This is a genomic window from Aeromonas sp. 25-AL00135, assembly GCF_054052385.1.
The window spans coordinates 56,955-238,008 of record NZ_JBSTYQ010000007.1 but is presented as its reverse complement, the minus strand read 5'-3'; the positions used below and the strand labels follow the sequence as shown (position 1 = coordinate 238,008).

Here is a 181,054-nt window from a genome sequence, read left to right as displayed (position 1 = left end):
AATCGCGCTGTGTCCGTTTCACACCTTGTCCCATCGGGTTCTCCATTTATTGGGGGGGAAAGGTGTAAACCATATTCAGGACGGCACACAAGCATGCAAAAGGGGAACCGCGAGGTCCCCCTTTTTATATTCAGCACCCGGCAAACCAGTCAGGCCACCGCCCGCACCTCTCCACGGGCCCGCAACAGACTCTGGCGCCCCTGCCAGTAACCCTGCAGATAGCCGGACTCCAGCTTGACCGGGTCCTGGGTAAAACGGGAGACCATGAAATCGGCCGGTGGCGCGATCACCTCGATCTCGCAATCGGCAGGGGGATTGGCAATGAAATCGAGTGCCCGGTTGTAGGCGCGATCCCGCTCCAGCATGGCTTGCGCCAGTGCAGGCTGGGTTTTCAGCAAGGCTTTGACCATCCAGCAAAAACGGGCCGGCTTCTTGCGATATCCCCAGGGTTCCGACAGCACCACTGTCATCCGCCGCGCCCCGCGCCGATAGGCCTCGATCACCGGAATGGAGTCGCTGATCCCGCCATCGGCCATCGGGCGACCATCGACGCAGGGGGTATCGTGCTGCACCACCGGCAGGGCGCAGGTGGCGGTCAGCACCTCATCCATGTTGTCGGGCCGCACCGGCAGATAGATGGCCTTGCCGCTCGCCACATCGGTCGCCACCGCGTAGAAGGGAATGTCGCGGGCGCAGAAAGTGTCGAGATCGAGCGGGAAGCGATGGCGACTGGCTTGCCACAGCCAGCAGATGTCCACCAGATCGCCCCCTTTGACGAAACGCAGGGGATCGAGAAACCGGGAGCTGCAAGCCAGCTCGGTGATGATGTGGTGACTGCGGCGCGGCTGCTCGCTCAGGTAGGAGACCAGATTGGTGGCACCGGCCGAGACGCCCATGACGAAATCGAACGGATAGTGATGGCTTTCCACGAAGGCATCGAGCACGCCGCTGGCAAAGATGCCGCGCATCGCGCCCCCTTCGACAATCAGGGCACAAGAGTGGGGATTAAACATAACAAGGCTCCGTCAGCTGTAATACCTGCCGAGATCGATCCCGGCCCAGTGATGGACGCCTTCATGCAGAACATCAAGACGCCGCAGCAGGACGATTCAGGCTCACTCGCGCAAGCCAGAGGCGGACAGGAGCAAACCTGAACCGTGAAGCGACCCCCAGTATATGCAGCGCACCAACCTTCAAAAAATGAATTTAAATAATAAAAAACATGCCCTTTTGGCATGATTTAGCACATCAGCAGATCCGGCCCTTTATCCTGTAACAGCCCCATCAGGATCAAGGCAGCCCGGGCCCGAACGTCCCGTCGACGGGGTTGTAGTGGTAGGCCCGATAATCAAAGTCCACCTTATCAAGGCGTGGATTGGCCAACTCGAACAACAGGCGTCTGGGGAGCTGCGCCTGCTCGAGGGAAGGTTTGAAGTGGCGCAGCCAGAGCTGTTGCAGCGAACCATCCCGCCACGCCAGCTTGAGGCCGACCGAGAGGCGGCGGATGGCGGCCTGATTATCCTTGTGGGTGTAGAAGAGGTGGAGGAAGGGATAGTGCAGTGCCACTCGCCGATCCACGGTGAGGCCGGGCAGATCACTGTGCTGCTCCTGCTCGATAAAGAGCTCGTTGGCACCGCGGCAGAAGAGGTCGATGCGACCGCGAGCCACCAGCTTGAACAGCCGCTCGTAACCGTCGATCTCCTGCACCTTGAAACCCCCATGACGCAGGATCTCCGCATCCTGCCAGCCACGCCCCTGCCCGTGCAGAAATTGCTGCAGCTCGGTCAGGGTATTGACCCTTGCCACCGCATCGGCCTGCTGCGGGCTGACAAAGCAGATGCGATAACCGAGGATGCCCAGCTCCACCGGAAAACGGACGTAATCCAGCGCTCCGCTCTCTGCGGCCGGGCGCAGACTGTCGGCCACAAACAGATTGGGGTATTGCTGAGTCTGCACAATCTGTCGCATCCGGATACGGTTCATCGGCGGCGCGGTTCGCAGCTCGTAGTCACCGAAGCTGTCGCGGGTCTTCTCCAGCGCCAGCTGCAACAGATCGCGAAAATAGAGGGTACGCAAGTCCCGATCGCTCTCGGGGCTGATATGAGTGATGACATCGCTCGCCCGAAGGGGAGTGGCAAGGAGGGAAAGACTGCACAGCAGCAAGCAGGAAGCGAGGCGATGAAAGGTCATACTGCTCATCCCGGAAATACACGCTCACTAGAGTGTAGCGCCGGGGCGAGCCGCCTTCTAAAGGGAAGCCTGGCCTACCAGAACATCCGGCCCAGCAGGGGCGCCAGCAGCACGGTCACCATACCGGCGATCATCATCACCATGCTGGAGACCACCCCTTCTTCGTTGCCCATCTGATAGGCCCTGGCGGTGCCGGCGCCGTGTGCCGAGGCGCCAAACCCCGCCCCCTTGCCGAGACGGCTGCGAATGGCCAGCACGGTGAGCACGCTCTCCCCCACCGCCATACCAATCACCCCGGTCAGCACCACAAACAGCGCAGTGAGATCGCTCTGACCACCGATGGCGCGGGTCGCCTCCACCGCAAACGGTGTGGTGATGGAACGCATCGCCAGACTGCGCTGCAACATGTCGGAGAGATCCAGCCAGCGGGCCAGCAGCACGGTACTCCCCACCGCCATGATGACCGAGGCGACCACCCCCACCGACAGCGACAACCAGTGGCGACGAATGAGCTGGCGGTTCTCGTAGACCGGCACCGCGAAGGCGACGGTGGCTGGGCCCAGCAGCCAGAGCAGCCAGTGGGATTCCGCCATGTAATCCTGATAGGGGATGTGGAACAGCAGCACTACCGCCACCAGCAGGGTCGGCGCCAGCAGCAGCGGCATCAGCGGCAGAATGCGCTTTTTGCCGTAGAGCCATTTGCTGGCGTAGTAGAAGAGCAGGGTGAGAGCGAAACAGATCAGCCCGAGCAGGGTATCAGACATGACGACGACTCCGGCGGGCCAGTTTCAGTTCGAGGCGGTAGACCCTGTCCACCACCAGCGCCGTGGTGCCGAGCACCAGAGTGGTGCTCACCAACAGCACCACCATGATGCGCCACCCCTCTTGCAGCAGCAGATCCTGATAGTTGACCACCGCCACCACGGCGGGGACGAAGAAGAGCAGCATCTCGGCCAGCAACCAGCGCGCACCGGCACTGAACCACTCTGCTTTGACCACCCCGAGCAGGATGCAGGCCAGCAGCAACAGCATGCCGGTAAGGTTGGCGGGCAGCGGCAGATGGAGGGTACGCACCGCGGTATCGGCCAGCAGCCAAATGGCTGCCAGCAACACAATCTGGAAGGGAGTCTGTAACCAGCGCAAGCAGAGGGCTTTCATGATCATCGTCTTTCTGTGAACCGGCTCACAGTATAGAGTTGAGCAAAACCTGCCAGAAATGAATTAAAATTATCAAATTCATGCCGCATAGGCATACTTCATCCCGTACCCGCCAACACGAGTCGAGAGAGTCCATGGATATTCGCGCCCTGCGCTATTTTGTCGAACTGGTGCGGGAAAAAAGCTTCACCCGCGCCTCTGAAAAGCTGTTCGTCACCCAGCCCACCATCAGCAAGATGATCCGCAATATCGAAGAGGAGCTGGGCCAACCCCTGCTCAACCGGGAAGGGCGCCGCTTCACCCTGACCGACAGCGGCCAGGTGCTGTTCAACCGGGCCCAGACCATCTTGGCGGAGATGCAACAGCTGGAGGCCGAACTGGCGGATCTGCAGAGCCTGCAACATGGTCGCCTCACCCTCGGCATTCCCCCCATGGTGGGTCACGTCTATGCGGATCTGATCCGCGCCTACCGCACCCGCTATCCCAAGGTGGAGCTGACCCTGGTGGAGTACGGCGGCCGCCGTATCGAACAGGCAGTGCTGGAGGGGGAGCTGGATCTCGCCATCACCATGCTGCCGACCAAAGAGGGGGGCGCCCTCAGCGCGCTGGAGCTGGATCAATACCCGATCCGGGTGGTGCTGCCTGATCAACCCCGCTGGCATGGCGATGCACCGCTCCGGCTGGAGTCTCTGCAGGAAGAGCCCTTCCTGCTCTATACCCAGGCGTTTACCCTGAGCGAGCGGCTGGAGCAGGCGTGTCAGGAGGCGGGCTTTGTGCCGCAGGTGGCGGCGCGCAGCAGCCAGTGGGATTTTCTCACCGCCATGGTACGCAGCGGCATGGGGGTCGCCTTCTTGCCGGAGCCGGTCTGCCACCGGCTGACCCCGGATGGTCTGGTGCTGCGGCCGCTGGAGCCCGAATTGAGCTGGCGACTCGGGGTGATCTGGCCGAGCGAGCGCTATCTGTCGCGCACCGCCGAGGCCTGGCTGGCCCTCTGCCGCCAGCGGCAGGCGCCTCAGTAATCGCCGAAGCGATCGGTTTGCGGATTGTAGAAGTAGGGGCGGTAATCGAAGCTGATCCCGTCGAGGAAGGGGTTATCCAGACGCAACATTCGGCGCTGGGAGAGCTTGGCAAAGGCGATGGCCGGGCCAAAGCTCTTGCGCCACAGCGCCTGTAGCGAGCCATCCTGCCACGCCAGCTGCAACCCCCGCTCGACCCGCTGCAGCGCCTCGCGATTGTTGGGATTGGTGTAGAAAACCCGGGGCAGCGGGTAGTAGATCAACAGCGCGTCATCCACCAGCAGATCCGTCATCTCCTTGTGGGTCAGCTGCTCGCTGCGCAGCTCGCTCACCCCGCGGCAGAAGAGATCGAAGCGGCCCCGCGCCACCATTTTGAACAGTTTCTCGTACCCCTCCACTTCCACCACCTCCATCCCGGCGTAGCGCAGGATATCCACATCTAGCCACCCCTTGCCCTGACCGAAGGTGAACTGCCGCAGCCCCTTGAGGTCGGTCACTTTGCTCACCGCCGCCTTTTGCTGCGGGCTGACAAAACAGATGCGGTAGCTGACGATGCCCAGATGGATGGGAAAACGGACATAGGCGAGCCCCAGATCCTCGCGGGTGCTGCTGTAGCTGTCCATCACAAAGAGGTTGGGATAGCTGTCGAGCTGCATGCTGACCCGCTCGCGCGCCTTGGTCATGGGCGGCGCAGGCTCCAGCAGATAGTCGCCAAACTGGTCGCGGGTCTTGTCGAGGGCGAGCCGCAGCAGCTCCCGATCATAAGTGGTGCGCGGATCCCGCTCGCTCTCCGGGCTGATATAGGTAAACCGGGTGGCCGCCTGTCCGGTCAGCGACAACATGCAGAGCAGAGCGGCAGCAAGCAGATGCAGGGGTGACATAAACCGCGCCTTGGCTGAAGGGGGTACTTTCAGTGTAGCCCCTGAGCGTGGGTGCTCGGCCCTGCCCCCCCACCCCCAACGCTTTCCTCCTTTTTTCGGCCAGTCGCATCCATCAGCCTACTCCCCCACCGGAGGTGTGCTTCTGAGCGCTGTGGCATAACGCTGATAGGCAGCAGAGTCGCGCACCTGCTCGATGGCATCCCACACCTGCTGGCTTTGTCGGGGATGGGTCTGATAGAAGCGGTGAGAGAAGACCAAATAGTAGGGCTTCTCCACCAGCACTGGCGACAGCCGCTCGATGCGAGTCTGCAACGCGGGATGGGCCGCCAGAATACTGTCAGCCACCTCGGTCTGGATGGCGGTCGCCTGCGCCCGATCCATCACCAGCTTTTTCAAAATGATCCGCGGGTCACGGCTGGAGTCATCCACCTCGGCTCCCGCAGCCTGCAACAAGTCGACGATGGAAAATCCTGACTGGGCCGCAACCACGCCATTGACCCTGAGGGTGGTGCCATCCCACTGGCTCTTACCCCCCTTGAGCTGGTAGAGACTGTAACTCTCTGTCAGCAGCCGCTTGGCAGGGTCGGGTTTGCCCTCACGCATTGGATAGACCCCCACTGTGGTCGCCCGCTCGACGCTATAGCTCATCTTGATGGCCGCATCCATCTGGCCACTGCTCACCTGAGAGAGGCAGCGCTTCCACGGTAGCGGCGTCAGCACGATCTCGGCATCAAGAGCGGTAGCAACCGCCTTGAGGTGATATTGCACAACCCCCTCCCCCGATTGCAGCAGCCAAGGGTAGGAATCACTGTTTTCAAAGCAGGTACGCAGCGTAAAGGCTGGGGTCGCACTGCCGGTGGCGGGCAGCAGCAACGCAATAAAGAGCAGATAGCGGGCAGATGCGCGCATGGGCCATATCCTTGGCGGCAATGATCTCTCCCTTACTCTATCAGAGCCTGCGCACCTGATAACTCGCCTCAGGGCAGTGAACCGAAATCATCCGCCAGCGGGTTGTAAAGGTAGGGACGATAGTCAAAACCGCCCTTGGGTAACTGCGGATTGCCGAGCCGGAAAATCTGGCGAGCCCCCAGATTGGCAAACACCAGCGAAGGTTGGAAGTGATGGCGCCAGAGCAGCTTGAGCGAACCATCCTGCCAGGCCAGTTGCAGACCGCGCGCAAGGCGCTCGCGCTCCTGAACGTAGCGGGCATTGCTGTAGAACACGTGGATCAGCGGATAGAAAAGGGCCAGATGGCGATCGACCGTCAAACCGGCCACCTTGCCCTGATGAGATTGCCACTCCGGCAGGATCTCGTTGGCCCCACGACAGAAGAGATCGACGCGCCCTCGTGCCACCATACGAAACAGCGACTCGTAATTATCCACCTCATGTACCGTCAGCCCGCCGTTGCGCAGGATCACCGCATCCTGCCAGCCGGTGCCCACCCCTTGAGTGAAGTGGCGCAACTGATCCAGGGTGTTCACCCGCGCCAGCTCGGCAGCACGATCCGAGCCGACGAAACAGACCCGATAGCCGAGGATCCCCATATCGATCGGGAACGGGATCGATGCCACCAGATCCGCCACCGCCTCCCCCTGATAAGGCCAGCTGTCGACAATAAAGAGGGCGTTTTTGCCCTGCTCCTGCACCTCGATCCGCATCCGCGCCTTGTTCATCGGCAGGGAGTCCAGCAACTCGTAGTCGCCATATTCGGGGCGAGTTTTCTCCAACGCCAGCTGCATCACCTCACGGTAATAACGCATCCGCATATCCTGACTGTTTTCAGGACTGAGCAGGGTAAAACGGGTGGCAGCCAGCAAGGCTGAGGGGAAGGATAAACAGAGGCAAAGCAACAGAAGTTGGTACATCATGGCTGAACTCATACAACGGGGTTCACCCAGTATAGACTGGCACACTCCCCGTTGAGCACGGGGCAATCACGGCTTGCGCGTCCGATCACAGGTAGGACAATCCGGGCCACCACAGGCCCGGAGGGCAGGTTCACAACGTGCCCGGCACTACTCTTCGCCGATGGGAGCGGCGATCCACTTCATCAGCGTCAGCATATCCTGCGGCGCCACGCCGACCGAGAGGCCGCGCTTGCCGCCGCTCACCAGGATCTCGTCAAACTGCAGCGCCGACTCGTCGAGCACAGTGGGCAGCAGTTTCTTCTGGGCCAGCGGGCTGATGCCGCCCACCTTGTAACCGGTCAGCTTCTCCGCCTCAGCCGGCTTCATCATCTCCACCTTCTTGAGGCCGGTCGCCTTGGCCAGCTGCTTCAAACTGCACATGCCGGATGAGGGAACGATGGCCACCACCGCCTGCTTGTCGTGATGGGCGACCAGGGTCTTGAACACCTGCGCCTCCGGCAGCCCGAGCTGGGTCGCGGCATGCTTGCCGAAATCGTCGTGGGCTTCGCACTCGTAGGGGTAGAGCTTGTGGGGAATCTTGAGCTTCTTCAGCAGGTTGATGGCAGGAGTCATGATGGTTGCCTTGAATCGAATCGCATAAAAACAAGGCCAAACAGTCTGCGCCTGCATGGCGAGGGATGCAAGCCGGAGGGGAAATCTGTACCCATCACCGGTAATGAGTAGAGAGCAATGAACAAGGTGAATTGTGCTGCTTGCCGAATTAAACACAGGACGAGTCAGGGCTAAAATCATTTCCGAGCCGTGCAATGCGCTGCGCTTGCTGCACCCTATAAAATACAGTCCAAAACATGGGTGGGGTTCCCATCGAGCCGAATTCTGCTGGGCAACAAAAAACAAAGGGCGCCTTGTCGGCGCCCTTTGGCTTGATGGATATCGCTGAAGCCTGCTGGATTGAGCTGGCTATCAACCGGTGTTGCGCATACCTGCGGCAATACCGGCGATGGTGACCATCAGCGCCTTGTCCAGCTCGGGGTGCAGGGTCTCCGGGTGGTTGCGGGAGCGGTTGAGCAGCTCGGCCTGCAGCACGTTGAGCGGGTCTGTGTAGGGATTGCGCAGCTTGATGGACTCCTTGATCCAGGGCTGATCCTCCAGCAGATCCCCGCGCGGGCTCAGTTTCAGCACCACCTCGATGGATTCGGCGAGCTCCTGACGCAGCTGTTTGCCAAGGCCCCACAGCTCCTGCGGCACCAGACGGGTGTCGTAGTACTCGGCGAGCCAGACGTCCGCCTTGAGGAACACCATCTCCAGCATCTCGAGGCGAGTGCGGAAGAAGGGCCACTGGGCGCTCATCTCTTCCAGCACCGCCAGCTTGCCGCCGTCGATGGCCTGTTGCAGCGCCTTGTGGGCACCGAGCCAGGCCGGCAGCATCAGGCGGTTCTGGGTCCAGGCGAAGATCCACGGAATGGCGCGCAGGCTCTCGACACCGCCGTTGGGCTTGCGCTTGGAGGGACGGGAGCCGAGCGGCAGCTTGCCGAGCTCCATCTCCGGGGTGGCGGCACGGAAGTAAGGGACGAAGTCCGGATGACCGCGCACGATACTGCGGTAGTGCTCGCAGGAGTCGGCGGCCAGCTGTTCCATCACCTCGCGCCAGCACTCTTTCGGCTTGGGCGGCGGCAGCAGGTTCCCTTCCAGCACGGCGCTGGTGTAGAGCTCCAGACTCTTGATCGCCACTTTCGGCAGGCCGAACTTGAAGCGAATCATCTCCCCCTGTTCGGTGGTACGCAGACCGCCGCGCAGGGATCCCGGCGGCTGGGAGAGGATGGCCTGATGGGCTGGCGCACCACCACGACCGACGGTACCGCCACGGCCATGGAACAGGGTGAGGCGGATGTTGTTGGCTTCGGCAAGTCCCACCAGGGATTCCATGGCGGCGTACTGGGCCCAGCCAGCGGCCATCATGCCCGCATCCTTGGCAGAGTCGGAGTAACCGATCATCACGTACTGACGGCCCTGAATGTAGCCGCGATACCAGTCCACCGAGAGCAGACGCTCCATCACGGCGGTGCCTGCCATCAGGTCATCCTGGGTTTCAAACAGCGGGGCAACCGGCATACGGAACTTGCAGCCCGCCTCTTTGAGCAGCAGTTGCACCGACAGCACGTCGGACGGCGCTCCGGCCATGGAGATGATGTAGATACCGAACGCATCGGGGTCGTGCTGGGCGATGACCTGACAGGTATCCAGCGTCTCGCGCACCTCGGCGCTCGGCTCCCAGTCGTGAGGAATGAGCGGGCGGCGGGAATTCAGTTCGTTGAGCAGGAAAGCCTGCTTGTCATCTTCGCTCCACTCGGCGTAGTCACCCAGACCCAGATAGCGGGTCAGCTCGGAGAAGACCAGACCGTGACGCTCGCCATCCTGACGGATATCCAGCTTGACCAGATGGATGCCGAAACAGGCGACCTTGCGCAGCACGTCCAGCAGCATGCCATCGGCGATGTTGCCCATGCCGCAAGCGTGCAATGAGTGGTAGCAGAGCTCCAGCGGCTCGCGCAGCTGGGCGGTGGTTTTGACCAGATCCTGGCTCTCGCTCACCTGACCCTGCACCTTGGCAGTCAGGTGCTCCTTGGTTTCGCGCAGCGCTTCACGCAGCTCGCGCACCAGCGCACGGTAGGGCTCGGGGTGATCGCCAACGCGAGCGCGCACGGCGTCGGTACAGTCGGACATGGAGAGCTCGGAGGTGAGCTCCTTGATGTCTTTGTAGAACAGGCTCACCGCCATCCAGCGGCCCAGCTCCAGCACTTCGGCAGTCACCTTGGCGGTGACGAAGGGGTTGCCGTCGCGGTCACCGCCCATCCAGGAGGTGAACTTGACCGGCGCGGCATCCAGCGGCAGCCGCACACCCAGATGGTGTTGCAGACGCTCGTCCAGATTGCGCATGAATTCGGGAATGGCGGGCCACAGGCTGTTCTCCACCACGGCGAAGCCCCACTTGGCCTCGTCGACCGGAGTCGGGCGCTGTTCGCGGATCTCGTTGGTGTGCCATGCCTGATTGATCAGCTGTTCGATGCGGTTGAGGATCTTGTCCCGCTCGCGAGGCAGCAGGTCGGAGAGCTCCAGCGCCTCGAGGCAGTCGTTGAGCTGTACGTGCTTGTGGATCAGGGTACGACGGGTCACCTCGGTGGGGTGAGCGGTCAGCACCAGATCGATATCCAGCTCGCGCACGGCCTGAATGATGGCCTCTTGTGACAGGTTGGATGCCTTGAGTTTGTCGAACATCTGCTCCAGCGGATCCGGGGTGCAGACCTGCTCTTCACAGCGACGGGAGATGGTGTGGAACTGTTCCGCCACGTTGGCCAGATTGAGGAACTGGCTGAAGGCGCGAGCCACCGGCAGCAGCTCGTCGTCGCTCAGGGTGCGCAGGGTATCGAGCAGACGTTCCCGGTCTGATTCATTGCCCTTGCGGGAGGACTTGGCCAATTGGCGAATGGTTTCGATCTTGTCGAGAAAGGCCTGACCCTGATGATCCTTGATGGATTTACCCAGCAGCTGACCCAGCATGCCTACGTTGGCGCGTAGTGCGGCGTACTTTTCGTTCATTCCACATCCTTATCTTGTTGGTGCCTGACACCCATCCGGGGTGCGAGACGACCTCACTTATTGTTGTGCGATTACAACATATGCTCCGTCATCTTAGGGTGACAATCTACCCAGATTGTCTGCGCAAGGTCAAATAACAGGCCGATTCAGAACATGTATTTCCATCACCACTCCACAACCGGCTTGTTATGTAACTTACTTACAGTTTTTACGCCCCTTTCACCGTCGCCGCTACAGGCAAAAACGTCTGATCAGGTGTTGCAACACCGCGGTGGTCGGCTTGACGAAGGAGAGGTCCAGATACTCATCCGGCTGGTGGGCCTGGGTGATATGACCTGGGCCCATCACTATGGTCTCGCAGCCAAGCTGCTGGATAAACGGCGCCTCGGTGCAGTAGTTGACCGACTCGGCGGCGCGGCCGCTCGCCTTCTCAGCTTCGCGCACCAGCACAGAGTCGTCGGCGCAGGCGTAGGCGGGAATAGGCTCGTGCAGATGTTGCAGATGCAGGCAGCCCGGCTGGTGGATCTCGATGGGAGAGAGCGCCTCTTTGAGCATCCCCATCAGCTCATCCGGCCCCACCTGCGGAGTGGGTCGCAGGTCGATATGCAGCTCGCAGCAGCCGCAGATACGGTTCGGGCTGTCACCGCCCTGGATGTAACCCAGGTTAAGGGTCGGCTGCGGCACGGCAAAGCGGTGGTCGGCGTAGCGATCTTTCAGATCCTGCTGCAAGCGCAGCACCTGCCCCATCGCCTTGTGCATGATCTCCATGGCGTTGACGCCGTTGGCGGGATCCGAGCTGTGACCGCTCTTGCCGGTAATGCGGATCGCCTCCGACATATGCCCCTTGTGGGCCACCACCGGCACCAGTCCGGTCGGCTCGCCAATCACGGCATAGTCGGGTTTCAGCTCCGCCGCCGCGGCGATGGCGCGGGCCCCCGCCATGGTGGTCTCTTCGTCGGCAGTGGCGAGAATGCGCAGCGGCTTGTTGAGCGTCTTGAGGTCAATCTCTTTGAGCGCCTCGACGATAAAGGCGAAGAAGCCCTTCATGTCGATGGTGCCGAGGCCATAGAGGCGGTTGCCCTCTTCGGTCACCTTGAAGGGATCCTTGCTCCAGCCCCCCTCATCGAACGGCACAGTATCTGTGTGACCTGCCAGCAACAAGCCGCCCTCCCCCTGACCGATCGTCGCCACCAGATTGAACTTGCCCGGCAGATCGGGGAGTGCCGTTACCTCGCACTGAAAACCGAGCTGACCGAACCAGTCGGCCAGCAGCCGGATCACCGCCTCGTTGCTCTGATCCCACTTGGGATCCGTGCTGCTGATAGAGGGAATCGCAATAATATTCTTATAAAGTGAAAAAAAATCCAGATTGGCCATCAGCTCCTCCTTGCGTCCCCGGAATGTTTCTGTTAGAAAATACAAATGCAAAGTGAGTGCATGAATATTCTGTAATTTTACCTGAATATCTGGCTCATCAACAAAGGCTTCTAGTTGTAAGGGAAAGTTAATGTTCTGTCACCTGATCTATAACCGACGACACACACCCGCCTGAATTGCCCCTCCGCACTTGTGCAAAGGGGCGATCGAACCCCCTTGTGCACTGCAGCGTCATGCTGTGAATCTCGAACTCTGACTTGGAATATTCAACATGCTTAACACCGTTATCGTCGGTGCCAGTGGCTACGCGGGAGCCGAACTGGCCGCACTGGTACAGAACCACCCACAACTCAAACTGTTCGGCCTCTATGTCTCCGCCGGCAGTCAGGATGCCCACAAGCGCTTCTCTTCCCTGCATCCCCAGTGGGTCGGAGCCCTCGATCAGCCGCTGCTGCCGCTGGACGACGACGGCATGACCCGGATCCTGACCCAGGCCGATCTGGTGCTGCTAGCCACCGCCCACGAGGTGAGCGCCGAGCTCGCACCCAAGTTTCTCGCCAAGGGGTTGCCGGTGTTCGATCTCTCCGGCGCCTTCCGGGTCAAGGATCAGGGCTTTTACGACAGCTTCTACGGCTTCACCCACGACAGCAAACAGTGGCTGGATCAGGCCGTCTATGGCCTGGCCGAGTGGAACGCTGATGCCATCACCACCGCCCAGCTGATTGCCGTGCCCGGCTGCTACCCGACAGCCTCCCTCTGCGCCCTCAAGCCACTGCAGCAGGATGGGCTGATTGCCAAGGGGTGGCAGCCGATCATCAACGCCGTCTCCGGGGTCTCCGGCGCCGGTCGCAAGGCGGCCATCAACACCAGCTTCTGCGAAGTGAGCCTCAACCCTTACGGCACCTTCAACCACAGACACCAGCCGGAGATCAGCCACCACCTCGGCAAGGAGGTGCTGTTCCAGCCCCACCTCGGCAACTATGTGCGCGGCATCCTGGCCACCATCTATGTGCAGCTGGCGGACGGCGTGACGCCGACCCAGGTGGATCAGGCCTTCCTCAAGGCTTACGAAAGCAAGCCGCTGGTGCGCCTCACCGGCCAGATGCCCTCCATCCGTGGCGTAGCGGGCACCCCTTACTGCGACATCGCCTGGCAACAGCAGGGCAACATGCTGGTGGTGGTCTCGGCCATCGACAACCTGCTCAAGGGCGCCGCCTCGCAAGCCATGCAGTGCATAAATATCAAATTTGGTTTTGAACCGGCCACCGGCCTGATTTAAGGACTTAGGAAGGATCTCGAACATGGACAAACAGACGTTGGTAATCAAGCTGGGCGGTGCCCTTATCGAGAACGACGAGGCGCTGACCGCCCTGTTCGCCACCCTCAAAACTTTTCTCGACGATCAGCACCGTCCGCTGGTGTTGGTGCACGGCGGTGGCTGTCTGGTGGATGACCTGCTCAAGGGGCTGGGTCTCACCTCTACCAAGAAGAACGGCCTGCGGGTAACCCCGTTCGAGCAGATCCCCTTTATTGCCGGGGCACTGGCGGGCACTGCCAACAAGCAGATGATGGCCAAGGCGATCGCCACCGGCATTCCGGCGGTGGGGCTCTGTCTAGCAGATGGCGGCCTGTGTCAGGTGACCCAGCTTGACCCGGATCTCGGCGCGGTCGGCGAGTGCAAGCCGGGCAACCCGGCGCTGGTAGCAGGCATCCTCGGTCAGGGCTTCTTGCCGGTAGTGAGCTCCATCGGTATCACTGCCGAGGGGCAGCTGATGAACGTCAACGCGGATCAGGCGGCCACCGCCATTGCCGAGGCGCTCAGTGCCGATCTGGTGATGCTCTCCGATGTGAGCGGCATCCTCGATGGCAAGGGCAAGCTGGTGCCCCAGCTCGACAAGCTGACCGCGCTGGATCTGATGGAGAAAGGGGTGATCCGCGATGGTATGACGGTCAAGGTAGAAGCGGCCCTGCACGCCGCCGAGACCCTCGGCAAGCCGGTCTGTGTCGCCAGCTGGCGCTACCCGGATCAGCTGCTCAAGCTGCTGGCTGGCGGCGCGGTCGGCACCCAAGTGGCCATTTGATCTCCACCGGAACAAGGAACATCCGATGCAACATCTTCTGAAAGACAGTGATCTGAACAAAGCCCAGATTGAAGCGCTGATTGCGCTGGGCCAAGCGGTCAAGGCCGACCCAAAGAAGTACAGCCAGGCGCTGGCCGGCAAGAGCGTGGTCACCCTGTTCGAGAAACCCTCCCTGCGCACCCGGGTCACCTTCGACATCGGCATCGCCAAACTGGGCGGCCACAGCGTCTATCTGGATCAGCAGAACGGCGCGCTGGGCAAGCGGGAGTCGGTGAAGGATTTCGCCGCCAACCTGTCCCGCTGGTGTGATGCCATCGTCGCCCGGGTGTTCGATCACCAGACCCTGGTCGAGCTGGCGGAGCACGGCACAGTGCCGGTGGTGAACAGCCTGTGCAACCTCTACCACCCCTGTCAGGGGCTGGCCGACTTTATGACCATTGCCGAGCACTACGACGACCTGTCGAAGGTGAAGCTTGCCTACCTCGGTGATGGCAACAACGTCAGCCACTCTCTGCTGCTGCTGGGGGCGACCCTGGGCACCGACGTCACCCTCATCTGCCCGAAAGGTCACGGCCCGGATACCCAGATCTTCCTGCAGGCGCAGGCACTGGCGGCCAAGTCGGGGGCGACCATCCACATCAGCGATGACGTGGCAGATATTGAAGGGTTCGACGTGGCCTACACAGATACCTGGGTCTCCATGGGCGACAACACCCCGATGGAGCAGGTCAAAGACCTCTTTATGCCTTACCAGATCAATCAGGCCCTGCTCGACCGCACCGGCATCCAGCATGTGCTGCACTGCCAACCGGCGCACCGGGAGCTGGAGATCACCTCGCAGGTGATGGATGGCCCCGCCTCCCTCATCATGGACGAGGCCGAAAACCGGATGCATATCCAGAACGCCGTGTTGCTGACCCTTCTGGGTGGCAAGTAACGCGGCACTCAACCTGAATCACGACCCTTTTATTGAATCATCATCGAATCATCACGGAGAGAAGTAACATGAGCGGAATCAACAAGATCGTACTGGCTTACTCGGGTGGACTGGATACCTCGGCCATCATCCCCTGGCTCAAAGAGCACTATGACGCCGAAATCATCGCCTTCGTGGCCGACGTGGGCCAGGAGCGCGACGATCTGGAAGGGATCGAGCAGAAGGCCATCACCTCCGGTGCCACCAAGTGCATCATCAAGGATCTGCGGGAAGAGTTCGTCAAAGAGTACGTCTATCCGACCCTGAAGACCGGCGCCGTCTATGAGGGCACCTATCTGCTGGGCACCTCCATGGCCCGTCCGGTGATCGCCAAGGCGATGGTCGAGGCGGCGCTGGCGGAAGGGGCCGATGCCATCTCCCACGGCTGCACCGGCAAGGGTAACGATCAGGTGCGTTTCGAAGGTGCGGTTGCCGCGCTGGCGCCCCAGCTGAAAGTGATCGCCCCGTGGCGGATCTGGGACATGCGCTCCCGGGAAGATCTGCTCTCCTATCTGGAGACCCGCAACATCCCCTGCAAGGCGACCCTGAAGAAGATCTACAGCCGCGATGCCAACGCCTGGCACATCTCCACCGAGGGTGGCGAGCTGGAGAGCACCTGGAACGAGCCCTCCGAAGCGGTCTGGCAGTGGACCGTACCGGCCGAGCAGGCACCGGACCAGCCGGAGTACGTCAAGCTGACCGTGGCGCAGGGTGAAGTGGTGGCCGTTGACGACCAGCCGCTCAGCCCGCACCAGATCCTGATGACCCTGAACGAGCGTGCCGGCAAGCACGGCGTGGGCCGCATCGACATCACCGAAAACCGGATGGTGGGGATGAAGTCCCGCGGCTGCTACGAAACCCCGGGCGGTACCGTGATGGTCGCCGCGCTGCGCGCGGTGGAAGAGCTGGTACTGGATCGCCCGACCCGCGCCTGGCGGGAGAAGCTGGGTGCCGAGTTCTCCCATCTGGTCTATGACGGTCGCTGGTTCACCCCGCTGTGCAAGGCGATCCTCGCCTCTGCCAACGCCATCGCCGAAGATCTGGACGGTGAAGTGGTGCTGAAGATGTACAAGGGTCAGGTCACCGCGGTGCAGAAGAAGTCGCCGAACAGCCTCTACTCCGAAGACTTCGCCACCTTCGGCGCCGACGAAGTGTATGACCAGAGCCATGCCGAAGGCTTTATCCGTCTCTACACCCTGGCCAGCCGGATCCGCGCCATGAAGGAGCAGCATCAAGCCATCGGTGGTGATCACACCCACGGTTAAGCAAGCGCGATAACCCGTTGATTCCGTTGAGGGGGCATGGCCCCCTCTTCTACAGGCAGAGGACATAGCCCCTGACCCATCATCAGCGGGTGTGACAAGAGCGGCAGCGTCCCGGCCGCTTCTGTGAGATAACAGGGGCTGTGTGAATATGATGCTGACGTATTTTCTCCCTTCTCCCCTTGCGGGAGAAGGGGCGGGGATGAGGGGGGAATTACCCTCACCCTAGCCCTCTCCCAGAGGGAGAGGGAACCGATTCGCAGTTGCTGGATTTGACGTGTTCAACGGCAACAGCACTCATCACCACCGCACTGTTATTCAGGAAAATACAGGGCAAGATTTCTGCGCGCAGGCCAAGAGGCCGCGCGAGTACGGCAGGCGTAAACGCCTACCGACAACACATTCAAGGAGAGCAGTATGGCACTTTGGGGTGGACGCTTCAGTCAGGGAGCCGATAGCCGGTTCAAGCAGTTCAACGATTCTCTGCGGTTCGATTACCGGCTGGCGGAGCAGGATATTCAAGGCTCCATGGCCTGGGCCAAAGCGCTGGTCAAGGTCGGCGTATTGACCGCCGATGAGCAGGCTCAGTTGCAACAGGCGATGGAGGTGCTGCTCGCCTCGGTGCAGCAGGATCCCCAGCAGATCCTCAATTCGGATGCCGAAGATATCCACTCCTGGGTCGAGAGCCAGCTGATTGCCGCCGTCGGCGATCTTGGCAAGAAGCTGCACACCGGCCGCTCGCGCAACGATCAGGTCGCCACCGACCTGAAACTCTGGTGCAAGGCACAGGGCGAGCTGCTGCTCGGCTCCATCACCGCCCTGCAACAGGGGCTGGTCGCCTCCGCTCGCGCCAATCAGGCCGCCGTGCTGCCCGGTTACACCCACCTGCAGCGGGCCCAGCCGGTCACCTACGCCCACTGGGCGCTGGCCTATGTGGAGATGCTGGAGCGAGATTACTCCCGCCTGCAGGATGCCCTCAAGCGCCTCGACACCAGTCCGCTCGGCTGTGGTGCGCTGGCGGGTACCGCCTATGCCATCGACCGCGAAGCCTTGGCGCTCGATATGGGCTTTGCCGGCGCCACCCGCAACAGTCTGGATTCGGTCTCAGATCGGGATCATGTGGTAGAGCTGATGCATGTGGCGTCCCTCTCCATGACCCACCTGTCGCGCTTTGCCGAAGACCTTATCTTCTACAACACCGGCGAGGCGGGCTTTGTCGAGCTCTCCGATGCGGTCACTTCCGGCTCCTCCCTGATGCCGCAGAAGAAGAACCCGGATGCGCTGGAGCTGATCCGTGGCAAGACCGGCCGGGTGGTGGGCGCCCAGATGGGCATGCTGATGAGCCTCAAGGCGCTGCCGCTGGCCTACAACAAGGACATGCAGGAAGACAAAGAGGGACTGTTCGATGCCCTCGACACCTGGCACGACTGCCTCGATATGGCCGCGCTGGTGCTGATCGATCTGAAAGTGAATGGCGAGCGCACCATGGCGGCGGCGCAAGGCGGCTACGCCAACGCCACCGAGCTGGCGGACTATCTGGTGGCCAAGGGGATTCCGTTCCGTGAAGCGCACCATATCGTCGGCGAAACCGTGGTCTTTGCCATCAGCGTGGGCCGCCCGCTGGAGGAGCTCTCCATCGGCGAGTTCCAGCGTTTCAGCCCGGTGATCGAGTTCGACGTTTACCCCAATCTGGAGCTGGAAGCGACCCTGGCCAAGCGGGTCGCCAAAGGCGGCGTCGCCCGCGAGCAGGTAGAAGCGGCCCTGACTGCAGCCGAAACCTGGCTGGCAAAACGGACGGGTTAAACCAACCTGATTGTCATTCGAACTAGAAAGCAAAACGGCAACCTCGGTTGCCGTTTTTTATTGCTTACCGCTGTTCAGGCGCTGGCATTGAGCAGTTTGCCCACTCCCTCCCCCTTGCCATTGGGCAGGGTCTGTTTAAAGGCACCAAGCAGCTGATCGAGATTGAGATCGCTGGCACCAAGGGTGCCCTTAAGGGTATCGAGTTCACTTTGCAGCGCATCGAGGCGGGTACTCTGGGTGCCGCTCGCCAGCTGGTTGCGGGCGCTATCGATGGCGGCTGGGAGTGACTGACCGCTATTTTCCTGCCCCAGAGTCTGCATCAGCTCCCCCATAAAGTGGTTGATGGCCGAGCGGTTCTGTTCGCTATCGGCATCCTTGACCCCCAGCCGCTGGAACAAGCTCTGGACGGTCGGGGCAAGGCGATCTTCCTGCACTGTTTGCTGCACAGGCTCAGGTTTGGCACTGCTGCCGAGCAGCTGACTGCCCAGCTTGAGGGCGATAGAGGCAAGGGGAAGCAGGTTGCTGATCATGATATCTCTCCGCGACAACGACCCATGATGGTGTTGCCAAGAGATGTGCATAAGCGGGGCCAGCACGGCGATAAAACGCACTACACCGGTTAATCCCTTGAATGGCTGATCTATTTATTCAACCAGCACGCAGGAGATAGCCGAGCGCAAAGGGGAGTCAGGCGGCCAGTAGCTGCCGCCGCGGGCGGTAGTGGCAATATGGTGGCAAAGCGTTTTGCCGCCCACCCGAGCCGCGATCCCTTCCTTTCACACCCTGCTCGCCAACTCTTTGAGCCACTTGCGCAGCCGCCCGTTGGCGTTGAGATAGGGGGAGGCGCTATTGAACTGGATCATCCGCCCGAGCGTCCACTTCTCATACCAGAGGCTGCCATACAGCTGCTGGTCGCTGCGCGCCTCCACCAGTTCGATGATGTGCCCTCTGGCGGCAGCCAACCGCTGCAACAACGCCGGATAGCTGAGCCCCTCGTAATCCCGATAGAACTTTTGGGCCAGCCTGCCCAACTCGTTCCACTTAAAACCGGTTTCGGGAAAATCCACTGGCAGACCTGCCGCATCCCGCTCGATCCACTTGATCAGCAGTTCGTTCCAGCCGATAAGGTAGGCCAGCAGATTAGCGACGCTCATGGTGGTTCCCTTGCTGTGCCCTGTCAGGGTCGGCTCCCGCACCCGGCTCTCGGGGACGGCCTGCAACGCCTTGAACAACTTGCTGAAATTGGTATCGATCGCGAGTAGCAGCTCGGCCTTTTTTTGCGGGATCCCCATTGCTCTCCCCTTTTCAGATTTGCTTGCAGTGCAGCCGAGGCGATTGCCGCAACCCCGGCAGCACGTTACGCTAGCCCTCTTCCATCCTGTGCAGCTCATCCAGTGCAGGCCAACCATCACGGCAAGATCGGCAATGAATCAACTAATCAGCTATATCAGGGCCATTCATCGACAGGCGAGCCCCGTCACTCTCACCCGCCAAGAGAGTGAACACTATAGCGAGCATGATGAGAGCGGCACTGTGATCCAACACCAGATAACCACCAGCTGGTTTGCCAATGGGGTCGTCATCCGCCAGCAAACCGAACAGGACGAAGCGCCATCTCAGCAGCTTTGTGCCGAGTGCTGGATCAGCTATCGGGTCATCGCCAGTCCCATCCCCATCACTCCAGCCCGCAAGCTGTTTCACAACCACTGTCAGGAGCGATTCTGGTTGAAGGTGCAGGGCATCACGCCACAAGGGTGATTGGTATGCCCATGAACAGAACCGGCAGGGAGAAATGCAAAGAGGCTCCGAAGAGCCTCTTTTTGTTTCCGTGTCTGAACCCGACTCAGCCCAGTAGCAGATAGAGCTGGTGCGCCGCCACACCGGCGCACAGGCCGCCGATGGTGTGGGCGACGATGGCGCGGGAGGTGAGGTGGCGATAACCGAGAGCATCCAGCATGGCGGTGTGGGTGCTCAAAAAGCCGCTCCAGCACATCCCCATGGCGGTAAACACCGCGACCTCGTTACCGGTGATCCACCCCTTGGCGATAAAGGGGGGCACCAGCGACATGGCGGCACCGACAGCACCGAGCGAGGTGGCCGGGAAAGCGACCAGCTCCGGCTGCTGGAAACCGAACAGCAGGTCAAACAGCCAGCTCACCTTGGCGGCCAGCACCGGCAGCAGGGCAACCCCCTGAAACGCTTCGCCGGTATAGCCCTTGTCGCCGGGGCCGAAGGTGAGCAGCATCACGAAGGTACTGATTATCAGCACCCCGGGGATCACCGCCATCCCCAGCTCCACGCCAGATTTACCGCCATCGAGCAGAGAGTTGAGGATCCGCAGCCAACCGGGAGCCACCTCTTTGGTCACCCCTACCTTGCGGCCGTCGGACGATACAGCGTCATCGTTCAGCACTTCCCCCACCAAGGGGCGGATCATCCGCTGCATCAGTCGGGTAGAGACCACCGAGCCCACCAGAGCACCGAGCAGCCCGATCAGCGCCGCGCTGGCGGTGGATTCACCGCTCGGCAGTTGCAGGGTGGCCATAAAGGTGACCACGATCAGCCCCATGCCGAAGGCGGTGCCGAAGTTGGTGAGCGACACCAGTTGCCACGGAGTGAAGCCTTTGCGAAAGCGGCTGTCCTTGGCGAGGCTGATCACCGCCGGGTTGTCGGAGAAGAAGGTCATCAGCGCCGCCAGGGCGGTGCGACCGGGCAGGCGAAACACCGGCTTCATCAGAGGGGCCAGCAGCACCTCCAGCAGGCGGATCACCCCGAACTCGCTCAAGAGCTGGCTCAGGGCACCGGAGAGTACCGTGATCCCCATGATAAAGAGCACGGTATTGAGCAGCAGCTGGTGGGCGGTATTGAACAGGGTGTTGACCATGGCAGAGAGGCCCATCTGGCTGCCAAGGTAACCGAACAGGCTGCCGAGAATAAGCAGCACCAGCACGGGTTCCATCCAGTTTCGAATGGCGGCAAGTCGCCCCTTTGACTCTATAACTACATGATTTTCCATATCTATCCTGCGGTTCATCTGTGCGTGTGTGGTTGTTTTTATGGTTAAAAAATGGCTGCGCCAAATAGAAAAAAGCCCTTGTCTTGCGACAAGGGCTTTTTGAATTGGCTCCTCCTACTGGACTTGAACCAGTGACATACGGATTAACAGTCCGCCGTTCTACCGACTGAACTAAGGAGGAATTGTAATTGGTGCCCAGAGACGGAATCGAACCGCCGACACGGGGATTTTCAATCCCCTGCTCTACCGACTGAGCTATCTGGGCAAATGGTGCCGGCTACCGGAATCGAACTGGTGACCTACTGATTACAAGTCAGTTGCTCTACCTACTGAGCTAAGCCGGCACACTTTAAACCATTGTGCATGAACAAATTTTTTCTTTCATGGCACCAAAATTGGTGCCCAGAGACGGAATCGAACCGCCGACACGGGGATTTTCAATCCCCTGCTCTACCGACTGAGCTATCTGGGCGTGGGCGCTATTAAACGGATTTTAAGGCGGATGGTCAACGGGAAATTTCACTTTTTGTCTCGTTCGTCTCTTTTTTGCGCAACATCGTCCATTTCTGCCACTTCTTCGGCACAGGCCGCGCCTTTTCGCCCCCAGACTCTGGGTTCCTCCCCCTTGAGCAGGCGGGAGATGTTCTCGTGATGGCGGATCAGGATAAGGCAGGAGAGCAGCGAGACAGGGAGGGTGTATTCGGGTTTGAGCAGGTAGGTAAAGAGCGGTGTCAGCAGCACGGTAATGATGGAGGCCAACGAGGAGTAGCCGCTCACCAGCAGCACCAGCAGCCAGGTGCCAATCACGGCGCCCCCCATGGTGAAACCGATGGGCATCATGGTGCCCAGCGCCGTCGCCACCCCTTTGCCACCACGAAAATGAAAGAAGATGGGGTACATATGGCCGAGACAGGCGGCGACCCCGATAAAGCCGAGGTAGACGGGTTTGATCTGCAGATACCAGGCGAGATAGACGGGCACAGTGCCCTTGAGCACATCGAGCAGCAGCACCACCAACGCCGCCATCCGGCCACCGAGGCGCAGCACATTGGTTGCCCCCGGATTGTGGGAGCCATGATCCCGCGGGTCGGGCAGACCGGTGCAGCGGGAGACCAGCACAGCACTGGATAGTGAACCACCCAGGTAGGCCAGAATAATCATCAAAATCGTCAGGGCCGTCATCTTGGTCGTTTTTACCACGATATGAATGGGGTATGATGCGGGCCACATACGCTGGCATGGGCCCATGCCCACCCAGAGCGCCTCGGCAAGCCTGTTGCCCGGCCAGCATCCCTGCGCTGTCATCACAGCCCATCAAGAGTAAAGAAGAAGTACAGTCATGGACAAGGTGTTTATTCGCGGACTCGAAGTTTTGACCACCATAGGTGTATATGAGTGGGAGAAGGGCATTCGCCAAAAGCTCCGTTTTGACCTCGAGATGGGGTTCGACAACCGCCCCGCGGCAGCAACCGACGACATCAATCTGGCACTGGATTATGCCGACCTCTCCAACAAGATTTGCGAGCATGTCACCGGCAAAGTCGTTGAGCTGGTCGAGACCATGGCCGAGCAGGTTGCCATGCTGGTGCTCGCCGACGAGCGGGTACAGTGGGTCAAGGTGACCCTCACCAAGCCGGGCGCCGTGCCCAATGCCGCCGGGGTCGGCGTCGAGATCCTGCGCCATCGCACACCAACTGCGAGCAGCAACTGATGACCACCATCTATATCAGCCTCGGCTCCAACATCGAGCGAGAGCGCCATATTCGCGCCGGGCTCGATGCCCTGCACGCCGAGTTTGGCGAGCTGCGGGTCTCCCGAGTATTCGAGAGCGAGGCGGTCGGCTTCAACGGCCGCCCCTTCTACAACCTGGTGGCGGCTGCCGAGACCGATCTGCCGCTGACCACCGTCTGCCAGCGACTGCGGGCCATGGAGTTCGCCCACGGCCGCGAGCCGGATGCCAAGAAGTTCGCCCCGCGCACCCTGGATCTCGATCTGCTGCTCTATGGCGATCTGGTCTGCGACACCCCGCTGGTGCTGCCGCGTGGTGAAGTGCTCACCAACGCCTTCGTGCTGTGGCCGCTGGCCGAGCTGGCCCCCAAACTGTGCCACCCGGTCGATGGCCGCACCATGGGCGAGCTGTGGCAGGCCTATGACAAGACCTCCCAGCAGCTGTGTCCCATTCCCTTTCACTGGGAAGCGTGCGAATTGCAGCATCACTGATCAACAAGGGCGCCTCACGGCGCCCTTGTTGTTTCCACAGACAGGGTTGCTTATCACGGATAAGAAAGTGTCATTGGGCCTGACCCTGCGAGGCTGGCAGGATAGCGCCCACTACAGGAGAACCCCATGCCACTCGATACCATTCACCACTTCAACTGCCAGCTGCTGGCCGAACTGCCCCACCAGCGCTATGAGCATGAACCCATCCTCGACTACGCCACCGACGAAAAGGTCAAGGCCCGCCTCGGCTGGCAGGCGGAGTTCAGCAAGACCCTGTTTCTCAAGTTCAAGGATGGCCGCTTCGCCCTGCTGCTGACCCACAGAGACGGACGGCTCGACAACAAGGCGGTCAAGGCCACGCTCGGTGCCAAGCCCTCCATCTGCACCGCCGAACAGATGCAGGCGGAGATTGGCTGCCTGCCGGGAGCGGTCTGCCCCTTCCTGCCCCGTGCCGATATTCCGCTACTGGTGGACCCGCAACTGCTCAACCATACCGCCTTCACCTGGACTCCGGGCCACCCGGAGCAGACCTTTCTGCTGGCGACCGAGCATCTGGCCGAGGTACTGGCGCAGCTCCCCTGCGAGGTCAGCTATCTGCCCTCGCCGACGGCGTAGCCCCATCGCGCGCCAGCTGGGCGAAGATCAGCGCCGCCAGCATGGAGAGCAGCCCGACACAGAGGTAGGTAAGATGGAACCCGGTCAGCCACTGACCCTCGGCCACTAAGGTGCCCGCTGAGGTGCCCGCTGAGGTGCCCGCCGAGAAGAGCCCGAGCAGGCTGGCGGCAATCGCCACCCCCAAACTCATGGAGAGTTGCATCACTACCGAGAGCAGACCGTTGCCACTGCTGGCCAGGGTCGGGCTGAGATCTTGCAGCGTGAGAGTGTTCATGGCGGAGAACTGCAGCGAGTTGATGGCGCCGAAGATCGCCAGCCAGCCCAGCAAGACCCCGTAGGGGAGCTGGTTGTCGATAAAGTAGAAGCTGGCGATCATCGCCCCCAGTAGCAGGGTGTTGCCGATCAAGATGCGGCGATAGCCCACCTTCGGAATAAGCTTGTTCACCAGCGTCTTGGTCAGCATGGCGCCAATCACGGTGGGGATCATGGTCATCCCCGCCTTGCTCGGGGAGAAGCCGAGCCCCAGCTGCAGAAACAGCGGGGTGAGGAAAGGCATGGCGCCGCTGCCAAGGCGGGCAAACAGGTTGCCCCAGATGCCGATGGCAAAGGTGGCGGTCTTGAACAGGCTCAGGCTAAAGAGCGGCTGCGGTGCATTGGCGGCATAGAGCCAGTAGCTCGCCATCGCCGCCAAGCCGAAGATCAGTGCAAACAGCGCCCAACCGGTGGAGATGCTGTGCTCCCCCAGTCCCTGCAAGCCGACCGACACCAGCACCATGCCGACGCTGAACATCACAAAGCCCTGCCAGTCGAACCGGGCGGTCTGCTGCCGCAGCTCCGGCATAAAGTGCCAGCTGGCGATAAAGCCGAGCAACCCCACCGGCAGATTGATGAGAAATACCCAGTGCCAGCTCGCCACTTCCACCAGCCAGCCACCGAGCGCCGGCCCCATCAACGGGCCGAGCAGCCCCGGGATGGTGACAAACGACATCACCCGCAGCAGCTCGTGCTTGTCATAGACCCGCAGCACCGCCAACCGTCCCACTGGCATCAGCAGCGCACCGCCAATCCCCTGAAGCACACGGGCGGCCACCAGCATGGAGAGCGAATTGGAGGCGGCGCAGGCGAGCGAGCCGAGGGTAAAGAGCGAGATGGCAGCCAGATAGATGCGGCGGGTACCGAATCTGTCTGCCAGCCAGCCAGAGGCCGGGATCAGCAGCGCCACCGTCAGCATGTAGGCGATGATCACCGACTGCATCTGCAGCGGGCTCTCTCCCAAGGTCTCGGCCATGCTGGGCAGGGCGGTGTTGAGAATGGTGCCATCCAGCGCCTGCATAAAGAAACCGACCGCCGCCAGCAGGGGCAGCCACTTGCGCTGGGCATCTGTCACTGTGTGGCTCATTGCCACCTCCATTATTTTTGCGGGGGAGCAGCGGCGGTCAGGAAGAGATCGACACAACTCAGGGTCCAGGCATCCTGCTCGGCAGCGCTCTGGGTCAACGGCAGACCCAGCTCACGGAGCATGCGCTCCTTGCCCTGCCACATCAGCAACAGCTGCAAGGCGGCCTGTTCGCTGTCTTGATGGCACAGCAGGCCTTGCTGCTTCTGCTGCTCCAGCCAGTTGGACAGCATATTGGTCACATAGAGCGGGCCCGCCTCGAAAAAAAGGGTGGCCAGCTGGGCATCGTTGCAGCTGATGCAGGTGCGAAAGATATTGATGGCATCATCGCTCAGGATCAACTTGCGAAAGCTGCGACCAAAGGCAATCAGACTCTCCCGCACATTGTTGCCACGCAACAATACCTCCGGCATCAGCTCACTGCTGACGCACTTGCTGCCCACCGCTTCGGCAAACAGCGACTCCTTGTTGGCAAAATGGCTGTAGACCGTCTGCTTGGAGACGCCCGCTTCACTGGCCACCATGTCCATGCTGACCAGATGCAGACCGTGCTGACAGAAGAGCCGCCCGGCAGCATCGAGGATCGCAGCCCGCTTCTGCTGACTACGGGGTGAAATGTTCATTTTTCCTCCACAATCAAACTGGACAGTCTAGTTTCGAAAAACTAGACTCACCGGTGTGATTTGATGTTATGTCAACCAGAGGATGATGTCATGACACTTTGCTTAATCCTGCTGGCGCTGTTACTGAGTGGCTGCAGCCCGGTCACAGAGTCAGAAGAAACACACGCCCTGACCCGGGTGATCGCCCGGCCGCTGCAAGCCAGCGATCACTACCCGGTGCTGCACCGCTTCAATGGCCGGGTGATCGCCCCCGAGCACAGCCAGATAGGTTTCGAGCTGGCAGGGCGGATCGCCACCCTGCACAAGGGACGCGGAGAGCCGGTCGCGGCTGGCGAACTGCTGGCCACACTGGACACCCGGCTGCTGGCAGTGGAAGCCAAAGAGCTGGCCGCCCGGGCTGCCCAGAACGAGGCCGAGCTGACCCTTGCCCGGCAGACGCTCGATAGACTCACCGCCCTGCGCCAGCAGCAGTTCAGCTCCCGTCAGGCGCTGGATGAACAGCAAGGCAAAGTCCGCATGCTGGAGGCAAGCGCCAACCAGCTGGCCGCAGCCCTCGAAGCCAACCGGGTCAAACAGGAGAAATCACAGCTGCGCGCCCCCTTCAACGGGATCGTGGTCAGCCGTGAGCAGGCATTGGGGGCCGTGGTGGCCGCAGGCCAGCCTCTCTTCTCCCTGACCCGCAGCGGCCAGTGGGAGGCCGATATCGGCGTGCCGGTGAAACAGGCCGAGACCCTGATCGTCGGCCAACACTACCCCCTGCAAAGCGGGGCGCAATCACTGGAGGGGCGCCTGCTTAATCTGGGGGTACAAGTGGACGGGCAGACCCACACCCGCACCGCCCGCTTCCAGCTGACCCGGGGTGGCGAACAACTGGCAGAGGGGCAACTGATCACCCTGTTGCATCAGACCCGCGAGCCCACCCGCGCCTACGAGGTGCCGCTCACCGCGCTGACCCAGGGATTGCGCGGCAGCTGGACCCTCTATCTGCTCAACGACGAAACGCCACCCCGGGTGGTCAGTCGGGACGTCACCCTGCTGCAGCAAGATGGCGAGCGGGCCTGGATCAGTGGAGCCCTGAATGGACAGGAACAGCTGGTAACCGATGGCCTGCATAAACTGGTGCCGGGCCAGCAAGTCACCCTGACAACCAGCGTGGATCATCAGGCAGGCCATCCGGAGCCACAGTCATGATCCGCCCGTTTATCGAGAATGGCCGCCTGCTGCTGCTGACGGTCGCGCTGCTGCTGACGGCCGCCCTTGCGGCATTGCAGACCCTGCCCAGAACCGAAGATCCCCAGCTCACCAGCCGCTTTGCCAGCGTGGTTACCCACTTCCCCGGGGCCAGCGCCGAGCGGTTGGAGGCGCTGGTGAGCGAGCCCATCGAGAACCGGCTGCGGGCCCAGAGCGAGATCAAGCTGATCGAGTCGAGCTCTCGCCCCGGTCTCTCCATCATCAATCTGGAGCTCAAGGATGAGGTCAGCGATGTCGAGCCCGTCTGGTCCAGAGTCCGAGATCGGCTGGCAGATCTGGCCGCCGTGCTACCAGCCGGCGCCAGTGCCCCCAAGCTGGATGATGAGAAAGGCTACCCCTTCACCCGGCTGGTCAATGTGGTCTGGCGCGGGCCGGGCCAGCCGCAGCTGGATCGCCTCGCCCGCTACAGCGCCGAGCTGGAACGCCGGGCGCGTCAGCTGCCGGGTACCGAATACGTCGAGCGGGTCGGGGCACCACAGGAGGAGATCGAGGTGCGGTTCGATCCCCTCGCCCTCAGTGCCAGCGGCATGAGTGGCGAACAGCTTGCCCAGGCGCTGAGTGGTGCCGATGCCAAAGTGGCCGCCGGAGAGTTGCAGGGCAGCCACAATCGCTTTCAGGTAGAGATCCGTGGCGCCCTCGATACCCTGGAGCGGATCCGCCAGATCCCGCTGCGTACCGGCGAGCAGGGCCAGACCCTGCGCCTTAGCGATCTGGCCGAGGTGCGGCGTACCCTGCACCAGCCGGAGAGCCAGCTGGCCTTTGCCAATGGTGAACGGGCCGTGGTGGTCGGCCTGCGCATGGCACAGGATCACCGCATCGACCTCTGGTCGGCACGGGTCGATACCATGCTGGCCAAGCTGCAACAGGACTTGCCGGATAATATCGGCCTCGTCACCAGCTTCGATCAGCAGCGTTATACCGATCAGCGGCTCGACACCCTGCTCATCAACATTGTGCAGGGCTTCCTCATCATTGTGGCCGTGCTGCTGGTGACCTTGGGAGTCAAGGCCGCCATTATCGTGGCCCTGTCGCTGCCGCTTACCGTGGCGTTCTCTTTCGCCTGCATGAACCTGATCAATCTGCCCATTCACCAGATGTCGGTCACCGGTCTGGTGGTGGCGCTCGGGATCATGGTGGACAACGCCATCGTCATGGCGGATCGGGTGCAGTATCAGCGCCGCCACGGCATGGCCATGAGTGCCGCCGCACTGGAAGCCATCGGCCACCTCTGGCTGCCACTGCTGGGCTCCACCCTCACCACCATGCTCGCCTTTATGCCGATAATTCTGATGCCGGGCCCGGCGGGCGAGTTTGTTGGCGGTATCGCCTGGGCGGTGAGCTGCTCGCTGCTGGGATCCTACCTCATCGCCCACACCCTGGTGGCAGGCCTTGCAGCTCGCTGGATTGGCAGTGACCAAGGAGGACGCTGGTATCAGGATGGCTTGCACCTGCCCCGGGTGAGCGCCCGTTTCCAGCAGAGCATCGCCATGGCGCTGGCTCACCCCTGGCGTACCCTGCTGCTGGTCAGTCTGCTGCCCCTGCTCGGTTTCTGGGTGGCGGGCCGCCTCACCGAACAGTTCTTTCCCCCTGCCGACCGGGACATGATCCACATCGAGGCCAGCCTCTCCCCACAGGCGAGCCTGGCGCGCACCCGCGAGCTGGCACTGGGGATCTCCGCCGAGCTGGCCAGTCTCCCCGAGCTGGTTCGACAGGATTGGGTGGTGGGCGACAACGCCCCCAGCTTCTACTACAACCTGGTGCCCAGAAAACAGGGGCGGGCCGATTACGCTCAGGGGATGATCACCCTGCAGGATGCCGATGCCGCCGAGCGGCTCATTCCACAACTGCAGCAGCGGCTCGATGCAAGATTTCCCGAAGCGCAGATCCTGGTGCGCAAGCTGGAACAGGGGCCGCCTTTCAATGCCCCGGTCGAGCTGCGGCTGTTTGGCCCCGACCTTGAACAGCTGCACCGTCTGGGAGAGGAGCTGCGCAGTCTGCTCGCCAATACCCCTGCCGTGGTGCAGACCCGCGCTACCCTGCAAGCTGGGGCCCCCAAACTCTGGTTGCAGGTCGATGAGGAGGCCGCCCGACTGGCAGGCATGAGCCTGACCGATGTTGCCTCCCGGCTGGCGGGCGCACTGGATGGCAGGTTGGGCGGCACTGTGCTGGAAGGCACCGAGTCAATCCCGGTGCGGGTGCGACTGGCCGAACCCTTGCGTCAGGATCCGGATGCGCTGCTCAATGTGCCGCTATCGCTCACCGGCACCGGCCAGCAAGGGGTAGCCAATCTCACCTTGCGGGCACTGGCCACTCCCGAGCTGCTGCCAAGTTGGGGGGAGATCAGCCGTCGGGATGGTGAGCGGGTCAATGTGCTGGAGGCCTATCTGGCGGTCGGCGTACTGCCGCAAACCGTGCTGGAGCAGGTCAAAGAGAGACTGGCCGCCAAGGCGCTGGCGTTGCCGCCGGGCTATCGACTGGAGTTTGGCGGAGAAGCCGCCAAGCGGGATGAATCGGTGGGCAATCTGATGGCCCATGTCAGCCTGGTCGCCGTGCTGCTGGTGGCCGTGCTGGTGCTCAGCTTCAACTCGTTCCGGCTGGCAGGCATCGTCACCCTGGTGGCGATCCAGTCGGCTGGGCTCGGGCTGCTGTGGGTCTGGCTGCTGGGCTACCCCTTCGGGTTTACGGTGATCATCGCCCTGCTGGGACTGATGGGGCTGGCCATCAACGCAGCCATCGTCATTCTGGCCGAGCTGAAGGCAGACCCGCTGGCACAACAGGGCAATCTGCCGCAGATCCGTGACCTGGTGGCCGGTTGCAGCCGCCACATCGTCTCGACCACCATCACCACGGTGGGCGGCTTCATCCCGCTATTGCTGGGGGGCGGCGGCTTCTGGCCCCCCTTTGCCATCGCCATCGCCGGTGGCACAGCGCTGGCGACCCTGCTCTCGTTCTACTTTGTGCCGGTGGCGTTCGTGCTGTTCAACCGTCGCCGTCCTGACCCGGTGCAGGAGAGCTGCAACGCGCAAGATCAGTTGTCGGGCTGACCCAGCATGGCTTTGAGCCGCTCTTCCAGAGTGGGCTCGGGGGCCTTGAGGGTCGCCATAAAGAGCTGCTCGATACCGGCCTTGTCCTGACTTTTCACGATAAACACCAGTCGGGACTGGGCCTTGCCCTCCGGCCAGTCGCCCAGCGCCTGCAGCGGATAGAGCTGGCCGTGGACGCCGTGGATCACCACCGGCTGGCTCTCCCCTTCCAGCTGCAAGATCCCCTTGAGGCGCAGCAGGGCATCGCCGTATTGGGCCTGCACCGCATCGATGGCGGCCAGCAGGCGAGAGGGCTTGAGCGGCTCACCGATACGCAGGGAGAAACTCTCGATGTTGCCGTGCTCGAAGTGGGTGGGCGCAGCTGTGCCCACCTTGGCGGCGAACGGTTGCATCTTCGGCTGCATCGGTGACGCCAGCCCCTGCTTTGGGGATTCGGTGCGCAGCCAGGCCAGCAGCTGGCGCACATCGCGCCCCGCCGCTTCGTTGTAGGCGCCGAGCTTCTCCAGCACTGCTGGCGACAGCTCGCCATTGGTCACCTGCTGGATGGGGGCCGCCGGATTGAGTGCCGCCAGCTGGGCTTCGACCCGCGCCAGCTGTTCGTCCTCCACCAGATCCCCCTTGCTCACCACCAGCAGATCCGCCAGCGCCACCTGTTTCACCGCTTCATATTGAGCCGCCAACTGCTGCTCGATATGGCCGGCATCCACCACGGTGACGGTGCCATCGAAGCGGTAGCGCTGGGCGATAAAGCCCTCTTCGCGCAGGGTAAATAGCACGGGGGCCGGATCTGCCAGACCAGTGGTCTCGATAATCAGCCGCTTGAACGGTTTGATCTTACGCTGGATGGCCTTCATAAACAGCCCCTGCAACGCCTCCACCAAAGAGCCCTGCACCGAGCAGCAGATGCAGCCGGAGTCGAGCAGCATCACCTGCTCATCCACCTGTTGCACCAGATGGTGATCCAGCCCCACCGAGCCGAACTCGTTGATCAGCACGGCGCACTCACCGAGCTCCGGCTGCTTGACCCAGTGGTTGAGTAAGGTGGTCTTGCCGCTGCCGAGAAAGCCGGTCAGCAGGGTCACAGGGATACGGGTATCTTGCATATCGGTCATGTCAGATCCTTACCGGTTGGCAAACAGGTCGCTGAGCCAGCGGTTTTCAAAGCGGCCGTGGGGGTCGAGCTCGGCTTTCAACGCAACAAAGTCGTTCCAGCGCGGCAGCAAGGCCGGGAAGTCGTAGAGATCCATCGCCAGATGCTTGCCGAAGTGGGGAATGCCACCGAGCGGCACCAGCAGTTGCTGCAGCTCGCGCATCTGCTCCATGGAGCCGTTGACGAAGGTGCCGTCCGCAGCCAGATAGACCAGAAAACCGATCCAGCAGACCGGCTGGCCATAAGCGGCGCTGAGCCAGGCCTCGGAAGGGCCAGTGCAGCGCAGGATAAAGGGGTAGTGCAACACGCCGGGGTTGGCCTGCTGCCACGCTTGCAGAGTCTCCAGCGCCTCGTTCATGCGATGCAGCGGCACCGCCACCTCACAGTTGATCTGAGGTGCCGGGATCCCCTTGCAGAGAATTTGGTAGACGTTGCCCACCAGATCGGAGGCATCCTTGAAGCGGCGTACTGTCTCGAAGTGCTCACCGGCCAGCGCCTCATCCTTGGTGTCTTTCGCCATCTTCTGCAAAGTGGCATCAATGGTGGCATTCATGCGGGCGTCGATATCGCCATCCAGCAGCAGCGGCTCGCTGCCACCGGCACGATAACGGGCAACCTCCTCCTCGGAGGCGGGATCCACCAGCCAGATGTGGCTTTCGCCGGTCCAGGCAAACCACCAGCTCTTCACAAAGCCGTGCTCGCGGTTGAGCCGCTCGTTGTGTTCCAGCAGGAAGGGGTAGTCGGTGGTGAACTTGGTGCAGCGCATAATGCGGTTGGACACGGTGCGCAGGGTGACGTCGAGCAGGATACCGAGCATCCCCATCCCCATCACGAAGGCCCCGAAGCGCGGGTCGGTGCGATCCACCCGGATGATGTCGCCATTGGCCAGCATCACCGTCATCGCCTCCACCGCATCGCAGAGGGCAGACTGGTGCAGCCCCTGACCGTGGGTGCCGGTGCTGAGGGCGCCGCCCAGGGTCTGGATGCCGATAACGCCCGGGGATGCGGGCAGCATCCGCTCCATGGCGATCAGCTCGGCATAAACGGTATCGAGGGGCGTCCCCGCCTGATATGTCACGGTATCGGCCGTTTTCGCCAGCTGGCCGCGCAGGTGGTGCAAGTCCACCAGCAGCGCCTGACTGCCCTCGGCATAGACGCTGTGAATGGGCTCGAAAGAGAGCCCGGAGCCGATAAGGCGCAGCTTGCGCTCGGGGTGTTCCCGCAGCAGCATTTGCAACTCGTCGCGGGTTTTCGGGCGCCACACTTGATCCAGCGCCCCGAGGGGATTGGTTCTCGACCAGTTGAACAGCACCTCCCGATTACCGATCGCCTTGATGCTGTGAAATGCCTGGAACTGAACCGTCATACCGCGCCTCATCTTTTACTGACGTCAAAATGAGCGCTGATTCTACCGAAAAGCGAGCCGCAAGGCATGAAAAACAAGCCCCTGCACTCGAGGGGGGATAGGGAGAGAGCACTCCCCTACCCTGCCAGACGGGAGCGTGGCCGCCCGTCTGTCACCGATAAATCAGGTCGCATTCGGGATGCCTCGCACCCCATCTGGCTGGCGGGTTTGTGCCTCTTCCGGCAGCAGCGCCTCGCAGAACTGGCGCAGCGGCATGGGGCGGGCAAACAGGTATCCCTGCAGATAGTCGACCCCTTTGGCCCTGAGGTAGTCAGCCTGACGCTCGCTCTCCACCCCTTCCGCCACCAGCGCCAGACCGAGCCGGGTCGCCAGATCGATCACGTTGTCCACGATATGTTCCGAGAGCGACTCGGTACCGATGCGGGCGATAAAGGATTTGTCGATCTTGAGGTAATCCACATGAAACTGCTGCAGGTAAGCCAGGCTGGAGTGACCGGTGCCAAAGTCGTCGATGGCGAGTTTTACCCCCATCTCGTCCAGCTGCCGGAACAGGGAGAGGGTCTGGGGATCTGACATCAGCAGCTCCCGCTCGGTCAGCTCCAGCACCAGTACCACCTTGCCGGGAACAAAGTGACCGAGGAAGGCGCGACACTCGGCCAGCAGGGCAAAATCGTGGCAATGGGCGGCGCTGATGTTGAAGCTGATATGAAACCCATCGGGCAACTGCTCCTGAGAGCGGTTCAACCTTGTCGCCACCTGCTTCATGATATGGGTGGTCATGGGGACGATCAGTCCCGACTCCTCCGCTTGCGGAATAAAGAGATCGGGCCGGATCACTCCTTCATTGACATGTTCCCAGCGCATCAGCACCTCGGCGCCCATCATCTTGCCGTCGTGGCTGGCAATCAGCGGCTGCAGATAGGGAACAAACTCCCTGGCCCGCAGGGCTCGTCGCAACTCATCTGTTGGCGAGCCGGGCCGCCCCAGCACCCACCACACCAGCCAGGCCAGCAAAAGCGAGGAAACCGCCAGCCACGACAGCGCCACATGCCGCGCGGCCCACAGCGACTTCCAGTAGACCGGCATGGCATAACCGGCATGGATGGTGAAAGGATAATGGGATGAGGTGAGGGCCTGGCTGATCCCGCGATGGAGGGTGGGCGCCTCGCTCAGATAGCGGCCCGACTCATTGAGCCAGGCAGACCCCACCTGCAGATAGAGCGCACTGGATTTTCCGCTCATGGAGAGCATGAAGCTGAGCTGGGTACTGTCGATGGCACTCAAGGCGGCATCCTTACCCTGTTCGGTGCGCACCACCAGCAGCGGGTGATTTTGCCGCACCCGGTTGCCACTCATCAGCAGCAGCTTGCGGCCGGTGTAGATGGAGCCGTCATCGGCATCATTAGCCTCACCAAACAGCGAAGTGCAATTGATGATGCCGTTTCGCACCAGATTGACCGAACGCAGGAAGGGCTCGATGGCGACCTTCTTGCGCAGCACCAGCAGATTGTCGCGACAGGGAGCATTCACCAGAGGCAGCACGGAGCGGTTGGCCTGATCCGCATGATCCAGCATCGACTCCATCAGGGTTCTGGCCTTGTGTGCCGAGGCGCTGGATTCCGCTTTCAGCTCCTGCACATAATTGCTGTGGATGAGCCAAGCTCCCACCAGCAGCGGCAGGGTAAAGACCAGCAAGGCACCGCCGAAGCGTAACCCGGTTCGGGAGAGATCGATCCTGAACAGAAACATAAAGAACCACGCCGCAATTCGTCAGGCCTGCCAACGCAAGCACCCAGTGAACAGATATCCACTTTCCCTCGATAACGATGCCTCATCATTACCGCACATAACCGAACAACATAACCCAAAGCGTTTATAAAACGAACCACCAAACAGGTGATTGACCTTCTCGAGCAGGAACGTTTAAGCCCCCCCAAGAAAGACGACAAATAACGCTCAAATAAATAATGCCGCGTAAATACGCGGCATTATTGGCTTCTTATCGCGCAAATCGCGCAAGAACTCAGTTAAACGGCTTGCTGCAGGATCACCGCATCGGCCTTCTTGGTGTAGGAGGCGATCTCGTTGAAGTTGAGGTAGCGGTAAGTATCTGCCGCAGTGGCATCGAGCGCCTTGGCGTACTGCAGGTACTCTGCCACGGTCGGGATCTTGCCGAGGATGGCGGCAACAGCTGCCAGCTCAGCAGAGGCCAGATAGACGTTGGCACCTTTACCCAGACGGTTCGGGAAGTTACGGGTGGAGGTGGAGACCACGGAGGCCCCTTCCGCTACCCGAGCCTGGTTACCCATGCACAGCGAACAGCCCGGGATCTCGATGCGGGCACCGACCCGGCCGAAGATGCCGTAGTAGCCCTCTTCGGTCAGCTGATCCTTGTCCATCTTGGTGGGCGGTGCGATCCACATGCGGGTCGGCAGCTCGCCCTGATACTTCTCGAGCAGTTTGCCGGCGGCACGGAAGTGACCGATGTTGGTCATGCAGGAACCGATGAACACTTCGTCGATCTTGTCGCCAGCCACGTCGCTCAGCAGACGGGCATCGTCCGGATCGTTCGGCGCACACAGGATCGGCTCCTTGATGGTGGCCAGATCGATCTCGATGATTTCGGCGTACTCGGCATCCTTGTCCGCTTCCATCAGGGTCGGGTTGGCCAGCCACTCTTCCATCCCCTTGATGCGACGGGTGATGGTGCGCGGGTCACCGTAACCTTCGGAGAGCATCCATTTCAGCATCACGATGTTGGACTTCAGGTACTCGATGATCGGCTCTTTATCCAGCTTGATGGTGCAACCGGCAGCGGAACGCTCGGCACTGGCATCGGCCAGCTCGAAGGCTTGTTCCACTTTCAGGGTCGGCAGACCTTCGATCTCGAGGATACGGCCGGAGAAGATGTTCTTCTTACCCGCCTTCTCGACGGTCAGCAGCCCTTTCTGGATGGCGGCATAGGGAATGGCATGAACCAGATCACGCAGAGTGATGCCCGGTTGCAGCTCGCCCTTGAAGCGCACCAGCACAGATTCCGGCATATCCAGCGGCATCACGCCGGTAGCGGCGGCGAAAGCCACCAGACCGGAGCCCGCCGGGAAGGAGATACCGATGGGGAAACGGGTGTGGGAGTCACCACCGGTACCCACTGTATCCGGCAGCAGCATGCGGTTCAGCCAGGAGTGGATGACGCCGTCACCCGGACGCAAGCTCACACCGCCGCGGTTCATGATGAAGTCCGGCAGGGTGTGGTGGGTCTGTACGTCGATGGGCTTGGGGTAGGCCGCGGTGTGGCAGAAGGACTGCATGGTCAGATCGGCGGAGAAACCGAGGCAGGCCAGATCCTTGAGCTCGTCGCGGGTCATCGGGCCCGTGGTGTCCTGGGAGCCGACCGTGGTCATCTTGGGCTCGCAGTAAGTGCCGGGGCGAATGCCCTTCACGCCGCACGCCTTGCCCACCATCTTCTGGGCCAGGGTGAAGCCTTTACCGGTATCGGCCACCGGCTGCGGGCGACGGAATACGGTGGAGAACGGCAGCCCCAGCGCTTCGCGGGCCTTGTCGGTCAGGCCGCGGCCGATGATCAGCGGGATACGGCCACCGGCGCGCACTTCGTCGATCAGTACATCGGTTTTCAATTCAAACTGTGCCAGCACCTGTTCGGTGCCGTGTTTGCAGATCTTGCCGGCATAGGGGTAGATGTCGATTACATCGCCCATTTCCAGCTTGGAGACGTCCACTTCGATAGGCAGAGCGCCGGCATCTTCCATGGTATTGAAGAAGATCGGGGCAATCTTGCCACCCAGACAGACACCGCCAGCGCGCTTGTTCGGCACGAACGGAATGTCGTCGCCCATAAACCAGAGCACCGAGTTGGTGGCGGATTTACGGGAAGAACCGGTACCGACCACGTCACCCACATAGGCAAGCGGGAAGCCTTTCTCTTTCAGGGCATCGATGGTCTTGATGGGGCCGACGGCGCCATCCTTGTCCGGGGTAATGCCGGGACGGGCGTTTTTCAGCATCGCCAGCGCGTGCAGCGGAATGTCCGGGCGGGACCAGGCGTCCGGTGCCGGAGAGAGGTCGTCGGTGTTGGTTTCGCCGGTCACCTTGAACACGGTGACAGTGATCTTCTCGGCCAACTCCGGGCGGGAGAGGAACCACTCGGCATCAGCCCAGGACTGCATCACCTGTTTGGCGTGGACATTGCCCGCCTTGGCCTTCTCTTCCACGTCATGGAAGGAGTCAAACATCAGCAGGGTGTGGGAGAGCCCCTTGGCGGCAAGCGGCGCCAGAGTGGCGTGATCCAGCAGGTCGATCAGCGGTTGAATGTTGTAACCACCCTGCATAGTGCCCAGCAGCTCAACAGCTTCGGCGGCAGTCAGGATGGGAGATTGGGCTTCGCCCTTGGCGACGGCGGTGAGGAAACCGGCTTTGACATAGGCCGCTTCATCAACACCGGGGGGAATACGGGAGGACAACAGCTCTTTCAGAAAGTCTTCTTCGCCAGCGGGCGGGTTCTTGAGAAGCGTTACCAGGGCGGCGACCTGCTCTGCATCCAGAGGTTTGGCAACCACGCCCTCGGCGGCACGTTCTGCGACGTGTTTACGGTATGTTTCAAGCACGACTAATTCCTCTTTGGTCTTTTTTTGGGGTTCGCCCACGCTCGCGGCGATCGTCCTTGCGGGACACCCCGTAGGGTGCTCCCCACTATATAAGTTTTAACGACTAATTAAAATCCAAACCCTGTTTACTTATTCACCACAAAATCGTAACCAATTAAACAGATTGGTGTTTTTTGAAAATTAATTGAACGCCCTCAACCAGAGTTAACAAATTGGCATCATTTCGGCATTATTCGAACGTACTGCCCAATTGCAGATAGAAGACGTCATTGCCCCCCTCCGCCATGCCATAGCCGAGGAACACCGGGCCGAGGAAGCTCTCCACCCCGACATAAAGCGAACCGGCGGTGAAGGAGCTCTCCAGACTGATATCTTCCCCCTTGTTCCAGACCCCGCCCTGCTCCAGAGATCCACCCAGATAGAGCGGCATCTTGAGGGCACCGAAGTCATTGTCTGCCACCCGATAGATGTAGCGCAGGCCACCAAATAGGCTGTAGCGACCGCTCAGCTGGTAGCGCTGGAAGCCGGAGAGGCGGAACAGCCCGCCCAGATCCTGAATATGCAGCGGCACCACTTCTTCACTGCCCGAGCCTCCCCCTTCGAGGATCAGGTTGAGGCTGTGCCTGTCCCATGACCAGGGCTTGATCATGGAGAGTTGATAATTCCAGCCTTCACTGCGGCCATCTGCTGACTCGAGTCCATCCACACTGACATGGGAGTGGCCCAGTTTCATGTCCCATTTCATCCCCTGATAGGGGAAATAGAGGCTATCCAGATTGTCGTGTTCAAAGCGGACATAGGGGCCCCACGCCGTGGCATCCATCTCCAGCCCCTTGAAGTTCTTCACATCAATCGTGCCAAGTTGTCCCTCCAGCCCCATCGACAACCGGCTCCAGGGCTGGCGGTTCCAGCCCACCGCCAGATCGCCGCTGAAGAAGGAGTATTCGGAGTCGAGATAGCTTATCGAAACCGCCTCGGGATCCGGATTGGGGAAAAACAGGCGGCGCAGGGTCTGGTCATAGGCCAGACTCGCCTCACCATAGAAGGTCTGGGAGGGTTCGAGCGGGGTATAGAAGTCGGTCTTGATATGTTTGGCCGTGCCCAGCGACGCCTCGGTCAGCCACTCGGCACCCCACTCGTTGACGTTGGTGAGGGTATAGGACATGCCGACGTTGTAGTTGGAGGTGTTCTCGAAGTCATCGGTGAAACCGAACTGGAAGTTGAGGTAGCCCGGCCCCCAGTTCTTCTCGCTGGCGTCCACCAGCAGCACATTCTCCCCGTCACGCTCCTCCACCTCGTAGGTGATGCGATCAAAGGACTCCAGCGCGTAGAGGCGGCGAATGCCCGCTTCCAGACTCTCATTGGTCTGTACCTTGTCCGGCCGCACTTTAAGCATGGCGCGCACCGTCTCGTCGGAGAGGCGCGACTTGTTGATGATCTCCACCTTGTCGATGAAGTAGGCGGGCTGACCGCTACGCTCGGCACGGCGGCTCAGCTTCTGGTTGCGATAGGCGTTGTACTGCGCCTTGGTGAGCGACAGCTTATCGAGTTGCAGCGACACCTTGTCAGCCGCCGTCTCACCGATCTTGATCCCCTCCGGCATCCGGGCAAAGTCGGCGATCCCCATATCGCCAAACTCGGGGGCGATCAGAATATCCTTCGGTCCCATCAGCGCCTTCTGTTTGTCAGTGCCCACCTGGGTCATGTAGGTGGTGAGCTGGTCAATCATGGCCAACCCTGACTTGAGGGACTCCCGGGTACGCAGCTTGGCACTGATATCCACCGCGATCACCACGTCGGCCCCCATCGCCTTGGCGACATCCACCGGCATGTTGTTGACGCTGCCGCCGTCCGCCAGGATGTGCCCCTCCCACTCCACCGGCTTGAGGGCACCGGGAATGGACATGGAGGCCTGCATCGCCTTGGCCAGGCTGCCGTGATCCAGCACAAAGGGGGTGACCGTCTCCATGTCGGTCGCCATGGCGCGGTAGGGAATGGGGAGATCGTCGAAGCTCTCCTGCACCGGCAGGTTGGAGGTGGCCCCCCGCAGCAGGCTGGCCATGGATTGGCCCTGGAAGAAACCGTCCGGCAGCTGAGTGGTGTCGCCATTCACCCCGATATCGGTGCGCAGCTGATACTGCTCGTTCTGTTGCTTCTTGCGCAGCGACAGCTCGTCGCGGCCAACCTTGTCCTGATAGCCCTTGTTCCAGTCGATGGCCAAAGTGGTGCGCTCCACCTCCTCGGCACTGAGCCCCATGGCATACATCCCCGCCACATAAGAGCCCATGCTGGTACCGACTATGATGTCGACCGGAATCCGTTTCTGCTCCAGCACCTTGAGGATGCCGATATGGGCAGAACCCTTGGCACCGCCGCCACTGAGCACCACCGCAATTTTCGGGCGCTCCCCCTGTGCCGCCACAGCCAGCAGCGGGCAGGCCGCCAGCATCACCAAAAGCAGACGGGTCCATCCCGCACCTAAGCTGCGCATCATATTTTCCATATTATTCAGAGGGTCAGTCACCAAGGATGGCCTCTACTATAAGGGGCCCGGCAGTTAGCGCAACCGTCAATCCGCATCCCGCCTGTGCTGCATGGCGAAGGGGCACGCCGCCGCCCCTGTGAGCGCAAACGTAATCCGCAAATAAAGGGCTGCAAGCCTCATGGGTAGCGCCGCGCTGCCGCTAATATGAGCGTCGTCAATCTCAACCTTTTGAGCACCTTTATGCTGGCAACCCTCACTCTTAAACAGAAAATACTGGCCACGGTCACCCTGGCCGTGGTCGTCTCCTGCCTGCTGGTAGGCTACTTCAGTCAACGCTCGGCCCAGCAACTGATCGAAAAACGGATGTTCGAGCAGGAGCTCCCCAACCTGACCCAGCGGATCAGCAAGGAGATTGAGCAGGATCTCCACGGCATCGCCCAGGCCGCACGCCAACTGGCCACCGACCGCTTCATCCTCGACTGGGTGGATCGGGGCATGCCCAAAGAGCAGGAGCCAATCCTCATCAACCAGCTCAAGGATGTGGCCAACCAGTATGGTCTGGTGACCGCCTCCTTCGCCGATCGCCAGAGTGCCGCCTACTACAACCAGGATGGCTTTCTGCGCAACCTGACCCCGACACAGGACGCCTGGTTCTATGACTACACCAAGAGCCAGAAGGAGATGACCCTCAGCATCTTCCGCGAGAGCAACGGCGAGGTGAAGCTGTTCGTCAACTTCCAGCAGCTCAACGGGCGCGGGCTGGCCGGCTTTGCCAAATCCCTCGACACCATGGTGACCATGGTCTCCAACTTCCGGCTGGAAGAGAGCGGCATCGTCTTTATGGTCGATGGCAGCGGCAAGGTGAAGCTGCACCCCGAGGCCAACCGTATTGAACGCGATACCTTGGGCGGCATCGCCAGCGGTGATACCGGCAGCCTGCTGGCCAAACGCCCCTTTGCCGTTATCAACGCCGAGGTAAATGGCGAGCCCATGGTACTGGCCAGCAGCTATATCCCGCTGCTCGACTGGTATCTGGTAGCACAGGTGCCAGAAGCCGAGATCTATGCCGAGCTGGATCAGACCCGCAACGAGATCCTGATGATCTCGCTGGTGATTGCGCTGGCCATGGGGCTGATGGGGATGCTGCTGGCAGGCTCGGTCAGCCGCCCGCTCAACGAACTGGCCCGCCTGTTCAAGGAGCTGGGCAGCGGCGATGGGGATCTTACCCAGCGCCTGAAAGTGGAAGGACGTGACGAACTGAGTCAGGTCGCCACCGGTTTCAACAACTTCGTCGCCAAGATCCACGGCTCCATCGAGCAGGTGGCGGAGAACTCCCGCCAGCTCGCGGCCACCGCCAACGAAGTGGCCAACAAGGCGCAGCTGACCCAGCACAACTGTACTGCCCAGCGCGATCGCACCGTACAGGTGGCCACCGCCATCCACGAGATGGGGGCCACGGTGAGCGAGATCGCCGGTAACGCCTCTCTGGCAGCCGAAGTAGCCAGACAGGCCAACGATCAGGCCGATGCGGGTGCGGTAGTGGTGGCGCAGGCGCGACACGGCATCGTCGACCTCTCCGGCGAGATTGAGCAGGTGGCAGGGGTTATCGAGTCGCTGGCGAGCCAGACCGACTCCATCGGCAGCATCCTCGAAACCATCCGCAGCATCTCGGAGCAGACCAACCTGCTGGCACTGAACGCCGCCATCGAGGCCGCTCGCGCCGGTGAACAGGGTCGTGGTTTCGCCGTGGTGGCAGATGAGGTGCGTAACCTCGCCAACCGCTCCGCCGCCTCGACCGCCGAGATCCAGGGGATGATCAACCGCTTGCAGGAGCAGAGTGCCCGCGCCGTCAGCGCCATGGCACAGGGGCGCGACCAGAGTCTGGAGGTGGTGAGCCAGGCCGATGAGGCCAACGCCGCCCTCGGCCAGATCACCGCCCACATCACCCAGATCAACGACATGAATATCCAGGTCGCCACCGCCACCGAGGAGCAGTCCAGTGTGGTCGGCGAGATCAACCGCAACGTGGAAGACATCAACCAGCTCACTATGGAGACCGCAGATATCGCCCACCAGCTGACCGAATCGAGCCGCAGCCTGCAGCAGCTCTCCGGTCAGCTGGACAAGCTGGTCGGCAACTTCCGGCTCTGACCCCGACCTTGATCTGAGTCATCAACAACAGAGAGCGCCGTGGCGCTCTCTGTTGTTTTGGTGGCGGCTAATCCGGCATAGCAGTCAGCCCTTGTCATCCCGTTTGCGCTGATACATCAGCTCATCCGCGCGGGTGAGCAGCTCGGTCAGGGAGACACAGCCGCGCCCGTCATAGCAGACAATCCCGGTGCTGCAGGTCAGCGCATAGCCGCAACCACTGTGCTGATTGTGCTCGGCCAACATGGCATTGAAACGCTCATAGGCCAGTTGCGCCTGCGCCCCCACCACATTGGGCAACAGGACGGCGAACTCATCGCCGCCCATGCGGGCAAACACGTCTGCGCCCCGAAAAGCCTGCTTGAGCAGAGTGGCAAAGGCGATCAGAGCCCGATCCCCTTCTGCATGCCCCCACCGATCGTTGATCCCCTTGAAGCCATTGAGATCCAGATAGAGCAGCGCCAGCGGCATCTGCAAGCGACTGGCCAGCGAGAGGCTCTTCTCCGCCAGCATCACGAACCCGCGCCGATTGGAGATCAGGGTCAACTCATCAATGGTGGCCAGCTGCACCGCTTCGAGCTCCCGCACTACCATCGCAGCCAGATCCTTGAGCAACCCCACATCCTCCTCGCTCAATTCCCGCGGCACCGTATCGATGATGCAGAGCGTCCCCAGTTTGCAGCCGTTGGCGATCCGCAGTGGCTGTCCGGCATAGAAGCGGATGCCGGGCCCGCCTACCACCAGCGGATTGTCGGCAAAGCGGGGATCCTGCGAAGCATCCGGCACGATAAAGGTCTCATTGCCCATGATGGCGTGGCCACAGAACGAAATGTCCCGCGCGGTCTCGCGGACCTCCAGACCGATACAGGATTTGAACCACTGGCGATCTTCATCCACCAGACTCACCAGCGCGATGGGGACATTGAACACCCGTCGGGCCATGCGGGTCAGCCGATCAAACCGCTCCTCGGCCTCGGAATCCAGCAAAGAGAGCCGCCGCAGGGTCTCCAACCGCAATGCCTCATCGGGTGGAATGGGTGCTTCTAGCATCGTGCCTCTCTCATCAGTGCCAAAACCTATCTTTAGCATATTGGGCTTTGTCGAAGTCGGGGCAGCAAGGAGAAAACAAAAAGCCGCTCATTCGAGCGGCTTTTTAGACAAGCGGGGAAGAAAATCACTTTTTCTTCTTGGCCTTGGCGTTCGGCAGATCGGTGATGGAGCCTTCGAACACTTCGGCAGCCAGACCCACGGACTCGTGCAGAGTCGGGTGAGCGTGGATGGTCAGCGCGATATCTTCGGCGTCCGCACCCATTTCGATGGCCAGACCGATTTCACCCAGCAGTTCACCGCCGTTGGTACCCACGATGGCACCACCGATGACACGGCCGCTCTCCTTGTCGAAGATCAGCTTGGTCATACCGTCGGAACAGTCGGACGCAATAGCGCGGCCGGATGCAGCCCACGGGAAGGTGGCGACTTCGAAGTTCAGGCCCTGTTGCTTGGCTTCCTTCTCGGTCAGACCAACCCATGCCATCTCTGGCTCGGTGTAGGCGATGGACGGGATCACTTTCGGGTCGAAGTAGTGCTTCTTGCCGGCGATCACTTCAGCGGCAACGTGACCTTCGTGAACACCTTTGTGCGCCAGCATCGGCTGACCCACGATGTCACCGATGGCGTGGATGTGCGCCACGTTGGTACGCAGCTGCTTGTCCACCTCGATGAAACCACGCTCGGTCACGGCAACGCCTGCCTTCTCGGCATCGAGCATCTTGCCGTTCGGCACACGACCTACGGCAACCAGCACGTTGTCGTAACGAACCGGCTCGGCCGGAGCGTGCTTGCCTTCATAGGAGACGTACAAGCCGTCTTCGCGAGCTTCAACTGCGGTGACCTTGGTCTCCAGCATGATGTTGAATTTCTTGGCGACGCGCTTGGTATAGATCTTGACGATGTCTTTGTCGGCAGCCGGAACCAGCTGGTCGGCAAATTCCACCACGTCGATCTCGGAACCCAGAGAGGAGTAAACGGTACCCATCTCCAGACCGATGATGCCGCCACCGATAACCAGCAGTTTGCCGGGAACGGTTTTCAGCTCCAGCGCATCGGTAGAGTCCCATACGCGGGGATCATCGTGGGGGATGAACGGCAGCTTCACCGGACGGGAACCGGCCGCGATGATGGCGTTGTCGAAGGTCACGGTAGTCTTGCCGTCTTCCCCGGTCACTTCGAGCGTGTTCGGGCCGGTAAATTTACCCAAGCCGTTAACAACCTGAACTTTACGCATCTTGGCCATGCCAGCCAGACCGCCGGTCAGCTGGTTGATAACCTTCTCTTTCCACAGACGGATCTTGTCGATGTCGGTCTGCGGTGCACCGAAGACGATGCCGTGCTCGGCCAGCGCCTTGGCTTCTTCAATCACTTTGGCAACGTGCAGCAGCGCCTTGGAGGGGATGCAGCCCACGTTCAGGCAGACGCCACCCAGGGTGGAGTAACGCTCGACGATAATAGTATCCAGACCCAGATCGGCTGCACGGAAAGCAGCGGAATAACCGGCAGGGCCAGCACCCAGTACTACGACCTGGGTTTTGATTTCTTTACTCATCATGACCTCTTTGTCGTTCTTATATCCCCGGACAGCGCAGTCTTATACCGAAACGGGTGGCTGCAGCCGTGAAAAAAACGGGGCAAGTTTACGATCATGTTAATGAAATGAGAAGTAAAAAGGGCAGGCTCTGGGCCCGCCCTCTCACTTACAGGACCAGTCGACGAATGTCGGACAGCACGCCGTTCATGGTGGTGATGAAGCGAGCCCCATCAGCACCATCGATGACGCGGTGGTCGTAGCTCAGAGCCAGCGGCAGCATCAGGCGCGGCGCGAACTCTTTACCGTTCCACTTCGGCTTCATCTCGGACTTGGAAACACCGAGGATGGCCACTTCCGGCGCGTTGACGATCGGGGTAAAGCTGGTACCGCCGATGCCACCCAGGCTGGAGATGGTGAAGCAACCGCCCTGCATGTCGGCAGCGGTCAGCTTGCCGGCACGGGCCTTCTTGGAGATCTCGGCCAGATCGCGAGACAGCTCCATGATGCCCTTCTTGTTAACATCGCGCACCACGGGCACAACCAGACCGTTGGGGGTATCTACCGCCACACCGATGTGGATGTACTTCTTCATGATCAGCTTGCTGCCATCTTCGGACAGGGAGCTGCAGAAGCGCGGGTGAGCTTCCAGCGCCTTGGCGGCGGCTTTCAGGATGAACACCAGCGGGGTGATCTTCACGTCAGCCTTCTGCTTCTCGAGCATCGCATTCTGCTCTTTGCGGAACGCTTCCAGCTCGGTGGTATCGGCTTCGTCGAACTGGGTGACATGAGGGATCATGACCCAGTTGCGGTGCAGGTTCGGACCGGAGATCTTCTGGATGCGGGTCAGCTCGACCTCTTCCACATCACCGAACTTGCTGAAGTCTACCTTCGGCCACGGCAGTACGCCCAAACCGTTGCCACCGGCTACGCCGGCAGAGGCAGGTGCGGACTCGGCACGCTTGATGGCATCCTTCACGTAGGCTTGCACGTCTTCTTTGACGATGCGGCCCTTGCGACCGGAGGCTTTCACCTTGGCCAGGTTGACGCCAAACTCGCGCGCCAGACGGCGTACCGCCGGAGAGGCGTGCACGTAGGCGTCGTTGGCAACAAAATCGGTCGCAGCGGCAGCAGCCTGGGCAACCGGTGCCGGAGCTGCGGCAACAGGGGCTGCAGCGACCGGAACGGCAGCTTGAGCAACCGGCGAGGCGGCAGGAGCTGCGCCAGCCACTTCGAATACCATGATCAGAGAACCGGTGGAGACCTTGTCACCCGCCTTCACCTTGATCTCTTTGACCACACCGGCGAACGGTGCAGGCACTTCCATGGAGGCCTTGTCACCTTCCACGGCGATCAGGGACTGGTCGGCTTCAACCTTGTCACCCACCGCAACCATGATCTCGGTGACTTCCACTTCGTCGCCACCGATATCCGGTACGTTGACCTCTTTGGCAGCGGCGGCAACCGGGGCAGCAGCCACCGGCGCGGCAGCTTGGGCCGGAGCAGCAACGGCAGGAGCGGCGCCAGCCACTTCAAAGACCATCACCAGGGAACCGGTAGAGACCTTGGCGCCAGCGGCAACCTTGATCTCGACTACGCGGCCTGCGAACGGTGCCGGTACTTCCATGGAGGCCTTGTCACCTTCCACGGCGATGATGGACTGGTCAGCTTCTACCATGTCGCCCACGGCAACCATGATTTCAGTCACGTCCACTTCGTCGTCACCGATGTCCGGTACGTGCACATCTTTGCGCACGGCAGCGGCAGGTGCGGCGGCCGGAGCAGCAGCAACCGGTGCAGCCACTTCAGCAGGGGCGGCAGCGCCTTCGGCTTCGAAGATCATGATCTGGGAACCGGTGGCAACCTTGTCGCCCACCTTGATCAGGATCTCTTTGACGATACCGGCGGACGGGGCCGGAACTTCCATGGAGGCCTTGTCGCCTTCTACCGCGATGATGGACTGGTCCAGCTCGACCTTGTCACCCACGGCCACCATGATCTCGGTGACTTCAACTTCATCGGCGCCGATATCCGGCACCATAATCTGTTTGGACATTGTGCTTTATCCTCTTGCGTCGATCCGCGTGACTGGCTGATGCCGCCACGCACATCTCGCGTTAACCGTTTTAAATCCTGGCAGGGTCGCGCCGTCATAGGGCACGACCCTTGATCCACTTACGCGTACAGCGGGTTGACCTTGTCGGCATCGATGCCGTACTTGGCGATGGCGTCGGCCACAACCTGCTTGTCTACCTCGCCGCGCTTGGCCAGTTCGGTCAGAGCAGCAACCACCACGTAGAACTCGTTCACTTCGAAGTGACGACGCAGGTTGGCACGGCTGTCGGAACGGCCGTAACCGTCGGTACCCAGCACGCGGTAGTTCTCGGTCGGAACGAAGGCGCGAACCTGATCGGCGAAGGACTTCATGTAGTCGGTCGCAGCGATGGTGGCTTCGGAACCCAGGACCTGAGCGATGTAGGGAACACGCGCTTCAGAGGTCGGGTGCAGCATGTTCCAGCGATCCGCGTCCTGACCATCACGAGCCAGCTCGTTGAAGGAGGTGACGCTGAACACATCGGAACCGATACCGTACTCGCTGGCCAGGATCTGGGCAGCCTTGCGCACGTGACCCAGGATGGAACCACAACCCAGCAGCTGAACTTTCGCCTTGGCACCGGCGACGGATTCCAGCTTGTAGATACCCTTGCGGATGCCTTCCTCGGCGCCTTCCGGCATGGCCGGCATGGCGTAGTTCTCGTTCAGGGTGGTGATGTAGTAGAACACGTTCTCCGGGTTCTCACCGTACATGCGGCGCAGGCCGTCCTGTACGATCACCGCCACTTCATAGGCGTAGGACGGGTCGTAGGAGATGCAGTTCGGGATGGTGTTCGCCAGGATGTGGCTGTGACCATCTTCGTGCTGCAGACCTTCGCCGTTCAGGGTAGTACGACCGGAGGTCGCACCCAGCAGGAAGCCACGGGCTTGCTGGTCACCGGCTGCCCACGCCATGTCGCCGATCCGCTGGAAGCCGAACATGGAGTAGTAGATGTAGAACGGGATCATCGGGCAATCGTTGGTGCTGTAAGAGGTCGCAGCAGCCAGCCAGGAGGACATGGCGCCCAGCTCGTTGATACCGTCTTGCAGAACCTGACCCTGCTTGTCTTCCTTGTAGTAGGAGACGATGTCGCGGTCTTGCGGGGTGTACTGCTGACCGTGCGGGCTGTAGATACCGATCTGGCGGAACAGACCTTCCATACCGAAGGTACGGGCTTCGTCAGCGAGGATCGGCACGATGCGCTTGCCGATGGACTTGTCTTTCAGCATCACGTTCAGGGAACGCACGAACGCCATGGTGGTGGAGATTTCGCGCGCCTGTTCACCCAGCAGCGGAGCGAAGGCATCCAGCGCCGGGATTTCCAGCTTGGTGGTGCTTTCGCGCAGACGGGTCGGCACATAGCCTTTCAGGGCAGTGCGACGGTCGTGCAGGTATTTGTGCTCGGCAGAACCGGCTTCGATCTTCAGATAAGGCAGATCGGCCAGCTGCTCGTCGGCCACCGGCAGGTTGAAGCGGTCACGCAGGTGACGCACGGAGTCCAGCTCCATCTTCTTGACCTGGTGAGCGATGTTCTTGCCTTCGGCCGCTTCACCCATACCGTAACCCTTGATGGTCTTGGCCAGAATAACGGTGGGCTTGCCCTTGGTCTGGGTCGCCTTGTTGAACGCGGCGAACAGTTTGCGAGGATCGTGACCACCGCGGTTCAGGGCGAAGATCTCCTCGTCGGTCATGTCTTTGACCAGCGCGGCAGTTTCCGGATAACGGTTGAAGAAGTGCTCGCGGATGTAGCCACCGTCGCGGGACTTCATGGTCTGGTAGTCACCGTCCACGGTCTCGTTCATCAGCTGGATCAGCTTGCCGGAAGTGTCTTTCTTCAGCAGCTCATCCCACTTGCGACCCCAGATAACCTTGGTGACATCCCAACCGGCGCCAGCGAACAGGCCTTCCAGCTCGTTGATGACCTTGCCGTTACCGACAACCGGACCATCCAGACGCTGCAGGTTGCAGTTGACCACAAATACCAGGTTGTCGAGCTTTTCACGCACGGCAACGGTCAGGGCACCCTTGGCTTCCGGCTCGTCCATCTCGCCGTCACCCAGGAAGGCGTAAACGGTCTGCTCGGAGCAATCCTTGATGCCACGGTCGGTCAGGTACTTCAGGAAGCGAGCCTGATAGATGGCGGCGATGGGGCCCAGACCCATGGAGACGGTCGGGAACTGCCAGAAGTCCGGCATCAGTTTCGGGTGCGGATAGGAAGGGATACCCTTACCGTCCACTTCCTGACGGAAGTTGTCCAGCTGCTCTTCGGTCAGACGACCTTCAGCAAAGGCACGAGCATAGATGCCTGGGGAGATGTGACCCTGGAAGTAAACCAGATCGCCACCATCCTTCTCGTTGCGAGCACGGAAGAAGTGGTTGAAGCAGACATCATAGATGGTCGCAGAAGAAGCGAAGGAAGACATGTGACCACCCAGGTCCAGGTCTTTCTTGGACGCGCGCAGCACGATCATCATGGCGTTCCAGCGGATGATGGCGCGAATGCGGCGTTCCATCTCCAGGTCACCCGGGTAGTCCGGCTCGTCGCTGGACGGGATGGTGTTGATGTAATCGCGATTTGCCTTGGCAGCCACGTCCACACCGCTTACGCGGGCTTTCTCGGCCAACTGTTCAAGGATGAACTGAGCGCGTTGCGGACCCTCTTCACGCAGCAGGGATTCCAGAGAGGCAAGCCACTCCAGCGTTTCTATCGGGTCCACATCGTTCTTCAGGATATCAGACATGGCTGGTTCCTATGTTGTTGTGATTGCACGGCATTGCACGGCGAAGGGCGCAAGCATTCGACAATAGAGCCTTGTGGGATTAGTTTTCCTGCTGACGGATCCGACGCATGGATCGCTGGATCCGGCTGTCTTCCCTCTGCATATCCAACAAGGTGTCCTCGATAAAGGCCAGATGCTCATGACAAGCTGTTCTGGCCCGCTCCGGAGCCCCCGAAAGAATAGCCTCGATCAGATTCGCGCGATGGCGACGTATCTTGGCTACCACTCCCGGGCGGCGATTCAAAATCTCGTTATTCTGCAGAATGTTCTGCTCGAGCATCGGGCTCATTGCCCGCAGCAGGTGCAGCAGCACCACGTTGTGGGACGCCTCGGCCACCGCCAGATAGAACTGGGTGACGGCTGCCGACTCGGCCACCAGCGAGCCCAGCTGGCCCGCCTCTTCGATGGTGGTTTGCACCTGACGAATGCGCTCGAAATCAGACCCGGTTCCCCGCAAGGCCGCGTAGTAGGCACAGATGCCTTCCAACGCGTGGCGAAACTCCAGCAGGTCATACTGGGCTTCCGGGTGGGTACTGAGCAGTTCGAACAGAGGATCGGCGATCCCCTTGCTCAGGGCATTCTGCACATAAGTGCCGCCGCCCTGACGGCGATAAAGCAATCCGCGCGCTTCCAGTCGCTGGATGGCTTCGCGCAAGGAGGGGCGCGATACCTGAAACTGGATGGCGAGTTCCCGCTCGGGAGGCAATTTCTGCCCCGGTTGCAGGCTGCCTTCCAGAATCATCTGTTCCAGCTCGGCGACAATGGAGTCGGCCAACTTGGGTTGCGTAATCTTGCGATAGGGCATGAGGCTACTTTGTTAAATTGGTATTACCAATTTTATGGATGGGGCGAAAATTAGCAGAGGCCTTTTGAAAAGTCCACTCAAAAGATGATCTGAGTCAAGAATCGGCCCCACCACTTAAGAGGTAAAGCAGGTGAAACATGATTTAGCTCATAGAAAATGGTCTGACCAATATTCTTGACCGCGCTCACAAATAACATTTGCGCAACCAGAGACAAAAATGGCCTGCCAGATAGGCAAGCCATTGATTTTAAAATCCAAACTAAATTTGAATATTTACTTTAGCTGTTTAGTAACTGACGGTAGTAATCCCACTGAAAACTGGCTCCAGGATCCGTCTTGCGCCCTGGAGCTATGTCGCAATGACCGACAATTTTTTCGCGGGTAATCGCCGGATAGCGTTCTGAAATGGCTCGAGTGAGCCCTGCCAATGCCCGATATTGAGCCTCGGTGTAGGGGGTCTCGTCGGTCCCTTCCAGCTCGATGCCGATGGAGAAGTCATTGCATGCCTCTCTCCCCTGCCAGCTCGAGATACCAGCATGCCAGGCGCGTGCGCCGAACGGCACATACTGCACCAACTCGCCATCACGGCGGATCAAGCAATGGGCCGAAACCCGCAACTGATGGATACCGGCAAAATAGGGATGGGCATCGGGGTCGAGCCGCCCCATAAAAAGATCGTCAATAAAGGGGCCACCAAACTCCCCCGGTGGCAGGCTGATGCCATGCACCACCAGCAGGGAGATATCATCCGGCGCGGCCCGTTCGTTGTGATGGGGAGAAGGCACCCGGCGCGCCTGCTGGCACCAGCCAGCGGCATCGATAGAGAAACAAGGTTGCGAAGCGAGTTGAGTCATCGGCTACTCGAGTTGGCTGATAAATGGCGAGAAAACGAAGATACCTGATAGGCAAGCCGGCACCAACTCACTGAATCAACGGGAAATGGTATGTTAGGCTGAGTCATCTTCCGCTCGATATGGATGGGGTATGCAGCACACGGCACGCTGGATGTGGTTACTGGCCTGGCTCTCTTTGATGGGCCTGCTGACCCTCTATTTTCACTCCCGCAACCAACCAAGCGTCACCGCCAGCGGCGAGCTGTTGCTGCGAGCCGACCAGAGCGGCCACTATCGTCTGGAGGGTGCCATCAACGGCCAGCCGGTGCAACTGCTGCTCGATACCGGCGCCACTCGCATCACCATCCCGCAGCAGGTTGCCGAGCGGCTCGGCCTGACCGCTCATGGCAGCAGCCAGGTCAATACCGCTGCGGGGCAGATACGGGTCGGCAACGGCACCATCGAAACGCTGGCGATGGGGCCATTGACCTTGTACGATCTGGCCATCTTTATCAATCCGGCGGCAGACGGTGACGAAGTGCTGGTTGGCATGAACGCCCTCGGTCGGCTGGAGCTGGTTCAAAAGGAGCGGCAACTGCTGCTCAGACCCTTGCAGGAATAAGGCATGTTTCAACAGGATGTCAGCCGCGCCGTGCGCGCCGCACTACTCGAAGATCTGGGCGATGCCCTCACCGCGCTGGACCAACCGGACGCCAGCGCCGATATCACCGCACAACTGATCCCGGCCGACCGGATGGCCAGCGCCCGGGTTATCACCCGTGAAGCCGGCGTATTCTGCGGCCAGCCTTGGGTGGATGAAGTCTTCCTGCAACTGAAGGCCCAGCTCGGTGGCGAAGTGAAGGTGGAGTGGAAGGTGCAGGATGGGGAAGTGCTCTCCCCCAATCAGGAGCTGTTTCGCCTCCACGGCCCTGCCCGCCTGCTGCTGACCGGCGAACGCAATGCCCTGAACTTTGTCCAGACCCTCTCAGGCGTCGCCACCCTCACCGCCCGCTATGTGGCTGAACTGGAGGGCACCGACTGCCGCCTGCTCGACACCCGCAAAACCATCCCCGGGCTGCGCACCGCCCAGAAGTACGCGGTCACCTGCGGCGGTGGCAAGAATCACCGCATCGGCCTCTATGACGCCTACCTCATCAAAGAGAACCATATCCTCGCCTGTGGCGGCATCGCCGAGGCGATTAATGAGGCTCGTCATCTCAATCCGGGCAAACCGGTGGAGGTGGAAGTGGAATCACTGGCAGAGCTGGAACAGGCGCTGGCGGCAAAGGCCGATATCGTGATGCTGGACAACTTCGACGTGACCATGATGCGGGAAGCGGTCGCCATCAATCAGGGCCGCGCCAAGCTCGAAGTCTCCGGTAATGTGACGCTGGATACTCTGGCCGAGTTTGCCGCCACCGGTGTCGATTTTATCTCTGTCGGGGCGCTGACCAAGCATGTACGGGCGCTCGATCTCTCCATGCGCTTTATCCAGCAGTGAGATTCACCCCGCAGGCCTGAGCAAATACTCGACCTAACCGGATAAACAACTTGCAAAAGGCGCCATAGGCGCCTTTTCTTTATGCAGGATCCCTCAGCAAAGGAGTGTAATGACGGACCCGCTTTCACCCGTAACAAAGAGTCATAAGAAGCCACTTATTTTATGACTCGCATCAAGTTTTTGGTAAATGACATGAAAGTAGTTAACAAAGGCAGCAATCTCTGTTGCCACCCCTGACAGCTCGGATAAGATACTGACGTGCGGATGATTTTCCACCGACACTTCCCAGGAACCAAGGATAAAAGGACATTTTCCATGAAGAGCGAAATGAAGAAACAATCGGGTTTTACCCTTATTGAACTGATGATCGTGGTCGCGATCGTGGCCATTTTGGCGGCGGTGGCACTGCCGGCCTATCAAAGCTATACAAATAAAGCGAAATTTTCAGAGGTCATTTCTGCAACAGGCCCTGCTAAGACAGCAATGGAGGTGTGTTTCCAAACAACTGACGGAAGTACATGCGCAGCAGCAGGTGCTGCAGCCGTATCTGGCGCATTTAATACCGCAAAAGTGGCAAGCGTAACAGCTTCTGTGTCAGGTGGAACGCCTACTATCACCGCTGTTGGTACCTCTGCAGCAGCAGGAACTTACACTATGACAGGTACAGTTAATGCAACCACCAAGCAAGTCACTTGGGTAGGGACCTGCACTCCCGCAGACCTTTGCTAAGGCATGACCTCTAGCCCTAATAGCGGCCTGGCGTTAAGCCTGGCCGCCTCTTCACTGATCAGTGAAGAGGACTCCCAGCGCTATCTGAGCCAGGCCAAGGCCCAGCGCAAACCCTTTGTGACATTTCTGATAGAGAACGAGATCCTCGACAGCAAGGCGCTCGCCGACTTTTGCGAGCTGGAGTATGGGGTACCTCTGCTGGATCTTGCCGCCTTCGACTTGGCCGAGATCCCGCAGAAGTACCTCAATCAGAAGCTGATTGAGAAACACCATGTGCTGCCCATCTACACCCAGGGCCACACCCTCTATATCGCCATGTCGGATCCGACCAATGTCTCGGCGTTGGAGGACTTTGGCTTCAGCTTCGGTCTTCATACCGAAGCGCTGCTGGTGGAGGAGAACAAGCTCACCGCCGCCATCGGCAAGCTGCTGGAGAGCGAAAATGACGCCCTCGGCATGGAGGATATCGACGAATCCGAGATTTCGGATCTCGAGGTCTCCGACGAAAACAGCCGGCTGGACGAGAGTGTCAATACCGCCGATGACGATGCTCCCATTGTCAAGTACATCAACAAGATCCTGATGGATGCCATCAAGCGCGGCGCCTCAGACCTGCACTTTGAGCCCTATGAGTTCAAGTATCGGGTACGCTTTCGCATCGACGGCATTCTGCATGAAATTGCCACCCCGCCGGTCAATCTCTCCAACCGCTTCTCCGCTCGCCTCAAGGTCATGGCACGACTCGATATCGCCGAGCGGCGGCTGCCACAGGATGGCCGCATCAAGTTGAAGCTGTCGCGCAACAAGTCGATGGATATGCGGGTCAACACCCTGCCCACCATGTGGGGGGAGAAGATCGTTATCCGTCTGCTCGACTCCTCGGCGGCACGCCTCAATATCGAGCAACTCGGCTTTGATGACCGGCAGAAGGCGCAGTACCTGCGCGCCCTCTCCAAACCGCAGGGGATGATCCTGGTGACCGGCCCCACCGGCTCGGGCAAAACGGTCTCGCTCTATACCGGCCTCAATATTCTCAACACCACCGAGGTCAATATCTCTACCGCCGAAGATCCGGTGGAGATCAACTTGCCCGGCGTCAACCAGGTGCAGGTCAACCCCAAGGCGGGGCTCACCTTCGCCAGCGCCTTGCGCTCCTTCTTGCGGCAAGACCCGGATGTGGTGATGGTGGGTGAAATTCGCGATCTCGAAACCGCCGAGATCGCTATCAAGGCGGCGCAGACCGGTCACCTGGTGCTCTCCACCCTGCATACCAACTCCGCCGCCGAGACCCTGACCCGGATGATGAACATGGGGGTTCCGGCCTTCAACATCGCCTCCTCGGTCACCCTGATCATGGCCCAGCGGTTGGCCCGTAAACTGTGCGACCACTGCAAAGCGCCGGAAGTGGTGCCGGAAGCAGAACTGCTGGAGCTGGGCTTTACGCCGCAGCAGTTGGCGGCAGGGCTTCGACTGTTCAAACCGGTCGGCTGCAAGGAGTGTTCCGGCGGCTACAAGGGGCGGGTCGGCATCTACGAAATCATGCTGATGTCGGAGAACATCGCCAAATTGATCATGCAAGGGGCCAACTCCCTGCAAATCGCCGCTATCGCGCAGAAGGAGGGGATGCGCACCCTGCGCACCTCGGGACTGGAGAAGGCCCGGCTCGGGGTCACCAGTCTGGCCGAGGTCAATCGGGTCACCACCAACTGATCCGTGTGGCGAAACGACCCGCCGGTTTGGTTGGCAGAGCGAATTCGTCGTTCACGAACACGGAATAGATGACAGCCCGAATGACAGAATAATCAGGCATTAAAGTGACCGGGCTGGCGCCAAGAAGGTACCACCCACCCTATCAGTACCCCGCAGGCATCAAGCCAGTCGGGCACCTTGACCAGGTTGGTGACGTGCAGAGCCAGGCTCTGACAACCAACCCCATTGCAGGATGCAAAGATGGCAACCCTAACGAAAAAGAACAATGCCCCCAAGAAAGTCTTCGCCTTCCGCTGGCACGGGGTTAATCGCAAGGGGCAGAAGGTCTCCGGCGAGCTGCAGGCCGACAGCATCAACACCGTCAAGACCGAACTGCGCAAGCAGGGGGTCAACGTCACCAAGGTAGCCAAGAAATCCCAGGGGCTCTTCTCCAAGGGCGGCGCCAAGATCAAGCCGATGGATATCGCCATCGTCTCCCGTCAGATCACCACCATGCTCTCCGCCGGTGTACCGCTGGTGCAGAGCCTGCAGATTATCGCCCGCAGCCACGAGAAAGCCTCGATGCGCGAGCTGATGGGGCAGATTGCCGCCGATGTGGAGACCGGTACCCCCATGTCGGAGGCGCTGCGCCGCCATCCCCTCTACTTTGATGATCTCTACTGCGATCTGGTGGAAGCCGGTGAGCAATCCGGTGCGCTGGAGACCATCTACGACCGTATCGCCACCTATCGGGAAAAGTCGGAAGCGCTCAAGTCGAAGATCAAGAAGGCGATGTTCTACCCCACCATGGTCATTCTGGTCGCCATCGTGGTCACCTCTATCCTGCTGCTGTTCGTCATTCCGCAGTTCGAGGATATCTTCAAGAGCTTTGGTGCCGAGCTGCCGGTGTTCACCCAGTTTGTTATCGGCATCTCCCGCTTTATGCAGAACTGGTGGTATGTCTTCTTTGGTGGCACGGCCCTTGGCATCTTCCTTTACGTGCGGGCCTGGCGGGCCTCCCAGAAGGTGAAAGACAATACCGACAAGTTCGTCCTCACCATTCCGGTGGTCGGGATGATCCTGCACAAGGCGGCGATGGCTCGCTTTGCCCGTACTCTGTCAACCACCTTCTCCGCCGGTATTCCGCTGGTGGATGCGCTGATTTCGGCGGCTGGCGCCTCCGGCAACTATGTCTATCGCACCGCGGTCATGGCGATCCGCAACGAGGTGGTGGCCGGTATGCAGATCAACGTTGCAATGCGCACCGTCGATCTCTTCCCCGACATGGTGATCCAGATGGTGATGATCGGTGAGGAGTCCGGTGCCATCGATGATATGCTCTCCAAGGTCGCCACCATCTTCGAACAGGAGGTGGATGATCTGGTCGATGGCCTCACTAGCCTGCTGGAACCCCTCATCATGGTGGTGCTCGGGGTGCTGGTCGGCGGCATGGTTATCGCCATGTACCTGCCCATCTTCAAGCTTGGCGACGTGGTAGGCTGATTCATCAGGGCATGGCACCACAACCATGCCCTCCCCCTCATTCAATAACTGACGGTTGGTTATGACACTTCTTCTCGAGCTGGCTCACAGCTTGCCCTGGCTCTACTTCTCGCTGGTTTTTCTCTTCTCCCTGATGATCGGCAGCTTCCTTAACGTAGTGATCCACCGCCTGCCCATCATGCTGGAGCGGGAGTGGCAGGCCGAGTATCACAGCTACTTCACCCCCGATGAGGAGGCTACTGCACCAGAGCGCTACAACCTGATGGTGCCGCGCTCCGCATGCCCTCACTGTGGCCACGCCATCACTGCGCTGGAGAACATCCCGCTGCTGAGCTGGCTCTGGCTCAAAGGGCGTTGCCGTGACTGTCAGGCCCCCATCTCGGCCCGCTATCCGCTGGTAGAGCTGCTGACAGCCCTGCTCTCGGTGGCCGTTGCCATGGTCATAACCCCGGGCTGGGGCACGCTGGCGGCCCTGCTGCTGACCTGGGTGCTGGTTGCCCTCACCTTTATCGATCTCGACAAGATGTTGCTGCCCGACCAGCTCACCCTGCCCTTGCTGTGGGGCGGACTGTTGTTCAATCTGGCAGGTGGCTTCGTCCCCTTGGCTGATGCAGTGATCGGCGCCATGGCGGGCTATCTGGTGCTCTGGAGCCTCTACTGGGCTTTCAAGCTGCTCACTGGCAAGGAGGGGATGGGCTATGGCGACTTCAAGCTGCTGGCGGCGCTGGGTGCCTGGCTCGGCTGGCAGGCGCTGCCCATAATTCTGCTGCTCTCATCTCTGGTCGGCGCCGTGATCGGCATCAGCCTGATCGCCTTGCACACACACCATCAGGGCAAGCCTATCCCCTTCGGCCCCTACCTCGCCATCGCGGGCTGGATCGCCCTGTTGTGGGGCGATACCATCACCCGCTGGTATCTCTCTACCCTGCTTTGAGCAAGAGGCCCCCATGTATGTAGTTGCTATCACAGGTGGTATCGGCAGCGGCAAGACCACTATCGCCAATCAGTTTGCCGCGCTGGGTATCGAGGTAGTGGATGCCGATATGATCGCCCGCGAAGTGGTCGAGCCGGGCACCCCGGCCCTTGCCGCCATCGCCGACCATTTTGGCCCGGATGTGATTGATCCGAGCGGTCAACTCGACCGTCGCGCCCTGCGCGAGCGGGTCTTCAGCGACCCACAGGCCAAGGAGTGGCTCAATGCCCTGCTTCACCCGCTTATTCGCAGCGAAATGCAGCGCCAATGTGCCGCGGCCAGTTCTCCTTACTGCCTGCTGGTGGTGCCGCTGCTGGTGGAGAACAGACTCACCGGCCTCGCCAACCGGGTGCTGGTGATCGATGTGGATGAAGCCACCCAGATTGAGCGCACCTGTCGCCGTGATGGGGTATCGGCCGAGCAGGCCCGGGCCATCATCGCCGCCCAAGCGAGTCGGGTGGAACGCCTCGCGGCGGCGGATGATGTCATCGAAAACCACAATGGCAGCGAAATGGCGATTAAAACGCGGATTTTGGCGCTGCACGAGACATATCTGGCAATTGCCTCTCAACAAGCCCGCCAAGTGTGAGTACACTAGGCCGGTTTATGGCTGGCCAGGATTAGGCATGATTTACGATTTCCCCCTCAATGAAAAAAGCCGGACCTATCTTCGTCTGGAGTCCCTGTTTTCCCAGATCCGCGACAATCTGGAGAGTGAACAATCCTGGGCACATATCGCCTTCTTCAAGGGGCTGTTCGATCTGCAGGAGTTGCTGGAGCGTGGTGACCTGCGCGCCGATCTCATCAAGGATCTGGAGCGTCTCGGCCAGCGTCTGAGCCACTGGGCCAGCCTGCCCGATGTCGATCTGGAGCAGATCAAACTGATGCAGCAAGAGAGCAGCCAGCTCTCCCGCAACCTGCTCAATTCACCACGCCCGGGTGCCCGCCTGAAAGAGGATCGTCTGCTCGGCTCCATCCGCCAGCGCTTCTCCATCCCGGGTGGTCTGTGTGCCTTCGATGTGCCACAGCTGCACCACTGGCTCGGCACCCCGGCCATCACCCGTCACCAGCAGATGCAGGGCTGGCTGAGCGATATCAATCTACTGATGAATGCCATCACCCTGCTGCTGCGCCTGTGGCGTGAATCAGGTAGCTTCAGTGAGCAGGTTGCCAGCAACGGTTTCTTCCAGGACACCGCCGAGAGCGCCGAGCTGATCCGCATCAAGCTGCCGGGCAATCTGTTCTGCTACCCGACTCTGAGCGGCCACAAGAACCGCTTCGCCCTGCGCTTTCTGCCTACCGCAGAACAGCCGATTGGCGACGTGCCGTTCCAGCTCGCCTGCTGCTAAGGAGCGCTTATGGTCACCAAGGTAAAGTGCCCGACCTGCCAGAGCGAAGTGGAATGGGGCCCGCAGAGTCCGTTCCGCCCCTTCTGCAGCAAGCGCTGCCAGCTGATCGATCTCGGCGAATGGGCGGATGAAGAGAAGCGGATCCCGGGGGAGATCAACCCGGATCTGCTGCCGGATCCGGAAGAGGGTGACCAGTGGCTATAAGCCTTCGGTCACTCACCTCTGCAATATGAAAAAAGGGCCGATTGGCCTTTTTTCATGCTTGTTGATTGCTACCGGCTCACGCCAGCAGACCCTGTAGCCGCGCGACAATCGGGCCATTGGCATCGGGGAAGTGGTAGTTGTTCAGCTCGGCCACCGGCACCCACAGACACTCCTGCCCCTCCTTGCCGAACGGCTCGCCGCTGAAACGGGTCACCTTCCAGATATCCAGCAACACCTGCTTCTCGGGGTAGTCGTGCTGCAGCTCCATAAAGGGGGCACAATCCAATACCCGGATGCCGATCTCTTCCCACAGCTCCCGATCCAGCGCGGTAAGCAGATCCTCGCCCGACTCTACCTTGCCACCGGGAAACTCCCAGCGATCCCCCTGATGGCGATCAGAGGAGCGTCTGGCGATGAAGATATCGCCCCGTTCATTCTCGATGACGCCAACCGCCACCCAGATCCGTTTTTTCTGTTCCATCAATTACCTCTGTTCGCTTGTTGCCACCAATAACAAGGCGGGCACTTGGCCCGCCTGTTATGGCATAGCGTCGATCAGGTCAACTGACCGTGGCAGTGCTTGTACTTCTTGCCGGAACCACACGGGCAGGGATCGTTGCGACCGACCTTCTGCTCGTCACGTACGAAGGTGGTGTGGCCCTCTTCGCCTGCGGCCTGTTCATCGGCCAGCTGGCTCTCTGCAGCGGCGTGGGTATAGGTACGGGGAGCGGCTTCCGCCTGCTGGCGCTGCTGCTCTTCCATCGCTTCCACATCGCGCTCCTGAACCTGAACACGACTCAGGATGCTGACCACGTCGCGCTTGAGGGTTTCCAGCATCTGGGTGAACAGATCGAAGGACTCGCGCTTGTACTCCTGCTTGGGGTTCTTCTGGGCGTAACCGCGCAGATGGATGCCCTGACGCAGGTGATCCATGGCCGCCAGATGCTCTTTCCAGAGACCATCCAGAGTTTGCAGCATCACTGCCTTCTCGAAGTTGCGCAGCACCTCTTTGCCAACCAGCTCCTCCTTGTGGGCATAGAGCTTGGTGGCTTCGTCCAGAATGCGCTCGCGCAGCTTCTCTTCATACAGCTTGTCATCTTCCGCCAGCCACTGCTGCAGCGGCAGATCCAGCGCGAAGTCTGCCTTCAGGCGTGCTTCCAGGCCCGGCACGTCCCACATCTCTTCCAGAGACTGGGGCGGGATGTACTCGTCGATGACCGCACCGTAGACGTCGTCACGGATAACGTGGATGGTCTCGGAGATGTCGTTGGTATCCAGCAGCTCGTTGCGCTGCTCGTAGACCACCTTGCGCTGGTCGTTGGCAACGTCATCAAACTCCAGCAAGCTCTTGCGGATGTCGAAGTTGCGACCTTCCACCTTGCGCTGGGCGTTTTCGATCGCCTTGGTGACCCACGGGTGCTCGATGGCTTCGCCCTCTTCCATGCCCAGCTTCTTCATCATGCCGGTCACGCGATCGGAGGCGAAGATCCGCATCAGGGTATCTTCCATGGAGAGGTAGAAACGGGAGGAACCCGGGTCACCCTGACGACCGGAACGGCCGCGCAGCTGGTTGTCGATACGACGGGATTCGTGACGCTCGGTGCCGATAATGTGCAGGCCACCGGCGGCTAGCACCGCATCGTGACGCACCTGCCAGGCGGCTTTCAGCTCGGCAATCTGCTCGCTGGTCGGGTTCTCCAGCTTGGCAATCTCTGCCTGCCAGTTGCCGCCCAACACAATGTCGGTACCACGACCGGCCATGTTGGTGGCGATAGTGACCGCGCCAGTCTGACCGGCCTGGGCGACGATCTCCGCTTCCATGGCGTGGAACTTGGCGTTCAGCACCTTGTGCGGGATCTTCTCCTTGGTCAGGATGCCGGAGAGCAGCTCGGAGTTCTCGATAGAGACTGTACCAACCAGTACAGGCTGGCCCTTGGCCACGCACTGACGGATATCTTCGATGATGGCGGCATACTTCTCATTGGCGGTCAGGTAGACCAGATCGCCCATGTCTTTGCGCACCATCGGCTTGTTGGTCGGGATAACCACGGTATCCAGGCCATAAATCTGCTGGAATTCAAAGGCTTCGGTATCTGCAGTACCTGTCATGCCCGCCAACTTGTTGTAGAGACGGAAGTAGTTCTGGAAGGTGATGGATGCCAGCGTCTGGTTCTCGTTCTGGATCTTCACCCCTTCCTTCGCTTCAACGGCCTGATGCAGACCATCGGACCAGCGACGACCCGGCATGGTACGGCCAGTATGTTCGTCAACGATGACGATTTCGTCTTTCTGGACGATGTAGTCGACGTTGCGCTCGAACAGGGTGTGAGCACGCAGACCCGCATTGACGTGGTGCAGCAGGCTGATGTTGGAGGCGGAGAACAGGGAGTCGTTCTCGTCCAGCAGCCCCTCTTTCTTGAGCAGCTCTTCCACGAAGATCTGACCGTTTTCGGTCAGCAGGGCCTGACGGTTCTTCTCGTCCACCGTGTAGTGACCGTCGCCGGTGTACTCTTCGGTGTCTTCCTTGTCCTGCTTGACCAGCAGCGGGATCAGTTTGTTGACGCGGATATAGAGCTCTGAGCTGTCTTCGGCCGGGCCGGAGATGATGAGCGGAGTACGGGCTTCATCGATAAGCACCGAGTCCACCTCATCCACCAGCGCGTAGTTGAGCGGACGCTGTACCCGCTGCTCCGGCGAGAACGCCATGTTGTCGCGCAGGTAGTCAAAACCGAATTCGTTGTTGGTACCGTAGGTGATGTCGGCGGCGTAGGCGTCACGCTTCTGGGACGCATCCATACCAGGCACGTTGCAATCGACGGTCATGCCGAGGAAGGCGAACAGCGGGCGGTTCGCCTCCGCATCACGCTTGGCCAGATAGTCGTTCACCGTTACCACGTGCACACCACGGCCACTTAGTGCGTTCAGGTAAGCTGGCAGAGTCGCAGTAAGAGTCTTACCTTCACCAGTCTTCATTTCCGCGATACGGTTGGAGTTCAGCACCATGCCGCCGATCAGCTGCACGTCGAAGTGGCGCATGCCAAACACCCGCTTGGAGGCTTCACGCACGGTCGCGAACGCTTCCGGCAGCAACTGCTCCAGGGTCTCACCCTGCTCGATACGCTGACGATATTCAGCCGTTTTGGCCTGCAACTCGGCATCGGAGAGAGCCTCGAACTGCGGCTCCATGGCATTGATCTGTTTTACAATTTTGCGCAAAGCCTTGAGCGTTCTGTCGTTCCGGCTGCCGATAATCTTGGTAAGCAGTGTGCTAATCATGGGTACCAACTATTTCTGGTTATAAAAGCGTTCCGTCACTGGAACCTGAAGAAAAAAACCTAACCCCGGCTGGCACTGAGAAAGCGTGCGGGGTTGACCTGACGACCATCTTTCAACACTTCGTAATGCAGATGGACCCCGGTCGCGCGACCGGTGCGTCCCATCAAGGCAATCTTCTGACCCTGATCAACCAGGGTGCCCACCTCGACCAGCAACTTGGAGTTGTGGGCATAGCGGGTGACCAGGCCATTGCCGTGATTAATCTCCACCATATTGCCAAATTCCGGATGACGGCCCGCCCAGCTGACAATGCCGGGCCCGGTGGCCAGAATCGGGGTTCCGGGTTTGCCACGGAAATCGACCCCTTTGTGCATCTTGGCACGCCCGTTGAACGGATCGACCCGTCCACCAAACCCGGACGAGACCCAAACTCGCTCCTGCTTGACTGGCGTGCCGGAAATAAAACCGGCATCGGTGATATGGTGATTCATGATGAAAGATTCAAGTACCGACAGCTGCTCTTCGCGGCTGCTGAGCTGCTGGCTGAGGTGTTTCATCGAGGCTTGCAGCTCGTTGAGGCTCACTTCCAGCTCTTCATCATAAGAAGGGCCGCCCATTGGGGGCAGCTCTTTGAAATTGAACTCGTCGGGATCGAGATCGGCCTGCTCGGTCAATCGTTCGCCGAGGGCATTGAGACGGCCAAGCTGCCCCTGCATGGTACCCACCTGAGCAGCCAGCATTGCCAACTGTTCACGGGCTTCGTCACCACTCTGGTCAACGGACTGTTGCTCGGCAACGGCAAGCGCCACTTCCAGCGCCTCCATTTTCTGGTGCCAGCTCTGCCAGAGCCAACCACCACCAAGGGCCAACAGGGAGAAGAGAATACCGCCGACCCAGGCCAGACGTTGTTTGGGCAGGTGCAACTTGCGTCGCTGCTTGCCGTGGAGGATCAGGGTAATGCTCATAGAAATCAGTCTGCTCGGTCAGGTGCGGCCAGGAGCCTGCACGGGAAATAAAACCGGGAGATAATCGGTATTAAAGGATGGAGTAAACAAATGACGGAACGTCGGTGCGGAGAGAGGACCGACGTTCCGTTGCACAGCTATCAGGCCAGAACCAGACCGTTATCGTAGTAAGCGATAGGCGCTTTGTCGCCCTCACCCTCGAAGGTCACCAGTTCCCAAGCCTCCTGCTCGGCCAGCAAGGCACGCAGCAGCTTGTTGTTCAGGGCATGTCCGGTCTTGTAGGCACGGAACTCACCGATGATGCTGCGGTTACACATATAGAGGTCACCGATCGCGTCCAGCATCTTGTGCTTGACGAACTCGTCCTCATAACGCAAACCGTCTTCGTTCAGCACCCTATAGTCGTCCAGTACCACGGCGTTTTCCAGGCTTCCGCCCAGCGCCAGGTTCTGGGAACGCAGGTACTCGATATCGCGCATGAACCCGAAGGTACGGGCACGGCTGATCTCTTTCACGAAGGAGGCACCGGAGAAATCCAGTACGCAACGCTGATTGCGCCCTTCAAAGACCGGATGCTGGAAATCGATCTCAAGATCCATCTTGAAGCCGTTTCGATAGGGGTGGAATTCCGCCCACTTGTCGCCGTCTTCAACCCGGATGCTCTTCTTGATCCGCACAAACTGCTTGGCCGCATTTTGCTCACGGATCCCGACTTCCTGCAGCAGGTAGATAAAGGGATGCGCACTGCCATCCATCACCGGGATCTCGGGCGCGTCAACCTCAACGTAGAGGTTGTCGATCCCCATCCCGGCCAGCGCGGCGGAGAGGTGCTCAATGGTAGAGACACGGACACCGGCTTCGTTGACCAGAGCGGTACAGAGCACGGTATCGCGCACCTGATCGGCATTGGCTGGCAGCTCCACCACAGGATTCAGGTCGGTACGCAAGTAAACGATCCCTGTGTTCACAGGCGCCGGACGGAACGTCATGGTGACTTTCCGGCCCGAATGCAGGCCGACACCAGTCGCCTGTACACTCGTTTTCAAGGTTCTTTGTCTAATCATGGGTGTACCCTAAACAGCTTAAAATCCGGACCAGATGGTCGTTGGCAGGCCATCTTAGCACATTCCTTGAACAACAAACAAACAAGAGCCATAAGAGGCTTAATCAGCTTGCTTGCGCAGGAACGCCGGAATATCCAGGTAATCCGGTTCACGACGAGCTTGCGGCTCGGCGTTGACCACCTTGGCCGGGGCTTCGTCCATCACGCGGCCTTGCATCATGTCGCTAACCAGCGGCTGACGCACCGGGCGCTCTTGCACCTGGCTGCTCTTGACCAGCGTGATGTCCGGCTTGCGCTCGGCACCGATACCGGTAGCAACCACGGTCACACGCAGTTCGTCGTGCATTTCCGGATCGATTACGGTACCCACAACTACAGTGGCGTTCTCGGAAGCGAAGGCCTTGACCGCGTTACCCACGGTTTCGAACTCTTCGATGGTCATGTCCATACCGGCGGTGATGTTGACCAGGATGCCACGGGCACCGGCCAGATCCACATCTTCCAGCAGCGGGCTGGAGATGGCTTTCTCGGCCGCTTCTTCGGCACGGTCATCACCAGAGGCGGAACCGGTACCCATCATGGCGGTACCCATTTCACGCATCACGGTACGCACGTCCGCGAAGTCGACGTTGATCAAGCCCGGACGGGTGATCAGCTCGGCAATGCCCTGTACCGCGCCAAGCAGTACATCGTTGGCCGCCTTGAAGGCATCCAGCAGGGAGATACCGCGACCCAGCACCTTCAGCAACTTGTCGTTGGGGATGGTGATCAGGGAGTCGACGTTTTTGGAGAGCTCTTCGATACCGTGGGCGGCGAACCCCATCCGCTTCTTCCCTTCAAAGGAGAACGGCTTGGTCACCACAGCAACGGTCAGGATGCCCATCTCGCGTGCCACTTCGGCCACGATCGGCGCAGCACCGGTACCGGTACCACCGCCCATACCGGCGGCGATGAACACCATGTCGGAACCGGTCAGCAGCTCACGCAGTGCTTCGCGATCTTCCATGGCCGCATCACGACCCACTTCCGGATTGGCTCCGGCACCCAGACCCTTGGTGATGCCACCGCCGATCTGCAGGGTAGTGTTGGCGCTAGAGTTACGCAGTGCCTGGGCATCGGTGTTGACGGTAATAAACTCAACACCCTCAATATTTTGACGAACCATGTGCTCGACAGCGTTACCGCCGCCGCCACCTACACCGATCACTTTAATGACGGCTTCGTCAGTGTGGCTATCCATAAATTCAAACATGTTGTCTCTCCGCTTTATTTGCCTGACTCAGCAAAATTCTTAGAACTCGCCACGCAGCCAGTTGCTAACCCGTTTGACCAGGCCACCGACGCTTGCCTTGGCGGCATATTCTTTGTTGCTACCTGTGGCTTGATGGGTGCGGCCATATTGCAGCAACCCGACCGCAGTCGAGTACACCGGTGCCTGCACGTAATCACTCAAACCACGTATGTTCATGGGCTCTCCCACCCGGACCTGGCTCTGGAAGATCTGCTCTGCACACTCCACAATGCCTTCAATCTGGGCAGCGCCGCCGGTCAAGACCACACCGGCTGCCAGCTGATGCTTGACCCCCTGCGCTTTCAACTCGCTTTGTACCCGCACCAGCTCATCATTCACCATGGAGAGCAACTCGGTGTAACGGGGCTCAATCACTTCAGCCAGTGTCTGCCGTTGCAGGCTGCGCGCCGGGCGACCGCCGACACTGGGTACTTCAATATTGTCTTCCTTGCTGACCAGACGGCCGAGGGCGCAACCGTAGCGCACCTTGATCGCTTCCGCGTCGAGCGGCGGCGTACCGAAGGCGTAGGCGATGTCGCTGGTCACAGTGCTGCCAGCATACGGGATCACCTTGGTGTGGCGCAGGGCACCGCCGGTAAACAGCGACATGTCCATGGTGCCGCCACCGATGTCCACCACGCAGACACCCAGCTCTTTCTCGTCTTCGGTCAACACCGCATAGCTGGAGGCCAGCGCGGAGAAGATCAGTTGATCCACGCGCAAGCCGACCTTCTCCACACATTTCTCAATGTTGCGGGCCATGTCGTTGTGGCAGGTGATCAGGTGAACCTTGGCTGCCATCCGCACACCGGAGAGGCCGACCGGATTCTTAATCCCTTCCTGATAATCGATGGCAAACTCCTGAGGCAGCACATGCAGCACACGCAGCTCATCGGAGAGGCGAACCGACTTGGCAGTGTGGATCACGTTGTCCACATCCTCCTGGGTCACCTCTTCATCGGAGATGGGCACCATGCCGGTCTCGTTGCGACAATCAATATGCTTGCCGGACAACCCCAGATAGACAGAGCTGATCTGGCAATCTGCCATCATCTCGGCCTCTTCCACCGCGCGGCGCAGTGACTTGACCACGGAGTCGAGGTCATTGACCCCGCCCTTCTCCATTCCGCGAGAAGCGTGACTGCCCATACCGATGACGTTCAGTTCACCGTCCGGCAATACTTCCCCGACCAGAACCGCCACCTTGGTTGTGCCGATATCCAGTCCGACAATCAAATTCCTATCTGCGGTGTTGGTCATGCACTTTCTCTTCGCTCTTCTTCCAGCCAACTGCCATTCCGGTGTCGTATCGAAGATCCACGTAGGCGACTTGCGCACGGGGTTCGATAACCGGGAAGGCATCGATAAACCGCTGCAGCCGGAGCGCAATGTCATTGCGTCCCAGGAACAGCTTGATATTGCCATCCAGGGTCAGTTCCCAGGCATGGCGGGGGGTCAGATTCACCCCCAGCAACTTGTATCCCTTGGCAGCCAGTTGCGACTCGTACTGCCGACTCTCTTTCAACACCCGGGCGGCCTGGTCATCCGGCCCTGACAGCTGCAACAGCGGCGTCTTGACCCGATCCGGGGCACTGAATACCTTGCCCTTGGTGTTGACGAAGCGGTTGCCATTCCAGCGCGCCGCCACATCTTGTTCCGTAAGGTAGATCTTGATCTTGTTCGGCCACTTCTTTCGTACCGAGACCGAGGCCACCCATGGCAAGGCATTGAGCCTTGCCTGCAATTCGTTGACATCCAATTCGAAGAAGTTGCGCAACTCGGCGCCATCCAGCACGGCCATCCGCAGCTCTTCGGTTTGCAAATACTGGTGTTGCCCCTGCAGCAACAGCTCGCTCATGGGCAACCGGTTGGCATCTGTCAGCCAACCTTTAACATCCAGCGCCGTCCGGTAGCAGCCCCATATCACCAGCAGGAAAAATGCTACTCCTGCGATGAAGCCACCCTTGGTGCGCCCCTGTGCCCTTGCCTCCACCCGATCGATCCCCGTGTAACGCGCTAAACCGGCCTTTGACAGACCGGTTCGCCATTATATAGGCCCCGGCTTGGCGGTCAAAATACTCATTGGGCCCTCAGGCGCCAGATTTCATGCTATCTATGCTCAATTTCATCTCTCCGAGACGACGGGCCAGTGCCCCGACGTTCCCGGCGCCTTGAGTCAACACCAAATCCCCCTCGCCGATCAGGTCGGCCAGCACGGCTGGCACGTCATCCGGTGTAGCGACGAAGATGGGTTCCAGGTTGCCGCGCGAGCGAATGGAGCGGCACAGTGCCCGTCCATCAGCGCCCGGGATCGGCTCCTCACCGGCAGCATAAACCTCCAGCATCACCAGCACGTCTACCTTGGAGAGCACATCGGCGAAGTCCTCGTAGAGGTCGCGGGTGCGGGTATAACGGTGCGGCTGGAACACCATCACCAGACGCTTCTCGGGCCAACCGGCACGGGCGGCGTTGATGGTGACCTTCACTTCGCTCGGGTGGTGACCGTAATCGTCCACCAGCATCGCCTTGCCGCGACCGGTTTCAAACTCGCCATACTGCTGGAAGCGACGACCAACCCCTTCAAATTTGGCCAGAGCAGAGATGATGGCCTCATCGCTGACACCGTCCTCTGTCGCGACAGCTATCGCCGCTGCGGCGTTCAATGCGTTGTGAATACCCGGCAAATTGAGGGTCACCTGCAGCTCACCGGCCTCTTTGCGGCGAACACGGAAGCAGCTGTGGTTGGTGGTCTGGACAAAATCCAGCACCTGCACGTCGGCATCATCAGAGAGGCCGTAGGTCAGGGTCGGACGGGCAATCTCGGGCAACATGCCACGGATCACCGGATCATCGATGCAGACCACCGCCAGTCCGTAGAAGGGCAGATTGTGCAGAAACTCGATGAAGGTGGCCTTCAGCTTGGAGAAGTCACCGCCGTAGGTGTCCATGTGATCCGCTTCGATGTTGGTCACGATAGAGACCATCGGCTGCAGATGCAGGAAAGAGGCATCGCTCTCGTCCGCTTCGGCAATCAGGTAGCGGCTGCTGCCCAGCCGGGCATTGGTACCGGCACTGTTGAGCAGGCCACCGATGACAAAGGTCGGGTCGCGGTCGGCTTCGGCATAGATGCTCGCCACCAGACTGGTGGTGGTGGTCTTGCCGTGGGTACCGGCAATGGCGATACCGTGACGGAAACGCATCAGCTCGGCCAGCATCTCGGCGCGGCGCACCACCGGTATCCGCAGTTCGCGGGCGGCCAGCAGCTCCGGGTTGTCCTGCTTGATGGCGGTTGAGACTACCACCACGCTGGCACCCTCAACGTGTTCGGCACTGTGGCCGACGAAGATGTGAGCACCCAGTCCGGCCAACCGCTCGGTCACGGCGTTGCGAGCCAGATCAGAACCCGTTACCTGATACCCTTCGTTGGCAAGCACTTCGGCGATCCCGCCCATACCGGCACCACCGATGCCGATAAAGTGGATGCGACGCACGCGGCGCATTTCGGGGATCACAGTACGCAGTTTTGCCAGTTCAACCTTGGTCATAATCGTCTCTTTAGTCTGCCGCAGGCCATGTGCCGTCAAAGCGCGGCTGCACGGCGGCATCAATACATACAGGTACAAGGCTGCACGGTGTCACCACTGCAACCTTGCTCATCAATCTTTACCACGCTGCCCGGTTGCGAGCTGTTTGCACTCATCTGCAACCCGCTCGGCCGCATCGGTGATGGCGACGCGGCGAGCCGCTTTCGCCATGTTAAACAGGGTCTCCCGGCGACCAGCAAGCCAGGTCAGGCGCGCCGCAAGTGACGCGGTATTCAGCTCGGACTGGGGCAGAAACTCGGCCGCACCGCCGTCGACCAGGGTCAGGGCGTTACGGGTCTGGTGATCATCCACCGCATGGGGCAGCGGCACGAAAATGGCAGCCACACCGGCGGCAGCCACTTCGGAAACGGTCAGGGCACCGGCACGGCAGACCACCAGGTCGGCCCAGGCGTAGGCGCTGGCCATATCCTTGATAAATTCGCTCACCTCGGCATTGATGCCGTGCTGGGCATAGGCAGCAGAGACCGCCTCGGCATTGCCCTTGCCACACTGGTGACGCACTTCAATGGGCACGCCGGATGCCGCCACCGCAGCAGGTACCTGCTCGTTGAGCACCCGCGCCCCCAGACTGCCACCCACGATCAGCAGATGCAGTGGCTCATCCCCGCTGCGCAGTTGCGGATCCGGCAGGGCGACCACTTCGGGACGTACCGGATTGCCCACCACGGCGGTGCGACGGCTCGGCGCGAAGGCACCCGGAAATGCCATCAACACCCGCCTGGCGATACGGGCCAGCAGCTTGTTGGTCATGCCGGCAGCAGCATTCTGCTCATGGAGCAGCAGCGGGATGCCGGAGAACCAGGCCGCCACGCCACCCGGGCCGGAAGCAAAACCGCCCATGCCGAGCACCACATCAGGGCGAACGGTCTTGAGTACCTGACGCGCCTGCAGGATCGATTTGACGATGCGATAGGGTGCCACCAGCAGTCGCTTGATGCCGTTGCCACGCACCCCCTGAATATCGATGAAGGAGATGGGATAACCGTGGGCGGGCACCAGTTCCGCCTCCATCCGGTCGGCAGTGCCGAGCCAATGGACAGTCCAGCCCTGGGCCTTCAGGCGATCGGCCACGGCCAGACCGGGGAACACATGCCCACCGGTACCACCTGCCATCACCAACAGAGTCTTGCTCACTAAACCTCCCGCACGCGCGCCTGGGCTGTCGCCTGACGCAACTCAAAATCGATTCGAATCAACATGCTCACCGCCACCGACATGATGATGAGACTGGAACCACCGTAACTGACCAGCGGCAGGGTCAAGCCCTTGGTTGGCATCATGCCGCTGGCCGCGCCGACGTTAACGAAGGTCTGGAAGCTGAACCAGATGCCGATGCCGATGGCCAGATAACCGTCATAGAGCCGCTCGGCCACCAGCGCGCGATGCCCCAGCTTGAGCGCCTTGACCGCCAGCGCAAAAATCAGGAACAGGGCGCCCAGCACCCCGACGTAACCCAGCTCTTCACCGAGGATCGCAAACACGAAGTCAGTGTGTGCTTCCGGCAGGTACTCCATCTTCTGGATAGAGTTGCCAAGCCCTTCGCCAAACCAGCTGCCACGACCAAACGCCATCAGCGACTGGGTCAACTGGTAGCCGCTGCCGAACGGGTCGGCCCAGGGATCCATAAAGGAGGTCACCCGCCGCATCCGGTAGGGCTCGACGATGATCAGCATCACCACCGAGCCGAGGCCCGCGCCGATCAGGGTCAAAAACTGCCCCAGTCGGGCACCGGCCAGAAACAGCATGCCGAACGAGGTCACGAACATCACCACGGTGGAACCCAGGTCAGGCTGCAACAGCAGCAAGACCGCCAGCACCCCGAACACCGCCAGCGGTTTCAGGAAGCCGATCCAGGCTTCACGCACTTCGCTCTGGCGTCGCACCAGATAGCCGGCCAGATAGACAAAGAGCGCCAGCTTGCCAAACTCGGCAGGCTGCAGGTTGAAGGGGCCGAGCGGCAACCAGCGTACCGCACCGTTGACGTTGCGGCCCACCAGCAGCACCAGCACCAGCATCAAGATCGCCAGCAGCAGCATGGGGCCGTTGTGCTGTTGCCAGCGCGCCATCGGCACCTGCAACACAAACCAGGAGATCCCGAGCGCCATCACCAGAAACAGGGCGTGACGTTTCACAAACATGAAGGGGTCATCCCCCAGCGCAATCCCTTCGGGGATCGACGCCGAGGCCACGATGACCACACCGACCGCCATCAGGGAGAGCGCCAGCAGTACCAGCTGCCGATCGTAGAGACCGGCAGGACGCGCCGGTAACAACCAGCGCTGGAACAAACCTGCTGCTGCGCGAAGGGCGTTCATAGTGCCAGCACCATCTCGGTGAAGCGATCGCCGCGCACCTCGAACGACTTGAACTGATCGAGGCTGGCACAGGCCGGCGCCAGCAGCACCCAGTCACCAGGCTTGGCATCGGCCGCCGCTTTGGCAACCGCAGCGGCCAGGTCGGCCACCCGTTCGGTCTGCTCGCCCAGTGCCAGCAGCACCTCGGCATCCTGACCGAAGCAGTACATGTGATCGATCTGGTTGCCCAGCAGCGCCTGGATCGGGCCAAAATCCTGCCCCTTGCCCTGACCACCGGCCAGCAGCAACAGGCGCCCCTTGACCGACTCGCGCACACCGGCAACGGCAGCCAGCGTCGCCCCCACGTTGGTGGCCTTGGAGTCGTTGATCCAGCGCACCCCGTTCACCTCCCGCACGAAGCGGGCACGATGGGGCAAGCCCTCGAAACGACGCAGCACGGTAAGCTGAGCCGCACGGGGAATACCGACCGCATCGCACAGCGCCATGGCCGCAAGGGCGTTGGCCTGATTGTGGGCGCCGACGATCTTCATCTCGTCCACTGCCAACAGCGGCTCGCCGTGCAGGGTCAACCAGTAGCGGCCATCCAGCAGGCAACGACCATAACCATTGCAGTCGAGACCAAAGCTCTGCCACACCTGACCCACATCGGGCAGGGTCTGGGCATCATCACGATTGACCAGAATGTGTTTGGAGTGCTGATGGATCTCCATCTTGGCGGCGCGATAGTCGGCCATGCCCTGATAGCGATCCATGTGATCTTCTGAGAGGTTCAGCACCACGGAGGCGGCAGCACGCAAACTGTGAGTTGTTTCCAGCTGGAAGCTGGAGAGCTCCAGCACACAGAGATCCATCGGCTGCTTGAGCAGCTCCAGCGCAGGCGTGCCGATATTGCCGCCCACACCGACATTGAGACCGGCTTCGGCAATCATCTCGCCCACCAGGGTGGTAACGGTGCTCTTGCCGTTGGAGCCGGTAATGGCGATGACAGGAGTCTGGGTCTCGCGAACAAACAGTTCGATGTCACCGACGATCTGCACACCACACTCGGCCGCCGCTTTCAGTTCGGGGGTCGCCAGCGCGATACCCGGGCTCGCGACGATCATGTGCGCCTGCTTGAGCAGTGCCTCGTCGAGCCCGTGAATGAGCTCAACCTCCGGCGGCAGTTGATCCTTGCCGGGCGGGTTGGCGCGGGTATCCATCACCAGTGGCGTCACGCCACGGCCGAGGAAGTAATCGACACAGGAGAGTCCGGTTTTGCCCAATCCGATGATGATGACCATGGCCTTACCTCACCTTCAGGGTGGCAAGACCCAGCAGCACCAGCACGAGGGTGATGATCCAGAAGCGCACGATGACGCGCGGCTCCGGCCAGCCCTTCTTCTCGTAGTGGTGATGGATCGGCGCCATGCGGAAGATCCGCACGCCGCGCAGCTTGTATGACCCCACCTGCAGGATCACCGAGACAGTCTCCATCACGAAGACGCCGCCCATGATCACCAGCAGGAACTCCTGACGTACCAACACGGCGATGGTGCCGAGCGCGCCGCCCAGCGCCAGGGAACCAACGTCCCCCATGAAGACCTGCGCCGGATAGGTGTTGAACCAGAGGAAACCCAGACCCGCCCCGACGATGGCGGTACAGACGATCACCAGCTCGGAGGTATAGGGCACGTAGGGAATGTGCAGGTAGTTGGCAAAGTTGACGTTACCGGTAGCCCAGGCGATCAGGGCAAAGCCCCCCGCCACCATCACGGTCGGCATGATGGCCAGGCCATCGAGACCGTCGGTCAGGTTGACCGCGTTGGAGGTGCCAACGATGACAAAGTAGGTCAGCACGATAAACATCAGGCCAAGCTGCGGCATCACATCCTTGAGGAAAGGCACCACCAGCTGGGTCTGCCCCTCATGGGTTGCGGTCGCATAGAGGAACACCGCCACCGCCAGCGCTACCGCGGATTGCCAGAAATACTTCCAGCGCGCGATCAGGCCGTCGGTATTCTTGCGCACCACCTTGAGGTAGTCGTCGGCAAAGCCGATGGCGCCATAGGCACCCAGCACAAACAGCACCAGCCAGACATAGGGGTTGTCGAGGCGGCACCAGAGCAGCACAGACGTGAAAATCGCAGCAATGATCATCAGGCCACCCATGGTCGGGGTACCCCGCTTGCTGAGGTGGGACTCGGGACCGTCGTTGCGGATCACCTGACCGAATTTCAGGATCTGCAGGCGACGGATCAGGCGTGGCCCCATCCAGAGGGCAACCCCCAGTCCGGTGATGATCGACAGGATGGCGCGAAACGTCAGGTAGGAGAAGACGTTGAAGAAGGTGAAGTGCGGGGTGAGCAGTTCGGCCAGCCAGACTAGCATGTGGCTGACTCCTGACGGTCTTTGACCATCTCGACTATATCTTCCATGCGGGAGCCACGGGCGCCCTTGACCAGAATCGAAATTTCCTGATGTGTATTTATCATTTGCGCAAGCACTTCAAACAACGACGCCTTGTTATCGAAATGTCGGCCAGCCGCGGCATCTGCGGTGTGGCGACTCTCTTCCCCCACTGTCAGCACGGCATCCAGACCGCGCTCGCGGGCATGACGGCCAACCCGGGCGTGTTGCTCGGCAGACTCCTCACCCAGTTCCCGCATATCACCGAACACCAGTACCTTGAAGCCGCCCATGGCGGTCAGGGCATCGATGCCCGCCAGCACGGATTCCACGCTGGCATTGTAGGTATCATCCACCAGGGTCAGACCACCCCAGCGCTGCACGCAGAAGCGCCCCTTGACCGGCGCCATCTGTTCCAGCCCCGCCTTGACACAGGCGAGGGATGCGCCGAGGGCCAGACAGCCCGCGGCGGCAGCCAACGCATTGGCCACGTTGTGGCGACCCGGGATCGCCAGAGTCAGGCTCAGCTCACCCTGCGGGGTTACCATGACGAACTCGGCACAACCCTGAGCGTTGAGAACCACATCGCGAGCATGGAACGGCTGGCTCTGATCTTCGATGGAGAAGGCGCAGCGAATGCCACGCTCGCGCCATTTCGGCCAGAATTCGTTGTCGGCATTGACGATGGCGGTGCCGCCTTCGCTCAGCCCCTCAAAGATTTCGCTCTTGGCGTGAAACACCCCTTCCAGCGAGCCGAAGCCCTCCAGATGGGCCGCCGCCACGTTGTTGATGATGGCGGCATCGGGTTTGGCCAGTGAAGTAGTCCAGGCGATCTCGCCCGGATGGTTGGCACCCAGCTCCATCACCGCAAACTTGTGTTGCGGTTCGAGGCGCAGCAGGGTGAGCGGCACGCCCACCTCGTTGTTGAAGTTGCCAGCGGTGGCCAGCACTTCCCCTTCGTTGCGCAGTATGGCAGTTGCCATCTCCTTCACCGTGGTCTTGCCGCAGCTGCCGGTAATGGCCAGCACTTTCGGGTTAATGCGCTCACGCACCAGTTTGCCGAGGCGACCCAGTCCTTTCAGACTGTCGGTCACCACCAGCTGGGGGATGGCCAGCGGCAGTTCACGCTCGACCAGCAGGGCAGAGGCCCCTGCCTGAACGGCCTGCTCGCAAAAATCGTGGGCATCGAAGCGCTCGCCGCGCAGAGCAACGAACAGGGCACCCGCGCCCAAAGTGCGAGTGTCGGTACTGACGACGGTGATCTCGCCATCGTCACCAATCAGACGGGCATCGAGTACCTGCGCCAGCTCGGCAAGCCTGAGGGTCATCATTTGAATGACTCCAATAATGTGTGCAAGGCGGCCGCGACGGTTTCCCGGTCGCTGTAGTGCCGCTTGTCGGTTCCAATGATCTGATAATCCTCGTGACCCTTACCGGCCACCAGGATGATGTCCTGTTTGCTCGCCTGACCGATGGCCAGCGAAATCGCCTTGACCCTGTCGTGCTCAACCTGCACCGCAGCAGGATCGCGAAGACCCGCCACCATGTCGGCCATGATCCGGGCCGGCTCCTCGGTACGGGGATTGTCGTCGGTCAGGATCACGCGATCCGCATACTGCTCGGCCATGGCGGCCATCATGGGGCGCTTGCCGCGATCGCGGTCGCCACCACAACCGACCAGACACCAGAGCTGCCCTGTGCAGTGCACCCGCAGGGCCTGCAATGCCTTCTCCAGCGCATCCGGGGTGTGGGCGTAATCGACCACCGCCAGCGGCGTATCACCACCGCCAAAACACTCCATGCGGCCGGTCACCGGCTGCAATTGAGGCGCTGTCGCCAGCAGCTCGTTGAAGTCGTAACCGAGCACCAGCATCACGCCCATCGCGGCCAGCACATTGCTGACGTTGAAGCGCCCGAGCAAGGGGGCGGATAATACACCATTCCCCCAGCTGGAGTTAATCTGCGCGCGAAAACCTTGCTGGTGAAAATCGAGCTGCTGCGCCGTTAATTGACGGCCAGAATGGTTTTCGATCGGGCCATTAACGCTGAACGCCACCGCTGCCGGATATTTTTCGATCCACTTGGCACCCAGCTCGTCATCACGGTTGATCACCGCATTCGACTCATCGACCAGCTGCAGCAACTGCTCTTTGGCCGCGCCATAGGCTTCCATGGTGCCGTGGTAGTCGAGGTGATCCCGGCTCAGGTTGGTGAAGACAGCGGCGGCAAACGGCAGTGCGGCAACACGATGCTGCACCAGACCATGGCTGGAGACCTCCATCGCCACCAGATCCGCCCCCTGCGCTTGCAGCGCAGCCAGATTGGCTTGCACCTGCACGGCGCTGCCGGTGGTGTTTTCCGCTTCGATCAAATTGCCGAACAGGCCGTTGCCGATGGTGCCCATCACACCCGCCTTGCCACCCAGCAGGGTGCGCCAGTTGGCGACCAGCAGTGCCGTAGTGCTCTTGCCGTTGGTGCCGGTGATCCCGACCAGATCCAATTTTTGGGCTGGCTGATCGTAGAAATAGCCCGCAAGAGCAGAGAGGTGAGCGGGCAGATCCCGCATCCCGATACAGGGAACCGGAGTCGATGGTGGGATAAATTCACCATCCTCCTCAAACACAACAGCGGTCGCTCCCTGAGCCACCGCCTGTTCGATAAACCGTCTGCCATCCACCTGATGACCACGAATGGCCACGAAGAGCGAGCCGGGGCCAACCCGCCGACTATCCAGCTGGATATCGGTCAGGATGAGCGCCGGCGCCTGGATACCGAAGGGGCGCAGTAATGCATCAAGTGCGCGGGACAAGAGAAGCCTCCGTACGGGCAAGTTTGGTGGGCACCGCTGGCGGCACCGCATCGGGACGAATATTGAAGAGCTGCAGCACCCCGCCCATGGCCTCTGCAAACGGTGGGGTCGCCACGGCGCCGCCATAATAGGCGCTGCCTTTTGGCTCGTTGATCACCACCACCATGACGAAACGGGGATCACTGGCGGGTGCGAAACCGGCAAACCAGGCCATGTAATCCTTGCCATAGCCACCGGCGACGGCGACCTTGGCGGTACCACTCTTGCCACCGACCCGATAGCCCGGGATCTTGGCTTTTGGAATGGCGTTGTCGACCACATACTCCAGCGCCTGCAACATGGCAGCGGCGTTGTTGTGATCAATAACTTGCTCACCCTTGGGCGGCGTAGTCACCTTGACGATGGAGAGCGGCACCCGCTTGCCCTTGTTGGCCAGGGTGGCGTAGGCGGAAGCCAGCTGCAGCGGGGTGACTCGCAGACCATAACCGAACGAGAGGGTTGCCCGCTCGATATCGGACCAGCGACGACGCTGGGGCAGCATGCCGCTGCTCTCGCCCATCAGCCCGCTGCCGGTATCCATGCCGAAACCGAACATGCTGAGGGTATTGATCATCTCCTGCGCCGGCATCCGCAGCGCGATGCGCGACATACCGATGTTGGAGGAGTAGCGCAGGATATCGTAGAGGTTGGTCGCCTTGTGGATACTGACGTCCTTGATCTGCTTGGCACCGATAAAGAGCGGCCCACCGGGAATGAAATCTTTCCAGCTGGTGACCCCTGCCTGCAAGGCACTGAGCAAAATCAATGGCTTGACGGTAGAGCCCGGTTCGTAGGTATCGGTCACCACCCGGTTGCGTACCCGGAAGCTCTGATACTGGCCGCGGTTGTTCGGGTTATAGGAGGGGGTGTTGACCATGGCGAGTACTTCACCGGTCTTGATATCCAGCATCACCATGGAGCCGGAGGTCGCCTTGTTCTCGTCGGTTGCCCGCTTGAGGGCACGGTAGGCCAGAGCCTGCACCCGCTGATCGATACTGAGCTGCAGATCGTTGGCATTCTTGCCCTCTTTGACGATGCCAAGCCGCTCGATGACGCGCCCCTGACGATCCTTGCGCACCCGCATTTCGCCGGGCGTCGCCGTCAGCCACTCGTTGTAACTGCGCTCAATCCCTTCAATACCGCTGCCATCGATGTTGGTCACCCCCACCAGATGGGCACTGATTTCGCCGGTCGGATAGAAGCGGCGCGCTTCGGGGCGCAGGTAGACGCCACCCAGCTTGAGCCCCTTGATATATTCCGCCACCGCAGGAGTAACCTGACGCTGCAGATAGACGAAGCGCTTGCTGGGGTTGGCGATGCGGTGTTTGAGGGTATTGATGTCGAGCTTGAGCACGGCGGAAAGCGCCAGCCAGGCTCGCTCATTATTGATGGCACCGGACTCGTGTACCGTCTTGGGATCGGCCCAGACCGCTTCGACCGGCACAGAAACCGCCAGCTGCTCGCCGTTGCGATCGGTGATCATACCGCGCACCGCCTGGGTAGAGGTGGTACGCAGGGAGCGCATGTCACCCTCCTGACGCAGACGATCCGGATTGATCACCTGGATCCAGGCCAGACGCAGGATCAGACCCACAAACGCGATGCCGATAAACACCGCAAGCGTGCGAAAGCGCCACGGATAGATCGATGGCGCTTTGACATTCGCTTTGGCAGCTTTGGCTGTAGCCTTGCGTTTCATGGTTGGGTAATTACCTTCTCGGTGGTCACCAGCGGACGACCCATTTGCAACTTGTCCATCGCCAGACTCGCCACCCGGGAGTGTTCAGCCAGGGTGCCCTGCTCCAGCAGCAGGTGGCGCCATTCGATATTGAGGCGATCCTCTTCCGCCATCAGATCGTTCTGCTTGGCCGTCAGACCGCGGGTCATGTTGGTCACCAGGATCACGGCAAACGCGGTCACCAGCACGGCGACCGACAGAAAAATCTGCAGCTTGTGCCGCCAGAGATCGGCAACGATCTCCTTGGCCAGATGAACACGCACTTCGCTCATCGCTTACTCCGCCAGCCGTTCGGCAACCCGCAGCACCGAGCTGCGTGACCGGCTGTTTTCAGATACTTCATGATCAGAAGGCTTGAGTGCCTTGCCGACCGACTTCAATTTGCGACCGCCAGCCAGCTGGGCCTCGGTCAACGGAATGCCGTAAGGCACTTCCGGCCCCTTCTCGTGCTTGCGGATGAAATGCTTTACCAAGCGGTCTTCCAGCGAATGGAAGCTAATCACTGACAAACGGCCATTTGGTGCCAGCACTTCCAGTGCACCGTTGAGCGCAGTTTCGATCTCATCCAGCTCGCTGTTGATATAGATGCGAATGGCCTGGAAGCTGCGGGTTGCCGCATGCTTGCCCTTCTCCTTGCTCGGATTGACCCGGGCAATCATCTCCGCCAGTTGACGGGTACGCACATAAGGTTCGGTCATGCGGTCGTGCACAATGGCACGGGCGATCTTCTTGGCAAAACGCTCCTCACCGAAGGTCTTCAGCACCCAGGCGATGTCATCCACATCGGCCTTGGCCAGCCACTCGGCGGCGCTCTGGCCGGAGGTGGGGTCCATCCGCATATCGAGCGGACCATCTTTCATAAAGCTGAAGCCCCGCTCGGCATCATCCAGCTGGGGTGAAGAGACCCCCAGATCCAGCAGGAAGCCATCCACCTTGCCCAGCAAACCGCGCTCATCCAGATAGGAGGCGATGCCGGAGAAGGGGCCGTGCACGATTTCGAAACGGGGATCCTGGATCTTGGCTGCTTCGGCGATCGCCTGGGGATCGCGGTCGATGGCGATCAGGCGGCCATTGGGGCCAAGGTGCTGCAGGATCAGACGAGAATGACCACCACGGCCAAAAGTACCGTCGACGTAGACACCGTCCGGCTTGATGGCCAGACCTTCGACGGCTTCGTGCAGCAGCACTGTGATGTGTTCAGCGGCTTGGGTCATTTATAAAGAGAAATCCTGTAGTCGTGGTGAGCTTGCCCAATCGTCCCCGGGCAGACCCAAGATGTCGTCATTGACCTGTTGTTGCCAGCGGGCTTCATCCCACAACTCAAACTTGTTGAGCTGGCCCACCAGCATGATTTTCTTGTCCAGCCCCGCATGGTTTCGCAGTGGCTGACTGAGCAGCAGACGGCCATTGCCATCCAGCTCGCACTCAGTTGCATGTCCCAGCAGCAGGCGCTGCAAACGGCGCTCTTGCGGATTCATGCTGGAGAGAGTCTTGAGCTTGCGCTCGACCTCTTCCCATTCATTCAGGGGATAAAGCAGCAGACAGGGATGGGCAATATCGATGGTGCAGACCAGCTGGCCGTCGCTTTCATCGCGCAGCCAATCACGGAATTTGGTCGGAATTGCCAGCCGCCCTTTACTGTCCAGGCTGATGGCATGAGCGCCACGCAACAAATTGCAGTCCCTGAAGGTGAGTGAGCAGGCAAATTGCCCCTCTAAAAACCACTTTGATCCACTTTTCCCCACCTTGAAGTTTAAGGACGTGCAGGGGGCTTTTCAAGCAAGGAGATGGGACAGAGGGAACATATTGACGCAGTAATTGCATACCGCGGATTGAGTGGGTTGATTTTCCAAGAGTTATTGCTGAAAAAACAGAAAGTGATTAATAAGCAGCAAGTCGGTGAGCGGTCACTATCTGGGCGATATGATGAAACGGAACAATACCACTGCACAGAGCAAAATACTGACACATATCACTGGATAGATGATGTAACCATCTTTCGAACGGCGAGCACGCAGAGACACCAGCTGGCAGAGCAACAGATTGTAAATAATCAGTAGAGATGTCAGCAGAATATTGGTGGCGAATGTGAGCTCGTGAGCATACCCGATGTACAGTCCCATCAGTATGAAATTGGCGAGTATCAGATACAGCAAAAACTTCTGAATCGCTTTACCCGAATTTCGGCTCTTTTTTACTCGTGTTATCATGCTTACTAAGTCCTGGATTACACATGATCAAGCGACCTTAAATTCAAAAAACTGTTGAGATATATCATGTTTTTATTATTGCGCGATCCTTGTTCAACCATTACCCCATGACCAGGCTCATTTTTTTACTAATGTGCGGGATGTTAATGATATCAACATCTTGCAATGCTTATCACAATTATCACTGGCAAGCAGGTTTCCCAATCCCGATCCAGGGAAAAGGGGTCGACTTGGTCAGCCAGCAGCAACAATTCCTGTTGAAGCAGCGCCCTTATCTCCAACAACGTCTTGCGGAGACACAGCCCGTTATTCGCTGGGTCGCGGAACAGGTTCACGAACGCAAACTGCCGCCCTTGCTTGCCTTTGTTCCTTTACTGGAAAGCAGTTACCGATTGGATGTGGTCTCTTCTGCTGGCGCCGCAGGCCCTTGGCAGCTGATGCCAGATACCGCCACCCGATTTGCTATTCCCATCACCAGCGAATTTGATGGGCGCTATTCACTGCCATTGGCGACAGAGGCTGCTCTTTCCTATCTGGCATGGCTGTATCGCTTCTTTGGCAATGACTGGCTGCTTGCTTTGGCCGCCTACAACGCAGGAGAAGGGCGGGTACTCAATGCGGTTTTAAAAGCGGGGACACGTAATATATGGGAACTGGAGCTTCCGACTGAAACACGCTTTTATGTCGCGCGCTTTGTTGCGCTGGCAAGACTGCTTGATATGGCTGACAGCTATCAGTTTCAACTTCCGCCATGGCACAGCGGCAATGACTTGCAAATATTCCGTCATCCGAACGGCTGCTCACTGCCCGCGTGGGCTCAGGCAAAAGGCGTATCAATGAATGAAGCCAGCCGCTGGAATCCGGCCTGGCAACTCCCTGTCGCACAAGGGATAACCAATTGTCCGATCGTCTATAGCAAGGGCAAGGCCCCCACCGCCAACCGGAAGAAAGGGGCGACCGCCATTGCCAAAGCGGTCTCACTGGACAGTCTGCATGACCCCCTGTTGCTTAAAGCTGCCAGGGGGCTTGATATGAGCCGAGGTGAGGTCAGGCTGGAACGCTTGCCTGATCCTCTTGGGATTCAGCAGAAGCGTCCGCTGATTGCGGCACCATGAAACAGTGGCGCCACTGGCTCAATATTGGTCCCAAATCGACTTCTTCCGGATATGACCAGCAAGCGCCATAGAAACAAAGATGCTGACCTATAGGCCGACGATGCGTGATGCGACAATCCAGAACAATCTGGCGGGACAGAGAAAGGGTCACCGTATCAGGTAACGTAAAGCGAGCAGGGGCAAGAAAGCCAACGCCTCCCGGGCCGATATCCTTGATCACGGCTCGGCCAATACTTTTGTCAAATAACACACCTGAAATCAGCATCCGTGCGGCAATACCACAACTTTGTGACTCAAGTGGCGTTGATCCATCATGCAGATACCAGCGCGGTACCTTTCGGCGCGGATCATTGTGCGAGGTATGCACCGGAAACTCGATTTCAGGGCTGTCCATGAGAAATCATCTCCTTGGCATGACTAGCTGCCGCTTGTGTTTGTGAGCTGAAAAGTTGCTCCAGATTGGTTTCTGCCTGAGTTGTCATGACCAGCAATTCAATGCGCCGATTACGGCTGCTTTGCGGATTCCGGGTATCTTCCAGCATGGTATCAGCCATAGAGACCACCTGCGCGACCCGATCAGACGGCATGCCGCCCGCCAGCAATACCCGCCTTGCCATCATGGCGCGGTCTGACGAGAGTTCCCAGTTGGTGTAGTTGTCACCCGCAAACGGTGTACTGTCGGTATGGCCAGAAATCATGACCCGATTCTCGATACGCTGGAAAATGGGGGCCAATGCCATCAACAGGTGACGAAAAAATGGAGTGATACGGGCACTGCCACGGCTATACATTTCCCGATCAGCGTCATCGCGGATCAAGATCCGCAATCCTTGGGGAACAATCTGAATCTCGAGGTTATTGTTAGCTTGCATTTGTTCAGCCAGATCATTGATGAATCCAGCTAATTGCTGCATCTGGCCTTCACCTTCGAGCTTTCCAACCAGCAGATTTTCGTACCCGCCGTTAGGCCCATCTGAAAAAATGCTCTGACGGCGATCCATATGCCTGGGCATCAGCTGACCCTGCTGATCGAACTTGGGGTTCAGTTCATCGATCACCGAGGGATTCCCCCCCAAATCGACAGGATAGGGGCTATTGCGTATGTCAAACGGGTTGGACTCACTGTCCATGATGCTGTAGTCCCGCAGACGGCTGGCAACAATTTCCCGCTCCTCCTGGTTAGATACCGCCAGGATCCAGAGCACCATAAAGAAAGCCATCATAGCTAACGTGAAGTCGGCAAATGCCACCTTCCAGGCGCCCCCTCCTTTAGGGGCACTATTACGTCGCTGCTGGCGCTTGACGATAATCTGCTCGTGATTGCGCATTACATTGCCCTGTTGTTAACCCAATCTTCCAGTTCAAGGAAGCTTGGTTTGACTTCAGGCTCCAGGATCTTGCGACCTGAATCGACGGCCAGCAGCGGTGTCTTGCCACGCAACTGGGCAATCAGGATCGACTTGATACACATCAACAGGCTAATACGACGCCTGACCATCTCTTCCATTGCGTTACTGACAGGCTCCAGCAAGCAGTAACAGAGAAAAATCCCGATAAAGGTTCCCACCAGAGCGGCCGCTACATGAACGCCAATGTTACTCAGGGGGCCGTCCAATTGCTGCATGGTGATGATGATCCCCATCACCGCAGCAAGAATGCCGAAGCCCGGGCAGGCCTCGCCGGTCTTGTGCAAAGCATGGGCAGGCTTGAGCATGTCCTCTTCAATGGCCATGATCTCCTGCTCCAGCACAGTATCCAGTTCATGGGGTGTGATCTTGCCCATCCCGAGCAGACGCAGGTTATCGATTATGAAACCTAGCAGTTGGGGATCTTCCGAAATCTGGGGGTACATCAAGAAAACCGAGCTCTGCTGGGGATTTTCAATATGCTCGTCGAGCGCCTTCATCCCTTTGTTGCGTGTCTCCTCCAGCAGTTGATGCATCAGAGTCAACAGCTCACGATAGACCTCGCTCTCTTCGTTATTAGGAGGCTTGAAGCACATTTTGATCTGCCGCCACATTTCGTGCATCACCTCTTTCGAGTTGCCCAGAAACATGGAGCCTACCGCTGCGCCGATGATAATGATGAGCTCGGCTGGCTGCCACAAGGCGAGGAGATTTCCCCCAGCCATCATGAAGCCACCCAGCACGCATACTAAAATGACGCCGATGCCAATCTGTTTTTGCATGAATGTTCCCGCACGATACAAGAAGGGTCACCAGTAAAGGTGAAGCACTACTATATGGAGTCGACCAATCGCTGCTTTAGCTGAAGCACACACTGCTTGTGCAGCTGACAAACCCGGGATTCGGTTAATCCAAGCACCAGCGCGATCTCTTTCATATTGAGCTCTTGCTGGTAATAGAGGGCAAGCAATAGCTGCTCGCGTTTATCCAGAGTGGCCAACACCTTGCTGATTGTCATCGCCATATCGACATCATCAGACTCGGTTGTTGGCGCCTTGCCACCATTCTCCAGCCACTCTTCCAGACTTTGTAGCGCTTCAGCCTGACTGGCGTAGGACAACTGACGCACCTCATCCACCGAACAGTCGAGCGCAGCAGCAAGTTCTTGCTCTGAGGGGGCGCGCCCCAAACGATTGTGCAGTTCACGCTGCACCTGATTATGGCCGTGTACCTGCTGTCGCAACTGGCGAGGCCGCCAGTCCAGACGCCGCAGCTCATCGAGCATGGCACCACGAATCCGTTTGAAGGCGTAACTTTCAAACTGGGCATCAGGTTCACTACCATAACGACGCCACGCCTCCAGCAGTCCCATCATCCCTACCTGTTCCATATCCTCCTGATCAAAACAGGCGCTGACCTGGCTACGCAGGTGACAAGCAGCCCTCTTAACCAGAGGCAGATAGCGAGTCAGAATGGCCTGTTCACCAGTACGGGGAATCGTTGGCGTATCCGCAAACTCTTGTTGAGAATCCCAAGCAGAATCAGTCATATGGTAATTACTGTACCAGTACCTTGGTGATCAGCACTTCGTCCAGATAGGGCTTGTAGCCATATCCCTGCACCGTAGTGACCAGCTTGTCGCGCAAAGAGACCTGCAGCTTGGAAATATTCTGCAGCTCAACCTTTACGTCATCATGGGAGCGGTGGCTGAAATACTGCACCATGGCATTGCGGATCAGTGGAGTCAGCTCATCCAGCTTGGCAACCTGCTCCGGGTTGTAGGTCACCAGTGCCAGCTCCAGCACCAGATAATGGGACTGTTCGCCCCCTTCCAGACTGATAACGAAGCGCTCCATCGGCTTGAACAGCGGAGTGCTGCTCAGCTCTGGCTTTGGCTCTGCCAATCCGAGCCAGACTTCAATCACATCGCGTTTCAACCAGGCACCATATGCCAGCAAAACCAGCAGACACAGGGCAATGACGACAACCATCAACCACTTCATGACACGCCGCATAATGTAAAACCACTCTCGTTATTACATGTTAAAAATCAGACCAGAGTATTGAGCCAGTCGTGCATCGTCCCCCATTGGGACTCTGGTTCATCCAACCACTGACGGCGGCCAGCCAGGATCTTCTCCTGTTGCCACCGCTCCTGCTGCCCCTGCTCGCCGCCTTGCCCCACATTGACCTCAACGCCGCCGGCATGATGGGGAGCCAGGCTCATGCGCAAGCGCTCCATCGACTGGATCATTGCATCGCGCACCGCCGGGTTAGTCACATTCAACTGGACATTGAGCCGATCACCATCGAGCTTGACGGTCAACTCCAATCGCCCGAGCTCTGGCGGATCCAGCCGGATGTGGACCTGTTTTACCTGTTGATTGACTTGCAGCTCAACCTTGTCCTGAAGCAGGCTAACCAACTGCTGCCCCCACTGGCTCTGGTTGTCTGACAACCGGACAGGAGCCCACTGATAGTCGGCAGGTCGCAACGGCGTCGCAGCAAGTTGGCCAACTGCCAGCTGGCGAGCATCTGGCAACCTGTTTTCTACCACTGCGGTATCAGGCACATTTCCAGCATCGAAACCGGCAGCCATAACCGGCAAGGTGAAGCGGCCGGGCAATACACTGGTTTGCCCATTTGATTTGGCAAGCAACGTAGAGAGCGCCTGTTCCGCAGCGGCAGAAACCGTTTCACGACGCGCCATCATCTCTTGCTCGGGCAGCGTGGTCGCACTCCCCATCATGGTACGAAGAGAGGGCGGCAATTTGTTATCCACCACCTGCTGGCCACCGGTGCTACCTTCAGCTCGGGAAAAAGTACGGCTTACACGAAAACCATCAAGATCGGCATCACTTACTCTGACAAAGAGAGGAGGCACATTGGTAAACGCTTGCAGCTGTTCAACCGGGTCGCCTTCCGCTCCTGATTGTTCGCTCTCTGCTTCATCTACCGCAACATCACTGGCAACCAACTCGGGCAAGGGCAACGCAAGCAGAGGATCAACCACCTCATCCAGCGGTTGATATAACTCCCCTTCACTGCCGGCTTGGCCGGACAAACGGTTCAAGGCCGTGACATCCGGCGCATTCACCGCATCAAAACCGCTAAATTGAATCAATCCCATTGCTCTGTCTCACCGTAAGCAGTCAAACCTTCACGAATCGAAGAAAGCTGCTGCCACTCCTGTTTACGAATCAAGGTCTCCTGCTCGCAAAGCTGCAATGCTTGTCGATACAACACCCGGGCTTTATCTCTTGCTGGTTGCAACGCAGCCCAGAGTTGGGGATCCAGGCTAACTTGAGAGACAAATTGCGCGAAGCGTCCATCGGTTAGCCTGACAGCTTCCCACTGGCCAGCTTGCGCTTGTTGCAGCAATAGCGTACCCAGCCCCAATAACTGGCGCTGGCGTGTCTGCAGTTCGGTCTCACGTAACACGGGCGCAATACCTGACATGACGAGCCCCAAAAAGAAGATGAACCAGCCCACAAGCAAGGAGTGGGCCAGACCGATAACCAAGAAATTTCAATATGTTGGGCGTGAGGAAGAACAGAGGGGAAGGAAGTACTACTTCCGTATTAACGAGGATGACGCGCCATTGCTTCCCAACCCTCTTTCAGCTCTTGCAGAATTTTGCGTACTTCGGCAAATCCCTCAACACTGTTGGATACGCTGGTCTCGAACAGTTTCTGACCACAGTAGTCATAAAGACGATGCAGGTTAACCGCCAGCTCGCCCCCCTTATTCATATCAAGCGCACTGTCCAGCCCACCCAGGATCTGCAGACACTTGTTGATGGCCACCCCTTTGCGCTCAAACTGTTTCGCCAAGATATGCCCTTCTGCTCTGGCTATCTCGTCAAGCAAACCATCCATCAACATCAGTACCAGCTGATATGGATCGGCACTCGCGGCCTTGGCTTCTGTGGCGGCAAATCGATAGGCATCATAGCCATCTTCAGATTCAAACATGGGTCACTCGCTATTGCAGGTTCAAACCAGTTCATCCAGGGGAAAAGCTTAAAGTGCTCCCATGGTCTGCATCATCTGGTTCATGGTGGTAAATTGATTGAGGTAACGCTTGTAAACAGACTCCATCCGTTTATTCAGCGACTCCATTTTATCATCAAGTCGCTTTTGATTGGCTTCCAATGTGCTCTTGCGAGTGGCCATCACACCATTGGTCTTGGAGAAAGGATCGAGCACCTTGCTCATCCGTTTGAGCAAACCATCATCCCCCATCAGCGCCTTGCCCAGTAGTTCAGGGTCCTTCTCGAGCGACTTTTTGAAATCCGAGTCACTAAACACCAGCTTGCCCGACTTCTCGGTTTTGATGCCAAGCTGAGTCAGGGTCATGCCTGCGGGCAGATTGCGAACCGCGTTGGCCAGCGTACCTTTCAAACCTCGCACCGTGGCATCAGACGCCAGTACGCCTTTCGCCTTGATATCGGTGGACGTCTCTTTGCTCAGCAGCTCCAGTAACTCGTTGTAGCTATCAACAAATTTCTTCAATGAACCGGTGACGGCTTCATTGTCATAAGCCACTGTCACCTGCATCGGGCCATCGGTTGGCTTTTGCACCCTGGTGAGATCCAGTGTCAGCCCTTCAACCACGTTTTCAATCTTGTTGGTCGGCGACTTGATCTCCAGCGCGCCGTCGCCAACCCCCATCTTGATGATGGAGTCCTGACCCGGGGTGATCACCTTGCCGGCGAGAAAAGCCTTGCCGAAATCTGACGCTGGGTCGCCATCATAGGTGGGGGTAAACACCTTGGCAGCCCCGCTCTCTTTACTGGTCAGCACCAGGTTAACCTTGCCATCCGTGCGAACCAGGCTGGCCTTGACCCCCGGATTATCCGCCGCATCATTGATGGCAGAGACCAGACTCTGGGCAGTCGCCCCCGCGGGCAAGGTCGCCAAATCGATAGCAAACGCCTTACCATCGACGGTAAACGATACTTTGCCGGAGGTTGGCAATGGCGCCTTTTCATCCGCCAATTGCACCCCGAACTGATGGGCCTGTGCCAGTTGATTGACCTGAAAGTTATATTGCCCCGGGGTCGCCTTGCCATTGCTGGTGACCGTCATGATCCCCTCTTGCGAGAGGCTGGCTTTCTGGGCTTGCAACGTGGCTGGCTTGTTCAGATCTTTTAGCAGAGTCTGAAAACTGGAGAGTTTGGAGTTGATGGATGACAGCGAACTCTGTTGCGCCTTGACCGTGGCAAGCTGCCCCTTGAGCAGCTTGTCCATATTCTTGCGCTCATTGGTCACCATGTTCATCGCGGCTGAAGCGGGATCGACCTGCATATATCAACTCCTTCGGTATCAGGGCAAGACTTGCTTGTTGAAAAAGGCTGTTACGCCAGCACTTTTCAACCGGCAAGGGGAAGAAAAGAGGCCGCCACACAGGTAGCGGCCCTTATAGCGATTAACGCAGCAGCATGGTCACCATGCCGGTCATCTCGTTGGACTTGCCCAGTACGGACATACCAGCTTGCATCAGCATCTGGTTCTTGGCCATGTTGGTGCTTTCGGTAGCGATATCGGCGTCCATGATACGGCCCTTGGCGATATCGGTGTTCTCTTTCATGTTGGAGAGGTTGTTAACAGTGTGCTCCAGACGGTTGATATTGGCACCCAGAGCAGAGCGTACGCTGGTGATATCCTGCATAAAGGATTCCATCTTGCCCATGGCAACCTGAGCACTTGCTTGGCTGGTCAGGCCGTTGGTCAGGATCTTGGCATCCAGACCACTACCTACAGCCAAAGCCTTCTCTTCCAGCGGCTTCAGGCCTTTATCAAACGCTTCTTGCGCTGCGGTTTGAGCTTTAAGCGCATCTGCCTTGTCAGTATTGTACTTATCTGTTTGAGCGGTGGTCGGTGATGCCCCCAGAGCCTTATAGTCAGCTTCTACTTTAGTTAGCGCATCAGTTGCGGCTTTCAGCTTGCCGGCCTCAGAAGTAGTAGCAGTATCTTTTTTATAATCATCTACCGCTTTTACCAGCGCTTTATCAGCAGTTGACTCCTCTGTGCCACCCACAACCTGCTTCAGGGCAGTGCCGATATCGACAGCCAGGCGCTCGCCTTCGGAGCCACCGATCTGGAAGGTGATCGCACCTTTGGCAAACTTGCCGTTTTTGCTATCCAGCAGGTTTTCGCCACCGAAGGTGGTGTTGCCAGCGATATTTTTCAGCTCTTTGGTCAGCTCGCCAAATTCGGCGTTCATGGCGGCGATATCTTTCTCGCTGCTGGTGCCGTTGGCAGCCTGGGTAGCCAGATCCTTCATGCGCTGAACGATATTGGTCATCTCGTCCATGGCGCCTTCGGCGGTCTGCATCATGGAGATGGCATCCTGAGCGTTGCGCATGCCCACTTTCTGGCTGTTGGACTGGGATTGCAGACGGGTGGCGATTTGCAGACCGGCAGCATCGTCAGCGGCAGAGTTGATACGCAGACCGGTACCCAGACGCTGCATGGCATTGCTTGCCATTTTGTTGGTGGAGTTCAGCTGGTTCTGGGTGACCATGTTGGCAAAGTTGGTATGAATTGACAGACTCATTTTCGTTTCCTCGAAATGGATGCTGCCACAGGCAGCGTTTGGGTTGACCCCAATGAAGAACGACCACAGCGTCGTGAAAATTAAATCTTTTTTTGCTGAACAGCAGTTTCTCTTGGCCCCCCCCGTTCGGATGCGAAACAGTGGGCCCGCGAGCAGACAGCGCCGTCACTGGCACAAGAGGGCATCACAGAGATAAAAAAACCGCACAAGTCAGCTTGTGCGGTTTTTTACGAGGAGACAGGTCAGCGCTATCAGGTGAGTAACGCAACCACTCCTTGACGAGTGACATTGGCCTGCGCCAGCAGACCGGACATGGTGCCCATATAGCCGCCTTGTGAGAGGCGGGCGGCCAGAGAGGATTGCAACTGTGCCAGCTCCTCCTGTTTCAGGTTCTGACTGCGAGCCTTGACCTTGTCCAGTTGCAGCACCATCTTCTGGCGAAACTGTTTCAACTCCCGTACCGATTGCTCAATCTCGCCAAGCACTTTTTGCAGCCGCTGCCGCTCCTGACGGATTTCCCCTTTGGCAACCCCATCTGCCATGCGGGTCAGCGCTCCGGCCTTGGGCTTGAACTGCACCGGGATCGGGTTGCCTGCCGGGATACGAATCCCCTCCCCCCGGATCAGCACCGGCTCATCCAGTTTGCGGCGATGGGGTTCAGCAACGGAGAGTTCCAGCTTGCCCAGTTCATTCAATCTGGCCTGGATATGCTCTTTACGCAGCGCCCGATCGAGCATGGTGACAACCTCACCCTCTCGCGCTCCGGCCGGGATGGTCACCTCCACCGCACTGTTACTCTGGGGAAACGAGAACACCAGCCGCTCAGTGCTATTTTTGGCACTGAGCAGATCCAGATGCTCGGCACTGAAGCGGGGACGCAGTTCCTGAGCCGATGCGATGAGTCTTGGTTTGAGCTCGTCCGTCAAAGGCCCTCTTGGTTGGGTGACTTTCTCTTCCAGCATTTTTAAGCGATTGGTCACGTCACTGCTGGCCAGCTCGCGCTGACCCAGTTGGCGTTCCAGCCGCTTCAATTCCCCCCAAACCAGATTAAGCGCCTGTTCGCCGCTCTGGGCATGGGCAATGCGCTGTTGCGCAGCACCGATCAGGGCCCATCTGTCCATCCGGATAATATTGGGGTGGCGCTCAGTCTGCTTGCGGTTTTCCGGAGTGTGAGCCTGTGCAGTTGCTCGGCCCTGCAACCTGGGCTTTGCCTGTGGCTCTGCAACGCCTCCAAGACGGGTTTGCTGGACCTGCATCATGACTCCTCTGCTCGTTACGGCATGTAGTTGAACAAGCTAAGACCATTAACCTTGGCAAAAGCTTGCTGCTGCACCTGTAATGCCATCAGGACGTGGGCCTGTCGGGTCGCGGCCTCGGCATAGTCCAGCGACTCTATCTGGTTGCTCACTTCCTTGCTATAGACACCTTTCTCGGCATGGCTCTCGTCAATCTGATCCAGCAGATTAATCCGGGCACCAATCGTGCTCACCGCCTGGCTGATATTATCTTGCAGCGTCTGGCTGCGACCAAGCATGCCTCGTGCCTGCTCGATGGCGTCAGGTGCTGCGTCATTAATTGCCGTCACCATGCTATCGAGTCGTTTGAAAAAATCGTCAGGCTGCAAAAAAAGCTGATCGGCAGTCTGGTTTAACCCCACTGTGACACCTTTGGCAATACCGACCTCCCGTACCAGATGATCACCCTTGTAGCGGTAACCTCCGAAGTCAGGCTCTTTTGGGTCAGTCACCTTCACCAAAGCGGTCTCATCCACCTTGCTGCCGCTAAACAGGCTGGAGCCACTCTCGTTGCGGGCATTGACCAAATCCAGCAGGCCATCCTTGATAATGGCGATTTCACTGGCCACCGCCTTGCGATCCCCCTCAGAAAGGGAGCCGTTAGCGGCCGTCTGGGTCAACTCACGCAACCGCATCAGCATGTTGGTCATGGTATCGAGCTGCAACTCCCCCTGGGAGAGCTGGCTCTTGGCATTGGCAATATTCTTCTGGTACTGCGCCATCGCCACCTGCTCTTTCTGCAAGCCCAGCAGTTGCACACTGCCAACAGGATCATCTGAGGGCTGAAGAATGCGTTTTTGCGTGGAGATCTGGCGATCGAGGCGGGCATACTCGCCGAAACCATGCTGCAAATTATCGAGCATGCTGAGCTGAATTTGATGGGTACTGATCCGCATGGTTATGACTCTCAGAACATGTTCAGAATGGAGTTGAAGAGCTGTTCGGAGGTACTGATCACCTTGGCATTGGCCTGATAAGCCTTGGTATACGCCATGATCTTCACCCCTTCTTCATCTGTATTTACACCGCTGACACTGCTCAACTTGGTCGCCATCTGTTTTTCCATATTGGCATCGGCCTGCATGGTCGCCTTGGCTTGACCACTCTGCACCGCCATCTTGCCCAGCAGCGCACTGTATGCGTTGTACTGGCTATCTTTGATGGTCAGCAACTCCTGCAGGTTGCGGTTATCGCCCTTACCGCCGCCGGTCTTGGCAAAGGCAAGGTCGCTACCGGAAAAACCGGCGACAACGCGCAGGGAACCTGAAGGATTAAGCGGATCGTATGAGAAGAGGGGTTTGCCTTTCGCCCCCTTCAAATCAGAGCCGGTCTCTTGTTTGGCATTAAACTCATCAGCCAGCTTTTTGGCTATCTGATCCAGCTCACCACGCAGTGGACGCAGCACTGTAGTGCGATAATCCATTACCCCCGCCAGAGAGCCACCATGCAATTTAGGCACCTCAAACGTCTGCCCACCGAAAGCGAGGCTGAGTTTATCGCCCGCAAGCGCGAGGGTACTGCTGCTGCTTCCCAGGACCAACGGCTGTCCTTGCGGCAGACTGAGCGCAAACGAGCCATCGCTTTGACGATTGACCCGCACCTCCATATAGGCAGACAACTCACGCACAATCTGTTCGCGACTATCTTCCAGCGCAGCGGTATTAACTGCCTTGGCTGTCTGATCGCCAATCTGCATGTTCAGCTCAGCCAGTTGCTTCAAGTAACTGTTCACTTGGGAAACCGTACTGTTCAGCTGATCATCGATCTGCTTTTCCTGGGTGACCATGCTCTCGTCAAGCTGGGTAAAACGGTTGGCAAGCGCCCCTGCTGAACTGACAATCTGGCTGCGCTGTGCCGGTGTTTCCGGACTGTCGAGCGCAGCACTGAGCGAAGCAAAAAAGCTGTCGAGCCCTTTTGCGATATTCATCGACTCACTGCCCAGCAACTGCTCTGTCGTATTGATGTACTGATGAAAGGCATAAGAGGAACCGGTGGCCGCACGGCTACGCCAGTGTTGGGCTACCAGATAGTCATCCGTTACCCTGCGTACCCCTGTCACCTCGACACCGGCACCATTATCCAGCCGACCGAAACCGGACAGACTGCCCATCATGGCTTCCTGACGGCTATACCCGATTGTATTGACGTTCGCGATATTCTGGGCGGTCAGATTCAATGCAATCTGGGCTGCATTTAGTCCGCTGGCGCCGATATTGAGCAGTGACATCAGTCAACCTTCTTCATTTTTACCGAGTTGAGAGGCTGGCTGAATGCAGCCAGGGTCTGCTGCTCTGAAGCGACCACCCCGTCCGGATTCTTTAATGACGGAGCCAGCTGGTTGACCATCTGCTCCCGCAGACCGATGCCACCACGTTTGACCATACTCATCGCCAACTGGCTGTCATACATATCGCGATAGAGGGATTGTCCCTTGATGATCTTGTCGTCCTCATCCTGCAGGGCATCCGTCGCCGAGCGCATATGTTTGAGCACGGTTTGCAGAAAACTGACTTCAAACTGACCGGCTGCAGCATCCAGCGCGGCACGCTGATCCGGGTTGCTTTTGATTTGCTGCAATTCATTGAGATCCTGATAAAAACCGGGATCCGAGCTAATTCTGGTCATGATAGTCCTTAGATAACCACCAGCTCACCCTCAAGGGCACCAGCCTCATTGAGCGCTTGCAAGATGGCCATGACATCATCGGGGGTTGCCCCGAGTGAGTTGACAGCCTTGACGATCACTTCCAAAGAGGTGCCATCCGGCCAGACAAACATGTTGTTACGTTCCCGATCGACCTGGATCTTGGAGTTGGGGGTTGTCGTGGTCTGCCCGTTGGAGAAGGCGTTGGGCTGACTGACCGTCTGACTCTCGCCAATGGTCACCGTCAGACTGCCATGACTGACGGCAGCCTTGTGAACCTTGACCCCCTGCCCCATCACCACAGTGCCGGTTCGACTGTTGAAGACCACCTTCGGCCGCTCCTGACCCGGATCCACCTTGATATCCTCCAGCAGGGCCATAAACGCGATGCGCTGGCTCTCGTCCCTGGGGGCTGCAACCTGAACCCGCCCGGCACTCACCGCTCGGGCAACCGGCCCCAGCTGATGGTTGATGGCTCGCTCCACATTGCGCGCGGTCTTGAAGTTGGGTTGGTGCAGATTGAGGGTCACTTCCGGCTTTTCGGCAAAATTGCTGACCACCTCTCGCTCGATGGTGGCGCCATTGGGGATAATCCCGGCTGTCGGCACGTTAATCGTGACCGATGAACCTGATTGCCCTTCCGCTTTCACCCCGGCGACAACCAGATTACCCTGCGCCACGGCATAGACTTCACCGTCGATACCACGCAGGGGGGTCAGCAGCAGAGAACCGCCACGCAGACTCTTGGCATCACCAATGGAAGTCACGGTTACATCGAGCAACTGCCCCTTGCCAGCCAAGGCGGGTAGCGTGGCCTGAACCGAAACGGCTGCCACATTCTTGAGCTTGGGATCGATATCGTCCGGTAACTGCACACCAAACTGTTTGAGCATGTTGGCCATGGATTGGCCGGTAAATTTGACCTGGCTTTTGTCGCCGGTCCCGGAGAGACCGACCACCAGACCATAACCCACCAGCTGGTTGGTTCTCAGCCCCTGCACATCGGCAATATCCAGCAAGGCTCGTTTGGCCGGTGCGGCAGCCTGACTAAACCAGGGCAAGCAGAGACACAGCAGGGCGATAAACCATCTGTTCATGTGATTCCTCAAAATGGCGCAAACGCCGAGCTAAAGAAGCGGCCCAGCCACCCCATCTGGTTACTGTCTGCAAGGGCTCCACGACCGGCATAGGTGATGCGGGCATCGGCAATGCGCTGGGACGAGATACGGTTGCTCTGATCAATATCCTCAACCCGCACCATGCCGCCCAAGCGGATATACTCATCCCCCTGATTGAGGCGGATCCACTTTTCACCGCGGATCCCCAGCACACCATTGGGCATCACTTCTGCTACGGTCACGGTAATGGAACCTGCCAGGGTATTTTGCTGACTGGAGGTCGCTCCGCCATCAAAATCCCGATCCGCACTGAGGGCTGCCCCCCAGTCGGGGCGCAGTTTACCGCCAATAGAGGGGGCCGGCACATTCATGCTGCTGTTTTTGCTCATGCTGGTATTGGCTTTCTTGCTCGACTGGGTACGCTCTTCCAACACCACGGTGAGAATGTCACCAACACGGTAAGCACGCCGATCCTGAAACAGGGTCATCATGTAGTTGCCCCGATAGAGGCCACCATCTTCGCCCTGCGCAGTCGCGGTCACCTTGGGACGGGATGGTGCCCATTTCTCGTCACCCGGCTCGGGTGCCTGCAGCTCATAGGTGGCACAGCCGCCCAGCAACAATACCAACCAGATATAACGCAGCATCGACTTCATCATTACAGTGCCTGAGTGACAAACTTGAGCATCTGGTCGGCGGAAGAGACAACCTTGGCATTCATCTCGTAAGCCCGCTGGGTCGTGATCATGTCGACCATCTCCTCGACCACGTTTACGTTGGAACTCTCCAGCGCGAATTGCTTGACGGCCCCCATCGCCTCCTCACCAGGCACACCTTCAATCGGCTCACCGGATGCACCGGTTGCGCGGTATAGGTTGCCACCGAGCGCTTCCAGACCGGCCGGGTTGGCGAAGTTGGTCAGGGTGATGCGGCCCAGCTCGACACTCTCTTGCTGACCCGGCAAAGATGCACTGACGGTACCATCTGTACCAATGGAGATCTTGGTAGCGTTATCGGGGATCTGGATCTGCGGTACCATGGGCAAACCATCCGCGTTAACCAGTTGCCCCTCGGCATTGCGATGCCATTGACCATTGCGGGTATAGGCCGTCTCGCCATCCGGGCGCTCGACGCCGAAGAAACCGGCACCGACCACCGCCATATCCAGCTCCTGATTGGTATTCTGGAATTGGCCGGAGGTGAAGACCTTCTGGGTACCCACTACACGCACACCATTACCCATCTGAATACCGATAGGCGCCAGATTCTGCTGATCCTGCTGAGCACCTGGCTGGCGCTGCACCTGATAGAAAAGATCTTCAAATGCCACCCGATCGCGCTTGAAACCGACCGTGTTCACGTTAGCCAGGTTGTTGGAGATACTGGACATCTTGGCATCTTGTGCCGACAGACCTGTTTTACTGACCCATAATGCTGCGTGCATTGTTATTCCACCTTGTTCATCAAGCCTCATCCACTGGGATGTGGCAAGGCATCGGGTATCTGCCCGATGCCGTCAAAATCAACCCTGACCGGAAATCAATTTGGCTCCCTGACGAGCCTGATCATCCGCTGCTTTCATCAACTTGACCTGCAGTTCGAAGTTGCGGGTCAATGACATGCTGCTCACCAATTCATCCACGGCATTGACGTTGGCCCCTTCCAGAAAACCGGATGCCATCACCACCTGGTCACTGACCTCTGCATCCTCTCCCTGACGCATCCGGAACAGACCGTCATGACCTTTGACCAATTCGGCTGGCTCTGGATTGACCAGTTTCAGACGCCCCACATCGAGCCGGGCGCCGCCCCCCGGAGGAGTGATACTCAGAGTGCCATCCTTGCCGAAACTGATGTCACGATAAGCGGGCAGCACCAGCTCGCCACCTTCCCCCAGTACCGGCCGACCATTGAGGGTCAACAGCCCGTCAGCATCCGCTTCCAGGTTACCAGCACGGGTATAGGCCTCTTTGCCATCCTCAGTCTGTACGGCAAGAAAGCCTTCGCCACGAATCGCCACATCCAGCTTGCGACCGGTCTGCATCAGAGGGCCAGCCTTGAAATTGGTGCCCGCCATCTCCTCCTTGGCCATCACCCGACTCTGGTAACCATCGCCAGTCAGGGCATAAGCCGAAACCCGCTCAAAATCAGCCCGAAAGCCGGCGGTGTTGACGTTGGCCAGGTTATTTGCACGGATCTGCTGAGCCATCAGGGTATGTTGTGCCCCGGACATGGCTGTGTAGATAAGCTTTTCCACGGATTACCCTTAGAAGGAGTTGAACAGGATCTGGCTCATCTTGTCAGCCGAACTGATGGTCTTGGCGTTGGCCTGATAGTTACGCTGAGAAGTCATCAGGCTTACCAGTTCACCGGTCAGATCAACGTTGGAGCTCTCATAAGCCCCGGCGGTCAGCTTGCCCATGGTGCCGGTTCCCGGAGCCCCCAGTACAGGCTGCCCTGAGCTGAAAGATTGTTGCCAAGAGGTATTGTTGGTCTGCAGCAGGCCATTGGGATTGGTGAAGTTCGCCATCACGACCTGCCCCTGCAACAGGCTCTGACCGTTGGTAAAGGTGGCGTAGACACCGCCGTCTCCATCCACACGTACCCCGGTCAAATCCCCAGCGGTATAACCATTGGACTGATTGCGAGTAGCGTTGAAATCGGAGGCATACTGGCTGACCCGGCTCATATCTAGTTGCAACGCTATCGGCGATGCACCTGCAGGATTCAGGGCCAAGGAGGGAGGAATGGTGGAAGCACCAGTATCCAACTTGCCATTGGGATCAAAAATCATTTTGGCACCGGCAGCAGGCGTCACATCTGCTCCATTAAAGCTGTAATGAACATCCCAGGCATTGGCCCCTTTTTTCACAAAATACTGGGTGACGGTATGTTCAGTTCCCAGCGAATCATAAACCTTGCTGGACTGTGAATAGCTGAAGGTATTCGACTTGTTTGGATCAAATTTAGGGTCAACCGGGATGATACTGGCATCGGCTTTCAGGTTAGCCACAAACTCCAGTTTGTCGGATGGCTTGGCAGGCAGGCTGCCCGCCTTGACCTGGATATCACCAACCACACCAGATTGCAGCTTGCCCGCGTCATCCGTTGTATAACCTTGCAACCGCGTACCGCCTGCAGTGGTCAGGTAGTTGGCATTATCACGCTGGAACATACCGGCACGGGTATAGGACGTCTGGCCGCTGCCATCTTTCAGCACGAAGAAACCACTGCCAGAAATCGCCAGGTCCAGCCCGCGACCGGTACGAGTCATATCACCATTGCGGTCAAAATTCTGGGAGACGTTGTTCATCTCGACACCGCCAGCCTGACCACCACCGTAAATTGCCGCAAATTCGGCGCGGCTGGATTTGAATCCCGCGGTACTGGCATTGGCTACGTTGTTACTGATAATACTCAATTCCTGGTTTACGGCGCGCAGGCCGCTCAATCCGATACTGAAAGACACAGTGTCGCTCCTCTCTGATTACGCTGATTTGCCGAACTGGATTGCACTGAAGAGCGGGACATCGCCCACACCGGCAACCTGCAGCATGATTTCTCCCGTACCGGGCAAGGCAACACGTTCCACCTTGCTCGCCACATAATTTTTGGCCCCCACCAGGGTCTTGCCTGCCGAGGCCTTGACCTCAAAGCGGTACTCCCCGGCAGGAAGAGGGGGCAATTCATAATCCAGCCCACCCGCCTTGCTGTCACCCCAGCTCTTGCTCGCTACCAGCACGCCATGCTGGTCATATACCTTGAGATCCACCTGTTCCGCCGTACCTTGCAACTCGATCTGACCGCGGATTTTGTGCTCTTGCTTCTGCTTGAGGGTTTTGCTAGGCACCATGACCTCTTTGTCGACCAACGCGGTACTCTCTAACACCTGCTGGGTATCCATCTTGGTATTGCTCTGGAGCTGGAGCTTCTTCAGCCCTTCGACCCCTTCAACCATGCTGAACTGGGCCAGCTGAGCCACGTACTGGGCACCATCAAGCGGGTTGGTGGGATCCTGGTTCTGGATCTGCGCCACCATCATCTGCAGAAATTCATTACGCAGTTGCATGCCACCATTTTGGTTGGCTTGCACATCCTGGGCAGCACCGCTGCCATTGCTGGCGATCTTGGGATCGGTATTGGTCTGTGTTGTACCGCGCGCCGTATCCAGGCTACTGATCTGTGGCAGACTCATGACTTAGACTCCCTGACCAAGACGCAACAGCCCCTGTTGCATGCTGTTAATGCGGTTGATCACCTCCACCGAGGTTTCAAAACCGCGAGAGGCGCTCATCATGTCGGCCATCTCTTCCACCACGTTGACGTTGGAGTAGTAAACAAAACCATCCTGATCGGCCATCGGGTTGGTCGGTTCCAGCCGTTTCTCGACCTGACGGTCGGACTGCACGATACCCGCCACTTGCACCGACGCAGCCCCGAGACCATCGGCATCCTGAATCTTCTGATAGAGAGTGGAAAAAACCGGCTTGATGGCACGAAACGCAGCATCTTCACTGGCAGCAGCGCTATCCACGTTGGCCAGGTTGGAGGCTACGGTATCCAGCCGCACGGTCTGGGCACGCATGGCACTGCCTGCGATGTCATAAATCTTGTTGAACGACATGGTTAACGGCCCTCAATCGCCTTGGCGATCCCGGTAATTTTCATATTGAGGAAGGTGAGGCTGGTCTGGAAATCGGTGGCATTGTTGGCAAACTTGCCCTGCTCCACGCCCAACTCAGCGGTATTACCATCCATGGAGACCTGATAAGGAATGCGATAGAGGGGGTGACGCATATCGTCACGCATGGCGCCCAGGCTGATAGCCTGGCTCTCTTCACCAGCAGCAACTTGTTGGGCGACACGGCCCAGAATCGTCTTATAATCGACATCCCGAGCCAGATAGCCCGGTGTATCCACGTTGGCCAGATTCCCCGCCAAAATCCGCGCCCGCTCAGCCCTGACATCGAGGGCATAAGGGTGTACGCCGAGGGCGCTGTCAAATGAGATACTCATGCTTCATCCTTTATCGTTCACTCAGACCGGTGTTTTCCTTATCAAGACTCATGCCAATCATGAAAAGACCTGATATCAAGCGGTTAGCGCACCTCATTAACCTCAATACAGCGAGAAATGAGGAAGTACGACTTCCCGTGTGGAAATTGGCCGGTGTGCTTTGGTTGCTATCAGGCGCGCCAGCCCATGGCACGCCGCAAGCACAAAGCGACATGCTTGAGCAGTTGCTTGAACAGGATGCCCGTAAAAGTCTTGAGGGCTACATCACCCAGCAGGGATGGCCTGTAACCACAGGAGAATTTCGAGTCTGGCTTGCCCCTTCCGTCGAGCACCTTCCTCCCTGCCCCTCACACTCACTCTCGTTACAAGCAGGCGGTCAGTATCGGCAACCCTGGGGACGACGCCCCTATCTCATCGAATGCACCGACCCCGTCTGGCAGGTGCGCGGGCGGGTAGATGTCTCGCTACTGTTGCCGGTCTGGGTTGCTGCACGGGATATCGCAAAAGGTCAGAGCATCAGCGCCAGCGATCTGGTGGAGAAAGAGCTGGATGTCAGCCGCATACAGCGCGGGTTCACCCCGAGTAATCACACCCTGCTGGGCCATAAAAGCAACCGGCATCTGAGAAGCGGACAGCTCATCGGTGAGCTCGATTTACAAAAGAGTTGGGCGGTCAAACAGGGAGAAGGGGTACTTATTAGTGCAGGGGAGGGCGAGTTCTCCGCCACAACCAGAGGGGAAGCCCTCGAAAATGGCAGAATTGGCGATGGCATTAAAGTGAAAAATCTTAGCTCAGGCAAGCAGATACAGGCATGGGTGGTAGATAAAGGAGAGGTGGAAACCCGTTTTTGAACCTGGGCAGCTATTTGATTCAAGTTTGACAAACCTTGGGTCGCTTGTCATAGAAAGACCATCAGGAAGTTACGTTATGAAAATTACCCGAACTGACCCGCTCTATATTCAAAACCAGTCTGGCCGCAAACCGGATGTGACAGCCAAACCGGAAACCAAATCTTCACAGTCATCCGAAGCCCGGATCAGCAGCACAGCGCAGTCAGTAGCCAACGCCCGCAGCCAGCTGACCACCACATCCGACGTCGACATGGACAAGGTCAACGAGATCCGCAAAGCCATCAGTGAAGGCAAGCTGGAGATCGATCTGGATGCGCTGGGTCAAGCCATTCTGGATATGCATCGCCGATGAGCGTGGATACCAAGGCCACAGTCAAGGCATTGCTCCTCGGGATCCAGCAGGATTACGGCCACTATACCGAACTCACAGCCCTGTTGCTGCGCCAACATGCACTGCTGGCAAGCCATGATGTCGATGGCCTGCAAGTCCATAACGAGCAGCAGACAGCGCTGATGGCCAAGGTGACACAACAGGCAAAGTTACGCTGCCAGCAGCTGCAGACATTGGGCCTCAAACCCGATGAGAAGGGGATGGCCACCCTGATAACCAAGCTGCCACTTCCCCTGCGCACCACGGTAACCAATCAATGGCAACAGCTTGAACAGCTGCTGCACCAGTGTCTGCGCCAGAATGATCTCAATGGCCGCCTGCTGGCAGGCCAGATGGAGACGATTCATTCACTGTTGGGACAAGAGTCAGGTTATCGCGACCCGGACAGCATTACGGATTAACCTTGGTCTTACTCTTTGCGGGTCAGATGACGCAAACTCGCCAGCTCATCCAGCTGTAGTTGATCCCGCCTCTCCTGCTGCTGGCGAGCAACATCATCACGTCTTGCCAGCAATAGCTCCAGCCCCTTGACCCGCCCGAACTGCCGAACCAGCTCCCCTTCGTGGCGCTCCAGATCCAGTCTGGCCAGCGCCGATTGCTGCACCTGATGAGAGAGCAAACGGCGCAACTGGCCATCCATCTGTTGCTTGTTTTGCCATAGCAAAGGGTGAAACTTGTCGGAACCGGGTCGCAGCGAGGAGATCACTTCCTGCAATTTGTGTGCTCGCTGCTCTTCCCGCAACGCCAGCTCACGCAAACGCTGACGCTCGGCGCCAAGACTTTCCAGCTCTTCCTGTTGCAACCCCAGATAAGACTTCAGCATAACGAATCCTTATCCCTGCCCCAGCACCTGCTTGAGACCAACCATCACCTGTTCAAAGGCCATCTCTTCATGCAGGCCTTGTTGCAGAAATGCCGCAATCCCCGGATAACGTTGAACAGCTTCATCCATCTGCGGATCGGCCCCGGGTTGATAACCGCCCAGTGGCAGTAGCTCACGCACCTGCTGATAGCGTCCCCATAGCTGGCGCAAGGTGACCGCCAGCTTTTGCCATTCGGCAGGTACGACTTGCGGCATAACCCGACTGACCGAGGCACCGATATCGATGGCGGGATAGTGGCCCTCTTCCGCAAGACGGCGGGTCAGCACGATATGACCATCGAGAATGGCGCGCGCCGCATCGACCACCGGATCCTGTTGGTCATCCCCTTCCGCCAGCACGGTGTAGAACGCACTCAGACTGCCATCCGGATGTGTGCCGTTACCGGCTCGCTCCACCAGCTGGGTCAGCATGCTGAACACCGAGGGTGGATACCCTCTGGTGGCAGGAGGTTCACCGATGGCCAACGCAATTTCCCGCTGTGCCTGGGCATAACGGGTCAGCGAATCCATCAGCAGCAGCACATCCTGCCCCTGCTCACGGAAATACTCGGCAATCCGGTGGCATAACTGGGCCGCTCGCAACCGCATCAAGGGAGATTGGTCCGCTGGCGCCGCAATGACCACGGCGCGAGCCAGACCTTCCGCCCCCAGACTGTGTTCGATGAATTCGCGCACTTCACGGCCCCGCTCACCGATCAGTCCCACCACCACAATCTGGGCTGCAGTATTGCGGGTCATCATGCCCAGCAACATACTCTTGCCGACCCCCGAGCCGGCGAACAGCCCCAAACGTTGACCCTTGCCAACCGTCAGCAGGCCATTGATGGCACGGATACCGACATCCAGCGGTTCACGTACCGGGGTTCGCAATAGTGGATTGGGGGGAAGAGCAAACAGGGGGACACTGTCACCAACATCGGGTAATGGCTGTCCGTCGAGGGGCTGCAACAGTCCATCAAGTACCCGCCCCAGCAGATGACAACCAAGCCGAACAGTTTCTTCTCCATCGATCGGTTCGACCTGAGCCCCCGCGAAGAGGCCACTCATCGGCTGCAGCGGCATCAGGTAAGAGATATCCCGGTTAAAACCGACCACCTCGGCCAACAGCGGTGCACCACTTGCAGTGCTGACACGACAACGCTGCCCCATCACCAGTTGGCAGCCGACTACTTCCAGAGTCAAACCGGTGACTCGCACCAACCGGCCAAAACGACGAAATGCGGGCAGTTCATCCAGATTATCCAGCGCACTGGTCAGTGCCTGCTGCAAGGCTTCATGCATCTTGCGGCACGTCCAGCGAGCTGTTGAGCTGTTCGATGCAGGTTGCCAGACGGGAGCTGGTGCTCACCTCGACGACGGCAGCGCGGGTTTCGATACGGGCATCGCCTACCCCGAGCACTGCATCAACTTGCAATGGCCACCCTTCGCAGCGAGTCACCCCCTGCTCGGCGAGTCGCTGTCGGTCTTCCTCGTTGAGGTAGATCACCAGCTCTTCCGACTCACTCGGCAAAGTAGCCAGCGCCTGCTCGACCTGATTCATCACCTGCTGCGGATTGAGGGTAAACTCCGCCATGATGACCCGCTTGGCAACCTGCGCTACCAGCTGGGCAATCAGCTCTTTCTGCTCGGCCATTCGGGCCCGGCTCAGTGACTCCCACTGCTCTTGCAGCTTGGCAAACGGCAACATCGCCTGTTCGAAGGCAGCGCGCCCCTCTGAAAGGCCCTGAGCAAACCCGCGGGTTTGCCCTTGTTGCAAACCGGTGCTCTCGCCTTCCTGCAGGCCGCTGGTCAGCCCTTGCTGATAACCAGCCTGATAACCTTCGTCGTGGCCTTGCTCCAGCCCCTGCTGGTAACCATATTCAAACTGTTCTTGTTGACTCTGTGCTTCTTCCCCGCTCTGACCGAGCGCAGGGAAGCGATACAGTCTGGTCGCTCCAGGCACCAATTTACGCACATACTGGCTCATAAATGCCTCCTGTTAGCTGACGGTAGGCTCTTCGAACAGTTGGAACTCGATCTCGCCCTGCTCCACCAACTCGCGGACCAATTGCATGACCTCTTCCCTTGCCTGTTCGACCTTGCGCAAAGAGACACTGCCCTGGTTCTGGATCTGATCGTCCAGCGCCTGAGCCATACGTTTCGGCATAGCCCCCAGAATAACTTTGCGGAAGCCAGGGTCGGTATTCTTGAGAGCCAGTGCCAGCAATTCGCTGGGCAATTCCTGCACCAATCGCTGCAAGGTGTCGTCGCTCTGACGGCGTAACGTCATAAAGTCGAACATGTTCTTCTCGATCTCAAACGCCATATCACCATCGTGCTCACGCAGCAGGGAAAGCATCTGCTCCTTGTCACCCTGATAACGGTTGAGAATATCGGCTACCTGCCGCACCCCGTTTACCTTGGCACCGGATTGATCCGCCACATAGGTGAGGCAGCGATCCAGCGTCAGCCTGAGCTCGCCCAGCACATGTTCACTGACACTGGTGAGACTGGCGACACGCACCAACAAATCATCGTGTACCGATCCAGGCAAGGCATCTAGCACGGCGGACGCAGTCTGGGGCGGCAGGAAGGCCAGCAGCACTGCCTGCATCTGGGGATGCTCATTACGGAAGAAACGAGCCAGTACATCGGCTGGCACCCACTGCAAACGCTGGATATCCTGACTCATCACATCGCCGTACAGACTGTCGAGCAGGCTGCGGGAGAGACGTTGGCCCAACGCCAGATCCAGCGTCTGCTCCAGATACTCCCGTGAGGCACTGCCAATACCGCTCTGCTCACGGTATTGATTGAAGAACTGTTGCAATGTCCATTTCGCTTCGATAGCACTGACGCCAGAGAGCGCGGCCATCTTGGATATCAACCGCTGCACCTCGTCACGGGAGAGCTTCTGCATCACCTTGGCTGCTGACTCTGTCCCCATGCTCAGCAACAAGATGGCGGCCTTCTCAAGGTTGTCGATATCGATATCGACAGCACTCTGATTCAAGTTAACGCTGTTCATTGCCACTCACCCACGCTTTGAAAACCTCCGCCACGCGGGCGGTATCTTTTTCCACCAACAACTGCAAATGCTTGAGTTGCACTTCAAGTTCAGATCCCGGCTCTGGCAGTGAGTCCAAATCCAATGATGTGAATTGGGGTTCAATCTCATTGTCTGCATGGATCAAGCCACTGGACAATGTGACCGGAGGTTGAAGGTCATCACTGCGCATCGACAATCCGACGGTGGGCTCCAGATCTTCCTCAGTCTCACTCATTTCCATATCCGGCTGTTGCTGGGTACGAACCAGATGTTTCACCAGCGGACGAATACCGAAGAAGACCAGTGTCAGGCCAAGCAAACCGCCGACCAGATAACGCAGGGAGTCTTGCCAGTAAGGGGTTTCCCACCAACTGGATTCGGGCGCGGCTACTTGTACTGCACCATTGAAATCGAAGGCCTGCAGACTAATCTGATCGCCACGTGACTCATCGAAACCGACTGCACGCTCCACCATCTGACGGATCTGTTCCAGTTGCTCGGCACTCCAGCCACCTTTCGGAGCAATCTGCTGGTTAAGCAGAATGGATACGTTAATTCGTTCCAGACGTCCCTGCTGGTAACGGGTGTGCACTATGGTGCGACTGTTTTCGTACTGCTTGCTGATTTCCTGACGCTCGGTACGAGTGTCGTTCTGTTGTGTCGCGGTATTGGCATTTGCATTGCCTTTGTCAGCACCAGCCTTTTCATCTTTTGCCGCCGTTTCAGGCGGGCGGTTGGATAACGCCCCCGGGATCCCCATCGCCAGCGCATCGATGGTCTTGTCGGACTTGTTGGACTCTTGAGTCACCACACCTTGCGGATCGAGCTGCTGCTGGGTCTCTTCGACGGCATTGAAGTTCACGTCTGCCGCGATCTGCACCTTGAAATTGGTACTGCCCAGCATGGGATAGAGCATGTCATTGGCGCGCTGACGGATATATTGTTCCAGCTTGCGGACATACTCCATCTGTTGGACGCTCTGCTTGCCAAACCCGACCTTGTCCCCCAGCTCTGCGCTGAGCAACTGGCCAGATTGGTCCACCACGGTCACAGCACCAGGTTTCATTCCGGAAATACTACCCGCCACCAGGTTGGCTATCGCTTCGACCTGACCCGCTTCGATGGATTGGCCCGGTTGCATATCGAGCATTACTGACGCGCTGGGTTTCTCCTCATCGCGTCCCACGAATAGCGTGCGCTTCGGAATAGCCAGATGAACACGGGCACTGCGCACGGCATCGAGGGCTATGATGGTGCGGGCCAGCTCCCCTTCCAGGGCATGACGATAACGCGCCCCTTCCATAAATTCGCTGGTACCCAACCCGGTTACATTGTCCAGCCCTTCCAGACCCGACGGCATGGCTGCACGCACCCCTCGCGCAGCAAGTGCCATCCGGACATGAGCCAGCTGATTTTCAGGAACCAGTACCTGACCGGTGCTCTTTTCCAGACGGAAAGGTACCTGCTCTTTCTCCAGCATCTCCATGATGTTGGCGGTATCGTATAGCTCCTGTTTGCCATACAGGGGCACATAGTTCTTGCTGGAGGTCCAAAGGATAACGACTATGGTACCCGCCACAATGGCAGCCAGCAGAGCAATAGTCAGGATCGATTTATTGTCACGGGAGAGGGTACGCCAATTGCGTAGCCCCTCTTGCAACCTGATTTTGAGCGAATCAGGGGCAGCCCCCTGAGGGGATGTTACCAGTTCAGTCATCTGTTACCTCAGAGCGGCATGCGCATAATGTCGTCAAAACCGGTCATCAGCTTGTTGCGAACCTGCATCAAGGCTGAAAAACTCAAGCCGGCTTTTTGACTCGCCACCATGGCCCCCACCAGATCATCGCTCTGTCCGGCATCGACCGATGCCATCAATTTTGAGGCAATATTTTGCTGTTCATTGACACGTCCGACTACGTCGTGCATAGCCTCTGAAAACGATGCTCCCGATACATCACTATTGGATTCGATGGACGGTGTCTGACTGGCGACACGCTGCATTTCCTGCATCTGTTGCAGGAGTGTCACCTGCGATGACATCATTTGAATCTTCACTCTTTATCCCTCTGCTTGAATCTGCTGTTCAATATCAATGCCTTGCTCACGCATCGCCGCAAGCTTGTAGCGCAGTGCCCGGGTTGTCATGCCCAGTGCATCGGCTGTGCGGGTACGATGGCCACGAAAGCGGCGCAAGGTCTCTAATACAAATTGGAACTCGGCATGCCGCCGGGTTTCACTCAACCCCTCGGGAGCATGCCACGTGTCTGCTGCGACTGTTTCTTGGGGAAGAATACAGTTTGGCAACATCAAATCGACGGACTGTATATGCAAACCGCGCGCCATAATTAATGCGCGTTGCATAACATTATCAAGCTCTCGCACATTTCCTGGCCATTCATAAGACAACAGCAATTGGCACGCCTGCTTACTCAGGCGATAACCCTGCTGAGGTGCATAACGCTCAAGAAAATAGTTGGCCAGAGGAATAATATCGTCAGGGCGATCACGCAATGCGGGCCAGCTCATAGGCAAAACATCAAGACGATAAAACAGATCTTCACGGAACAATCCATTAGCAACCAAAGTACGCAGATCTTTATTGCTGGCGGCAATGATACGAACATCCAGCGCAATCGTTTGATTACTACCAAGCCGCTCCACTTCTTTCTCCTGCAAAACCCGTAATAACTTTGCTTGCAGGTTCAAAGATAATTCAGATATTTCGTCCAATAACAGGGTACCCCCCTGTGCCAACTCAAACTTGCCAGGTTGGGCAGATATAGCACCGGTAAATGCACCTTTATTATGGCCAAAGAGAATCGATTCGAGCATTGTCTCAGGAATGGCAGCGCAATTAATTGCAACAAACGGTTTTTCAGACCTGACTGACATATCATGAATATAACGGGCCAACCGCTCTTTACCGGTGCCTGACTCACCACCAATCAGAATGGTGGCAGAGGTTTTGGCGGCACGTCGAGCCAGCTGCAAGACCTGCAGGCTCATGGGCGACACAGCGATAAGATTGGGGATCGCCTGACGAAGGCGTAAAGCACCACGTACAGCATCGAGCAATTGCTGGGAACGGAAGGGTTTGACAATATAATCTATAGCTCCGGCACACATGGCTTCTGCAGCAATTGCGGCCTGATGCTCATTAACCATAATGACACAATCGAGCCCTTCAAACTCATGCAGAATACGTGGCCCAAGCTCGGTCATGGCATCCATATCGAGCAATATAAGATGAACATTATTGCCAGCAATAATGCTCTTTGACTGTTTTACAGAATTAACCGTTGATACTCTAAGGCCTTCTCTGGAGAGAATATTTACAACCTCATTCCTAGCGACTAACGGTTGAATCAATAATATATGTGGTTCAGCACAACCATCACCACACAACCCGATTGTTTTATTTATTGATAATCCCGAAGACATAGACATCTGATACCTGTGACTGTGAATAGGACAATCAATAGAGCTGAAGCATCAGACACAAAGGATCAATACAAGGTGATACTGAAAAACAGCACAACCTTGTATCCATATGGTAACGATATTGTATCCAAATTCACCTTGGTAACCCCGCTGTCATTAGCTTTCATGCTGTTAGACCGGAGGCTTTGCGTCCTGACTTTTCAGTTCAGTTTGCCCTTACAATGTGATAACACGCCCGACCTGATTGCCTAGGCGTGTAGCAACACAATTAATATTGTTTTTGTTATTTAACTTTCACACATTGCTGCGTCAATTTTCGCCACATCATATAGTATTCATACGGCAATTCAAGCAAAGGCGGAAAAAACACTTCCCCATCAGCGCATTTATCCAACAGCAATTAACCAAGTGTACCAATTACCTCTACCCGTAACTCTTCCGGTATTTCATTATAAGAAAGCACTTTGAGTCCCTTTGAAAATGATCGGGCATAACGGGCTATTAACGGTCTCAGTTGCGGCATAACAACCAACACAGGGGCATGTCCCAACTGCTGCAACTGCTCCTTCACCAACGGCATATTTTGCTGCAATTGGGCCAGCAGTTGTGGATCAACCGGGAAGCTGTCCAGCTGGATTTTGCCCTGCTGTTGTGACTGATTCATTGCAGCCAGCAATGTCTGCTCAAGGCGATCATCCAGCGTAAACGTAGCCAGCACATCCCGATTACCAATGGCCTGCCGCACAATCTGGCGCTTCAAGGTACAGCGCACATCGGATGCTAGCAAGACAGGATCTTTGGTCAGCTCGCTCGCATCCAGCAGCGTCGTGGCAACGGTTCGTATATCGGTAAGACTGACCTGCTCCTTTAGCAATTGACGAAAAACTCTCAATTGCTGCATCTGGGTCAGCGCCAGATTCAGCTCTTCAGCCAACCGGGGGGACTGACTGGCTAGGTATTGGCCCAGCTTGCCAACTTCATCGTGACCAAACAGCGCATCAAGTTGTTCACGTAACAACTTGCTGGCGTGAGTGGCAATCACGGTGGCCGAATCCACCACCGAGTAACCAAGATTAAGGGCCTTGGCCTTCTGTTCAGGGGAGATCCAGACCGCACTCATGCCGTAGGCCGGGTCCTGGGTCAACTCGCCATCTAGCGCGCCATAGGTCTCACCACTGCTGATGGCCATCAAGCGCTGACAATCCACATTCCCCGTCGCTAACGCGACGCCGGACAGCTTGATCCGGTACTGATCCGGCTGCAATTGCAGATTGTCGCGCACCCGGATCTCGGGGAGCAGAAAACCGTACTGCTCGGAGAGGGTTTTACGGATCCCGCGCACCCGGGCAAGCAGTTCAGCCCCTTTATCCGTTTCAGCCAAAGGCACCAGACGATAACCAAGCTCGATGGCGACCGTATCAACTGGCGGCAAATCCTGCCACTCCAGTGCCTGCTGTTCAGGCTGAATCATTTGACGAGTCAGCTCTTGCGCTGCATCCAGATCCGGCACATTGACGGCTCGCTTGCTGACACTCCAACCTGTCCAGGCCAGTACAGCTGCGAAACTGAGGAATGCGAGCATCGGCATCCCGGGTACCAGACCCAGGATCAGCATGATGGTTGCAGAGGTATAGATAACGCGAGGGGATGCCAGGATCTGCTGACCAACCTGATCAGCCATCTCACCCTCATCGCTGACCCGAGTCACGATAATAGCCGCAGCAGTCGACATCAGCAGGGACGGGATCTGGGCAACCAGACCATCACCAATGGTCAGCAGTGCATAGCGCTGGAAGGCCTCCGCGACGGGCAAGGCATGCTGGAAGATACCGATGGCCAACCCACCCACCAGGTTGATGATCAGCACCAACATGCCAGCTATCGCGTCACCACGAACGAACTTGGAAGCACCATCCATTGCACCATAGAAGTCTGCTTCTCGTGCGATCTCCTCACGGCGAGCCCTGGCCTGATGCTGATCCATGGTGCCGGCATTCAAATCGGCATCGATGGCCATCTGCTTGCCGGGCATAGCATCCAGAGTGAAGCGGGCGGATACTTCCGAAATCCGCTCACCACCCTTGGTGATCACCACAAAGTTGATGATCATCAGGATCACGAAGACCACCAGACCGACGACATAGTTGCCACCGATCACCACTTCACCGAACGCCTGAATGACCTTACCGGCCGCTTCATGCCCTTCATGACCGTGCAGCAACACCACACGGGTAGAGGCCACGTTCAGCGACAGCCGCATCAGGGTGGCAACCAGCAACACAGTTGGGAATACCGAGAAATCGAGTGGTCTGCGGGCCGAGACGGATACCAGCAACACCAGTACCGCCAACACGATGTTGAAGGTAAAGAGCGCATCCAGCAGCCAACCGGGCAGAGGCAGGATCATCATGGCCAGAATGGCCAATAACATCAGCGGAATTGCGGTATAGGATTGGGTGAATACACGCCAGTTCACAACTTACCTCTCAGGTTGACGTAACTCGGGCGGTACATATAACGGGGCAAGAGGGGTCGGTTTCCTCCCCTTGCCTGCCTCATACGCCCTTAACTGCAATACATGGTTCAATACATAGGCAACTGCCGTGTACAGCCCTGCGGGGACTTCCTGATCCACCCTGGTCGAGTGATAGATGGCTCGCGTCAACTCGGGCAAGCTCATCACCATCTTGTCATGCTGTTTGGCGACCTGACGGATCCGCTCGGCCATGCTATCGACCCCTTTGGCAATCACGAAAGGAGCATTGGCACGAGCCGCATCATATTTTATGGCCACCGCATAATGGGTCGGGTTAACGATAATCACATCTGCCTGCGGTACCCGCTGCTCGATACGCGCGCGGGCAAGCATTCCCTGTACCTGGCGGATTTTGGCCTTGATCTCGGGACGCCCTTCGCTGTTCTTGTGCTCATCCTTGACCTCTTGTTTGGTCATCCTGAGCTGCTTGTTAAGCGACCAGCGCTGATAGGGCACATCCAGCACGGCAATCAGCATCTGAACGCTCCCCAGCAGAATAAATGCCTGGGAGAGGATCCGTAGCGCCTGCTCGAGGGCCGCCTGAGGGGGCATCCGGTTCATCATCAACAAGGAAGGCCATTGATGATTTAACATCAACGCCAGCGTGCCGCCGATCAGCGTCACCTTGAGCAGTGACTTCAGCAACTCCATCAGGCTGTTCTTGGAGAACATCCGCCCCAGCCCCTTCAAAGGGTTCATCTTCTCGCCACTGGGTAGCAGCTTTTTCCAGGTCAACGCCATACCGCCCGGCACTATGCTGAGCAACACCAGCATCAGAGCCAGAAAACCAAACAGGGGCAGCAGCACCCACAGCATGTTTATCAGCGCTTCACCCAACCAATGGATCATCATCTGCGGGTCACGGGCACCTTGCCAGTCAAAACGCTGCGGACGCTTCATCAACTCGGCAAAGAACTGGCCAAACCCCGGCACCATCCACTGCATCACCAACCCGCCAAGCAGCAGCAAACCGGCAGAACTGAGCTCTTTTGAGCGGGCGATCTGCCCCTCATCCCTCGCTTTTTGGCGTTTCTGGCTGGAGGCCTCTTCGGTTTTGTCCTGTGCGCTGTTCTGACTCATGCCGGGGTCAAGCCTCGCAGCTGTTCAAGCACATGGGTCACCAAATCCAGATAACGGGAGGGCACACCACTGATGGAGAGCGCCATGGTGAGCAACCCGAGCAACAGGGTCATGGGAAAACCGAGGGAGAAGATATTGAGCGAAGGGGCGGTCCGGTTCATCACCCCGAAGGTCAGGTTAACCATCAACATGGCAACAACGGCAGGCAACGTCAGCAACAGGGCGGCACCGATAGACCAGCCAAACAACCCGATCACACCTTTCATATCGATCAGATCCAGAGATGAACCCGGCGGCCAGCTACGCAGGCTCTGCACCAGAATATCCAGTACCACCAGGTGGCCATTCAGCCCCAGAAAGAGCAAGGCGCAAAACACCATCATGACCTGACTGATGATAGGGGCTGAATCCCCGTTGACCGGATCATTCATCACCGCCATCGCGAGCCCCATCTGCATGGAGAGGATCTGCCCCGCAGTGGTCATCACCATATAGAGCAGCTGGACACACAGACCAAACAGCAAACCAAACAGCAGCTGCTCCACCGCCAGGACCAGCGCACCGGCACTGAAAGGATCGACAACCGGCATATCCTTCATCATGGGGGCAAGCAGCAGGCTGATGATAAACGCCAGCATCAGGCGAACTTGCGCAGGCACCCGGGTATCCCCAAAGACCGGCATCACCCAGAATGCCATACCGATCCGGATAAACGGCCACCACCACTGTCCCAACCATGCGGTCAGGTCAGCAGCACTGAGGGACAGCAGCGAATTCATCCGATAAACCCGGGAATTTTAAGAAAAAGATCCTGGAACAAGGTGGTTATCTGCGACAACAGCCAGTTACCCGTAAAGATAAGGGTCATCAGAGTCACGATAAAACGGGGAAGAAAACTGAGCGTCTGCTCCTGGATCTGGGTGGCCGCCTGAAAAATACTGACCACCAAACCTACGATCAGGCCCGGTACAATCAGCACCGAGACCATGGTCACCACCAGATTGACCGCGCCACCAACCAGGGCAACGCTCTGCTCAGGGGTCATATCAGCCTCCCCCACCAAAGCTGGCAGCCAAAGTGCCGACGGTCATCGACCAGCCATCAACCAGCACAAACACCATCAGTTTGAAGGGTAAGGAAATGATCAGCGGTGAGAGCATCATCATCCCCATCGCCATCAAGACGCTGGCGACCACCAAGTCAATCACCAGAAAGGGGATAAACAGCATAAAGCCAATCTGAAATGCGGTATTCAACTCACTCAAGACAAACGCGGGCAACAGCACACCGAAAGGCACATCCTCTTTGGCGACCGTAGTTGGTTCGCCAGAGATGCGCAGCATCTGCTCCAGATCCGGTTCACGGGTCTGGGCCAGCATGAATTTGCGCAGGGGTTTTTCTGCCTTGGCGATCCCCTCTGACAGGGTTATTTCATTCTGGTCATAAGGGACAAATGCATTTTGATACATGTCCGTCCAGACCGGACGCATAATCACCACAGTCAGGATGAGGCTGATGCCGATCAGCACCCGGTTGGGAGGGCTCTGCTGCAAGCCAAGTGCCTGTCTCAATATGGCCAGTACGATGATGATCCGGGTAAAACTGGTCATCATCAGAAACAAGGTCGGGAGCAGACCCAGCAGGGTCATGAAGAAGAGGATCTGCAACTTGATGTTGTAGTCCTCGCCCCCTGAAGCGCCTGGCGATACCGAGAACAGGGTCATGTCCGCCCCCCAGCCGGGCAGCGAAAATAACAGCAGCGTCAGCAGCAAATAGCGCATCAGTCGTCCATGCCACCCAGCAGGTTGGTATCGATAACATCGACCAGGCGCAGACCATATTTGCCATTCACGACGACGACTTCGCCCTTGGCAAGCAGACGGCCATTCACCCGCACATCCAGCGGTTCACCCGCCAGCTTGTCCAGCTCAATGACAGCCCCCTCCTCGACGCGCATCAAATCGCCGAGCGGCACTTCGGTACTGGCCACTTCCAGCGTCACCTTGACCGGGATCTGGCGAAAGAAGGATAGATCCCGCTGTTTGCTGCTACTGGTGGGGGCCAAGTAGTCTGCAGCGCTAGGCATGCTGATGTCGTCACCAAACAGTTGATCCAGTCCATCCAGATCCAGCGGATCATTCATATTGTGCTCGCTCATGATTCAATTTACTCCTCTACAACCGTCGCAACCTGATAGACCAGGCTGCCTTTGTGTTCTGCGATTCGTCCACTGAAGCAGGGACGGCTGCCAATCAGTGCTGGCACCACCTCAGGCAGGTCCAGTGACAGCACATCACCCACCTTGAGACACTCAAGATCCGCCAGCGTCATGGACAATTGGCCCATCACCACCCGCAGACGAACCGGGACATGAGTCAGAGCCTGTTCCAGCTGACCTTCCGGCAGGGAATGACTGACCTGAGAAATGGACTCCTCGGGGGGAAGCAACCACATCTGCCAGTGATGAGTGCAATTACCTGCCTGCAGGATTGCCTGCGTGGTCCAGAGCTGACGGTGGGCGATGGAATCACGTGGCACGACATGCAACTGCCACTTCAGATCCCCCAACCCCAGACAAGCACACCAGATATCAACCTGATACTGGCAAAGCCGCAATAACAGCCGCTGTTCGGTATCGGTCAACCCTTTGCCAGACTGAACATGCTCCTCTTTTTGCTGCAAGGTGCCGCCGAAAAAGAGGACCGCAAGACGATAGATGACCAGAGGTGCGATCGAGAAATAGACGGCGCGCTGTGGTTCAAGCGGACTTCTCGCCTCGACCCAGATATGAGCGTCATCTATCTCTGCCGGACCGGAAAAGGCGAACTCGCCATAATTCAGTTCGCACTCAGCACTATTAAACAGCTGGGCCATACAACTCGCAGCTTGCAGGGAAAATGTGCTCAACTGGCCATTGACCTGCTTCAAACGGGCGTGGTTTAACCGCTCGACACCCAACAGATCATAATGAGGCAGGGTTCTGCCCCGTTCTGCGCTAAGCAGCCGGGAAGGTGTGAGCATTGCGCTGCTTGATGACATTAATAATCCACCTTAACCATTTCATCTCGCCTTACTGCCACAGGGTCGCTCATCAGGCCAGCAGTGTGATAGATACAGACAGTCCAGCCGACGTATATCGACCAAAAAGGGTGAGAACTTTATTACAAATTCCAGAAAGCCGCCATGCGGTGCATCTCGGCGTGAATAATAAAAATCCCGGTGCCGTTAGGCACCGGGATTTTAGCGTGACGGTTCACGCGGAATGAGGTCGGAGTCGGCCTGTAAGCCGGGTTCTGTACCGGGTTGCCCCGGGTAGCAATCATTCCTCTAGGCCAGCAATCGCTCGCTGGCTCAAGCAACCTACCCGCCCCCAACGCGGGCCGCGCCAATAGGGGCCTATTTGGTCTTGCTTCGGGTGGAGTTTACCGTGCCACGAACTGTTGCCAGTCGCGCGGTGCGCTCTTACCGCACCCTTTCACCCTTACCTGATCCCTTGCGGGCCATCGGCGGTCTGCTCTCTGTTGCACTGGTCGTAGGCTCACGCCCCCCAGGCGTTACCTGGCACCCTGCCCTGTGAAGCCCGGACTTTCCTCCCCTCCGCCCGTCTGTCCCGAGGGACACAACGACGAAGCAGCGATTGCCCAGCCAACTCCGAGGCGCGGATTATAGCCTTGCGATACGCACGGGGTAAACCGGCAATTCCCGTTTACAGCCATTTATCGCGCTTTGGCCCCCGTTTACAGGCTGACTGATTGTCGATACAAGGGATTGCTCAGGTCAAAAAACAGTCTGACGACCTATTAACCGACTCAATAGTGCTCGAGACCGTATTTATAGAGGGCATTCTTCTTCACGCCGTGGATCTCGGCGGTCAGGGCGGCCGCTTTTTTCAGTGGCAGTTCGGTCACTAGCAACCCAAGGGTACGGATCGCTTCTGCTGGCAGATCCTCTTCCTCTTTGGAGGCGCCAGCCACGACCAGCACGATCTCGCCGCGGCAGCGGTTGTCATCCTCACCAAGCCAGGCCAGCATCTCGGAGGCTGGCAGACCATGGATCGACTCGAAGGTCTTGGTCAGCTCGCGGCACACCACCACCTGACGCTCGCCGAGAATGCGAGCAATCGCTTCCACTGTATCCTGCACACGGCGTGGGGATTCGTAGAACACCAGCGAGCGGGTGTCTTCAATAACGGCTTGCAGGCGATCGTCACGCCCCTTGCTCTTGGCAGGCAGGAAGCCCTCAAAGGCGAAGCGATCGGTGGGCAGACCGGCCGCGCTCAGGGCGGTGATGGCAGCACAGGGACCGGGCAGCGGCACCACCTTGACCCCGGCTTCACGACAGCGGGTGACCAAGTGATAACCGGGGTCGCTGATGAGCGGAGTGCCGGCATCGGAGACCAGCGCAACACTCTTGCCCTCTTTGATCCGGCCGATCAGTACATCGGCCTTCTGCTGCTCGTTGTGATCGTGCAGGGCGAAGGTCGGCACCGAGATTTGGTAGTGGCTGAGCAGGATACCGGTATGACGGGTATCTTCGGCGGCCACCAGATCGACACTGCGTAAAATGTCCAATGCACGCTGGGTGATGTCCGCCAGATTACCGATCGGAGTGGGGACTATATACAGGGTTGGGATGTCACTCATGGGATCTCCGAGTGCCCCGACAATTGTGTCGCCATATTGGCCCGTTTACACTATGGGGAACTTCAACACTGGTCGGGGAATGAACTTGAACCGGGTTACAAAGCAGCTAAGTGTATCACGACTCTTCGGCATCATACTCGCGGCAGTACTGCTCGCCGCCTGTGCGTCGGAGCCCAATCAACCGTCAGGGCAGTCAGGCATGCCCTCTGCGTTCTCCAATCTGACCAAGAATGCCCAGTGGTATCTTGAGCAGGTGGACCCCGCCAAGCCGGCCGAGGCCTTTACCTGGCAGATGCTGGCGGCACGCAGCTATCTGGCGCTGGGCCAGGCCAAACCGGCCTCGGCACTGTTCCAACAATTGCAGAAGCAGGCCAAGGATCCCGTTCAGAAGACGCAGTTGCAACTGCTGCAAGCCCATCTGTTGCTGGCGCAAGGCCACGCCAATCAGGCGCTGATCCTGCTGGAAGGCAAACCCGAGGTGGTGCTGGATGCCGATACCCAGAAGGACTGGTATCGCCAGCGCGTGGTGCTGCAGCTCGACATCAACAACAAGTTTGGCGCAGCCAAGTCGTTGATTGCACTGGAGCCCTACCTCAATCAGAGCGAGCAGGCGACCAACCATCAGCAGATCTGGTCGTTGCTCAAAAGCATGACCCCCTCCACCCTGCAAGCGCTGGAAGAGGCTCCGGCCCCTGATGTGACCACCGGCTGGTTGCGACTGGCGGCACTGGTCAACGAGTTTGGCGCCCAGCCGAACCTGCTGGCCCGCCAACTGGCAGGCTGGAAGCGCGACTTCCCCAACCATCCGGCTCAGAAGGATATGCCGGCAGGATTGGGCGATCTGGCGGCCACTGCCAGCACCTCGGTGCAACAGATCGCAGTGCTACTGCCCCTCTCCGGCAATCTGGAGCCACAGGGCGCCGCCATCCGTAACGGTATGCTGATGTCTTATAAGGAAAATCAGGGGCAATTCACCCTGAACTTCTACGACACCCAGAGCAAGTCGACCGGCGACCTTTATAAGCAGGCGATTCAGGAAGGGGCAGACATGATCATCGGCCCGCTGCTGAAAGACAGGGTCGAGGAGCTGCTCAAGGCCAATCCGACCGTGCCGGTACTGGCGCTCAACGAGCTGGACAAGCCGGTCGTCAACGACACCACCTACTACTTCTCCCTCTCTGCCGCCGCAGATGCCGCGCAGGCAGCCCAATACCTCTACACCCAGGGCTACCGCAAACCGCTGCTGATCGCCGCCCAGGGGCGGATCGGTTACAGCAGTATCAAGGCATTCGAGCAGAGCTGGGCCACCCTGAGCCAGGATAAGCCGGTCGTTGCCACCTTCGGTGCCCGCAACGAAGTACAGGGGATGGTCAAGAATGCCCTGAGCGGCCGCTCTAGCGCCCGTGCTGGCGAGGTAGTGCAACTCTCTGATGCCTCACCGCGCAGCATCGATGCCGTTTATGTGGTGGCCAACAGCCTGGAAACCCGGATGATCAAGCCCTACGTGGATGTCTCGGTCAATCCGATGGGCAGCCTGCCCATCTACACCAGCTCCCGTGGCTACGACAGCGCAGCCACCGAGGTCGCCTCCGAGCTCAACGGCATGCATATCGCCGATATGCCGCTGCTGCTGGGCGGCTACGAGAAACAGCGCGAGCAGATCGCCCTGCTCTGGCCGCAGACTCAGGGTGACCTGCTGCGTCTGTTTGCCATGGGCTACGATGCCGTCAGTCTGGCTGAGAACCTGCAGCAGATGCGCAAGGTGGGCGGCATGCAGCAGGCCGGCATGAGCGGTCAGCTGAGCGTCGATGCCCAGGGCAATATCGTACGTATGCTGAGCTGGGGTACTTACCAGAACGGCAAACTGGTCGACGAGAACGCCGTTCAGCAACTGGAGGAGCCCTCCAATGAAGGAACTATGGAAACGGATGCGCCAGCAGTTGCCGAGCCTGTTCCCCTCACCAACGAGCAAGGGACAGCACTTTGAACAAGTCGCTGAACGCTGGTTGCAGGCCCGGGGCCTGCAACCGGTAGCTCGCAACTACCGCTGTCGTGGCGGTGAAATAGATCTCATCATGCACCAGGGCCAGACCCTGGTGTTTGTTGAGGTGCGCTACCGGGCCACCGGCAGCCATGGCGGGGCCGCCAGCTCGGTCACCCGCAGCAAACAGCACAAGATCATGCTGGCAGCGCGCCACTATTTGAAGCAACATGCCATCAACGAGGCCAATCAGGCCTGCCGATTCGATGTGATTGCGTTCGAAGGCGACCAGCCAGCCTGGATCCAGAACGCATTTTAAGAGGACCCTATGACTGACCGCATCAAAGAGAACTACACCGAAAGCATCCAGACCAAGATAGCCGCCGCCGAGGCGCTGCCGGATGCCATCCATACTGCAGCCCAGATGATCACCATCTGCCTGCTCAATGGCCACAAGGTGCTGGCATGCGGTAACGGTCCTTCTGCCGCACTGGCGCAACTGTTCATCTCCGAGCTGGTCAACTGCTACGAAACCCAGCGCCCCTCCCTGCCCGGTATGGCCCTGACCCCGGACATGGCGACCATCAGCGCCATCGCCACCGACCACGGTTTTGAAGAGGTCTACGCCAAGCAGATCCGCGCGCTGGGTCAGCCTGGCGACATTCTGGTGGTCATCACCACCTCCGGCCACAGCCGCAGCCTGATCAAGGCCGCCGAGGCTGCCCTCTCCCGTGACATGACCATAGTGGTGCTGAGCGGGGGGGACGGTGGCGAAATGGCTGGTCTGCTCGGCCCGAACGATGTGGAGATCCGTGTTCCCTCCGCCCGTCGCCCTCGCATTCTGGAAGTGAACCTGTTGACCCTGCACTGCCTGTGTGATCTCATCGACCAGACTCTTTTCCCGCAACAGGAAGATTGAAACCATGAAAAAGCACACTATCCTGCTCGGTCTGCTGGTTAGCACCCTGCTGCTGCAAGGCTGCGCAGCCCTGGTTGTTGGCGGCGCCGCAGGGACTGCCAAGGCCTCTGGCGATCGCCGAACGCTGGGCGCGCAATGGGATGACCAGACCATCGAGCTGAAAGCGGCCAATCTGCTGGCCGACAACAAACCGCTCAGCGCAGCCAGCAAGATCAGCGTCTACAGCAACAATGGCCGCGTCCTGCTGGTCGGCCAGACACCTTCTGACGTTTACAAGATTGAGGCGGGCAAAATTGTCAGTCGCATCGAAGGGGTTCGCCACGTCTACAACGAATTGCGCATCGGCCAACCTGTCAGTTTCACCACCCGCAGCAATGACTCCTGGATCACCTCCAAGGTGAAAGCCGATATGTTCGGCACCAAGAACTTCGACAGCACCAAGGTCAAGGTGGTCACCGAGAACGGCGAGGTGTTCCTGATTGGTCTGGTGACTCGCCAAGAGGGAGAGCAGGCAGTCAACATCGCCCGCCATGTCACCGGCGTGAAGCGCGTGATCAAGGCCTTCGAATTCGCCCAGAACTAAGCTCGACCGCACATAAAAAAACGCAGCCAATCGGCTGCGTTTTTTATTTGATCACCTTCAGGGTCGGACGACCGCTTGGACGCGGCGGTTCCGGCTCAGGCTCCACCGGCGCTTCAGCCTGCTCCAGCCAGATATCGTAACCCGGCTCGGGCGGGAACATGGTGCCCACGCCGTTCTCCCGGGCATGGATAGCCAGCACTGCCGCCATCGGGATGTAAACCTGCTGGGAGACGCCGCCAAAGCGGGCACTGAAGCTGATAGCCTCGTTATCCATGTGAAATTGCATCACGGCTCGGGGTGCGATATTCAGTACAATTTGCCCGTCCTGAGCAAACTGCATCGGCACCATCACATGGGGAATGTTGACGTTGACCACCAGATGAGGGGTCAGATCGTTGTCCAGCAACCAGTCAAAGAACGCCCGTAACAAGTACGGGCGGCTCGGTGTCATTGTCGGTTCCATGCTCATACGCCAGCACGGATCTCGCGTTCGGCTTCGGTCAGGGAAGCCTGGAAGGACTCACGCTCGAACAAACGAACCATGTAGGCCTTCAGCTCTTTGGCGCCACGACCGGTCAGGTCGATACCAAGACTCGGCAGACGCCACAGCAGCGGTGCCATGTAGCAATCCACCAGACCGAACTCTTCGCTCATGAAATAGGGCATTTCACCGAAGATCGGCGCGATGGCCAGCAGGTTGTCACGCAGTTCGTTGCGTGCCGCTTCAGCATCGGTACCGGCCATGATCTTGTCGGCCAATGAGTACCAGTCCAGTTCGATGCGGTGCATCATCAGACGGCTGTTACCACGGGCAACCGGGTAAACAGGCATCAGGGGCGGATGCGGGAAGCGCTCGTCCAGATACTCCATGATGATGCGCGAGGTGTAGAGTGCCAGCTCACGATCAACCAGGGTCGGTACAGAGTTGTACGGGTTCAGCTCGGCCAGCTCATCCGGCAGATTGGCTGGATCAACCTGGCAGATATCCACGCTAACACCCTTCTCCGCCAGGACAATACGCACCTGATGGCTGAACATATCGTTGGCACCGGAAAACAGCGTCATTACCGAACGCTTATTGGCAGCTACAGCCATTGAACCCTCCCGTCATTAAAAAGCAGAAACGGCAATGAAGCATCTTGGTCTTCATTGCCGTGCATTATATTACCCGGATCTGGTCGCTTAGTGAACGTCGCGCCAGAATTCCTTCTTCAACAGCACAGTGAAGATGAAGAAGATCACGATGAAACCAAGCACCCAGAAGCCCATGCGTTCACGCTCCTGTTGTACCGGTTCAGCCGAGTAGACCAAGAAGTTTACCAGATCCAGTACCGTCTGATCATACTCTTCATCATCCATTTCACCATTACCGTCAGATTTGATGCTGACAACCTGCTGGGTTTCCACTCCGTCGACCGTGTGAGTAGCGAACTCTGCACGGGGGGTTCCCTGCAACGGCTCCAGCACATGGGGCATGCCCACGGACGGGAACACAGCGTTATTCACCCCGAACGGACGGGTCTCATCCACGTAGAAGGAACGCAGATAGGTGTAGATCCAGTCTGCACCGCGCACCCGGGCAACCAGCGTCAGATCGGGGGGCGGCGCACCAAACCACTTGGCGGCATCCTTCTCTGACATTGCGCTCTTCATCAGATCACCGACCTTTGCACCGGTGAAAATCAGGTTCTCTTTCATCAAATCTTCGGGGATCCCGAGATCTTCTGCGACCCGGTTGTAGCGCTGATACTGGGTGGAGTGGCATCCGGCGCAATAGTTCATGAAGGTGGCCGCGCCGCGTTGCAGCGATGCCTTGTCACTCAGATCGTAATTGGCTTTGTCCAGATGAACAGCTCCGCCACTTGCAAATACCAGAGATGGCAGCAGGGTCAGCACTGCAAATATTATTCTTTTCATTTAAATGTCACCCTCTCCGGCAGCGGCTTGGTGCTTTCATTCTTGCTATAGAAGAACAGCAGGACGAAGAACCCGAAATATCCCAGTGAACAGATCTGGGCAACCAGCGTCAACGTTGGCGTCGATGGCAGCACCCCCAACACCCCCAGGATGATGAAGCAGACCACAAACTGGGCAATGTTCAGCTTGTGCAGCATGCTGCGATAACGCACCGAGCGCACCTTGCAGCGATCCAGCCACGGCAGCAGGAACAGCACCACGATGGAGAGACCCATCATGATGACGCCAAGCAGCTTGTCCGGCACCGCCCGCAAAATGGCGTAAAACGGCGTGAAGTACCACACAGGGGCAATATGCTCCGGAGTTTTCAGACCGTTGGCCACTTCAAAGTTCGGCTTCTCGAGGAAGTAACCCCACATATCCGGCTTGAAGAAGATGATGGCGCAGAAGAAGAACAGGAAGCCTGCCACACCGATCATATCCTTGACGGTGAAGTAAGGGTGGAACGCCACCGCATCCAGCGGCCAGCCGTTTTCATCTTTGTGCTTCTTGATGTCGATACCGTCCGGGTTGTTGGAGCCTACTTCGTGCAGCGCCAGAATATGCATGGCAACCAGCATCACCAGCACCAGCGGCAACGCGATGACGTGCAGCGCAAAGAAGCGGTTAAGGGTCGCACCGGAGATCACGTAGTCACCGCGGATCCACAGGGTCAGATCGTCACCGATGACCGGAATGGCGCCAAACAGCGAGATGATGACCTGTGCCCCCCAGAATGACATCTGGCCCCAGGGCAGCAAGTAGCCCATAAAGGCCTCTGCCATCAGCACCAGGAAGATCAGCATGCCGAAGATCCACAGCAGTTCACGAGGCTTCTGATAAGAGCCATAGATCATGCCGCGGAACATGTGCATGTAGACCACGATGAAGAATGCAGACGCGCCGGTTGAGTGCATGTAACGCAGCAGCCAGCCATACTCCACATCGCGCATGATGTATTCCACGGAGGCAAACGCACCTTCCGCGGAGGGGTTGTAGTTCATGGTCAGCCAGATACCGGTGATGATCTGGTTAACCAGCACCAGCATGGCCAGCGAGCCGAAGAAGTACCAGAAGTTCAGGTTCTTCGGTGCCGGATACTTGGCCATGTGGTCGTTGTACATGGCCGTGAGCGGGAATCGATAATCGATCCAGCCCATCAGTTTACTCAACATGGTCAGGCCTCCTTGCCATCGGCACCGACCTGGATGGTGGTGTCATTAATGAATTGATAGGGCGGAATGACCAGGTTCAGCGGTGCAGGCACCCCCTGGAACACACGGCCGGCCATGTCGAACTTGGAGCCATGACACGGGCAGAAGAAGCCGGACGTAACGCCCTGCACCTGCTCGCCAAAGCTATCAGGCAGATAGGAAGGTGAACACCCCAAGTGGGTGCAAATACCGACCGCGACAAAAATTTCGGGCTTGATCGATCTGTACCCGTTATGGGCATAGTCAGGCTGCTGCGGCTCTTCAGATGAGGGATCCCGCAGCTTGTCATCATGTGCAGCCAAGGCATCCAGCGTCTGTTTGGTGCGTTTCACCACCCAGACAGGCTTGCCTCGCCACTCGACACGGATGAGCTGACCCGGTTCCAACTTGCTGATATCGACTTCAACCGGCGCACCGGCTGCTTTGGCCTTGGCGCTCGGATTCCATGACTTTATAAACGGCACTGCGGTAAACGCAGCTCCTACCCCACCAACGGCAACCGTTGACCAGGTAAGAAATCTGCGGCGACCGGTATCAACTGGCGCATTGCTCATCCAAAAACTCTCCCATGTGGACTCCGCACATTCTTATAGTGTCCCTGTTCCCCATTTTTCCCGTGACAACAGCGGCGGAAGCTGGATTTACAATTGCCACAGAAAACAGGGGAAATTTTAAAGAAAAGATAACAACTTGACAAGAAAGAGCGGTGAGCAATGAAAACAATAAAGAAACAATTTTTTGTCTTTTGTGACGCGTGGTTAGCATTGATGTCGGTAATATTACCAATAAAAAAAGCCTGGCGGTTGCCAGGCTTTTTTGACACTCGAAAGAGTGAGTACCAAAAGCGAATTAACGCTTGGAGTACTGCGGACGCTTACGAGCTTTGTGCAGACCAACTTTCTTACGCTCAACCTTACGGGCATCACGAGTAACAAAGCCAGCTTTACGCAGTTCGGAACGCAGGGTTTCGTCGTACTGCATCAGAGCACGAGTGATACCGTGGCGGATCGCACCAGCTTGACCGGAGATGCCACCACCGTTAACGGTGATGTACAGGTCCAGTTTCTCGGTCATCTCAACCAGTTCCAGCGGCTGACGAACTACCATGCGGGCAGTCGGACGGCCGAAGTACTGCTCCAGGGAGCGCTGGTTGATTACGATCTTGCCGCTACCCGCTTTGATAAATACGCGAGCAGTGGAGCTTTTGCGACGGCCGGTACCGTAGTATTGATTTTCTGCCATGTTGCCAGTTCCCGATTAGATATCCAGTACTTGAGGTTGCTGAGCAGCATGAGCATGCTCGGCGCCTGCGTAAACTTTCAGTTTACGGAACATGGCACGGCCCAGAGGACCTTTCGGCAGCATGCCTTTGACGGCTGCTTCGATTACCATTTCCGGTTTACGCTGAATCAGCTTGTCGAAGCTGATTGACTTGATACCACCCGGGAAACCGGAGTGAGCGTGGTACATTTTGTCGGTAAATTTCTTACCGGTTACGTGTACCTTCTCAGCGTTTACAACGATGATGTAATCACCGGTGTCAACGTGCGGAGTGTACTCAGCTTTGTGCTTACCACGCAGACGAGCAGCGATCTCGGTTGCGATACGACCCAGAGTTTTACCTTCTGCGTCCACAATGTACCAGTCACGTTTTACGGTTTCTGGCTTGGCAACGAAAGTTTTCATTAAGTTAAACCCAATTACCTGTTACAGACCCAATTGCTTATGGGGGCTCTCCCACAAACAACAAACGATGGCCTACCTGTACCCCTTCGAATACAAGTAAAGCTTAAAGTGTTGCTGTCTTATCGACAGCTGTAACGTGGGCCGGGCGATTATAAGTGAAGTTGCCTTAAATATCACCTGCTAATTTCACTGCCATGAAACCAGCAAATGTCGCCCGGCCCTACCTGCCGCAGATGCCCATCCGACTGGCAGGCGCGGTATTGTGACTAAGGAAGGTGCACTCTGGCAAGGTATTCGTGCGATTGCATTTCCTGAAGCCGCGAAAGACAGCGTTTGAATTCAAAATTCAGCAGCCCTTCGCCGTAGAGTTCTGTCATGGGAACCGCCGCCGACATGATGAGTTTGACGTGCCGTTCGTAGAACTCATCTACCATGGCAATGAAGCGGCGAGCCGCGTCATCCGTGCCTGTGCCCATTGGTTGCACATTGGCCAGCAGAACAGTATGGAACAGCCTGGCCAGCTCGATATAGTCGTTCTGGGAGCGGGGAGTACAGCAAAGTTGCTCAAATTCCATGTAGAGCACCCCTTCCCCCATCCCGAGCGACGCCAGCTGACGATGATTGACCTCGAACGTCCCCTCGCAAGCCGTGTGTCCGCCGGTTAATTGCTGAAAATAGCGGTCAAGATTGGCTTTTGCCTGCAAATCCAGCGGGCAGTGATAAATCTCGGCTTGTTCCAGCGTACGCAGGCGATAGTCGATACCACCATCCACGTTAAGTACCTCACAATGGCGCTCGATCAGCTCGATAGCAGGCAGAAAACGGGCTCGCTGCAGCCCGTTGCGATAAAGATCCTGCGGCGGAATATTTGAAGTGGCGACCAGCACGACACCGTGACCAAACAGCTCCTGAAACAGCGTTCCCAGCAACATGGCATCGGTGATGTCGGAGACAAAAAATTCGTCGAAACAGATGATGTCTGTCTCGCTGGCAAGCTTGCTGGCCACCAGCTTGAGGGGATCGGACTGCCCGCTCAACCCCTGCAGTTCATCGTGAATGCGGTGCATGAAGCGGTGGAAATGGCTGCGCATCTTGCGCGTCCCAGGCAGGCTGTCGAAAAAAGTATCCATCAGCCAGGTCTTGCCTCGGCCCACTCCGCCCCACATATAGATACCGAGGACGGGCTCCGGCGGCTTGGGCTTTTGCAGCCAACCCAGCAGCCCTCGAGATCTGGTCGGAGTCGGGCGCCGTAGCAAATCCTGATACAGTCGCTCCAGCCTGCTAATGGCCATCCCCTGCGCGGGGTCGGCCACAAAGCCGGGGCGCAGCAGATCCTGCTGGTATTTTTGCTGCGGTGTCATCCTTGAGCGCCTCTCCAAGTCCCTGAATCGAGGACAAAATGGTATCACGGCCTCAGGACGCACGGTATAGTGCCATCAAGGCATGGCGGTTATGACGACCGCATAAACCCACTCTGTTTTAGCTGTAACAAGGAGCATCTATGAGTCTGTTAACTGGGATCCTGCTGGCTGTCGCGGCCTTGATTATCGGTATCGTTCTCGGCCGTTTTTCGGTGCGTAGCCGCGATGCTGGCCGTCTCGAACAGGAACTGAAGAAGGCCCACAAGGAGCTCGAGAGTTATCAGGGCCAAATCAACACCCACTTCGCCGACAGCGCCGCCCTGATGGAGCAACTGGCCGAGCAGTATCAGACCCTCTATCGCCACATGGCCGAGCAGAGCAAATTCCTGGCCAAGGCGCAGGAACCGCTGTTCCGCGAGTCATTGGTAGAAGAAGCCCCTGCCAATGTGGCAGAAGAGCCGGGCGTTCCGCCTCGCGACTATGCTGGCGCCTCTTCCGGACTGCTCAAGCAACCAAACTAGTTCCTCGCGGAACTAATTGGCCAGTCCCGTGGTCTGACCTTGACGATTGCAATGCAACTTTTTCTGGGAGCTGTTTTTCATATGCGTAAACCTCTTTCCATGCTCAGTGTGCTAGCCCTCAGTGTCGGTATCGCCATGTCTGCGGCCCCTGCTCAGGCTGCACTGCCTTCCCTGTTAGGTTCAAATCAGGAGATGCCAAGCCTGGCGCCTGTTCTCGAACAGGTCACCCCGGCGGTGGTCAATATCTCGGTTTCTGGCAAAAAAATTACCCGTCAGCGTCTGCCGGAACAGTTCAAGTTCTTCTTCGGCCCCAACATGCCCGATGAACAGGTGAGCGAGCAGCCATTCCAGGCACTCGGCTCCGGTGTCATAGTCGATGCTAAGAAGGGTTACGTGATCACCAACGCCCATGTGGTTCACGAGGCGGACGAGATCAAGGTCAACCTGAAGGATGGTCGTGAGTACGCGGCCAAGAAGATCGGTGAAGACAAGCAGTCCGACATCGCCCTGCTGCAAATCAAGGCCGAGGATCTGGTGCAGATCAAGTTTGCCGACTCCGACGAGCTGCGGGTGGGTGACTATGCGCTGGCCATCGGCAACCCGTTTGGTCTGGGTCAGACCGTCACCTCCGGTATTGTCAGTGCGCTGGGTCGCAGCGGCCTCAACATCGAGAATCTGGAGAACTTCATCCAGACCGATGCGGCCATCAACTCAGGTAACTCCGGCGGCGCTCTGCTCAACCTGCGTGGCGAGCTGATCGGTATCAACACCGCGATTCTGGGCCCGAACGGCGGCAACATTGGCATCGGCTTTGCCATCCCTTCCAACATGGTGCGGGATCTGACCGAGCAGATCGTCAAGTACGGTGAAGTGCGTCGCGGCCAGCTGGGTATTACCGGCACCGAGCTCACCTCCGACATCGCCAAAACCTTCGGTTACAACAAGAAGGATGGTGCCTTCGTCAATCAAGTCATGCCTGATTCGGCGGCCGACAAGGCGGGCATCAAGGCAGGCGATATCATCGTCAGCATCGATGGCAAACCGGTTCGCTCCTTCGGCGAACTGCGTGCCAAGATTGCCACCATGGGCGCTGGCAAGCAGGTCGAATTGGGGCTGATCCGCGATGGCAAGTCACAAACTGCCAAAGTGACCCTGAAGCAGGCCGATGACAGCGAAGTACGCGCCAGCGCGCTGCATCCGGCACTGGAAGGGGCCAAGCTGAGCACCACTACCGATCCGGTCTCCGGTGTTGCGGTGGCCGACATTGATCCTCGCTCTCCGGCAGCCGCTTCCGGCCTGCAGAAGGGTGACATCATCATCGGGGTCAACCGCCTGCGCATCAACACCCTGGGCGAGCTGACCAAGGCGCTCAAGAACAAGCCTGATGTGCTGGCGCTCAACATCCAGCGCGGCGACTCCTCGCTCTATCTGGTGATCCGCTAACGCTCAAGTTGTTCGCCAACGCCTCTATCACCCGCGGCCTTCACCGCGGGTGATTTTTATCCATCGATAGTGTTATTCTCTGCGCGCAGCCTGTACGGATGAGAATGACATGAAAATCCCCCCTTTAGTCAGTTACTTGGGCAAGTCTGTCGGTTTTGGATTGACCGTCGCGGCGCTGCTGTTGCTACTGTTTCCCCATTTTCGCGGTGGTGCCCAACTGCCCGGCATCATCACCAATGCCCGTGAACTGAGTTTCTCCTATGCCGCTCATCGGGCAGGCCCTGCCGTCGTCAACATCTACACCCGCAGCTTTGCCCCCAATCAGGGCAATCAAGGGGAACTGCGCCCGCAAGGGCTGGGTTCCGGCGTCATCATGAATCAGCGCGGCTATGTGCTGACCAACTACCACGTCATCGCCGATGCCGACCAGATCATCGTCGCGTTGCAGGATGGCCGGGTCTTCAGCGCCGAGCTGGTCGGCACCGATCAGCTCACCGACCTCGCCGTGCTCTATATCGAGTCAGACAACCTGCCAGTGATCCCGCAGGATCCGGAGCGACTGCCAGAAGTGGGGGATGTGGTGCTCGCCATCGGCAACCCCTACAACGTCGGCCAGACCATCACCCAGGGCATCATCAGTGCGACCGGCCGTACCGGCCTCTCCAGCATGGGGCCCGACAGCAATGGCCGTCAGGATCTGCTGCAGACCGATGCCGCCATCAACGAGGGCAACTCGGGTGGCGCGCTGGTCAACGGCCGTGGCGATCTGGTGGGTATCAACACCGCCACCTATCACCTCAACGGCAATCAGGAGAGCTACGGCATCAGCTTCGCCATCCCCTACCGGCTGGCCAAACGGATCATGGATGAGCTGATCGCCAACGGCCGGGTGATCCGCGGCTACCTCGGGATCTCCAGCGTCGAGATCAACCCCATAGTCGCGCGGATGATGAACCTCGGCGACCTGCGTGGTCTGGTGGTGGAGAGTCTGGATCCCAACGGCCCGGCGGCCAAAGGCGGCCTGCAGCGAGGGGATGTGCTGCTCAAGATCAACGGAGAGGCCATCAGTGGCGTACGCAGCGCCATGGACAAGATTGTCGAGAGCCGCCCCGGCACCAAGCTGACCATCTCGGTATTCCGCTCCGGCAAGCCGCTGGAAGTGGTGGTCACCATAGAGGAAGACCTGCGCTATCAGCAGAGAACAGCCAGCTCGAGCGCCGCATCGGCCAGCTAGCGTCACTCCTTTTTATGAGAAGGGCGGGAAACCGCCCTTTTCCATATCTGCCCTCTCGGCAACGTCTCTTACCGTGAGATGACTCACAGTTTCCCGCAACGCTTGCCCTGCTCCCGCCACCCGATTTGTGCGCAACCGATCACACAAAACCGGTCCCAATAAGCACTCTTTTTGTCTTTTCAGTATCCAAACGCTCACTTTGGGGCCATTTCTTCAGGAATTTCCGCTTCGAATCGGAAAAACGCTGCCTCCTCCACATCGACGCGCAGGCTTAGGGTAACGCCATACCTTCTGCCAGCCTTGGAGAGCAGACATTGCAAACAGAGACTCACGACCAGACCCTGACCCCGAACAGCCCGGAGTTGCTGCGCCAGACCGATCATATCCTCGCGCGCATTTATCCCCTGCTGGCCGAACAGGGCATCATCCCCAACGAGGTGCAACGGCAGATGCTGGCCTCCCATGTCAAAGCCATGGTGTGGCGCTCCCACAGCGGCGAGCCCCTGCCAGAAGTTGACCTCAGCCTGTTTGAAGAGATCTCCCCCCTCTCACTGCGTCTCGCCGAACAGGTCGTCAGCTGGCTGGATCAGCTTGCTTATGAGGAGGCACACCTCTTGTCCGTCCATTTTGAAGTCGCCAAAGAAAACGAACTCAGCTCGGTGCAGAACCCGTAACTCAAGGAGAAATCGATATGACAGCCATCAAACTCGTGATTGGAGACCGTCTCGGCAAGGGTCAGAAAGTGGGCGCAGGCGCGGAAGCCGCCGGGGCCAACGTGACCATCATCCCAGGCATGGCCGCTGACATGAAGCTCGGCGACGTGATGAACAAGGAGCAAGCGGATCTCGGCATCTCCTTCTGCGGCAGCGGCGGCGCCGGTGCCATCACCGCCCAGACCAAATACGGCTACAAGTGCCGCTACGGCATGCGCTCTGTTGAAGAGGGCGTCACCGCCATCAACGAAGGATGTGTAGTGCTGGGCTTCGGTTTCATGGACAAGGAAGAGCTGGGCCAGAAGCTGGTCGAAGCCTTCGCCAAGAAGCACGGACGCGCCTGATGAAAGAGAACTTCACCACCCAGGTCATCGTCAACGGCAAGGGGACGACACGCCAACAGGCGTTTGCCTCCGCCCTCAGCCAGGTGCAACCCACACTGCTCAAGGACAACCAGCAGGTACTGCTGCGTATTGAGCCGGTCGATGTACAGGTGCTCAAAGCCGAGGAGTCGGTCCGGGTGGAGAAGTTCCTGTTCTTCTTCCTGCCGCGCCAGCGCCGCGAATACCGCGTCCAGCTGGAGATCAAGGTTCAGGTCACCAGTCTCGACGTCGCCAGGGTGACGTTCACCCAGGTGTGATCTCCTGACCGGCACCACCCCACAAGAAGGATACGTTGGATGTTTCTAATCATTTTTATCAAGTCACTCATCATTGGCGGCCTGGTTGGCGTCGGGGTGGGGGCCGGCGCGGCGCGGATGTTCCACGCCCCGACCGTACAGGGCATGGGGGCCTTCCGCACCCTGGGCGAACTCAACTCCTGCGAAGGGGATCCCGCTTCCCACTTCTCGTTTGGTCTGGGCTTCTTCTTCAACGCCTGGGCCTCGACCGTGGCGGCCGGCGCCTTCACCCAGGATGTAGATCACCGCATCATCCCGCACTGGGCCACGGCGGCACTGCTGTTCAAAAATCGGGATCTCGCCACCACCCTGCACGACCCGAAAAAGATGGCCATCGCCGGCGGCATCATAGGTGCCATCGTGGTTGCCTTCCTCAACAGCACGGCCGCAGCCGTGCCGGCCGCCCTGCAGGTCACTGCGGTCAAGGTGCTGGTACCGGCCGCCAACCTGCTGGTCAACACCGTCATGCCGGTGATCTTCTGGTTGGCCGCCATCGAGGCGGGCAAGAAATCCGGTTTCTGGGCCACCATCTTCGGCGGTCTGGCACAGCTCATCATGGGCAACGCGGTACCGGGTCTGGTGCTCGGCATCCTGATCGGCAAGGGTGTGGAAGAGAGCGGTTGGAACCATGTCACCAAGGTGATGATGGCAGCCATCGTCCTGCTGTTCGTGCTGAGCGGCTTCTTCCGCGGCTTCGACATGAAACTGATTGAATCCTTCCATATGGGCGTCCCCCTGTGGCTGGAAAACGTCCATAACCTGCTGAGCGGCAAATAAGGGGTCACACCATGGATGAGAAATTGAAAAACAACTTCTGGTATGCCGACTGGTCATTCCCCATCTTCGTCGGCCTGCTCTCGGCCGGGGTCTTTGCCGGTACCCACATGTTCTATCTGTACGGGGTTGGTGCCTTCAACGAAGTAGCCTTCGTCGCCATGCTCAAGGCCGGGATGGACACGGGTGCCTATGGCGCAGTGGCGGCCTTCGGCGCCAGCTTCCTGTTCGCCCGCATCATCGAGGGATCCCTAGTGGGGATCCTGGATATCGGCGGTGCCATCCAGACCGGGGTTGGCCTCGGAGTGCCAGCTCTGCTGCTGGGGGCCGGCATCGTCTATCCGGTGGAGAACTTCGGCGCCTCGCTGGCAACCGGTATGGGGATTGGTCTGGCCATCGGCTACGTCATCATTCTGGCGCGCAAGTTCACCATCAACCAGAGCAACTCCACTTACGGTGCTGACGTGATGATGGGTGCTGGCAACAGCTCTGGCCGCTTCCTCGGCCCCCTCATCATCCTCTCCGCCATGGGCGCCTCCATTCCCATCGGTATCGGTTCCCTGCTGGGGGCACTGCTGTTCTACGTGTGGGGCAAGCCCATCACCGGCGGTGCCATTCTGGGAGCCATGCTGCTGGGTACCTTCTTCCCGGTCGCCCTTGTGTAAGTACCAGCCGCCCTGCGGGGCGGCTCGCCAGAGGTTATCAGCATGTACGACATCATCATCAAAGCGGGGCGGCTGGGAGATGACCAGCTCGTCGATATCGCCATCAGGGAGGGCAAAATCGCCGCCATCGGCTCCCTGCCGGAGACGGCAACGGCGCGGCAGATCCTGGAGCTCGGCGGCAGGGTGCATGTGAGCGCAGGCTGGATCGATGGCCACACCCACTGCTACCCCGCCTCCCCCATCTATCACGATGAGCCGGACAAGGTGGGCGTAGAGTCCGGCGTCACCACCGTCATCGACGCCGGCAGCACCGGAGCCGACGATGTGGATGACTTCCAGCTGATCGCTGCGGGCTGCAAGACCCGGGTGCATGCCCTGCTCAACATCTCCCGCATCGGTCTGCTGCGCCAGAACGAGCTGGCGGATAGCCGGGACCTCGATATGGATCTCGCCTCGGCAGCCATTCGCCGCCACCCCGACTTTATCGTCGGCATCAAGGCGCGGATGAGCGGTAGCGTGGTCGGAGAAAACGGTATGCAACCGCTGCGCATGGCCAAGGCCCTGCAACAGGCCCACGGCCAGCTGCCGCTGATGGTGCACGTGGGTAACACACCGCCGGATCTGGACGAGATAGTCGCTCTGCTGGGGGATGGCGATCTGCTGACCCACTGCTTCAATGGCAAACCGAACCGCATTCTGGCCCCGGCTGGCGAGCTGCGGGTCGCGGTGCGCGAGGCGATGCAGCGGGGCCTGTTGCTCGACATCGGCCACGGCGGCGCCAGCTTCAGCTTCGAGGTGGCGGAGCTGGCTATCCGACAGGGGATCCTGCCCCGCACCATCAGCTCCGACATCTACTGCAAGAACCGCATCAAGGGGCCGGTCTACAGTCTGGCCCACGTGATGTCGAAGTTTCTCGCCATCGGCATGACGCTGGAGCAGGTGCTCGCCTGCGTCACCCATCAAGCGGCCGATGCCCTGCGCCTTTCCGGCAAGGGGCGGCTCGAGGTGGGCGCCGATGCCGATCTGACCCTGTTCGAGGTCACCAGCGGCCCGACCCTGTTTATGGATACCGAAGCCCAGTCCCGCAGCGGTGACCAACAACTGCAGCCTCTCGCCGCCCTGGTCGGTGGCGAACTGGTTCTGACTCACTATGGGAAATCACACCATGCCTTCTGTTTATGAGAAATATCAGCTCAAACCGGTGATCAACGCCTCCGGGCGCATGACCATTCTCGGCGTCTCCACCCCCGAGCAGGAGGTGGTCGATGCGGTCAATTTTGGCCTGGGCCACTACTTCGAGGTCAAGGATCTGGTCAACAAGACCGGCGCCTATCTGGCTGGTTTACTGGATGTGGAAGATGCGGTGGTGGTCTCCTGTGCCAGCGCCGGCATCGCCCAGTCAGTCGCCGCCATGATAGTGCGCGGCGATCCCTATCGTCTTGAGCACCTGCATGCCCATCCCCATGAGGTGCCGAGTGAAATCGTGCTGCCCAAGGGGCATAACGTCAACTTCGGCGCCCCGGTCGGTACCATGGTCAATCTGGGTGGCGGCAAAGTAGTGGAAGCCGGTTACGCCAACGAGTGCTCCCCTTCCCAGCTGGCAGCCGCCATCAATGCCAACACCGCTGCGATCCTCTATATCAAGTCCCACCATTGCGTGCAGAAGAGCATTCTGTCGGTGGCAGAGGCCGCCGAGGTCGCCAAGACCCACGGGCTCCCGCTCATCGTCGATGCGGCTGCCGAAGAGGATCTGCGCCTCTACTACAACCAGGGAGCGGATCTGGTCATCTACAGCGGTGCCAAAGCCATTGAAGGGCCCACCAGCGGGCTGGTGCTCGGCAAGCGTCAGTACGTGGAGTGGGTCAAACAGCAGGCCAATGGCATCGGTCGCGCCATGAAGGTGGGCAAGGAGGGGATCCTCGGCCTGACCCATGCCATCGAGCGCTATCTGGCCAAAGAGAAGGAGAGCGGCGCCGCCATGGTTGCCAAGATGAGCCCCTTCATCGAGCGCCTCAACCTGCTGCCCGGCGTCACCGCCAAGGTGGTATGGGACAGCGCAGGACGTGACATCGCCCGCACCGATATCGCCTTTGACCACCAGCAGCTCGGCATGACTACAGTGCAGGTCGTCACCCGTCTGCAACAGGGCACACCTGCCATCTACTGCCGCGGCTACAAGGCCAACGAGGGGCACATCGAGATCGATGTGCGCAGCGTCACCGTGCCCCAGCTCGACCAAATCCACTCTGCCATTGCCAACCTCGTTCAGGAGAATCGCTGATGTCCCTTACCCCCAACTACTATCGTGATCGGGTCTGTCTCAACGTGCTGGCAGGTTCCAAAGAGAATGCCGTCGAGGTGTACGACGCAGCCGAAGGCCACGTGCTGGTCGGTGTGCTCTCCAAAAACTACCCGGATATTCCCTCCGCAGTTGCCGATATGAAGGAGTACGCCAAGCTTATCGACAACGCCCTCTCCATCGGGCTAGGCGCCGGCGATCCGCGCCAATCCGCCATGGTGGCCGAACTGGCCTGCCAGCTGCAGCCCCAACACGTCAATCAGGTGTTCACCGGTGTCGGCGCCAGCCGGGCGCTGCTCGGCCAATCACAAACGCTGGTGAATGGGTTGATCTCCCCTACCGGCATGCCGGGCATGGTGAAGATCTCCACCGGTCCACTCAGCGCCGGGCAGCCCGATGGCATAGTGCCCATCGATACCGCCATCGCCCTGCTCAAGGACATGGGCGGCAGCTCGGTCAAGTTCTTCCCCATGGGTGGGCTGGCCTGCCACGACGAGTATCAGGCAGTGGCCGAGGCTTGTGCCCGCCACGGCTTCTGGCTGGAGCCCACCGGCGGCATCGATCTGGAGAACTTCGAGGAGATAGTGCGGATTGCGCTGGACGCCGGAGTCGAGAAGGTGATCCCGCACGTCTACAGCTCCATCATCGACAACGCGAGCGGGCACACTCGCCCCGAGGATGTGCGGACTCTGCTGGCCATAGTGAAACGACTGTTGGCCTGATGGCAGTCACGGCACCGGTTCAATCACTGACCGGTGCCTGGCTTGTTGATGACCCACTTGTTAACATCGACCCTTTATCTCGCAACAGGAGTCTTGCATACCCCCTATGATCAAGCTGCCACACCCCAGGCTCCATCAACTGCTGATCCAGCTCCATGCCGAACCGCTGCCACAGGAGGAACTGGCTCGCCGCCTCAATGTCTCCACCCGCACGGTGCGCACCGATGTGGCGACCCTCAACGAACTGATTGCCACGCACGGCGCTCACCTGATCCACCAGCGTGGCAGCGGCTACCAGCTGAAAATCTACAATCAGGGACTGTTCGAGGCTCTGCTGTCGGCCCAGGGTCAGGATAGCGGCCTGCCACGCACCAGCCGGGAGCGGGTGCTGCACCTGCAGATCCTGCTATTGACGGCAGAGCAGGGGATCAAGCTCGATGAGCTGGCTGATACCTGGTATCTGAGCCGGGCGGCACTGCAGGGGGATATGGCGGAAGTCCGTGAGCAACTCAGCCACTTCAGGCTCAGCGTCGAGAGCAAACCCCGCCTGGGGATGCGCATTCAGGGTGAGGAGACGGCGATCCGGGCCTGCCTGACCCAGCTGCTCTATCAGGAGTTGCTGCACAACAACCAGTTGCAAACCCTGTTGCCCAACCTTTGCCCCAGCAAGACGATGGAGGTAGTGGGCAATCACATCCATGCCCAGCTTGCCCGACATCAGCTGCGCCTCGCTGACGAGAGCTTGCAGCAGCTCGCCATCTACTGCGCCGTTGCCCTGCTGCGTCAGGCATCCGGTCACGAGTTGCGCCACTTCGCCAGCGAAGACCTGACTCTGCCGCTGCTGGCAGTATCTCGCGATATATATGCAGTATTGCCAACCCTGACGCCCCCCGTAGAGGAGGAGATCGCCGGTCTCGCCATCCAGATCCAGGCGCGCCTGATTGCCGATACTCCCCAGCTCAGCCCGGCGATGGCCGCCGAGAGCGAACAGCTGGTGGCACATCTGCTGACCTACATTCATCAACACTACCCTTACGACCTGCGAGGCGACCAACAGCTGCGGGCCGACCTGCAAACCCATATCAGCGCCATGCTGCTACGGGTTAAATACCAGATTGGCAACCACAACCCGCTGGCCGATCACATCAAGCAGTACTACCCCCTCGCCTACGACATCACGTTGGCGGCCATTTCGGAGTGGATCAAGCAGACCCCCTACCGACTGACCCATCACGAGATCGGCTATCTGGTGATCCATATCGGGGTCGGGCTGGAGCGCCATTACGATATCGGCTATACCCGCCGCCCGCAGGCGCTATTGCTTTGCGATGCGGGCAACGCCACCTTCCGGGTGCTGGAAGCACGCATCAAACGGGAGTATCCCCAGTTGCAGCTGACCACGCTGGAGTCGGTGCGGGATTACGAAGGTCTGGCGCAGATCGCGCAGGACTTTGTCATCAGTACCGTCAAGGTGAACGAAAAAAACGCCCCCGTGGTACTCGTTGCCCCCTTCCCGACCCAATACCAGCTGGAGCAGCTTGGCAAGCTGGTGCTGATCGACCGCACCCGCCCCTACATGCTCGACAAATATTTCGATTCCGACCACTTCATGGTGGTCAACGGCCCCCTCAGCCAGGCCGAACTGTTTGCCCGTATCTGTGATCAGCTGGAGGCGGAAGATCTGGTGGAGAGCGGCTTCAGAGCCTCACTGCAGGAGCGGGAGCGGATCGTCTCCACCATGCTGGGAGAAGGGATCGCCCTGCCCCACTCCCTCGGTCTGCTGGCGCGCCGCACTCTGGTTTACACCGTACTGGCCCCGCAGGGGATCGACTGGGGCAACGGAGAAATCGCGACGCTCATCTTCGTGCTGGCCATCAGCAAGGCCGACTACGAGGAGGCGATGGGTCTCTACGACCTGTTTCTGGCACTGATGAACGAAAAAGCCAGCAGGAATCTGCTGGCTTGTCGGGATTTTGCCAACTTCAAAACGCTGGCGCGTACCGGTTCATAACATAAAACAAGGAGTGACTACTCCTCGTTGAAGCCGGAAGTGAACAGCTCCACCACGGCGGCCAGGGCCTCGACCTCTTCGGGGCCCTCAACCTGTACTTCCACCTGCCGCCCTTGCGCCGAATCCAGCATCAGCAGGCCGATGATGCTGTCAGCATCGGCCTCCACACCATCTTCATTGCGCAGTAGCACGTGGGCATCGAAACCCTGCACCAGCTCGAACAGCATCATGGCAGGTCTGGCATGAATACCCAGCTTGTTTTTCACTTCAACCGAGGCGGAAACAGTCATCGGGTCGTCCTATTGGTCCGTCAGGATTGGGGGGCACTCTTGTCGAGAGTGCGGTGGCGGATCTGCACGTTCTTGCCAAGCAAACGGAATGCACTGGCCAGCCGCTCTGCAATAAAGACCGAGCGGTGCTGACCACCGGTGCAACCGATGCCGACCGTGAGGTAGCTGCGATTGTTGCGCTCCAGATGGGGCAACCAGGTCGCCAGCATATTTTCGATCTGCTGGGTAAACAGCATCACATCAGCTTGCGCCGAGAGGTAGTTGGCAACCGGCTCATCCTTGCCGGTGAACGGCTTGAGCTCGGGGATCCAGTGCGGATTGGGCAGGAAGCGGGCATCGAACACGAAGTCGGCATCCTTGGGAATGCCGTACTTGAAGCCGAACGACTCGAACACCAGCACCAGCTCGTTCTCTTTCTTGCCGAGTACCCGGGTTTTGATGAGCTCGCTCAGGTCGTGAATGCTGAGGGTGGTGGTGTCGATGCGCAGGTCAGCGGTCGAGGAGAGTGGCGCCAGCAGGTGGGTCTCCTCCCGAATCGCCTCATCCAGCGACAGCTTGTTGCGTGAGAGGGGGTGCAGGCGGCGGCTCTCGCCATAGCGCTTGAGCAGGGTGCCGTTGTCGGCATCGAAGAAAAAGCTGGAGAACTCTACCCGCCCCTCATTACGCACCTGAGCCAGCAGATTTTCCAGTTTCTCCGGATCGCTCGGCAGGTTGCGCACATCGATACTGACCGCCAATTTGTCGTACTGGCTCTCCACCGAGACAATCAGCTGGGGCAGCAGATTGACCGGCAGGTTGTCCACACAGTAGTAACCCAGATCTTCCAGCACTCGCAGGGCTACCGTTTTACCGGAGCCCGAGCGTCCACTTACCACGATTAACTGCATCTTGTTCCCTCACGCCAAAACGGGTGTCTCATCCTTGGCCTGCTGTCAGGCCGAGGTCATGATCTGATAGAGCTCTTCGTCGCTGGTTGCCTGACGCAACTGGCGGCAAACCGCCTTGTCACCCAGCTTGGAAGCCATCAGAGAAAGGGTCTTGAGATGCTGCTTGCACTCGCTTTCCGGCACCAGCAAGGCAAACAGCAGGTCAACCGGTTGATTGTCGATGGAGTCGAAAGGAATAGGGTCGGCAAAGGTCATCAGGATCGCGGTTGGCGGGAACTCATCGTCAATGCGACCGTGGGGGATCGCAATACCGGCACCGATCCCGGTACTACCCATTTTTTCGCGGGCCAGCAAGCATTCAAACAGCGCCTGACGGGAGGTGCCAAGGCGTTCGGCGGCCAGCTCGCTGATGATTTCGAGGGCGCGTTTCTTGCTGGTACAAGGGACTGCACTCTTGGTGCAGTCCCGACTCAGTATGTGTTCAAGTTGCATGGTTATTTTTTATTTAACTTATCTTTGTGCTTGATGATCTGCCTGTCCAGCTTGTCGAGCAAGGTGTCTATCGCAGCATACATATCGGCATGTTCAGAGTTGGCAAACACTTCGCCACCGCTGACGTGCAATTTGGCTTCCGCTATCTGGTTCAGTTTTTCCACGCTAAGCACCACATGAACATTGTTGATGTGGTCGAAGTGACGCTCGAGTTTGGCAAATTTGTTGTTCACATAATCACGCAGAGCTTCGGTGATCTCGACATGGTGTCCGGTCAGGTTAATTTGCATAACATCATCCTTTTGTTTGCCTAAACCAGGCGTTTGCGCTGATTGGAAGGTGGGATAAACAAGGATTCGCGATACTTAGCGATCGTGCGTCTCGCCACCATAATACCCTGTTCGGCCAGCAAATCCGCGATCTTGCTATCACTTAACGGCTTGGCAGGATTCTCTGCCGTGACCAGCTTCTTGATGAGCGCGCGAATTGCGGTCGATGAGCACTCTCCTCCTCCTTCGGTGTTCACATGGCTGGAGAAAAAAAACTTCAATTCGAAGATACCACGGGGGGTATGCATGTACTTCTGGGTCGTCACCCGGGAGATGGTCGACTCATGCATCTCTACCGCTTCGGCGATGTCATTGAGCACCATCGGCTTCATCGCCTCTTCACCATACTCGAAAAAGCCCTGTTGCTGCTCGACAATGCAACTGGCCACTTTCAGCAGGGTGTCATTGCGACTTTCCAGGCTCTTGATGAACCACTTGGCTTCCTGCAAATGGGAGCGGATAAACTGGGTGTCGGTGCTGCTGCGGGCGTTGCGGGCCATGGCGGCATAGGTCTCGTTGACCCGGATGCGGGGGGCAGAGTCGGGATTGAGCTCGACCACCCACTTGCTGCCCTTCTTGACCACGGAGACGTCGGGGATCACGTACTGGGAGTCGCTCTGGATGATGCCATTGCCGGGGCGCGGCTCCAGCAGCTGGATCAGATCCAGCACCTCCTTGAGGTCGCTCTCTTTGAGTTTTGTCTTGCGGGCGAGGGTGCGGTAATCCCGGTTGCCGAGCAGCTCCATGTGCTCGAGGATCACCTCCTTGGCCTCGTTGAGCCAGGGGGTCTGCGGGTCATACTGATCCAGCTGGATCAGCAAACACTCCTGCACAGAACGGGCAGCAATACCGACCGGATCGAAGTGCTGCACCCGCTTGAGTACCGCCTCGACCTCATCGAGCTCCACCTCTACGTCATCGCTGGTGACGGCTGCCTGGATATCCTCCAGCGCAACGGTCAGATAACCGGATTCGTCGATGGCATCGATAATGGCGAGCGCGATGGCAGCATCCACATCGCTGAACGGTGTGAGCCGCATCTGCCACAGCAGATAATCCTGCAGGTTTTCGGTGGTTTCACCCTGATAGACGCTATCTTCCCCATCGTGGATGGGGCCCGCGCTCTGGGCGGTGCCGGCAGAGTAAACCTCGTCCCAGGTGGTATCCACCGGCAACTCATCCGGCATCTGCTCCTGAGCCATGGCATCGCTGGAATCCAGCTGGCTGGCATCGACCGGCGCTTCCGGACTGGTCTCTTGCGCCTCGCTCTCTTCCTGCTCCAGCAGAGGGTTGTTTTCGAGCGCTTGCTGAATTTCCTGCTGAAGTTCCAGAGTGGAGAGCTGGAGCAGACGAATCGCTTGTTGTAATTGCGGCGTCATGGTCAGGGACTGACCGAGACGCAACTGTAATGTCGGCTTCATCTACGTCGGGATATCCTTATGTTCAGCGAGGCACTCGTCAAAGGAAATGAAGGCATGCCCCCTTACTATAGACTGAATTGATCGCCCAAATAGACGCGCTTGACCTGCTCATCGGCAAGGATGTCAGCCGGTGCACCTTCGGCAATCATCTTGCCGTGGCTGACGATATAGGCCTTCTCACATACGTCCAGAGTCTCTCTGACGTTGTGGTCGGTAATCAAGACGCCAAGGCCTCTATCTTTCAGATGCTGAATGATCTTCTTGATGTCTATCACAGAAATCGGGTCAACCCCTGCAAAGGGTTCATCCAGCAGAATAAAACGCGGCTCAGCCGCCAGCGCACGGGCGATCTCGACTCGACGGCGCTCACCGCCGGAGAGGCTCTGACCCAGGTTGTCGCGAATGTGGGTGATGTTGAACTCTTCCAGCAGTTGCTGAACCTTGTCCTCACGCTCCTCGCGACTCAACCCCTTGCGGGTCTGCATCACGCCCATCAGGTTGTCGAACACCGACAGGCGACGGAAGATGGAGGCCTCCTGCGGCAGGTAACCGATGCCATTGCGCGCCCGCACATGCATGGGCTGCAGGCTGATGTCCTGATCGTCGATGGTGATGAGACCGGCATCGCGCTGCACCAGCCCCACGATCATGTAGAAGGAGGTGGTCTTGCCCGCCCCGTTGGGGCCGAGCAGGCCGACAATCTGGCCGGTGCCCACTTCAAGGCTGACGTCACTCACCACCATGCGGCGCTTGTAGCTCTTCTGCAGGCCCACTGCTTTTAACACTGCCATGGCTTATTTTCCCTACTTCTTCTGGTCGGCGGGCTTGTCGAAATTCTCTACCTGATCCGGCAGGAACACGGTTTTGACCCGCTGGCTCGGGCTCTTGCTCTCGGCAATCATCTTCTGTTTGACGATGTCGTAGCGGATCAGATCGCCATTGACCTGGCTATCTTCCTGCTTGAGCTGACCGTTGCCGGTGATGGTCACCAGCCGGTTCTTCAGCTCGTAGCGGATAGTGTTGCCGTGGGCATTGACCGGCTTGCCGTTATCCAGGATCTGGAAGAAGGTGGCGGGCTTGCCGTAGGCAGTCATCACCTCAGCCCCTTTCTCGCCGGAACGGGTCACTACCACCTTGTCAGCCTTGATCCGGATGGTGCCCTGATTGATGGTCACATCCTCTTCGAAGGTGATGCGGTTGTCCTGCATCTCGGCCACCTGTTTGACGGCATCGACGTAGACCTTCTCGGCAAAGTCGGACTCTTTGGCGGTCACCGCACCACACAACAACAGGGCTGCGAGGGCCAGATTAGCGTTTTTCATTGAAATAGATGGCATGGCCTTGATCCAGTAACTCAAAATATTTGCGGTCCAGATGGCCCTTGAGGCCAACCCCTTGGGTCTGGAAATCCCGACCCAGAATGTTCACTTCCCGGTTGCTGCGCACATCCTGTGTCACCAGATCCAGCTCCAGATAGGGAGTATCCAGTGTGGAGATGAAAGAGGTAGGTAGCAGACCATCCAGATGCACCTTGTCCCGCAGGATGACGTTGTCGCCGGTGTTGAGCACGCCGGTTTCGGCGGTCACCTTCCACTCGGCAGCACCCTGATCGTCATACATGTAGACCACCGGCTTGTCGAAGGTGGCCTGCTCGAGGATTTGATAATACTCGGCGTAGGTCGACTCCAGCCGCTCGGTGCGCTTGCCGTTGATATCAAAACGGGTGGTCACCAGATCTTTGGCGACAAAATCCGGCTGATAGTTTTCGATTTTGACGGCGCTCTCAGGCACCAGCTCAACCTTGCCCAACTGCCAGGCAACCAGCGCGACCAGAAACAGCAGGGCAAACAACAGGGTCTGTCTGCTCATACCGAGGCCTCGGGCTGATAATCGTCGTGGCCCTGCGCCTGCAAAATGAGGTCACACACCTCGCGCACCGCGCCCATGCCACCGCCAAGCCGGGTCACCATATCGGCACGACTCAGCACCAGCGGATGGGCATCGGCCACGGCAATGCCGAGCCCACAGACCTGCATCACCGGCAGATCGATGGTGTCATCGCCCATATAGGCGGCCTGTTCAGCAGTCAGCCCCAGCTTGGCCAGCAGCGCTTCGAAGTGAGGCAGCTTTTTATCAGCCCCCTGCACCACATGAGCCACCCCCAGGCTTTTCATCCGATCGCTGACGATACGGGAGTTGCGCCCGGTGATGATGGCGATCTCGATCCCGGCATTGAGCAACGCTCGCATGCCCGCACCATCGCGGGTGCAGAAGGTTTTCAGTTCTTCGCCGTTGTTTCCCATGTAGATGAGGCCGTTGGAGAGCACCCCGTCCACATCGCACACCAGCAGGCGGATTTGCGCCGCCTTGTCGAACTGGCTGCGCGTCACCGGACCATAGAGGGTCGGTACGTTTTGCATCAAATTACTCCGGCTTTCAGCAGGTCGTGCATGTTGAAGGCGCCGAGCGGGCGTTTCTCTTCATCCACGACCAGTAATCCGTTGATTTTTCTCGTTTCCATCAGCTTGACGGCTTCCGCAGCCATCATCTCTGGACCTACGGTAACACAGTTGGCCGTCATCACACGGCTGATGGGGGTGTGATGGATATCGATCTGCTGGTCAAGAATGCGGCGCAGGTCGCCATCGGTAAAGAGCCCGGCCAGCAGGCCATTGCCATCGACCACCGCCGTCATACCGAGCCCCTTGCGGCTCACTTCCAGCAGCGCCTGGCTGATGGTGGCATCTATCCCCACCTGGGGCAACAGATCGCCACTGTGCATCAGGTCGCCAACCCGCAGCAACAGACGCTTGCCGAGCGACCCGCCCGGGTGAGAGAGGGCGAAGTCATCGGCGGTAAAACCGCGTGCTTCCAGCAGGGCGACCGCCAGGGCATCGCCCATGACTAAGGTTGCCGTGGTGCTGGAAGTGGGTGCCAGACCCAGCGGGCAGGCCTCTTTCTCCACCTTGATGCACAGATGTACGTTGGCCTCTTTGGCCATGGTAGAGGCCGGATTACCGGTCATACAGATGAGCGGAATGCCGCGGCGCTTGAGCACCGGCAGCAGGGCCAGGATTTCGTCGCTCTCGCCGGAGTTGGAGATAGCGATGATAAGGTCGCCACTGGAGATCATCCCCAGATCGCCGTGACTCGCTTCTCCCGGGTGAAGGAAGAAGGCCGGGGTGCCGGTGCTGGCGAGGGTGGCGGCGATCTTGCTGCCGATATGGCCCGATTTGCCCATGCCGGTGACCACTATCTTGCCACCGCAGCGCAGCACCATTTCGCACGCCTTGTCGAAGGCGTCGTTCAGATACTGATAGAGTCCATCAATGGCTTGCTTTTCTGTGTCCAGCACCGCGCGGGCACTGCGACGAAAATCGAACAGTTCAGACACTTTCTCAGGCTTTACAGACATAAAGACACAGCTCCGGGCCGAAATTAGCTGCGGGATTATAAAAAAGTCTGCCCGGATAAGCGAATCGGATGGCAAGTCCCGCTCTCGATGACGCACTTTGTTACAGAAAACTGTCGTGCAAATGGGCTTGCAGCCTGTTCAATAGTTGTTCCTTGCTGTTGCTTAGACCTAGACTACCCCATAAAATTCGCACCTCATTTACACCGGATGGACAATTGTTTGAACAATGACCTGATCACCATCTCCAATCTGACCTTCAGTCACGGAGATCGGCTGTTGTATGACGGGATCAACCTGACCATTCCTCGTGGCAAGGTGACCGCCGTCATGGGCCCGAGCGGCATCGGTAAAACCACCCTGCTGCGGCTGATCGGTGGCCAGCTCAAGCCGGAGTCCGGTCACATTCTGTTTGACGGGGAAGATATCCCCACCCTCTCCCGTTCACGCCTCTATGAAGTGCGCAAGCGGATGAGCATGCTGTTCCAGAGCGGCGCCCTGTTTACCGGCATGACGGTCTACGACAACGTGGCCTTCCCGCTGCGAGAGCACTCCGGCCTGCCGGAGGAGCTGATCCACACCATCGTCATGATGAAACTGCAGGCGGTGGGCTTGCGCGGCGCTGCAAAACTGATGCCCTCCGAGCTCTCCGGCGGCATGGCGCGCCGGGCGGCGCTGGCACGTGCCATCGCCCTTGACCCCGACCTCATCATGTATGACGAGCCGTTCGTCGGGCAGGACCCCATCACCATGGCGGTGCTGGTCAAGCTGATCAAGGAGCTGAATGATGCCCTCGGTATCACCTCAGTCATCGTCACCCACGATGTGAAAGAGGTGCTGAGCATCGCCGATTACGCCTACATCATTGCCAATCGCAAGGTGGTGGCGCACGGCACGCCGGACCAGCTGCGCGAGGAGCACAATCCCGAAGTCGAGCAGTTCCTCAAAGGATTGCCCGATGGTCCTGTTCCGTTTCATTTTCCGGCAGGCGATCTGCTACAGGATCTCTGATGTTGATAAGTCAAATAAGCAAGCTGGGGCGGGTCGGAGTGCGGTTTATCAGCTCCGTCGGTCGCGCCACCATCATGTTGTTCCATGCGCTGGCGGGCAAACCCGAGCCGCGCAAGCACTTCCCGCTGCTTGTCCAGCAGTTGTATGTGGTGGGCGTACAGTCGGTGGCCATCATTCTGGTCTCCGGCCTGTTCATCGGCATGGTGCTCTCGCTGCAGGGTTACAACGTATTGAAGGATTTCGGCGCCGAGCAGAGTCTGGGGCCGCTGGTCTCCCTCTCCCTGCTGCGGGAGCTGGGCCCTGTGGTCACGGCGCTGCTGTTTGCCGGCCGTGCCGGTTCGGCCCTGACCGCTGAAATCGGCCTGATGAAGGCCACAGAGCAGCTTTCAAGCCTCGAGATGATGGCGGTCGACCCGCTACGCCGGGTGGTTGCTCCCCGCTTCTGGGCTGGCGTCATCAGCATGCCGCTGCTGGCCTTTATGTTCAGCCTGATCGGCATCTTCGGCGGCAAGCTGGTCGGTGTGGACTGGCTCGGCGTGGACGAAGGGGGCTTCTGGTCTGCCATGCAGGCCTCCGTCGACTGGCATGAGGACATCATGCAGGGCGCCATCAAGAGCCTGATTTTCGCCCTGGTGGTCACCTGGATTGCGCTCTTTAACGGCTATGATGCCAAGCCGACCTCGGCTGGGATCAGTCAGGCCACGACCCGTACTGTGGTCCACTCATCCCTCGCCGTGCTCGGCCTGGATTTTATACTCACTGCAGTCATGTTTGGATAAGGTAAAGATGAAGTTCAGCAAAGTAGAATTCCTGGTCGGCACCTTCATGCTGGCTGGCATCGGTGCCATTCTGGCACTGGCCCTGCAAGTGGCCGGTTTGAGCTTCAAACCGGAAGGAGAAACCTATACCCTGCGCGCGCATTTCGATAATATCGGCGGCCTGAAAGTCCGTTCGCCGGTCAAGGTCGGCGGCGTTGTGGTCGGTCGGGTCAGCGACATCGTACTGGACCCGAAAACCCAGGTGCCCGAAGTGACCCTGATGATGCAAAAGAGCGCTGGCGAGTTCGCCGATACCAGCTCCCTCTCCATCCTCACCTCCGGTCTGCTCGGCGAGCAGTACATCGGTCTGGCCCCCGGCTTCAGCGATGAGGAGATGGGCACCGAGATGCTCAAGGATGGCGACCTGATTGAAGACACCAAATCCGCCATCGTGCTGGAAGATCTGATTGGCAAATTCCTCTACAGCCAATCCTCCGACAGCAAATCAGACAGCAAGAAGGAGTAACCATGTTCAAGAAAATCGCCCTGCTGCTGGGTCTGATGACCAGCATGCTCTTTTCCCTGTCTGCCCAGGCCGCAGTCGATGCCACCGACCCCAACGCGCTGGTGGATCAGGCTGCCAAGCAGACCTTTGCCCGCCTGAAAGCCGATCAGGCCCAGGTGAAGAGCAACCCGGATCACCTGCGGGTGATCATTCGCGAAGAGCTGCTGCCCTATGTGGACAACCGCTTCGCCGCCTACAAGGTGCTTGGCAACCAGATTAAAGAGACCACCGAAGCGCAGCGCAATGCCTTCGTCGAGGTGTTCACCGAGTACATGGTGAGCTCCTACGCCGATGCGCTGGCCCATTTTGACAAGCAGACCGTCAAGGTCGAGCCGGGCAAAGCTCCCAGCGGCAACATCACCGCCGTCAATGTCAGCGTAAAAGAGGCCGGCAAGCCGGACATCTTCCTCGAGTTCAAGCTGCGCAAGAACAACAAGACCGGCGAGTGGAAAGCCTTTGACATGGTGGCAGAGGGGATCAGCCTGCTCTCCGCCAAACAGAGCGAGCTCGGCGGTTTGATCCGCCAGAATGGCATCGATGCAGTGATCGCTCAGTTACGCGAACACAACGCCAAGCCGCTGGTACTCAAACCATGACCCTTAGCGGTGAGCTGCAGGCGCCACAGGTCAATGACCTGTGGCAACGCCGCGCCGAATGGTGGCAGGACGACCAGCTCGAGCTCGGCGGCGTCACCACCCTCGACTCCGCCGGACTGGCCCTGCTGGTCAAATGGGCCAAAGCCGTATTAGCGCGAGGCGCCACACCGCAACTGGTGGGCGCCTCCAGTGATTTCTATACCCTGGCCAACCTCTACGGGGTGGCCGGGCTGTTTCAATCAACCCCGCTCACAACTGAGGACGCATAATGCAAGTCTCTGAAATTGAAGCGATACTCCTTGAGGCTCTGCCATTGTCCGAAGTCCATGTCAAAGGGGACGGTAGTCACTACCAAGTGATCGCCGTCGGTGACATGTTTGACGGCATGAGCCGGGTCAAGAAGCAGCAGGCCATCTATGCCCCGCTGATGGACAAGATCGCCAGCAACGCCATTCACGCCCTCTCCATCAAGGCGTTCACCGACGCCGAGTGGAAACGCGAACGTAAATTCCTATTGCCCTCCTGATTTGGTAACGAAGTAAAAATGGACAAATTCAAAATCGATGGTCGTTGTACTCTCAACGGCGAAGTGACCATCTCCGGCGCCAAAAACGCCGCGCTGCCGATCCTGTTCGCGACCCTGCTCTGTGATGAAGAGGTACACCTCTCCAACGTGCCGCGCCTGAAAGATGTGGGCACCACCATCAAGCTGCTGGAGATGCTGGGCGCGACCACCAAGGTCAACGGCAACGTCACAGTGCTGACCGGTGCGGTGAACAACCACGTCGCTCCCTACGAGCTGGTGAAGACCATGCGCGCCTCCATTCTGGCGCTGGGTCCGCTGGCCGCCCGTTTCGGCGCGGCTGACGTCTCCCTGCCCGGCGGTTGCGCCATCGGTGCCCGTCCGGTCAACCTGCACGTCCACGGCCTGGAGCTGATGGGTGCCAAGATCACCATCGAAGATGGTTACATCAAGGCCCGTGTCGATGGCCGCCTGAAAGGCGCTCACATCCTGATGGATATGGTCTCCGTGACCGGTACCGAAAACCTGATGATGGCCGCGACCCTGGCTGATGGCCGCACCGTGATCGAAAACGCCGCGCGCGAGCCGGAAGTGGTCGATCTGGCCAACTTCCTCAATACCCTGGGTGCCAAGATCCAGGGCGCGGGCACCGATACCCTGACCATCGACGGTGTCGAGCGTCTGCACGGCGGCAACTACAGCGTGCAGCCTGATCGCATCGAAACCGGTACCTTCCTGGTGGGTGCAGCGGTCACCGGTGGCAAGATCACCTGCCGCAAGACCGACCCGACCCTGCTGGAAGCGGTACTGGTCAAGCTGGAAGAAGCTGGAGCCCTGGTTGAGAAGGGTGAAGACTGGATCACCCTCGACATGACTGGCCGCACCCTCAAACCGGTCACCATCAAGACTGCACCCTACCCGGCCTTCCCGACCGACATGCAGGCACAGTTCACTGTGCTGAACGCCGTCGCCAAAGGCACCGGCATGGTCACCGAGACCATCTTCGAGAACCGCTTCATGCACGTTCCCGAGCTGGTACGGATGGGCGCAGACATCGAACTGCAGGGCAACGTAGCCATCTGCCGTGACACCGAGCAGCTCAAGGGTGCCCAGGTGATGGCGACCGATCTGCGCGCCTCCGCCAGTCTGGTGCTGGCCGGCTTCGTGGCCGAAGGCTCCACCATCGTCGACCGTATCTATCACATCGACCGTGGCTACGAAGACATCGAGCAGAAGCTGCAGGGTCTGGGTGGCCGCATCGAGCGCATCAAGGGCTGATAGCCTCCTGATCGCTGGCCGATAAAAAGGCCCCCTCGCGTTGGCGAGGGGGCCTTTTTCATGGTTTCGGTTCTGTTGAAACCGGGATCAGTGGCCCGCCAGCTTCATATTCTCTACCAGCACCGAGCCGGTCTTGAGACTGGAGCGCTCATCCTCGTCACGACCCACCGCCACGATATGGCTGAACATCTCGGCCAGATTGCCGGCGATGGTGATCTCTTCGACCGGATAGGCTATCTCGCCATTCTCGACCCAGAAACCGGCAGCACCGCGGGAGTAGTCGCCATTGACGATATTGACCCCCTGCCCCATCAGCTCGGTCACCAGCAGACCGGTGCCCATCTCTTGCAGCATGCCTTGAAAATCCTGGCCGGTATTGGAGACCTGCCAGTTGTGGATGCCACCGGCGTGACCCGTAGTGGTCAGCCCCAGCTTGCGCGCAGAGTAAGAGGTAAGCAGCCAGCTCATCAGCTCACCGTTACGGATGATATCCATGTCGCGGGTACGCACCCCTTCCCCATCGAACGGGGTACTGGCGAGCCCGCCCAACAGGTGGGGGAACTCCTGAATGGTGAGCCACTCGGGCAGGATCTGCTTGCCCAATTTGTCGAGCAGGAAGCTCGACTTGCGATAGAGGTTGCCACCGCTGATGGCCATCACCAGATGGCCCCACAGACCGGAGGCTGTGTCAGGGTGGAACAGCACAGGCGCATGACGGGTAGAGATCTTGCGGGCGCCGAGGCGGGAGACGGTACGCTCAACGGCTTCGTCGGCAATGCGCTGCGGGCTCCAGAGCCCGTCGAGGGTACGGCTGGAGGAGTAGCCGTAATCCCGTTGCATATCGCCATCCTGCTCGCCGATCAGCACGCAGCTCAGTGAGTTGCGCGACGCCGCGTAGCCTTTGACGAAGCCGTGGCTGTTGCCATAGACCTTGATGCCAAGATGGCTGGAGAAACCGGCACCGTCGGAGTGCTTGATGCGGGCATCGCGACCCAGAGCGAGTCGTTCGCACTCGATGGCCAGTTCGATGCCGCGCTGGGGATCCAGTTCGATTTGGTGACACAGTTGCAGATCGGGGGCATCCCAGGCCAGCAGCTCGGCGTCCGCCAGACCGGCGCAATCATCGGCCGAGGTGTGGCGAGCAATCTCGATGGCCGCTTCAACGGCGGCACGAATGGCGGGTTTGCTCAGATCGGTGGTCGAGGAAGATCCCTTGCAACCATCGCGATAGACGGCGATGCCGAGGGCGCCATCCTTATTGAATTCAATGCTTTCCAGTTCACAACCCCGGGTGTTCACCGACAACCCGGTCTGCTTGCTGATGAAGACTTCGGCCAGCGAGGCGCCCAGTCCTTTGGCTATCTCCAGGGCTTCGGCAACCACGGCCTCGAGATGGGCTTGATCCTGGCGGATTTGGTCTTGCTGATCCATAACTCACATCTGTATGAAAGAAGGAAAGGGGGGTAAGCATATCAGACCCCTGCGCCCAGCGGGAGAAGCTGGTAACATATCCGCCAAACGTGAATGACAGGAATCAAGAGACCGATGAGTCAATATCAAGACGACAACGAGTTCGAAGACTGGGGCCCCAGCAAGAGCCAGCTCAAGCGCGATGCCGAAGCATTGCAGAAAATGGGGGAAGAGATCGTCTCCCTCAGCCACAGCGAGCTCGAGAAGATCCCGCTGGATGAAGAGCTGGCCGAAGCGGTAGAGCTGGGGCGCAAACTCAAGCCGAAGAAGGATGAGTCCTTCCGTCGCCATCTGCAGTTCATCGGCCGCCTGATGCGCAGCCGCGATATCGAGCCGATTGCCGAAGCGCTCTCCATCATCAAGAACCGTCACTCCACCGTGAATGCCCGCTTGCATCGCCTGGAGCAGTGGCGCGAGCGCCTGATCACCGAAGGTGACAGCGCCCTCAACGAGCTGATGTCCCAGTTCCACGAGCTGGATCGCCAGAAACTGCGCCAGCTGATCCGTTCCGCCAACAAGGAGCGGGAGCTGAACAAGCCGCCGGTCGCCTACCGCGAGATGTACCAGTATCTGCGCGGCGAGATCGAAGACCTGCTGTGATCCCCGGAACACGCCTCCCCTCGGGGAGGCGTGTTTCTATTGATGCCTTTTCCTCTCAACATCCCCCGCCAGCCCTGCGCGTTTAATATATCCACCATTTTACTACCCCAGCCATAACGGCTCATCTCAACAGCCCCGTTAAATCGCCGCTTAAGAGCAGTTCAAGACAAATCCGTTAACAACTTGGCCTCATTTTGTTTGACATATTGAACGGCCTTGGCAGACTGAAGAGAGGATCCATGCCGTCGCAGCCCAGGCTGACCAACGATTCTGCCACCCGGCCCGACGCGGGATCCCATGACCATGCCTTGAGGCATGCCCTTGCCCTGCCGGTTTGCAAGGGCCTGCCCAAGGCGCAGGATGAGACTTCAACGCCAAGGATAATCAAGGTGCCCTATGCCAAATCCCCTGCCTCCCGCTCCCCGTAAACCTGTCGTACTGATGACCATGGGCGCCCAGCCCCGCAACGGCCACGCCTATCAGGTGATGACCCACAAATACATCATGCCGCTGGTGGAGATAAGCGGCTGCGTCCCGCTGCTGGTGCCCACCTGCTGCGGCACCACCGATCTGGAGCAGTATCTGGATCTCGCCGATGGGGTCTATCTGAGTGGTGCAGGTTCCAATATCGATCCGGCCCTCTACGGCCAGGAGAACCTCACGCCGGAAAAACAGCAAGACAGGGATCGCGATTTGTTCGACCTGCCCCTCATCAAGGGAGCGCTCGCCCGTGGTTTGCCGATCCTCGGGATCTGCCGCGGCATGCAGGAGATCAACGTGGCGCTGGGGGGAGACATCCATCAGAAGGTCTATAACGAGCCGGGTTATGACGATCACCGGGAGGATGCCGACGATCCGGTCGACGAGCAGTATGGGCCGAGCCATCAGATCAAACTGCTGCCCGGCAGCTGGTTTGCCGAACTGATGGGGGAAGAACAGATTCCGGTCAACTCCCTGCATGGGCAGGGCATCAACCGGTTGGGGAAGGGTCTGAAGCCGTTGGCCCACGCCGAAGATGGGCTGATAGAGGCACTTCATGCTCCCGCACTGTCACCCTTTTTGCTGGCAGTGCAGTGGCATCCGGAGTGGAAAGCCAATGAAAACCCCCACTCCATCAAGATCTTTCAAGCCTTTGGCGATGCCTGCCGCCAACGCTGTGCATTGATGGCAGCGAGGTAATCCCTCATCGATTCAGTCGCCAAACCCGCGCGCCTTGAGCTTGGGCAGTCCGCCCCGCTCGGGGCGCAGCGTACGGCAGATATCCATCCCTTTGAGCCCGCGCTGGATATGGTCAGGCGAATGGCCAAACACCATGCCGTTGCTGCGGTAGAGGTTGTTGTCATCCAGCTCGAACTTCTCGCCGCCGATCAGCAACTGCTCGCGGCCATTGACCGTATCACCCCGCTTGATGGGCACCTTCATGTCGCTCAGCACCTCGCCGGTGGCACACCCCTCGCGCCAGCGCGCCTCGCTGGAGAAGGGGGTAATGACTATTTCACGCCAGGAGCCATCCCGGAATTCGACCCGATACTTCTCGGCCAGCAGGTCGCAGCCAGCCAATGGCAACAGGGCCATCAAACAGATGATTTTCTTTGAAAATTTCACTCAATCGCACTCCTTTGCCCGGTTCTGCACAGGATAAATAAATTGCCGCCCCAACGCACCATTTCCCCGCGCCGCAGCAGCTATGCTGGAAATAAAACCACAATAAGGTGCTGCTATGGCTGGCGAAAACCTCACCGCGCTACCGACGCTGATCTGGATTGGCGAACACCCGTTCTGGACCTTGCTCACCCTCTCCCTGATGCTGATCCACTTCTGGCGCCGTCCGGGACAGCGACGGGAGCTGCTCTCCGAGCTCAGTTTCGTGATGATTAGCGCGGTGGTAATCCTGCTGATCCAGCTGGAAGGGGGCTGGTTCAAACTGCCGCTGCCCCATCAATTGCTGATCGAGATCTCCACCCTCTTGGCCGGCCTGATACTGGTCAAGATATGGGGGATCCTGCTGTTCGAGTTTCTGCTCCCCCTCTGCCATGTGCGGATCCCGCGGATCATCGCCGATATCGTCATCACCATCGGCTATATCGGCTGGGGTCTGTTTCGCCTCTACGCCTCAGGCATGGCGCTCGGAGAGATAGTCACCACCTCAGCGGTCATCACCGCGGTCATCGCCTTCGCCATGCAGGACACCCTGGGCAACCTGTTGGCCGGGGTCTCCATTCAGCTCGACAACTCCATCGCCATCGGTGACTGGCTTCAAGTGGATACCACCCAGGGCCGGGTGGTGGAGATCAACTGGCGTGCCACCACCATCGAGACCCGCAACTGGGAGACAGTCGTCATCCCCAACAGCCACCTGCTTAAACAGCGCTTCACCGTGCTCGGACGCCGCCGTGGCGAACCCTTGCAGTGGCGGCGCTGGGTCTGGTTCGATCTGACCCTGGATACCCTGCCGACCCAGATCATCGCGCTGATCGAGAAATCCCTGCGGGAGACCAAGCTCCCCTGCGTTGCCAAGCATCCACAACCGGACTGCCTGCTGATGAACGTCGAAGGGGGCATCGCCCGCTATGCAGTGCGCTACTGGCTGACCGATCTGGCTCGCGACGATCCGACCGACTCCATGGTGCGCAGCCTGATCGATGCCGCCCTGCGCCGCAACGATCGCCGCCTCACCCCGCCGATCTTCAACGTCTTTATGGCCAAGGAGAAGCAGCATCTGGATGCCCGCCACAAGCGCCATACCGCCGAACGAACCGATACCCTGCGCAAGCTGCCGCTGTTTGCCATGTTGCAGGAGAACGAGCTGCTCCAGCTGGCCGATCAGGTGAAGTTCGCCCCCTTCGTCAGTGGCGACATCATGCTGGAGCAGGGAGATGTCTCCAGCTGGCTGTTCGTGCTGGTCAAAGGGGAAGCCGAGATGGTGGTCAATGTCGAAGGGCGAGAGCTGAAGCTTGGTACGCTCAACGCGGGGGACTTTTTTGGCGAACTGAGCCTGCTCACCGGCGAGCCCAGCTCCTTCACGGTACGGGCGGTGGCCACCGTCGAAACCTATCGCATCAATCAGGCAATGTTTCAGGAGCTGGTGATGCAGCGCGAGGCGCTGGTCGAGCCCCTCTACCGGGTGCTGAGCGACCGCCAGCAGGAGCAGCGGGCACTGCTGGAGCGGGAGGCGGAAGCCATGAAACAGCCACCACAACAGCTTGATCTGCTTGATAAACTGATGAAGCTGTTCGGTGGAAGATGACGTAGCATGGCACGATATTGAGGACGTGAAGAGAGAACCGCAGCCATGTTACTGACAACCCTGGCCCTTGCCGCCAGCCTGCAATTTGATTGTCCCGCCACCATAGAGACTCGCCAACAGCTGCTGACCCCGCAGCAGGGCTGGCAGGCGTTCACCCGCAATGACGATGGCAATCCGGACGAAACCCTCAGCCACCGGCTCGATAATCTGGCCCTGTTCGACGGAGATCCTGCCGAGCTGGCACAACTCAAACCGGATAATGGCGACAGAGACGAGATCCACTACTGGAGTCAGCTCGATAGCAGCCTGCGCCCGCTCTATCTGGTCTGCCGCTATCAGAACAGCGCCATCACCCTGCAGCAGCCGCTACCCGTCGGCATCAGTTACTGCCGCGTCAACCAGCGCGATCGCTACACCCTGCTCGGGCTGGTTTGTCGCAAATAGCGGGCGTAACCCCTTGCCATATATCGCTATTCGATGACAGCCATTACCGCCTGAGCCGGGCCACCCGCCAGCGCCATCAGAGCAGCAGCTCGGCCAGCTCCTCCAGTGCCGTCAGCTCAACGTCCGGCAACAGTTGCAGCTGTTGCCACGGTTGCTGCCGCTCGTTGAGCCAGGCGGCGCGAAAGCCGTGCAAGCGGGCACCCAGCACATCGGTCTCGGGGTGATCCCCGACATGTAAGATCCGCCCCGCTGGCAACTTGAGGGCGCTGCGGGTCTGCTCAAACATATCCGGTGCCGGTTTCATCCTGGCACCCACCCCCGCCTTGCAGACCAGCGTGAAGTAGTGATCCAGCCCTGCCTGAGCCAGATCCAGATTGCCGTTGGTGATGACCACCAGCGGATAGCGTTCGGCCAGTCTGACCAGCAGCTGATGAGTGGACTCGCTCACCTCGATCTTCGAGCGCTCTGCCAGAAACGCAGCAAACACCTGCTCCGCCTCGCGGCTGGCCTGCTGGTCGGCCATCCCCCCCTCGACCATGGCGGTACGGATGGTCTGCTGGCGCGCCAGGCTGACATCGTGGCGCAGCTCGGGCCGAGCCAGCAGCACAGCGCGTTTTAGCTCCAGCCAGCGCGGCTTGTCGAGCATGGCGGTGGCCAGATATTCGCTGCGCAGATGGTTCAGCATCCACTGCTCGGCGCGCACGATGGCGGGGCCGTTGTCATAGAGGGTGTCATCGAGGTCAAACGAGATGGCAGCAACCGGCTGCCAGCGGCGATAGAAGTGCATGGACTCTCCTCTGCAACGGGGGCTCATAGCCCGTTATTCATCGTCCTGCGCATCCGGGTCACGCTTGGCCCTGGGGTGGGCACTGTCGTAAACCTTGGCCAGATGCTGGAAGTCGAGGTGGGTATAGATCTGGGTGGTAGAGAGGTCGGCATGACCCAGCAGCTCCTGCACTGCCCGCAGATCGCCGGAGGACTCCAGCATATGGGTGGCGAAGCTGTGGCGCAGCTTGTGGGGATGGACGTGGGCGTTGAGCGCCTGCTTGTTGCCCCAGCCATCGAGGCGGGCCTGCACCGAACGGGCCGACAGCCGCTGCTTGCGGCTGGAGACAAACAGCGCCTCGCTCTCATCCCCGGCCAGCAGCGGGCGCACCTTGAGCCACTTCTGCAGCCACTCGACCGCCATCCGGCCGATGGGCAGCACCCGCTCCCGCGAGCCCTTGCCGATCACCTTGAGCTGGCGGTCGTCGAGCTTCAGATCCACCAGATTGATCCCCACCAGCTCGGCCAGACGCAGCCCTGAAGAGTACATCAACTCCATGATGGCGCGATCCCGCACCGCCAGCGGATCCTGCTCGTCGGTGATGTTGAGCAGCTGGTGCATCTCGTCCACATCGAGGTTTTTCGGCAGCGGTCGCCCCTGTTTGGGGGTGACGATGCCACGGGCCGGATTGGCGGTCAGTCGCCCCTGCCGCACCTGCCAGTCGCAAAAGCTGCGCAGGGCCGAGACCTTGGTGGAAAGGGAACGAGGAGCAAGGCCCCCCTTGTGCATCCGGGTCACCAGAGTGCGCACCTGACTCGCCTCGAGCCGACCCCAGTCAGTGAGCCCCTGGGCCACCAGCTCGGCGGTCATCGCCTCCAGATGGGCTTGATAGTTATTGCGGGTATGAGGGCTGAGCTGACGCTCGACCCTCAGGTATTCGATAAAGGCCGCCAGCTCGTCCGCCAGTGCCGCAGGCAGTGGCGGTGCGATGACGGAAGCTTTGGCGGGTGCCCTGGCCGGTGTTCTAGCCATGAGTCAACTCGGGCAGACGCAGTTGCAGCAGGCGCCCCAGTTGGCCCAGCAGCAGGGTGTCGTTGTGGGGAGTAAAGTGGCCGGGATCCGAGCTGGCGAAGGCCAGCACACCGAGATCGCCGAGCCGCATCAGGGCCACCGAGTTGACCAGCACATCGTGGCCAAACAGCGCCTGCTTCTCGCTCTGGCTCAGGCGGCCAAAGTAGTAATCCTGCCCCGGCAGACGCTGACCCAGCAGGGATTCGAGCTGCTTGCCCTGCGCCAGAAAGCGTTGCTCGGGCCCGCTCAGGGCAAACTTCTTGGGATTGAGCCAGAGTCGCAGCCCGGTCAGGCGCAGTCGCTGGACAAAGGCCTTGCCCATCACGGCACTCACCTCGAACAGGGTCTGGCAACCGTACAGCTCGCCGTAGAGATCGGCATAGACCCGAAAGATCCGCTCGTTCTCGCTGGCGATCCCCATCAATTCGGTGATCTCCTGCTCCAGCTGTTCGATCCGCTCGCGCTGACGCTCCAGCTGGCGCTCGACCAGCGAGACCGACCCTTTGCGTTCATGGGGAATGCGGATCCGGTCCAGCACGGCGGCATGGCGTTGGAAAAACTCGGGATAACGGGCCAGGTACTCCAGCACAGTGGCTTCATCCACCGATTGCTCCTGCCGTTTGAGTTCGCTCATAAATTGGTTGATCCATCAGAGAAATGGGGCTCGCTGCCCCGACATCATGGGCAAAGGGGGCCAACGCCCCCCGTACCTGAACCTTTATCGGCTAAACCTCTATCTGGCCGTCAAACACATGCTCGGCGGGGCCTGTCATATAGACCGGCTGGCCCGGCCCCTTCCAGGCGATGGTCAGCTTGCCACCCGGCAGACTGACGGTGACCCGCTCCTTGAGCTTGCCCTGACTGATGCCAATCACCGCCGCCGCACAGGCACCGGTGCCGCAGGCCAGGGTCTCGCCACAGCCCCGCTCGAATACACGCAGCTTGATCTCGGTGGCATTGACCATCTCCATGAATCCAACGTTGACCCGCTCGGGAAAACGCTCGTGGCGCTCCATGATGGCACCGAGCGTCTCGACCGGCGCATCGGCGACCGAAGGCACCTCGATGACGCAGTGGGGATTGCCCATGGAGACCACGCCACACATCACGGTATGCTCCTGCGCCCGCAGCAGATAGGTTTTCTCTGCCTTCTGGGCCCGGAACGGGATCTTGCCCGGCTCAAACTGGGGCACCCCCATGTTGACCGTGACCTGATTCTCCCCCTCCAGCTGCAACACGATGCGACCCCGGGCGGTACTGACCGCGATGCGATCCCGGTTTATCAGCCCCTTGAGACGCACGAAACGGGCAAAACAGCGGGCACCGTTGCCACACTGCTCCACCTCGCTGCCATCGGCATTGAAAATGCGATAGTGAAAGTCGAGTTCAGGGTCATAGGGCGGCTCCACCAGCAGCAGCTGGTCAAAGCCGATCCCGAAGTGGCGATCTGCCAGCTTCTTGATGACGTCATTGCTGAAAAATACCTTCTGGGTGACGCCATCCACCACCATGAAGTCGTTGCCCAAGCCATGCATCTTGGAAAAATCTATCAACATCGTGCATTCCTGTGCTGTTAGGGCTGTAAAAACTCACCGTCAACCACTATGAAGTCGTTGTCCACAGCCCCATGCATCTTGGAAAATCTATCAACATCGTGCATTCCTGTGCTGTTAGGGCTGTAAATACTCACCATCAACCACTATGAAGTCATTGGCCACAGCCCCATGCATCCTGGAACAATCTGTACACATCGCGCACACCTGTGCTGTCAGGGCTGTAAAATTCTGTCGTCTCTATCTACTGCGTCAGGGCAGCAGGTGCTCACCGCGCCAGAGATCGGCCAACTGCTCACGCTCGCGGATCAGGTGCGCCTTGGCACCATCCACCAGCACTTCGGCAGCGCGCGGACGGGTGTTGTAGTTGGATGACATGGTAAAGCCGTAGGCTCCGGCCGAACGCACTGCCAGCAGGGAACCCTCGGCAATCGCCAGGGTGCGCTCCTTGCCGAGGAAGTCGCCGGTCTCGCACACCGGGCCCACCACGTCATAGAGCGCGGGAGCATGACCGGCACGGCTATCCACCTCGATGATGTTCATCCAGGCGCCGTAGAGCGAGGGGCGCAGCATGTCGTTCATGCCGGCATCGATCAGCGCGAAGTTGCGGGTCTCGCCCGGTTTCAGGTACTCAACCCGGGTCAGCAGAACACCGGCATTGGCGACGATGGCGCGGCCCGGCTCGAACAGCAGGGTCAGATCCCGACCCGCCAGCTTCTGCTTCAGCGCTTCGGCATACTCGGTCGGATGAGGTGGCTGCTCGGAACCATAGTTGACCCCAAGGCCGCCGCCTACGTCCAGATGATGGATATGAATGCCTTCCGCTGCCAGACCGTCGATCAGCCGCAGCAGCTTGTCAGCCGCTTCCATAAAGGGATTCAATTCAGTGAGTTGCGAGCCGATATGGCAATCGACCCCGACGATCTCGATGTTCGCCATCGCGGCCGCCTTGCGATAGATGGCGGGCGCCAGCTCGATGGGAATGCCGAACTTGTTCTGCTTGAGGCCAGTGGAGATATAGGGGTGGGTACCGGCATCGATATCCGGATTGACCCGCACCGAGACGCGAGCTTTCTTGCCCATGCTGCCCGCCACCCGATTGAGGCGCTCCAGCTCGGCTTCCGACTCCAGATTGAAACAGAGGATCTCTTTATCCAGCGCCAGGCGCATCTCCGCTTCACTCTTTGCTACACCGGAGAAGACCACCTTGGCCGGATCACCGCCCGCCGCCAGTACCCGCGACAGCTCGCCACCGGAGACGATGTCAAACCCCGAACCCAGACGGGCCAGCAGGTTGAGCAGCGCCAGGTTGGAGTTGGCCTTCACCGCGTAGCAGATCAGATGGGGAATATCGCCAGCGGCCTTGTCGAAGGCGTGCCAGTGGCGCTCGAGGGTCGCACGGGAGTAGACGTAAAGCGGGGTACCGTACTGCTCGGCAAGCTGTTGCAGCGAGGTTTGCTCGGCCTGAAGCTGGCCGGCGGCGTCGTAGTTAAAGTGATCCAAGGGGGCGGTTCCTTCCTAGAATGGGTGCGGCATTAGTGCGGCGCGGCCTCGGTGGCAGCCTCAGTGGTCGCAGGCGGTACTGCTTGCGGTGTACTCTGGCTCTGTGGCTGCTCGGGGGGCGGCATATAGAGCGGCCCCTTCAGACCGCACGCGGCCAACCCGAGGGACAGAAGAGTGGCAAGCAGACACTTGGTGAACTGGGTGATCATAATGGTTCGCTGCGAAAAAATTTTTGGCCCTCTATAATCGCACTCACATTGTTAAAAGCAACAGGATAAACCGATGAAGGATCACGAGTATCACGCCCTGACCGACGCCTTTTTCCAATATGTGGAAGACACGCTCGACGAGGGGTATCCGGATATCGACTGCGAACGCAGCGGTGGCGTATTGACCCTCTCTTTCGAGAACAAGACCAAGGTCATCATCAACAAGCAGGAGCCACTGCACCAGATTTGGGTCGCCACCCGCGAGAACGGCTTCCACTTCGAACTGCAGGGTGACACCTGGATCGACAACCGCTTCGGCCACGAGCTCAAGGCGCTGCTGAGCCAATCCTGCTCCGCCCAGGCGGGCGAAGAGGTGGTGTTCCCATGATTGACCTGCACCCGCAGGGCGCCCGTCATGCGGTGATCTGGCTGCATGGGCTGGGTGATTCCGGCGCCGGTCTCGCCCCGCTGGTGGACGCGCTGGACCTGCCCGCCGAGCTACCGGTGCGTCACCTGCTGCCGGATGCCCCCGAGCGCCCCATCACCATCAACATGGGCTACAAGATGCGCGGCTGGTACGACATCAGGAGCTTCGAGGATCCCGCCGAGCGGGCCGTGGAGTCCCATGTCCGTGAATCGGCCGACCAGATTGCCGCATTGCTCGACCAGCTGGTGGCCGACGGGTTTGCCCCCGAGCATATCGTGCTGGCAGGTTTCTCTCAGGGCGGAGTGATTGCCTCCTTCACCGCGCTGCGCTATCAGGCAACGCTGGCGGGCTTGCTCTGCATGTCCACCTATCTGGCCGCCCCCGACAAGCTGCTCGGCGAGATGAGCGAGGCTGCTCGCACCCTGTCCATCTGCTACATGCACGGCATCTACGACGATGTGGTGAGCCTGTCGCTCGGTTGGGATGCCAAGAACCGGCTGGAAAGCACCGGACTCGCCCCCGAGTGGCACGAGTACCCGATGCGCCACGAGATCTGCCGCCCGCAGCTCGGCGACATTCGCAGCTGGCTGCTGGCTCGCCTCGGCGCCTGAGCAACCGCAATAGCAAACGGCCTGCATCTGCAGGCCGTTTTTTATGGCGATTCCAACTGACGGGTCAGCCCACTTCCCGAGTGGGCGGGACCTGTTCGCGCAGAGTGCCCTGACTGCGATAGGGGATCACATCCAGCTCGCCATTCACTTGTACTATCTCGTAGTACTGGGGCAGGTTGAAGTTGATGAACTGCCCATCATCGCTGAACCGCTCGTGATTGGAGGTGTAGAAGCGGTTGACCCCCGCCACCAGCTCATCCTTGTTGCCGGCAAAGTGCTGGTAGATCTCCACCCGGTTCGCCTCATCGAGGATATAGATGTTGGTGCCCGCATCCCGGGTATCGAAGAAGAACTGCACCAACCCTTCGCTGGCGTAGGCATCGACGATGCTCGGCAGATGCTGGCTGTGGGTCTTGTCGAGCCGCAGCGGCAGGTGATCCAGCTTGTTGTGGGAGATGTGACGGTAAAAATCGATGGCGTTTTCAAGCTTCTTCACCGACACCCCGCGCCGCTCGAAGAAGATGCCGTACTTCTCGCGGCCAAGGGCCATGGTCTTGACCAACTGCTGCTTGTCGCGGGCAAGGCGCAGGTCGATGCACTCCGCCACCAGGGTCTGGAAGCGGGAGCGCACCAGAGAGCGGAAGTGCTGGCTGTAGCAGAACACCTCGATCATCTCGGGGGCGGCGGCATCCTGATGCATCTTGCCGAGGATAGTGGTGAGGGCATCGACCACGGCTTCATCCCCCTGGAAGTGCAGGGTACGGATCTCGCTCCAGGAGTTGCGGTAGACCAGATCCACCGAGCCCACCAGACACTCCTGATTGCGGCCGAACGAGAAGACATCCACGGTATTGGCGTCAAATTCGATCACCTGACCGACCCAGTGGCTGGTCGGGTCCATCTCCAGATTGAGGAAGATGGAGAGCTGACGGATCTCGCACGGCCGACTGAGGGCCAGGTTGGTGGCCAGCGGGTACTTCTCGGGGAAGCAGCCGGAGAGATCACGGCAGAACTGGTGCAGATTGTCGATGTGCAGATCCGAACCCTGATTGAACAGGTGCACCCGCGACTGGGGCGTCAACAGATCGTTGAAGTAGGCCCAGGAGACCAGCTTGCTGATGTAGCCGTTGAACTCCAGCGGCGCGCGGCCAATGATGTCCACCGGCTCCAGCGAATGTTTGTAGAGGTACCAGCCGGCGCGGTTGAGGCGACCGTGAGGCACCTGCACGAAGCTGAGATCCGGCTCGCTGAGATCCGGCGCAATCTTCAGGTTGATGCGCTGCACCTTGCCCGGCAGGCTCTCGAACGCGGCGTAGAGTTTGCGCGACAGAATGCCGATATCTTCCGGGTTGATCGACTCGCTGATGTTGTTGCGGCGAGCGAACTGGATCAGGTTGCGGTAGCTCTGCATCAGGGCTTCCAGCAGCTCGGCGTGGGCGATCTTCACCTCTTCGATCTTCCACTCGTGGCGATGATCGAGTTGATAGAGTTTGTCCTGACTCCAGCCCCAGTAGGAGACCAGCTGGCTCATCTGCTCGCGACGCCACTCGGGGGAGTGATCATCCTTGGGATGGCTGAGACCGTCGCACACCTTGAGGTAGAAGCAGCGGCGCACCAGATCGAGCCGCGCCATGTCGCCGATGGACTTGAGGTAGTTGGTCACCTTGTCCAGCATCAGACAGTAGTTGTCGAGCCGGTAGTGCATCCCCTCATTGTGCTGGAACCAGTCGCGACCAATCATCGACAGCAGGCGGGTATTGGGATACTCGTGAGAGTAGGCTTCCATCAGCACCGACTTGAGCACCGCCTTGTAGGGGGAGTCGATCCCCTTGTAGAGCTGCCACAGGGCGGAGCCGAAATACTCTTCGGCCGGAATACGGTCAAAACTGCCTAGATCGAGCCAGTCGTCCTGCTTGAGCTTGCCGCTCTCGAACAGCTCGTTCACATACTCATCGTAGTGATCATCACATTCGGTGGGCACCAGATACCAGATCAAGCGTTTGCCCGCGATACGCATGGCACTGCGGTAGAACTCGTCGAGCAGCAGCAAGTGCTGGGCACTGCCGCAGCTCTCCCCCTGCATCTGGGCATCGTTGGTCTGGCGGAACTTGTCTTCCGGGATCAGGAAGAAGTTGAGATCGACCCCGCGCTGTTCGGCCCACTTGGAGAGTTGCTGGCACTTCAGCTCCAGCAGATCGAGCCGCTCCTGCGACAAACCGGCCACGTAGCAGACCCAGATATCGAGATCGGAGTGACAGCATTGACCGATGGAGGAGGTGCTGCCCATGGAGTAGAGCCCCTGAATGGCTCGATCATGGGTTGCCAGACCGCTCTGACAGTTGGCGTTGCGGCAGAGGTCATCGATAAAGGCTTGCTGCTCGGCGGTGGCGCTGAAGCTCCAGATGCCATGAGGGACATCACCGGAGACATAACCGGGCAGCAGGGGATGATTGAAGTGCAGCATGACAGGCAGCAGTTGGAATACCTGCTGCCCATAGCGACTCATGAGGCCTAACGCCCGTTGCGTCTTGAGACGGGTAATGTCGTCATAACGCGCAACCAGCGTATCGATGTGTTCCTGCAATGCCCTGCCTATCACCTAAGTGAAAATGACGCACCAAAAGGGGGATACGTCAAAAAAGTGTGATCATGTTAACAATGCAAACAGCGGTGGTAAACAAGCCTTCAGCTAAACGCCAGATTATTTCTGGTATGACCACATCAAGTATCAGGGGAAATCATTAAATTCCAATATATTCAATGAATTAATCAACCGCACTTGCTTAATGAAAATCATTTTCAGCATGCATTTTTGAGCTTGGCCCCGCTTTTGCCGGCTCCGCCATGAAAGCCCGGGCAAAGGGTGGTAATATCGATTTCCTTCTAAAAATGAAACAACTGATTGATATGGCAGCCCGAACCCTGAAAATTGCCACTCGCAAGAGCCCGCTGGCCCTGTGGCAGGCCAACTTTGTCAAAGACCGGCTCGAAGCCCTGCACCCGCAGTTGCAGGTCGAACTGGTGCCCATGAGCACTCAGGGTGACAAGATCCTCGATACCCCGCTGGCCAAAGTGGGCGGCAAGGGATTGTTCGTCAAGGAGCTGGAGACCGCCATGCTGGAAGGGCGGGCCGATATCGCCGTTCACTCCATGAAAGATGTGCCGGTGGAGTTCCCCGAGGGGCTCGGCCTGCACACCATCTGCGAGCGGGAAGATCCCCGCGACGCCTTCGTCTCCAATCGTTTCAAGGCCATTGCCGAACTGCCACAAGGGGCCGTGGTCGGCACCTCCAGCCTGCGCCGCCAGTGCCAGCTGCGCGCCGCGCGCCCGGATCTGGTGATCCGCGACCTGCGTGGCAACGTCAACACCCGCCTCGCCAAGCTGGATGCCGGTGAGTACGACGCCATCATCCTCGCCGCCGCAGGTCTGAAACGACTGGAGATGGCGCACCGCATCACCGCCTTTATCGAGCCGGAGCAGAGCCTGCCGGCCAACGGTCAGGGGGCTGTCGGCATCGAATGCCGCCTCGACGATACTGAGCTGCACGCTCTGCTGGCGCCGCTGGAGCACGCCGAGACCCGCGCCCGGGTGTTGACCGAGCGAGCCATGAATCGCGCCTTGCAAGGGGGATGTCAGGTGCCTATCGGTGCCTACGCACTGGTCGAAGGCGAGCAGATCTGGCTGCGCGGTCTGGTGGGCAGCCCGGATGGCAGCCAGGTGATTCGTGACGAGATCCGCGGTCCGCTGGCCGATGGTGAGGCCCTCGGCGAGCAACTGGCCCAGCGCCTGCTGGCCGCCGGTGCCGACGAGATCCTGGCCGAGGTCTACCGCGCATGACCCCGCTGGTGGTGCGTCCGGCCGCCCAGGCCGCCGAGCTGGTGCAGTTGCTGCGCCAGCACGGCCATGCACCACTCTGCTGCCCGCTGCTGGAAACCGTGGCGGGCAGCGAACTCCCTCTCCTGCCCGACCTGTTGCGCAGTGCTGACGTGGTTATCGCCGTCAGCATCCATGCCGTTCATTTTGCACACGATTTTCTGTTGCAAACTGGTCAGACCTGGCCACATATTGAGTACTTTGCGGTGGGTCAGGCCAGCGCAGATGCGTTTGCAGCCATAGGCATCACGGCAAGTTGCCCGAATGACCCGCGCAGCGAAGGGCTGCTGGCCCTGCCCGCCCTGCAGCAGATAGCAGGCAAACGGGTACTGATCCTGCGCGGCAATGGCGGGCGGGATCTCATCGCCAGCACACTGGCCTCACGCGGTGCTCTGGTGCACTATTGTGCGGCCTATGAGCGCCACTACCCCGAGCTTGACGGGGACAGATTGACCCGCCACTGGCAGGCAGCGGGGCTGGACAGCCTGCTCATTACCAGTGGTGAACTGCTGCAACGGCTGCTGGAGCTGGTTCCCGACCACCAGCGGCCTTGGCTTTTTGACCGCCTGCTGGTGGTCCCCAGCCCGCGCGTGGCCGAGATGGCCCACTCCGCGGGCTTTATCCATATCACGATTGCCCAAGGTGCATCCAACCAGGCCCTGACGGCCGCACTGGAACTGAGGAAGATAGAATGACAGAACAACAAGAATCCCAGGTCAAACCCCAGCCGACCGCTGTGCTCAATGGCAGCAAGAGCCGCTCCGGTGCCGTACTGGGAGGGGTCGCCATCCTGCTGGCCCTTGGCCTGACCGGTGGTCTCTATCTGCACGGTCACAAGAACGCCGTGGCCCAGCAGGCCGAACTGGCCCAGCTCAAGCAACAGCTGGCGAGCGCCCTAAGCAAGATCGACCAGACCAGCAGCAAGGATGCCGAGCAGCTGGCCGCGCTGGGCCAGACCCAGCAGCGGCTGCAGGGAGAGATGCAGGGTCTGCAAAACCGGGTACTGGACCTGAATGACAAGCGCCCCAACGACTGGATGCTGGCCGAATCCGAGTATCTGGTTCGGATGGCGGGCCGCAAACTGTGGCTGGAGCATGACCTCGTCTCCGCCATCACCCTGCTCGGCAACGCTGACGAGCGCATCGCCGCCCTCAACGACCCCAGCCTGATGCCGATCCGCAAGGCGCTGGCCGAGGATATCGCCAAGCTCAAGGGGATGCCGCGCATCGACCGCGAGGGGCTGACCCTCAAGCTGGCTGCCCTGTCCGACCAGATCGAGCTGCTGCCCCTCTCCACCGTCAGCATGCCGGAAGCCAAGGCCGAGCCGGATCAAGCGGTCAGCACCAATCCCGACGAGTGGGAGAGCAACCTGAAGAAAAACTGGGTCAAGTTCACCGAGAACTTCGTCACCATCCGTCGCCGCGATGGCGCGGTCGAGGCACTGCTCTCGCCGCAGCAGGAGATCTTCCTGCGTGAAAACCTCAAGACCAAGCTGTTGCAGGCCCAGCTCTCCGTCTATCGCGAGCAGCAGGCGCTCTACGAAGACAGCCTGGACAAGGCCCAGCGCTGGCTGACCCAATATTTCGACACCGACAATAGCGCCACCCGCTACATGCAGGGCGAGATCGACAAGCTAAAGGGTGAGCAGATCCAGATCGACTATCCGGCCCAGTTCAAGACCCAGGCCATGCTGGAGCAGGTGCTGACCGAACGCCTGCAACGCATTCTGGCCAGCAGCTGAGGAGGGCACCATGATCCGTATAATCATTCTGGTTGCCGTGATGGTCGCAGGGCTGATCTTTGGCCCGCAAGCCTCCGGTAACAAGGGCTATGTGCTGATTGCTCTTGGCAATTACACCATCGAATCCTCCGTCACCAGCGCGGTGATCCTGGCCGTGCTGTTCTACGGCGCCCTGCTGATCGTCGAGTGGCTGCTGGGTCGGGTATTCGGCCTGCGCCGCAAGACCCTCGGCTGGTACGGCTCGCGCCGCCGCCGCAAGGCCAATCAACAGACCGTCGCCGCCACCCTGGCAATGGCCGAAGGGCACTACAGTCAGGCTGAAAAGCTGATGATCAAGGGGGCCAGCAACAGCGACACCCCGCTGCTCAACTACCTGAGCGCCGCCAAGGCGGCACAGGCCCGTGGTGACGACGCCCGCCGGGATCAATACCTGCAAAAAGCGCAGGAGGAGAATCCCAAAGCCGAGCTGGCGCTCACCCTGACCCAGACCCAGTTGCAGATCGAGCAGGGCCAGTACGATACCGCGCTGGCGATGCTGGAGTCGGTCTACGCCCTCAACCCGCGCCACCCCATGGTGCTGGATCAGCTGCGCCAGGTGCATTTGGCCCGTCAGGACTGGAGCGCCCTATGCGACCTGATCCCGACACTGCACAAGGTCGGCAAGCTGACCCCGAAACAGGAAGAAGATCTGCTGCAACAGGCCTGGTGTGGCCGCCTGCAACAGGCTGCCGGCAGCCTCGAGACCCTCAAAGCGGTATGGCAGGATCTGCCGCGCAAGCTGCGCCTCGAGCCAGAACTGCTAGCATGCTACGGCGATCTGCTGCGCCAGCTGGGCGCCGATGGCGAGGCCGCCACCCTGTGGCAGGAGGCGCTGCGCAAACAGCCGATGCCACAGCTGCTGACTCGCCTGCCCAAGCTGAAACTCGACAGCTACCAGCCGCTGCTGACGCTGCTGCAAAAGCAGCAGGGGCAACCGGAGGTGGACACCGCACTGGCCCAGCTCTATCTGCTGGCAGGTCAGCTGGACGACGCCCAGAAGCTGCTGGAGCAGGAGGTGGAGCGGGCGCCGAGCGCCGCCGCCTACCACGCCCTCGGCCAGCTGATGGACAAACGCCGCCTTACCAACAAGGCCAACGAGTACTATCGTCAGGCACTGGAACTGGCGGGGATCTGATTCCCGGCGAACAGAAACGCGAGAGGCCGCATGATGCGGCCTCTTTTTTTATCTCTTCGCCCTGCCCTCGTCAGGTAGTGAGCCGCTCCAGCTCGCCGATCAGCCAGATGGCCTCGGCACGGTGGCTGCCGCACACATCCATCATGGGGCGGAAACCGCCGCACACCGCTGGCCGCTCCGGTTGACCGAAGATCTTGCAGCCAAGGGCGCTATCGAGCTGGATACAGGGGACGCCAGCCGGTTTGCCATCTGGCATACCGGGAATGGCACTGCTGATACTGGGGACGATGCAACAGGCAGCGCAGCCGCTACGACACTCCATAGACTCCACTCCTTTGGGACGGTCTGAGCCACCATAGCCGAAGCGGCGGCACAAACGTAGCTGGCACACAACAAAAAGCCCGACCGCACGGGCGATCGGGCTTCAGACAACACAGCCGATTCAGCGAGCCATCATCACAGGATGATGTCGCGTACCACGCTGTCTTTGCGCTCCAGGTAATGGATCGACTTGATACGACGAATGGTACGGGATTTACCACGGATCAACAGAGTCTCGGTGGTCGCCATCACGCCATCGCTGGTGATGCCATCCAGCAGATCACCCTTGGTGATGCCGGTGGCGGAGAAGATGACGTTGTCATTCTTCGCCATGTCTTCCAGCTTGAGCACCTTGTTGACATCGATGCCCAGCGCTTCGCAGCGGGCAATTTCCTGCTCGCCCAGCGCACGCACTTCCGGGCTGTCGCCCTTGACGCGGTGACGCGGTACCAAACGGGCCTGCATGTCACCATCCAGCGCGCGGATCACCGCCGCGGAGATCACCCCTTCCGGTGCGCCGCCGATGCCATACAGCATGTCGACTTCGCTGTCCGGCAGACAGGTGAGGATGGAGGCGGCAACGTCACCATCAGGAATGGCGAACACCCGCACGCCCAGACCCTGCATCTCCTTGATTGCCTTGTCATGACGCGGCTTGGCCAGGGTAATGACGGTCAGACGGGAGAGCGGCTTGCCCAGCGCCTTGGCCACGGACTTCAGGTTCAGCTCGAGAGCCTGATCCAGGTCGATGGCGCCTTTGGCCTTGGGCCCGACGATCAGCTTTTCCATGTACATATCAGGCGCTTTCAGGAAAGAACCCTTGTCGCCCACTGCCAGCACGGCCAGCGCGTTGGCCTGACCCATGGCAGTCATGCGGGTACCCTCGATGGGATCGACCGCGATATCCACCGCGTCGCCGTGTCCGGTACCAACCTTCTCGCCAATATAGAGCATCGGCGCTTCATCAATTTCACCTTCGCCGATCACAATCTCACCATCGATCTCGATCTGGTTGAGAATGTGGCGCATGGCCGCTACGGCCGCCCCATCAGCGATATTCTTGTCACCACGTCCGAGCCACTTGTAGCCAGCCAGTGCAGCCGCTTCCGTCACTCGGGAAAACTCGATTGCCAGTTCACGTCTCATCGCATATCCAACCTATGGAGCTCGAAAACGGGCGGCATTCTACCACAAGGGCAAACCTTTGCGCACAAAAGTAGCCGCTGCGAGCAAGAATGTAGCCAATTCATCCAATTGCAACCCAATTGCCATCGACTCTTCATCCAACTGTCACCCCGCTGTCATCCCTGCTGCCTAGCATGACCCCGTTTTCAAAACAAAAGCTTGCAACACCACAAGGGATTACGATGAAAAAGCTGACTGTAGTGGCACTGGCTCTCACCGCAGCCTTCCAGGCTCAAGCCGTTGAAGTGTACAAAAATGACACCTCCATGCTGGATCTCTATGGCCGTATCTACGCTGGCCACTTCTTTGGTGACAAGAAGGAACTGGATGCCAGCGGCAAACCGAAAAGCGAATACAGCGACAAACAGGGTGCCAACCAGTTTGTCCGTTTCGGCGCCAAGGCCGAGACCCAGATCCAGAGCGGCCTGAAGGCGCTGGCTCAGTACGAAGTACAGATGTATATCAATGACAGCGAGAAGACCATCAGCGAGAACTCCGACAACCTGCGCACCCGTCTGGCGTTCGCCGGTGTCGGCGCTGACTGGGGCACCGTGACCTTCGGTCGCCAGAAAGGGGCCCCGGGTTTCCTGGCCGACTGGACTGATGTCTCCCTCTCCGACGGCTACGGCAACGAGGCGCTGGGCGCCAAGACCGATACCTTCGCCACCAACCGCGCCGGTTCCGTGCTGAAATACTCCGGCCTGTTCAATGGCTTCCAGCTCGACACCAGCTACAAGTTCGACGGTGGTGACACTGAAGAGACCACTAGCAAGGATAGCGACGCCGCTTACGGTGCTGCCGTGGCCTACACCTTCCCGTTCAACCTGTCTCTGGGTACCGCTTACAACGTCGGTATCCGCGACAAGAGCGGTGAAGAAGATGCCAAGCTGTGGCTGATCTCCGCCAAGTTCGACAACAAGGCCGCCTACGCTGCCCTGAGCTATGCCGATGGCAGCGACTTCCTGGCGACCGGCACCGATCACACCGGTTGGGAAGCCGCGCTGGGCTACAACTTCGAGAACGGCTTCGGTCTGATGGCCCTGTGGAACAAACAGGAGCAGGACAAGACTGGTATCAAGAAAGACAACGTGGATTACTACACCCTGGGTGCCCAGTACAAATTCAACAAGAACCTGCGGGTGATTGGCGAGTACCGCATCAACAATCTGGACAGCAAGGAGAGCGGCAAGCTCAACGTCAAGGATGACTTCCAGCTGGCTGCCCGCTACGACTTCTAATCGAGGTTTTGCGGATCCCCAAAGCGCGATGGCTTGCCATCGCGCTTTTTGCTGGGCGTCGTTCACGACCGGATAAAGTAGCCTAGGCTCAACAGTAGATGTATCGCCGGAGAGATGATTATGGTCAGGCTGCCTTTCGTCCTGCTGTTGCTGCTGGCTCTTCCCGCTCACGCCCTCTCTATCGCCATGGTGCTGTGGCGCGGTGAAACCGCAGCCGAAGCGGGCTTTCGGGCAGAGCTGACCCGCCTTGGCTATCAGGCCACCATCACCACCTATAACGCCGATCAGGATCGTACGGCGCTGGCAACCATGCTGCGCCAGCAGATGCTGCCGAAACTGGCCGAATACGACTACATCTACACCTTTGGCACCACCGCAACCACCATGACCAAGAGTCTGGTGGCCAACCGCAAGCCACTGATCTTCAACGTGGTATCCGATCCGGTCGGGGCAGACATCCTCTCGGAAGACAAAGCCCAGAACAGCATGGTGGCCGGGGTAAGCAACATGGTGCCGATGGCACTGCAACTGGCTAACGCCAGCGAGCATCTGGCCACCGGCAAACGGCTGCTGCTACCCTTCAACCCCCGTGAGCAGAACACCCTGCTGGTGGCCGATATGTTGCTCAATGAAGCGAAACGCTATCAGTGGCAGATGGTCACTTGGCGAATGGCCCCTGACCCACGGCGGCTGGACAACGAACTGAAGCGGCTGCAACAGGATGCCAAAAACGACATCGTCTTTCTGGCCGCAGACAGCTATCTGCTCTCCATCGCCCCCCGTTTGCTGAATGCACTCAACGAAGCTGCCATCCCTACCATCTGCAGCGCCGAGCTGTTCGTCGAACACGGCTGCAGCGTTGGCACCATCAGCAGCTACGAGGCGCTGGGCAAGATGGCCGCCGGGATCATCCATCGCCATCAGCAGGGAACAGAGTTGCAGGATATTCCGCTGCAGACCGACCCCCATCCCAAACTGGTGCTGGGGCAGCTGGGTAACGCCACCACGCAGGAGGAGAGCCCCGCAAAGCCGAAGCCTTGATAAAGATCTCGGCCAATCAGGCTCCGGGCGGGTATGCTGTTAACCCCCATCGCCCGAGAGTCCTTTCCCATGAGCACCACCGTCTTTTTTGCCGTTCTGCTGGCAGCCCTGCTTCACGCCAGCTGGAATGCGCTGGTCAAAATTGGCGAAGAGCGGCTGGTGGGGGTATCACTGGTGGCGATCTTCTCAGGGCTTATCGCCGCCGTGGCGCTGCTGCCCATGGGGCTTCCCTCTGCTGCCGAACTGCCCTGGCTCGGCCTCTCAGTCCTGCTCCATATCGGTTACTGCCTGTTTCTCAGCCATGCCTACAATCAGGGCGATTTTGGCCAGATCTATCCGCTGGCCCGTGGCAGTGCCCCGCTGCTCGCCATGGCGTTAAGTGCCCTGCTGCTGGGGGACTACCCCGGTTACGGCGGCATCATCGGCGCCTGCGTGCTGATCATGGGGGTCTTGCTGATGGCCTGGCGAGGCGGGCAGCAGCGCCTTGACAGCAAAGCGGTTCGGGCAGCACTGATCACGGCCATGTTCACGGCGACCTATACCCTCTCGGATGGTGCCGGCGCCCGCGCAGGGGGTGAACCGGTACGCTACACCCTCTGGCTCTTTGCCTGTACCGGGCTGGCGATGCTGCTGGTGTTGCTCGTCCACCAGAAACGCAACGCATGGCGCCAGATCCGTCGCCATGCGATGGCGGGAATTGCAGGAGGTGCCATGTCACTGCTCGCCTACGGGATTGTTATCTGGGCCATGACCCAAGCCCCCATTGGCGTGGTCGCGGCTCTGCGCGAAAGCAGTGTGCTGTTTGCCATGCTGCTCTCGGTCTGGCTGCTGAAAGAGCCGCTCGGGCGCATGCGGCTGACGGCGGCGGCCATTATCACCGGCGGCGTGCTGCTGACCCGGCTGGGAGGATAAGCGCTGTCGCCATTGGTGCGTATTTATCAGGCAGGATGGCGTAATTCACTCCGCCAAATATGCCGAATACAAATAATGGAAATAAGTGTCGGCCCGGGCGTAAATGTTTACATCCGCAACGTATCAATTAACTGGCAGGTCTGTTCATTTCAACCACAGCTTCATTCGGGAAACTTACCTGCCCATCAGCATTAATGATAAAATCGTTCACAGTTAATTTTCGGCAACGCTGACCAATACCGCGCATGGCACAGACCATGCCGCTCCGCCCATACATTCATTGACCGCCTGACGGGTAAGCCAGCCCGGTCAGAGATGACCCGATCGCGCCCGCCACAGCAAGATGGCATGGCGCTACCGCGTTATTAATGGGTCCGGTTTCGTCCGTTTAATTTTTGATTATTTTAAATCCAGCACCATCAGGGAGTTTTTAATATGTCGGCAAAAAAGCTGAAATTGGGCGCCTTTATATTGATGATATTAACATCGGTATTTGGCGTCACTAATATCGGGATCGGTTTTTACCGAATGGGATATGCCGCCATTCCGATGTTCGTGATCGGCGGTCTGTTCTTCTTCATCCCGTTCATTTTGATGATGATCGAATTCGGCACCGGCTTTCGCAAAGAGGCGGGCGGTATCTTTACCTGGATGCGCCACTCGGTCTCGACCCGATTCGCCTTTATCGGTCTGACCATGTGGTTCGCCTCCTACGTCATCTGGATGTTTGGCAAGGCGCTCTCTATGTGGGTGCCCCTCTCCTTCATGCTGTTTGGCCGCGACATCACCGTCATCCCGGTCACCCTGGGTACCGGCATCGACTTTGGCCCCTTTATTCTGGGTGTGGTCGCCATCGCGCTGGTTGCCACCGTCACCAAGCTCATCACCCTGGGTAGCGCCCGCTTCGCCAAAGTGGCGGCCATCGGCGGTCTCTCCGTGGTGGCACTCAACGTGTTGCTGTTGGTCGGCGGCGTCTTCACCTTCGCGGTGAGCGGCATGACCCTGCAGGAGCCCTTCACCCAGGCATCGCTGACGGCCTCTCCCAATGCCGCGTTCAACGACATCATCCCCTTCCTCGGCTTTATGGTGTTCGCCATCTTCGCCTACGGCGGGGTCGAGGCGATGGCCGGGGTGGCTGACGAGCTGGAAGATCCGGAGCGCGACCTCAAGCGCGGCATCTTCCTCTCCGGCGCCTTCATCGTGCTCTGCTACATCATCGGCTTTCTGGCGGTCGGCTCCATCATGCGCTGGAGCGACTTCCCGGCCGAGGGGATCACCTCTCTCTCCGCCCTCTTCATCATCATGCTGGAGCTGGGGCGCCATCTTGGTGGCGAGTGGCTGGGACAGGTGTTCATGCGCTTTGCTGGATTGGGCATGTTCCTGAGCTATCTGGGTGCCTTTATCGCCCTCTCCTACGCACCGCTGCGCCAGTTCATCACCGGCACCCCGAGCTACTTCTGGCCGGAGCGTTTCCAGCGCGAGAACGAGAATGGCGTGCGGATTGAAGCCCTCAAGGTGCAAGCCTGGGTGGTCTGTCTGTTCATTGCCGCCAAGTCCATCTTTACCCTGATCAACCCGGAAGGGGCCGCCGCCCTCTATGAGCTGATCATCACCATGACCAACGTCGGCATGACCCTGCCCTACATGTTCCTCATCTACGCCTGGTATCGCTATCGCAACAACCCGGCGCTGGGCAAGGATCTGATCTTCTTCAAGAGCGCGGGCTCGGTGCTGCTGGCTACCATCATCAGCCTGATCCTGGTCGCCTTCGGCAACGTCTTTACCGTGGTAGCCCCCTTTATCTCCGGCGATATATCCACCGGCGTCTGGACCATCATTGGCCCGCTGCTGTTCGTGGTGATCGCCATGCGCTTCAAGATCAAGCAGGAAGATGCCCACTAAACGGTAAGCAATGCTCCATGCCAATCGGGACCGTTCTGGTCCCGATTTTTTTAGCGCCTGCTTCCGCTCGCCATCACGACCAGCCCATAGTTTCAATGTAAAAAAGACTCCATAGAGACCGTTCTTACGTTCTCCTCGTCGTCAGATCGCGCTCAACGCCGTAAATTATCAATATCAAGGTGAGAATGATTGTGAAGCGCCAGTTCACGACATATAACTTAGCGAGATATCCCTGTATTTCGTCCGGTAGAGCTGATCATGATGATGCGTTCCCTCCTTCCCCTGTTGCTTGGCGCAGTAATGCTGCCGGCCACTATGGACAGTGCCCATGCCAACCCCTTTTCCGCCAGCAGCAAGAGCAGCAGCGGCTTTCTCGAGCGACGGGATGTGCCCAACCTCAGCTCGGCTGCCTTCGTGGTGGCCAACCACAGAACCGGCGAGGTGATCTCCGAGCGCAACGGCAACCGGGTAATGCCCATCGCCTCACTCACCAAGCTGATGACGGCGCTGGTAGTGCTGGATGCCAACCTGCGCCTCAACGAAATGCTCACCGTGACCAATGCCGACATCGACCGCATCAAGGGAACCGGTTCACGCCTGGCCATCGGCTCCAGGCTCAGCCGCGCCGAAATGCTCCATATCGCCCTGATGTCCTCTGAAAACCGTGCCGCCTCGGCACTGGCCCGCCACTATCCCGGTGGTCAGCGCGCCTTTGTCGAGGCGATGAACGCCAAAGCCCGCATGCTGGGGATGTGGAATACCCACTATGCAGACAGCACCGGGCTCAACCCGCGCAATGTCTCCACCGCGCAGGATCTCGCCAAGCTCGCCGCCGCAGCGGCCTCCTATCCGCTGATCCGCCAGTACTCCACCGACGAGCAGAGTTATGTGCGCACCAACAAGCGTCAGCTGCACTACCTCAACTCCAACCGGCTGATCCGCGAAGGGCAATGGGAGTTCACCCTCTCCAAGACCGGCTATATCCGCGAAGCGGGCCGCTGTCTGGTGCTGGGCACCAAGGTCAATCGTGAGCCGGTGATCATGGTGTTGCTCAATGCCGAGACCACCAACGATAGGGTCGCCGATGCCAAGCGGATCAAAACCTGGCTGGAGAGCTCGGGCAGAACCACCCTGGCAGCCAACCAGAGCAGCATGCTGACTCACCAGTAAGCTCGAGATCCCCAACCAAGCGAGGCACCTGCCTCGCTTTTTTTATCTGCATGAGCGCGCCCAAAAAATGGGATCCAGTTCCCGCTACAGGTAACACCTTCCGCCATCCCGTTACAAAACGTAACTACTCAACAGCGTGATTCACACTAATAGAATCAATTGGTTGTAACCTGGCAGCAAGAATTTTAGCGTGCCATCACAACCCCTGTAACGACGAGCCACCATGCGTATTTCCAGTATCGAGTGCGGGCGGGTACTGGCCATTCTGGCCGTGATGACCATTCACGTATCCCCCTTCGCCAATCCGTTCAATCCCGCCCTGTGGGGAAGTGGATCCTGGCTCTGGCTGAGCGGCACCATCAACCAGTTATGCCGCTTTGCCGTGCCGCTGTTTTTCCTCTGTGCCGGTTACTTTCTGCAGCCGAGACTGAGCCGCGAAGCGCCGCTGACCGTGGCCTGGCGCTACTGCCACCCCTTGCTGCTGCTCTGGCTGGTATGGAGTCTGGTCTACCTGCTGGTGCCGTTCAATCCGCTGGATGCCGTGCAGCAAGGCTATCTGGCCTCCCTGCGCGGGCAGTGGCAATTCCAGCTCGGCGACCCCCTCAATGGCTGGCTGGTGGGCGGCATGATCCACCTCTGGTTCCTGCCAGCCCTGATCATGGCGGTGACCCTGCAGGCACTCTGCTACCGGCTTGGCAGACCAGAGCTCGCCCTCTGGCTGGGTCTTGGCCTCTACCTGCTGGCGCTGCTGGGGGGCTCCTATGCCAAGCCGCTGCTGGGCGCCGAGTGGCCACTGCTCACCCGTAACGGCCCCTTCTTCTCCCTGCTGTTTGTGGCGCTCGGGGCCCTGTTGCGCCAGCGTCAGTGGCAGCCCGATGCCCGCACCGGCTGGCAACTGCTGCTGGCGGGCGTGGCGCTCTATGGCTGTGAAGCCTGGGCGCTGCAGCACTTCGCCGCAGTGCCGCTCACCCGCCACGACTTCCTGCTCGGCTCCCTTCCCTGGTCTCTCGGTCTGTTTGGCCTGCTGCTGGCCAACCCCGACTGGGGCAAGGGCAGCTGGCTTGAACGCCAGGCCCCCAAAGTGCTAGGGATCTACTGCCTGCACATGATGCTGGTGGTCTGGCTCTTCGTGTTCGGCCCGCAGGGCGCATCCATCCAGTGGGAGATCGCCAAGGTGCCGCTGCTGCTGGGAGCGTCTCTGCTGGCCTATCGCCTGCTGGCGGCCCAGCCCCTCACCCGCCTACTGCTGCGTACTCGCTGAGTCCGGTATCCGGCCCGTCCTATCGGGCCGGATACCTCTTCACGTTTAGCCCCTTTCTCTTCCGCTACGCCCTTTTTGCTCTCGCTTCATTACCGCAGTTTGCTGCAATGGTTCTACTTTTCAGCCGCGCTTCCCCAACCGTAAAACCTGCCCCCACAGCCCCCCCTCTATTTTCACCTTGCCAGACAAATGAAAATCAATATCATTGGCATCCCGCTTAAGCGGGCCAGGCTAATTATAATTAAATCAATATGTTCGAGCCGTCAGGTCGACATCCAAAGAGTCAATATTGAATATGCAGCACCCTCACTTTCGCAGAACGCTGGTCTCGCTGGCACTGCTGGGCACCGGCTTCACTGCCCAGGCCACCGATGAAACCATGACTGTGGTTGGCAAACGCTCCCAGCATCAGGAAGTTGCCACCGCAACCCGTACCAATACGCCAGCCAAGCTGGTTCCCCAGACCATCGACAGCGTCAAGGTCAGCGAGCTGACCGCCTTCGGCCAACCAACGCTGAGTGAGGCCCTGAGCGGCATTCCCGGGGTCAACGCCAGCGGTGACACCCGCTTCGACGGGGTCAATATCCGCGGCTTCAGCGCCAGCAACGACTTCTATCTCGACGGGTTCCGCGACGACATGCAGTACACCCGGGATCTCGGCAACATCGAGCGGGTGGAAGTGCTCAAGGGCCCGGCTGCCGTGCTCTACGGCCGCGGCAGCACGGGGGGCATCGTCAACCGGGTCAGCAAGAAGCCGCAAAAAGGGCAGGAGTCCAGCGTCACCGCCCGGGTCGGCAGCTTTGACAGCCAGCGTCTGGCCGCCGACCTCAATGGCGAGGCGAGTGAGCAGGTGCAACTGCGCCTCAACATGGCGCAAGAGGACAAAGATAGCTTCCGCAACGGCGTGAAGAGCAAGCGCACTCTGCTGGCCCCTTCCGCCAACTGGGAGATCAGCGACAACCTCAACTGGCTGGTGCAGTACGAGCGCAACGAACATGACCGCACCCCGGATCGCGGCATTCCCGGGGTCAATGGCCGTCCGGCCGATGTGCCGCGAGAGTATGTCTACAGCGATACCAGCCGCGACTTCATCGATGACGTGGCACAATCCACCCGCTCACGCCTCTCCTGGGATATCAACGATCAGTGGCAGTTGCGCCAGCAGCTCGGTTACTCCACCCTCGACAGCCAGTTTGACAACACCTATGTCACCAGCGTCAAAGGGGATCAGGTGACCCGCTCCCGCTGGCAGCAGGATCTGAAAGCGAAGAACCTGATCAGCAACACCGAGGCCGAAGGTCTGTTCCAGACCGGCCCGGTGGAACATCGCCTGCTGGTTGGCTTCGAGCAGAACTGGCAGGAGCGCACACCCAAGCTCTACCAGAACGCCACCGCCATTCCGTCTGGCAATCTCTACGATCCGGGCTCACTGCCTACCTACAATGGCGCCATGAAGCTCTCCAGCGACGCCAAACACAAGGTGCGCGGCAATGGCCTCTATCTGCAGGATCAGCTCAGCCTGGGTGACTGGCATCTGGTTGGCGGGCTGCGCCGTGACGACTTCACCGTCACCAGTCGCCGCTACGACCTCAACAAGGAGGAGAGCGTCTCGGTCAACAGCCTGAGCCCGCGCCTCGGTCTGGTGTGGAATCCCCTAGAGGATCACGCCTTCTACACCTCCTACAGCAAGACCTTCACTCCGGTGGGCGGCGAGCTGATCGGCATCACCCCGGGCGACAAGAATAACGGGCTGGAACCCCAGCACACCCGCCTCTACGAAGGTGGCGTGAAGAGTGACTGGCTGAACGGCAAGCTGGCGACCACCCTCTCCCTCTATCGACTGGAGATGTACAACAAGCGCACCAAGGATCCGCTGGATCCCACCAAGGTGATCCTCACCGGCCTGCAGCGTACCGAGGGTGTCGAGCTGAGCGCCCGTGCCGAGCTGACCGACGAGATCTATCTGCGTGGCGGCTTCGCCATTCAGGATGCGGAGCAGGTCAAGGCGGATGCGGATCTGCAGGGCAAGCGCCCGATGAACGTCTCCCGTCAGAATGGCCAGCTCTATCTCGGCTACAAGAGTGGCGAGCAGGGCTGGTTCGGCGAAACCGGAGTAACGGCGGTGGGCGATCGCTTTGCCGACAACGCCAACACCACCACACTGCCCGGTTACGCCCGCTTCGATGCGCGCGCCGGTTATCGCTGGCAGCAGTGGGAAGCCGAGCTGAGCGCCGAAAACCTGACCGACCACGAGTACTTCGTCAGCGCCACCAGTGCCAACCAGATCATGCCGGGTACACCCCGTCAGCTGAGCCTGACCGGTACCTACCGTTTCTGAACTCTGTGACAACCACCCCGACTGGCCAGCCCTTGCTGGCCAGTTTTTTATGAAGCAACCACGATGAAACGCAGAAGAGTTCCCCTTCACAACAACAAATGGGTACGCCGCCTCCATGCCTGGGCCGGTTTTTTTACCCTCGCCCTGATGCTGATGTACGGCATCACCGGTCTCTGGCTGCAACACCGTGCCGTGTTGCCCATCCCCGGCCCCCACACCGACAAATCGAGTGAAGAGATAGTGCTCAAGGCGCCACTCGCCAGCCCGGAGCAGCTGAAAATCCTGCTGCAACAGCGCTATCCCGATACCTTTGCCGACGGGCGAACCATGATCACCCCGGCCCAGACCCTGCCCACCCCGAACGGCCTGCTCATCCTGCCCGCCAAGTGGGAAATGCGCGGCGTCACCCTCAGCCAGAGCGTGGCTGCCAGCTATGTTGAGGGTACCCTGCTGGTACGTACCGACCTGCAACTGGCCAACTTTGCCGCCAGCCTCAACCGGCTGCACCGCGGCATGGGCACCGGCCTCGGCTGGCAGCTGTTTGGCGATATCGCCGCCCTGGCCCTGCTGCTGCTCGCCCTCACCAGCCTGTTTATGTGGACCAAGCTGCACGGCACACCCAGAGCCATCATCGCGCTGACGCTCGCAGGCACCCTCGGTACCCTGCTGTTTGCCCTGCTGGGATAGTGCGGCAACCATATTCTGATGCAGCAAGGTTTGGAAAAAACCGCAATAGAAACAGGCCGCTGGCGGTGATGCCGTCAGCGGCTATATCAAGAAAAGGAAATAATGGAGAGCAGGAAAAGAGAAGGGATACCAAGAGGTAACAGGAAGTACTGCCAGCTCAACAGTAACGCCCCAAAAGCGCAGAAACGCCAAAAAAACAAAAGGCCATCATTGCTGATGGCCTTTTGTCATGAATTTGATGGTGCCCGGGGTCGGACTCGAACCGACACGGTTATTCACCGGCGGATTTTGAATCCGCTGCGTCTACCGATTTCGCCACCCGGGCAACTGCGAGGGATTATACGAATGGCGCGATGCCATGCAAGGTGTTTTTCGATTGAACACTCCCGTTTGTTCATTTATTCAACGCCTTGCCGATGCAGGGCCAGTTACATAGAATGCCGCCATCATCTTAATGGAATAAAAACGATGGCCAAGCCTAAAAAAGTCCAACAAAAATCCCCCTCTCCCGCCACTCAGCCATACCCGTCAGCGGGTCTGATGCGTCGCCTCGGCGCCCTCATCTATGATGCGCTGGTGGTGACTTCGCTGCTGATCATCGCTGGCTTCATCGGCATGGGTGTCGCCAAGCTGTTGCTGGTCACCGGCATGGCCAGCGTACCGGCGGGTGAAGATACCGTCTGGTTGCTGACCCGCCACCACCTGAGCCTGATCTACACCCTGTGGCTCGCCTTCGTCATCTGCGGTTTCTACACCTGGTTCTGGACCCGCGCTGGCCAGACCGTCGGCATGCGCGCCTGGCGGCTGCGCATTCAGAACGAGGATGGCAGCCACATCCGCGTTACCCAGGCGTTGATCCGTCTCGCTACCGCCGCCTTTGGTCTGGGCAACCTGATGTGCCTGTTCAACCGCCAGCGCCCACGGGCGTTTCAGGATATCTGGGCTGAGTGCGAAGTGATCGTGCTGAGCAAGCAGGAAAATCTGGAATTGTTGAACAAGTAATCCCGGATCAATGCAGCAACGAAAGAGGGCACCAACAGGTGCCCTCTTTGCATTTCCTCATAATCCCGTGCGGATTACTGCTTGCGGCT

Annotated in this window: 180 protein-coding genes, 5 tRNA genes, 1 other RNA gene, 1 pseudogene and 1 riboswitch (1 of these 188 running past the window's edge); of the genes and pseudogenes, 68 read left to right on the top strand and 119 right to left on the bottom strand. The window is 59.0% G+C overall.

Features of this window, described 5'->3' with window-relative positions; translation table 11 throughout:
- Window positions 1-149 precede the first annotated feature (149 nt).
- The 4 genes from ACW5XC_RS08980 to ACW5XC_RS08965 all read right to left on the bottom strand — a co-directional run bounded on the left by ACW5XC_RS08980 (window position 150) and on the right by ACW5XC_RS08965 (window position 3,348).
- Window positions 150-1,013, bottom strand: a complete 864-nt coding sequence (locus ACW5XC_RS08980) for a patatin-like phospholipase family protein (protein ID WP_042052319.1) — start codon at window positions 1,011-1,013, stop codon at window positions 150-152.
- A gap of 277 nt (window positions 1,014-1,290) precedes the next feature.
- Complete coding sequence (locus tag ACW5XC_RS08975) at window positions 1,291-2,190, bottom strand: hypothetical protein (RefSeq protein ID WP_040068986.1); 900 nt, start codon at window positions 2,188-2,190, stop codon at window positions 1,291-1,293.
- A 74-nt stretch (window positions 2,191-2,264) separates the two neighbouring features.
- Window positions 2,265-2,954 (bottom strand): LrgB family protein, encoded by a 690-nt coding sequence (locus ACW5XC_RS08970; protein WP_005341581.1) that lies wholly within the window; start codon window positions 2,952-2,954, stop codon window positions 2,265-2,267.
- Complete coding sequence (locus ACW5XC_RS08965) at window positions 2,947-3,348, bottom strand: CidA/LrgA family protein (protein WP_040069042.1); 402 nt, start codon at window positions 3,346-3,348, stop codon at window positions 2,947-2,949. Before ACW5XC_RS08965 ends, ACW5XC_RS08970 begins: the two co-directional genes overlap by 8 nt.
- A 134-nt stretch (window positions 3,349-3,482) precedes the next feature.
- Here ACW5XC_RS08965 and ACW5XC_RS08960 point away from each other — a divergent pair, with 134 nt between their 5' ends.
- Window positions 3,483-4,367 (top strand): LysR family transcriptional regulator, encoded by an 885-nt coding sequence (locus tag ACW5XC_RS08960; RefSeq protein WP_042052322.1) that lies wholly within the window; start codon window positions 3,483-3,485, stop codon window positions 4,365-4,367.
- Here the strand turns inward: ACW5XC_RS08960 and ACW5XC_RS08955 are convergent.
- The 6 genes from ACW5XC_RS08955 to argE all read right to left on the bottom strand — a co-directional run bounded on the left by ACW5XC_RS08955 (window position 4,361) and on the right by argE (window position 12,090).
- Complete coding sequence (locus tag ACW5XC_RS08955; protein WP_081376047.1) at window positions 4,361-5,245, bottom strand: transporter substrate-binding domain-containing protein; 885 nt, start codon at window positions 5,243-5,245, stop codon at window positions 4,361-4,363. The genes ACW5XC_RS08960 and ACW5XC_RS08955 overlap by 7 nt on opposite strands.
- Before the next feature lie 117 nt (window positions 5,246-5,362).
- A complete protein-coding gene (locus ACW5XC_RS08950; protein ID WP_042053579.1) occupies window positions 5,363-6,154 on the bottom strand; it encodes a substrate-binding periplasmic protein in 792 nt (263 codons plus the stop codon).
- Between the two features lie 68 nt (window positions 6,155-6,222).
- Window positions 6,223-7,116: a hypothetical protein gene (locus tag ACW5XC_RS08945; RefSeq protein ID WP_042053578.1), complete on the bottom strand. Its 894-nt coding sequence runs from the start codon at window positions 7,114-7,116 to the stop codon at window positions 6,223-6,225.
- Window positions 7,117-7,263: 147 nt separating this feature from the next.
- The gene (ybaK, locus tag ACW5XC_RS08940; RefSeq protein ID WP_005336092.1) at window positions 7,264-7,728 is read right to left on the bottom strand and encodes a Cys-tRNA(Pro) deacylase; all 465 of its coding nucleotides are present in this window, start codon (window positions 7,726-7,728) and stop codon (window positions 7,264-7,266) included.
- 351 nt (window positions 7,729-8,079) lie between these two features.
- The gene (gene ppc, locus ACW5XC_RS08935) at window positions 8,080-10,713 is read right to left on the bottom strand and encodes a phosphoenolpyruvate carboxylase (RefSeq protein ID WP_042053577.1); all 2,634 of its coding nucleotides are present in this window, start codon (window positions 10,711-10,713) and stop codon (window positions 8,080-8,082) included.
- Between the two features lie 231 nt (window positions 10,714-10,944).
- Window positions 10,945-12,090, bottom strand: coding sequence for an acetylornithine deacetylase (gene argE / locus ACW5XC_RS08930; protein WP_042053576.1), 1,146 nt, complete (start codon window positions 12,088-12,090; stop codon window positions 10,945-10,947).
- 271 nt (window positions 12,091-12,361) lie between these two features.
- Between argE and argC the strand changes: the two genes are divergently transcribed.
- From argC to argH, 5 genes are all read left to right on the top strand, one after another.
- Window positions 12,362-13,369 carry an N-acetyl-gamma-glutamyl-phosphate reductase gene (argC, locus tag ACW5XC_RS08925; RefSeq protein ID WP_042053574.1) on the top strand — a complete coding sequence of 336 codons (1,008 nt, stop codon included), beginning with the start codon at window positions 12,362-12,364 and terminating at the stop codon, window positions 13,367-13,369.
- 22 nt (window positions 13,370-13,391) lie between these two features.
- Window positions 13,392-14,171, top strand: coding sequence for an acetylglutamate kinase (gene argB, locus ACW5XC_RS08920; protein ID WP_042053572.1), 780 nt, complete (start codon window positions 13,392-13,394; stop codon window positions 14,169-14,171).
- Between the two features lie 25 nt (window positions 14,172-14,196).
- A complete protein-coding gene (locus tag ACW5XC_RS08915) occupies window positions 14,197-15,108 on the top strand; it encodes an ornithine carbamoyltransferase (RefSeq protein WP_005336098.1) in 912 nt (303 codons plus the stop codon).
- 68 nt (window positions 15,109-15,176) lie between these two features.
- Window positions 15,177-16,412: an argininosuccinate synthase gene (locus ACW5XC_RS08910; RefSeq protein ID WP_042053571.1), complete on the top strand. Its 1,236-nt coding sequence runs from the start codon at window positions 15,177-15,179 to the stop codon at window positions 16,410-16,412.
- Between the two features lie 414 nt (window positions 16,413-16,826).
- Window positions 16,827-18,212: an argininosuccinate lyase gene (gene argH, locus ACW5XC_RS08905; protein ID WP_042053570.1), complete on the top strand. Its 1,386-nt coding sequence runs from the start codon at window positions 16,827-16,829 to the stop codon at window positions 18,210-18,212.
- A gap of 74 nt (window positions 18,213-18,286) precedes the next feature.
- On the opposite strand, the gene ACW5XC_RS08900 is transcribed toward argH, so the two are convergent.
- Both ACW5XC_RS08900 and ACW5XC_RS08895 read right to left on the bottom strand, forming a co-directional pair.
- Window positions 18,287-18,742 (bottom strand): hypothetical protein, encoded by a 456-nt coding sequence (locus ACW5XC_RS08900; protein ID WP_042053568.1) that lies wholly within the window; start codon window positions 18,740-18,742, stop codon window positions 18,287-18,289.
- A gap of 246 nt (window positions 18,743-18,988) precedes the next feature.
- Window positions 18,989-19,504 (bottom strand): ClbS/DfsB family four-helix bundle protein, encoded by a 516-nt coding sequence (locus tag ACW5XC_RS08895; RefSeq protein WP_042053567.1) that lies wholly within the window; start codon window positions 19,502-19,504, stop codon window positions 18,989-18,991.
- Window positions 19,505-19,637: 133 nt separating this feature from the next.
- Here ACW5XC_RS08895 and ACW5XC_RS08890 point away from each other — a divergent pair, with 133 nt between their 5' ends.
- Entirely contained in the window at window positions 19,638-19,970 is a 333-nt protein-coding gene (locus tag ACW5XC_RS08890) for a hypothetical protein (RefSeq protein WP_042053566.1), read from the top strand.
- A gap of 85 nt (window positions 19,971-20,055) precedes the next feature.
- On the opposite strand, the gene ACW5XC_RS08885 is transcribed toward ACW5XC_RS08890, so the two are convergent.
- The 6 genes from ACW5XC_RS08885 to plsY all read right to left on the bottom strand — a co-directional run bounded on the left by ACW5XC_RS08885 (window position 20,056) and on the right by plsY (window position 22,410).
- Window positions 20,056-21,228, bottom strand: coding sequence for a CD0519/CD1768 family membrane protein (locus ACW5XC_RS08885; RefSeq protein ID WP_042053565.1), 1,173 nt, complete (start codon window positions 21,226-21,228; stop codon window positions 20,056-20,058).
- Between the two features lie 105 nt (window positions 21,229-21,333).
- Window positions 21,334-21,409 (bottom strand) — tRNA-Asn (locus ACW5XC_RS08880).
- A gap of 8 nt (window positions 21,410-21,417) precedes the next feature.
- Window positions 21,418-21,493, bottom strand: a tRNA-Phe gene (locus tag ACW5XC_RS08875).
- Between the two features lie 3 nt (window positions 21,494-21,496).
- Window positions 21,497-21,572 (bottom strand) — tRNA-Thr (locus ACW5XC_RS08870).
- 52 nt (window positions 21,573-21,624) lie between these two features.
- Window positions 21,625-21,700 (bottom strand) — tRNA-Phe (locus tag ACW5XC_RS08865).
- Between the two features lie 47 nt (window positions 21,701-21,747).
- Window positions 21,748-22,410, bottom strand: a complete 663-nt coding sequence (gene plsY / locus ACW5XC_RS08860; RefSeq protein ID WP_042053596.1) for a glycerol-3-phosphate 1-O-acyltransferase PlsY — start codon at window positions 22,408-22,410, stop codon at window positions 21,748-21,750.
- Window positions 22,411-22,567: 157 nt separating this feature from the next.
- Between plsY and folB the strand changes: the two genes are divergently transcribed.
- The 3 genes from folB (at window position 22,568) to ACW5XC_RS08845 (ending at window position 24,063) form a co-directional block, all read left to right on the top strand.
- Complete coding sequence (folB, locus tag ACW5XC_RS08855) at window positions 22,568-22,939, top strand: dihydroneopterin aldolase (RefSeq protein ID WP_042053564.1); 372 nt, start codon at window positions 22,568-22,570, stop codon at window positions 22,937-22,939.
- Complete coding sequence (gene folK / locus ACW5XC_RS08850) at window positions 22,939-23,448, top strand: 2-amino-4-hydroxy-6-hydroxymethyldihydropteridine diphosphokinase (protein ID WP_042053561.1); 510 nt, start codon at window positions 22,939-22,941, stop codon at window positions 23,446-23,448. The genes folB and folK overlap by 1 nt, the downstream gene beginning before the upstream one ends.
- Before the next feature lie 126 nt (window positions 23,449-23,574).
- A complete protein-coding gene (locus ACW5XC_RS08845; protein WP_042053559.1) occupies window positions 23,575-24,063 on the top strand; it encodes a YbaK/EbsC family protein in 489 nt (162 codons plus the stop codon).
- Here ACW5XC_RS08845 and mdtD read toward each other — a convergent pair.
- Both mdtD and ACW5XC_RS08835 read right to left on the bottom strand, forming a co-directional pair.
- Entirely contained in the window at window positions 24,035-25,462 is a 1,428-nt protein-coding gene (mdtD, locus tag ACW5XC_RS08840) for a multidrug transporter subunit MdtD (RefSeq protein ID WP_042053558.1), read from the bottom strand. The genes ACW5XC_RS08845 and mdtD overlap by 29 nt on opposite strands.
- 11 nt (window positions 25,463-25,473) lie before the next feature.
- On the bottom strand, window positions 25,474-26,082 hold the full coding sequence (locus ACW5XC_RS08835) for a TetR/AcrR family transcriptional regulator (RefSeq protein ID WP_042053556.1): 609 nt from the start codon (window positions 26,080-26,082) through the stop codon (window positions 25,474-25,476).
- Window positions 26,083-26,172: 90 nt separating this feature from the next.
- Here ACW5XC_RS08835 and ACW5XC_RS08830 point away from each other — a divergent pair, with 90 nt between their 5' ends.
- Entirely contained in the window at window positions 26,173-27,273 is a 1,101-nt protein-coding gene (locus ACW5XC_RS08830; protein ID WP_042053554.1) for an efflux RND transporter periplasmic adaptor subunit, read from the top strand.
- Window positions 27,270-30,377 carry an efflux RND transporter permease subunit gene (locus tag ACW5XC_RS08825; RefSeq protein ID WP_042053553.1) on the top strand — a complete coding sequence of 1,036 codons (3,108 nt, stop codon included), beginning with the start codon at window positions 27,270-27,272 and terminating at the stop codon, window positions 30,375-30,377. The genes ACW5XC_RS08830 and ACW5XC_RS08825 overlap by 4 nt, the downstream gene beginning before the upstream one ends.
- Here ACW5XC_RS08825 and ACW5XC_RS08820 read toward each other — a convergent pair.
- The 5 genes from ACW5XC_RS08820 to ACW5XC_RS08800 form a co-directional block, all read right to left on the bottom strand.
- Complete coding sequence (locus ACW5XC_RS08820) at window positions 30,362-31,489, bottom strand: CobW family GTP-binding protein (protein WP_042053550.1); 1,128 nt, start codon at window positions 31,487-31,489, stop codon at window positions 30,362-30,364. The two genes, ACW5XC_RS08825 and ACW5XC_RS08820, sit on opposite strands and share 16 nt — an antisense overlap.
- A 9-nt stretch (window positions 31,490-31,498) precedes the next feature.
- Window positions 31,499-32,893 carry a D-arabinono-1,4-lactone oxidase gene (locus ACW5XC_RS08815; RefSeq protein WP_042053549.1) on the bottom strand — a complete coding sequence of 465 codons (1,395 nt, stop codon included), beginning with the start codon at window positions 32,891-32,893 and terminating at the stop codon, window positions 31,499-31,501.
- Between the two features lie 162 nt (window positions 32,894-33,055).
- Window positions 33,056-34,642, bottom strand: coding sequence for an EAL domain-containing protein (locus ACW5XC_RS08810; RefSeq protein WP_042053548.1), 1,587 nt, complete (start codon window positions 34,640-34,642; stop codon window positions 33,056-33,058).
- Between the two features lie 278 nt (window positions 34,643-34,920).
- Complete coding sequence (acnB, locus tag ACW5XC_RS08805; RefSeq protein ID WP_042053547.1) at window positions 34,921-37,518, bottom strand: bifunctional aconitate hydratase 2/2-methylisocitrate dehydratase; 2,598 nt, start codon at window positions 37,516-37,518, stop codon at window positions 34,921-34,923.
- Between the two features lie 229 nt (window positions 37,519-37,747).
- The gene (locus ACW5XC_RS08800) at window positions 37,748-40,009 is read right to left on the bottom strand and encodes a patatin-like phospholipase family protein (RefSeq protein ID WP_042053546.1); all 2,262 of its coding nucleotides are present in this window, start codon (window positions 40,007-40,009) and stop codon (window positions 37,748-37,750) included.
- 234 nt (window positions 40,010-40,243) lie between these two features.
- Here ACW5XC_RS08800 and ACW5XC_RS08795 point away from each other — a divergent pair, with 234 nt between their 5' ends.
- On the top strand, window positions 40,244-42,154 hold the full coding sequence (locus tag ACW5XC_RS08795; RefSeq protein WP_042053595.1) for a methyl-accepting chemotaxis protein: 1,911 nt from the start codon (window positions 40,244-40,246) through the stop codon (window positions 42,152-42,154).
- An 84-nt stretch (window positions 42,155-42,238) separates the two neighbouring features.
- Here the strand turns inward: ACW5XC_RS08795 and ACW5XC_RS08790 are convergent, their stop codons facing one another.
- The 6 genes from ACW5XC_RS08790 to ampD form a co-directional block, all read right to left on the bottom strand.
- Window positions 42,239-43,201, bottom strand: coding sequence for a GGDEF domain-containing protein (locus ACW5XC_RS08790; protein WP_042053545.1), 963 nt, complete (start codon window positions 43,199-43,201; stop codon window positions 42,239-42,241).
- 124 nt (window positions 43,202-43,325) lie between these two features.
- Window positions 43,326-44,753 carry a dihydrolipoyl dehydrogenase gene (gene lpdA, locus ACW5XC_RS08785; protein WP_005341659.1) on the bottom strand — a complete coding sequence of 476 codons (1,428 nt, stop codon included), beginning with the start codon at window positions 44,751-44,753 and terminating at the stop codon, window positions 43,326-43,328.
- A 148-nt stretch (window positions 44,754-44,901) separates the two neighbouring features.
- Complete coding sequence (aceF, locus tag ACW5XC_RS08780) at window positions 44,902-46,788, bottom strand: pyruvate dehydrogenase complex dihydrolipoyllysine-residue acetyltransferase (RefSeq protein ID WP_042053544.1); 1,887 nt, start codon at window positions 46,786-46,788, stop codon at window positions 44,902-44,904.
- 119 nt (window positions 46,789-46,907) lie between these two features.
- The gene (gene aceE, locus ACW5XC_RS08775; protein ID WP_042053542.1) at window positions 46,908-49,568 is read right to left on the bottom strand and encodes a pyruvate dehydrogenase (acetyl-transferring), homodimeric type; all 2,661 of its coding nucleotides are present in this window, start codon (window positions 49,566-49,568) and stop codon (window positions 46,908-46,910) included.
- Window positions 49,569-49,647: 79 nt separating this feature from the next.
- Entirely contained in the window at window positions 49,648-50,412 is a 765-nt protein-coding gene (gene pdhR / locus ACW5XC_RS08770) for a pyruvate dehydrogenase complex transcriptional repressor PdhR (RefSeq protein ID WP_005336127.1), read from the bottom strand.
- Between the two features lie 278 nt (window positions 50,413-50,690).
- On the bottom strand, window positions 50,691-51,266 hold the full coding sequence (gene ampD / locus ACW5XC_RS08765) for a 1,6-anhydro-N-acetylmuramyl-L-alanine amidase AmpD (protein ID WP_042053541.1): 576 nt from the start codon (window positions 51,264-51,266) through the stop codon (window positions 50,691-50,693).
- A gap of 130 nt (window positions 51,267-51,396) precedes the next feature.
- Between ampD and ACW5XC_RS08760 the strand changes: the two genes are divergently transcribed.
- The 9 genes from ACW5XC_RS08760 (at window position 51,397) to yacG (ending at window position 59,193) form a co-directional block, all read left to right on the top strand.
- On the top strand, window positions 51,397-51,867 hold the full coding sequence (locus ACW5XC_RS08760; protein WP_040068932.1) for a retropepsin-like aspartic protease family protein: 471 nt from the start codon (window positions 51,397-51,399) through the stop codon (window positions 51,865-51,867).
- A gap of 3 nt (window positions 51,868-51,870) precedes the next feature.
- Window positions 51,871-52,746 (top strand): carboxylating nicotinate-nucleotide diphosphorylase, encoded by an 876-nt coding sequence (nadC, locus tag ACW5XC_RS08755; protein ID WP_042053539.1) that lies wholly within the window; start codon window positions 51,871-51,873, stop codon window positions 52,744-52,746.
- Between the two features lie 315 nt (window positions 52,747-53,061).
- Window positions 53,062-53,475, top strand: coding sequence for a pilin (locus ACW5XC_RS08750; RefSeq protein ID WP_074042658.1), 414 nt, complete (start codon window positions 53,062-53,064; stop codon window positions 53,473-53,475).
- Window positions 53,476-53,478: 3 nt separating this feature from the next.
- Window positions 53,479-55,185, top strand: coding sequence for a PilB family type IVa pilus assembly ATPase TapB (tapB, locus tag ACW5XC_RS08745; protein ID WP_005336134.1), 1,707 nt, complete (start codon window positions 53,479-53,481; stop codon window positions 55,183-55,185).
- 240 nt (window positions 55,186-55,425) lie between these two features.
- Entirely contained in the window at window positions 55,426-56,667 is a 1,242-nt protein-coding gene (locus ACW5XC_RS08740; RefSeq protein ID WP_005336136.1) for a type II secretion system F family protein, read from the top strand.
- A gap of 61 nt (window positions 56,668-56,728) precedes the next feature.
- Window positions 56,729-57,601 carry a prepilin peptidase gene (locus ACW5XC_RS08735; protein ID WP_042053538.1) on the top strand — a complete coding sequence of 291 codons (873 nt, stop codon included), beginning with the start codon at window positions 56,729-56,731 and terminating at the stop codon, window positions 57,599-57,601.
- Window positions 57,602-57,614: 13 nt separating this feature from the next.
- Complete coding sequence (gene coaE, locus ACW5XC_RS08730) at window positions 57,615-58,229, top strand: dephospho-CoA kinase (RefSeq protein ID WP_042053536.1); 615 nt, start codon at window positions 57,615-57,617, stop codon at window positions 58,227-58,229.
- 37 nt (window positions 58,230-58,266) lie between these two features.
- A complete protein-coding gene (zapD, locus tag ACW5XC_RS08725; RefSeq protein WP_005336141.1) occupies window positions 58,267-58,989 on the top strand; it encodes a cell division protein ZapD in 723 nt (240 codons plus the stop codon).
- Window positions 58,990-58,998: 9 nt separating this feature from the next.
- A complete protein-coding gene (gene yacG / locus ACW5XC_RS08720; protein ID WP_042053535.1) occupies window positions 58,999-59,193 on the top strand; it encodes a DNA gyrase inhibitor YacG in 195 nt (64 codons plus the stop codon).
- 76 nt (window positions 59,194-59,269) lie between these two features.
- Here the strand turns inward: yacG and mutT are convergent, their stop codons facing one another.
- The 18 genes from mutT to mraZ form a co-directional block, all read right to left on the bottom strand.
- Window positions 59,270-59,674, bottom strand: a complete 405-nt coding sequence (mutT, locus tag ACW5XC_RS08715) for an 8-oxo-dGTP diphosphatase MutT (RefSeq protein ID WP_042053534.1) — start codon at window positions 59,672-59,674, stop codon at window positions 59,270-59,272.
- 74 nt (window positions 59,675-59,748) lie between these two features.
- The gene (secA, locus tag ACW5XC_RS08710) at window positions 59,749-62,469 is read right to left on the bottom strand and encodes a preprotein translocase subunit SecA (RefSeq protein ID WP_005336144.1); all 2,721 of its coding nucleotides are present in this window, start codon (window positions 62,467-62,469) and stop codon (window positions 59,749-59,751) included.
- A gap of 59 nt (window positions 62,470-62,528) precedes the next feature.
- Entirely contained in the window at window positions 62,529-63,434 is a 906-nt protein-coding gene (locus ACW5XC_RS08705) for a M23 family metallopeptidase (RefSeq protein WP_005356628.1), read from the bottom strand.
- A gap of 140 nt (window positions 63,435-63,574) precedes the next feature.
- Window positions 63,575-64,498, bottom strand: a complete 924-nt coding sequence (lpxC, locus tag ACW5XC_RS08700) for a UDP-3-O-acyl-N-acetylglucosamine deacetylase (RefSeq protein WP_005336146.1) — start codon at window positions 64,496-64,498, stop codon at window positions 63,575-63,577.
- 99 nt (window positions 64,499-64,597) lie between these two features.
- The gene (ftsZ, locus tag ACW5XC_RS08695) at window positions 64,598-65,749 is read right to left on the bottom strand and encodes a cell division protein FtsZ (protein ID WP_005336147.1); all 1,152 of its coding nucleotides are present in this window, start codon (window positions 65,747-65,749) and stop codon (window positions 64,598-64,600) included.
- Window positions 65,750-65,788: 39 nt separating this feature from the next.
- On the bottom strand, window positions 65,789-67,048 hold the full coding sequence (gene ftsA / locus ACW5XC_RS08690; RefSeq protein WP_005336148.1) for a cell division protein FtsA: 1,260 nt from the start codon (window positions 67,046-67,048) through the stop codon (window positions 65,789-65,791).
- Window positions 67,029-67,781, bottom strand: coding sequence for a cell division protein FtsQ/DivIB (locus ACW5XC_RS08685; protein WP_005336149.1), 753 nt, complete (start codon window positions 67,779-67,781; stop codon window positions 67,029-67,031). Before ACW5XC_RS08685 ends, ftsA begins: the two co-directional genes overlap by 20 nt.
- Window positions 67,782-67,878: 97 nt before the next feature.
- Window positions 67,879-69,333, bottom strand: a complete 1,455-nt coding sequence (murC, locus tag ACW5XC_RS08680) for a UDP-N-acetylmuramate--L-alanine ligase (RefSeq protein ID WP_005336150.1) — start codon at window positions 69,331-69,333, stop codon at window positions 67,879-67,881.
- Window positions 69,334-69,444: 111 nt separating this feature from the next.
- On the bottom strand, window positions 69,445-70,527 hold the full coding sequence (murG, locus tag ACW5XC_RS08675; RefSeq protein ID WP_005355117.1) for an undecaprenyldiphospho-muramoylpentapeptide beta-N-acetylglucosaminyltransferase: 1,083 nt from the start codon (window positions 70,525-70,527) through the stop codon (window positions 69,445-69,447).
- The gene (ftsW, locus tag ACW5XC_RS08670; RefSeq protein WP_005336154.1) at window positions 70,527-71,708 is read right to left on the bottom strand and encodes a cell division protein FtsW; all 1,182 of its coding nucleotides are present in this window, start codon (window positions 71,706-71,708) and stop codon (window positions 70,527-70,529) included. Before ftsW ends, murG begins: the two co-directional genes overlap by 1 nt.
- On the bottom strand, window positions 71,705-72,988 hold the full coding sequence (murD, locus tag ACW5XC_RS08665) for a UDP-N-acetylmuramoyl-L-alanine--D-glutamate ligase (protein WP_005336156.1): 1,284 nt from the start codon (window positions 72,986-72,988) through the stop codon (window positions 71,705-71,707). The genes ftsW and murD overlap by 4 nt, the downstream gene beginning before the upstream one ends.
- Before the next feature lie 4 nt (window positions 72,989-72,992).
- The gene (gene mraY / locus ACW5XC_RS08660) at window positions 72,993-74,075 is read right to left on the bottom strand and encodes a phospho-N-acetylmuramoyl-pentapeptide-transferase (RefSeq protein WP_005355120.1); all 1,083 of its coding nucleotides are present in this window, start codon (window positions 74,073-74,075) and stop codon (window positions 72,993-72,995) included.
- Window positions 74,069-75,424 carry a UDP-N-acetylmuramoyl-tripeptide--D-alanyl-D-alanine ligase gene (locus ACW5XC_RS08655; protein WP_042053532.1) on the bottom strand — a complete coding sequence of 452 codons (1,356 nt, stop codon included), beginning with the start codon at window positions 75,422-75,424 and terminating at the stop codon, window positions 74,069-74,071. The genes mraY and ACW5XC_RS08655 overlap by 7 nt, the downstream gene beginning before the upstream one ends.
- Window positions 75,421-76,953: a UDP-N-acetylmuramoyl-L-alanyl-D-glutamate--2,6-diaminopimelate ligase gene (gene murE, locus ACW5XC_RS08650; RefSeq protein ID WP_042053531.1), complete on the bottom strand. Its 1,533-nt coding sequence runs from the start codon at window positions 76,951-76,953 to the stop codon at window positions 75,421-75,423. Before murE ends, ACW5XC_RS08655 begins: the two co-directional genes overlap by 4 nt.
- Window positions 76,886-78,640 (bottom strand): peptidoglycan glycosyltransferase FtsI, encoded by a 1,755-nt coding sequence (locus tag ACW5XC_RS08645; protein ID WP_005336163.1) that lies wholly within the window; start codon window positions 78,638-78,640, stop codon window positions 76,886-76,888. The genes murE and ACW5XC_RS08645 overlap by 68 nt, the downstream gene beginning before the upstream one ends.
- Window positions 78,637-78,951 carry a cell division protein FtsL gene (ftsL, locus tag ACW5XC_RS08640; RefSeq protein WP_005336166.1) on the bottom strand — a complete coding sequence of 105 codons (315 nt, stop codon included), beginning with the start codon at window positions 78,949-78,951 and terminating at the stop codon, window positions 78,637-78,639. The genes ACW5XC_RS08645 and ftsL overlap by 4 nt, the downstream gene beginning before the upstream one ends.
- A 3-nt stretch (window positions 78,952-78,954) precedes the next feature.
- Window positions 78,955-79,893, bottom strand: coding sequence for a 16S rRNA (cytosine(1402)-N(4))-methyltransferase RsmH (gene rsmH / locus ACW5XC_RS08635; protein WP_042053530.1), 939 nt, complete (start codon window positions 79,891-79,893; stop codon window positions 78,955-78,957).
- Complete coding sequence (mraZ, locus tag ACW5XC_RS08630) at window positions 79,894-80,352, bottom strand: division/cell wall cluster transcriptional repressor MraZ (protein WP_013723406.1); 459 nt, start codon at window positions 80,350-80,352, stop codon at window positions 79,894-79,896. It abuts the gene before it with no gap.
- A gap of 644 nt (window positions 80,353-80,996) precedes the next feature.
- Between mraZ and ACW5XC_RS08625 the strand changes: the two genes are divergently transcribed.
- Window positions 80,997-82,004 carry a lytic transglycosylase domain-containing protein gene (locus ACW5XC_RS08625; protein WP_236727562.1) on the top strand — a complete coding sequence of 336 codons (1,008 nt, stop codon included), beginning with the start codon at window positions 80,997-80,999 and terminating at the stop codon, window positions 82,002-82,004.
- Here the strand turns inward: ACW5XC_RS08625 and ACW5XC_RS08620 are convergent.
- The 23 genes and pseudogenes from ACW5XC_RS08620 to lfgB all read right to left on the bottom strand — a co-directional run bounded on the left by ACW5XC_RS08620 (window position 81,937) and on the right by lfgB (window position 100,043).
- The gene (locus ACW5XC_RS08620; protein ID WP_074042652.1) at window positions 81,937-82,398 is read right to left on the bottom strand and encodes a hypothetical protein; all 462 of its coding nucleotides are present in this window, start codon (window positions 82,396-82,398) and stop codon (window positions 81,937-81,939) included. The genes ACW5XC_RS08625 and ACW5XC_RS08620 overlap by 68 nt on opposite strands.
- Entirely contained in the window at window positions 82,385-83,332 is a 948-nt protein-coding gene (lafU, locus tag ACW5XC_RS08615; RefSeq protein ID WP_042053528.1) for a lateral flagellar motor protein LafU, read from the bottom strand. The genes ACW5XC_RS08620 and lafU overlap by 14 nt, the downstream gene beginning before the upstream one ends.
- On the bottom strand, window positions 83,332-84,192 hold the full coding sequence (gene lafT, locus ACW5XC_RS08610) for a lateral flagellar motor stator protein LafT (RefSeq protein ID WP_040068901.1): 861 nt from the start codon (window positions 84,190-84,192) through the stop codon (window positions 83,332-83,334). The genes lafU and lafT overlap by 1 nt, the downstream gene beginning before the upstream one ends.
- Window positions 84,193-84,242: 50 nt before the next feature.
- The gene (lafS, locus tag ACW5XC_RS08605; RefSeq protein WP_042053526.1) at window positions 84,243-84,959 is read right to left on the bottom strand and encodes a lateral flagellar system RNA polymerase sigma factor LafS; all 717 of its coding nucleotides are present in this window, start codon (window positions 84,957-84,959) and stop codon (window positions 84,243-84,245) included.
- A 7-nt stretch (window positions 84,960-84,966) separates the two neighbouring features.
- Window positions 84,967-85,401 (bottom strand): lateral flagellar basal body-associated protein LafF, encoded by a 435-nt coding sequence (gene lafF / locus ACW5XC_RS08600; protein ID WP_272868740.1) that lies wholly within the window; start codon window positions 85,399-85,401, stop codon window positions 84,967-84,969.
- Window positions 85,402-85,460: 59 nt separating this feature from the next.
- A complete protein-coding gene (locus ACW5XC_RS08595) occupies window positions 85,461-86,540 on the bottom strand; it encodes a flagellar hook-length control protein FliK (RefSeq protein WP_042053524.1) in 1,080 nt (359 codons plus the stop codon).
- Window positions 86,531-86,932 (bottom strand): LafX, encoded by a 402-nt coding sequence (locus tag ACW5XC_RS08590; protein WP_236727561.1) that lies wholly within the window; start codon window positions 86,930-86,932, stop codon window positions 86,531-86,533. Before ACW5XC_RS08590 ends, ACW5XC_RS08595 begins: the two co-directional genes overlap by 10 nt.
- Before the next feature lie 59 nt (window positions 86,933-86,991).
- The gene (lafC, locus tag ACW5XC_RS08585; protein ID WP_042053522.1) at window positions 86,992-87,384 is read right to left on the bottom strand and encodes a lateral flagellar export chaperone LafC; all 393 of its coding nucleotides are present in this window, start codon (window positions 87,382-87,384) and stop codon (window positions 86,992-86,994) included.
- A gap of 48 nt (window positions 87,385-87,432) precedes the next feature.
- Window positions 87,433-88,719: a lateral flagellar capping protein LafB gene (gene lafB, locus ACW5XC_RS08580; RefSeq protein ID WP_042053521.1), complete on the bottom strand. Its 1,287-nt coding sequence runs from the start codon at window positions 88,717-88,719 to the stop codon at window positions 87,433-87,435.
- 121 nt (window positions 88,720-88,840) lie between these two features.
- Window positions 88,841-89,095: a flagellin gene (locus tag ACW5XC_RS08575; protein ID WP_263086323.1), complete on the bottom strand. Its 255-nt coding sequence runs from the start codon at window positions 89,093-89,095 to the stop codon at window positions 88,841-88,843.
- 270 nt (window positions 89,096-89,365) lie between these two features.
- A pseudogene (locus ACW5XC_RS08570) lies at window positions 89,366-89,971 on the bottom strand (flagellin N-terminal helical domain-containing protein); the annotation flags it as partial.
- A gap of 251 nt (window positions 89,972-90,222) precedes the next feature.
- Window positions 90,223-91,092: a hypothetical protein gene (locus tag ACW5XC_RS08565; protein ID WP_235695234.1), complete on the bottom strand. Its 870-nt coding sequence runs from the start codon at window positions 91,090-91,092 to the stop codon at window positions 90,223-90,225.
- 152 nt (window positions 91,093-91,244) lie between these two features.
- Window positions 91,245-92,162: a lateral flagellar hook-associated protein LfgL gene (gene lfgL / locus ACW5XC_RS08560; RefSeq protein ID WP_042053518.1), complete on the bottom strand. Its 918-nt coding sequence runs from the start codon at window positions 92,160-92,162 to the stop codon at window positions 91,245-91,247.
- Window positions 92,163-92,173: 11 nt separating this feature from the next.
- On the bottom strand, window positions 92,174-93,493 hold the full coding sequence (gene lfgK / locus ACW5XC_RS08555; protein ID WP_040068885.1) for a lateral flagellar hook-associated protein LfgK: 1,320 nt from the start codon (window positions 93,491-93,493) through the stop codon (window positions 92,174-92,176).
- Window positions 93,493-93,891 (bottom strand): rod-binding protein, encoded by a 399-nt coding sequence (locus ACW5XC_RS08550; protein WP_019444809.1) that lies wholly within the window; start codon window positions 93,889-93,891, stop codon window positions 93,493-93,495. The genes lfgK and ACW5XC_RS08550 overlap by 1 nt, the downstream gene beginning before the upstream one ends.
- Before the next feature lie 8 nt (window positions 93,892-93,899).
- Window positions 93,900-95,006, bottom strand: a complete 1,107-nt coding sequence (gene fgIL, locus ACW5XC_RS08545) for a lateral flagellar basal body P-ring FlgIL (RefSeq protein ID WP_040068883.1) — start codon at window positions 95,004-95,006, stop codon at window positions 93,900-93,902.
- Between the two features lie 8 nt (window positions 95,007-95,014).
- Window positions 95,015-95,686, bottom strand: coding sequence for a flagellar basal body L-ring protein FlgH (flgH, locus tag ACW5XC_RS08540; protein WP_040068881.1), 672 nt, complete (start codon window positions 95,684-95,686; stop codon window positions 95,015-95,017).
- A complete protein-coding gene (gene lfgG, locus ACW5XC_RS08535) occupies window positions 95,686-96,471 on the bottom strand; it encodes a lateral flagellar basal-body rod protein LfgG (protein ID WP_040068879.1) in 786 nt (261 codons plus the stop codon). The genes flgH and lfgG overlap by 1 nt, the downstream gene beginning before the upstream one ends.
- A gap of 78 nt (window positions 96,472-96,549) precedes the next feature.
- The gene (gene lfgF, locus ACW5XC_RS08530; RefSeq protein WP_040068877.1) at window positions 96,550-97,284 is read right to left on the bottom strand and encodes a lateral flagellar basal-body rod protein LfgF; all 735 of its coding nucleotides are present in this window, start codon (window positions 97,282-97,284) and stop codon (window positions 96,550-96,552) included.
- Window positions 97,285-97,293: 9 nt separating this feature from the next.
- A complete protein-coding gene (gene flgEL, locus ACW5XC_RS08525) occupies window positions 97,294-98,496 on the bottom strand; it encodes a lateral flagellar hook protein FlgEL (protein WP_042053517.1) in 1,203 nt (400 codons plus the stop codon).
- An 18-nt stretch (window positions 98,497-98,514) separates the two neighbouring features.
- Window positions 98,515-99,222, bottom strand: a complete 708-nt coding sequence (locus tag ACW5XC_RS08520; protein WP_042053516.1) for a flagellar hook assembly protein FlgD — start codon at window positions 99,220-99,222, stop codon at window positions 98,515-98,517.
- Window positions 99,223-99,225: 3 nt separating this feature from the next.
- Window positions 99,226-99,651, bottom strand: a complete 426-nt coding sequence (gene flgCL / locus ACW5XC_RS08515) for a lateral flagellar basal body rod protein FlgCL (protein WP_040068871.1) — start codon at window positions 99,649-99,651, stop codon at window positions 99,226-99,228.
- Between the two features lie 2 nt (window positions 99,652-99,653).
- Window positions 99,654-100,043: a lateral flagellar basal body rod protein LfgB gene (gene lfgB, locus ACW5XC_RS08510; RefSeq protein WP_021231857.1), complete on the bottom strand. Its 390-nt coding sequence runs from the start codon at window positions 100,041-100,043 to the stop codon at window positions 99,654-99,656.
- A gap of 59 nt (window positions 100,044-100,102) precedes the next feature.
- Here lfgB and flgA point away from each other — a divergent pair, with 59 nt between their 5' ends.
- The 3 genes from flgA (at window position 100,103) to ACW5XC_RS08495 (ending at window position 101,686) form a co-directional block, all read left to right on the top strand.
- On the top strand, window positions 100,103-100,894 hold the full coding sequence (flgA, locus tag ACW5XC_RS08505; protein WP_052451196.1) for a flagellar basal body P-ring formation chaperone FlgA: 792 nt from the start codon (window positions 100,103-100,105) through the stop codon (window positions 100,892-100,894).
- 76 nt (window positions 100,895-100,970) lie between these two features.
- Window positions 100,971-101,246 carry a flagellar biosynthesis anti-sigma factor FlgM gene (gene flgM, locus ACW5XC_RS08500; protein ID WP_042053515.1) on the top strand — a complete coding sequence of 92 codons (276 nt, stop codon included), beginning with the start codon at window positions 100,971-100,973 and terminating at the stop codon, window positions 101,244-101,246.
- Window positions 101,243-101,686: a flagellar protein FlgN gene (locus tag ACW5XC_RS08495; protein ID WP_042053514.1), complete on the top strand. Its 444-nt coding sequence runs from the start codon at window positions 101,243-101,245 to the stop codon at window positions 101,684-101,686. The genes flgM and ACW5XC_RS08495 overlap by 4 nt, the downstream gene beginning before the upstream one ends.
- A gap of 8 nt (window positions 101,687-101,694) precedes the next feature.
- Here ACW5XC_RS08495 and lfiJ read toward each other — a convergent pair whose 3' ends face one another.
- The 16 genes from lfiJ to rsmI all read right to left on the bottom strand — a co-directional run bounded on the left by lfiJ (window position 101,695) and on the right by rsmI (window position 116,896).
- Window positions 101,695-102,108, bottom strand: a complete 414-nt coding sequence (lfiJ, locus tag ACW5XC_RS08490) for a lateral flagellar protein LfiJ (RefSeq protein ID WP_042053513.1) — start codon at window positions 102,106-102,108, stop codon at window positions 101,695-101,697.
- A gap of 9 nt (window positions 102,109-102,117) precedes the next feature.
- Window positions 102,118-103,449 (bottom strand): lateral flagellar FliI-like assembly ATPase LfiI, encoded by a 1,332-nt coding sequence (gene lfiI / locus ACW5XC_RS08485; protein ID WP_042053512.1) that lies wholly within the window; start codon window positions 103,447-103,449, stop codon window positions 102,118-102,120.
- Entirely contained in the window at window positions 103,442-104,134 is a 693-nt protein-coding gene (gene lfiH, locus ACW5XC_RS08480; protein WP_042053510.1) for a lateral flagellar assembly protein FliH, read from the bottom strand. The genes lfiI and lfiH overlap by 8 nt, the downstream gene beginning before the upstream one ends.
- 12 nt (window positions 104,135-104,146) lie before the next feature.
- Window positions 104,147-105,175: a lateral flagellar motor switch protein FliGL gene (gene fliGL, locus ACW5XC_RS08475; RefSeq protein ID WP_040068863.1), complete on the bottom strand. Its 1,029-nt coding sequence runs from the start codon at window positions 105,173-105,175 to the stop codon at window positions 104,147-104,149.
- Window positions 105,162-106,904 (bottom strand): lateral flagellar M-ring protein FliFL, encoded by a 1,743-nt coding sequence (gene fliFL / locus ACW5XC_RS08470; protein WP_178378371.1) that lies wholly within the window; start codon window positions 106,902-106,904, stop codon window positions 105,162-105,164. Before fliFL ends, fliGL begins: the two co-directional genes overlap by 14 nt.
- Before the next feature lie 17 nt (window positions 106,905-106,921).
- Window positions 106,922-107,251 (bottom strand): lateral flagellar hook-basal body complex protein LfiE, encoded by a 330-nt coding sequence (gene lfiE / locus ACW5XC_RS08465; protein ID WP_080764955.1) that lies wholly within the window; start codon window positions 107,249-107,251, stop codon window positions 106,922-106,924.
- Between the two features lie 3 nt (window positions 107,252-107,254).
- Window positions 107,255-108,637, bottom strand: a complete 1,383-nt coding sequence (gene lafK, locus ACW5XC_RS08460; RefSeq protein WP_042053587.1) for a lateral flagellar response regulator transcription factor LafK — start codon at window positions 108,635-108,637, stop codon at window positions 107,255-107,257.
- Window positions 108,638-108,774: 137 nt separating this feature from the next.
- A riboswitch (cyclic di-GMP riboswitch) is annotated at window positions 108,775-108,862 on the bottom strand.
- A gap of 175 nt (window positions 108,863-109,037) precedes the next feature.
- Window positions 109,038-111,113, bottom strand: coding sequence for a lateral flagellar biosynthesis protein LfhA (gene lfhA / locus ACW5XC_RS08455; protein WP_042053509.1), 2,076 nt, complete (start codon window positions 111,111-111,113; stop codon window positions 109,038-109,040).
- Between the two features lie 3 nt (window positions 111,114-111,116).
- The gene (gene flhB, locus ACW5XC_RS08450) at window positions 111,117-112,253 is read right to left on the bottom strand and encodes a flagellar biosynthesis protein FlhB (protein ID WP_005336244.1); all 1,137 of its coding nucleotides are present in this window, start codon (window positions 112,251-112,253) and stop codon (window positions 111,117-111,119) included.
- Window positions 112,250-113,032: a lateral flagellar biosynthetic protein LfiR gene (lfiR, locus tag ACW5XC_RS08445; RefSeq protein ID WP_005336245.1), complete on the bottom strand. Its 783-nt coding sequence runs from the start codon at window positions 113,030-113,032 to the stop codon at window positions 112,250-112,252. The genes flhB and lfiR overlap by 4 nt, the downstream gene beginning before the upstream one ends.
- Window positions 113,029-113,298 carry a flagellar biosynthesis protein FliQ gene (gene fliQ, locus ACW5XC_RS08440; RefSeq protein WP_005336246.1) on the bottom strand — a complete coding sequence of 90 codons (270 nt, stop codon included), beginning with the start codon at window positions 113,296-113,298 and terminating at the stop codon, window positions 113,029-113,031. Before fliQ ends, lfiR begins: the two co-directional genes overlap by 4 nt.
- 1 nt (window position 113,299) lies before the next feature.
- Window positions 113,300-114,034: a flagellar type III secretion system pore protein FliP gene (gene fliP, locus ACW5XC_RS08435; protein ID WP_042053508.1), complete on the bottom strand. Its 735-nt coding sequence runs from the start codon at window positions 114,032-114,034 to the stop codon at window positions 113,300-113,302.
- Window positions 114,034-114,411 (bottom strand): lateral flagellar motor switch protein LfiN, encoded by a 378-nt coding sequence (gene lfiN, locus ACW5XC_RS08430; protein WP_019444828.1) that lies wholly within the window; start codon window positions 114,409-114,411, stop codon window positions 114,034-114,036. Before lfiN ends, fliP begins: the two co-directional genes overlap by 1 nt.
- A gap of 8 nt (window positions 114,412-114,419) precedes the next feature.
- Window positions 114,420-115,292, bottom strand: coding sequence for a lateral flagellar motor switch protein LfiM (gene lfiM, locus ACW5XC_RS08425; RefSeq protein ID WP_178378370.1), 873 nt, complete (start codon window positions 115,290-115,292; stop codon window positions 114,420-114,422).
- A gap of 227 nt (window positions 115,293-115,519) precedes the next feature.
- An RNA gene (gene rnpB / locus ACW5XC_RS08420) (RNase P RNA component class A) lies at window positions 115,520-115,906 on the bottom strand.
- Window positions 115,907-116,062: 156 nt separating this feature from the next.
- Entirely contained in the window at window positions 116,063-116,896 is an 834-nt protein-coding gene (rsmI, locus tag ACW5XC_RS08415) for a 16S rRNA (cytidine(1402)-2'-O)-methyltransferase (RefSeq protein WP_005336254.1), read from the bottom strand.
- 199 nt (window positions 116,897-117,095) lie between these two features.
- Here rsmI and ACW5XC_RS08410 point away from each other — a divergent pair, with 199 nt between their 5' ends.
- Genes ACW5XC_RS08410 through dolP form a run of 4 tightly spaced genes read left to right on the top strand, consistent with a single transcriptional unit; the run spans window position 117,096 to window position 120,379 of the window.
- Entirely contained in the window at window positions 117,096-118,883 is a 1,788-nt protein-coding gene (locus tag ACW5XC_RS08410; protein WP_042053506.1) for a penicillin-binding protein activator, read from the top strand.
- Complete coding sequence (locus ACW5XC_RS08405; RefSeq protein WP_005355127.1) at window positions 118,825-119,196, top strand: YraN family protein; 372 nt, start codon at window positions 118,825-118,827, stop codon at window positions 119,194-119,196. The genes ACW5XC_RS08410 and ACW5XC_RS08405 overlap by 59 nt, the downstream gene beginning before the upstream one ends.
- A 9-nt stretch (window positions 119,197-119,205) precedes the next feature.
- Window positions 119,206-119,796, top strand: a complete 591-nt coding sequence (locus tag ACW5XC_RS08400) for a D-sedoheptulose-7-phosphate isomerase (protein ID WP_005336275.1) — start codon at window positions 119,206-119,208, stop codon at window positions 119,794-119,796.
- 4 nt (window positions 119,797-119,800) lie between these two features.
- Complete coding sequence (gene dolP, locus ACW5XC_RS08395) at window positions 119,801-120,379, top strand: division/outer membrane stress-associated lipid-binding lipoprotein (protein ID WP_042053505.1); 579 nt, start codon at window positions 119,801-119,803, stop codon at window positions 120,377-120,379.
- 43 nt (window positions 120,380-120,422) lie between these two features.
- Here dolP and ACW5XC_RS08390 read toward each other — a convergent pair whose 3' ends face one another.
- The 8 genes from ACW5XC_RS08390 to zapE all read right to left on the bottom strand — a co-directional run bounded on the left by ACW5XC_RS08390 (window position 120,423) and on the right by zapE (window position 126,596).
- On the bottom strand, window positions 120,423-120,848 hold the full coding sequence (locus tag ACW5XC_RS08390; RefSeq protein WP_005336278.1) for a ClpXP protease specificity-enhancing factor: 426 nt from the start codon (window positions 120,846-120,848) through the stop codon (window positions 120,423-120,425).
- Window positions 120,845-121,474: a stringent starvation protein SspA gene (sspA, locus tag ACW5XC_RS08385; RefSeq protein ID WP_005336279.1), complete on the bottom strand. Its 630-nt coding sequence runs from the start codon at window positions 121,472-121,474 to the stop codon at window positions 120,845-120,847. Before sspA ends, ACW5XC_RS08390 begins: the two co-directional genes overlap by 4 nt.
- 87 nt (window positions 121,475-121,561) lie before the next feature.
- Window positions 121,562-122,296, bottom strand: a complete 735-nt coding sequence (locus ACW5XC_RS08380) for a cytochrome c1 (protein ID WP_005336280.1) — start codon at window positions 122,294-122,296, stop codon at window positions 121,562-121,564.
- Window positions 122,293-123,510 (bottom strand): cytochrome b, encoded by a 1,218-nt coding sequence (locus ACW5XC_RS08375; protein ID WP_005336282.1) that lies wholly within the window; start codon window positions 123,508-123,510, stop codon window positions 122,293-122,295. Before ACW5XC_RS08375 ends, ACW5XC_RS08380 begins: the two co-directional genes overlap by 4 nt.
- A 2-nt stretch (window positions 123,511-123,512) precedes the next feature.
- Window positions 123,513-124,103 carry a ubiquinol-cytochrome c reductase iron-sulfur subunit gene (petA, locus tag ACW5XC_RS08370; protein WP_005336284.1) on the bottom strand — a complete coding sequence of 197 codons (591 nt, stop codon included), beginning with the start codon at window positions 124,101-124,103 and terminating at the stop codon, window positions 123,513-123,515.
- A gap of 295 nt (window positions 124,104-124,398) precedes the next feature.
- The gene (gene rpsI / locus ACW5XC_RS08365) at window positions 124,399-124,791 is read right to left on the bottom strand and encodes a 30S ribosomal protein S9 (RefSeq protein WP_005336286.1); all 393 of its coding nucleotides are present in this window, start codon (window positions 124,789-124,791) and stop codon (window positions 124,399-124,401) included.
- 15 nt (window positions 124,792-124,806) lie between these two features.
- Entirely contained in the window at window positions 124,807-125,235 is a 429-nt protein-coding gene (gene rplM / locus ACW5XC_RS08360; RefSeq protein WP_005336289.1) for a 50S ribosomal protein L13, read from the bottom strand.
- A 266-nt stretch (window positions 125,236-125,501) separates the two neighbouring features.
- Window positions 125,502-126,596, bottom strand: coding sequence for a cell division protein ZapE (gene zapE / locus ACW5XC_RS08355; protein ID WP_042053504.1), 1,095 nt, complete (start codon window positions 126,594-126,596; stop codon window positions 125,502-125,504).
- A gap of 140 nt (window positions 126,597-126,736) precedes the next feature.
- Between zapE and ACW5XC_RS08350 the strand changes: the two genes are divergently transcribed.
- The 12 genes from ACW5XC_RS08350 to ACW5XC_RS08295 all read left to right on the top strand — a co-directional run bounded on the left by ACW5XC_RS08350 (window position 126,737) and on the right by ACW5XC_RS08295 (window position 137,657).
- Window positions 126,737-127,117: a YhcB family protein gene (locus ACW5XC_RS08350; RefSeq protein ID WP_005356646.1), complete on the top strand. Its 381-nt coding sequence runs from the start codon at window positions 126,737-126,739 to the stop codon at window positions 127,115-127,117.
- A gap of 81 nt (window positions 127,118-127,198) precedes the next feature.
- Complete coding sequence (locus ACW5XC_RS08345) at window positions 127,199-128,560, top strand: Do family serine endopeptidase (protein WP_005336295.1); 1,362 nt, start codon at window positions 127,199-127,201, stop codon at window positions 128,558-128,560.
- Between the two features lie 109 nt (window positions 128,561-128,669).
- Window positions 128,670-129,794, top strand: a complete 1,125-nt coding sequence (degS, locus tag ACW5XC_RS08340; RefSeq protein WP_005336297.1) for an outer membrane-stress sensor serine endopeptidase DegS — start codon at window positions 128,670-128,672, stop codon at window positions 129,792-129,794.
- A gap of 314 nt (window positions 129,795-130,108) precedes the next feature.
- Window positions 130,109-130,468 carry a transcriptional regulator gene (locus tag ACW5XC_RS08335; protein WP_005355140.1) on the top strand — a complete coding sequence of 120 codons (360 nt, stop codon included), beginning with the start codon at window positions 130,109-130,111 and terminating at the stop codon, window positions 130,466-130,468.
- A 17-nt stretch (window positions 130,469-130,485) separates the two neighbouring features.
- Complete coding sequence (locus ACW5XC_RS08330; protein WP_005355141.1) at window positions 130,486-130,851, top strand: SFCGS family glycine-rich protein; 366 nt, start codon at window positions 130,486-130,488, stop codon at window positions 130,849-130,851.
- Window positions 130,851-131,147, top strand: a complete 297-nt coding sequence (locus ACW5XC_RS08325) for a DUF4312 family protein (RefSeq protein WP_042053500.1) — start codon at window positions 130,851-130,853, stop codon at window positions 131,145-131,147. The genes ACW5XC_RS08330 and ACW5XC_RS08325 overlap by 1 nt, the downstream gene beginning before the upstream one ends.
- A 39-nt stretch (window positions 131,148-131,186) precedes the next feature.
- Entirely contained in the window at window positions 131,187-131,963 is a 777-nt protein-coding gene (locus ACW5XC_RS08320) for a DUF4311 domain-containing protein (protein WP_005341754.1), read from the top strand.
- Between the two features lie 11 nt (window positions 131,964-131,974).
- Entirely contained in the window at window positions 131,975-132,625 is a 651-nt protein-coding gene (locus ACW5XC_RS08315) for a DUF4310 family protein (RefSeq protein WP_005355144.1), read from the top strand.
- Between the two features lie 42 nt (window positions 132,626-132,667).
- Window positions 132,668-133,807, top strand: coding sequence for an amidohydrolase/deacetylase family metallohydrolase (locus ACW5XC_RS08310; protein ID WP_042053498.1), 1,140 nt, complete (start codon window positions 132,668-132,670; stop codon window positions 133,805-133,807).
- On the top strand, window positions 133,791-134,906 hold the full coding sequence (locus ACW5XC_RS08305; protein WP_042053496.1) for a DgaE family pyridoxal phosphate-dependent ammonia lyase: 1,116 nt from the start codon (window positions 133,791-133,793) through the stop codon (window positions 134,904-134,906). Before ACW5XC_RS08310 ends, ACW5XC_RS08305 begins: the two co-directional genes overlap by 17 nt.
- Window positions 134,906-135,646: a 2-dehydro-3-deoxy-phosphogluconate aldolase gene (dagF, locus tag ACW5XC_RS08300; RefSeq protein ID WP_042053494.1), complete on the top strand. Its 741-nt coding sequence runs from the start codon at window positions 134,906-134,908 to the stop codon at window positions 135,644-135,646. The genes ACW5XC_RS08305 and dagF overlap by 1 nt, the downstream gene beginning before the upstream one ends.
- 106 nt (window positions 135,647-135,752) lie before the next feature.
- Window positions 135,753-137,657 carry a BglG family transcription antiterminator gene (locus ACW5XC_RS08295; RefSeq protein ID WP_042053493.1) on the top strand — a complete coding sequence of 635 codons (1,905 nt, stop codon included), beginning with the start codon at window positions 135,753-135,755 and terminating at the stop codon, window positions 137,655-137,657.
- Window positions 137,658-137,674: 17 nt separating this feature from the next.
- Here ACW5XC_RS08295 and npr read toward each other — a convergent pair whose 3' ends face one another.
- The 10 genes from npr to ACW5XC_RS08245 all read right to left on the bottom strand — a co-directional run bounded on the left by npr (window position 137,675) and on the right by ACW5XC_RS08245 (window position 144,491).
- Window positions 137,675-137,947 carry a PTS phosphocarrier protein NPr gene (npr, locus tag ACW5XC_RS08290; protein ID WP_005336318.1) on the bottom strand — a complete coding sequence of 91 codons (273 nt, stop codon included), beginning with the start codon at window positions 137,945-137,947 and terminating at the stop codon, window positions 137,675-137,677.
- A gap of 20 nt (window positions 137,948-137,967) precedes the next feature.
- Complete coding sequence (gene rapZ / locus ACW5XC_RS08285) at window positions 137,968-138,834, bottom strand: RNase adapter RapZ (protein ID WP_005341768.1); 867 nt, start codon at window positions 138,832-138,834, stop codon at window positions 137,968-137,970.
- 45 nt (window positions 138,835-138,879) lie between these two features.
- Window positions 138,880-139,326, bottom strand: coding sequence for a PTS IIA-like nitrogen regulatory protein PtsN (gene ptsN, locus ACW5XC_RS08280; RefSeq protein WP_005336322.1), 447 nt, complete (start codon window positions 139,324-139,326; stop codon window positions 138,880-138,882).
- A gap of 2 nt (window positions 139,327-139,328) precedes the next feature.
- Window positions 139,329-139,616 (bottom strand): ribosome hibernation promoting factor, encoded by a 288-nt coding sequence (hpf, locus tag ACW5XC_RS08275; RefSeq protein ID WP_005336323.1) that lies wholly within the window; start codon window positions 139,614-139,616, stop codon window positions 139,329-139,331.
- A gap of 20 nt (window positions 139,617-139,636) precedes the next feature.
- The gene (locus tag ACW5XC_RS08270; RefSeq protein WP_005336331.1) at window positions 139,637-141,076 is read right to left on the bottom strand and encodes an RNA polymerase factor sigma-54; all 1,440 of its coding nucleotides are present in this window, start codon (window positions 141,074-141,076) and stop codon (window positions 139,637-139,639) included.
- A gap of 65 nt (window positions 141,077-141,141) precedes the next feature.
- Window positions 141,142-141,867, bottom strand: a complete 726-nt coding sequence (gene lptB / locus ACW5XC_RS08265; RefSeq protein ID WP_005336333.1) for an LPS export ABC transporter ATP-binding protein — start codon at window positions 141,865-141,867, stop codon at window positions 141,142-141,144.
- A gap of 12 nt (window positions 141,868-141,879) precedes the next feature.
- On the bottom strand, window positions 141,880-142,398 hold the full coding sequence (gene lptA, locus ACW5XC_RS08260) for a lipopolysaccharide transport periplasmic protein LptA (protein ID WP_042053490.1): 519 nt from the start codon (window positions 142,396-142,398) through the stop codon (window positions 141,880-141,882).
- The gene (gene lptC / locus ACW5XC_RS08255; protein WP_005336338.1) at window positions 142,385-142,945 is read right to left on the bottom strand and encodes an LPS export ABC transporter periplasmic protein LptC; all 561 of its coding nucleotides are present in this window, start codon (window positions 142,943-142,945) and stop codon (window positions 142,385-142,387) included. The genes lptA and lptC overlap by 14 nt, the downstream gene beginning before the upstream one ends.
- Complete coding sequence (kdsC, locus tag ACW5XC_RS08250; RefSeq protein WP_005336340.1) at window positions 142,942-143,496, bottom strand: 3-deoxy-manno-octulosonate-8-phosphatase KdsC; 555 nt, start codon at window positions 143,494-143,496, stop codon at window positions 142,942-142,944. The genes lptC and kdsC overlap by 4 nt, the downstream gene beginning before the upstream one ends.
- A complete protein-coding gene (locus ACW5XC_RS08245; RefSeq protein WP_042053489.1) occupies window positions 143,496-144,491 on the bottom strand; it encodes a KpsF/GutQ family sugar-phosphate isomerase in 996 nt (331 codons plus the stop codon). The genes kdsC and ACW5XC_RS08245 overlap by 1 nt, the downstream gene beginning before the upstream one ends.
- A gap of 207 nt (window positions 144,492-144,698) precedes the next feature.
- Here ACW5XC_RS08245 and mlaF point away from each other — a divergent pair, with 207 nt between their 5' ends.
- Genes mlaF through murA form a run of 7 tightly spaced genes read left to right on the top strand, consistent with a single transcriptional unit; the run spans window position 144,699 to window position 149,219 of the window.
- Window positions 144,699-145,499, top strand: a complete 801-nt coding sequence (gene mlaF, locus ACW5XC_RS08240) for a phospholipid ABC transporter ATP-binding protein MlaF (protein WP_042053487.1) — start codon at window positions 144,699-144,701, stop codon at window positions 145,497-145,499.
- Window positions 145,499-146,278, top strand: a complete 780-nt coding sequence (mlaE, locus tag ACW5XC_RS08235) for a lipid asymmetry maintenance ABC transporter permease subunit MlaE (RefSeq protein ID WP_005336345.1) — start codon at window positions 145,499-145,501, stop codon at window positions 146,276-146,278. Before mlaF ends, mlaE begins: the two co-directional genes overlap by 1 nt.
- A 7-nt stretch (window positions 146,279-146,285) precedes the next feature.
- On the top strand, window positions 146,286-146,783 hold the full coding sequence (mlaD, locus tag ACW5XC_RS08230; protein WP_005336348.1) for an outer membrane lipid asymmetry maintenance protein MlaD: 498 nt from the start codon (window positions 146,286-146,288) through the stop codon (window positions 146,781-146,783).
- Window positions 146,784-146,785: 2 nt separating this feature from the next.
- Window positions 146,786-147,418, top strand: a complete 633-nt coding sequence (locus tag ACW5XC_RS08225) for an MlaC/ttg2D family ABC transporter substrate-binding protein (protein ID WP_005336350.1) — start codon at window positions 146,786-146,788, stop codon at window positions 147,416-147,418.
- Window positions 147,415-147,687 carry an STAS domain-containing protein gene (locus ACW5XC_RS08220; protein WP_005336352.1) on the top strand — a complete coding sequence of 91 codons (273 nt, stop codon included), beginning with the start codon at window positions 147,415-147,417 and terminating at the stop codon, window positions 147,685-147,687. Before ACW5XC_RS08225 ends, ACW5XC_RS08220 begins: the two co-directional genes overlap by 4 nt.
- A complete protein-coding gene (ibaG, locus tag ACW5XC_RS08215) occupies window positions 147,687-147,944 on the top strand; it encodes a BolA family iron metabolism protein IbaG (protein WP_005306001.1) in 258 nt (85 codons plus the stop codon). Before ACW5XC_RS08220 ends, ibaG begins: the two co-directional genes overlap by 1 nt.
- An 18-nt stretch (window positions 147,945-147,962) precedes the next feature.
- On the top strand, window positions 147,963-149,219 hold the full coding sequence (murA, locus tag ACW5XC_RS08210; RefSeq protein WP_042053485.1) for a UDP-N-acetylglucosamine 1-carboxyvinyltransferase: 1,257 nt from the start codon (window positions 147,963-147,965) through the stop codon (window positions 149,217-149,219).
- Window positions 149,220-149,306: 87 nt separating this feature from the next.
- Here the strand turns inward: murA and pmbA are convergent, their stop codons facing one another.
- On the bottom strand, window positions 149,307-150,650 hold the full coding sequence (gene pmbA, locus ACW5XC_RS08205; RefSeq protein ID WP_042053484.1) for a metalloprotease PmbA: 1,344 nt from the start codon (window positions 150,648-150,650) through the stop codon (window positions 149,307-149,309).
- Between the two features lie 114 nt (window positions 150,651-150,764).
- Here pmbA and yjgA point away from each other — a divergent pair, with 114 nt between their 5' ends.
- Both yjgA and ACW5XC_RS08195 read left to right on the top strand, forming a co-directional pair.
- A complete protein-coding gene (yjgA, locus tag ACW5XC_RS08200) occupies window positions 150,765-151,289 on the top strand; it encodes a ribosome biogenesis factor YjgA (RefSeq protein ID WP_005336359.1) in 525 nt (174 codons plus the stop codon).
- Between the two features lie 396 nt (window positions 151,290-151,685).
- Window positions 151,686-152,468 (top strand): gamma-glutamyl-gamma-aminobutyrate hydrolase family protein, encoded by a 783-nt coding sequence (locus tag ACW5XC_RS08195; protein WP_042053482.1) that lies wholly within the window; start codon window positions 151,686-151,688, stop codon window positions 152,466-152,468.
- 12 nt (window positions 152,469-152,480) lie between these two features.
- On the opposite strand, the gene ACW5XC_RS08190 is transcribed toward ACW5XC_RS08195, so the two are convergent.
- Entirely contained in the window at window positions 152,481-152,864 is a 384-nt protein-coding gene (locus tag ACW5XC_RS08190; protein WP_042053586.1) for a hypothetical protein, read from the bottom strand.
- Window positions 152,865-153,009: 145 nt separating this feature from the next.
- On the opposite strand from ACW5XC_RS08190, the gene ACW5XC_RS08185 reads away from it, so the two are divergent.
- Window positions 153,010-154,536, top strand: coding sequence for a cyclic nucleotide-binding domain-containing protein (locus ACW5XC_RS08185; protein ID WP_005356684.1), 1,527 nt, complete (start codon window positions 153,010-153,012; stop codon window positions 154,534-154,536).
- A gap of 45 nt (window positions 154,537-154,581) precedes the next feature.
- Window positions 154,582-154,980, top strand: coding sequence for an STY0301 family protein (locus ACW5XC_RS08180; RefSeq protein ID WP_042053481.1), 399 nt, complete (start codon window positions 154,582-154,584; stop codon window positions 154,978-154,980).
- Between the two features lie 76 nt (window positions 154,981-155,056).
- Here ACW5XC_RS08180 and ACW5XC_RS08175 read toward each other — a convergent pair whose 3' ends face one another.
- From ACW5XC_RS08175 to lptM, 6 genes are all read right to left on the bottom strand, one after another.
- Window positions 155,057-155,767: an HAD-IA family hydrolase gene (locus ACW5XC_RS08175; protein WP_042053480.1), complete on the bottom strand. Its 711-nt coding sequence runs from the start codon at window positions 155,765-155,767 to the stop codon at window positions 155,057-155,059.
- A 33-nt stretch (window positions 155,768-155,800) separates the two neighbouring features.
- Window positions 155,801-156,778 (bottom strand): tyrosine recombinase XerC, encoded by a 978-nt coding sequence (gene xerC / locus ACW5XC_RS08170; RefSeq protein WP_042053478.1) that lies wholly within the window; start codon window positions 156,776-156,778, stop codon window positions 155,801-155,803.
- A complete protein-coding gene (locus ACW5XC_RS08165; protein WP_005336370.1) occupies window positions 156,771-157,451 on the bottom strand; it encodes a DUF484 family protein in 681 nt (226 codons plus the stop codon). The genes xerC and ACW5XC_RS08165 overlap by 8 nt, the downstream gene beginning before the upstream one ends.
- 91 nt (window positions 157,452-157,542) lie before the next feature.
- Window positions 157,543-158,373 carry a diaminopimelate epimerase gene (gene dapF / locus ACW5XC_RS08160; RefSeq protein ID WP_005336371.1) on the bottom strand — a complete coding sequence of 277 codons (831 nt, stop codon included), beginning with the start codon at window positions 158,371-158,373 and terminating at the stop codon, window positions 157,543-157,545.
- Between the two features lie 249 nt (window positions 158,374-158,622).
- The gene (gene lysA, locus ACW5XC_RS08155) at window positions 158,623-159,873 is read right to left on the bottom strand and encodes a diaminopimelate decarboxylase (protein WP_042053477.1); all 1,251 of its coding nucleotides are present in this window, start codon (window positions 159,871-159,873) and stop codon (window positions 158,623-158,625) included.
- A 32-nt stretch (window positions 159,874-159,905) separates the two neighbouring features.
- Window positions 159,906-160,082: an LPS translocon maturation chaperone LptM gene (gene lptM / locus ACW5XC_RS08150; RefSeq protein ID WP_074042653.1), complete on the bottom strand. Its 177-nt coding sequence runs from the start codon at window positions 160,080-160,082 to the stop codon at window positions 159,906-159,908.
- A gap of 73 nt (window positions 160,083-160,155) precedes the next feature.
- Between lptM and cyaY the strand changes: the two genes are divergently transcribed.
- Together cyaY and ACW5XC_RS08140 are read left to right on the top strand one after the other, a co-directional pair.
- The gene (gene cyaY / locus ACW5XC_RS08145; protein ID WP_040068798.1) at window positions 160,156-160,470 is read left to right on the top strand and encodes an iron donor protein CyaY; all 315 of its coding nucleotides are present in this window, start codon (window positions 160,156-160,158) and stop codon (window positions 160,468-160,470) included.
- Window positions 160,467-161,120, top strand: coding sequence for an alpha/beta hydrolase (locus ACW5XC_RS08140; protein ID WP_042053474.1), 654 nt, complete (start codon window positions 160,467-160,469; stop codon window positions 161,118-161,120). The genes cyaY and ACW5XC_RS08140 overlap by 4 nt, the downstream gene beginning before the upstream one ends.
- A gap of 64 nt (window positions 161,121-161,184) precedes the next feature.
- On the opposite strand, the gene ACW5XC_RS08135 is transcribed toward ACW5XC_RS08140, so the two are convergent.
- The gene (locus ACW5XC_RS08135) at window positions 161,185-163,704 is read right to left on the bottom strand and encodes a class I adenylate cyclase (protein WP_042053472.1); all 2,520 of its coding nucleotides are present in this window, start codon (window positions 163,702-163,704) and stop codon (window positions 161,185-161,187) included.
- A 323-nt stretch (window positions 163,705-164,027) separates the two neighbouring features.
- On the opposite strand from ACW5XC_RS08135, the gene hemC reads away from it, so the two are divergent.
- Genes hemC through ACW5XC_RS08115 form a run of 4 tightly spaced genes read left to right on the top strand, consistent with a single transcriptional unit; the run spans window position 164,028 to window position 167,908 of the window.
- Window positions 164,028-164,957, top strand: a complete 930-nt coding sequence (hemC, locus tag ACW5XC_RS08130) for a hydroxymethylbilane synthase (protein WP_136501663.1) — start codon at window positions 164,028-164,030, stop codon at window positions 164,955-164,957.
- Window positions 164,954-165,688, top strand: coding sequence for a uroporphyrinogen-III synthase (locus tag ACW5XC_RS08125; RefSeq protein WP_042053470.1), 735 nt, complete (start codon window positions 164,954-164,956; stop codon window positions 165,686-165,688). Before hemC ends, ACW5XC_RS08125 begins: the two co-directional genes overlap by 4 nt.
- Window positions 165,685-166,734, top strand: a complete 1,050-nt coding sequence (locus ACW5XC_RS08120) for a uroporphyrinogen-III C-methyltransferase (protein WP_042053469.1) — start codon at window positions 165,685-165,687, stop codon at window positions 166,732-166,734. The genes ACW5XC_RS08125 and ACW5XC_RS08120 overlap by 4 nt, the downstream gene beginning before the upstream one ends.
- A gap of 10 nt (window positions 166,735-166,744) precedes the next feature.
- On the top strand, window positions 166,745-167,908 hold the full coding sequence (locus ACW5XC_RS08115; protein WP_042053468.1) for a heme biosynthesis HemY N-terminal domain-containing protein: 1,164 nt from the start codon (window positions 166,745-166,747) through the stop codon (window positions 167,906-167,908).
- 70 nt (window positions 167,909-167,978) lie between these two features.
- Here ACW5XC_RS08115 and ACW5XC_RS08110 read toward each other — a convergent pair whose 3' ends face one another.
- Both ACW5XC_RS08110 and glpX read right to left on the bottom strand, forming a co-directional pair.
- A complete protein-coding gene (locus tag ACW5XC_RS08110; RefSeq protein WP_042053467.1) occupies window positions 167,979-168,230 on the bottom strand; it encodes a YkgJ family cysteine cluster protein in 252 nt (83 codons plus the stop codon).
- 134 nt (window positions 168,231-168,364) lie between these two features.
- Window positions 168,365-169,375, bottom strand: coding sequence for a class II fructose-bisphosphatase (gene glpX, locus ACW5XC_RS08105; protein WP_005336386.1), 1,011 nt, complete (start codon window positions 169,373-169,375; stop codon window positions 168,365-168,367).
- A 221-nt stretch (window positions 169,376-169,596) separates the two neighbouring features.
- Between glpX and ACW5XC_RS08100 the strand changes: the two genes are divergently transcribed.
- From ACW5XC_RS08100 to ACW5XC_RS08065, 8 genes are all read left to right on the top strand, one after another.
- Complete coding sequence (locus tag ACW5XC_RS08100) at window positions 169,597-170,652, top strand: porin (protein WP_042053466.1); 1,056 nt, start codon at window positions 169,597-169,599, stop codon at window positions 170,650-170,652.
- Between the two features lie 120 nt (window positions 170,653-170,772).
- On the top strand, window positions 170,773-171,693 hold the full coding sequence (locus tag ACW5XC_RS08095) for an ABC transporter substrate-binding protein (RefSeq protein WP_080771380.1): 921 nt from the start codon (window positions 170,773-170,775) through the stop codon (window positions 171,691-171,693).
- Window positions 171,694-171,726: 33 nt separating this feature from the next.
- A complete protein-coding gene (locus ACW5XC_RS08090; protein WP_080771379.1) occupies window positions 171,727-172,605 on the top strand; it encodes an EamA family transporter in 879 nt (292 codons plus the stop codon).
- A 435-nt stretch (window positions 172,606-173,040) separates the two neighbouring features.
- A complete protein-coding gene (yjeM, locus tag ACW5XC_RS08085) occupies window positions 173,041-174,507 on the top strand; it encodes a glutamate/gamma-aminobutyrate family transporter YjeM (protein WP_042053465.1) in 1,467 nt (488 codons plus the stop codon).
- A 258-nt stretch (window positions 174,508-174,765) separates the two neighbouring features.
- Window positions 174,766-175,677 (top strand): D-alanyl-D-alanine endopeptidase, encoded by a 912-nt coding sequence (pbpG, locus tag ACW5XC_RS08080; RefSeq protein ID WP_042053464.1) that lies wholly within the window; start codon window positions 174,766-174,768, stop codon window positions 175,675-175,677.
- A gap of 223 nt (window positions 175,678-175,900) precedes the next feature.
- Entirely contained in the window at window positions 175,901-176,938 is a 1,038-nt protein-coding gene (locus ACW5XC_RS08075; RefSeq protein ID WP_042053463.1) for an acyltransferase, read from the top strand.
- Window positions 176,939-177,233: 295 nt separating this feature from the next.
- Window positions 177,234-179,276: a TonB-dependent receptor gene (locus ACW5XC_RS08070; RefSeq protein ID WP_042053461.1), complete on the top strand. Its 2,043-nt coding sequence runs from the start codon at window positions 177,234-177,236 to the stop codon at window positions 179,274-179,276.
- A gap of 21 nt (window positions 179,277-179,297) precedes the next feature.
- Window positions 179,298-179,963, top strand: coding sequence for a PepSY-associated TM helix domain-containing protein (locus ACW5XC_RS08065; RefSeq protein WP_323670580.1), 666 nt, complete (start codon window positions 179,298-179,300; stop codon window positions 179,961-179,963).
- A 239-nt stretch (window positions 179,964-180,202) separates the two neighbouring features.
- Here ACW5XC_RS08065 and ACW5XC_RS08060 read toward each other — a convergent pair.
- Window positions 180,203-180,288 (bottom strand) — tRNA-Leu (locus tag ACW5XC_RS08060).
- Between the two features lie 143 nt (window positions 180,289-180,431).
- Between ACW5XC_RS08060 and ACW5XC_RS08055 the strand changes: the two genes are divergently transcribed.
- A complete protein-coding gene (locus ACW5XC_RS08055; RefSeq protein WP_042053459.1) occupies window positions 180,432-180,965 on the top strand; it encodes an RDD family protein in 534 nt (177 codons plus the stop codon).
- Window positions 180,966-181,039: 74 nt separating this feature from the next.
- Here the strand turns inward: ACW5XC_RS08055 and lptG are convergent, their stop codons facing one another.
- Window positions 181,040-181,054 carry the end of an LPS export ABC transporter permease LptG gene (gene lptG / locus ACW5XC_RS08050; RefSeq protein WP_021231808.1) on the bottom strand. Its footprint extends 1,056 nt past the window's final position, so 15 of the gene's 1,071 nt are visible here — the last part of the coding sequence; the start codon falls outside the window, past its right edge — the gene reads right to left on this strand; the stop codon is at window positions 181,040-181,042.

Coding starts and splice junctions, on each gene's coding strand:
- ACW5XC_RS08100 (WP_042053466.1), top strand. CDS start 169,597: ATGAAAAAGCTGACTGTAGTGGCACTGGCTCTCACCGCAGCCTTCCAG.
- nadC (WP_042053539.1), top strand. CDS start 51,871: ATGTTTCAACAGGATGTCAGCCGCGCCGTGCGCGCCGCACTACTCGAA.
- tapB (WP_005336134.1), top strand. CDS start 53,479: ATGACCTCTAGCCCTAATAGCGGCCTGGCGTTAAGCCTGGCCGCCTCT.
- npr (WP_005336318.1), bottom strand. CDS start 137,947: ATGACTGTTTCCGCCTCGGTTGAAGTGAAAAACAAGCTGGGTATTCAT.
- ACW5XC_RS08315 (WP_005355144.1), top strand. CDS start 131,975: ATGGATGAGAAATTGAAAAACAACTTCTGGTATGCCGACTGGTCATTC.
- hemC (WP_136501663.1), top strand. CDS start 164,028: ATGGCAGCCCGAACCCTGAAAATTGCCACTCGCAAGAGCCCGCTGGCC.
- lafU (WP_042053528.1), bottom strand. CDS start 83,332: ATGCGCAATCACGAGCAGATTATCGTCAAGCGCCAGCAGCGACGTAAT.
- flgH (WP_040068881.1), bottom strand. CDS start 95,686: ATGATGAAGTCGATGCTGCGTTATATCTGGTTGGTATTGTTGCTGGGC.
- petA (WP_005336284.1), bottom strand. CDS start 124,103: ATGAGCAATGCGCCAGTTGATACCGGTCGCCGCAGATTTCTTACCTGG.
- ACW5XC_RS08195 (WP_042053482.1), top strand. CDS start 151,686: ATGCCAAATCCCCTGCCTCCCGCTCCCCGTAAACCTGTCGTACTGATG.
- aceE (WP_042053542.1), bottom strand. CDS start 49,568: ATGTCTGATATCCTGAAGAACGATGTGGACCCGATAGAAACGCTGGAG.
- ACW5XC_RS08305 (WP_042053496.1), top strand. CDS start 133,791: ATGCCTTCTGTTTATGAGAAATATCAGCTCAAACCGGTGATCAACGCC.
- ACW5XC_RS08095 (WP_080771380.1), top strand. CDS start 170,773: ATGGTCAGGCTGCCTTTCGTCCTGCTGTTGCTGCTGGCTCTTCCCGCT.
- pbpG (WP_042053464.1), top strand. CDS start 174,766: ATGATGATGCGTTCCCTCCTTCCCCTGTTGCTTGGCGCAGTAATGCTG.
- ACW5XC_RS08830 (WP_042053554.1), top strand. CDS start 26,173: ATGACACTTTGCTTAATCCTGCTGGCGCTGTTACTGAGTGGCTGCAGC.
- murD (WP_005336156.1), bottom strand. CDS start 72,988: ATGGTCATCATCATCGGATTGGGCAAAACCGGACTCTCCTGTGTCGAT.
- ACW5XC_RS08185 (WP_005356684.1), top strand. CDS start 153,010: ATGGCTGGCGAAAACCTCACCGCGCTACCGACGCTGATCTGGATTGGC.
- argH (WP_042053570.1), top strand. CDS start 16,827: ATGGCACTTTGGGGTGGACGCTTCAGTCAGGGAGCCGATAGCCGGTTC.
- flgM (WP_042053515.1), top strand. CDS start 100,971: ATGAAAATTACCCGAACTGACCCGCTCTATATTCAAAACCAGTCTGGC.
- ftsA (WP_005336148.1), bottom strand. CDS start 67,048: ATGACCAACACCGCAGATAGGAATTTGATTGTCGGACTGGATATCGGC.
- ACW5XC_RS08595 (WP_042053524.1), bottom strand. CDS start 86,540: ATGGGATTGATTCAATTTAGCGGTTTTGATGCGGTGAATGCGCCGGAT.
- ACW5XC_RS08975 (WP_040068986.1), bottom strand. CDS start 2,190: ATGACCTTTCATCGCCTCGCTTCCTGCTTGCTGCTGTGCAGTCTTTCC.
- lpxC (WP_005336146.1), bottom strand. CDS start 64,498: ATGATTAGACAAAGAACCTTGAAAACGAGTGTACAGGCGACTGGTGTC.
- ACW5XC_RS08825 (WP_042053553.1), top strand. CDS start 27,270: ATGATCCGCCCGTTTATCGAGAATGGCCGCCTGCTGCTGCTGACGGTC.
- argC (WP_042053574.1), top strand. CDS start 12,362: ATGCTTAACACCGTTATCGTCGGTGCCAGTGGCTACGCGGGAGCCGAA.
- lfgG (WP_040068879.1), bottom strand. CDS start 96,471: ATGCACGCAGCATTATGGGTCAGTAAAACAGGTCTGTCGGCACAAGAT.
- ACW5XC_RS08705 (WP_005356628.1), bottom strand. CDS start 63,434: ATGAGCATTACCCTGATCCTCCACGGCAAGCAGCGACGCAAGTTGCAC.
- secA (WP_005336144.1), bottom strand. CDS start 62,469: ATGATTAGCACACTGCTTACCAAGATTATCGGCAGCCGGAACGACAGA.
- zapE (WP_042053504.1), bottom strand. CDS start 126,596: ATGACACCGCAGCAAAAATACCAGCAGGATCTGCTGCGCCCCGGCTTT.
- murE (WP_042053531.1), bottom strand. CDS start 76,953: ATGCGGTGCCGCCAGCGGTGCCCACCAAACTTGCCCGTACGGAGGCTT.
- ACW5XC_RS08345 (WP_005336295.1), top strand. CDS start 127,199: ATGCGTAAACCTCTTTCCATGCTCAGTGTGCTAGCCCTCAGTGTCGGT.
- yjeM (WP_042053465.1), top strand. CDS start 173,041: ATGTCGGCAAAAAAGCTGAAATTGGGCGCCTTTATATTGATGATATTA.
- ACW5XC_RS08125 (WP_042053470.1), top strand. CDS start 164,954: ATGACCCCGCTGGTGGTGCGTCCGGCCGCCCAGGCCGCCGAGCTGGTG.
- ftsZ (WP_005336147.1), bottom strand. CDS start 65,749: ATGTTTGAATTTATGGATAGCCACACTGACGAAGCCGTCATTAAAGTG.
- ACW5XC_RS08295 (WP_042053493.1), top strand. CDS start 135,753: ATGATCAAGCTGCCACACCCCAGGCTCCATCAACTGCTGATCCAGCTC.
- aceF (WP_042053544.1), bottom strand. CDS start 46,788: ATGTCCAAACAGATTATGGTGCCGGATATCGGCGCCGATGAAGTTGAA.
- lptC (WP_005336338.1), bottom strand. CDS start 142,945: ATGAGCAGACAGACCCTGTTGTTTGCCCTGCTGTTTCTGGTCGCGCTG.
- ftsW (WP_005336154.1), bottom strand. CDS start 71,708: ATGAACGCCCTTCGCGCAGCAGCAGGTTTGTTCCAGCGCTGGTTGTTA.
- lfiM (WP_178378370.1), bottom strand. CDS start 115,292: ATGTCATCAAGCAGCGCAATGCTCACACCTTCCCGGCTGCTTAGCGCA.
- rsmH (WP_042053530.1), bottom strand. CDS start 79,893: ATGACCCAAGCCGCTGAACACATCACAGTGCTGCTGCACGAAGCCGTC.
- ACW5XC_RS08165 (WP_005336370.1), bottom strand. CDS start 157,451: ATGAGCGAACTCAAACGGCAGGAGCAATCGGTGGATGAAGCCACTGTG.
- ACW5XC_RS08330 (WP_005355141.1), top strand. CDS start 130,486: ATGACAGCCATCAAACTCGTGATTGGAGACCGTCTCGGCAAGGGTCAG.
- rplM (WP_005336289.1), bottom strand. CDS start 125,235: ATGAAAACTTTCGTTGCCAAGCCAGAAACCGTAAAACGTGACTGGTAC.
- murC (WP_005336150.1), bottom strand. CDS start 69,333: ATGACCAAGGTTGAACTGGCAAAACTGCGTACTGTGATCCCCGAAATG.
- ACW5XC_RS08220 (WP_005336352.1), top strand. CDS start 147,415: ATGACCCTTAGCGGTGAGCTGCAGGCGCCACAGGTCAATGACCTGTGG.
- ACW5XC_RS08225 (WP_005336350.1), top strand. CDS start 146,786: ATGTTCAAGAAAATCGCCCTGCTGCTGGGTCTGATGACCAGCATGCTC.
- lfgB (WP_021231857.1), bottom strand. CDS start 100,043: ATGAGTATCTCATTTGACAGCGCCCTCGGCGTACACCCTTATGCCCTC.
- ibaG (WP_005306001.1), top strand. CDS start 147,687: ATGCAAGTCTCTGAAATTGAAGCGATACTCCTTGAGGCTCTGCCATTG.
- ACW5XC_RS08735 (WP_042053538.1), top strand. CDS start 56,729: ATGACACTTCTTCTCGAGCTGGCTCACAGCTTGCCCTGGCTCTACTTC.
- ACW5XC_RS08245 (WP_042053489.1), bottom strand. CDS start 144,491: ATGTCTGTAAAGCCTGAGAAAGTGTCTGAACTGTTCGATTTTCGTCGC.
- ACW5XC_RS08955 (WP_081376047.1), bottom strand. CDS start 5,245: ATGTCACCCCTGCATCTGCTTGCTGCCGCTCTGCTCTGCATGTTGTCG.
- lafB (WP_042053521.1), bottom strand. CDS start 88,719: ATGCAGGTCGATCCCGCTTCAGCCGCGATGAACATGGTGACCAATGAG.
- ACW5XC_RS08115 (WP_042053468.1), top strand. CDS start 166,745: ATGATCCGTATAATCATTCTGGTTGCCGTGATGGTCGCAGGGCTGATC.
- lptM (WP_074042653.1), bottom strand. CDS start 160,082: ATGATCACCCAGTTCACCAAGTGTCTGCTTGCCACTCTTCTGTCCCTC.
- ACW5XC_RS08965 (WP_040069042.1), bottom strand. CDS start 3,348: ATGAAAGCCCTCTGCTTGCGCTGGTTACAGACTCCCTTCCAGATTGTG.
- coaE (WP_042053536.1), top strand. CDS start 57,615: ATGTATGTAGTTGCTATCACAGGTGGTATCGGCAGCGGCAAGACCACT.
- ACW5XC_RS08895 (WP_042053567.1), bottom strand. CDS start 19,504: ATGGGGATCCCGCAAAAAAAGGCCGAGCTGCTACTCGCGATCGATACC.
- kdsC (WP_005336340.1), bottom strand. CDS start 143,496: ATGCAAAACGTACCGACCCTCTATGGTCCGGTGACGCGCAGCCAGTTC.
- lfiH (WP_042053510.1), bottom strand. CDS start 104,134: ATGAGCCAGTATGTGCGTAAATTGGTGCCTGGAGCGACCAGACTGTAT.
- ACW5XC_RS08320 (WP_005341754.1), top strand. CDS start 131,187: ATGTTTCTAATCATTTTTATCAAGTCACTCATCATTGGCGGCCTGGTT.
- folK (WP_042053561.1), top strand. CDS start 22,939: ATGACCACCATCTATATCAGCCTCGGCTCCAACATCGAGCGAGAGCGC.
- lfiJ (WP_042053513.1), bottom strand. CDS start 102,108: ATGCTGAAGTCTTATCTGGGGTTGCAACAGGAAGAGCTGGAAAGTCTT.
- mlaF (WP_042053487.1), top strand. CDS start 144,699: ATGGACAATTGTTTGAACAATGACCTGATCACCATCTCCAATCTGACC.
- rapZ (WP_005341768.1), bottom strand. CDS start 138,834: ATGCAGTTAATCGTGGTAAGTGGACGCTCGGGCTCCGGTAAAACGGTA.
- ACW5XC_RS08390 (WP_005336278.1), bottom strand. CDS start 120,848: ATGAGCATGGAACCGACAATGACACCGAGCCGCCCGTACTTGTTACGG.
- dolP (WP_042053505.1), top strand. CDS start 119,801: ATGAAAAAGCACACTATCCTGCTCGGTCTGCTGGTTAGCACCCTGCTG.
- cyaY (WP_040068798.1), top strand. CDS start 160,156: ATGAAGGATCACGAGTATCACGCCCTGACCGACGCCTTTTTCCAATAT.
- ACW5XC_RS08890 (WP_042053566.1), top strand. CDS start 19,638: ATGAATCAACTAATCAGCTATATCAGGGCCATTCATCGACAGGCGAGC.
- ptsN (WP_005336322.1), bottom strand. CDS start 139,326: ATGCAACTTGAACACATACTGAGTCGGGACTGCACCAAGAGTGCAGTC.
- ACW5XC_RS08410 (WP_042053506.1), top strand. CDS start 117,096: ATGCCCTCTGCGTTCTCCAATCTGACCAAGAATGCCCAGTGGTATCTT.
- ACW5XC_RS08140 (WP_042053474.1), top strand. CDS start 160,467: ATGATTGACCTGCACCCGCAGGGCGCCCGTCATGCGGTGATCTGGCTG.
- sspA (WP_005336279.1), bottom strand. CDS start 121,474: ATGGCTGTAGCTGCCAATAAGCGTTCGGTAATGACGCTGTTTTCCGGT.
- ACW5XC_RS08810 (WP_042053548.1), bottom strand. CDS start 34,642: ATGTTTCTGTTCAGGATCGATCTCTCCCGAACCGGGTTACGCTTCGGC.
- xerC (WP_042053478.1), bottom strand. CDS start 156,778: ATGGCTAGAACACCGGCCAGGGCACCCGCCAAAGCTTCCGTCATCGCA.
- plsY (WP_042053596.1), bottom strand. CDS start 22,410: ATGACGGCCCTGACGATTTTGATGATTATTCTGGCCTACCTGGGTGGT.
- ACW5XC_RS08310 (WP_042053498.1), top strand. CDS start 132,668: ATGTACGACATCATCATCAAAGCGGGGCGGCTGGGAGATGACCAGCTC.
- rsmI (WP_005336254.1), bottom strand. CDS start 116,896: ATGAGTGACATCCCAACCCTGTATATAGTCCCCACTCCGATCGGTAAT.
- fgIL (WP_040068883.1), bottom strand. CDS start 95,006: ATGAACAGATGGTTTATCGCCCTGCTGTGTCTCTGCTTGCCCTGGTTT.
- ACW5XC_RS08885 (WP_042053565.1), bottom strand. CDS start 21,228: ATGGAAAATCATGTAGTTATAGAGTCAAAGGGGCGACTTGCCGCCATT.
- ACW5XC_RS08835 (WP_042053556.1), bottom strand. CDS start 26,082: ATGAACATTTCACCCCGTAGTCAGCAGAAGCGGGCTGCGATCCTCGAT.
- ACW5XC_RS08970 (WP_005341581.1), bottom strand. CDS start 2,954: ATGTCTGATACCCTGCTCGGGCTGATCTGTTTCGCTCTCACCCTGCTC.
- murA (WP_042053485.1), top strand. CDS start 147,963: ATGGACAAATTCAAAATCGATGGTCGTTGTACTCTCAACGGCGAAGTG.
- lfiN (WP_019444828.1), bottom strand. CDS start 114,411: ATGAGCGAGCACAATATGAATGATCCGCTGGATCTGGATGGACTGGAT.
- yjgA (WP_005336359.1), top strand. CDS start 150,765: ATGAGTCAATATCAAGACGACAACGAGTTCGAAGACTGGGGCCCCAGC.
- ftsL (WP_005336166.1), bottom strand. CDS start 78,951: ATGAGCGAAGTGCGTGTTCATCTGGCCAAGGAGATCGTTGCCGATCTC.
- lafK (WP_042053587.1), bottom strand. CDS start 108,637: ATGTCTTCGGGATTATCAATAAATAAAACAATCGGGTTGTGTGGTGAT.
- ACW5XC_RS08565 (WP_235695234.1), bottom strand. CDS start 91,092: ATGGACAGATGGGCCCTGATCGGTGCTGCGCAACAGCGCATTGCCCAT.
- folB (WP_042053564.1), top strand. CDS start 22,568: ATGGACAAGGTGTTTATTCGCGGACTCGAAGTTTTGACCACCATAGGT.
- ACW5XC_RS08750 (WP_074042658.1), top strand. CDS start 53,062: ATGAAGAGCGAAATGAAGAAACAATCGGGTTTTACCCTTATTGAACTG.
- flgCL (WP_040068871.1), bottom strand. CDS start 99,651: ATGTCGTTCAACAAGATTTATGACATCGCAGGCAGTGCCATGCGTGCC.
- pmbA (WP_042053484.1), bottom strand. CDS start 150,650: ATGGATCAGCAAGACCAAATCCGCCAGGATCAAGCCCATCTCGAGGCC.
- ACW5XC_RS08575 (WP_263086323.1), bottom strand. CDS start 89,095: ATGGAATCCTTTATGCAGGATATCACCAGCGTACGCTCTGCTCTGGGT.
- mlaE (WP_005336345.1), top strand. CDS start 145,499: ATGTTGATAAGTCAAATAAGCAAGCTGGGGCGGGTCGGAGTGCGGTTT.
- ACW5XC_RS08405 (WP_005355127.1), top strand. CDS start 118,825: ATGCGCCAGCAGTTGCCGAGCCTGTTCCCCTCACCAACGAGCAAGGGA.
- mutT (WP_042053534.1), bottom strand. CDS start 59,674: ATGGAACAGAAAAAACGGATCTGGGTGGCGGTTGGCGTCATCGAGAAT.
- ampD (WP_042053541.1), bottom strand. CDS start 51,266: ATGACTCAACTCGCTTCGCAACCTTGTTTCTCTATCGATGCCGCTGGC.
- lafT (WP_040068901.1), bottom strand. CDS start 84,192: ATGCAAAAACAGATTGGCATCGGCGTCATTTTAGTATGCGTGCTGGGT.
- lptA (WP_042053490.1), bottom strand. CDS start 142,398: ATGAAAAACGCTAATCTGGCCCTCGCAGCCCTGTTGTTGTGTGGTGCG.
- ACW5XC_RS08175 (WP_042053480.1), bottom strand. CDS start 155,767: ATGCACTTCTATCGCCGCTGGCAGCCGGTTGCTGCCATCTCGTTTGAC.
- yacG (WP_042053535.1), top strand. CDS start 58,999: ATGGTCACCAAGGTAAAGTGCCCGACCTGCCAGAGCGAAGTGGAATGG.
- ACW5XC_RS08760 (WP_040068932.1), top strand. CDS start 51,397: ATGCAGCACACGGCACGCTGGATGTGGTTACTGGCCTGGCTCTCTTTG.
- lfgK (WP_040068885.1), bottom strand. CDS start 93,493: ATGTCACTGCTCAATATCGGCGCCAGCGGACTAAATGCAGCCCAGATT.
- ACW5XC_RS08400 (WP_005336275.1), top strand. CDS start 119,206: ATGACTGACCGCATCAAAGAGAACTACACCGAAAGCATCCAGACCAAG.
- ACW5XC_RS08190 (WP_042053586.1), bottom strand. CDS start 152,864: ATGGCCCTGTTGCCATTGGCTGGCTGCGACCTGCTGGCCGAGAAGTAT.
- ACW5XC_RS08520 (WP_042053516.1), bottom strand. CDS start 99,222: ATGAGTCTGCCACAGATCAGTAGCCTGGATACGGCGCGCGGTACAACA.
- lfiI (WP_042053512.1), bottom strand. CDS start 103,449: ATGCATGAAGCCTTGCAGCAGGCACTGACCAGTGCGCTGGATAATCTG.
- ACW5XC_RS08180 (WP_042053481.1), top strand. CDS start 154,582: ATGTTACTGACAACCCTGGCCCTTGCCGCCAGCCTGCAATTTGATTGT.
- ACW5XC_RS08820 (WP_042053550.1), bottom strand. CDS start 31,489: ATGACCGATATGCAAGATACCCGTATCCCTGTGACCCTGCTGACCGGC.
- ACW5XC_RS08800 (WP_042053546.1), bottom strand. CDS start 40,009: ATGCGCAGCTTAGGTGCGGGATGGACCCGTCTGCTTTTGGTGATGCTG.
- ACW5XC_RS08075 (WP_042053463.1), top strand. CDS start 175,901: ATGCGTATTTCCAGTATCGAGTGCGGGCGGGTACTGGCCATTCTGGCC.
- dapF (WP_005336371.1), bottom strand. CDS start 158,373: ATGTTGATAGATTTTTCCAAGATGCATGGCTTGGGCAACGACTTCATG.
- pdhR (WP_005336127.1), bottom strand. CDS start 50,412: ATGCCCTATCGCAAGATTACGCAACCCAAGTTGGCCGACTCCATTGTC.
- flgA (WP_052451196.1), top strand. CDS start 100,103: ATGAAAAGACCTGATATCAAGCGGTTAGCGCACCTCATTAACCTCAAT.
- ACW5XC_RS08380 (WP_005336280.1), bottom strand. CDS start 122,296: ATGAAAAGAATAATATTTGCAGTGCTGACCCTGCTGCCATCTCTGGTA.
- ACW5XC_RS08625 (WP_236727562.1), top strand. CDS start 80,997: ATGACCAGGCTCATTTTTTTACTAATGTGCGGGATGTTAATGATATCA.
- ACW5XC_RS08795 (WP_042053595.1), top strand. CDS start 40,244: ATGCTGGCAACCCTCACTCTTAAACAGAAAATACTGGCCACGGTCACC.
- zapD (WP_005336141.1), top strand. CDS start 58,267: ATGATTTACGATTTCCCCCTCAATGAAAAAAGCCGGACCTATCTTCGT.
- glpX (WP_005336386.1), bottom strand. CDS start 169,375: ATGAGACGTGAACTGGCAATCGAGTTTTCCCGAGTGACGGAAGCGGCT.
- ppc (WP_042053577.1), bottom strand. CDS start 10,713: ATGAACGAAAAGTACGCCGCACTACGCGCCAACGTAGGCATGCTGGGT.
- ACW5XC_RS08620 (WP_074042652.1), bottom strand. CDS start 82,398: ATGGACAGCCCTGAAATCGAGTTTCCGGTGCATACCTCGCACAATGAT.
- ACW5XC_RS08550 (WP_019444809.1), bottom strand. CDS start 93,891: ATGACCAGAATTAGCTCGGATCCCGGTTTTTATCAGGATCTCAATGAA.
- dagF (WP_042053494.1), top strand. CDS start 134,906: ATGTCCCTTACCCCCAACTACTATCGTGATCGGGTCTGTCTCAACGTG.
- ACW5XC_RS08120 (WP_042053469.1), top strand. CDS start 165,685: ATGACAGAACAACAAGAATCCCAGGTCAAACCCCAGCCGACCGCTGTG.
- fliGL (WP_040068863.1), bottom strand. CDS start 105,175: ATGAACAGCGTTAACTTGAATCAGAGTGCTGTCGATATCGATATCGAC.
- ACW5XC_RS08110 (WP_042053467.1), bottom strand. CDS start 168,230: ATGGAGTGTCGTAGCGGCTGCGCTGCCTGTTGCATCGTCCCCAGTATC.
- ACW5XC_RS08070 (WP_042053461.1), top strand. CDS start 177,234: ATGCAGCACCCTCACTTTCGCAGAACGCTGGTCTCGCTGGCACTGCTG.
- mdtD (WP_042053558.1), bottom strand. CDS start 25,462: ATGAGCCACACAGTGACAGATGCCCAGCGCAAGTGGCTGCCCCTGCTG.
- ACW5XC_RS08900 (WP_042053568.1), bottom strand. CDS start 18,742: ATGATCAGCAACCTGCTTCCCCTTGCCTCTATCGCCCTCAAGCTGGGC.
- ACW5XC_RS08325 (WP_042053500.1), top strand. CDS start 130,851: ATGAAAGAGAACTTCACCACCCAGGTCATCGTCAACGGCAAGGGGACG.
- ACW5XC_RS08495 (WP_042053514.1), top strand. CDS start 101,243: ATGAGCGTGGATACCAAGGCCACAGTCAAGGCATTGCTCCTCGGGATC.
- ACW5XC_RS08655 (WP_042053532.1), bottom strand. CDS start 75,424: ATGATGACCCTCAGGCTTGCCGAGCTGGCGCAGGTACTCGATGCCCGT.
- ACW5XC_RS08945 (WP_042053578.1), bottom strand. CDS start 7,116: ATGATGTACCAACTTCTGTTGCTTTGCCTCTGTTTATCCTTCCCCTCA.
- ACW5XC_RS08350 (WP_005356646.1), top strand. CDS start 126,737: ATGAGTCTGTTAACTGGGATCCTGCTGGCTGTCGCGGCCTTGATTATC.
- lpdA (WP_005341659.1), bottom strand. CDS start 44,753: ATGAGTAAAGAAATCAAAACCCAGGTCGTAGTACTGGGTGCTGGCCCT.
- lafC (WP_042053522.1), bottom strand. CDS start 87,384: ATGTTTGAATCTGAAGATGGCTATGATGCCTATCGATTTGCCGCCACA.
- ACW5XC_RS08740 (WP_005336136.1), top strand. CDS start 55,426: ATGGCAACCCTAACGAAAAAGAACAATGCCCCCAAGAAAGTCTTCGCC.
- ACW5XC_RS08090 (WP_080771379.1), top strand. CDS start 171,727: ATGCTGTTAACCCCCATCGCCCGAGAGTCCTTTCCCATGAGCACCACC.
- ACW5XC_RS08790 (WP_042053545.1), bottom strand. CDS start 43,201: ATGCTAGAAGCACCCATTCCACCCGATGAGGCATTGCGGTTGGAGACC.
- lafF (WP_272868740.1), bottom strand. CDS start 85,401: ATGGTTGTCGTCATTGCCCTGTGTCTGCTGGTTTTGCTGGCATATGGT.
- rpsI (WP_005336286.1), bottom strand. CDS start 124,791: ATGGCAGAAAATCAATACTACGGTACCGGCCGTCGCAAAAGCTCCACT.
- flhB (WP_005336244.1), bottom strand. CDS start 112,253: ATGAGTCAGAACAGCGCACAGGACAAAACCGAAGAGGCCTCCAGCCAG.
- ACW5XC_RS08375 (WP_005336282.1), bottom strand. CDS start 123,510: ATGTTGAGTAAACTGATGGGCTGGATCGATTATCGATTCCCGCTCACG.
- ACW5XC_RS08055 (WP_042053459.1), top strand. CDS start 180,432: ATGGCCAAGCCTAAAAAAGTCCAACAAAAATCCCCCTCTCCCGCCACT.
- argB (WP_042053572.1), top strand. CDS start 13,392: ATGGACAAACAGACGTTGGTAATCAAGCTGGGCGGTGCCCTTATCGAG.
- ybaK (WP_005336092.1), bottom strand. CDS start 7,728: ATGACTCCTGCCATCAACCTGCTGAAGAAGCTCAAGATTCCCCACAAG.
- lfiR (WP_005336245.1), bottom strand. CDS start 113,032: ATGAATTCGCTGCTGTCCCTCAGTGCTGCTGACCTGACCGCATGGTTG.
- ACW5XC_RS08980 (WP_042052319.1), bottom strand. CDS start 1,013: ATGTTTAATCCCCACTCTTGTGCCCTGATTGTCGAAGGGGGCGCGATG.
- fliP (WP_042053508.1), bottom strand. CDS start 114,034: ATGCGCTATTTGCTGCTGACGCTGCTGTTATTTTCGCTGCCCGGCTGG.
- ACW5XC_RS08950 (WP_042053579.1), bottom strand. CDS start 6,154: ATGCGCGCATCTGCCCGCTATCTGCTCTTTATTGCGTTGCTGCTGCCC.
- degS (WP_005336297.1), top strand. CDS start 128,670: ATGAAAATCCCCCCTTTAGTCAGTTACTTGGGCAAGTCTGTCGGTTTT.
- ACW5XC_RS08960 (WP_042052322.1), top strand. CDS start 3,483: ATGGATATTCGCGCCCTGCGCTATTTTGTCGAACTGGTGCGGGAAAAA.
- ACW5XC_RS08915 (WP_005336098.1), top strand. CDS start 14,197: ATGCAACATCTTCTGAAAGACAGTGATCTGAACAAAGCCCAGATTGAA.
- mlaD (WP_005336348.1), top strand. CDS start 146,286: ATGAAGTTCAGCAAAGTAGAATTCCTGGTCGGCACCTTCATGCTGGCT.
- ACW5XC_RS08910 (WP_042053571.1), top strand. CDS start 15,177: ATGAGCGGAATCAACAAGATCGTACTGGCTTACTCGGGTGGACTGGAT.
- ACW5XC_RS08845 (WP_042053559.1), top strand. CDS start 23,575: ATGCCACTCGATACCATTCACCACTTCAACTGCCAGCTGCTGGCCGAA.
- fliQ (WP_005336246.1), bottom strand. CDS start 113,298: ATGACCCCTGAGCAGAGCGTTGCCCTGGTTGGTGGCGCGGTCAATCTG.
- lafS (WP_042053526.1), bottom strand. CDS start 84,959: ATGACTGATTCTGCTTGGGATTCTCAACAAGAGTTTGCGGATACGCCA.
- ACW5XC_RS08645 (WP_005336163.1), bottom strand. CDS start 78,640: ATGAAACGCAAGGCTACAGCCAAAGCTGCCAAAGCGAATGTCAAAGCG.
- hpf (WP_005336323.1), bottom strand. CDS start 139,616: ATGCAAATTAACCTGACCGGACACCATGTCGAGATCACCGAAGCTCTG.
- mraY (WP_005355120.1), bottom strand. CDS start 74,075: ATGCTAGTCTGGCTGGCCGAACTGCTCACCCCGCACTTCACCTTCTTC.
- lptB (WP_005336333.1), bottom strand. CDS start 141,867: ATGGCAGTGTTAAAAGCAGTGGGCCTGCAGAAGAGCTACAAGCGCCGC.
- argE (WP_042053576.1), bottom strand. CDS start 12,090: ATGGCCAATCTGGATTTTTTTTCACTTTATAAGAATATTATTGCGATT.
- lfgL (WP_042053518.1), bottom strand. CDS start 92,162: ATGCGGATCAGTACCCATCAAATTCAGCTCAGCATGCTCGATAATTTG.
- ACW5XC_RS08270 (WP_005336331.1), bottom strand. CDS start 141,076: ATGAAGCCGACATTACAGTTGCGTCTCGGTCAGTCCCTGACCATGACG.
- ACW5XC_RS08815 (WP_042053549.1), bottom strand. CDS start 32,893: ATGACGGTTCAGTTCCAGGCATTTCACAGCATCAAGGCGATCGGTAAT.